This is a genomic window from Oceanospirillum sp., from assembly GCF_048265165.1.
Taxonomy (GTDB): domain Bacteria; phylum Pseudomonadota; class Gammaproteobacteria; order Pseudomonadales; family Halomonadaceae; genus Oceanospirillum.
The window spans coordinates 230,686-461,371 of the sequence record NZ_JBLXCD010000003.1; the positions used below are offsets into that span (position 1 = coordinate 230,686).

Genomic DNA, 230,686 nt, shown 5'->3' on the forward strand with positions numbered 1-230,686 from the left:
CACGGGTTGGCTCTTCATTGACCCAGGGCTCATAGTGATTCTGAATCAGCTGACCAATAGGAGAACGGGGTACAAGTACTCGGTGGTCAACATTAAACGGCAGACCAGCAAACCAGGCCTCGCCTAACAGGTATGCCAAAGGGACACGGTCCAGGCAGCGCTTCTCAACGTGACTTAAAATAGTAATCGCCTCATCGCGGGTGACCCGGGCATCCAGCATGGAAGGGTCAAAATCCCAGGGCAGGTGCAGACTTCCCAGAACCAGATGCACAGCCTCATCCCAGGCATTATCTGTCCCGTGACCAAAATAGACGTTATGGTGATTAAACTGAGAAAAAGACCAGCGGATATAATCACGGATGGTAAACAGTTGCTGGGCAACGTCAGTTAGCGCTTTCGTCTGTGGCACAAATTCTCTCCAGTCAGTCTTAACCACGGGTTATCACGCTTAAGTTTAACTCAGCATCCGGTTGCTATAAACCAAACTCGCTTATTTTGCCGATAGACGCCAAAATCGTAACGGATCTCTCCTTGCGCCAAATCAAGCATCTGGTATCGTTGCCCGATCACGAATACCGAGCCAAAACCATGAGTAAAACCTTTCAGCCTGATGATCACCTTCCGGATGACGACCTTAATGATATGGATCTTTTCCACTCAGCTATGAAAGGTGTAAAACCGATCAAAAGTGACAAGGTGCTCCTGAAAACTCCGAAAAAGAAAGATATCAATACAGAAACCAAACGCGCTGCAGCAACCGCCGCAGAAGAAAAGTTCATCATAGACAATCTTTCCGAAGGTAATATTCCTGACCAGAAGCCCAGTGACATCCTGAGCTTCAAAGTTCCCGATCTGCCAATTCGAACCTTTCAGGAACTGAAAAAAGGAGAGATTAGCTGGCAGGAGGGCCTAGATCTGCACGGTCAGAATACTGAAGAGGCACGCTCAGAGCTTTATGCCTTTATTCAGGACTGCCGGGCAAGGCGCTTCCGGAGCGTGATTGTCGTACATGGTAAATCCTGGACAGAAGGCAGTGGCCGGGCGGAATTGAAATCCTACGTTAATATCTGGCTGCGCCAAATGCCCGAAGTGATCGCATTTCATTCCTGCCGCCCCGCCGACGGTGGTACCGGAGCGGTTTATGTCTTACTGAAAACCAAAGAATGGGGTGCCTGATCTTCCCTGGCGCTATACTTTAAAAGCAAAAGGGCAGATCCGAAGATCTGCCCTTTTTTCCTGAAAACATATCTGATTTTTTCAAACCTGAAGCAGACTATTTCTTAACAATCAGCTCAATACGGCCACCATAAGCCACCGAATCTTTAGTCGGAGCCAGAGCACCCAACCCTTTAAGCTCCAGCTTGTCGGCTGAAAGGCCAAGCTGCTCAAAAGAGCGCTGCAGTCTTGCTACAGCCTGCTCGGAGCGTTGCTGTAAAATCTCATCACTCTGCTTACCATAATGGTGAGCCACAAGCCAGAAGCGCTTGTCACTACGCTCTAACTGAACCGCCAGCTGCTGCAACTGCCCAAAGACACTATCTTCAAATGACCCATCAGCAGATACGGGCAAACGCACCCATCCGGTCTCAATCAAATCTTCATAGAGAGAACGTTTTACCCCCTTAGTGGTAACGGGTGCCGCCTCAACCTGGTAGTGAGTGACATAAACGTAGATACGGCCAGTTCCACGCTCCGTTATATAAACAGAGACATAGTCAGCCTGCCCATTCAGCTCTCTCCTGGCAGCGACATAATGCTGCTCCCGGTCCTCTCCATAAAGGGTCGAAACCTTAAATACACGATTGGCCCAATCGTTACTACTACCGCACTCACGACTACTGCATTGAAAGAGAATCTCACTACCTGAGCGCTGCAATTCAACCTGATAATGCTCCAAAATTTCATCGGTATCCCGGGTAGAGCGGATCCGGTACAAAGTCTGATTCAGTCGACCAGATGATAAACTCAGCCAACTCTCAGGAAAAGACTCTCCGCCTTTGTTCTGAATTCGCCCTGTCGCAAACAGGTGCTGATCCAGCTGCTGACTTTTCTCCATCTCTTTTTCAGCCAGCGGAAATGGCTGAAGACCTCCGGCTGCAAAAACCGGTGACGCCACAATAAAAGCCAATGCAGAGATCAATAGCCATAAATAGAAACGGTAAGCACTCTGCTGATAACCGGTATAACACTGTAAATTAGATAGGTTCACGATGATCCTCTCTGTTGTGCAACAAGTCCCTAGCAGCTAACTCTGACCAGTAAGGTAATGAAAACCGCTTAAAGACTAGACTACAGATTCGGTAAATAATTCTGTTAAGAGATATCTTTCTCTGATCCCACTCAAATAAAATTCAGATCAGGCACTTCCCCAGAATGCGATCAGGCTTTCAGCAACGGCAGTTACAGTATCCGGCTCCAGATGCAAGTGGTGGTTACCCGGCAGAACAACCTGTTCTATATCCGCCACCCGTTCTTTACGTAACCGGGTATTTTCTCTGTCCACAAGAAAGCCATGGTCACCAATAATCAATTGCGTAGGGGCTTTGATCGCATCACAGAAGCTATAGATCTGTGCTTCTGTCAAACGCACCGGAGAAGGAATCCTCAGTCGTGCATCTGAGCGCCAGCGCCAGCCATCCTCATCCTGTCGAGCTCCCCGTTCAGCCAAAGGCAGAGCGGCCTGATAACTGATTTCACCAATCCCTCGCATCCGGGCTTCTGCAGCCTCCTCTACAGAGGTGTAACAAGGCGGTGTCTTATAGGTTTGCAGCTTATAACGGCCTATAGCCTGAGTCAGCTGTTGAGGCGACTCTTCTGCCGGCGTCGATAGCGGTCCCAAACCCTCGATCAGTCCAACCCGACCAACCCAGTCCGGCATTGCACCAGCCATCAGAGTAGCAACACCCGCTCCCATAGAATGCCCCAGCAGGTCTACCTGCTCCCATCCCTGCGCATCCATGAGGAGCGCCATATCAATGACATTATCCCAGATATGATAATAAGAACCTTTCGGGCGATGACCGGAATGACCGTGCCCAACCAGATCGATTGCCCAAATATCCAGATCACAGGCTTCAGCCATTAGGGGGGCTACACGATTGAAGCTTTGGCAATTATCTAACCAACCGTGCATGGCAAGAACCGGCTTATGGTGACCCTTTCCCCAACGTAAACCGGAAAGGGAGATGTAATCAAGATCGATCTGAAACGGTATAGGTTCCTGCATGGCCAATGCCTCGGTCCGATGAAAAAAGCAATTTCAACCAGGTTTGCTTCGGTCAGTATCTCAACGCAGGTTATTGATCCTGCATCAGTTTAATCATGGCCTGAATCTCATCCGCTGTCGACTCCGGATACTCAAGTGGGAACAGGTGCCCACCATCAAGCGGTTTCCAGTTAAAGCCTGAACGACGAATTCCTCGGATCCCGTCCTCTGGAATGACCGATGCCTGATCGCTGGTTAATACGGATACCGGTACTTTTATTTTGCGTCCTGACCCCCAAAGGTTGTCAGCAATGCCGCAAAAAATTTTGTACTCTACCTCAGGTGAAAAGCTCAGTACACGCAGATCGCCTTCTGGTTTAGTACCCGAAGCAACATAGTCAGCAAGACAGCGTTTATCAAAATTCCGAAACAACGCCCGTGATTGCAGATACTCCAGAACAGCCTCTTCATCTGGCCAACTTTTCTTTCGGTAACGACTCTGGCGTGCCGGAGTGATACGGTCGATTCGCCCCGTACGCTTAGCTATTTTCAGCAGCCAAGGTCTGAGACCGGAGATATACAGAGGCGGGTCCAGTAAAACCAGTCCTTTAAAATAAGCGGGGGCTTTCAGAGCAGCCCGATAGAGCAGTACACCTCCCAGGGAGTGCCCCACACCCCACACGGGTTCTTCTGCGGCACTGATCAGAGACAACTGCTCATCCACCAGTGCATCCCAATTGTCTGAGACAGGCCAGCGGAGGTCATGCCCAATATGGGATACCCCCTGAACGTTAAAATTCCCAGCCAAAGCTTCAAACAAAACCCGATAGCTCCCCATAGGGAAGCCATTGGCGTGGGCAAAATGCAGAATTGACATAATAACTGACAGACTCCAGAGCAAACGTACGTTTGATTTTTATCACTTATGTCATAATGCACAAGTCAGAGATTATTCTGGGCTGTTAAATAATTAATCAACTTGCAGGAAAGCAAAGAGCGCAGTAAAGTCGTGCTCCCCTTAAAAGGAACCCCCTTCCGGCTGCATAATACCAGCCCCTGGGCTAAGTAACCCCTAAAAAAAGGAGCTGTTATGAGTCTTGACCCGGATAAATCCAAGCGCCCCAGCCGCTCTCCTGAGGTGAAAAAGAAGCGTAACCTAAGCTTCTTTATTACCGTGATAGCAGCGATAGTATTTGCCATCTGGCAGATCAGTCAGTCAAGCTGATGGACGCCCTACTTCACTCCCTTAGCGCGACGCTTCAAATTACCGCTCCAGTTTTTATTATTGTTTTTCTGGGTGTGCTTTTTAAGCAGTGGTGCTGGCTGGATGATCACTTTGTCAGGGTCGCCTCCACATTAGTTTTTCGTGTCACCTTGCCAACACTGGTTTTTTTGAATATCAGCAAAACAAACCTGCAAGAAAGTCTTGACCCCAGCGTTCTACTCTATGCCTCAGTAGTTACTCTGATTAGTTTCTTTTTTCTGATCTGGGCGGCGCGTGCTTTGGTATCCGTGCCCGCTGACAGAGGTGTATTTATTCAGGGAAGCTTCCGGGGAAATCAAGGTATTATCGGTATGGCTCTGGTAGCAAACCAGTTTGGTGAAGCAGGTTTGCCCATGGCTTCGTTACTACTGGGCTGCCTGATTATTATCTACAATATCCTGTCAGTGATTGCACTAAGTGCCTCTCAGCCGGAGCGTGCTGGAATGGGTTGGAAGCCGGTCTTGATGGATATCCTCAAAAACCCTTTGATCCTTTCAGTAGTACTGGCTCTGCCTTTCTCTTATTTTCAGTGGACTCTGCCACCACTACTACTTAAAACGGGCACCTACTTCTCTGGTATGACGCTGCCGCTGGCACTACTGTGCATCGGGGCCTCTCTGAGCCTTAAAGCACTAAGGGCGTCATCTCTGGCTTCCTGGGGAGCAACAGCAATGAAGCTTGCGATTCTTCCGGTTCTGATGACCTGGGGGGCTTGGTACCTAGGTTGGACGGGGCAGACGTTGGGGATTTTGTTCCTCTATTTTGCCAGCCCAACCGCTGCAGGCAGTTTTGTAATGGCTAAGGCGATGGGGGCCAATGGTCCTTTGGCAGCCAATATTGTTGCCCTGACAACGGTGGGATCAACTTTAACCATCACGCTTGGTGTTTTCTTTTTACACTGGTTGCAGCTGGTATAAATACATCAGCTTACAAGCCATTTTTGACAGCACTCAATATAAAAAACGCACTGCTACGCTAAATAACAGTGCGTTCTAACAGAAACTCAATCCGGTAAGCAGAATCAGGAAGGCTCTCCTTTGACCTTCGCCTTCAGAAAGCCTCCCAGCTCCCGTAAGGCTTCATCAGCCTGCGGTAAATAACGATGCAATAGCTGCCAGACGTGGGGCATCTGACTCCACTTACTGATTTGAACCGATGTGCCCGATGCTTCAAGCCGCTCGGCAAGACGCACACCATCATCTAACAGCAACTCCTGTCGACTGACCTGAATCAGGCAGGGCGGCAAGCTGGAAAGGTCACCAAACAAAGGGGACACTCCTGCTTCTGACACCGAATGATCACCCGCATAAACATGAGCAAAACTCTGCATCTGCGCTTTGTTCAGTACCATATCTGTCGCAGTGTTGGTATCAAGGCTTGGTGTAGAGCAGGTTAAGTCCACCCAGGGAGAGAGGAAAGCCGCCGCAGCAGGCAAAGGTCTGCCTGCAGATTTTAACCTCTGCATCAAGGCTAATGCCAGACCACCACCGGCGGAATCACCGGCAAATGCAATTTGGGAAGGGGTAACACCAATATCAAGTAACCATTGATAAGCGGCGTCAGCATCATCAAGACCGTCAGGATAGGGGCCTTCCGGCGCAAGACGATACTCAACAATTAATACACGGGCATGAGCACGATGAGCGATTTGCGCCGCCAATTCCCGATGAGTATCAATGGAACCAAGAACATATCCACCTCCATGCAGATAAACCACATAACGACGGGGAGTATCATGATCCCAGTACACCAACTCAGATTTGACTCCGTTGGTATCTTGCTCGCTGATAATCAAGCCATGTGGCCGACAGGGCTTTAACATAGCGCCTTCTAACTGGTCCCGCATTAGTCGACAATATTGATTAAGTCCCTGGCGATGCCAGAAGTCAAAACTCTGCCGGAAAGGTTCAAAGCTAATCACATGTTACTCCAGGTCATCGGCATGGATCACCGTTTCTAACCGGGCCAGACCTGCCCCCCAGATGTCTGCCTGTACAACCGTAACCGATGCTGTCGCCATAGGATAAAATCCAGTCTCATCGCCATCAAGCAACAGACTGGTCAGACGACTAACCAGGGGCTGATGGGTAACCAGCAAAACTGTTGATGCTCCCTGATTTTCACTCAACCACTGAAGTACCTGTACCGGATCCTCATCCGGAGTAATCAGACCAAGCTCATGGCAGGATTTCAACTCTGCATTTTTTTGGATTTCAGTACAGGTCTGTCGGGCTCTGATATAAGGACTGACATAGGCAATTGCCCCACTGAGATAATCAGCAATATGGCAGGCTACCTTACGCACATCAGCAATTCCCGCATCAGTCAGGCAGCGGTCAAAATCCCGCGGCGCCATTCCGGCTTCACCATGACGAAACAAAATCAGGCGCATCAGATTTAGTCCTGATCCGCAGGTTGATAAGGGTCTGCATCGGGTGACTCACCCTCCGGCCAGGCAGTAAAGGGGAAAGGTTTCTCTTCCCGATTATACGTCAGATAGCGATAAACCTGATAAGCGTACCGGGAGAGACTGGCACCCGTCTGCTGTAAAAACAGATTTTTATCGCCCGTTACGGCAATAAAAACGACCTGTAATAGGATACTTAGCCCCAGTAAAAGCTCCGCAATCTGATAAGCAACCACAAAGAACAGCATGAAGATGATGCGCAACCAAAAAACTTCCGTTGTGATACCCTGTTTTTTCTCACTCATTGCTCTACTCCTTCTTTCACTGGCAAACCCTGAAGATCAGGTTCTCGGCAATACAAACTCAACATCGGTACTTTGTTCACCGGACATTAAACCACGAATCACCTTCTCAACCGGCATATCGTTAAAAAGAACTTCATACAAACCACAAGCCAGAGGCATATATACCTGCATCTCAACCGCTTTATTTCTGACCAGCCGAATAGTATTAACGCCTTCTGCCACCTGCCCTAATTCATTCACAGCGTCCTCAAGTGACTTACCTTGTCCAAGAGCATAACCCACTCTGAAGTTACGGCTTAAGGGTGACATACAGGTGACAATAAGATCCCCAACGCCAGCCAAGCCTAAGAAGGTCATTGGATTAGCCCCCATGCTAACCGCAAAGCGACTCATCTCAGCAAGACTACGGGTAATCAGCATACTTCTGGTGTTCTCACCAACTCCCAGAGCCGAAGCCATGCCTGCTGCAATCGCATAGATATTTTTAAGCGCTCCGCCCAACTCAACACCAAATAAGTCATTGCTGGCATAAACACGAAAATAATCGCAACCCAGCACCTTTTGAATACTCTCACGGGTCAACTGATCATCACTGGCAACCACCGTTGCCGTCATCTGTTTCTGTGCAATCTCACTGGCAAGGTTGGGGCCACTCAGAACACCAATATGCTGACTTGGTGTATGCGTCTTCAGGATCTCTGACATCAGGAGAAAGCCTTCTTCCCGGATGCCTTTCGCGGTACTGATCATGATCTGATCCGGGCGCAACCGGTCAGAAACCTGATCAACAACAGATGCAAAGGCTTTACTGGGAATGGCTACAAAAATAATATCTGCACCGGAAACCGCTTCAACAACGTCGGTCGTCGCCCTGACATTAGCATTAATCTCATAATCCGGCAGATACCGTGTATTACGACGCTTTTCATTAATATCCTGTGCAAGCAGCTCATCACGCAACCATTGAGTTACCGGATACTGATTGTCCGCTGCGATACTCGCTATAGCGGTACCAAAGCTACCTCCACCGAGTACGGTTACGGCTTGTCTCTTAGTCATAATCACTCTTACTATTATTATTTCCGGCTGGCACTAAATATTCCATATTTTACCGGAGATACTCATCTGGCGCCTGTTCAATTAAATCAGCGTTGACCTGAACCATCTCTTTTAGCTCATCCACGTAGGCCTGACCACGCTGGGAATACCGCTTCAGATGCGCTGCAAGATAAACCGCTAGCACGCTTCCTTTAAGCTCAGGCTCTGCAGCCCTTGCCTGCCGAAAGTCGTCATAAGCCCAAAAACTATTCAGGTTCTTCAGATAGGCTCGGATACTGAGCTGCGGGGACTTAAAAACAGCAACCTCGTGATATGCCCCTTCAGACCGTTGGCTAGGCACAAGACCACACCCTTTACTAAAACACCACTGTCCAAAAAGGTTATTACCTTCCCGGGCAAAGCGGGAGCGCCCCCATGCCGATTCATTCGCAGCCTGAACCAAAACAAGTTCAACAGGAACAGGCTGTACTCTTATCAGTAACCGGCTTACCAGCGCCTTCAAAACAGATACATCTGATGGCAGAGAATCAGAGCCATCCATAAGCCTGTAATCTATCAGTAGTGAGTTCAGCTGTGATGATTGAACCGGGGTCAGTTGCGACAGATCCAATGTTTCAATCCAGCGCCGCTGCTCCAGGATATAACTATTTTCCAGTAGAACCATAGGTTTTAACAGCGTAAAAAAATCACGTTTTTTCTGCCGGATATCCTGAGTATCTTTTAGCTCAGCAAGGGTACGATCAAGCATTTTGGGAGCCTCAGCCACCCCTTGCTTTCCTGAGCCTTTGCCATAAAACATCTCACTCATTAATAAAAAAGGGATCAGCAACAGCAGAAAAGCTGAAAGCGATAAGAAGGGAAGCAACTCTTTACGATCAGAAGTTGAAGACATGATTAACCTTTGCAATAAAAAATGCACAGCATATGCCGTGCATTTTAAGAGACAGAATTTAGAGAAGTGTCACCACCAGTATCGTTAAACGACCTGAATATGCCAAGGCTCGTAACGTACACCAAACTGGTTGTCATCCGTATATCGCAACGTCAGGAATCCTAAATCCTGCAGTTTCTTGTATACATCCGTCTCCGCAAAATCTTCTGTGAAATTTCGGTAACCAAAGCCTACTTTACCAACATCAAAGTCTCCCACTGCATGGTAAGAGTACCCTGGTGGCGCCAGCGAACGGGACGCTTTAGACATGTTACCTTCAGCCTGAGCAACTTTAGACAAAAACAGGTACATCTGTTTGACCGTTCCCCGGATACCAGATGTCAAAACGATATCGTCACCCACGCCCTTTCTAAGCTTTTCATAAAACGCCAGCGACTTACCCCTGAAGAGGAAATGCCCTGTTTTAGGCACTTTAAGCAGATCTTTGGATGGAATACGTTGCGTTAAGCCTGCCATCACCTTTTCGCCGTAGAAACCATAAACATGGGCATCAGCAAAAAATAACTTTTCCAGATATTCAAGCTCGACCTTGGTGAAATCACCAACCTGGGAGAAGTTTTTGCCATATTTAATCATCTGATCAAAGCTGATTAAATTAAAATTCCCGTGCCCCACCGTACGCTGTACACGCGACATTCTGGCCAGGGTTTGTTTGACCAGTTTAAACTCTTCTGCAGAGATAAAATAATCGTCTTCAAAAACACCCTCAAAGTAGCGAATTTTCTTCATATAATCTTTGACTTGGGGGTCTGCTTTAACCGCTTCCAGGTCAGCCTGAAGATCCGCTACTTTATTTTCCATTCTGCTTGGGGCAGAAACCTCATGAAAGTCCGCTGCCGCTGCGTGTTCTTCTACGATGTCAGCCAACTGTTGAGGGACATCCGGCAGTGCAGAAACAGCCTTATCTTCAGCAACAGGCACCACAGCCAGGTCCGAGCCTTTGCTCTGTAACAGCTGACGCATGACGGAACCGCTACCTAAAGCAACAAAACCGCTGACTGACAATGCTTTTAAAATGCTTCTACGATCCACAACTACCATCCAGTGTCTGATCTGTAACCAAAGAGCCTAAAGCTTAAACTCTATCCCTTTTTCTGACAAGCCAACCTATCCTACTAAAGCACCTTTAAATCAGGCAAGAGGAAGATGTACATAATTGTATCGAAATAGTTGCTTATCAGCATGCAGTGAATCACTTAAAATGATTTTCAAAGTGACGTTAAAGAGAAACCGCATGCTAAAGAAAGGTGTTTTACTGGACGCTGCCAGTCTTGGTCATGATATTGATCTGAACAGGTTAAAAGAAGCGCTCGGCCAACTGAAGATATATGATAAAACCGAACCCAATCAGGTTGCCGAGCGTATTCAGGGTGCCGATGTCATACTGACAAACAAAGTTATAATCAGCGCCTCAGCCATTGCAAATGCAGATAACCTGAAACTGATCTGCGTATTAGCAACAGGCGTTAACAACATCGACCTCGAAGCTGCGAGTCAGGCAGGCATCCCCGTTAGCAATGCTGTTGCCTACGGCACTCACAGTGTCGCCCAGCACACTCTGATGTTGATGTTAATGCTTACGACCCGTCAACCTCTGTATCAGAGCGCTGTGGCTAATGGATCATGGAATAAAAGCCCATTTTTTTGTTTGATGCAGCATCCCGTTTCAGAGCTGGCAGGGCAACATCTCGTTATTGTCGGCTCGGGTGAACTGGGTCGTAAAGTCGCTCAGCTGGCAGAGGCTTTTGAGATGAAGGTCAGTTTCTCTGCACGGCCCGGCAATGAAGCCAATGATGATAGAGAGCCCTTAGATCAGTTACTCCCAAAAGCAGATATTCTATCGCTGCACTGCCCCTTGGCCGATTCAACAGAAAACCTGATTGATGCCAGGCGCCTCTCTTTGGCTAAACCAGAGCTAATGATCATCAATTGCGCCAGAGGCGGTATTGTCAATGAAAAAGACGTGTTGGCCGCTCTGAAAATGGGTAAAATCGGCGGCTATGGTACAGATGTTCTAACTCAGGAACCTCCGGTCAACGGCAATCCTCTTCTGGATGCTCTTCAGGAAAACCTGAACCTGATCATCACTCCGCATAATGCTTGGATTTCCCAGCATGCCCGACAGAATATTATCGATCAGACCACAAGATCGATCCAAACCTTCACCCAAACTCAGTGAGTAGCTAACTTAACTATGCGTCTTGATAAATTTATTTGCCACCACACAGGCATCTCTCGCGCCGAAGCCAAACGAGTTTTGCGCCAAGGGATGGTCACTTTTGATGAGCAGGTGGTGAAAGACCCTGGTTTCAAAGTCAGCAACGATATGGAAATTGAACTGAACGGCCAGATTCTCGGCGCGGTAAAGCCACGTTATTTTATGCTCAACAAAATGGCAAATACGCTGTGTTCCACCCTTGACGAGGAATATCCATCAGTACTTAGCGACATGGACCTCCCTCATACTAAAGGGCTTCACATTGCAGGTCGACTGGATGTCGATACTACAGGCTTGGTGCTTATAACAGATGATGGTCAGTGGTCTCATCAAATCACATCACCCAAAAAAGCATGCATGAAACGCTATCGTGCATGGCTTGCAGAGCCACTGGTCGCAGATGCAGAGCATCAGTTTACAAAAGGTGTCCAGCTGCATAATGAGCTTGAGTTAACCAAACCGGCCATTCTGGAACGTATAACCGATACAGAGGTGCTACTGAGCATCAGCGAAGGGAAGTATCACCAGGTTAAACGTATGTTCGCCGCTGTTGATAATAAAGTGATACAGCTACACCGGGAGCAGATTGGTGCAATCTGCCTTGATCCGGAACTGAGTGAAGGAGAATGGAGAGAGCTGACTGATCAAGAAATCGAAAGCGTCTGGTCAAAATAATTAGCACGCTCTACGTGGAAATTTCGCCGCAGCAGAAGGTGGTCGCCCACTTTCTGCAAAGCTTATCAGGCTTCATGCTCGTGCGGAATAACCACGTGCTGCTCTTGATTGCAGCCACCAGACTTTAAAGCCTTCAGACACTTTTCAGCTCGCTCGTAGCCAAGATTAATCATCTCTGTAGCCCGGTTAAACTCCAATGTACCACAGGCATTTCTGTCAACATCCACCACCAGGTCTGGCGGGTAAACCGCTAACTTCTGACGAGCGAGTGTACTCTGCATCGCATCAAATGCCTGGTTAGCAACATCGTAGGCTGACCAATCCCGCTCCTGTTTATCCGATTCTGTCCTTTGAAAGCCCTTAAAGAAGCGAGAGATTTTATTTTGCAGATCCGGGTTATCATTCTGCTCAATAGCAATTGATTGGCGCGGCATGGAAAACTCCTCCTGGACTGACGCCCCCAGGTTAACCGCAATTGTCAGATCAGTTTTATCACTAAACGTTGGAGCGATAGGCACCGGATTCAGAACCCCCCCATCAATAAGTGTCAGGCCATCCAACTGTACTGGTGTAAAAAATAACGGCAAAGAAATTGATGCTCGAATCGCCTGAAAAAGAGATCCCGAGTTGAGCCAGACCTCACGCTCTGCCTGAATATCTGTTGCCACTGCGGTATAACATATCGGAAGCTCTTCAATCGTCTGGTCACCCACAAGATCCGTTAGAGTGCTGATAATTTTATCCCCTTTAATCAACCCCCCACGCCCCCAGGAAATATCCATCAAGATAACCATATTTGCTTTCGTTATAGCCCGAACCCATGCCTCAAACTCATCCAACTTTCCTGCGGCATAAATACCTCCCACCAGAGCTCCTATCGAACTACCTGACACCGAAGCGATAGAAAAACCATGCTCTTCAAGCCAGCGGATCACACCAATATGCGCAAGCCCTTTAGCACCACCACTACCCAAGACTAAAGACACTGTCTTTTTTGATTCCATAAACTCTATACGCCTCGAAATAATCATTACCGCAAGCGGTACTAAGACAAGCAGAATATATATCCTGGTCTATATTGGCTATTTATTAATCCCCAAGCGCAATTCCTACAGGATACGGCACTGGTGAATTTTTCCTGCTAAGAAAATTAAATAACAAAAAGCGCTGTGTTAAAGCTGACAACTCGCAGCCACACCCTTCGGACAGGTATAAAAAAACCGCCATCCCAAATGGGAGGCGGCAGTTGCACTAATAAGGAACCTTCATGAAAAACAGGCTTTGACAAACCTGTGTCTTGCTACACTTATTGCAGAACATTAGAAGCCGGAAAGCCGGAACAGTTCCTGAATATTGGGTTAACTCCAGTATTAATAATCGATCAAAAAACCCTTATTTATTATTTTCACCTAAAGCTATGGGTTTATTTCAATCAGCTCAACATCAAAAATAAGAACCGAACCTGCTGGGATACGTCCCACAGAGCGATTACCGTAAGCCAGCTGGCTTGGAATATAGAAGCGGGTCTTTTCACCTTCAACCATCAGCTGCACACCTTCAGTCCAGCCGGGAATCACCTGATTCAAGCCAAAATCAATCGGCTGACCACGATCGACAGAACTATCAAACACCGTACCATTCAGCAAAGTGCCGTGATAATGGACTTTCACACGATCCGTAGCTGCAGGATGCTGTTCACCTGCCCCCGCCTCCAGCACCTTATATTGCAGTCCGGAATCTGTTGTTACGACACCCTCTTCCTGCGCATTGCTATTCAGGAAAGCCTGCCCTTCCTGCATAGTGTCAGCCGTAGACTTGCGATCATCAGACATACGTTTAAAGATAAAAAGCCCAATGATCACAATGATCGCGATAATAATGACTCGAGTCACAGAGAGTTTCCTTGCTACTAGGGTGTGGAAAACTAAAAGCTAGGAACCTGATGGCCCTTGGTTTCATAGACCAGAGCAACAGATTGGCTAATAGTGATATGAATTAATATTTGTGCTCATGCTAGGGCAGGCTGGAAAAAAAGCAAGCAACGGCTAAAGCTAATTTCGATCATTCAGCCAGATTTGCACCATTCCAGCAAATGGTTGTTAGCGGGCATTGCATGATCTTTCTTCAACACAAAGCCCGTGGATTCGGCCAGGTTCTCTATCGCTTCAAAATCCCGGATTCCACTTAAAGGGTCTCGTTCCCGCAGGAAATGATCGAAGGCCTGATTACTCTCACTGGTATAAGCGCCCTGATAATTAAACGGGCCGTAAATACAGAGCTTACCACCCTCGGGTAACAGAGAACCAACACCGTTAAAGAAAGCTTCAACCATCGCCCAGGACATAATGTGCAGAGTATTAGCAGTAAAAATACCACCCGCTTTTACCTCTGGCCACTGGACCTGCGTCACATCAAGCTCAAGCGGCGCAAGAAGATTGTTACCTGAATATTCGTTGCACCAAAGCCTCACGCCTGGCAGGTACATCGCCTGATCAGAAGGCTGCCATTGCAGGTGAGGCAGGTGCTCCGCCATATACACCGCATGCTGACCCGTACCACTACCCACCTCCAGAACCTGCGAAACGTCACGAAAGGCATATTTTAAAACCTGAAGAATCGGAGCCTTATTATTTTCGCAGGCCTGTGAAAAGGGTTTACTCATGGCTATTCCTGTCTTAAAAAGCGGGTGAATGAGTTTGAGGGTTACAGTTCGGTATTAGCGACCTGAAAACTGCGCCGGGCGTTTGGCGATAAAGGACTGAACGCCTTCCCGCCCATCTAATGTTTTGCTTAATGCCGCAATGGACTGAGACTCCAGCTCCATTTGGCTTTCTAAAGTTGCTGTATGGGCGCTACCCACCAGCTGTTTTACTTTGGCATAAGCCAGAGTAGGCCCTGTCGCAAGCATCTTAGCCAGTTCCTGAACCGTTGCCTCCAACCTATCAGCCGGTACAACACGATTGACCAAGCCCCAATCCAGAGCGGTTGCAGCATCGAGCACACGGTTTGTCATAAAAAATTCTTTCGCGCGGCGCGGCCCTATCTGCTGAGTCAGATAATAGGATGTACTGCCATCAGGGGAGAAGCCAATTTGCGTATAAGCGCTGGTAAAACGAGCGGTATCGGCTGCAATCACTAAATCACAGCAAGCCATTAAGCCCAGACCCGCACCTGCGGTCATTCCGTTAATGGCTCCAATAACAGGCAACGGTAAACGTGAAAGCCGGGCAATAGCGCTATGGAAATACGTTGTCATATCCATAAGTAAGCGATCAACAGAATCAGGATCATCTGCAAAAGCTGCTACATCACCACCGGCAGAAAAAGCTTTATCACCACTACCGGTGATCACTACAGCCCGAAGGGATGAATCACAGGCACACTGATTCGCCAGCTCACTCAGACGCCGCATAGCATCTTCATCCATCGCATTAAAAGCGTGAGGGCGGTTCAGGGTAATCCAAGCGATATTATCGATACGTTCAAAAAGTACAGCGCTCATACAGCTCTCCAATTTTATATTTTTATTATGATGACAGTCTTTGGCCAGTCAGCTCTCTACAGCTTTACTCTTATCCCGACAGAATGGCTTCCATCGGATAGCATTCAGAAACCCCAAAGACCGGCTGAGAATTCCACAGGACTGCCAGCAAGTCAAAGCTGACTTTTTAGTCACTAAAAAACATCCATCTATGAGGCTTGTATGGCGAATAACCTCATAACATCAGATACAAAAAAACCGGCTTACGTTTCCGTAGCCGGTTCTTTTAATGACCTGAGTTAGCGTCACTTATGCATTTACGTTTTTCGCAGCGATAATTTCTTTCCACTTAGCAGGTCCTGTGGTGTGTACTGACTCACCATTAGAATCAACCGCCACCGTTACCGGCATATCTTTTACTTCAAATTCATAGATCGCTTCCATACCCATTTCCGGGAAGGCCAATACTTTAGAGTTGGTGATCGCTTTCGATACCAGGTAAGCGGCGCCACCTACAGCCATCAGATAAACGGCTTTGTTATCTTTGATCGCTTCGATCGCAACAGGGCCTCGCTCAGATTTACCGATCATGCCCAGTAGGCCGGTGCTTTCAATCACCTGACGGGTGAACTTATCCATACGGGTTGCAGTGGTCGGTCCTGCAGGGCCAACGACTTCGTCACGTACCGGATCAACCGGACCAACGTAGTAGATAAAGCGGCCTTTTAGATCAACCGGCAGCTCTTCTCCCTTATTCAGCATCTCAACCATGCGCTTGTGAGCTGCATCACGACCGGTCAGCATTTTGCCGTTCAGCAGAACGGTTTCACCCGGCTTCCAGCTTTGTACGTCTTCGGGAGTCACCTCATCCAGATTCACACGGCGGGTGCTTTCGCTGACTTCGAAAGTCACTTCCGGCCAATCATCCAGATTCGGCGGTGTTTGCAAGGCCGCACCGGAACCATCCAGCTCAAAGTGTGCATGGCGCGTGGCCGCGCAGTTTGGAATCATACATACCGGCAGAGAAGCCGCATGGGTTGGGTAATCCATGATCTTAACGTCCAACACTGTGGTCAGGCCGCCCAAACCCTGAGCGCCAATACCCAGCTCGTTAACCGCATCCATAATTTCCAAACGCAGCTCTTCGGCACGGTTTTGCGGGCCGCGCTCACGCAATTCATGGATGTCGATCGGGTCCATCAGGGATTCTTTCGCCATAACCGCAGCTTTTTCTGCGGTACCACCGATGCCCAGGCCCAGCATGCCTGGCGGACACCAGCCAGCACCCATGGTCGGTACCGTTTTCTTAACCCACTCAACGATAGAATCCGATGGGTTCAGCATCACCATCTTGGATTTGTTTTCAGAGCCACCGCCTTTTGCTGCAACCTGAACGTCAACGGTGTTGCCCGGTACGATTTCGTAGTGGATAACTGCTGGCGTGTTGTCTTTGGTGTTCTGACGCTTACCAGCAGGGTCCGCCAGAATGGATGCGCGCAGCACGTTGTCAGGATGGGTATAAGCACGACGAACACCTTCGTTGATCATGTCTTCAAGGCTCATATCGCCTTCCCACTGTACCTGCATACCTACTTTAACGAATACAGTAACGATACCGGTATCCTGACAGATAGGGCGCTTACCCTCAGCACACATGCGTGAGTTGATCAGGATTTGAGCCATTGCATCTTTAGCCGCAGGGTTTTCCTCCCTCAGGTACGCTTCGTGAACGGCCTGAATAAAGTCTACCGGGTGGTAGTAGGAAATATATTGCAGCGCGTCCGCAACACTATCGATCATATCGTCTTGACGGATTACAGTCGTCATCTTCGGAGCATCTCCTATCACGGTCTGTGCACTATTGTGCTTAGCTCCGGCAAACCGGAGTCTCGTTATTGAAGGCCTGTTACTAGGTCGTCTGCCCTAATTACAACACGCTCCGGCTGTCACAAAGAGCTAAAAATAAAAAAGTAGGGCGCAACGCTATCATCAGATCCTATTATGTCGCGGGATTATACACGATTTTCTGTGGCTAAGAGCTGTCCGCCAGCTCAACTTTAGACAAAGGCACCAAGCATTTTTTATTAACAATAAGCTACATAAAGTAACATATAGACCACAGAAGACTTCGAGTCCTTAACCCAAACTCATCAAAGATATAACTTTAACCTTTATTCAAAAAAGATCTCCCATAGAGCTTCCGGCCGAGCGCCATCTCACTATCCTTATCTGTGGCCCCATAAATGAAAACAATACAATGCCCAGCGACCAGAGAGCATCACGAGCAATATCTGCGCATGAAGCGTTTGGGTATATCCGCACTCTCTCACGGCATGCTACTTCTGATCTTAGCACTGACCCTCAGCCTGGATCTATTAACAGGTTTCAGCTGGCTAGGCTTCGTACTTTTGACATTTAGCGCTATGGTGACTCAAGGAGCTTTTTGGTTGCTGTACCATTTCCGAATCAACCTCAGGTTTAAAGACCCCTCCCTGACACTGATTCAGATGGCCATCGCTATTATATGGTTCAGTATTCTGATCAGTCAGTTACCCGAAATACGTGGTAGCCTGGTACTGCTTTACATCATGGTCATGCTATTTGGAATTTTTCAGAGCTCGATGTTTGAGTTTGCCTTTATTGGCCTACTTAGTTTGGTCTGCTTTGGTGGTGTGATCGCCTCAGATTTTCATTTCCGGCCAGATGAAATTAATCTGAAGCTCAGTCTGGTGCAGTGGCTTATATTAGCCTCAGCACAAACATGGGTCGCTCTTTTTGGCAGCTACGTTCGCCGCTTGAGTGGGCGCCTGAAGAAGCAGCGCTCTGTCCTTCGCCAGAGTAACTATAAAATGCAGCGCGCTAACGAAGAGCTTGAGCAGGCGATGGAACAGCTGGATGAAATAGCAGGAACAGATGAATTGACCGGGGTGCTCAACCGCCGTCGCTTCTTTGAAGAAAGCCGTCTCAGACTTGCAGGTACGGATGAATACCAGGCTTCTGCACTGTGTATGATAGATCTGGATCACTTCAAAAAAGTGAATGATCGCTTCGGCCACCAAGCAGGAGATCTTGTGTTAGAACGTTTCTGCCAAATAACCCGGGAATGCCTGAGGGGCAGTGACCTGTTTGGCCGGTATGGGGGTGAAGAGTTTATCCTGTTGTTGCCGCAAACAAATCAGGAAAGCGGTGTACAAATTGCTGAGCGCATTCGGCTTGCCTTCGAGCAATACCCCTTTGATAGTATCGAGCCAGGCCTTAAGCTTAGCGCTTCTATCGGTGCAACACTTCATCGCTGGGGAGAAACGCTGGAAGAAACATTAAAGCGAGCCGACAAAGCTCTCTATCAGGCAAAAAGCTCCGGCAGAAATCAAACTGTCTATATCTCAGGAGCACGAAATACCAATCAGGCTTTTGCCGGAAAAGGAAACGCTGCCAGAGAGTAGCCAGTCACCTTGAATATTTCTCGCATCAAAGAAAGGCCTGATCAACTCAGGCCTTCACTTTCTTTTTATAACTAAAACTGTCTGCAGAAAAACTTAATGTGTAGGCTTTACCAGTTCACTAAAACGGTCACTCCATAGGGAGTCCACCTTCTGACAAACCACAAACTCAGGATTCAGAAGATTTGCCTCCTGATTGTAGCGAAGTGGTTTAAGGTTGCCATCCAGGACACAACCTCCGGCCTGCTCTACTACTGCCTGAGCCGCTGCGGTATCCCATTCACTGGTTGGGCCAAAGCGAACATAGAGATCACTCTCCCCTGCGGCAACCAGACACAGCTTCAGCGAACTACCCATAGGCACATTACGATACTCCGGCAATACCTCGCAAAACGACTGCAGACGTTCTGCGCCATGGGAACGACTACCGACAATCCGCCAGCATTCCGACTGATAGTCCGAGTCCAGTGCCAACTGAACAGGTTTGTCATCACCGTATTGAGCATAAGCTCCGATGCCTTCAGCACCGGTATACATCCAATCTTTGACCGGCGCATAAACCACACCGAGTACCGGCTTACCCTTTTCGATTAAGGCGATATTAACGGTAAATTCACCATTACGTTTAACAAACTCTTTGGTACCGTCCAGCGGATCCACCAGCCAGTAGCACTGCCAGTTTTTGCGTTCAACCCAGGGGACTTCACCACTCTCTTCAGACAACACAGGAATATCTGGTGTCAGGTGATTGAGCCCTTGCTCAATACAGTGGTGAGCAGCCAGGTCAGCACGGGTCAGCGGGCTGTTGTCTGCTTTGTATTCCACCCCAGGATCCTCCTCCTGGTAAACCTTCATAATGGCTTCACCTGCAATACGGGATAAGGTTTCTATCTCAGGTATAAGCTGTTTCAGTTCGGCTGGAGATATAGTCATTGTCTGTCCTTAACCGCGGCAGTATTGAAGATGTCAGAAAAGATAGCTAAGCAGTAGTAGCGTACCAAAAACTGCGTGGAAACGTCCGGTGAGAGGAGTAATCATTAAACGATCCTGGGCAGAGGCCTTCAATAGCTTCCAGGGCGCTCTCAGCACCAGAACACTAACCAGAACCAGTCCAGTGAAAGGCATAACTTCGAGTAGCCATAAGGCTATCGCAGAAAGATAAGCCAACCCAACCATCATACGGTACAAGCATACGGCAGGCTTGTAACCAATACGAACAGTAAGGGTGTTCTGACCAACAGCTTTATCACTTTCGTAATCTCTCAGCTCGTTACTCAGCAACAATAGAGAGGTAAGAATACTCAGAGGAATCGCCTGAACCAGATAAGTCAGCTGAAGCTGCCCTCCCATTACAAAAGCAGATCCGGCAATCATCAGAATACCCATCATAAAAAAGACGACAGGGACACCCAGTCCACGGTTCTTATAGTTGACAGGTTCCTGAGTATAGAAGTAAGCCCCTGCTAACCCGATAAAGCAGATCCAAAAAAGATCCAGCCCTCGCAAACTGATTAAGAATAAACCGATCAGAATTGCTGCCAAGAAGCAGAAAAGGCCCAGCCGGAAATTCCGGGTAATCGACCAAGCAATCTGCTGCTTTTCATCCTCTGTGGCATCAGGAAAACGCTGATCCAACTCACCAATATCGGAATGATCGTTAATCAGGTTCACGGCGAATTGAAGAAAAATTCCGCCAGCCAGAATCAGAGCCGCATATAGAAAAGGATCATTGCTATCCTGCCAGCCAAGGACAATACCCTGCAGGCAGGACAGTACAGCAACCACCAGGGAAAAAGGGCGGGCAGCCTTCAGCAACTGATATTTATCCGGGTTGCTATGTCTACTACCCAGTGCGTGCCTGTTGCCAAGCGTTTGCGCAGTCATGCTTTTTCCTTAAATCCTGCTACTTATAAACGTCATCAAAACCTATATCAGGCAAATTTTACCGATAAAAGTAGCAGAGATCGGTTGTTTTTTGTTGCTTATTCAAGGGGTTAACAGTGACTATTTTAGATCACGCATCAAAAGAGCGTATTCAAGATCCGCCTCGTTAAGTCCTGTTCCGTCCAACTCGAATCTGACAATATGCCCATTACCAGGGGCAATCTGCATATCCTGACCTTTGCGGTTTTCCATCTGTTGTAACTGGAAGCGACGATTACCACTTGGCAACATAAGCTCCAGCGTATCACCGGTTTCAAAGCGGTTTTTTACATCGATCTCCAGCACATTACGCTGACTATCAAAGTTCATGACCTCACCAACAAACTGCTGATTCACTCCAATAGAGTTACCGGTTTCGTAGTTTTGATACTCATCATGCACATGACGACGGTAAAAGCCTTCGGTGTAACCCCGGTGCGCCATATTCTCCAGGGTATCCATCAGGCTCATATCGAACGGACGACCGGCAACCGCGTCATCAATCGCTTTACGGTATACTTGGGCAGTACGTGCAACGTAATAATGAGACTTGGTACGGCCTTCGATCTTCAGTGAATGAATGCCCATTTTAGTCAGCCGTTCAACATGCTGTACCGCACGCAGGTCTTTGGAGTTCATGATGTAGGTGCCATGCTCATCTTCAAACACCGGCATCATCTCTCCCGGACGGGATGCTTCTTCAATCAGCGCTGACAGTCCCTGACTATTTTCATCATGGTGCATAGCGCCCGGTGACGGCATCGAACCAGAATCCATGGATGGATCCCAAACGCCCGCAGATTGCTCCACCTGAGAAACAGGGATCAGGTCACCTGTTGCATCCGTTTGTGTCTGAACCGTATTGTAGTTCCAGCGGCAAGCATTGGTGCAGGTTCCCTGATTGGGATCACGATGATTGAAGTAACCGGATAGCAGACAACGGCCAGAATAGGCGATACAAAGCGCGCCGTGAACGAAAGTTTCTAACTCCAGCTCAGGGCATTCATTACGGATCTCTTCGATCTCTTCCAACGAAAGCTCGCGAGATAAAATAATGCGCTCGACTCCTTGCTTATGCCAGAACTTAGCCGCCGCAAAATTCACCACATTAGCCTGAACTGACAAATGAATAACTTGATCAGGCCAGCGCTCACGCACCATCATTATTAAGCCCGGATCCGACATAATTAACGCATCCGGCTTCATCTCAATGATAGGCGCCATATCGTTCAGGTAGGTCCGCACTTTGGTATTATGCGGAGCAATATTACTCGCCACATAAAACTGTTTACCCCGATCATGAGCGTACTGAATACCTTTCTCCAGATTATCCAGTTTAAAATCGTTATTTCGGACACGAAGACTGTAACGGGGCTGCCCTGCATAGACCGCATCTGCACCGTAGGCAAAAGCGTAACGCATATTTTTAAAGGTACCCGCCGGGGAAAGAAGCTCAGGCTTAAACATATCAACCTCTTCGGTGTCTGGTTGCAGGCCAGATCCACCCTTTGAGAAAACGCGCACTGCAAGCGTAAATCGAAAGCTGGCGATTCTACCACAGGCACTACCAGACAACAGTCTAAACCCATAGCTTTAGTAGTGGTTAATCAGATTAAAACCAGGATTTTGTCTATAGCTGTCATATCTTGGCAACAAAATAGTAATCTTATCGAAATACTCCTTTTATAGGCTGTTAGTCAATTCAGATTCAATATACCTACTTGCCTGATATAAAAGGAAATCGATATGAAAATCAAAGCATTAGCTAAAGCTCTTCTGATTACTGGTGCAATTGCAGGTGTGTCTGCTTGTGCCCAAATGGATACGGCACATAACAGTGCACAGGAACAGATGCAGCAGGCTAACGCCTTGTATGAAGTACATCATGATGATGGACGTATCTATTTTTTCTATGACAAGCCCACCTATGCTCATTTTCTGAAGCACGGTGAAACGCCCTACGCCTTTAAACGTATCGCATCCGGCCCTAATGGTGAAACTCTGGTCTTTGGACTTAATGGGAAAGACAAAAAGAAACGTTCCGGTGTAGCAAGCGTTGATATGTATGACGGTAAGCTGACCCCAGATACCTTCTACGGTGAGATGCGTGCTGAGGGCCGTATCTATGTATTCTCAACTCTGGAAGATATGCAGAATGTGCGTGCTACCGGAGAAGCTCCTTATCGCTTCACCCAAATTGGTGATGGCCCGAATGGCGAAACAGTTGTTTACGTACTGAATAACAGTAACAAGAAAAAGCGCCCTGATGCACTGATCGCTCAGTTCAAAGCACAATACCAGTAAGCAATTACCCTCTTAAAGAGGGAAAAGACTTGCGCTTGAAACCAGCTTCGGCTGGTTTTTTTGAGCCCAAAATTCGCTATCAGAGATCAGAAGCTAATACTGGCTGAGTACAAAACAGACAATAAAAAAGGCGACCCTAGGATCGCCTTTTGGTGTGCTTACGCACAGTAATTATCAGTCTTAGCCTAATAATTACCACTTACTCAAAGTAAGCTTATTTCCAGCCAGTAACTTCGCGCAGGCCGTCTGCGATACCTGCCAGAGAACGTACAGTCTTAACACCAGCATCTTCCAGGGCTGCAAACTTGTCATCTGCAGTACCTTTACCACCGGAGATGATCGCACCAGCATGACCCATACGCTTGCCTTTAGGTGCAGTAACACCCGCAATGTAGGATACAACAGGCTTGGTTACGTTCGCTTTGATGTAAGCAGCCGCTTCTTCTTCAGCAGTACCGCCGATCTCACCGATCATAACGATCGCTTCAGTCTGCGGATCATTCTCGAATTTTTCCAGAATGTCGATGAAGTTAGAACCAGGAATCGGGTCACCACCGATACCGACACAAGTGGACTGACCAAAACCTGCATCAGTTGTTTGCTTAACGGCTTCATAAGTTAGAGTACCTGAACGCGATACAATACCTACTTTACCTGGCAGGTGAATGTGGCCTGGCATAATACCAATCTTACATTCGCCCGGAGTGATAACACCAGGGCAGTTAGGGCCAACCAGCTGAACACCCAGCTCGTCGCACTTAACTTTACAGTCCAGCATATCCAGAACAGGGATGTGCTCAGTAATACAAACGATCAGCTTGATACCTGCGTTTGCCGCTTCCAGGATAGAATCCTTACAGAAAGGGGCAGGAACGTAGATAACAGAAGCGTCAGCACCAGTAGTTTCAACAGCTTCAGCAACTGTGTTGAATACTGGCAGACCCAGGTGAGTCGTACCACCTTTACCAGGAGTTACACCACCAACCATCTGAGTGCCATATTCAATAGCTTGCTCAGAATGGAAAGTACCCTGACCACCAGTGAAACCCTGGCAGATTACTTTAGTGTCTTTGTTGATTAAGATAGACATTCGATTAGTTCCCCGCCGCTTTTACCGCTTGTTGAGCAGCGTCAGTTAAGCTTTCAGCTGCGATGATATCCAGGCCAGATTCAGACAGAACCTTTTTACCCAGGTCGGCATTGGTACCCTCAAGACGAACAACAACAGGTACGTTAACACCTACTTCTTTCACCGCGCCGATGATACCTTCAGCAATCATATCGCAACGCACGATACCACCAAAAATATTCACCAGAACTGCTTTAACTTTACTGTCGGACAGAATCAGTTTGAACGCATGAGCAACGCGCTCTTTAGTCGCACCGCCACCAACGTCCAGGAAGTTCGCAGGGAAGCCACCATGCAGAGCAACAATATCCATCGTGCCCATCGCCAGACCCGCACCGTTAACCATGCAGCCGATGTTGCCATCCAGTGCTACGTAGTTCAGATCCCATTCAGCAGCTTCAGCTTCACGAGCATCTTCCTGAGAAGGGTCGTTCATCTCCTGCAGATCTTTGTGACGGTATACAGAGTTACCATCAACACCCAGCTTGGCGTCCAGACAGTGCAGATCACCATCTTCTTTAACAACCAGAGGGTTAATTTCGATCAGCGCCAGGTCTTTTTCCTGGAACAGTTTTGCCAGACCCATAAAGATCTTAGTAAACTGACCAACCTGTGCTTTGTTCAGGCCCAGTTTAAAGCCCAGCTCACGGCCTTGGTATGGCTGTGCGCCAACCAGAGGATCGATAACAGCTTTCAGAATCTTTTCTGGAGTTTCTTCAGCTACTTTCTCGATCTCAACACCACCTTCAGTGGATGCCATGAAAACGATACGACGGGTAGCACGGTCAACAACCGCACCCAGGTAAAGTTCGTCAGCGATGTCAGTGCAGGTTTCTACTAAAATTTTAGAAACAGGTTGACCATTTTCATCAGTCTGGTAAGTCACCAGATTTTTACCCAGCCAGTTCTGAGCGAACTCTGCAGCCTGAGCCGGAGTTTCGATCAGTTTCACGCCACCGGCCTTACCACGGCCACCTGCGTGAACCTGTGCTTTAACTACCCACTTGTCACCACCGATTTTTTCACACGCTTGCGCGGCTTCTTCCGGGGTATCTACAGCAAAACCCTTGGAGACAGGCAGTCCGTATGCGGCAAAAAGCTGTTTGCCCTGATATTCATGAAGATTCATACTGCTAAGCCATTTTTTTTGTGCACTAACACTATTGGCGACACCTTGGGGTATGGTGCCGCCCCCTGCTACGGTTACCCGTAATTTTTTATTTCTTAAACGTCAATATTACTTGCGTTTCTTACGGTTCGGCATATGAATTGCGTGCCCGTCAACCGCCAAAGCCGCTTCGTGAACAGCTTCAGACAACGTCGGGTGCGCAAAGCACATCAGTGCCAGATCTTCTGCACTGGAACCAAATTCCATCGCGATCACACCCTGATGAATCATCTCACCAGCATTCTGACCGATAATGTGCATACCCAGGATACGATCAGTATCCTTCTGAGTAATAATTTTCACCATACCGTCAGTGCAACCATTGGTCATTGCACGACCAATAGCAGTGAACGGGAAGACACCTGTTTCGTACTCAGTACCTTCTGCTTTCACATCTTCTTCAGTCTTACCAACAGAAGCGATTTCAGGGAAGGTATAGATAACACCAGGGATAGCATCGTAGTTAACCTGAGCTTTGTGCCCTGCTACGATATCAGCAACCATAATGCCTTCTTCAGATGCTTTGTGAGCCAGCATAGGCCCACGTACCACATCGCCAATCGCGAAAACGCCTGGTACAGAAGTACGGCACTGATCATCAACATAGATAAAGCCACGCTCATCCAGAGAAACACCGGAGTCGTTGGACAGCAGCGCTTCAGTGTACGGACGTCGTCCCACACAAACGATCAGTTTGTCAAAGGTTTGAGTCTGCTCACCTTTAGCATCAGCATAGGTCACAACAACTTCGTTGCCGTTAATTTCAGAACCGGTGACACGAGCACCAATTTTGATATCCATACCTTGCTTGGACAGAATTTTCTTAGCTTCTTTAGCAATCTGCTGGTCAGTAGATGCCAGGAAAGCATCCTGAGCTTCCAGCACGGAAACCTCAGAACCCAAGCGCTGCCATACAGAACCCAACTCAAGACCGATAACACCGCCACCGATAACACCCAAACGACCAGGAACTTCTTCAAAGTCCAGTGCGCCGGTAGAGTCAACGATCAGCCCTTCAGTCAGGGGCGTTGGTGGAATTTCAACAGGCACCGAACCGGAAGCAATAATAATGCTGTCCGCTTCAACAATCTGCACAGAACCATCATGGGCAGTCACTTCTACTTTCTTGCCGCTCAGCACTTTACCTGTGCCATGCAAACCAGTAACGCCATTCGCCTTGAACAGACCAGCAATACCCTGTGTCAGGTTGCCAACGATCTTGTTCTTACGGGCGATCATTTTCTTAACGTCCATTTTGACGTCAGAAACTTCAATCCCCATATCCGCAAAATCATGCTGTGTTTCAGCATATTTGTGGGAGGCTTCCAATAGCGCCTTTGATGGGATACAGCCCACATTTAGGCAGGTACCACCATATACAGGTTTGCTTTCTTTATTCAGCCATTTTTCAACGCAAGCTGTTTTCAGGCCAAGTTGTGCTGCACGGATCGCTGCAACATAACCGCCAGGACCTGCACCGATGACAACTACATCAAATTTATCAGACATTACTTTTTCCTGTCTTTCGTGTCATGAGTGATCAAACTGTACTTAAACTTCCAGCAGGATACGAGCTGGATCTTCAAGAAGTTCCTTGATGGTAACAAGGAACTGTACAGCATCTTTACCATCGATCATACGGTGGTCATAAGACAGCGCAAGATACATCATAGGACGAATCTCAACTTGTCCATTAACTGCCATAGGTCGTTCCTGAATCTTATGCATACCCAGAATAGCAGTCTGAGGAGCATTCAGGATTGGAGTAGACATCAGAGAACCGAATACACCGCCGTTAGTAATAGTAAAAGTACCACCTGTCATATCAGCGATACCCAGCTTGCCTTCACGGCCGCGCTTAGCATATTCACCAATAGTAGACTCTACATCGGCCAGGCTCATGGTATCCGTGTCACGCAGAATTGGCACAACCAAGCCACGCTCGGTAGATACCGCAACACCGATATCGTAGTAACCGTGATACACAATATCACCACCATCGATAGAAGCATTTACATCCGGGAAGCGTTTCAGAGCTTCAGCCGCAGCTTTTACGAAGAAAGACATAAAACCAAGACGCGTTCCATTGTGCTTTTTCTCGAACATGTCTTTATATTTCTTGCGTAGCTCCATGACCGGCTTCATATCCACTTCATTATAAGTGGTCAGCATAGCAGCGGTTTGCTGAGCTTCAACCAGACGCTTAGCAATCGTCTGACGCATACGGCTCATCGGTACACGCTTCTCAACGCGTTCACCGGCAGCAACGTTAATCTCAACTGCTGGAGCAGCGGCAGGCGTCGCTTTAGCGGCACCAGACTGTACAGCTTTCTGCACGTCTTCTTTAGTGACACGTCCGCCTTTACCAGTACCAGTTAGCTTGGCAACGTCCAGACCATTCTCATCAGCCATTTTGCGGGCCGCTGGACTCAGAATCTTGTCACCTACCTGAACGGTTTCTTCTTCAGAGGAAGACGCAGCAGCCGAAGTTTCTTCAGATGCAGGTGCAGCTGTAGTACCCGTAGCACCTTCTTCAAAAATTGCGATAACCTCATCGCTTAATACTGTAGCGTCAAGATCCTTTCTGATCTCCTTGATAACGCCGTCAGCAGGAGCAACAACTTCCAGAACAACTTTATCAGTTTCGATTTCAACCAGCAGCTCGTCACGTGAAACAGCTTCGCCAGGTTGTTTTGCCCAGTTTACGATAGTTCCGTCTGCAACAGATTCAGGGAAGACGGGAGCTTTAATTTCAGTAGCCATGTTCGGTCCTTTCTGGATTGTTCTTTGTTTGCACAAACAAAAAATCTGAGGTGCCCTGCCAGTTAGTAACAGGGCACGTAATTGATCAATTAAGCATTAAAAGCATCGGATACCAGTTGCGTTTGCTGTTCAGCATGCACAGAGGTATAACCACAAGCCGGAGCAGCAGATGCAGCACGACCCGCAAACTTCAGTTCATAACCGAAGCCTTTACGGTAATCATTCAGTACACCACGCATGTGGTGCTGACTGCTGTACCATGCGCCCTGATTCATCGGCTCATCCTGACACCAGACAACATCTTCCAAAGCAGGGTATTCAGCGACGATCTCTGCCAACTTCTCGGTCGGGAACGGATACAGCTGTTCAATACGGATAATAGCCGTATCTTCACGCTCATTCTCACGACGGTAGTTAGCCAAATCGTAGTAAACCTTACCTGTCGTCAGAACCAGGCGTTTTACCTTGCTTTTATCAATGGTGGTATTCACTTCATTGATGATGGTTTGGAAGCTGCCGTTAGCCAGCTCTTCAAGAGTAGACGTTGCATCTTTATGGCGCAGCAAACTCTTAGGTGACATAACAATCAGCGGCTTACGCAGCGGACGAATCACCTGACGACGCAGCATGTGGAAAACCTGAGCTGGCGTAGTCGGAACAACAACCTGAATGTTCTGCTCCGCGCAAGACTGCAGGTAACGCTCTAAACGTGCAGACGAGTGCTCAGGGCCCTGACCTTCATAACCATGCGGCAATAGCATAGTCAGGCCGCACAAGCGCCCCCATTTGTGTTCACCACTGGTGATGAACTGATCAATTACAACCTGAGCTCCGTTGGCAAAGTCACCGAACTGAGCTTCCCAGATGACAAGGGCATCAGGCTTTGTTGTTGCGTATCCATATTCAAAAGCCAGAACCGCTTCTTCAGACAGATAAGAGTCATGAATAGTCATAGCAGGCTGTGACTCAGACAGGTTCTGCAAAGGAACATAAACCTCTCCATCGGCCTGACTGTGAATCACAGCATGACGGTGCGAGAAGGTGCCGCGACCAACATCCTGACCGGTAATACGAACCGGATGATTCTGATCCAAAATAGTGGCATAGGCCAGCACTTCGGCAAAACCCCAGTTTACAGGCATAGCACCTGCAGCCATCTTACGACGGTCTTCATAAATTTTATTGACCTGACGCTGAATCTTAACGCCATCAGGGATCTCACCTAGCTTATTCGCCAAAGCCTGCAGATGAGTCAACTCAACAGAAGTATCTGCCTGAGAGGTCCACGCATGACCAAGATAAGGTGTCCAATCAACAAACAGCTCTTTATTTGGCTCTTTAACCAGGCTATTTGCTACATGACGACCATCAACCAGAGCAGAGCGATAGTCTTCCATCCGGTCTTTGTCTTCAGCTTCACTTAATACACCTTCCTCAATCAGCTTCTTAGCATAAAGAGTACGTGTGCTCGGCTGCTTGGCAATTTTCTGATACATCATAGGCTGTGTACCAGAAGGCTCATCTGCTTCGTTATGACCACGACGACGATAACAAACCAGATCAATCACAACGTCACGTTTGAACTGCTGACGATAGTCTGAAGCAACCTGAGCGGCATGAATCACAGCCTCAGGGTCATCGCCATTAACATGAATGATCGGGGCCTGAACCATCTTCGCAATATCGGTGCAGTATTCCGTAGAGCGGGTGTCTTCTGGTTTGCTGGTGGTGAAACCAACCTGGTTATTGATGACAAGATGAATCGTACCACCTGTCTTATAGGCACGGGTCTGAGACATCTGGAACGTCTCCATCACCACACCTTGACCAGCAAAGGCTGAATCACCATGAACAACAATCGGCATTACCGCATCACCAGACTGGTCTTTACGACGATCCTGGCGAGCGCGAACAGAACCTTCAACAACCGGAGAGACGATCTCAAGATGGGATGGGTTGAATGCAAGGGCAAGGTGCACTTCACCGCCGGACGTCATAACATTGGATGAAAACCCTTGGTGATATTTCACATCACCGGAACCATCATGATTGAGTTTTTTACCTTCAAACTCTTCAAATAGTTCAGCAGGGTTTTTACCCAAAATGTTAACCAGAAGGTTCAGACGCCCACGGTGAGCCATGCCGATAACAATTTCTTTTACACCAAATGAGCCAGAGCGCTGAATCAGCTCGTCAACCATAGGAATAAAAGATTCACCACCTTCCAGACCAAAACGCTTAGTACCTGGATAGCGGGATGCAAGATAATTTTCCATACCCTCAGCAGCAGTTAAACGCTCAAGGATATGCTTTTTCGCCTCAACTCCGAATGCAGGAGCTGAACGCACGCTTTCAAAACGCTGTTGTAGCCAGCGCTTTTCTTCAGTGTTCACAATATGCATGAACTCTGCGCCGGTGGTGGAGCAGTAGGTCTTCTCCAGCGCTTCGATAATATCACGCAATGGGGCTTCATCTTTACCGATAAACAGTGAGCCCGTTTGAAAAACGGTATCAAGATCAGCGGATGATAGTTGATGATAAGCCAGATCCAGATCAGCTACCGGCTCATGCTCAAGAAGATTCAAAGGATCAATATTCGCTTTCTGGTGGCCACGGAAGCGGTAAGCATTGATCAGCTGAAGGACACGAACCTGTTTCTTCTCATGCTCAGTACTCACTGAGCCTGCACTGGCGGGAGCAGCTTTGTGCTTGTTTTTAGCAAGCAGATCGAAGTGTTCACGGATGGGGGTAAGGGGGATATCACGGGAACCGGCGCCTTCGGTTCGTGGGAGCTTGTCGAAGTAGTTCCTCCACTCTTCAGGAATTGCATTCGGATCAAGCAAATATTGCTCATAAAGCCCTTCAACGTAGGACACATTGCCTCCGTAGACGTGGGAAGAGCTCCACATCAACTCCATTATGCCTTCTTGCATTCTTAGTCACCCTGCACGAGGAACTTGAAATCCACAATGACCCCTGAGTCTTTTTCAGGTCAAAAAAAAGGTAGCGTGCCTTACCTTCTGCAGATTAGGGTCAAGCCCTGTTCCCCAAGTCGTTTTACATTTGCTAAAGCCGGTACCTTTTGAGCACCGGCTTTAGCGACCACAGGTGTCAGCCTTTTGGCTGACACAATAGCTTTATTATTGTATTGATGAGCTGCGGTATGACTAGGTTGCGTCACGCAACAACATGTCACGGATGTGGCCAATGGCTTTTGTTGGATTCAAGCCTTTTGGACACACACTTACACAGTTCATAATACCGCGACAACGGAATACACTGAACGGATCGTCCAGTTCACTCAGTCGTTCACGAGTCTGAGTATCACGGCTGTCGATCAGGAAGCGGTATGCCTGCAGCAGACCGGATGGGCCTACAAATTTATCAGGATTCCACCAGAACGACGGACAAGCCGTTGAACAACATGCACAGAGAATACACTCGTACAATCCATCAAGTTTATCACGATCTTCAGGTGCTTGCAGACGCTCAATAGCCGGAGCCGGAGTATCATTCAGCAGATAAGGCTTGATGCGCTCATATTGCTTGTAGAACAGAGACATATCAACCACCATGTCCCGAATAACCGGAAGACCTGGCAGAGGACGAATGACCAGTTTATCCGCAGTCACAACCTCAGAAAGAGGTGTGATACAGGCAAGGCCATTCTTACCATTCATATTCATACCATCGGAACCGCAAACACCTTCACGGCAAGAACGACGGTAAGCAAACGTATTATCCTGCTCTTTAATCATGCTAAGAACATCCAACACCATGACGTCAGCGCCTTTAGTGTCGATATTGAACTCCTGCATGTACGGAGCAGAATCTTTTTCCGGATTATAGCGGTATACACTAACAACCAGCATTAGGCTAACTCCCGTAAATTAGTAAGTACGTACTTTCGGTTCAAACGTCGGTACAGTTTTCGGCGAGAAATTAACATCACGCTTACCAACACGCTTATCAGCCGGGAAGTACATTGAGTGCTTCAGCCAGTTCTCATCATCACGATCACGATAATCATCACGTGCGTGAGCACCGCGGCTCTCTTTACGGTATTCAGCTGTAATAGCCGTTGCTTCCGCAACTTCAAGCAAGTTATCCAGTTCAAGAGCTTCAATACGCGCGGTGTTAAACGCCTGAGACTTATCGTCCAGCTTCGCATTAGCTATACGCTCGCGAAGGGAAGCCAGTTCTTGAATACCTTTCTGCATGTACTCTTCTGTACGGAATACACCGAAGTAGTTCTGCATGGTTTGCTGCAGCTCAGCACGCAGAGCCGCTACGCTTTCGCCATCATTCGACTCATTCCAGCGATTCATCCGTGCCATAGCCCGTTCGATATCAGCTTCGTTAACATCAGCGTCAGTCAGACCTTCGCTCAAAGCTTTCTCGATATGGATACCCGCAGCACGACCAAATACAACCAGATCAAGCAAAGAGTTACCACCCAGACGGTTCGCACCGTGCACGGAAACACATGCAACTTCACCTACAGCGTACAGACCATTAATGATGTGATCGTTACCGTCTTTGTCCTGGGTCAGCGCCTGACCATGAACATTAGTCGGTACACCGCCCATCATGTAGTGACAGGTAGGAACAACCGGTACAGGTTCTTTAGTCGGATCCGCATGGGCAAATGTTTTAGACAGCTCACAGATACCTGGCAGGCGCTTATTCAGAACCTCTTCACCCAGGTGATCCAGTTTCAGGAATACATGGTCACCATTCTCACCGCAACCACGACCTTCCAGAATCTCCATAACCATGGAGCGGGCCACAACATCACGACCGGCAAGGTCCTTCGCGTTAGGCGCATAACGCTCCATGAAGCGCTCACCATCTTTGTTTACAAGATAGCCACCTTCACCACGACAACCTTCAGTAACCAGTACACCCGCACCAGCAATACCTGTCGGGTGGAACTGCCACATTTCAATATCCTGAACCGGAATACCGGCACGCAGAGCCATGCCTACACCGTCACCAGTATTGATCAACGCATTAGTAGTAGACGCGTAAATACGGCCTGCACCACCGGTTGCCAGCACAGTCGCCGCTGCTTTAACAAATACAGTTTCGCCAGTTTCGATACACAGTGCGATCACACCACAGATGTCACCGGACTCATTTCGAACCAAGTCCACGGCATACCATTCATTCAGGAATACCGTGTTATTTTTCAGGTTAGCCTGATACAGAGTGTGCAGCAGAGCATGACCAGTACGGTCTGCAGCAGCACAGGTACGCGCAGCCTGACCACCTTCACCGAAGTTCTTAGACTGACCACCGAAAGGACGCTGATAGATACGGCCATTATCGAAACGGGAGAAAGGCAGCCCCATATGCTCCAGTTCAAAAACCGCTTTTGGTCCTTCAGAACACATGTACTCAATTGCATCCTGGTCGCCAATATAGTCCGACCCTTTTACAGTGTCGTACATGTGCCATCGCCAATCATCGTTCGGATCTGCACTTGCGATTGCACAAGTGATACCACCCTGAGCCGATACGGTATGGGACCGGGTTGGAAACACTTTTGTAATCAGGGCAGTTTTCTTGCCCGACTGCGAAAGCTGCAGAGCAGCACGCATGCCGGAACCACCACCACCAACGATAATGGCATCAAAATTCAGTGTACGTAGATTTGCAGTCATTCCTTACGCTCCCCAAAGAACTTGAACACCCCATACCACATAGGTAAAGAGGGCTAGGTTACATACTGCCTGGAAGACAAAACGGATCCCCGCTGCCTTTAGATAGTCAGTGGAAATAGTCCACAAACCAATCCAGGCGTGGGCAGCAATAGACAGGATAGCCAGGAACGTAAAAATGCGAACCCAGGTTTGCTGGAAAAACGCAGACCACTGGGCATAGTCCAGATCAGAAGTCGTCAGAAAATAACCAACGATAAAAACACTGTACAGAGCAAGAACAACCGCACTGAAACGCTGTAACAACCAATCCGACACGCCGCTACGACCGAAATTCGTTACGTTGGTTACCATACCCACACTCCTGCCAGTACAATCAGAATTACAGAAATCACCAGCGTCAGCTTGGCACCCAGCTGACCCCCTTCCAGTGTTTCACCGATACCTACATCCATAAATAGATGTTTGATACCTGCTACCACATGGTAGGCCAGTGCGGAAAGAAGTCCCCAGAGTACAAACTTGGCGAATGCACCCTCCTGCAGAGTTTCTTTAACTGCATTGAAGCTTTGCTCTGATTCCAGAGAAGCATCAAAAGCCCAGAACATGAACGCCAGTCCGACAAACAGAATGACACCCGTGATACGGTGCAGAATCGAAGTATATGCAGGGAGAGGGAGCTTAATAGTTGCTAGATCTAAGTTTACAGGTCTTTTGCTATTCACGGCTCTTACACACTCTCTATGCCCTTTCATAGGGCTTATGGTTTCAGGTGGTTGCATCCTTATATATAGAAGCATAAAAAAGGCAAAAAAACCCATTTCATTAACTTATTTATATAAGGCCGCACCACCGCCAATCGTGCGGCAGGAATTATAGTGACTCGCTATTCTGATTACAATAAAACCAAAGGCATAGCTGGGCCATAATTCCACGAAAACGCCACACGTCCGATGGGTCATTGATTTTAACAACCATTACCTGCTTTACTGCTACCTTTTTGGGTAATTGACAATCCTGCTTATCCTTCTATATTTGTGCAGTCCGCGATTTTGGGCATGGCAAGTATGAATTAACAATTAGAAAGGAGGCCATAATGGCTGACAAGAAAGCGATCCTGACGGTACCAGGGCTTGATGATCCAATTGAACTGCCAATTTATAACGGCACTGTTGGCCCTGACGTTATCGACGTACGCGGCTTGACCTCCAAGGGAATGTTCACCTACGACCCCGGCTTCGTTTCCACAGCATCCTGTGAATCAGCGATCACCTATATTGATGGCGCCAAAGGTGTTCTACTACACCGAGGTTATCCGATCGACCAACTGGCAAAACAGTCTGACTACATAGAACTGTGCTACCTTCTGCTTAACGGCGAACTACCCAGCTCGGAAGAAAAGAAAAACTTTGAGTCCACCATCACCTATCACACCATGGTGCACGAGCAACTGGCTCAATTTTTTAAAGGCTTCCGGCGTGATGCTCACCCCATGGCAATCTTATGCGGCGTTGTTGGCGCACTATCTGCGTTCTACCATGACTCCCTGGATATCAAAAATCCACGGGACCGCGAAGTATCTGCATTCCGCTTAATCGCTAAAATGCCGACGATTTCCGCAATGTGCTACAAATACTCAACAGGCCAACCATTTGTCTATCCACGCAACGATCTGAGCTATGCAGAAAATTTCCTGCACATGATGTTCAGCACCCCTTGTGAAGAATACGTACCAAATCCTGTTCTGGCCAAGGCGATGGATCGCATCTTTATGCTCCATGCGGATCATGAGCAGAACGCCTCAACTTCAACTGTACGCCTTACAGGCTCAACCGGTGCGAATCCTTTCGCTTGTATCGCGGCAGGTATTGCAGCCCTATGGGGCCCTTCCCATGGCGGAGCAAACGAAGCTGTCCTGACCATGCTGGATGAGATTGGTGAAGACTCCGAAGAAAACATTCAGCACTTTATCGCCAAGGCAAAGGATAAAGACGACCCATTCCGCCTGATGGGCTTCGGTCATCGCGTTTATCGCAACTTCGACCCTCGGGCAAAAGTAATGAAAGAAACCTGCGACGAAGTTCTGAAAGAACTTGGGCTGGAAAACGACCCTCAGCTACATATCGCTAAGCGCTTAGAAGAGATTGCATTGGAAGATGAGTACTTTATCGAGCGTAAACTTTATCCGAACGTAGACTTCTATTCCGGTATCATCCTGAAAGCCCTGGGTATCCCAACCAATATGTTCACAGTGATTTTTGCACTGTCTCGAACTGTTGGCTGGATCTCCCATTGGAAAGAAATGGTAAGCGGCGACAACAAGATCGGCCGCCCTCGCCAGCTGTACAAAGGTTCCGATATGCGCGATTATCCTGCTAAATAAGCAAAAATCGGTTCCAAAAAAAGGGCTGCTTTGCAGCCCTTTTTTTATTATCAGAAACAATATTCTTATCATCACAGCAAGAAAGAGGAATAACAACAATGACACTTAACCTCGCATTTATCGGCCTAGGCGTTATGGGCTATCCAATGGCAGGCCACTTGGCAAGCGCAGGTCACAAGGTCTGCGTGTATAACAGGACCTCCAGCAAAGCAAAACAATGGGCCGAAACTTTCGGCGGCACTTTTGGCGCAACCCCCGCTGAAGCCGCCAGAGATGCCGATATTGTATTTTGCTGCGTTGGTAATGACGATGATGTACGCAGTGTCACCGTTGCTAAAAACGGCGTTATTGAAAACATGAAAGCCGGCAGCATCCTGATCGACCATACAACAGCCTCAGCAGAGCTTGCCGTTGAACTCGACACCGCATGTCGTGGAGCTGGCTTACACTTTATCGATGCTCCTGTATCCGGCGGCCAACAAGGAGCTGAGAACGGCAAGCTAACGATCATGTGCGGCGGTGAAAATACCGTTTTTGAGAAAACAGAAACGATCATGTCAATCTATGCACAGGCCGTCACCTTAATGGGCTCAGTCGGCGCAGGTCAGCTCACTAAAATGGTCAACCAGATCTGTATAGCCGGACTGGTACAAGGCTTGTCTGAAGGGCTCTACTTCGCCGAAAAAGCCGGACTCGACCAGAATAAGGTTATTGATGTGATATCCAAAGGTGCCGCAGGCTCCTGGCAGATGATCAACCGACACCAGACCATGATCAACGATCAGTATGAGCACGGCTTTGCGGTAGACTGGATGCGCAAAGACCTTGATATCTGTCTAAGCCAGGGGCGTAAGATTCAGGCTAAACTACCTGCTACCGCACTTGTTGACCAGTTCTACAGCGAAGTACAGGCAATGGGGGGCGGACGCTGGGATACGTCCAGCTTGCTAAAACGCCTGAAAGCGACCGATTAAATACTTTTTTATGTAATTTCCAGATACAATTTTAAGTGTACAATTTAGCTTTTTGATTTTATAAGGTGTTTTCTTTCCGCGAAAACAAATTAGCCATTCAGACAAAGAGGATTTGATACCTTGGCAACGGAGACCCCCATCGCACAACAGGACAATCAATCTGAGCCACAGGGCCAGCTATTGACTAAACCTGAAAGCATTTACGGGCTTCTCAACCGCCTGAAAGATCATCATATCCCGCTAAAATTACACTTTAATACGGTCGAAGGTGTGTATAGCACCATTATCCTGAAGGTTGACCTGAAAAATCGCCACTTTATTATCGACCAGGTTACTCCTAATTGGGGTGACAGAATGATGGCAAAAAGTGGCGCGTTTATGTTCGAAGCCTACTACGATGGTTGCAGAATAGCATCATCGACCCTGAAGGCAGCAGGCAAAGGGATCCAGGACGGAGAAGCCATCTACAAGGTTCCTTTTCCCGACGAACTCGATTATTTTCAGCGCCGACAGTTTTATCGGGCCCAGATTCGCCGTGGCGTTATTATTGACGCAATACTGGACTCTAAGGGTCTGGCAAACCCCGTCATTGGCGAACTGAAAGACATCTCTGCCCAGGGCTGCCAGATTGAGATAGACGGCGATTACAGGGACACTCTTGGCAACCAAATCGTTCTTGACTCCTGCTCAATAACCTTCCCTAATCAATTATCGGTCAGCACTGCAATTCAGGTTCGCCACGTTGGCTATGATAACAAAAAGGATCGCTCAAGTTGCGGCTGCCTGTTTGTTGATCTACCACCAATGGAAGAGCGCAAAGTCTCCTACGCCGTTGCCGAAATACAACGGGAAGTTGCCCGTCGTTCCAGCGATGGCAGCGCACGCTACATCTCCCCTCTTTATGAGCCAAAGCCCATTGAAGAAAATGAAGATGAAAGCAATGCCGGAGCCACAGGCAAAAAAAATAAAGCATCAGATGCAACTACCGATAGCAACAATAAGACTACCGACGAGTCCGTAAAAGAACAGATTGAGGACAACTCTCTTCAGAGCGGTATTAACGAACTTAAACAGCAGAAAGAGAAAGCCAGACTGCAGGAACTTTTCAAAGAGTTTCGCATTTACCACACAAACGCTATTGCCGCTGTCAAAGGCCTCTTAGCCCAGGTTAAACAGAAAACAACTCTTAAACTTCAGCCTGCAATCGAAATATCCGAACAGCTGGCCAGCGCTCTAGAACAAAATCCACATGTTTTATTAGCACTAACAACACTGCGCGATGCTCAGGACTATATTCCTCAGCACAGCGTCAGCTTTGGCATTCATTTGGCTCACTTTGCCAAAAGCATGGGCTACCAGGGCAAGCTTGCCGACCTTATCTACGCAGGCCTTCTACATGATATAGGCAAGGCTACTTTACCCAGCATGGTTGTATTCAAGCCTGATAGACTGAATACCCAGGAGCTGAAAAGCATGCAGCGGCATGTCATCACAACTCACAAGGCACTCACGGAGGCATCGGACAATATCCCGAAAGAAGTAATCGCCGTTGTATTGGGTAACACAGAAAGGCTTGATGGTTCAGGCTATCCGCGCCAGCTTAAGGCTGACAAAATATCAGGCCTTGCCCGAATGGCTGGTATTGTTGATGCCTACGATGCCATGACTACCGACCGCAACTACGCAAAAGGTGTATTGCCTGCCCTGGCCTTTAAAACACTCATGAATAGCGATAAGCAGTTTGATAGGCTAATGGTACAACGCTTTATCAAGTGCATTGGACTTATGCCTGTAGGTTCTTTTGTTCGCCTATCAAGCAACAAGCTAGGCTTTGTTCTGACACTGGATGAGGAAACCTCTAAACCCGCAATGGTTCGCGTTATTTACGATGCTGATAAAAAACAACTTATTACGCCGGACGATTTTGATTTAACCGATCCGATCAGCTCCGCCAGCGTCGGCACCATTGCCCGTCCGGAAGACCCCGCCAAATACTTTATTAACAGATTACTAATGATGGACTAAAAGACCTAAGCAGAGAGAGGCTTAAGCAAAAGAGATGTATAGGTAGGGGAACACGCCATTTCAGGTATAGAAGCTATATTTCAGGCATAAAAAAACCGCCTATCAGGCGGTATCGTTATCTCTTTTCAACTCAATCTTCAGAAGAAAAGTGGCGTCCCATAGGGGGTTCGAACCCCTGTTACCGCCGTGAAAGGGCGGTGTCCTAGGCCACTAGACGAATGGGACGCATAACACTTCAAAACCACACTCTTACGGGCATGATTTTAAAATCATACGAGAGATTGGTGGAGCCTAGCGGGATCGAACCGCTGACCTCAACACTGCCAGTGTTGCGCTCTCCCAGCTGAGCTAAGGCCCCGTCTCAAGTACGGGACGAATAATACTGATCCGCCCCGCACTGGTCAATACTTTTTTTCTAAAAAAACGGCATTTTTTAAGAAAACTTATACTGACAAATCAACCGGTTAGCCAGAAAGGTTTATCCGGCACAAGAATTAGCTTACTGGTTTAGCGCAGCAAACTCTTTTTCCAGCTTCTTGGTTTGCTTTTTGGAAACACCACCCAAAACCTCAACCGCGTGACGAAGACGGGCACGGGTCATATCAGGCCCGATAATCGCCATAGAGTCCAAAACAGAAGAGGAGGTTGCAGAGCCTGCAATAGCAACAAAAATAGGCTGAAGGAACTCTTTTATTTTCACTTCAAAGTGATCTGACAACATCTTCACGTCAGCAAAGATATTATCTTTATTCCACTCACGGAGCGCTTCCATCTGCCATAACGTGAACTGCAGCTGCTTCACAAGATCGGCTTTTTCCGTCTTGATATGGGCAAAGCTTTCTTCATTAATTGGCAACATACCGGAGAAGAAGAAGCCTGCTAACGGTGCGATATCACTAAAGGTTTCCACTCGACCTTTAATCTGAGGAATGATCTGACTGACATACTCAGGATTAAAGGCCCATTTCATCACTTCCTGCATAAACTGCTGATCATCCAGTGTCTCACGGATGTACAAACCATTCAGCCAGGACAGTTTCTCAACATCAAATACCGGGCCACCCAATGAAACCCGCTGTATATCAAAGTTTTCAATCATCTCATCCAGCGAGAAGCGCTCACGCTCATCCGGCATCGACCAACCCATACGCCCGAGATAGTTCACAACCGCCTGGGGCAAGAAGCCCATACGACGATAGAAGTTGATTGAAGTCGGGTTCTTACGTTTGGACAACTTAGATTTATCCGCATTACGCAGTAATGGGAAATGACACAGAACCGGCATATCCCAGCCGAAATATTCATACAGCAACTTATGCTTAGGTGCCGAGTTGATCCACTCTTCGCCACGGAGTACATGAGTGATCTTCATCAGATGATCATCCACCACATTTGCAAGGTGGTAGGTCGGCATGCCATCCGCCTTAAGCAGGATCTGACAATCGATCTGCCCCCAGTCAATCTCAATCGTACCGCGCAGCATATCCTCAACCTGACAAACACCTTCTTCCGGTACGCACATGCGAATCACGTAAGGTGCGTCAGCAGCTTCACGGGCAGCTACTTCCTCAGCAGGCAATGCCAGATCACTTTGCTTCAACGCAGTATGTTTGCCTTCAGCTTTACGGGCTTCGCGCAGTTCATTCAGCTCTTCACTGGTACGATAACAGCGGAATGCCTTACCTTCTTTTTCCAGGCGATAGGCATAGTCTGCATACATATGCTTACGCTCAGACTGTCGATATGGGCCGTATTCACCACCAACATCCGGCCCCTCATCCCAATCGAGGCCCAGCCAACGCAGGGAATCAAAGATCATCTGTTCCGAATCTGCACTGCTGCGGGTCTGGTCAGTATCTTCAATACGCAGAATAAATTTACCACCATGCTTTCTGGCAAAAGCCAGATTAAACAAAGCAATATAAGCAGTACCAACATGGGGATCACCGGTTGGTGATGGAGCAATACGGGTGCGAACAGTCATGGTTTTCCGTTCTATCCTGTGATGATGAATGGGAAAAATAATTGCTGACAATTATAGTCTAGGGGCTGCCAGACCAACAGCCCTTCGGGCCAGTTATCAGGCCTCTGCAGATAAAACTTTACGTTTATTCCACAGAACTAAGCGTGCAAAAGGAATCATAGGTAGTGATGACAAGTACCTTGCAGCCATCAGTTTACAGGCGTCGATGCAACCAACTGGGCAACTGCTGACGCACCTCAACAAAGCGACTGACTCTGAGTTCCGCTACGATAATGCCTTCACCGGTTTCAAGCTCAGCCAGCTTCTCACCCCAGGGGTCAAGAGTCATTGTGTGTCCCCAGGTTTTGCGGCCACTTTCATGATGGCCACCCTGAGCCGGAGCCAGCAGAAAACATTGATTCTCCACCGCACGGGCTTTCAGTAACACCTCCCAATGGGCGCGACCGGTTGGCACCGTAAAGGCAGACGGCACAATCAGAAGATCGACATTATCCAGCCCACGGAAAAGCTCAGGAAAGCGAAGGTCGTAACAAATACCGAGACCAACCCTCCCCCAGGGCGTATCAAAGCAAACTGGCTGAGTGCCCGCTTCAATACTGGCAGATTCGTTATAACACTCCTCACCTTTTTGAAAACTGAACAGATGGATCTTGTCATAACGGGCGACGCACAAACCTTCAGAGTCAAAGACCAGGGTTGTATTGGTAACATGATCGTTCTGCCTACCTTTTAGCGGCAGGGATCCGGCCACCAGCCAGATGTTAAGCTTGCGGGCCAGGCTCGCCAAACGCTGCTGAATCGGTCCGTCACCATAAGCCTCAGCGATCTCAAACTTGGCTCGTTCATCATGGTGCAACAGAGTAAAATATTCCGGCAAAGCAATCAGTTTTGCCCCCTGCTCCGCCGCCTGAGTCACCCAGTATTCTGCCCGTTTCAGATTCTGCTCCAAATCCTCACCGGAAACCATCTGCACGCCTGCTACCTTAAAATCCGCCAACATCATTTTTACCTTTTTTATCCACCGCCGCCGTTCTGCGACTCTTTCAGCGGAAGTCAATTCATCAGAAAGCTAATTCATAGAAAAAGCCCCCGAAATACAAAGTCATTTAATGTGCCGCAGTATAACAATAGCTTTGCCCCTCGGCACAGCAAGGGTTCTTGCGTACAATGGTTGGTTTTGACGTTATTGGCCGGACGACTCACCTCAATAATAAACGCTGGCCCGACAGAAACTGGATACGAATTTGACCTCACAACAAAACCCACGACTCAACTTTAAAGGTCTTATGGCAGCCTGCTTCAATCGCAGGATGCTGGTCACCTTTGTCATGGGCTTTTCAAGCGGCATGCCACTGCTACTCACCATATCAGTACTTCAGGTCTGGATGCGCCAGGAAGGTGTCGATCTTTCAACCATCGGCATGATGGCTTTGGTCGGTTTACCCTATACCCTGAAATTTGTCTGGGCCCCCTTTCTGGATCGCTTTACTCTGCCGTTTCTCGGACGCCGCCGCGGATGGCTACTTCTGATTCAACTCCTGCTCGCATTCTCTATCGCAAGCCTTGGGTTGTCTGACCCTGCCTCATCCCCCTGGCTGATCGCTTTCCTGGCCCTATTGGTCACCTTCTTCAGCGCCAGCCAGGATATTGTCATTGACGCCTATCGCCGGGAACATCTGCATGAAAATGAACTGGGTATGGGTTCCAGCCTCTACGTCTACGGTTACCGTACCGGTATGCTACTCGCTTCCGGAGGCGGGCTGATCTTAGCTGACAGTATTGGCTTTGCAGCGGTTTATATGCTGATGGGGCTTTGCATGGGTATCGGTATGGTGACTACACTGATGGCCCCGGAGCCTCAGGTTACTGCTCCACCTCCTTCCAGCCTTAAAGCTGCTGTTGTTGAGCCTTTCAAAGAATATTTCACCCGGGACAGTGCTTGGACCATCCTACTGTTTATTTTGCTCTATAAATTAGGCGATACACTGGCCAGCGCCATGACCAGCCCCTTCTATGTCGATTTGGGGTTTAGCTCAGAAGAGATCGGTTATACCGTTAAATTTTTTGGTTTCTGGGCAACTCTGATTGGTGCATTTCTCGGTGGCGCCCTGATCATCAGACTGGGCATTTATCGCGCACTCTGGCTGTTTGGTATTCTGCAGATGGCCAGTACCGCAGGTTTTGCTCTGCTGGCAGAGGTGGGCTACAACCTGAACATGCTGGCCGCGGTGATCGGTTTTGAGAATCTCACCGCCGGAATGGGCACCGCTGCCTATATGGCCTTTATGGCATCACTGACCGACAAACGCTTTACCGCCACTCAGTACGCCTTGCTCACCAGCCTGATGGGAGTTCCCCGTACGCTGATCTCGGCACCCAGTGGTTTTCTTGCCGAAGCTGTTGGCTGGACAGAGTTTTTTATCCTTTGCACTCTGATCGCACTACCGGGTCTTTGGCTACTACGCCACTTCTCTGACTGGCATAGCCACAGTGATCAGGAACAGCAATATTCTGGAACAGATAACAAATACTCAGCCTCTGATACAGGCCAGCCAATGGCTGATAATAAACACGCTATAAAAAATAATTCCTCTGTTAAAAACGCCGTAAATTCGGGAAGAAGGAGCCAGGGATATGATTAAGCAGGATGTTGAGAAGACTATTAGCCATGCTTTAAACTATTGCCAACAATCCGGTGTTCGCCTGACTCCAAAACGGGAAAAGGTTCTGCGTGTTTTGCTGGAAGCTAATAACCCCCTGTCCGCTTACGACGTGGTTGAGCAGTTTCGGGTAGATTACTCCGAAAACCTACCGGCCATGAGTGCCTACCGGATTCTTACCTTTCTGCTCGACAACGGTTTTGTGCATAAACTGGAAACTACCAATCAGTTTCTGGCCTGTCATCATATTCGCTGCGACCACCCTCACCAGCCGCCTAAGTTTCTGATCTGCGATCAGTGCAATACTGTAAAAGAGTTAAGCCTAAGCCCAGACACACTGAATGAACTGAATCGCGGCATTGAAGAGGCGGGTTTTACCCTAGTAAGGCGGCAGCTGGAACTGCATGGCCTGTGCGATCAGTGCCAAAAGGACACCAAGGTTTGATTTAAACTGACGGACAAAGGCCTCAATTGAGGCCTTTTTCTATCTGTGGACAGGTTCAGTAAACCCTCGCAGGTTAAGATCAGATGCCATAATCCCGCTCGACTTTAGCTATTCTCAGCTTAAAGGCGGCGTACCACTTTTCATGTCCCAGCCGCTGTGCTTGCTTGTGTTCTGCGTTCTGCTTCCAGTGTTTAATCGCTTCCAGACTTTTCCAGTAAGACACCGTGATACCTAAACCATCCCGAACAGATTCCACACCCAGAAATCCCGGCTGGTCGGCAGCCAGTTCAACCATGCGATCCGCCATCGCGCCATATCCGTCATCACTTTCGGTTCTCTGGTTGGTAAAAATTACCGCGTAATAGGGTGGTTCCGGGGTTCTAGCAATATCAGACATCTTCTTTTCCATAAATTAGGTTAAAAACAGACAGGAGTCTAAGCACCGAGCAGCGGTAAATGCTTAACCGAGTGATATGTCAGGGCCAGTTGCAGACAGTGTTTTACAGCAACCTCCGGCAGAGGTTCAGATAACGACAAGACAATTGCACGATTACCTTCAAAAGCCAAGCTGTCGCGATACAACTCTTTAAAGGTTTCGACTAAACGCGTTTTGCAGTTGAAAAACAGGTAATACTGATCAGGTGCTTTCTCCTTCCAGTCCATTCGGACAGGGCTACCGGATTTCACGCTGAAACTGGGCTCCCCCCATTTAAGGGCCTGATCAACCTCTCCGGCATCTAACTCTAAAGCGGTCTTTATGATCAGATCACGGAGCTCCAGCAGCCTTTGCCTAACCTGATCAGGATATTGATCAAATTTCAGGCTTAGTACATCACTCATTGGCCCACTCCATGTCCTGCGTCACCGGCAAACTCTGAGGTCACAATGAGCCCCCATTAGCTATGCGCTGAAAATAAAACCTGTCCCGACTTAAAGGCAGAGACCTGAACCACACAATACTTGGTTCTGAACGCCTGACCAACAAGCACAGACTAATATTCCAATCCCTGCATCCAAAGATCACGTAACTGCTTAGGGGAAGCCGCTGCCAGTGAAGCCATCGCCTCATAGTGCCTGCAGGGCAGCGGATCGAGCTTACTTAACCAGCTATCGGAAGATAGCCTCAGCCAGAGAAAGGTCTCAATCAGCGTTAAAGGGACATAAAAAAGCCGGAGTGATATCACCCCGGCTTGAAGGACTCAGGAAAGCAAGCCTTCCTAAAAACAGTGTTAATCAGGCATCCTGTTGTCCACGATCATACTCTTCCTGGGCATCCTGCCATGCATCCGACATAGACTGATACGCTTTATTGAAGCCATTTCTCATCTCAGACCAAGCACCTTTGCTACTTTCTTTCATACTGCCATACCATTCAGACAGCTGATTTCGCTCCCGGCGCAATTCTCTAAGAGCGGCCTGGGTTTCCTGACGAGCGGGCTTGCTTAACTGATCCCAACGATTCTCAATCCGAGCTTCCAATCGATTGATACGCTCATCAGCCCTTTGCATCACTTGTTTGGCTGTTTGAACAGCTTCCTGCTGCTGATCTTGGGTATAAGCCTGCAGGGTTTCAACAACATCTGCCGTTTCCTGCTTGATATCCTGGGCAGTAACATCAGTATCTTGCTTATTACCAGCCATAGAAAATGACGCCATAGAAAACAATAAAAAAGAGGCAATAAATTTAAAAATATTACTTTTAAAAAACATATAAAAAACTCCACTATTCATCAATTAAACCAGATCTTATAAAAATTAATTAACAGATCAACTGAAACGTTTTGATGCGGAGTCCATGGCTTCAGAGAGGGATTCTTTAGCCAGATCCAGCCCTGATTTGACATCGCTCCAGGCGTCGTCGCTGGAATTACGAAGCTCTTCAAATTTGCTGGATACTGCTTCCTGCTTGATTTTTAGCTGTTCGATCTGCTCATAGTACTCAACCTGGGCAGAGGCATTGGCCTGATCTGCTTTAGATTTGAGCTTATCAATATCAGCTTTCCATTCATCAAGCTGGGCTTCAACCTTTTGTTGATAGGCTTCTTTCTTACTCATGTTCAATTAACTCCTTTGTCACCTTCTCATATAAATATATTAAAAATATAAATATAAAAGTGACTAGCTAACTGAGAATTTACCTTATCAAGGATCTAAATATGATAAGAAGCTTGGTAACTACCCTAACATAAAAAAACGGGGTCCTGTCAAATCAGAACCCCGTTATATTTACTATTATTTAAAATATAAATTATGCTATTAAAAACCTAAATACTAATCTCTGAAATTCTGATACTGAAGTGGAATATCCAGCTCAGACTGCCGGAGAAAGGCGATCACCTGCTGTAGATCATCACGCTTTTTACCGGTAACCCGTACCTGATCGCCCTGAATAGCAGCCTGCACTTTCAGTTTTTCCTGCTTGATCATTTTAACGATTTTACGTGCCGTATCGGTATCGATACCTTCCTGAAGGGTGACAATCGCCTTAGCGGTTTTGCCACTTTCAATGATATCACCGACCTCCATACATTTAACATCCACTTCACGGCGGATCAGTTCAGCCTGCAGCATATCGACCATCTGACGCACCTGAAATTCAGACTCAGATACCACTTCCACCACATTTTCTTTACGCAAAAACCTGGCATCGACCCCCTTAAAGTCGAAGCGGTTTTTCACCACGCGATTAGACTGATCCACAGCGTTGGTCACCTGGTGCATATCCAATTCTGACACCACATCAAAAGATGGCATGTTTGTCTCCTTAATAATTCTGTCTGCAGGCATTATACTTGCGCCCCTGTTTCTGCCAACTGGATAAATTGCATGAGTCAAACACACTGGACGGTATTGGGTGCGGGTTCGCTGGGCTGCCTTTGGGCGGGCTATCTGAATCAGGCCGGATTCCCGGTAACCCTACTGCACAGAGAGGGGGTTGCAGCACCTGAATCCCTGAATCTGACACGCTTTCAGGCTGAGCAGGCAACAGCATTTGAAGCAAGACTGACAACAGCATCAGCCTGCCCGGAAAAATCGATTAGCCGACTGGTTGTCGCCACAAAAGCCCATGATGCTCTGAATGCTGTGGCAGGTATTAAACATGCACTAACCGATAACGCCTGTATTGTCCTGCTGCAAAACGGCATGGGATCTCAGCAGGCTGTAGCAGAGCAATACCCTGAGTTTGCCATTATCGCAGTGTGCATTACTGATGGCGCGTACCGAACAGGCCCTGGGCATGTTATCCATGCCGGTCAGGGGGTCAGCCGTGTCGGAGCACTGAATAAAGCAGGCCAAAAGGTCTGGCGACAGGTTGTTGAAGATCTTGAGCAAACAGATCTTATTATCGAAGCTTGCGAAGATATAAACCAGGCACTGTGGAATAAACTGGCGATCAACATTGCCATTAACGGTCTGACGGCGCTGGACCAGTGCCTGAACGGTGATCTGATGCAACCGGAGCGTTACCAGCGGGTAGCCTCTCTGTGCCGGGAAACTGAGGCTGTGATGAAAGGACTAAAGCTACAACTACCAGAACAGGGACTGCTGCAGCTGGCAACGGACGTGATTGAAGGTACAGCGAAAAACCGATCCTCCATGCTGCAGGATACCCTGCGGGGTAAAATCACCGAGATCGACTATATTAACGGTTATCTGGTACAGCAGGCAGAACGCCTGAATATTGAAGTGCCGGAGAGTCTGTTAATCCTCCATGAAGTAAAGCAACGCTTTAATCAGCCGTCTTCATAGGGCGGCTTCTGACTCAACTGATCCAGTTGCTGTAAACCTTCTTCGATAATCTGACGGGCTAAAGCAAACAGCTCAGGACGGCCTTGCTTTAGCACCTGAAGCATCGCATATTTTTCCGGCAGGTAAAGCGCTGCAAACTCAGGGTCACGCTCAGCTATTGTGTTGGTATTATCGATGATATCTGCCAGCTTAATCGTTTTTGCCCGTTTATCAGCTTGCTGAAGTTGCATTCGATCAAGCAACTTTCGCTCCGCACGCGCGAGGTCATCACTGTGCGGCCCCGAAGTCAGCTGCTCCACCAAAAGAGCGACATCGTCGCCAAACAGGTGGCGAATTTCATCCAGATCAACATCCGTGTCTTCCACTACATCATGCAGCCATGCCGCAGCCAGAACTTCTGGCTCCGGTAGAAACTCTGCCACACGCTCAGCAACGGCCTGTGGATGAACAATATAATCCTCATTGGTATAGCGACGAACCTGCTCATGCCGACCGTGAGCATCTGAAGCAAATTGACGGGCTCGCTCCACCAAGGGATACTGCATAGCACTATCACGCTCCGTATCCGTGCGCCTCGTCTCTCCCACAGATGGAGCAGTATTCTGCTCCACATGGTTCAGCACATCGGCCGAGGACTTCGATGAGTTCGTTAATTTCATTCTGCCTCCGGATCCCCAGCAGCATGGACTACCGGGGAAAGCTCATATATCAATATAAACCACGGAGCGTTAGCCCGTGTTACGTAAACCTGCAGCAATGCCAGCCATCGTCACCATCAACGCCTGCTCGACCTGTCCATTACCCGGTTGAGAGCGATCTCGCTGTAATAGCTCCGCCTGCAAAACATGCAGAGGATCAATATAAGGATTACGTACCCGCACAGCTTCGGCAATCAAAGGCATATGCTCCTGCAGTGATTTGCGGTCACGGATCTGCATAACGGTCTGCTTCAGGTTATCCAGGCGCGCACAAAGTACATCACCCAGGGGATGCAACTTTTCCGGTACCAGCTTTTTCTCATAATAGCGGGCAACATTGACGTCAGACTTCGTCAACACCATTTCTAACATATCCATGTAGGTGGTAAAAAATGGCCACTTCTCCATCATTTCCCGAATTAAAGGCAGTTCACCTTCCTGAACCGCATCAGACAGAGCTATATCACTGCCCAACCAGGCGGGCAACATCAGACGGATCTGAGTCCAGGCAAAAATCCACGGAATTGCCCGCAGACTTTCCACGCCGCCGTCAGCCCGGCGTTTAGCCGGTCGACTACCCAGTGGTAGCTTTGCTAACTCCTGTTCAGGTGTAATCGCACGAAAATAGGGGACAAAATCCGGTACATCCCGCACCTGATGGCGATAGCTCTGCAGAGCACGCTCAGCCAGTAAGTTCATCTCTTCACGCCATAAAGCTTTAACGGATGGTGGCGGCTGTAGTGTGGCTTCCAGCACAGCGGAAACATAAATTTCCATGCTCCTCTGGGCAATATCCGGCAAGCCAAACTTAAAACGTATCATCTCCCCTTGCTCTGTCACTCTAAGGCTGCCACTGACAGAGCCCGGCGGCTGAGCGAGAATTGCCGAACGGGCTGGACCACCGCCACGACCAACCGTGCCACCGCGACCATGGAAAAGAGTCAGATGGACGCCGTGGCGTTTACAAACTTTCACCAGTTCTTCCTGGGCACGATACTGCCCCCAAGCTGCGGCAAGCTGCCCCGCATCTTTGGATGAGTCCGAGTAACCGATCATAATCTCCTGCTCACCGCGAATCCGGTCCTGATACCATTCAATGCGCATCAGGCTCCCGATAACCTCCGAGGAACGATCCAGATCATCCAGCGTCTCAAACAGGGGCACAACCTTCATCGGGAAAGGGCAACCACACTCTTTCAGAAGCAGGTGCACCGCTAAAACATCCGAAGCATGATGCGCCATGGAGATAACATAGCTGCCAAGGGCTTCTTCGGACTGCTGAGCCACTACCCGACAGGTATCAATCACCTCCTGAACTTCAGCAGAGGGTTGCCAATTATGAGGGATCAAAGGACGGCAGGAACGCAGTTCAGTCAGCAAAAAGTGCTGTTTTTCCGGCTCGCTCCAGTCATGATAACTTCCCAAGTCCAATGCCTGACAAATTTCCGCCATAACATCCGCATGACGGCCTGAGTCCTGACGAATATCCAGTTTAAGCAGATTAAGACCAAAACAGCTCGCACGCCGCAAGGTATCCAGCAGTGCACCTTTCGCAATACGTGACATACCACTGTCGATCAGACTTTGATAACAAAGCTTAAGAGGAGCTTTCAGCTCTTTGGTGTCAATCAGTACAGCATCCGGCCGCTCATCGCGGCTATGGCCATCCAGCTGACCTTCAATCCATTCCTGGGTCACCTGCAAACGGCGACGCAGACCGCGCAGCAGTACACGGTATGGCTCTTTGGTTTCCTCACCCACTTCGGCGCGCAGATCATCGTTACACTGCCACATGGAGAGCTCGTTCAGCAGCTGGTCGATATCACGCAAATAGAGGTCCGCTGCCATCCAACGGGCTAACAAGAGGACTTCCTGCGTTACCTTGGCGGTTACATTGGGGTTGCCATCACGGTCGCCACCCATCCAGGAAGCGAAGCGAATCGGCGAACAGTCCAGAGGCAACGAGCGCCCTGTTGTTGCTTTCAGCCCCTGATTCAGGTAACGATAAAATTCAGGAACCGCCTGCCAGAGCGAGTTCTCAATAACCACAAAGCCCCACTTGGCTTCATCCACAGGTGTTGGCCGCTGATGTCGGATCTCATCGGTATGCCAAGCCTGTTCCACCAGCTGACGAATACGGTTTTGTATTTTCTCTCGCTGATCGAGATAGAGACTTTCATTTTCCAGCTGATCAAGATTGTCTGCGATAGCATCATATTTCTGGATCAATGTACGACGGTTCACCTCAGTGGGGTGAGCGGTCATCACCAGATCGATACGCATATCGGTAATGGTCTGCCAGATCTCCTCCGGCGAAATATCCTGGGTCGCCAGATGGTTAAACAGCGTCACGATAGAGTGCTGCTCAAGCGCTTCGTAATTCTCTGTTTTGCGGTATCGGGCACGGTAATGCTGTTCTGCAATATTCGCAAGATTCAGAAACTGATTAAAAGCCCTCGCCACCGGTAATAACTCATCATCAGAAAGATTACTGAGGTAATCCTGCAAGCTGTTGTCAGAGTGATCACCTACGCGATCCGCTTTTGCCAGGTGGCGGATGGTTTCAATTTTTTCTAAAAATTCATCACCCATATGATGGCTGATGGTTTGCCCTAAGTAGTCGCCCAGCTCACGCACATTATCACGCAACGACTCATGTAACTGATTCATGGGCTACCTCCATGATGTCCGGAAAATTCATACCACGGGAAGATGTAATGACCGAGCCCGTAAATATTTTTTACTACGTTTGCATACCATTTACTACGTTTAAAAACCAAATGTCACTGGTTACTTTGCCCAATCTGAGCCATCTTTAAGGTGTCGTTATTCGACAGCTTTAATATCAAGGTCGTCACCGGGAGCAAATTTATGAGATTTAATGAATTGGTACATAACTGGAAAAGCAATGACACCGGGGCGGTCACTGAAGAGCTCTATAGTATTCGTTTACCGGTTGAAGATGCCGCTCGCTTAAAAGCTCTGGCAGAACTTTTTCCACGACGACCGCCAGAGCTACTATTGGCTGACCTGATTAAGGTAGCGCTGGATGAGGTGGAGGGACGTTTCCCTTACGAAAAAGGCACCAGAGTTGTGGCCCACGATGAAGAAGGTGACCCCATCTATGAAGATGAAGGTTTAACCCCTCGATTTCTTGAACTGAGCCGTCACTACCTGAAAGAACATACGAAACTTAAAGCTGCAGGTTAGTTTAGCTTCAGAGTAAACAGTTCGATTACCCGAAAACGCATAGTAAACTTTTTTATCGCCGCCTTTCTCCCTTAGGCGGTATTTTCCTGCAGAATCACTGCGGGACTTGCCATGTAGGCCGCCTGCCCTGAGTCTTTGGAGTCAGGATAACAGGCGGTCATTTTTTATATCAGACGGACCAAGTCTTCTATTCTGACAGAGCTTGCGCCTCCAGCTGCTTGGCTTCATCCCACCAGTGATCCATCTGTTTCAGATCCACATCATCAAAACTGAGCCCCGCATTCTGCAGCTGCTGTTCAATATAGGCGAAGCGGAATTCAAATTTGCGATTCGTTCCTCTTAATGCACTTTCCGGATCCTTCTTCAGGTAACGACTGAGATTGGTTGCTGCAAACAGAAGATCACCAAACTCCTTTTGCGCTTCCGGCAGATTGTTCTCTGCTACCGCCTCTTCTACCTCTTCCAGCTCCTCACGGACTTTTTCCAGCACTCCCTGAATATTCGGCCAGTCAAAGCCCACTTTGGAAGCTTTTTTCTGAATCTTGGCCGCTCGGGTCAATGCCGGTAGTCCTACGGGAATGTCCGACAGAACAGAAGGCTTATGATGTGGACTCCCGCCGTTTTCCGTTGCAGCTTTTTTCGCCTTCTCTTCCGCCTTGATCTCACCCCAGCGCTGCTTGACCTCAGCTTCATCAACATCAGTCGCTGACACCGATTCATTATCCGCAGGATATAAGTGCCCGCTGGCAAAAACATGAGGGTGGCGTCTTACCATTTTAGTGACCAGCTCATCCGCTACATCATCCAGATTAAACCAACCTTTCTCATCAGCCATCTGGCTGTAGTAGATCACTTGGAACAGGAGATCACCCAATTCTTCTTTCAGGTGACTCCAGTCCTCACGCTCAATGGTATCGGCGACCTCATAGGCTTCTTCGAGAGTATGAGGAACGATAGTGGCAAAGGTCTGCTCCTTATCCCACGGGCAACCGCTTTCAGGGTCACGCAGACGCGCCATCAGATAGGTCAGATCCTTTATGCTATATCGATCCGGATTTTCAGATGACTCAGACTGTGTATTGGTGACTGGCTTTTGGCTCATAACAGATGGCTCTTGTCGATAAATAAACAGATGAAAGACTCTAATGTAAAATGCCCGCAAAAGCGGGCATTTTCAGCAAACAGCATAGATCTGCGCTACAGATCAGGCTGACTTTTTCTTTTCCTGAAAACGCTGGACATCAAGAATATTCGGCAACTGCTCAATTCGGTTAAGAATACGGCCCAGCACCTGAATACCATCGACTTCCAGCGTTACTAGGATATTAGCCTGGTTCTCTTTTTTGTCTGTCAGTGTATTCACCGACAGCACATTCACCTTATCGTTGGCCAGTACTGACATAATGTCCCGCAACAAACCAGAACGATCCCAGGCCCGAATACGCACATCAACAGAGTACATGTGCTGGGTGCGCTCTCCCCACTCAACATTAATCATTCGGTGCGGATCTTCAGTTTTCAACTGCAACGCATTAGCACAATCTTGGCGGTGAATTGAAACACCACGACCGACAGTAATGTAACCCACGATGTCATCACCAGGCACCGGATGGCAGCATTTGGCAATCTGCGTCATCAGGTTACCCACACCATGAATCGTGATGTCATCCGGTGCATTGCTACCGGATTTCTGGCCGCTGTGATAACGACGGTGCAACAGGAATTTTTCTAACTGCTCTTCATCATCCGTTTCACCGAACAGGTTCTGGGCCACGCTTAACACCTGACCGGTACGCAAGTCACCAGCTCCTAGTGCTGCGTACATATCATCTTCAGTCTGATAATTAACCGCCTGCGCCAGCTTCGGCAGATCAAGACCACTGAGCCCCAACTGCTTAAACTCTTTCTCAAGCAGCTGACGTCCTTCAACAATATTTTGATCACGATCCTGAAGCTTAAACCAGCTCTGAATCTTCGCCCGGGTACGGGATGTTAACGCATAGCCCAAAGCAGGATTCAGCCAATCCCGACTGGGCCGGGTATTCTCTGAGGTCAGAATTTCAACCTGATCACCGGTTTTCAAATGATAGGTCAAAGGTACAATGCGGCCATTCACCTTAGCACCACGACAACGATGGCCTACTTCGGTATGTACCCGGTAAGCGAAGTCTACTGGCGTTGCATCATGGGGCAGATCCAATACATGGCCATCCGGGGTAAAAATATAGATCCGATCCGGAGCAACATCATTACGCAGCTCTTCACGCAAACCATTGGCATCCCCGACCTCTTCATGCCATTCAAGAACCTGGCGCAACCAGGCAATCTTCTCTTCATAGCTGTCGCTGGTTTTCTTGGTATCGGTACCCTTATAAAGCCAATGTGCACAGACTCCCAGCTCGGCTTCCTCATGCATATCGAGGGTACGAATCTGAACTTCCAGCACTTTCCCCTCAGGTCCAACCACTGCAGTGTGCAAAGAGCGATAGCCATTTTCTTTAGGCGTTGCGATATAGTCATCAAACTCATGGGGAATGTGGTGCCACAGGCCATGAATAATTCCCAGAGCGGTATAGCAATCTTTAACATCCGGCACCAGAATTCGTACGGCGCGAACATCATACACCTCTGAGAAATCGATATTTTTACGCTTCATTTTGCGCCAGATGCTGTAAATGTGCTTCGCTCGCCCATTTACTTCTGCCCCACGAATACCTTCCCCTTCCAGCTTCTCTTTCAGGTGCGCAATCACCTTTTCAATATAGTCCGTACGGTCCAGGCGTTTCTCAGATAACAAGCGGGCGATGCTCTTGTACTGTTCCTCTTCCAGATAACGGAAAGAAAGGTCTTCCAGCTCCCACTTGATATAACCAATACCTAAACGGTGAGCCAAGGGTGCATAAATTTCAAAAACCTCCCGGGCAACCCGCAAACGCTTATCGCGAGGAGCGTTTTTTACATCACGAATGGCACAGGTGCGCTCTGCAAGCTTAATTAAGGCTACGCGGACATCGTCTATCATCGCAACCAGCATCTTGCGCAGGTTTTCCAGCTGACTTTTATTCTCCTGACCGAAGACAATACCTTCTGCCGGCAGTTGAATATGGCTGATCGCCGCCATTTCTGTAACGCCGTTGATCAACTTGGCAACCATTTCACCAAACGCGTCTTCAACCTGCACAGTTGTAATATGCCCCTCACGAACCGCCCGATAGAGAATAGAAGCGATCAGAGAGTCTTCATCCATCTGTAGCTCACCAAGAATGTCAGCCATCTCAAGGCCGGTACGGTAGCAACGGGAACCTTTTGCGATCCAGTAGTTGTCTTCTTTACGGGCATTGCGTTGGGCATCACGGGCCATTTCACAGGCTAACCGAACCCGCTCCGGAGAGTTGAGCGTGACATCTTCCTGCAGGCGCTGCAGCCAGTTAGGGATGTTAACCGTGCCATCAGGGTTTAACGGTTGATCTTCGCGTACTTTTACCATGTCTTCGCCTGTAAATTCGGTTTCTTATTATCAGGTACTCACTCTGGCATACACCCAGCTGCACCCTTTTTATTATATTGAGGTAAACAGACCGATAAGCACGTCCAGTCGACCATCGGTATTCTGCTAAATAACCTGTTTGCTACGCCTGTTTTTTCTTTTTCTTACTGCCACGTTCAAAAAGAGCCATAGATTCAACATGAGCAGTCTGAGGAAACATATCCATAATGCCCGCCTTAATCAGCCTGAAACCCTGCTCCGCCAGAATGCCACTATCCCGCGCCAATGTGGACGGGTTACAGGAAACATAAAGCACCTTTTTAGCCCCCAGGGACTTTATCTGTTCACAGATTGTCTGAGCACCTGTTCTGGGTGGGTCCAGCAGGACAACATTATAACGGGTCTTTGCCCATGAAAACCCCTTGAATGCCTGACTCAGGTCAGCCGCTTCAAAAAAAGCATTTTCTATGCCATTTAGCTTCGCATTAGCACGAGCCTGGTGAACAAGGTTTTCAGCGCCCTCAACCCCCGTTACAGAAGCCACCTTTTTAGCCAATGGCAAACTGAAGTTGCCGAACCCTGCAAACAGATCTAGCACCACATCGCTTTCTTTCAGCTGCAGCCATTCCAAAGCCTGATTCACCATCTGCTGGTTAATAGCAGGGTTAACCTGAATAAAGTCGTTAGGTTGGAATGTAAGTGTGACATCATTATGGCGATAGCTAAGCACTGGCAGCTCATCACCGCCTAACATGACCGGCTTACCTTTCTCAAGACAGGCTTTAACCAGACTATCAGCCTGGTCCTTCTGCCAATAAAGTTGAATCGAGTGCTCTTCAGCCCAGTTAAGCCAAAGCATCTGATCTTTATGGGAAAGCGCTTTCAGGTGACGCACCACTAAAGCACACCCTTCGTCACTGTGTGCCAGCTCAAGGTGCCCGATTGTCCGGCGCGATTCCAGCTCCGGAATCAGCTGGTATAAAGAAGGGATTATAGCGGACAGTTCAGGATGTAGTACGGCACAGTGCTGAATTGAAACCAGATGAGAAGAGCCTTTCTCACGAAAGCCGATGATCAGCTCCTCCTGACGACTCCACTTCACCCCCAGGCGGGCTTTACGACGATACCCCCAAGGCGCATCAGCCAAAGTATCCTGCACAGGAATATCGGTCAGCTTACCAAAGCGCTCAAGCTGATCCACCAGGGCACTCTGTTTAACTTCACGCTGACGTTCAAGGGTGAGGTGCTGTAAACCACAACCTCCGCATTGCTGATAATACTCACAAGAGGGGGTGACACGGTCTGGGGACTGACTGTGCACTACTTCACAAACAGCTTCATCAAACCGTCGGTGTGTTTTAGTAATATGAATACTGACGACCTCACCGGCCAGAGCGCCTTCAACAAAGACGGTTTTTCCTTTATGGCGAGCGATACCCCGGCCATCATGACTCAGGCGTTCAATGGGGAGTTCAGACACTAGCTCAGGCACATAGCCCCCTTTCTTATCGACAATATCCGCACAAAACACGCCTTCAGATACTGGTGCGTTGAGATAGCCTGACCTGTATATCTGGCCGGGTAACAACGGGAAGTAGAGTAAAGAACTGCAAATGCTGGATAAAGCAACAGCACTGCATAATGGCCGCAGATAATAACGCCTAATCTGCGCTTGTCCAGCCAGAGGGCTTAATCACACTCAAATTGCGACGAAAATCGCAGAACCCTGATAAAAAAGATGAAGAACAGCAGCAATCATAACAGATAAACAATGACTGCAATGAAAGGAGAGGCAAGGAACAACAAGCATCGGATTTAAAAGCTGGCAGCCAGATCAGAGGAAGAGCGGTCACAGCGCCTGACCACTCCCAGACTAACAGGTCAGCTGTTAAAAACCCCCGTCGAAAGATACCGGTCACCACGATCACAGATAATCGCCACAACAACAGAACCTGGATTCTGGTCAGCAATGCGGATCGCACCTGCGACGGCTCCCCCAGAGGAAACGCCGGCAAAAATACCCTCCTCCCTGGCCAGAGCCTTCATCGTACGCTCCGCCAGATCCTGATCAATATCAATGACCTGATCGACCCGCTCCTCTTCAAAGATGGTCGGCAAGTATTCAGCAGGCCAACGGCGAATACCAGGGATACTGGCACCCTCACGGGGCTGAAGTCCCACAATCTGAATATCCGGGTTCTGCTCTTTCAGATAGCGGGATGTCCCCATAATCGTCCCTGTTGTTCCCATCGCACTGACAAAATGAGTCACTTTACCAAAGGTTTGCTGCCAGATTTCAGGGCCGGTACCACGATAGTGAGCTTCCGGGTTATCCATATTACCAAACTGATTCAGCACAATGCCTTTACCCTCGTTCTGCATGTTCAATGCAAGATCCCGGGCAGCCTCCATCCCTTCTTCTTTACTGACCGTAATCAGCTGCGCACCATAAGCAGCCATTGATGCTTTGCGCTCGGCACTCATATTATCCGGCATGATCAGCACCATATTGTAACCCTTGATCGCTGCAGCCATAGCAAGAGCAATACCTGTATTGCCACTGGTGGCCTCAATCAGGGTATCACCGGGTTTGATATCACCACGAGCCTCCGCCAGATTGATCATGCTGAGTGCGGGACGATCCTTTACCGAGCCAGCAGGATTATTGCCTTCCAGCTTGGCCAGTACCACAGACCCATTATCCCGTACCAGGCGCTGCAAACGTACCAGTGGCGTTTGCCCCACAAAGGCTTCGATGGTCGGAAAATTGTTAAATTGCACCTGATTTTCAGTAACTTGATCCGGGGACATTTTTTCGGAAGACATAGACTCTCTCTGATTTTAGCTTTATCCGGACACATGATTCAGAAGCCGGGAACTATCTTTGTTAATTTAGCAGGATATAAACCTGCTAAACATTCCGGAACGACCTAATAAAAGCAGATATTTCAATTACGGTTTTTATATCTGCGCTCTTATTTTTTGAATAACCGCTACACCAATATCCGGCACATTTTCTCAGGTTGTCTGAAAGAAACTATATGGGGCAGATTCCGTATTTTTCAAAATAATGCTTTGCTATTTGCTTATAACTGCACCTGTAAGGGTATTATGATACAAGTGTTTTTTCTGGTGTAACTGCCATTGCAGTAAAGATAAATCTGGATTACTGATGAAAAACTGGCCTCTGCGTAACAAAATACTCTTTATCGCGACCTTTCCGGCAATTATCACAGCGCTGGTTTTAAGCACCCACCTGTTTGTTAACTACTACGCCTTAGTAGAAAAAAACCTGATGGAAAAAGCGAGCGCTTTAAGCCGTCAGTTAAGTACTCCTCTGGCCTACGCCCTGGAAAGAAATGATCGTGATCAGGTACGCCGCATCATGGACCGGCTAAGCCAGGAGCCTGAGATACGAGCGGTATCCATCCATAATAAAGACCGGGAAAACATTTTCCATGGCGGTCCCAGTATGTACCCAGTCAGCGACCCGGAGCAAAGACTCCAGCCTGAATCGATGGTCCGGTATTCGGAGAGTACGTTACGTATTATTCAGCCTCTTTTTTCTCCCTTACCGGCCAAAAGCCACATCATGGATACACCGCCTGACAAGGACAGTAACAGCCTTGCCGCGCCCCAGTTTATTCATATGGAGGTCAAAACAAATGCTATTGCGGGCTGGCTGGAGCTGGAAGTTCACCTAAGCCAAATCCGCCTGAATATCATCTACGATGTCATACTTAATTGGGCTGTAGTACTGATTCTTCTGATCGCAGCTCTGTTCATGGCGCTGCGGATCAGCCGTCAGTTCCAGGAACCGATTCAGGAGGCTCAGGGTGTACTGAAGCAGTTACGCTCCGGTAATTATACCGTTGAAGCCCGTCACATCGGTGGCCCTGAATTTCATAGACTGGCAGATGATATCAATCAACTAACCTATAGCATCAAACTGAAACGCCAGGAGCTGAATGATAATATTGAACAGGCTACATCAGAACTTGAAGAAACCATGACCACAATGGAAACTCAAAGTATTGAACTGGACCTCGCCCGTAAGCGTGCGGAAGAGGCTAACCGGATTAAATCTGAGTTTCTCGCCAATATGAGTCATGAGATTCGCACTCCGATGAATGGCATTGTTGGCTTCTGCAATCTCTTACGCCGCACCCCGCTGACTCCTCACCAAAGTGCCCATCTGAACAGTATCCGAAACGCATCAGAGAGCCTGCTTTCAATCATCAACGATATTCTGGACTTCTCAAAAATCGAAGCGCAGAAGATGGAAATTAAATCAATTCCCTTTAATCCCCGTGAAGTCGTTGACGCAACCATCTCTCTGCTCGCTCCAGAAGTACAGCGTAAACAGCTCGAAATGGTAGCACTGGTTTATGACGATGTTCCGGCAACACTGATCAGCGACCCCTTGCGTATAAAACAGGTGCTGACCAATTTACTGGGAAATGCTGTGAAATTCACCGATAAAGGCGATGTTGTCATCCGTGTTATGACCGAGCTGGAAGCGAATAATGAGCTATTAATTCGCTTTAGAATCAGTGATAACGGTATCGGTATAGCGAAGGAGAAACAGTCCACTCTCTTTACCCCTTTCACTCAGGCAGACTCCAGTCAAAACCGCCTCCACGGTGGAACAGGTCTGGGTCTAGTGATCTGTAAACGTCTTGTAGAGTTGATGGGCGGGGAGATTGGCCTGGAAAGTGACCTGGATAAGGGCGCCACCTTCTGGTTCACAATACGCACCCAGGTCCAGGGAGGGGCTTATGACCTTGAACCAGAGGCCTGCTTTGATAGTCTGAGTACAATCTTAGTGGAAAGCCATCCTCTGAATCAGAACGCCCTGCGTCACCAGTTGAGTCAGTTCGGGCTACAGGTTACCAGCCACAACAGTGTAAACGGCATTAATGTGCAGCAGCCGGGCTGCCAGCTTGCGGTTTTAGCCTTAAATCACCAGGAAGCAACAGACAGAGCAACCCTAGCCCTGACACATAAACTGGCAGAAAAGGTTCCCGTACTAGTACTTTTAGGCAGTAATGATGCGGACCTGATTACCCGCTATATGAGTGCTGGGGTCAGCCATGTTGAAACGAAACCGATTAGCCAGGAAGAGCTGAAAACAGCCATTGAGGCGGTTATTACTCATCACCAGCCAGTGCAACAGGCGCTTGCTGCCAAACAGATAAACCCGATCCCGGAAAATGGGCTCATAACGTACCCACCCGGCGAGTCTGTAATCTCCCTGCACCAGGAAAGCACCCTCGACAATGTACAAAGCTATAGCCGCCAAGATGACTTTAACCTGCAAGGCAACATGACCTATTCACCCACAATTCTTGTTGTAGATGACAATGATTCCAACCTGCTACTGGCATCAACGCTCCTCAGTGAGTTCGGCCTGAATGTGGTGCAGGCAAAGAGTGGCAAGAAAGCGATTGAGGAAGTATTGAGAAAGCGCCCAGATCTGATTCTGATGGATATTCAGATGCCGGATATGGATGGTATGGAAGCAACCCGCCGAATCCGAAACCTTTCCCCTTACTATGAGGATCTGGGAATTATCGCCCTGACCGCTCACGCACTGCCGGAAGAAAAAGAAAATTTCATGGCGGCAGGGCTCAACGACCTTCTGACCAAACCCATTGACGAAGAGAAACTGGCAAGCCTGATCAAGCACTGGACGGGCTTCAGCCCAAGCGTTATGCCTCCTGATGCAGAGCCACCACTGCCTGAAAACCAGCAACAGCTCGAAGACAGTATGGAAAGTGTGGTGGATATGGAGATGGGCACTCGCCTGGCAGGGGGGAAGGCATCTCTGGCAGAAGAGATGCTCAGGATGCTACTGCAGGATATTCCAGCCACCCGCGAGCATCTCGATAAGGCTTTTCACGGTGAGGATATAGAAGAGATGATCAATGCTGTTCATCATCTGCATGGTGCAACCCGTTACTGTGGCGTACCACGTCTGGCTTTAACCACAGAAACCCTGGAAACACAGCTTAAAATGCGCCAGATGCCAGCAGCCCAGGAAACACTGAGAACGCTGTACAAAGAACTGAACAAGTTAGAATCATGGCAAAAAGAGCAGGAGATACTACAGCAAAGCCATTAATACACGACCGGACTATCAATGGGTTACAGGGAGTAATCCCGCTCTGTCTAGCGGGACTCCAAAACAACAAAAGCCTGAGCTAAGCCGCCATCATCCGTGATCGAGAGATGGCAGATAACATCCTGATGAGCGGCAATACGCTCGGCCGCTGCACCGGATAGCACCATAACGGGAGCTCCCGATTCAGCTCTGTCCACCTGCATGTCTTGCCAACTAATCGGACCTATGCCTGTTCCCAGAGCCTTTGCCGTTGCTTCTTTAGCAGCAAAACGCTTGGCCAGATAAGCTGCTTGCTGAGGATGTTTGCCATAGCGTTCCAGCTCCGACTTGGTCAGAATGCGTTTTGCAAAACGTTCCCCATGCCGGTTGATAGCATTTTCAATTCGCGCTATGACAGCCAGATCTGTGCCGATTCCCAAAATCATACCCGCAACTCTACTTAGGCTGAGCCGCCAGAATAATGCGCTTCATTTCAATAACCGCTTCCTTAAGCCCCACAAACATGGCTCGTGCGATAATCGCATGGCCAATATTCAGCTCGTAGATACCCGGAATACCGGCAATCGGCTCCACATTATGGTAGTGCAGGCCATGACCTGCATTCACGACCAACCCCTGTTTCAAACCCAGCTTTACCCCTTGTTTAATAACATCCAGCTCCGCCGCCTGCTCCAGCGCATTTTCTGCATCAGCGTAACGACCTGTATGGAGTTCTATCACTGGGGCAATCGTTGCTGCCGCTTCAATCTGAGCCGGGTCAGCGTCAATAAACAAGGACACTTCGCAGCCCGCCGCAGCCAAACGTTTGCAGGCATCAGCCACACGGTCAAACTGACCCACTACATCCAAACCACCTTCAGTGGTCAGCTCTTCACGTTTTTCAGGTACAAGGCAGATATGCTCCGGGCGTATCTCTTCCGCAAAAGCGATCATCTCTTCAGTTACCGCCATCTCAAGATTCATACGGGTCTGCATCACATCTTTAATCAGACGAACATCCCGTTCCTGAATATGGCGACGATCTTCCCGTAAGTGAAGAGTAATGCCATCAGCGCCAGCCTCTTCAGACAAAATAGCCGCCTGAACCGGATCGGGATAGCGGGTGCCACGAGCCTGACGCAGAGTGGCAATGTGATCGATATTAACACCCAGTTGTAAACGCGGAACGGATACTGAAACACCTATAGCCATGATGACTCCTAAATTTAGCCCTATACACAGGCTATGAAACAATTAAGACTGGGTTAGCCTAACAAGGCTGGCACACCACTTTATATATCTACGAAAAAAACTAAAGATTGATTCACTACTTACCTGAATCTACAAAAGCAGGAAAGTGTGGTTGTATAGAGTTTAATTCGCAATGCCGGGCTGAAAAAGTTGGCGGGAAAGCAGTGGTTTATCACCAATAAGGGGCTGAAGCGCAATTCGGCTGAGTTTTTTGGCAACCTTCAGAGCATCTGCTGACGACCAGTTTTGCTCACTTAAAGCTTGCAAAACATCACCGGCAAAGCCTCCCTGATCTACAGGATGAAAGCCTGACTGCCAATGATAAATATACTGCTGGTCCGGTTTAAGCCGCCCGCCCTGATAATCAGAAAAAACCAGAGGATAACCAAGTGTTTCCAGCAATTGCCACTCAAAACTTCTCAAAGATGGTTCCAGCTGACCGGGCTGTTGCAACTGGGCAATCATCAAAGCATATTCCCGGAAGGTTTCCGGTACTGCTTCCTGTGGTAACAGCAAACGATTCAGCAATTCATTAGCATACAAAATGCAGCTCAGTGCTCTCCCCCCAAGTAAAGGAAGCTGACCACAGGGTTCAATGTCAAAAAGAGTCTTAAGACTGCTACTCCCACGCCATGAAAGCTGCAGAGGCTGTAATGGCTGTAATAGGGCGCGATTGCGGCTTTTTTTCTGCCGAACCCCTCGGGCAACGCCGTCTATCCGGCCATAATCCAGGGTCAGCAAAGAGACCAGAGCACTGGTCTCCTTGTAAGGGCGGCTATGAAGAACATACGCTGGCTGGCAGTGAACACTGGTGATCACAGGTGTTACTCCATCAGACTGGAAGTCAGAGGTCTCAGATCAAAGGTCGGTGTAGCCCAAACTCTTCAGAGCACGCTCATCATCGGACCAACCACCTTTCACCTTAACCCAAAGGTTTAGCATGACTTTAGCACCAAAAGCACGCTCCATATCTATGCGAGCTTCCTGACCAATCTGTTTAATGCGGGTACCTTTCTCACCAATAATGATACGCTTCTGGCCAGAGCGCTCTACCAGAATAAGCGCTCCGATAAAGAGCATGCCATCATCTTCACTGAACTCTTCAATCTCAACAGTAGCCTGATAAGGCAGCTCATCCCCCAGCTGGCGCATAATTTTCTCTCGCACCAACTCTGAAGCAAGAAACCGCTCAGAACGATCAGTCACCTGGTCTTCCGGGTAGTAATGAAAAGACTCCGGCATATAGCCTCGTACCAGTGTCTCTAATTGCGACAGGTTGTGGCCGTGCTGAGCTGAAATCGGGATAATGGCATCAAATGTATACTTTTGCGCGACTTCTTCAAGATAAGGCAGAAGCGCTTCTTTGTCTTCCAGCCGATCCATTTTGTTAATCGCCAAAACCACAGGACACTTCAGGCCTTCGAGTTTCTGAAGAACAACTTCGTCTTCCTCTGTCCAACGCATGCGGTCGATAATGAAGATGACAAGATCAACATCCTTCAGGGCACTACTTGCCGCTTGATTCATATAGCGGTTAATCGCTTTGTTACGATCTTTTTCAAGCTTATGCATCCCGGGTGTATCTACATAGACCACCTGTACATCATCTTCGGTTTTAATACCGACAACCTGATGGCGAGTAGTCTGAGGGCGACGGGAAGTAATACTTAGCTTCTGGCCTAATATATGATTCATCAGGGTAGACTTGCCCACATTCGGGCGGCCAACAATAGCCACAAAGCCACAATGACTGGTCTGATCACTCATAGGCACACTCATTTTTTGCTATCCGACAATTTTGCAGACTGCTTTTTGGATTCAAGCTCTGTCAGGGCATTCTTTGCCGCCTGCTGCTCTGCATTACGGCGACTGCTGCCAATCCCTATCGTCTTCTCTTGCAAAAGAACCACATGGCACTCAACAGTAAAAGTCTGATCATGGGCTTCACCCTCAACAGAAATCACTTCATATTTAGGCAGATTCTGTTGGCGGGACTGCAGGAATTCCTGAAGCAGTGTTTTGGGGTCTTTCTGGGTATCATTAAGATTCAGCTTCATCAGGCGCTCTTTGTACCAGTCCAGAATACGTTCGCGAACCGTATCCATTCCGGCATCAATATAAATCGCACCTATGACAGCCTCCATCGCGTCGGCCAGAATCGAATCCCGTCGGTAGCCACCACTTTTCAGCTCTCCTGAGCCCAGCTGCAGGTAGTCACCCAGATCAAATTCACGGGCAACTTCTGCCAGCGTCAGCCCCTTAACCAATCGGGCCCGTAATCGGCTCAACTGCCCTTCACGGGCTTCGGTAAAACGATGATACAACGCTTCGGCGATGACAAAATTGACGATAGAATCACCCAGAAACTCCAGACGCTCATTATTACTACCACCAAAACTACGGTGAGTAAGCGCCAGCTTCAGCTGGTTAATATCGGTAAAGGTATAGCCCAGTTTTTTACTGAGTTCATTCAGATTTGCTTTCAACTCTAACTCGTTTTTTTCCGTCATCAGAAAAGGCAAACCGGCCCAGTTGGCCGGTCGTTAAATTATTACTGTATTACCCGAACACTGGAAAAGCTGGGCAGACTTGACCAGCCTTCCCAATGCATCCAGACCGCAAAAGCCTTGCCAACAATATGGCTCTCAGGCACAAAACCCCAGTAACGGCTGTCATTACTGTGATCCCGGTTGTCACCCATAACAAAGTAGTGACCCTCCGGTACAACTACCTCTCGCATGTTTTGACCAGGTTGTAAACTGTTGTAAATTTCGTGTTCAACATCACCGAGTGATTCACGCAGAAGTTTACGGTTCGGGTTACCAGCGGGTAATGCCGCTACGAACGTCTGAGCAGCAGGCTCGCCATTGATATAAAGAACTTTATTCTCGTAACGTAAACGATCACCCGGCAGGCCAATCACTCGCTTGATGTAATTAACCTTATCGTCTTTAGGATAGCGGAACACCATCACATCACCGCGCTCCGGATCATCAATCTCCACAACAAGATTATTGCTGACAGGCAGGCGCAAGCCATAGGCGAATTTGTTTACCAGAATAAAGTCACCAATTTTAAGTGTTGGTAACATTGAGCCGCTGGGGATCTGAAAGGGTTCGACCACGAAAGACCGAACGATCAGAACCAGAAACAGCACAGGAAAAAAAGATCGTGAGTATTCAACCCATAAAGGCTCTTTTTCCAACTGCTTAGTCACCTCAACATCCATCGCAGAGCGTTGAGGCTGATTCAGAAAAGCGCTGACAGCACGTTGGCGCTTCTTAGCGAAGAAGAGAGCATCGGCAGCATAACCGACACCTGTTACGGCAACCGCTATGACCAGCACTAATGCAAAATCAAAATCCATATTTAATTATCCACTTTAAGAACCGCAAGGAAGGCATCCTGTGGAATCTCCACACGCCCGACCTGTTTCATCCGTTTTTTACCTTCTTTCTGCTTCTGCAGCAGCTTCTTCTTACGACTAACATCGCCACCATAACATTTGGCAGTGACATTCTTACGTAATGCTTTTACGGTCTGGCGGGCAACAACCTGATTCCCCATCGCAGCCTGGATCGCCACATCAAACATCTGACGCGGGATAATCTCTTTCATTTTTTCGGTCAGAGCCATGCCCCGGCTACGAATATGTTCTTTATGCACAATACAGGCCAGCGCATCAACTTTATCGCCGTTAATCAAAATATCCAAACGGGCAAGGTCTGCTGCCTGAAAACGATCAAAACTATAATCAAGAGAAGCAAACCCGCGACTCACAGATTTAAGCCGATCAAAGAAATCCAGTACAACTTCATTCAGCGGGATATCATAAACCAGCTGAACCTGCTTACCCAGAAATTGCATATCAATCTGAACACCGCGTTTCTCAACACAAAGAGAAATGACACCCCCAAGCATATCCTGCGGCACCAGAATATTAACCCGGGCAATCGGCTCACGCATCTCTTCGATACCCGCTGGATCAGGTAGCTTCGATGGACTGTCAACGCTGATGACATCGCCGTTCTTCAACATTACTTCGAAAATTACTGTCGGAGCTGTCGTAATCAGATCAAGATCATATTCACGCTCCAGACGCTCCTGGATAATTTCCATATGCAGCATACCCAGGAAGCCGCAGCGGAAACCAAAGCCAAGAGCTTCACTGTTTTCTGGTTCAAAGAACAGGGAGGCATCATTGAGGGTCAGCTTTTCCAACGCATCCCGGAAATCTTCGTAATCATCTGAGCTTACCGGGAAAAGACCAGCATAAACCTGAGGTTTAACTTTTTGGAAACCCGGCAGCATGGCTACATCCGGAGTTTTAGCGGACGTAATCGTGTCACCTACAGGTGCACCATGAATATCTTTAATGCCGGCAACCAAGTAACCTACTTCGCCTGCTTTCAGAATACCGGTAGGCGTACGCTTCGGTGTAAAGATGCCAACAGCATCAACCCCCCAAGCCTTACCGGTGGACTTGAGAATAATTTTATCACCTTTACGAACCGTACCTTCCATGACACGGATCAGGGAGACAACCCCCAGATAATTATCGAACCAGGAGTCTATAATCAAAGCCTGCAAATCACCATCCGGGTCACCTTCAGGGGCAGGGATACGGGCAACCAGATCTTCCAGTACATCATCAATACCCAGACCGGATTTAGCACTGCAGCGTACAGCCTCAGTGGCGTCAATTCCGATAATATCTTCGATCTCCTGAGCGACACGGTCGGGTTCAGCCTGAGGCAGGTCCATTTTATTCAGCACAGGAACCACTTCCAGTTCCTGTTCAATGGCCGTGTAGCAGTTTGCTACAGACTGAGCCTCAACCCCCTGCGCCGCATCAACAACCAGCAGAGCACCTTCACAAGCAGCAAGGGAGCGGGAAACCTCATAGGAGAAATCCACATGCCCGGGTGTATCAATAAAGTTCAACTGGTAAGTATTGCCATCTTTAGCGGTGTAGTTAAGAGTTACACTCTGCGCTTTAATAGTAATACCGCGCTCACGCTCAATGTCCATGGAGTCCAGAACCTGGGCAGCCATCTCCCGCTCACTCAGACCTTCACAGTTCTGAATAAAGCGGTCAGCCAAGGTGGATTTACCATGATCAATATGGGCGATAATAGAGAAGTTACGGATGTGACTTAAGCGACTCACAGTATATTTTCACCAAAGAAAGGTCATCTGCTGACGAATATGAATGTATCTATATATATCTGTCAGGGCTACGGATCGGCCCAAGACATGAACAGCCCAAGCCCGAATAATGCACAAAAAAGCCCCAGAAAAAATTAGCCCAAGAGTCTACATGATTCCCTATCCAGACGCCATGCCCATTACCCAGGCCGTCGCCAGATTTAATAAAGATTCCTTCCTGCCATATCAGCGATATATCATCACCAATACAGCAGAGAGCAATTAAAAGAGAGAGATTCTGCTTTATTATCTCCGGTGGTCACTCAATTTTCAGTGGAACAAAAGCAGGCTCGCCCTGGCGTACAACTCTAACCGGAACGGACTGGCCTTTTTTCAGTAGCCCGATAGCTTTGCTGTAGTCACCAACACTGTTGATCTGGCGACTGCCAACCATGGTGATAACATCGCCTTCACGTAAACCTGAACGAGCAGCACTACCGGCCTCTATAGACACAATGACAACACCTTGTTCAACACTCCAGCGCTGTTTCTGTTCTGACGTCAACTCAGTGACTTTCAGCCCAATACGATCGGCAGGCTGTTCCTGCTGGGTTCGGCGCGCTCCACGCTGATCCGGTAACTCCTCAATCTCAATATTCAGTATTTTGCGCGCACCGGAACGTAACACCAGAATCTGGGCTTTATCACCGGGGCGCACCTGACCGACTAAAGGAGGCAGTTCACCGGAGCGATGAATCTCCTGTCCTTCAAACTCCAGGATAATATCCCCCTCCTGAATACCACCTTTACCAGCCGGGCCATCCGATGCAACCTGAACAACCAAAGCCCCCATAGGCTTTCTCAGTCCGAATGACTCTGCCAAATCACGATTTACTTCCTGAATGACAACGCCCAACCAACCTCGGGCAACACGTCCCTTCTCTTTCAACTGATCAGCAACATTCATTGCCACATCAATCGGGATAGCAAAAGAAAGCCCCATAAAGCCACCGGAGCGGGTATAAATCTGGGAGTTGATACCAACAACCTCACCGTCCAGATTAAACAGAGGGCCACCCGAGTTACCTGGGTTAATAGCAACATCTGTCTGGATAAAAGGCACATAGTTTTCATTTGGCAAGGAGCGATTTACCGCACTGATAATGCCGGCCGTTACGGAATGATCAAAGCCAAAGGGAGAACCAATAGCAAGCACCCACTCACCAGCCTTCAACGATGCAGAATCTCCTAACTCAACAACAGGCAGCGAGTTGCCATCGATTTTCAGAAGAGCTAGATCAGTCCGTTTATCTAGGCCTATAACGGTTGCTTCCATCTCACGGCGATCAGATAAACGAACAATAATTTTATCAGCCCCTTCAACAACGTGGTTATTCGTTAAAATATAACCATCATCAGAGATAATAAAACCTGAACCTAAGGACTGCTGAGGTTGCTCCTGAGGCGTGCCGCGACGGCCAAAGAAATGACGAAATATCTCAGGAAGATTTTCCTGATCCATACCCGCAATTGGCGGATGATTTCCAGAGCTATTTTTTACAGTACTGATATTCACAACTGCCGGAGCAGCCTCTTCAACCAGCTCACTAAAATCCGGCAAATTATAGGCATAAACTCTTCCGGCTAGTAACAGGCAGCCCACAGCCAGACTCAGAAATACAACAATTCGGTTTATTTTTTTCATCAAACTCTCCTGAATGGAGGCACCTGAATATAAGGATAGTACCGGCTAACTCTGGAATAAAACCTGTAGCGCCTTAACTATCCGCATATACAGTCACGTTCCATATACACAGTTATCAGATATATTGATATGGGGTACTACTGTGAATCAAGTTAATGGCAACAACTTTGTGATAGCGCATATCTAGTGATTCACCAAAGGGATATCGCCAGCAGAAGACTGTTTTCGCAATACCACAGGTTGATATTGTGAGTCCTGCCTGTGCCGCAAGCTGTACCAGCGCACATAGACAAACCCAAACAGAAGGCCGGCACCGGACAGAGCAAAACTCATGGCAGAGTCTTGTCCAAAAAACTGCTCACCAATCAGAGCCCCAGCCATCAGGGTTAACAAAGGCAGCAGATAAACAAGGGCTGAGCCGCGGATGAACGCCCCCTCCCCCAGACCAAGAATAACCTGGTCCCCAACCTGAAACTTTTGGTTCGTTTGAACCTGTAATCTTTGGGTCTTGCCACTACTGATCTTACTCAGCAGCGAGTGACCGCAACTACTTTTGGCAGAACAACTCTGACAAGCTGTTTGCCGGCAGGTTTCAACCCAAACCTCTCCAACTGAAACATCGACAACAATCGCTTGCTCTTCCAGCATGGCAGAACCTTTCTCTTAGGGTGACGGTGAACATCAGCCAAGTTTAAACGATCCATCCATGGCTCAAAGTTGAAAAGAGCAACAGACTCAGAAGGCCGCTGCAATTTTCTGTGCGGTATGCAAAGGTATTTCACCCACAACCGTAATGACCCGTCCCTGATTCTGTTCATGTATACTTCGAATGACGACAACCGTAGCGCCATACTGATGATGTCCTTCCTTGAGAGAATCAGCTCTTAACGGCTCAACAAAAACAGAAAAAGTACTCACACCATCTGACCAGGAATACATATTAGCCAGGTGGTCTTCAGACACCATCACGGCCTGTTTTTGCATAAACAGCTCAAAGCCCTCAGGAAGCCAGGGTAAAATATTCTGAGCAACGCTCAAAGGAGCTTCATCTGAATTAACACCAGTCTGCTCATTTTTAGCCGTAAAGGAAAAAGAGGTAAACTGAAAGGTCTCCAAAGCACGCGCTAACGGGTCAAGCGTAACCGATTTCAACAAGAGCGCAGATTCCTTGTCCAACCAAAGCCTGTAACCCAAACGCTGATTGTCACGGGGAACAATTTCTACAATAACAGCCGGACGACCAACAACACGCCCTTGTCCTTTCAACTGTAACTGATAAAACTGCTTAATCTTCTCAAGCCCGCCAGACAATCGCCCGGAAGGGTTTCGCCCTTGGATCAGATCACTGGTGACGACTTCACCGGAAATTTTCCGGGTAATACGATCACCCTGCTGCAGAAACTCCCGTGGCAGGCCATCCAGGTAACTCAGCCTGGCCTGTTCACCCTGATCATTAACATCATGACTTAATTCGACCGCATCCAGCTGCCCTTCCCGTGAATATACGAGTACACCGCTGTATTCATAGTTGTGCATCGCTTCAGAAAAGCGCTGTAACCACTGATCGGCACTATCCGCAGCCTTAGTAGCCTGCGAAATAAAAAGCACACCGAACAAACCTATCGCGGAAATAAATTTTCTGATCATTAATTACTACCTGTCTGAGTCAACGGCGGCACACCAGAGGTGCCCCCAGAGCTCTAATCACTTATTGACCTGCAGCCTGATAACCGGAAACACGCACAATGGGCATCATGCCGTGCGTACCATTAGTGGCAACATATTCAGAGTGTTGCATCAGATACCCTCTAATCAGTCGTTCCTGACGCAACTTTTGGTTATCAACCAACAGATAAGGAACCCGGGCAGTTTCTGCCCCAGCACTCACCCGCTGAACCCCAATCGGACTCTGCTGCAACCCACGGGAAGGCAGGGTTTGCTGGTAGCCTGCAGACTGAGAAGCCAGTTGCTGGGCAATAGGTAACTCCTGTTGAGGGTTTGGCATCAACAGGACGACTGCCGCAGCAACAGAAGCCGCAATAGCACCTTTCGCCATCCAGGTATCCGATATCTGAGAAGCCCGTTGTCGCCAACTCTCAAATAACTTTTTGCGACGAGCCGGTTCAGGTTCCTGCTCAAGGGCAACAGAGATCCGGTCAGCAATATCAACCAACTGCTCCTGTTCAAACTCTTGATGCAGAACACTGCGAACCAGGTGATAACGATGCCAGGTATCGGCCAGGTATTCGCCATCCTGCTCATCGCAGGCTTTAAGAATACGGCGCAACTCTAACTCGTCCGCTTCATTGTCCATCAGATGTGAAAGCGACTGGTGAATATTATCACTCATAGCTAACCTCGGTTCTTACTTACCCTGACGTACCAGGGTGAAAAATTACTGAGCCGCCAGCTCAGGCTCAAACAGACGTTTAATCTCACGATCCACAGCCTCACGGGCCCGAAAGATACGAGAGCGTACTGTCCCCACCGGGCACTGCATAACCTGAGCAATGTCTTCATAACTCATGCCATCCATTTCCCGTAGCGTAATAGCGGTACGCAACTCATCAGGTAAGTTGTTTATCGCTTTGTATACCGTTGTTTCCAGTTCATCCCGCTCCAGACGCTTATCCGGAGACGCGTTATCGTTCAGGCGGCCGTCGTTATTCAGTACTTCAGCATCACCATAATCGATATCTGTTCCGGGAGGCCTTCGGCCGCGGGATACCAAATAGTTCTTTGCAGTATTGATAGCGATACGGTAAAGCCAGGTATAAAAAGCACTCTCTGAACGAAAATTCCCAATCGCCCGGTAAGCTTTTATAAAGGCTTCCTGGGTAACATCAAGAACTTCATGGGAGTCCTTTATATATCGACTGACCAACGCAGCGATCTTATGCTGATACTTGCGCACCAGAAGATCAAACGCTCGTTTATCACCCGCCTGAACCCGCGCTACCAGCTGCTGATCCGTTTCCTTCGTCATCTCTCAACCTCAATGCGCCAGGCATTAATACCACCCACGCAAAGCAATAAGGTGTTTCTTTATGAACACTATGACTCATTATGGCCTGCCATACTTCATGATTATTATGCTATGCCGGCAAGCGTTAGTCAGTGCTGTTATTCCGGTTTACGTCTTTCTGCCATTTCCAGGCGTCAGACAACGACATTATTACCGGTTATACCAACAGCCGTATCGACTTAGGGTTACCTGCTCTAAATTGTGCAGGCCAAACACATTCACGACGATATCCAAAAATAGTGAAATCAAACGTAAGTTTGTCTGATGAAAGAAATTTCTCTAACATCAGTTGCTCTAAGTTGTCTTGCCATTATGACCGGAGCCTGTCCTAAAGGTTCATCTTGTAACAGCAGGAATATTTATTTTTTTGTGCATCGGAAAAAAATTGATGAGTCAGGTTTTGCAGCATGATGTTCTTATCATCGGTAGTGGCGCTGCCGGTTTATCTTTAGCTCTGCAACTGGGCGATCACTGCTCTGTTGCGGTCTTAAGCAAGAGTACCCTGGATGATGGCTCAACCCGCTGGGCGCAGGGTGGCATAGCGGCGGTACTGGATACAGAAGACAGTGTTGAGTCCCATGTACAGGATACTCTGGTGGCAGGGGCAGACCTGTGCGAAGAAGAGGCCGTCCGCTTTACCGTACAAAACAGTAAAAAAAGTATCGACTGGCTGATCAGACAGGGTGTGCCTTTCACCCCTAACGATGAAACCAACAGCGACCAACCTTACCATCTGACCCGTGAAGGCGGGCACAGCCATCGCCGGATTATCCACGCTGCGGATGCAACAGGGCGGGCTGTATCTGACACCCTGATTGCCCAGGCACTGCGCAAACCGGGAATTGATATCTATACTCGTCGCATGGCCGTAGATCTGATCACCCGTCGGAAGCTGGACGCCGAAGGTCACGGTTGCGTTGGCGCTTATGTGCTCAACTGCGATACAGAACATGTCGATGTCTTCAAAGCCCGCTTTGTTATTCTGGCAACCGGCGGTGCCAGCAAAGTTTATCTCTATACCAGCAACCCTGACGGTGCGTCAGGTGACGGTATCGCCATGGCCTGGCGGGCAGGCTGCCGCGTGGCCAATATGGAGTTCAATCAATTTCACCCGACATGCCTTTACCATCCGCAGGCAAAGTCTTTTCTGATTACCGAGGCTTTAAGGGGTGAAGGCGCACACCTTCTGCTACCTGATGGGCAGCGCTTCATGCACCATTTTGACGAGCGTAAAGAACTGGCACCCCGGGATGTGGTGGCCCGCGCTATCGATCACGAAATGAAACGACTGGGCAGTGACTGCGTTTATCTGGATATCAGTCATAAACCAGCAGCCTTCATCAAAAACCATTTTCCAACGGTTTATGAACGTTGCCTGGAGTATGGCATCGATATTACAAAAGACCCGATTCCTGTCGTCCCGGCCGCACACTACACCTGCGGAGGCATCGTAGTCGACACCAAAGGTCATACCGATACACCAAATCTTTATGCCATTGGCGAAGCCAGCTTTACAGGCCTGCATGGGGCCAATCGAATGGCCAGTAACTCTTTGTTGGAGTGTCTGGTTTACGCAGAGTCTGCAGCAAAGGATATCCTCAGCAAGCTTCACTGTGTGCCGGAACCTCCCTATGTGCCCCATTGGGATGAAAGCCAGGTCACAGACTCTGACGAAGATGTCGTCATCGCCCATAACTGGGATGAACTTCGGCGCTTTATGTGGGATTACGTCGGTATAGTACGTACCAATAAGCGCTTGCAGCGTGCCAAGCACCGGATTGATATGCTGAATAACGAGATCTCTGAGTATTACTCAAACTATAAGATCTCAGGTGACCTAATCGAACTGCGCAACCTTTCAGTAGTTGCAGACCTGATCATCCGCTCAGCCCTGATGCGCAAAGAAAGCAGAGGCCTGCATTACACTCTGGACTACCCCAACCCGAGCACAGAACCACGTAATACTGTTTTAACCCCAGATCAGTGGTAAAAATGCCCTCGGCCACAGAATAAAATAAAAGCCGGTTCAGAATCTGAAGCCGGCTTTTTTACTGACAAAACTCAGTAAAACTCTAAGTTTACGGAAGCTACCTTGATCAGTACTGTCGTCAACAATAAAAGCACGATAAATCTCACCATTTTCATCCCGAAATAACAAAAACAGCCAAAAACGGTAAAAACCTATGCTACTGATCAACTCGACAGGGAGTGAGGTGCCCGAGTAAAGCGTTAATGTCCACTGCCCGTCAGCAAAAGCAATACCGCGAATATCACAGGGAAGCCCCATCAGACCAAATATCTTTTTGGATCGATGCCAGAAGTAAATAACCGGAATGATAAGCAGCAAATTAATCCACTGTGGATACAGGTACAGCAAAAGCAGAAAAGGGAAAGCGTGACCTGCCAGAAGCCAGCCACGCAGTCGATCAGAGGCTCTTAAAGTTAGAGAGATCACCGTGTTCGGCATACGTAATAATTTTTTCCAGAATGACACGATACTCAGGTTCTTCAGGCAGATCACGCTGCATCAGCCATACAAAAAGATCCTGATCCTCACATTCAAGCAGCTGCTCATAGCGCTGCCGATCCTCTTTGTCCAACCCCTGAAAACAATCTCGAACGAAGGGCACCAGCATCAGATCTAATTCCCACATGCCACGACGACTCTGCCACTGTAAACGCTTAACTTCTTCTTCAATACCCATCTACGCACCTAAATACTTTTAAAAGTCCCGGACGCAATTCCGAGCTGACATAGCCCATTATACCGCGCCTGAACAGCTTACCCCAGATCACTACGACCAATGATCAAAACAAAAAACTGCTTTTACCATTGATTTTTCACTAACCTTTTGTTTAATACAGAGATTATCTCTATTTTATTTTGCCGTAACCGGCCGATAATAATATTGCTTAACGGAATAAAAAAGCCCATAAAAGAATAACGATCGACATGCAGGAAACAGACAATGACTAAATCAGAGTTAATTGAGCAAATAACCTTAAAGCAACCTGAGCTATCAGCGAAGGAAGTTGAGGCTGCTGTTCGCATACTTCTTGAGCAAATAACCGATGCACTGGCTACCGGAGGCAGAGTTGAGATTCGCGGTTTTGGCAGTTTTTCTCTGCATTACAGAGAGCCCCGTACCGGCCGCAATCCCAAAACCGGCGAATCCGTTGATCTGACCGGAAAATTTGTCCCTCATTTCAAGCCGGGAAAAGAACTTCGTGAACAAGTTGATGAAGCCAAAAAACTGCGAGGCTAACATGTCGTGCCTTGCAGTTTAAAACTCTGAGCTTGGACATCTGCTCTTTTTCATTAATGAGATTCCTGTCTAATGCTGGCATAATCCAGCTATACCCAATCAGATAACAGGAGTTAAGATGCGTTGGCTTAAAAGCGGTATTCTCTTTGTTGTGGTCTTAACACTTCTGATCACTGGCGTGCTTTTTTCTTCCCGTAACACAACACCCTACGCCATCGACCTACTAATTTTCCGCCTACCGGAAATCAGCATTTCTTTACTTATTCTGGGCAGTTTGGTTATCGGTCTTATCACAGGATGGTTACTATCGCTTACCACCTTTGTACGTCTGAAAGCCTCTCAGTTACGAAGTGAAAAAGCTTTGAAAACTGCTCAAAAAGAGCTGGACACCCTGAGAATATCTGGTTTAAAGGACAGTCAGAATGAATGAAATGCTACTGCTGATTATTTTGGTTACAGCAATAGCAACCGGCTTTTTTCTTGGTCAAAAAACCAAAAATAAAAGCAGGCATCGCAAGGCTCCCCTGACAGAAAGCAGCCTGAATAAAGATTACTTTACCGGCCTGACCTACCTTTTAAATGATCAACAGGATCAGGCAATAGAAACTTTTATGCGGGTTCTTGAAATTAATCCAGAGACCGTTGACACCCATATTGCCATGGGTAATCTTTTTCGCAGTAAAGGCGAAACAGAAAAAGCGATCCGCCTGCATCAGAATCTCTTTGCCCGCCCAACGTTAAGTAAGCCACTGACCCAGCAGGTCCAACTGGAACTTGCCCGTGATTTTTTCGCCGCCGGTCTGTTTGATCGTGCAGAGCGCTTACTGCTTGAGATAACTAAAGCTCAATCAGACGACATCCGCCTGCAGGTTCTGAAGCTACTATTACGCATCTATGAACAGGAAAAAGAATGGCAAAAGGCCATTGATATCAGCGGTAACCGGCTTCTGAGAGACTTGCCGGAACAGCGCATCGCAGTAGCCCATTACTATTGCGAGCTTGCAGAGCAACTGCTCGAACAAAACGAAACCATACAAGCAAAAAAATATTTGAAGCAGGCTCTTTACAATGATCCGAACTGCATTCGCGCAAACTGGTCAACAGCCCACCTTGAGCTCAAAAACAAAAATATTCGTAAAGGCAAATCCCTGCTGTTAAGAATTCCACAACAGGATAAGCGCTACTACTCTCTGATATTACCGGAGCTGAGCAGCATCATGCCTGAAAAAGAGCTCAGCCCTGTGTTGAATGAAGCACTGGAGGCCTTTCCATCACAAACAGCTCTTAGCCTTAAAGCTAACCTGATCCGGCAAAAGCATGGGGCTCGTTCATCCCTCGAGTATCTGGAGGCTTATTCTACGCGCCAGCAAAGTGCCTCACCCTATGTGGCAGCACTTCAGATACATTTGATTCGGGAACTGACGCCCTCAGAAGATATACACGGGCATCTGACTCAACTGGAGCAACAGCTTACCCGTTATGAAAGCAAGCAACACAAGTCCCGTTGTATAAGCTGCGGTTTCAAAAGTAACCACAGCCCTCTTTGGCAGTGTCACAAATGTCGCAGCTGGGGAACAGTAAGGCCTGATGATATACTTTAAGACACCGGACAAAGAACACCTCCATCACAAGCCCTCTCCCCTATAGCCTCTTCCTTCTCAGCGTCTTACAGATGCGATCTCGCTCTCAATCAGAGCCAGCGCCTGCATAGGGTCTTCTGCCTGAGTGATAGGACGACCGATAACCAGGTAATCACTGCCATCAATCAAAGCCTGCCCGGGAGTAACAACGCGCTGCTGGTCACCCTTAACAGCAAAAGAAGGACGAATACCCGGCGTAATCAACTGAAAGCTTCTCGGCAGTGCTTCACGTAGCATGACCGCCTCCTGAGCAGAACACACCACGCCATCCAGCCCAGCCTGCTCAGTAAGCGTGGCCAGATGCATCACCTGTTCTGCCGGAGTCGCATGGACGCCGGTTTCACGTAACTGCTGTTCATTCATACTGGTAAGAACCGTCACCGCAATCAATAAAGTATCATGACCGGCGCCCCGCAGACGCGCCAAAGACTCTTCCATCATAGGGCGGCCGCCACAAGCATGAACGTTAACCATCCAGGCGCCACTGTCCGCAGCAGCCAGAACAGCTTGAGCGGTTGTATTTGGAATATCATGAAACTTCAGATCCAGAAAGACCTTAAAACCTCGTTTGGTCAAAGCCTCAACAATAGATGGGCCTGACCGGGTGAAAAGCTCTTTACCCACTTTAAGCTGACAACGTCCCGGCTCAAGCTGATCCACAAATGCGAACGCTTGTTCGGCATTCGGATAATCAAGAGCAACAATGATCGGATTTTCTGTAAATAGAGACATCGGTTTTCCTCTGCGGTGAGTGCGCGCACATTATAAAGCCTGCTCTGAAAGGGTACAGGACAAATTCTTCCAAAAGTTATCAGACATATAAAAGTCATATTAAAACTAAAGTCTATCAGGACAATTGCCATTTTTTTTCTATGCTTAAAAAGCAATATATGGAAAAAACCAACAGAGGATGTTTTATGATGGTTAAGCACTTACCCTTCAAAAAAAGCCTGATGACTGCCTTATTAATCGCTTTTTCCTTCCTGGGCAGCCCCGCATTGAAAGCTGAAGCGAAAAAAACAGAACAAACAGCCTCGGTCGCAACAACGACCCTGCAGGCTTCTGTTGTCAACATCAATCAGGCAGACTTATCCAAACTACAGGACCTGAAAGGAATCGGACCTGCAAAAGCACAACGTATACTGGATTTTCGGAGTCAACACGGACCATTCAAAAGCATTGAAGCACTGACTCAAGTGAAAGGTATCAATCTGAGAATTCTAGAACAAAACAAGGGGAGGATCAAAATCTGACTGCAATCTATGCAATAAAAAAGGAAGGTCTTCACCTTCCTTTTTAAGACGTACACGATCCAACAACCCGAGTCAGATACGCAAACCACCATCACACTCGATGATACGTCCTGTGAAGTAATCATTTTCAATAATGTACTCAACAGAGTGAGCTATTTCATCAGGCTTGCCCAGACGCTTCATAGGAATCACTGAGCACACTTTTTCCAGTGCTTCAGGCTTCATACCAGCCGTCATATCAGTTTCGATAAAGCCTGGAGCGATCGCACCAACACGGATACCGTAACGGGACAGCTCTTTGGCCCAGGTTACCGCCATACTAGCAACACCAGCTTTAGCGGCGGTATAATTGGTCTGGCCTAGGTTGCCGGAACGGGAGATACTGGAGATATTAATAATAACCCCCTGAATATCACGCTCAATCATTTGGCATGCAGCTTCACGGGCACACAGAAATACACCCGTCAGATTTACATCAATCACCTGCTGCCACTGCTCAAGACTCATCTTCTGCTGAACCTGACCCTCTTTCGCTTTGATAAACAAGCCATCACGTGTGATACCTGCATTATTAACCAGAACATCCAGACGGCCGAATTCAGTTGCGATTTTATTAAAAGTTGCTTCTACTTCAGCTTCCTGAGCAACATTCGCAATATAGGTTTTTGCATCAGAACCAGCTTCTTTTACCAAGCTGACTGTTTCATCCAGTTTTTCCTGGTTCAAATCAACCAATGCTAACTTAGCACCTTTAGTCGCCAAACGCAGAGCCATCTGGCACCCCAGCCCTTGACCACCACCTGTAATTACAACAACTTTATCCTGTAAATCCATCACGACCCCCTAGGCTTCTTACATGGCATCATCGCCACTTATATTAAGGTTGAATACTTTTTTATGATTTTGTGCATCGCAATATAACTTATTTTTTTTAAGTTGCGAACCCTGTTTTTCGCATCTGCAACACAAAAAAGAAAGTGAGGAGGCCGATTGCACAGGATTGAAATCCTCATTCTCTATCCCAATATCTGAGTTCAGACAATCAGGAAACGACTTATGAATAAATTTTTGCTCTTATTTATCGCAGTGCCCCTAATCGAAATGGTTGTTCTGATTAAGGTTGGACAACAGATCGGAGCACTTTCTACTATTGCGCTGGTCGTACTGACTGCGATCATCGGTATTGCTCTTCTCAAACAGCAGGGCATAGCGATGCTTAACCGGGCTAACTGGAAAATCAATCAGGGGCAAATTCCTGCCAGAGAAATGGCTGAAGGCATTGTTCTGGCAGCGGGGGGAGCATTGCTTTTAACACCTGGTTTCGTTACCGACGCTCTGGGTTTTATCTGTATTTTGCCGGGTAGCCGTCATTTTCTTTTAAACCAGGTCTTGAAAAATATCAGCATTAGCCCTATCCATCAGACACATGAACAAACCCATTGGCATGATGCTCAAAGCAGCCAGAGGGATACGTATCACCAAAACACTCAGCAAGAGAACAAAAAAGACTCTGGTGATGTGCTTGAAGGTGATTACGAAAGGAAAAAATAATTTTCCTAAGCCATTGAATTGAAAAAGCATGTCCCCATTAAAAGGGCATAGCTTTGAGCCCTTAGGGGCAAAACCAAAACATCCGGTTATACCGGAACTTTAAAGATTGAATATTAACGATCTTTTTTAGGAGTGATTTGAGAATGAAAATCCGTCCTTTGCATGACCGCGTAGTAATCCGCCGCAAAGAAGAAGAAACCACCACAGCAAGTGGTATTGTTCTGCCAGGCTCTGCTGCAGAGAAGCCTAATCAAGGTGAAGTAGTAGCAGTCGGTCAGGGTCGCGTTCTTAATAACGGCGAGCTTCAGGCTGTGAGCGTTAAAGAAGGTGACACCGTTCTGTTTGGTCCTTATGCCAGCAACACTGTAAAAATTGATGGTGAAGAATTGCTGATCATGAGCGAAAGCGAAATCTATGCTGTCTTAGAAAGCTAATTCAGCTCGACGCATTTGTACTTATCAACAGACAACAATTTACTGAACAGGATTTTTCAAAATGGCTAAAGAAGTATTATTTGGTACTGATGCACGTCAGCGCATGCTGGAAGGCGTAAACGTACTGGCTGACGCGGTTAAAGCAACCTTAGGCCCTAAAGGTCGTAACGTGGTTCTGGAGAAGTCTTTTGGTGCTCCGACCATTACGAAAGATGGTGTTTCCGTTGCCAAAGAGATCGAGCTGAAAGATAAGTTCGAAAATATGGGCGCACAAATGGTTAAAGAAGTTGCGTCAAAGGCAAATGATGTAGCTGGTGACGGCACAACGACTGCAACCGTTCTGGCGCAGTCTATCGTTACTGAAGGTCTGAAGTCTGTTGCTGCCGGCATGAACCCAATGGATCTGAAGCGTGGTATCGACAAAGCGACTCAAGCTGTTGTTGCTGAACTGAAAGAACTATCTGTTCCTTGCGCTGACAATAAAGCGATTGCACAGGTTGGTACCATCTCTGCAAACTCCGACGCCACTGTAGGTGACATTATCGCTGAAGCGATGGCTAAAGTGGGCAAAGAAGGCGTTATCACTGTTGACGAAGGTCGCGGCTTTGATGATGAGCTGGAAGTTGTTGAAGGTATGCAGTTCGACCGTGGATACCTGTCGCCTTACTTTGTAAACAACCAAGAGAAAATGGCCGTTGAGCTGGATGACCCTCTACTGCTGCTGGTTGACAAGAAAATTTCTAACATCCGTGAGTTGTTGCCGGTTCTGGAAGCCACTGCGAAAGCAGGCAAGCCACTGGTTATCATCGCTGAAGATATCGAAGGCGAAGCACTGGCGACTCTGGTTGTTAACTCTATGCGCGGTATCGTAAAAGTTGCTGCTACTAAAGCCCCTGGCTTTGGTGATCGCCGCAAAGCGATGCTGGAAGATATAGCTATTCTAACCGGCGGTACTGTCATTTCAGAAGAAGTTGGCCTGAGCCTGGAAGCAGCTACTCTTGAGAATCTGGGTAGCGCGAAGCGCATCACCATGAGCAAAGAGAACACCACTATTATTGATGGTGTTGGTGAAGCATCAGCGATTGAAGCCCGTGTTACTCAGATCCGTGCTCAGATCGAAGAAACCACATCTGATTACGATAAAGAGAAGCTTCAGGAACGTGTTGCCAAGCTGGCAGGCGGCGTAGCCGTTATTAAAGTTGGCGCTGGTTCCGAAATGGAAATGAAAGAGAAGAAAGACCGCGTTGAAGATGCTCTGCACGCAACCCGTGCTGCAGTGGAAGAAGGCGTGGTACCTGGTGGTGGTGTAGCTCTGATCCGTGCTCTGGCAAAAGTTAAAGAGATTCAGGGTGATAACCACGATCAGAACGTTGGTATCGAACTGGCTTTCCGCGCCATGGAAGCACCTCTGCGCCAGATTGTAACTAATGCCGGTGAAGAAGGCTCCGTTGTTGTCGCTAACGTTCGTGCGGGCGAAGGCAACTATGGCTACAACGCAGCATCCGGTGAATACGGTGATATGATCGAAATGGGTATTCTTGACCCAGCGAAAGTAACCCGTTCTTCTCTACAGGCTGCAGCTTCTGTTGCAGGTCTGATGATCACTACTGAAGCGATGGTAGCTGATGCACCAGAAGAGAAAGGTGCCGCTGGTGGTATGCCTGATATGGGCGGCATGGGCGGTATGGGTGGCATGGGCGGTATGATGTGATCATCAGCCCTGCCATCGGGAACAGCGCCTCTGTTAGGCGCTGATCTCTGATACCATAAGCCTCGCTGAATGCTTTAACCGGCAGCAGCGGGGCTTTTTTTCGCCTGTTGTTTTTCAGCCTGCAACGCCAATCCGTTTACGGTATCCTTGCCCGCTTCAGATTAGCGGCTCAGCACTCAATATACGCTTGGTATAATCTCTTCAAATTTAGCGCTTTTACGGATCACTTATGCTCGAAAAAATCCGCATTGTTTTAGTAAACACTTATCACCCTGGCAACATCGGCTCCGCTGCACGGGCGATGAAGGTGATGGGACTGGATCGCCTTTATCTGGTTTCCCCAAATCAGTTCCCCCATGAAGACGCCAATACCATGGCTGCCGGTGCCGAAGATATTCTGGACAAGATTGTGCTCTGCGAAACGCTGGAAGACGCTGTCGGAGACTGTGAGCATGTGATTGCCACCAGTGCCCGCCCGCGCTCCCATCAGGTTCCTGCGATGACGCCGCCTGAATGTGCTCTCTTTGCCCACCAGACACAGACTACTGAAGAAGTTGCAATTGTCTTTGGCCGAGAGCGTAGTGGCCTGACAACAGAAGAATATGAACTGTGTAACAAGCATGTCTTTATTCCGGCGAACCCGGACTATTCGATTCTGAATATGGCTTCTGCTGTTCAGATTATCGCTTATGAGCTGTACCAGAAAAGTCTGACTCACTTTGAGCCAGTGAAAAAAGAGATTGAGCGACCCAGTGCCAAAGAAATGCAGTTTTTTCTGCAGCGCATGGAAGAGTGTCTGGATGACGCAGGTTATTTTAAAGGTAAACCAAAAGATGTCACCTTGGGGAAATTGCGGGCTTACTTTCAGCGCAGTCTACCGGAAAAGGCAGAACTTAGCCTACTGCAGGGAATACTGACCCGCCTAGAGTCAGAGGAAGATTGGCAGAGCCGACAACAGATAAAATCATAGATGAAAAAAGCATCCGGCAAGCCTTTCAGCTGGCCGGATACTTTCAAAGAAACAGCCTTCTTTGATCAGTAGCCTGAAATTTAGTTAACTTTAAAACGGTTAATCAGGTGGATCATATCCTGAGACACCTGCATCAGATTCTGGCTGGCTGACGCCATCTGAGCAGACTCATTACTGACATCCATAGTCAGATCCCGTAAGCTGACTACATTGTTATTGATGCCCGATACGGCTGTGGATTGCTCTTCTGACGCCGCGGCAATCTCTTGGTTCATACGCTGAATCGAGGCAACTTCCCGTGTAATATTGCCCAGCGCCTGCCCCGCGGATGCAGATGTTTCAGCTGCAATGCCTGCTTTCTCAGCACCATCACTCATGACCGATACGGCTTGCTCAGCTGCTGCCTGCAGCTTCTCAACAATGGTTTGAATCTCAGCCGTCGACTCCTGAGTACGTTGAGACAAAGTACGCACCTCATCAGCAACAACCGCAAAACCACGGCCAGCTTCACCGGCACGAGCCGCTTCAATGGCCGCATTCAGTGCCAGCAGGTTAGTCTGCTCAGCAATACCACGGATCACTTCCAGAACCGTATCCACATTACGACTGTCCTCTGCCAGGCGCGAGATCACACTACTGGCCTCCTGAATAGCAGAGGAGAGTTGCTCCGCTTCAGCAATATTCTGACGTATAATCTCCTGACTCTGCTCCGACTCCCTACTCGCCTGAATCGTCGATTCATTGGCTTGAACCGTGCGTTCGGTCACCTCTTCAACACTGGCCAGCATCTGCATCATAGCACTTGCCAACTGTTCTGAATCCTGCTTCTGCTGATACACACTACCATCAACACTCTGAGTCGACGCCACCATTTGCGAGGCCGAACTTGCCAGCCGTTCTGCTGACCCACTGACATCACGCATAATGCCCTGCAGCGACGCCACAAAATGATTAAAGTAACGTGCCAGTGCTACCAGCTCCACAGAACCGGTTTCCTCGAGACGCTGGGTGAGATCTCCCTCTCCCTGTGACAGGCCCCGCATCGCTTTTACCGTTCGATTCAGAGGGGTTGTAATACTGCGGATAAAGAACACCAGAATAACCGATAAACCAACCAGAATAATCACACCATTGAAGATAGACATTAGCTCAGAAGCAGCAATATCCGCCTGTAGTGCATCCATATTCAGACCACTTCCAATGGTCCATTGCCATGGAGCAAAATAATCAGCGTAGCTGGTTTTGGGGTCTAGCTGTTCTTTGTTCTCACTACCTGGCCATTGATAATCAACAAAACCGCCGCCGCTTTTTGCCTGAGCATAAAGCTCCTTAACGAAAGGCTTACCATTCGGGTCTTTCAGACCCATGATATTTTTACCGACTAGGGCTTCAACTCCGCTGGCCAGTTGAACACCCTCGCTGTCACCCACAAAAAGATAGTTACCGTTATCAAAGCGCATAGCTGTAACAGCAGCCAGTGCCTGACGCTTGGCTTCTGCCTCTGACAGCGTACCTTCCTGACTAAGCTGGTAGTAATGATCAATGACGCCCACTCCGCTTTCAACCAGAAGTGATACTCCTTTCTCATAGCTATCACGCAGGTGATCACGCATTTTCGATGCATCCAACAAGGTGTTGATCACCAGCCCTAAAGCAAACAAACCCAGTATCATCCAAGCGCGAGTCGCAATGGATATTCTTGATAAACTGGTTTCCATGATGTTCCCTCTAATCCTTGCCCAAGGCGTTTACCTAAGGCCCTGTAATACACTTTCCGGCCAGAAGTTTATGGTGTTTTTCCTGTAACCGGTTCAGTTGTTCAACAGCAACGTCCCGATCCACATTCGGTTCAGTAGCTGTTTCCCGGATGACATCCCTGATGGTTTCAAGCAACTCCTCTGAGTCTGCTTTGGAAACAACGCCCATGCTGCCCCCCTGTTGCTCAAACTGCTGCCTGTCCTTCCTTCGTTTGGCCGCCGCCCTGGTAAAAACACTCACGCCTGATCTCCTGCATCAAAATGGTAAACATTGACCCGATTCAAGGCACAATCCGGCAAGTAAATCCGCCGATTACGAACATGCATCAGATAAGGCATCCATAGCTGACCTTTAGAACTATCCGCACCAAAAGCAGCAAAAGAAGACACACATTGATCATTCCGGTCGAAAACCTTCACCGCACGATTCACCAGGTCTGAAACAAAAAGATAACCCTGCTCAAACTCAACACTAGTAGGAAGCAGAAAGTGATCATCGTCGGTTCCATAACCTGGCTGACCAAAACGACGAACCGGTCGCCCCTGTACATCGGTTACCTGAATCCTGTGGTTGAACTGATCAGATATATAACAAAGACCATCATCAGACACAGCAATATCAGAGGGCGTATGAAACTGATCGTCACCATCCCCCAGAATCCCAAAGGTATCTACCAGCCCAACGATTCCCAGCCTGTTGAGGCGCCAGCGCGCGATACGGTTATTACCGGAGTCCGCAATAAAAATATCCCGACTAACGGGATCAATGGCTAGCCCCTGAGGCTTATTCAGCTGCCACGGGAAATGCCCCTGAGAACCGAAAGCCGTATAGGGAATTAACTCTTTGTAGAATGGATGGTATTGATAAATTGTGACAATTCCGCTGAGAAAATTGCTGACAACTAATAAGGGAATTTCAGGATCAAATTGCCCTGGGAAGGGATTAAGCGGTGTAAGAGAGGTAATCCCTAAAGAGCCAGGCAACAGAGGCATACTGGTTGAACGTAAACTGTTCGATTTTAAATTATCTGTGGATTGCAGCTGATAGTTTCCGGCATCGACAACCCAAAGACTCTCATCTTCAGCCGAATTCGATGACGGCATAAGCAGAGAAAGCCAGCTTCTTTGCCAGCGCTGCATCCACTCCATCTGCCAATTCAGTCCCATATTGAGCCAGGTTGGCATGCCAGGTATCTCCGTCAGCTTCAGCAATTTTTCCTGCTGCTGCTCCAGATGCCCTACTTGTTCCCGAGAAAACCAAGGCATCACTGTTGGAGATTGAGCCGCGGAAGCACTGCGCCCATCTGAAGCAATATCACCCGCAGCAGAGGTTGCAAAATGAAGCTGCCCCTTACTGTCACGTTCATCTCCAACCTGTACCAGCACATCAGGATAAATATCACGTCCATGCTGTACCCGTCTAAGATTAACCTTGTGTAACTGCAAAGAAGCCAGAATCGGCTCGGTTACCAGAAACGTATTTTCCTGGGGAAACTCCGTTAGCTGAATTGGCGAAAAATAACCCGCTAAAGCCCCCTGAAAAACACCATTCTGGTTATAAACAGAAATCGCATTACTTTTGCCACCCGGAATCAGCACCTTACCTTGAATAATGGCAACATCCCGCGCCAGCTCAAGGCCATCAAGATAAGGTTTGCCTGTGGATGAAAAAACAACGCCCTTACCCTGCCAGTCACAGCGAACAACGGTATTAAAACCGGTATTAGCGATGTAAATACGCCCTTGCCGATCAACACTTAGCCCCTGGGGCCAAAGCAGCTCTACCGGTGTTTTATAGCCGGTAATCTGATGGATATCGTAGAGGTACTCTCCGTTATCACGAAATACAACTAAACGACTGACACCATCAGGCCCTTCAAAAAACTCATCGGCAACGCAAAGCTGACCCCGGTAATAAACAATGCCATTAGGGCCTTTCAGGTCAACGCTAGAGGTATCACCAAATGTTGAGATTGGAGTAATGGTATTTTCATCGTAAGAGAGGATATGAACCCGGAAATTGCCGATATCAGTAACGTAGATATGGCGTTTCTCTGGGTGAGCCAAAAGCCGGAAAGGCATATTGAACTGCCTGTCACCACTACCGGTTGAACCGAAAGCCATCAAAATGGTTTCAAGCTCAGCATCCATAACCAGTAACCGGTTGTGCGCGGTATCCGCCAGCCAAACTCTGCCAAAATGATCAACACAGCTGCCAACAGGTGTGTTCAGAGAGAGATGGCCCGCAATAGAAGCTGGCATGGAGGGTAAGACATGGTTCACACAGCCCAACTGAGCTTTATATTTAACTCCCATCGGCCACACTCCTTGTCCGGCATTTATCTGATTATCAATAGGCTGTTGCACTGCAACGAATCTAAATGTAGTCCTCCGAAAGCAGTATGCCAACAATTTTTTAATGCTTATTGTAATGGTGTGACTCAATTCCAAAAATACTACAGGCCTCGCCATATCTGACTTATGGCTAGTCCATAGTAAAAAACATCTCGGGTATTCAAGCCTGCGATATACTTTTCTGCAGACGAAAAAAAACCACCGCTAAGCGGTGGTTTTCTGTGAAACCCAGCTAATCAGTAATGATTAGTTGTTTTTCATCTGCTGCTTGATCAGGTCACCAATAGTGGTTGGACCTGCAGCTTCAACTTCCTGAGAGCGAACTTTCTGCAGCGCTTCTTTCTCATCTGCAGCATCTTTCGCTTTAACAGACAAGTTGATAACGCGGTTCTTACGGTCGATGCTAACGATCTTAGCTTCAACAGCGTCGCCTTCGTTCAGTACGTTGCGAGCATCTTCTACTTTGTCACGGCTGATTTCAGACGCTTTCAGAGTAGCGATAACGTCAGTTGCCAGTTCGATAGTCGCTTCTTTCGCGTCAATCGCTACAACTTTACCATTTACCAGAGTGCCCTTGTCATTTTCAGACACGTACTCAGCGAATGGGTCGCTATCCAGCTGCTTGATACCCAGGGAGATACGCTCACGCTCTGGATCGATAGACAGAATGATAGTTTCGATCTCGTCGCCTTTCTTGTACTTACGAACAGCTTCTTCGCCAGCTTCATTCCAAGAAATATCAGACAGATGAACCAGACCGTCGATGCCGCCATCCAGACCGATGAAGATACCGAAGTCAGTGATAGACTTGATAGAGCCAGTCACTTTGTCATTCTTGTTGAACTTACCAGAGAACTCTTCCCAAGGGTTTGGAGTGCACTGTTTGATACCCAGAGAGATACGACGACGTTCTTCGTCAATATCCAGTACCATAACTTCAACGTCATCACCCACGTTAACAACTTTAGATGGGTGGATGTTTTTGTTAGTCCAATCCATTTCAGAAACGTGAACCAGACCTTCAACACCTTCTTCCAGTTCGGCAAAGCAACCGTAGTCTGTCAGATTAGTAACACGTGCAGTTACTTTGGTGTTTTCTGGGTAACGGGAAATGATGTTCACCCATGGATCTTCGCCCAGCTGTTTCAGGCCAAGTGATACACGGTTACGCTCGCGATCGAACTTAAGAACTTTAACGTTGATTTCATCACCAACATTAACGATTTCGCTAGGATGCTTGATACGCTTCCAAGCCATATCAGTGATGTGCAGCAGGCCGTCAACACCGCCCAGATCTACGAATGCACCGTAGTCAGTCAGGTTCTTAACGATACCTTTAACTTCTTGGCCTTCTTGCAGGTTAGCCAGCAGCTGCTCGCGCTCTGCAGAGTTTTCTGCTTCCAGAACCGCACGACGGGATACAACAACGTTGTTACGCTTAGGATCCAGCTTGATTACACGGAAGTCCAGCTCTTTGCCTTCCAGGTGAGTGGTGTCACGAACCGGACGTACATCAACCAGAGAACCAGGCAGGAACGCACGGATGTTATGAACGTCAACTGTGAAGCCGCCCTTAACTTTACCGTTGATCACACCTTTAACAATTTCGTTCTTCTCAAAGGCCGCTTCCAGGCCTTTCCATGCTTCAGCACGTTTCGCTTTTTCACGGGACAGACGAGTTTCACCGAAACCATCTTCTACTGCTTCCAGAGCTACCTGAACTTCATCGCCAATAGACAGGGCAAACTCTTCACCTTCATTTACAAACTGAGAGCGCGGGATCACACCTTCAGATTTCAGGCCGGCGTGAACCGTTACCCAGTCACCATCAATATCAACAACCGTTGCGGTTACAATGGAGCCTGGCTCCATGTTGACTTCCTGGAGGCTCTGTTCAAACAGCTCAGCAAAGCTTAATTCGCTCATTATTTATCCTACGTGATCTACAAGTTAAGGGATTAGCAACACGGCTAATTAAGCCGCTGTATACATTGCTTCTCCACAGTCTCCGTATCACCAGCAAATACGGGCTTCATTTTATCTGCGCTCAGAAGTGTTAACGCCGGTTCAGGTGAATATCCGTTTATCAGTTAAAGGACAGATATTCCCTATGACACTTTGCCTGAGCACCCCCCGAAAACAGAAAACAGAAAATCAGACCAAAGCTCGCGCTTTAGCCAAATCGATAATCTGTGCAACCACTTCCGGAATCGACATATCGGTTGTATCAAGCGTAATCGCATCATCCGCGGGCTTTAAGGGCGCCACGTCTCGATTCATATCACGCTCGTCGCGAGTTTGTATCTCGCTTAAAATGGCTTGGAATTTAGCATCAATGCCCTTTTCTTGCAACTGTTTTACCCTTCTTCGCGCCCGTTCGTCGGCACTGGCAGTGAGGTAAATTTTCAGCGGCGCATCAGTAAACACCACAGTGCCCATATCACGGCCATCGCCGACAACACCGGGAGCCTGACGAAAATCACGCTGACGCTGCAGCAACGCATCGCGCACAGGAGTCAGCGCCGCCACGATAGACGCATTATTACCGGTTGTCTCGGTACGGATCGCTTTGGAAACCTCTTCGCCATCAAGCATCACGCTGACGGGTTCATTCTCTGCGCCGGGCAGAAAAGCGATATCCAAATTACGAGCAACGTCAGCCAGCGCTGCGGCATCATCAAAAGCAACACCTTTGCGTTCTGCGCCAAGGGCCGTCAACCGGTACAGGGCTCCACTATCCAGCAAATGCCAGCCCAGCTTGCCGGCAATAATCTGACTGATAGTGCCTTTACCAGCACCACCCGGCCCATCCAATGTAATTACAGGAGCTGCTCTACTCATTGCTATTCCCTATTCACTCAAGCTTCTTCAACGTTAATCTTCATGCCAATTTTATTGGCAAGCTCGACAAAACCAGGGAAAGAAGTCGCCACATTGGCGCAGTCCTCAATAAAAATCTCCCCTTCTGAGCATAAAGATGCCACCGCAAAAGACATGGCGATACGGTGGTCATCATGGCTATGAACACGCCCTCCGGTCATCTTTCCACCCTGGACAGCATTAATGCCAACGATATCAATTCCATCGTCATAAACGGTGCACTGAATACCCAGCGCCTGCAGACCATCAGCCATCACCTGAATACGATCACTTTCTTTAACCCGTAACTCTTCTGCACCGCGCAAGCGGGTAACACCTTCGGCACAAGCAGCCGCCACAAATAATACAGGGAACTCATCAATCGCCAGCGGAACCTGATCCTGAGGAATATCGATGCCTTTAAGGTCCGCTGAGCGCACCCGTACATCCGCCACAGGCTCGCCCCCCACTTCCGATTCATTTTCCAGCGTGATATCGGCACCCATTGCACGCAGGATATTTACAATACCCACCCGGGTCGGATTCATACCCACATGCTCAATAAGAATCTCAGAGCGGTCAGCAATAGAGCCTGCCACCATGAAAAAAGCAGCTGAAGAGATATCTGACGGTACATCAATATTACCGGCAACTAGCTTTCCGCCCCCTTGCAGAGAGGCCGTTGCCCCCTCACGATTCACCTCATAACCAAAACCGGTCAGCATGCGCTCCGTATGATCTCGGGTCGGTGCTGGTTCCGTTGTTTTGGTTTCACCTTCTGCATACAAGCCTGCCAGCAGGACACAAGATTTCACCTGGGCACTGGCCATCGGCATCTTATAATCAATCCCTTTCAGAGCCTGCCCTCCGCGAATCATCAAAGGTGGTCGACCACCTTCTGCTGTTTCAACCACGGCCCCCATTTCACGCAACGGCTTAGCCACGCGCTCCATCGGACGTTTAGTCAGAGACGCATCGCCTGTAAGCTCCACATCAAATGCCTGCCCCGCCAGCAGGCCGGATAGTAAGCGCATTGAGGTTCCTGAGTTGCCCAAATAGAGTGCACCTGCAGGTTTTTTCAGACCATTAAGACCAACACCATGAATGGTGACTTCCCCCTGATGAGGTCCTTCAATCACAACCCCCATATCACGGAATGCCTGCAGGGTTGCCAGACTGTCTTCCCCTTCAAGGAAACCCTTAACCTGGGTGACGCCTTCAGCAAGAGAGCCCAACATAATGGAGCGGTGGGAGATCGATTTATCACCCGGAACACGAATACGGCCACTCAGGGCATTACCAGGTGAGGTGCGGTAGTTAATTAGCTTATTTTGCATAGGGATATACGCCGAATTTTCCAAAATTCTTGAGAAATGCTCACGGGCGGCTTTGGCACGGGTAAAAATACCCAGCATAGCGTCACTGTCCGACTCTTCAATGGCCGTTCTTAAGCGTGACAAGCCCTGCTCGAACTCCGTAAGCGCTTGTAATACAGCGGGTTTATTTGCAATGTAGATATCACGCCACATCACAGGATCACTGGCTGCGATTCGGGTAAAATCGCGAAAACCGCCAGCGGCATAACGAAAAATTTCCAGGCTTTCATCCTGTGAAGCCAGGGTATCAACCAGGGAGAACGCAAGCATATGTGGCAAATGGCTGGTTGCCGCCAAAACTTCATCATGGCGGGCAATATCCATGGTAAGCACATCAGCACCCGTTGATCGCCACATCTGAGTCACGATAGATACAGCCTGCCGGTTATTATCCTGGGTCGGAGTCAGAATCACTTTATGCTTCTGATAGAGATCCACCAGCGCCGCACTGACTCCACTTTTCTCAGAGCCAGCTATGGGGTGGCCAAGAATAAAGTTTGCAGGCAACCCGCCCCATACCTTGACTGCAGATGTTTGCACAGAGCCCTTGCTACTGCCTACATCAGTAACAATCGTATCATTACGAAGCAAGGGTTTAAGCTGCATCATCACTGATTCCATAGCAATGACAGGCACCGAGACCACGATCAGATCCGCCTCAGCAATCCAGTCTTCCGCCCGGGTCGAGCCATGGTCAATCATGCCGATTTTGATCGCCAGTTCCACCTCGCTCTGATCCCGGTCACAGCCGATAATGCTTCCTCCCAACCCTGCCTTACGCAGCGCCAGTGCCAGGGAACCGCCGATCAATCCAAGGCCTATAACGAGTGTTTTCTTTATCGATTTCACTCGGGTTTATTCTCCCTGCTCGTTTTCAGTACCTGAAATTGTCAGAACCCTCTCCAGCGCTGCTATAAATCTCTGGTTCTCTTCCATCGTACCGATAGATACCCGAAGATGGTTTGGCATTTGGTAAGGAGCCACCGGACGCACAATAACCCCCTCCTGAAGCAGAGCGTCATCAACAGAACCCGCCGGTTGCCCAACATCCACACTGATAAAGTTACCCACAGACGGAATATAGTCCAGCCCCATGCGGTTAAATTCTGCTTCCAGATACGCCATACCCTCGGCATTCACCTGAACACTTTTGACCAGATATTCATCATCGCTCAAGGCTGCAATAGCGGCTTCCTGCGCTAACAGATTGGCATTAAAGGGTTGGCGAATGCGATTTAGAATATCAGCAACTTGAGGATGACTGACGCTGTAACCGATACGCAAACCGGCCAGACCGTATGCTTTGGAGAAAGTACGGGTCACCACCAGATTCGGGTAATCACTCAGCAAGCTGATGCCATTTGGGAAATCCGGCTGATCAACATATTCAGTATAGGCTTCATCCAGAACCACAATAATGCGCTCCGGTACTTTATCCAGAAAGGTGCGTACCGCGTTTTCGCTCAACCAGGTTCCAGTTGGATTGTTCGGATTTGCAACAAAAATCACGCGGGTTTTATCGGTAATCGCTTCGGCCATCGCATCCAGATCATGCCCCCAGTTTACTGCGGGCACGGCAATATGCTGAGCACCAATCGCCTGTGTCACGATAGGATAAACTGCGAAGGCATGCTGGGAATACATAGAAGCGCTATGGGCAGTCAGATAGCTACGAGCGATCAGCTCCAGTACATCATTGGAACCGTTACCCAAGGTGATCTGATCAATAGCCACATTCAGTTTGTCAGCAATTGCCTGCTTCAGACGAAACGCGTTACCGTCAGGGTAACGGGTTAGCTCCGGCATTTGGTTACGAATCGCAGCCAGTGCCTTTGGACTTGGGCCCAACGGATTTTCGTTACTGGCCAGCTTAACGATATTGCTGATACCCAGCTCACGCTCCAACTCTTCTACCGGCTTACCGGGCTGGTACGGCTGCAGACCCTGAACGCCTTTATTTGCTAATTCAATGTAATCACATGCCATAATTATTCCGCCTTAGCTATTTCGCTTTGCCTGTACTTGTCTGTTCTTATCTGCACTTGGTCAAGACAACAAAACGGGAGGCCAAGCCTCCCGTCTGGTTTTGCTTATTGCACACTAACCTCAGGGAGCCTTCAAAGCACACCCTTTGGATAAGAACCCAGAATTTTAATATCAGATACTCTCTGACTGATTTCCGCCAATGCTTCTTTAACTTTGTCATTTTCTGCATGAGCAGCAAAGTCGATAAAGAAAACATAATTCCAGGCCCCCACCTTAGATGGGCGCGTCTCAACACGGGTCAAATCGATACCGTGACGATGGAAGGGTTCCAGCAGGTCATGCAGCGCTCCCGGCTGATTGCGGGTTGCCACCATCAGAGAGGTTTTATCTTCGCCACTGGCCGGCACTTCCTGGTTACCAATAATCAGGAAGCGGGTCGAGTTATCCGGCTGATCCTCAATCTTCTCAGCCAGTTTTTCCAGACCGTACAGCTGAGCGGCCATATCACCGGCAATCGCCGCTGAGTGCCATTCACTTTTCACCAAACGTGCAGCCTCGGCGTTACTGCTTACCGCAATACGCTCAGCATTCGGATAGTGATGATCCAACCACTTTCGGCACTGAGCCAGAGAAGAAGCATGGGAATAGATTCTGGAGATCTTGTCTTTACGGGTACTCTCCCCCACCAGCAGGTACTGGTGAATACGCAGTACTACTTCACCGGAGATCTTCAGGGAGGAATCAATAAAGCTGTCCAGAGTATGACTGATCACACCTTCTGTGGAGTTCTCAACCGGAACCACACCGTAAGCGACTGCTCCAGCTTCCACTTCACGAAAGACATCATCAATAGCCGCCATTGGCAGACTGAGAGCTGAGTGGCCAAAGTGCTTAAGAGCAGCTTCCTGAGTAAACGTCCCCTCCGGGCCAAGAAACGCCACCTTAACCGGTTCTTCAAGGGCCAGACAGGCCGACATAATTTCCCGGAACAGGCGCGCCATCTCTTCAGATGACAACGGTCCTTCATTGCGATCCATCACCCGGCGCAGAACCTGGGCTTCACGCTCAGGACGATAAAAGTGGATATCAACGGAGCCGGAAGCTTGCTTTACTTCTGCCACCTGCTGCGCACACCGGGCACGCTGATTAATCAACAGCTGAATCTGCTGATCAATGGAATCAATTTGGTCGCGCAGCAGCGCGAGCTGTTCAGCTTCGGACATCTTGGCTTACCCGTGACGTTTTTCGAAATCAGACATAAAGGCGATCAAAGCATCAACCGCCGCTTCCGGTACCGCGTTATAGATACTGGCACGCATTCCACCCACAGAGCGATGTCCGGCCAGATTCAATAAACCAGCGGCCTCAGACTCCTGCAGGAACAACTTGTCCAGAGACGCATCCGCTAATGTAAAGGGTACATTCATCTGCGAGCGATTTGCTACTGCAATCGGGTTAGCATAAAAGCCACTGTTGTCAATCGCCTGATAAAGCTTCGCAGCTTTACGGGTGTTGATCTCAGCCATCTTTTCCAGGCCGCCAATATCACTTTTCAGCCAGTCAAACACCAGTCCTGCCAAATACCAGGCATAGGTCGGCGGAGTGTTATACATGGAATCGTTATCCGCCATAATGCGATAGTTCATCATCGATGGCGTGACAGTCATCGCCTGATCCAACAGGTCGTCACGGATAATCACCAGTGTCAGACCCGCAGGGCCGATGTTCTTCTGAGCACCGGCGTAGATCACGCCATACTGTGTCACATCCAGCGGCTTGGACAGAATATCAGAGGACATATCACAGACCAGAGGCACATCAGCCTGTGGTAGATAATCAAAGGCTAGTCCGCCGATGGTTTCATTACTGGTAAAATGCAGGTAAGCCGCATTGTCAGACAGCTCCAGCTCTGACTGCGCAGGGGTACAGGCGTAGTTACGATCTTTACTGCTACCCGCGGTATGAAGACCTTCCGCATAACGCGAGGCTTCTTTAATCGCTTTTCCGGCCCAGACACCAGTTTCAATATAGTTCGGAATACCGCCATTACCCAGCAGGTTCAGAGGAACCATTGCAAACTGGCTACTGGCACCGCCTTGCATAAAGAGCACTTTATAGTTATCCGGGATGTTCAGCAGGTCACGAAGGTCACGCTCCGCTTTGGCTGCAATCGCAACATAATCTTTGCTGCGATGACTCATCTCCATTACCGACAAGCCACGTCCCTGCCAGTCCAGCATCTCAAATTGTGCTTTTTTCAGTACCGCTTCAGGCAGAGCAGCTGGCCCTGCACAAAAATTAAACAGACGTGTCATTTGGGTCTTCTCAAAATCGAAGTTCTGATGGTCCGGCCACTCAACAGATTAACGACCGTGACAGGTTTCAAATAGGGTTTTAAAACACATCGGAACTTCAGGCCATATCAACGCGGCAGTGCCGCATCCGGTATAAAAGAGTTCCGGCGAGGAAAGCCCTCGCCGGAAAGGTATTCTGAACGACCCGCACTTATTCAGCAGAGTCATCTTCCGCAGAAGGATCAGATGGGGCTGAGTTTTCTAGTTCTGAAGCACCATCGGCCTGATCCGTTGGTACAACGGAATTTTCAGCATCGTCTTCAGGCTCATCAACGCGAACAGCAGTTACCAAGTTCTCATCAGCACCCAGTCGAATCAAAGTCACACCCTGTGTATTACGACCGGATACAGACACCTCAGCAACACGGGTACGTACCAGCGTACCCTTGTCGGTGATCAGCATCATCTCATCCAGATCACTGACCTGCATGGCGGAAACCAGCTGACCATTACGCTCGCTGGTCTGCATTGCAATCACACCCTGACCACCACGGTTACGAACCGGGAAAGCTTCCAGGCAAGTACGTTTACCGTAGCCGTTTTCAGAAGCGGTCAGAATATAGATCTGGTTGTCAGACGCTTCGCCGTTCTCTTCAGTAGAAACCGCTTCAGCTGTCACAGCATTATCTGGGTTTTCGTCGTCTTCCGCAGCCACTTCATTAGTCTGAGGGATGATCAGGGATATCACCTGAACATCGCCCTCTTCCGGCAGACGCATACCCCGAACACCACCGGCAGTACGCCCCATTGCCCGCACATTGGACTCATCAAAGCGAATCATCTTACCAGCACTGTTCAGCAACATAACATGATTACTGCCGTTGGTAATTGCAGCGCCAATCAGGCGGTCACCCTCTTTAATGTCCAGCGCGATTAGGCCACTGCTACGAGGGCGGGAGAACTGACTCAGAGCTGTTTTCTTAACCGTGCCTTTAGCGGTTGCCATAAAGACAAAGTGGTCATCAGGATAATCACGAACCGGCAGAATCGTGCTGATTTGCTCACCCTCTTCCAGCGGCAGCAGGTTCACCATAGGACGGCCTCGGGAACCACGACCAGCTTGAGGCAGCTCGTAAACTTTCAGCCAATACACTTTACCTTTGTTGCTAAAGAGCAAAATAGTATCGTGAGTGGAAGCAACCAGCAGGTGCTCAACAACATCTTCATCTTTAACCGATGTAGCGGATTTGCCACGACCACCGCGATGCTGAGCACGGTAATCACTTAACGGCTGAGACTTGGCGTAACCACTACGAGATATGGTCACGACCATATCTTCTTCGTTGATCAGATCTTCCATAGTCAGATCAAGGTGACTACTAATGATCTCGGTACGACGCTCTTCGCCGTACTGATCACGAATCGCTTCCAGCTCTTCACGAATCACCTGCAGCAGTTTTTCTGAGTCCGCCAGAATACCGGCTAACTCCGCTACCTTCTCCAGAATATCTTTATATTCCTTCAGCAGTTTCTCGTGCTCTAAGCCGGTCAGGCGATGCAGGCGAAGTTCCAGAATGGCTTGAGCCTGGGCAGGGGACAAGCGATATTCACCATTGTCTTCCTGCAGACCAAATTCAGCCTCCAGGTCATCAGGGCGGCAAGAGTCTGCGCCAGCACGCTCTAGCATGGCAATCACATTGCCCGGCACCCAGCTGCTATTGATCAGTTTCTCTTTCGCTTCTGCGGCAGAAGGTGACTGACGAATCAGTTCAATAACAGGGTCGATATTCGCCAGTGCAATAGCCAGACCTTCCAGGAGATGGCCTCGCTCACGGGCTTTACGCAGTTCAAAAACCGTACGGCGGGTTACAACTTCGCGCCGGTGACGCAGAAAAGCCTCTAAAAGCTCTTTCAGGTTCATCACCCGGGGCTGACTGTTCTCCAGTGCAACAATATTGATCCCGAAAACACTCTGCAACTGGGTCTGGGCGAACAGGTTGTTGATGACAACATCACCAGATTCACCCCGCTTCAGCTCGATCACTACTCGCAAGCCGTCTTTATCAGACTCGTCCCGCAGCTCAGAAATACCTTCGATTTTCTTCTCTTTTACCAGCTCAGCGATCTTTTCGATCACGCGGGCTTTATTCAGCTGATAAGGGATCTCAGTGATAATAATGGTTTCTTTATTGGCTTTATCATCACGTTCGATATGGTGGCGGGCACGGACATAGATACGACCCCGACCAGTACGGTATGCCTGCAGAATACCGGCACGGCCATTGATAATACCCTGTGTTGGAAAATCCGGCCCCGGAATATATTCCATCAGGTCATCAATGGTCAGCTCGCTATTATCCAGCAGAGCCAGACAGCCATTGACCACTTCCGTCAGGTTGTGCGGTGGAATATTGGTTGCCATACCCACAGCAATACCGGAAGAACCGTTTACCAGAAGATTCGGGACACGGGTGGGCAGTACTTCAGGAATCTGTTCTGTGCCATCGTAGTTATCAACGAAATCAACGGTCTCTTTATCCAGATCCGCCAGCATCTCATGGGAGATACGCGCCATACGTACCTCGGTATAACGCATTGCAGCCGCGTTATCACCATCGATGGAGCCAAAGTTACCCTGGCCATCCACCAGCATATGCCGCATGGAAAAAGGCTGTGCCATACGCACAATAGTGTCATAAACCGCACTGTCACCGTGTGGGTGATATTTACCGATTACGTCACCGACCACACGGGCCGATTTCTTATACGGTTTATTCCAGTCGTTACCAAGCTGCTGCATCGCAAACAGCACACGACGGTGTACCGGCTTAAGGCCATCGCGAACATCGGGAAGAGCACGACCTACAATTACGCTCATGGCGTAATCCAGATAGGACTGCTTCAGCTCGTCTTCGATGTTGACTGGCAGAATTTCTCTTGCAAATTCACCCATGAGTATCGGAATCCTTTATCGGCAACACTGCGTTGCAACCCAGTGCGCAACACTCTTATTCAAAATTCATCCGATTATACTCTTTATTACCCCCTTGCAGCAATTTGAGCGCTGACGCACTACATTTGTAAAAAGACCACAAATCAGTTTGTTAAGCCTTATCTGCCACTTCCTCCGGGTAGTTCCGGCTTTCGCAGAGACAAAAAAACAGCCTCTGCACATTACGTGACAGAAGCTGATTTTAAAATTCCTGGTGAATCACATACGATCAGAGCAGAAATTCTTTTTTATTCCGGGATACTCCCAAGGCATTCGAGATCCAAAGCACCTTTTCATGCACTTCCGTCTGCACAGAAAGAATCACCTCTTCCGCCTGCTGCGCCTGCTTTTCCATCTCTTCCATACTGGAGATAAAGACCTCAACCTGCTCGACCTGATTCCGGGCTACCTTTGCTCCCTGATGGGCAAAATTAGCCGCTTTGTCGGAGTGCGCCTGAACGGTACGGGACATATCCAGTAGCTCACTGGAAGCTTTCTTTTGCTCCTCAGCAGCGTCAGAGATATTCGTCATATTGTCTTTCAGGTTACCGGATGAGTTACGTAACTGCCCCAGAATGCCACCAATTTTGGTAACCGAGTTTTGCGTTTCCATGGAAAGGTTTCGTACTTCATCAGCCACCACGGCAAAACCGCGACCATGTTCACCTGCCCTTGCGGATTCAATCGCTGCATTCAGGGCCAACAGATTTGTCTGCTCAGAGATACCGGATATCACATCCAGAATACTGGTTACTTCGTCTACAGCAACAATAAGCTCATCCAGGGATTGATGACCACTGCTGAGTGTTGAAATTGCCTGCTCACTGGCCTGCTCCACATTACGGGCACTGATCTGACTTGTTTCCATAAAGCTTGCAGTTTCACGGGCAAAGCTTTCCACCTGTGTAGAGCTAATATCAACATCCTGTGCCAGGCGAGTCAGTTCGTCAGTAAAGCTATGGGACTTAGAAATATAATCCCGGGTTTCATTGGCTGTTTTACTGATGGTATCGATATCCGTCAACACAACCTCCAACGAGTCGGTAATCTGACTCAACTGCGCATGCTTTTCCTGCTGCTGATGCTGCATAGTTTCAATCATATGGTTAAAGTTCTGCGCGATCTGACCCGTTTCACTATCCGGGTTGTGAACCGTAATTTGTCGCATCTCACCGCTTTTTACCAATGAGCCGATACCATCAGAAAGCTCCCGCAGCGTTTTCAGTACAACACGATTCTGAAACAGGTGCAGAATAATAGCGACAAAGACAATCAGCCCCACATAAGCAATAAAAATCTGCTTAACCTGTCTCTCAAGCGTGTGGCGATAGGCAATCACATCTGCCTGCCCGGACAAAATTTGCGACTCAGCATCAGCAATTAACTGATTGACCGCAGCCCGGCTTTTCACCCCAGCTTCAATGTTACTCAGGGTATTATCCAGCTCTGTCGGATACCGGCGCACAAGCCCCTGCAGACCGCTGATCAACTCATCGCCAAGATCCACTTTCGCCGATTCGGACTCTGAGTCATCTCCCCAACCCATCAGGGCCTGCATCTCATCAACCTCCTCCTCGGCATAGACATCAAGGCGAGGCAGTGCATTCAGTTCCGCAGCATCGGCCTTCAACTGCGCAACTTGCTCCAAAAGAGATTCACGATAGCTGCTACTAGCCGTATCCATATACTGCTCTCGCAGATACTTTACCTGAACAAGGGACTGACTCACGTGGTGCAACAGTTTAAAATATCCGGCAGCTACGCGAGGGCTATCGGACTCACCTTCATCGGCATAGTCATAAATTACATCAGCGGCATCAGCAATCTCTTTCTCAGCCTGCAAAAGCAACCCTTTCTGATTACCCGCCAGTTTGCCAGCTCCCCGAAATTCACCGGTCACCCCTTCTTTCAGACGATTCAGGGAATCCGCAATATCTCTGGCAAGGGCCGGAGGCAAAAGCGCCAAACGTTCAGAGGTCAGTCGGTCAATTTCCTGCTCTGCCGCACTCAACTTTAAAGCATTGCCGGTTTGCAGGTATTCCTGAAGCGTACGCCTAAGGTCAAGAGCAACCTCTTCTTTCAACTCGTTATAGGATTGAGTTGCGGAGAAAGCACTGTCGAGACGCTTAAGCCCCCAAAACAGCGTTGCCGCCAAAGAAACAGCGATCAGAACCAGAACAACTGAGGTCGCTCGCGTAACTGTAGCAATTTTCATAGGATGTGTAGCCTTCATCTGCGCGGCTTTCAATTCCCGCCATTCAGTGCAGTAATTGGACGAATGTCCGCAATTAACTTTTTCGCAGCACACAATGCCAAAGCCAAATGACAGATTTCTTACATTTAAATGACAGTAATATTTCTGCAACACTTGGGGTTCGCCCAAGCCTCAGATCTACCTTGCTCCAGAGGTTTGACAGTTTTGTTACCGAATGTAAGAACAACTGTTTTCCCCGTATTATCTGGCTTAGCCGCGTCCTTTATTAGATAATGTCGCGCCCAGAATTGATGGAGTCCTGTCGCATGTGGTTTAAGAACCTTCAGCTTTTTCAGCTCAACAAAGATATCGAGCCGGATCTCAGCCAGCTTGAATCTCAGTTAGAAGCGTTCCGGTTTGAACCCTGCAAGAGTATCGAAACCTACCGGCTTGGCTGGACATTACCCGCTGCAACTGCAGGACAGCTACATCACGCCAGTGGCGGTGCTATTCTGCTTTGCTTACGCCGTCAGGAAAAAGTGATTCCGGCAGCCGTGGTTAATGAAACCCTTCAGGAAAAAGTGGAAGAACTTGAAGCCAAAGAGAACCGCCACGTTGGCAGAAAAGAAAAGCTCAGCATTAAAGAGGATATTCTTAGCGAGCTAACGCCCCGCGCTTTTGTTCGTTCAAGTTTTACCTGGGGTTATATTGCACCCAAGGACAACCTGGTGGTGATTGACGCCTCCAGCGCCAAGAAAGCCGATGAGTTTCTGGATCTGCTACGCCAGACATTGGGGTCACTGCCCGTGGTCCCTTTCAACACCGAACAAAGCCCCAGTATCGTGATGACCGAATGGCTGCAGGATGTCAGCAAACGCCCTCAAGGGCTGGAGCTGGATGGGCAATGCGAACTGCGCTCTGATCTGGAAGAGGGCAGCGTGATTCGATGCAAACAGCAGGAACTGGATGCAGAGGAAATTCTGGCCCACATAGAAACTGGAAAACAGGTGGTTAAGCTGGCGATTAACTGGCAGGAGAAAATCCAGTTTATCCTGCAGGATGATCTCATCATTAAACGCCTGCGTTTTGGTGATGAGCTATTGGATGAAGCTAAAGATAGCTACAGCGACGAAGACCCTATGACCCGGTTGGATACAGACTTTACACTGATGACCCTTGAGCTAAAGCGTTTTATTCCCACTCTGGCGGAATGGATGGGCGGTCAAAGCAATCTAGGATCCAACTAGCCACCACCCAACGAATAGCAACGCCTGCCCGGCAGATTGATAAACCAATGGACTCAGAGAAACAATGAACACACCGGAAAACGACAGCTTTAAAGAGATTCGTCCTTATTACGACCATGAAGTTAATGAGGTCGTTCAGGAGGTCATCAACAACCCTGAACTGATCAGCGCTATCTGTCAGTTCCGTTTTCCACAGCTGCATCAAAGCCTGGGCTTTCTTTTACGCCCTCTGATTCGCCGTAAACTGAAAAGCCAGTTTTCAGATATCAACCGCGTTGACCAGTTTCAGAGCCAGGTCGCCGGCTACATGAACCGAATGATCCGCAACTCTACCGACGGCTTTACCGTTTCCGGTCTCGAGCAACTGGATGCTTCCAAAGCTTATCTGTTTGTGGCCAACCACAGAGATATCGCCATGGATCCGGCATTTGTGAATTATGCTCTCTACCAGGCAAAGCGTGACACCGTGCGTATCGCCATCGGCGACAATCTACTGCAAAAACCTTATATCAGTGACCTGATGCGCCTGAACAAGAGCTTTATCGTTAAACGTTCTGCCAAGGGCGTGCGTGAAATGATGAAGGCACTGACCCAGCTATCCGGCTACATTAACTTCTCTATACTGGAAGAACAGCATTCCATCTGGATCGCTCAGAAAGAGGGGCGGGCTAAAGATGGTATCGACCGCACAGATCCCGCCATCGTTAAAATGTTTTACATGAGCCGTAAACAAAAAGGCTCTGGGCCAACCTTTTCTGAGGTGATTAATGAGTTGAATATCGTACCGGTCACCATCTCATACGAGTATGACCCCTGCGATGAGATGAAAGCACGGGAGCTCAACGCGTTAGCCACTGAAGGCAGTTATAATAAAGTGGAGTTTGAAGATATTGACAGCATTGTTAAAGGCATATCTGGTCATAAGGGGCGTGTGCATGTCCATTTTGATCAGCCATTATCTGATGAATTCACCAATGCTGATCAAGCCGCTTCCCAGATTGACCGCCAGATCTGGGACAACTATTGCTTCTATCCATCAAACTGGTTAGCTCTTGAAAAGCTGGGTGGTTATGAACATATCAGCGGCAAACCCATGATCACGCAACAGGAACGTAATCAGTTTGAACAACACTTAAAGGCAATTCCTGAAAAACTACACGACTATATTCTGAAAATGTATGCGAATCCTATTCTGAATAGTCGTGGCTTAATTAATACTTAACCTGCTCTTTCCATCGGGCTTCCGTATTAAGGTAGCCCGGTGGTAAACAACTACCCTTCATCCCAATTCCGCCTTAGTATTCTCTACTCTTTCTACAAACTCGCTAATATGCCTTACCACAGGAGTTGCTATGCGACAGGAATCGACTAAAGCCGCACATAAAGTCACCCTGATCGGAGCTGCTCTGGATGCAATTCTTGGCATCTCAAAAATTATTGTCGGCTGGGCCAGCAATTCTCATGCATTAATCGCCGATGGCATTCACTCGCTATCAGATCTACTGACCGACGCCATGGTGATGGTTGTCACCTACTACGGCCGTCAGAAGCCGGACAAAAATCACCCTTATGGCCATGCTCGTTTTGAAACCATGGGCACGCTGGTTCTTGGTAGCCTGCTGATCGCGGTAGCTGGAGCGATCTCTTACGACAGTTTTATTCGTCTGTGGCAAGCAGATAAGCTGGCAGCACCCAGCTGGCCGGCACTTATCGTAGCCGCCATATCTATTCTCGGTAAGGAATGGATTTTTCACTACACGATGCGGATCGCACGACAAATCAGATCGGATCTTCTGGTGGCCAACGCCTGGCACAGCCGCAGTGATGCCCTTTCATCTATCGTCGTCCTAATCGGTATCAGTGGCACCATGTTTGGTATCCAATGGCTGGACCAGGTCGCCGCCATGATTGTTGGCCTGATGGTCGCCCATATTGGCTGGAAGCTGATGTCAGGTAGCATTAAGGAACTGGTAGATACTGCTCTACCGGAAGAAGAAACACGTGATATGTTACGCCATGCAGAAAGTATTTGTTGCGTCAGGGCTATTCATAGCCTGCGTACCCGAAAAATGGGGGCAGACGTTTTTCTCGATATCCATATTGAAGTGAACCCAAGGATCAGTGTTTCTGAAGGTCATCAAATTGGTGTTCAGGTTTCTCAGCTGATCCGCGACCATCACCCAGAGGTGGCTGATATAACCTTTCATATTGACGCAGAAAATGACTCAAACGACGACTTACCGTCACTGGAAAAGTTACCACCGTTGAGAGATGACGTTGTCGAACAACTTCAATATGCATGGCGGGCACTACCTATTGAGTTCCAAAGCAACCAACTGGTACTGCATTATCTGAATAATCGTATCGATATCGACCTTTATCTTGCCGACAGCCTGCCTGTGACGCTGTCAGAAAGTATCCTTAAGCAGCACCTGAGTGATAAAGACTGGGTAGGGCAGCTAAGGGTCTGGCAACGAAATAATTAAGGATTATTCATTTAACGATCGGCAGCTCTAAGCCCATTGAAAAAAAACGTCTATTTAATCTGACGGGCAACTTATATAATTCTGTGCAAGGCGGCATTCAATCCAGAGCCAGTTCCGCCACATTCACAGTCATCCGTCACCACAGATCAGATTATAAGATTGCGAACGGCATCTAAGGAGCCTTATATGAGCAGCGCAAACGAAATGAACAAAACCCGCGTTATCAATGAACTACGCCAGTTTATTAAGAAACTTCTTCAGGACCCTGAAATTATTCCCGCGTCCCTTGAGGTTGCCCGTAAACACTCTGGCACTCAAAATGCAGCCACGGTTATCGCTAATGAGATTAGCAGCCTGACCAGCGTTAAGATTCCCGATGATCCGGAAGATTTCTCCGATGCAGATCGCCTGTATCTGGAAGTCTTAAAAGAAGTGATCGACGAAGAGCAAGCAATGTATTAGGCAGAAACAAGCCATACATTTGGCCAGAAGTGGCCGATATCTGTGCAACAACGCTCTTTGCAAATCCAAAAAACCGAAGTTCAAACCTTCGGTTTTTTTACGACCACCAACTGAGACTTAAACCAGATAGAACAGATTGTGGTGCACCCTGTTATATTTATGTTCCAGAGCCAGAACATGCTGAGTCTACGGTTGTCCATGTAATAACGCCACCAGTTGGCGTCGGTGTAATACAGTAGGAAGCTCCACCAAAATCTTCTGTAGCCGTTATGCTAATCACCCCATTTGTCACCGTTAAGGTAGCAACCGCATCGTTAGAATCAGCAGCTGTAATTTCGTCAGGAATATTTTCTTCGCCATTGTCACAATCATCAAAATCCCCTGTAATCTGAGCGCAAATTCCAATTGGAGTTTTGTAGGCATCTGCCGCTGAAAGTACCGCAACTCTGTTCGCTTTAACGACATAATCACCATACTGGGGTACAGCTACGGCTGCCAAAATACCAATAATGGCGACGACAATCAGTAGCTCTACCAAAGTAAAACCCTGTTCTGACTTATTGCTTGCTTTACTCATAAATTCCATTTCATTCGCCTCTGCATTAGTGAAACGCATCCTGAAAGTGATAACCTGACTCTACCCAAATGTCCACCAAACCGATACCACTGGCAACAAAACGATTAACAAGCAATTTAGGTAAGAGCTGACTTATAACAATAGGTAGTATTCTGAAAAAGTCTATTTTCCAATACCTGAACCCGGCAAACTAAAGGCAAGACGCCCACTCAACGGAGGAGAGCCCGGTGACCTTAGATGGAATAGCTAAAAGATTAATCATGGAAGGTGTCCTCAGCGAAAAAAAAGCTACGGCTATCGCAGAGCAGGCTAAGGAGCAGTGTACCTCTTTTCTTCAATATGCAGCCTCTGGTGATCAGGTTGCGCCAAAGGCATTAGCACTGGCAGCCGCTCAGGAGTTTGGCCTGCCATTTATGGATTTGTCTGCCTTTAATCCTGAACACTTTCCAAAAGACCTGGGAAGCGAGAAGCTGATCCGGCACCACATGGTACTGCCTCTGTATCGCCGTGGCAGCAAGCTTTTTCTGGCTATCGCAAACCCGTCACACTTAACGGCTGTGGATGAAATTCAATTTCAGACGGGGCTGAGTACCGAAGCGATTCTGGTACCCCATGATCAACTCTCAAAAGCAGTTAATACTTATCTGGAAGGCGGTGAAGTTGCCTTCGCCCAGTTGGAAAAAGAAACCATTGAAAATCTGGATACTTCCGCAGAACAGAGCAGTTTATCAAATGAGGCTTACTCCAGTAGTTTTGATGATGCCCCTATCGTTAAGTTTGTCGATAAAGTGCTACAGAATGCGATCAGGATGGGGTCCTCAGATATTCACCTGGAACCCTATGAGCACAGCTTCCGCATCCGCTACCGTACCGACGGTATTCTACATGAAGTACTGAGCCCACCATTCAGCCTCAGACACCGCATTACCAGTCGTATAAAGGTTATGGCACAGTTAGATATATCGGAGCGCCGCATCCCCCAGGATGGCAGTATTAAATTAAAAGCATCCAAAACACTCACCATCGATTTTCGTGTTAATACTTTGCCAACACTTTGGGGAGAGAAAATTGTACTCAGGGTATTGGACTCAGGTGCAACCCGAATGAGCATTGATGAACTGGGTTTATCGGAAATCCAGAAAAAGATCTACAAAAACGCACTCGCTAAGCCTCAGGGTATGATTCTGGTTACCGGCCCAACCGGCAGCGGTAAAACGGTAACGCTCTATACAGGACTGAACATTCTGAATACCCCGGAGCGCAATATATCCACAGTGGAAGACCCTGTGGAGATCAATATGGATGGCATCAATCAGGTTAATGTTAACACTAAGATAGGTCTCGACTTTGCAGCCACTCTTCGGGCCTTTCTCCGACAGGACCCGGATATTGTCATGATTGGAGAGATCCGCGATCTCGAAACTGCAGAAATAGCGATTAAAGCAGCACAGACTGGCCACCTGGTTCTGTCTACACTACATACGAACAGCGCTTCAGAAACCCTGACACGCCTGAACAATATGGGAATACCGTCCTTTAATATTGCAACATCTGTCAGTCTGATCATTGCACAAAGGCTGGCCCGAAAACTGTGCAGTAACTGCAAAGCCTTCACCGAAATCCCGGAAAAAACTCTCGTAGAAGCAGGATTCAGCCGCTCTGAAGTAACATCTCTGAAACTGTATGAACCTATAGGATGCGAAAAATGTAACAACGGCTATAAGGGACGCGTCGGTATTTATGAGCTGCTACCAGTAACTTATGATATTTCCCAAATGATTCTGAATAATGCAAATGCGATAGAAATAGCTCAACAGGCAGCGAAGGAAGGTTTTCCGGGCCTGAAAGCATCAGCACTGGATAAAGTGCGTTCAGGTGTAACTACTCTGGCGGAAATACACAGGGTGATCCAGCATTGACTCAGAAGGAACCTGAGGATAAGACACGATGATAAAACCAGAAAAACAAAAACAGCCATATTCAGTGTTCAGCTGGCACGGTGTTGACCAGTCTGGCAATAAAACCCATGGTGAGCTTCAGGCATTAAGCCTGAACAGAGCAAAGATCTATCTGCGTAAACAGGGCATTACGCCAAAGAGTATCCGCAAAAAAAAACCAGCCCGCTTTGGCATCGGCAAGCAAAAAATAACGCAACGGGACACAACACTTTTTACCCGCCAGCTTGCCACTATGCTTCGGGCTGGCGTTCCCCTGATACAGTCTCTTAATGTGATCGCAGAAGGTCTTGAAAATGCGGCTATGCAGACAGTTATACTGAGCGTCCGAAATGAAGTCACTGATGGGAATATGCTTAGCATGGGGCTACGAAAGCACCCCAAGGTTTTTGATAGGCTTTTCTGCAACCTCGTCGAGGCTGGCGAACAATCAGGCTCACTGGATACAATGCTGGATCGGCTGGCCATATATAAAGAGAAGACCGATCGCATCAGAACTAAAATCCAAAAAGCGCTCTATTATCCGGCCGCAGTCGTCGCTATCGGCGTCGTTGTCATGCTGATTTTGCTGCTTAAAGTTATTCCTCAATTTGAATCGTTATTTAACAGCTTTAACGCAGAACTTCCGGCAATAACCAGAGCTGTACTTGAGCTTTCTGAATGGGTTCAACAAGGTTGGTGGCTAATCTTGAGTCTTCTCACTATGACTCCTCTGATTTTTATTCGAAGCTACAAGTCTTCAAAGACTTTCGCTTACCGTATTAACGCTCTGATGCTTAAATTACCGGTTATTGGCCCCATTCTACGTAAATCATCCATCGCAAGGTTCTCCCGAACGCTCTCAACCTCATTTGCATCAGGAGTTCCTTTGATAGAGTCTATGGCATCGGCAGCTGGAGCTGCCGGTAACAGGGTTTTTGCCAAAGCCATTATTCAGGCTAGGGATAATATTTCAGTGGGTCAGCAATTAAATTTCGCCTTAAAAAGCACGCATGCCTTCCCTGTAATGGTGATACAGCTGGTTTCGATTGGAGAAGAGTCAGGGTCATTGGATAGCATGCTGAATAAAGTTGCAGATTTCTATGAAGAGGAAGTTGATGATGCTGTGGAAAGTATGACAACCCTGCTAGAGCCCATCGTCGTGGCTGTGCTTGGTATTATGGTAGGAGGACTGGTTCTTGCCATGTATTTACCTATTTTCAAAATGGGCAGTCTTTTCTGATGAACGAACTGATCTACCTTCTGAATAAAGAGCCAATAGCGACCACCATATTAGTGACTTTGATCGGCCTACTACTGGGAAGTTTTCTTAATGTCATTATTTACCGTTTACCTCTGATGATGCACAGGGAGTTTATGGAACAGTGCCGGCCAGCAAGCCTCTCCCCTAACAACCAAACGGAGCAGAATAGCCAACCGTTTAACCTCGCATGGCCCGGCTCCCACTGCCCTGCTTGTCAGGCCCCGGTAAAGGCATGGCAAAACATACCTGTTATTAGCTACCTGGTATTAAAAGGCCGCTGCAACAACTGTAAAAGCACTATCTCGTTTCAGTACCCGTTTGTTGAGATAACATCTGGTTTTTTTGCTGTTATCAGCTGGCAGTTATTTGGCTTATCACCAGAAGGTATCACTTTCTTTATCGTCAGCCTGTTACTCCTAGCACTCAGCATTATCGACTTTAAAACCTTCCTTCTACCTGATCGACTGACCTTGCCTTTACTTTGGGGTGGCTTGCTGTATCAGAGTATTTATCGACCTGCTTTTCTGAATGAAGCCCTTTGGGGAGCAGCATTAGGCTATCTGATACTCTGGAGCATTTATTGGCTGTTCAAATTGGCCACAGGGAAGGAGGGTATGGGTTACGGGGACTTCAAACTGCTGGCCGCACTGGGTGCATGGCTGGGAGCCAGTCTTTTGCCAGCCTTGCTTATTATGAGTGCTCTTACAGGGCTCATCATAGGGCTCGCCTACAAGGCAAAGCACCGCGGACACCAGGAAGGAGTTCCATTTGGGCCCGCTTTAGCTTTTTCAGGCTGGCTCTGCCTCGCATTTCCTGATACCGTGCGCGCCATTATGGCTAAGCTATTTCTTTAAGGTTTGAAAAGATCCCATGAATACAACCAGATTAGTCATTGGTCTGACCGGAGGTATCGGCTCCGGAAAAACGGCGGCGTCAGATTACTTTGCCACACTAAATATCTGTATTGTTGATGCAGATATAGAAGCTAGGGCCGTTGTTAAGCCTGGCACAGATACACTGGCTAAAATATCAGAACATTTTGGCCCCGGGTCTCTGAATCCAGATGGTTCCCTAAACCGCTCATGGCTCAGAGAGAGAATATTCCAGCACCCTGAAGAACGACGCTGGCTGGAATCAGTAACCCACCCGGCCATACGTCAGCGTATCATCAACAAGCTGGCGGACTCAGACTCCCCTTACAGTATCTTAGTTTCACCTCTTTTGTTTGAAAGCAGGCAAAACCAGCTGACGGACAGAGTGCTCTTAATCGATGTGCCGGAAGCTCTTCAGATGGAACGCACAATAATCAGGGACCAGAGCAATAGTGAGGGCGTTAAGGCTATTCTCAAGGCTCAGATGACTCGGGATGAACGCCGGAAGAAAGCGGATGATATTATTGTCAATGACCGGGATCTGGCTTATCTGCAATCTGAGTGCCTGAAGGCCCACCAGCACTATCTGAAACTGGCAAAGCAGCATGCCAAAACACAAGTCTGACGAATAAAGCCAGGCACTGTTAAATCAAATGACCTTTTGTTAACCGGATGTGAAGATGTCTAAAAAACCACTGACCGTAAAGTGCCCAACGTGTAAAACAGATGTTGTCTGGAGTGAAGCGAGTACACACCGACCTTTTTGCAGTGATCGTTGTCGCCTGATTGATCTGGGGGAATGGGCCAGTGAAAATCATAAAATTGCGGGTGAGAGCGCTTTTGATGAGGCCAGTAGTGATTTAATGGATATGTACCCTAAAGACTAAACTGCAACAATCGAGTCCTGAGTCCCCCAATGCGTAACGTACACTCATTGGGGCACTACATCATTCATTGGGGCACTACATCATTTGGCCAAGGGAAGATCAGGACCACGCTTAAGACAGCGGATAAGCCATCAAAAATCAGACGACTTCTTGGGGCCAAAAAGCCCGAATACCCGCAACTCCTTGCCCTCCTAAACCCCGCGCCCGACGAATATCCGAACGGCCAAGGCCTCCCAAGGCATAAACAGGTATAGGAATAGGTTCAATAGCATTATGAAACGCCTGCCAGCCCAAAGGCTCGACACCCGGGTGGCTTTCCGTTTCCAGCACAGGGCTGTACGTAACCATATCAGCATTCAAAACCTGAGCCATCTGAAGCTGCGTAGGATTATGGCAGGCACAGGATAACCATTTACTCGCAGGAATCGGACGACTCGCATAGTGAGACAGCCGTTCAGTAGTGAGGTGAATACCGTCAGCATCAACCCTGTCAAGTATCGACGGCTCGGCATTCAAAATCAGCAAAGCACCAGCTTTCCGCGTCAACTCCAGGGCAGCATTAGCACGTTTAACAAATTCGTCTTCAGAGAGGTCATGGGCACGTAGCTGAACAAGTTCAATATCCGTATTAAGTGCTATATGAAGCTTCTGCAACCACTGCTCTTCATTCTCAGCATCACCTGTGACCATATAGTGGTCTGGCAGGCGCAATGCTTTCAGAATCGGCTTATTGGCTTCAGGAAAACTGTATTGGGACAGATCTTCTTCTTTAACCCAACGAACCGCCTGCCCTTCACGTCCATACGCCTCACCAGAAAAAGCACTGACCTGCCAGACATCTAACAGAACGGCGCGCTCCGGATAACGGTGATGAATACGGATCAGGGGAGAAGCAGATTCAACATGAATACCCACCTCTTCACATAACTCTCGATCTAATGCCTGACGACCTGTTTCATAGGGAGCCAGCTTACCACCGGGAAACTCCCAGAGTCCTCCCTGATCAACTGTAGCAGGACGGCGGGCAATCAAAATTTCCCCTTTATCATTACGCACAACAGCAGCAGCAACATGAAGATGCTTGGGCATAGGGCACCTGTACTTCTTAGTATCAAAAACAAAAAAAGCAGGATACCGATCAATGACAAGCGACAATGATCATTGTCACATCAATCTGCATCCTACCCTCTGGAGTCTACTCAATCATTTTCAGTCGGAGAACAGATACAGCTTCTAACTACGATAGTCAGCATTAATGCTGACATAATCGTGAGACAGATCTGTTGTCCAAACTGTTTCGGCTGATTCACCACGAGCCAAATCGATTCGAATAGAGATATTTTCCTGGGCCATAACAGCGGAACCGGCTTCTTCCGTATAAGTAGCACAGCGGCCACCCATCTCAACGATTTGAACATCGCTCAGCCAGATATTGATATTATCAACATCCAGCTGCTTCACATCAGCACGTCCCACGGCGGCAAGAATCCGTCCCCAGTTAGCATCACTGGCAAAAAGTGCCGTTTTAACCAGAGGTGAATGGGCGACCGTAAAGGCAACTTCAAGAGCTTCTTCACTATTGCCTGCATGGGTGACAGAGATCTCAACAAATTTCGTGGCACCTTCACCATCTTTCACAATAGCGTGAGCCAAGGGCTGGGCAACACTATCCAGCGCTTGCTGGAAAGCTTCAACAGCAGCAGTATCATCAGCTGTAATGACAGCAGATCGTCCGGTAGCAACCAGCATGCAGGCATCATTCGTTGATGTATCACTATCAATCGTGATGCGGTTAAACGAACGATTGGTTGTTGTGGTAAGCATCTGTTGCAGCAATGCCTGATCAATTTTTGCATCTGTTGCAATATAGCCCAACATGGTTGCCATATTGGGTTTAATCATACCGGAGCCTTTGGAAATACCACTGATATGGACGGTTTCCCCATTAATCTCCACAGTTGCAACAGCACCTTTAGGACGGGTGTCTGTCGTCAGAATACCCTCTGCTGCAGAAGCCCAGTTATTCTCTGACAAGTCAGCTACAGCATCTGCCAGAACCGCTTCTATTTTATCAACCGGTAGCGGCTCACCGATCACACCTGTTGAGAAAGGTAGTACTTCATAATCAGCAACACCGGTTTTGTCCGCAAGTGAAGCGCAGCAACGAGCCGCAGCAGCAACACCGTCAGAGCCAGTACCTGCATTGGCATTACCGGTATTTACCAGAAAATAGCGTGGCGATGCTTTTTCCAGATGTTTTTTTGCCACCTGTACAGGGGCAGCACAAAAAGCATTCTTAGTAAACACGCTGGCAACAGTTGCATCTGCCGGGCACTCAATAACAACAACATCTTTACGTCCCGGCTTTTTGATTCCTGCACAAGCAACACCTAAACGCACACCTGAGATGGTATTAAATACAGGTAACTCCGATAGGCCAACGGCCATGACCACACTCCTCAATATCTGATGACAGTTTTCGCTTAACTCAGTTTACCGTGACATTGCTTATATTTTTTACCGGAGCCACACGGACAAGGCTCATTACGACCAACTTTCCGGCCATCACGCACAAAGGGCTGGGCTCCATTCTCATCCTGAGGCATATCTTCCTGCTCAGCACCCATAGCATTCGTTTCTGCATGCTGATACTGATAGGCCTGCTCTTCCTGTGCTTCCCGGCGGCGGCGCTCCATCTCTTCAACATCAGCTTCCTGCTGTACCTGAACATGGCTCAAAATACGAATTGCATCATGCTTGATATTGCCCAGCATCTCTTGGAATAACTCAAAGGATTCACGCTTATACTCCTGCTTAGGGTTTTTCTGCGCGTAACCCCGCAGGTGAATCCCCTGACGAAGATGGTCCATGGCCGCAAGGTGCTCTTTCCAGCGAGTATCCAATACCTGAAGAAGCACTTGTTTTTCAAACTGACGAATCGTGCCTTCACCGACATGGGCTTCTTTGTCACGATAAAGCTGCGATAATTCCGCAAGAATTTTTTCGCGCAGACTATCCTCGAACAGTTGCTGATCATCATCCAGCCACTGCTGAATTGGCAGGCGCAGCGCAAACTCAGCCTCAAGGTGTGCTTCCAAGCCTGCAACATCCCACTGCTCCGGCATACTTTGCGGCGGGATAAAGGTGCTGATGGCATCATTTACAACATCACTGCGAATTGAGTCGATAATCTCAGCAATCGACTCACTCTTCAGAACATCTTCTCGCTGCTGATAAACAACGGAACGCTGGTCGTTGGCAACATCATCATATTCTAACAGCTGCTTACGGATATCGAAGTTGCGCCCTTCAACTTTACGTTGCGCTTTCTCGATCGCATTGGTCACCATACGGTGTTCAATGGCTTCACCATTTTCCATTCCCAGCGCCTGCATAAAGCCACGCACACGCTCAGACGCGAACAAGCGCATCAGGTCATCTTCTAAAGACAAAAAGAAGCGGGTAGAACCAGGGTCACCCTGACGGCCTGAACGACCTCGGAGCTGGTTATCAATACGACGTGATTCGTGGCGTTCAGAGCCGATCACATGCAGACCACCAGCATCTAAAACAGCATCGTGGCGTATCTTCCACTCCGCCTTAATTTTATCAATCTGTTCCTGATCAGGGGATTCCAGCTGTTCAATTTCATTTTCCCAGCTGCCACCTAAAACAATATCGGTACCACGACCTGCCATATTTGTGGCAATTGTTACAGCACCTGGACGACCAGCCTGTGCAATAATATGAGCTTCTTTATCGTGCTGCTTGGCATTCAGAACATTATGCTTAACATCAGCCTTAGTCAGAAGGCGACTCAGATACTCAGACGCCTCAATAGAAGCAGTACCAACCAAGACCGGGCGCTGGTGCTCCACCTCATATTTAACGTCTTTAATAATGGCATTGAACTTATCCTCCATCGTCAAGAAAATAAGGTCATTCAGGTCTTTCCTCTGAACCGTTTTATTCGGAGGGATAACCACCACATCAAGACTGTAAATCTGATGAAACTCAAAAGCTTCAGTATCTGCGGTTCCCGTCATGCCTGAAAGTTTTTCATACAAGCGGAAATAGTTCTGGAAAGTCGTTGAAGCCAGGGTCTGGCTTTCGTTCTGAATCGTAACACCTTCACGGGCTTCAACAGCCTGGTGCAAGCCTTCAGACCAGCGACGACCGGGCATGGTGCGCCCTGTATGTTCGTCAACAATAACGATTTCGTTATCCTGCACAATATAATGCACATCACGCTGGAATAGATTATGAGCACGCAGTCCAGCATTAATATGATGCAGTAAACCCAGGTTTGCTGGCGCATAAAGGCTTTCACCTTCAGGCAGTAAGCCCTTCTCAATCAGCAGATTCTCAACAAACTGGTGACCGTCTTCTGTTAACTCTACCGTGCGGTGCTTTTCATCTTTAGTGAAATGGCCTTCACCATCCTCTTCAACGCACTCCTGAAGCTTAGGAATCAGTGCATTGATCGTGCGATACATCTCTGAGCTATCTTCAACAGCACCAGAGATAATCAGTGGTGTACGAGCTTCATCAATCAGAATCGAATCAACTTCATCCACAACTGCAAAATGAAGATCGCGCTGAACACGGTCTTCAAGGCTGAATGCCATGTTGTCACGAAGGTAGTCGAAGCCAAATTCGTTGTTGGTGCCGTAGGTAATATCGCAGGCGTAGGCTTCACGTTTCTGTTCAGAGTTCATACCAGGAACGGAAACACCAACTGTCAGCCCCAGAAATTCATAAAGTGGACGCATCCATTCGGCGTCACGACGTGCTAAGTAATCATTTACGGTTACAACATGCACACCTTTAGAGGGCAATGCATTCAGATATACCGCAAGAGTCGCCACCAATGTTTTACCTTCACCGGTGCGCATTTCAGCAATTTTACCGCTATTAAGAGCCATGCCACCAATAAGCTGCATATCAAAGTGGCGCATACCCATCACACGGGCACTGGCTTCACGACATACGGCAAATGCTTCCGGGAGCAGGGTGTCTAGAACTTCACCTTTTTCCAGGCGCTCCCGGAAATCTACAGTTTTGGCCTGCAGCTGTTCATCAGATAGAGACTTTATTTGATCTTCCAGACCGTTAATTGTGTTAACCGTCTTTCTCAACCGCTTCAGTTCACGGTCATTTTTACTACCAATAATTTTTTTTAAAAGAGATGCAACCATGTTATTTCTTCAGCTATGAGGACGCATAAGAGCGTTAAGGCACGGAAAAATAAAAAAATTCTGCCCGCATAGTAACATGTACTTATGCGGGCAGAAATGATTCAAACTGGGTTTATCGGCTTGCGCGATAAATAAACTTGGCGGGGTCCATAGAGCGCCCCCTATGCCTCACTTCGTAATGGACATGGGGACCAGTGGATCGACCACTACTCCCCATCAAAGAGAGCACCTGCCCTTTACTCACAATATCACCCGGCTTAACCAAGGCCTTTTTATTATGAGCATAACGAGTGGTATAGCCATCACCATGATCCACTTCAACCAATAAACCATAACCGTATCGAGGGCCTGCCCAAGTAACAACACCTGCCGCTACAGCAATTACATCCGAGCCATCTTTACCTGCAAAATCAACACCTTCATGCCATGCAATACGACCAGTAAATGGGTCGGTGCGCTTACCGTACTTTGATGATAACCAGCCCTTCTTAATTGGGCGGCCTGCAATAAAAACATCATCCTGAATTTTACGACTGCCCAATAATGACTCAATAACCTGGAGCTGTTGCTCGCGATCATCAATGGTTCTGGCAAGATCATCAATCGTCGAAACAAAATCATCAACTTCAACGCTCACTCCCATCTCCATCGCTTCAGGGCCACCAACGGGAGGTGTGCGGTCAAAATCAAACTCACCCTCTTCGAGATCAGCGATATGAGTCAAGCGTTTGCCCAAAGCATCCAGTCGTACGAGACGCGCCTGTAACTCAGCAATACGAACGGTTAACGCATCCAACTGCTCCTGGGAATTACGGCGAAGTACATCAATATCTTCTTTTTGTTTCCGAATATCCTGCAACCATTCCTGAGCTGACTCTTCTGTCAACAAAGGAGATTCATTATTCAGCGCCATATAAAGGCCAACACTGCCAACAGACAGAGGAGCAAAAATGAATACCGTCAAAAGAACACCTAACATCCAACTTGGGATGTGTAGGTTTTTCGACGCTGAATGGCTATCATTGAAAATTACGATATTCATTAAACAAACCTTTTGCTATTTCCGTATACAAAATACTTTTTACCCGACCTATTATTACAGGCACAGTATATGCGATCACACCGCTCGACAAAACGCCTTAATGAGATTATTAACAAAGAAAACACCTTACTCTCCAAGCTGTTTCACAAAGCAGAGGTTCTGCAACAGTTAGATACAGAGATATCATCAATATTGCCATCTGCAATGAATGGCAAAGCTAAAGTAGCAAATATCAGCCGAAGCGAAATCATTATACACATATCCTCTGCAGCACTGTTGACCCGACTCAGGCTACAGCAAAGATTAATAGTGCAGAAAATAAATCAACGTTACTCTTGGGCAAAAATAGAGAAAGTAACCATCAAAGTTCGCCCCGATAGCATTAAAAAAACGGCCCCTCCTATCGAAAAGCCTCACCGCTCGGAGAAAATAGCAGCCGATGTCACCTTCGCGGCAGAAAAATGCAGTGACCCAGAGCTACAAAAAAGCCTATCAAGGCTGGCAAGACATATACGTCAACCCGATTAATCCGTAACAGGTAAATCGCAGGTATAAAAAAACCTCCCAGCCGGGAGGTTTTTAAAAAATCCAGAAACGCATTATCCCGCTGCTGCAGGCTTCATGTATGAAATCGGAGATGCCTCGGCCTCATCAAAGGTGATCACATCATAGCAATCTTCATGCTGTAGCAGCTCACGTAGCAACTTATTATTTAGTCCGTGACCCGACTTAACACCTTTAAACTCTCCAACCAAACCATAGCCCAGCAAGTAGAGATCACCGATAGCATCAAGTACTTTATGGCGAACAAACTCATCTTCATACCGTAAGCCATCTTCATTGAGGATACTATACTCATCAACAACAATAGCATTATCCATGCTGCCACCAAGGGCTAAATTCTTGGAACGAAGGAATTCGATATCCTGCATAAAGCCGAAAGTACGCGCCCGACTGACCTCTTTAACAAAAGAAGTGCTTGAAAAATCAATAGAGATTTTCTGACGCTGGGATGCAAAAACAGGATGATCAAAGTCGATAGCAAAAGAAACCTTAAAACCATCGTAAGGTAAGAAGGATGCACTCTTATCACCCTCTTCAACAACAATAGACTTATTGATGCGGATAAATTTCTTAGCAGCCTCTTGCTCCTGAATTCCTGCAGACTGAACCAAAAAGACAAAAGGACCCGAACTACCATCCATAATAGGAACTTCAGGTGCACTTACTTCAACGTACAGGTTATCAATACCCAAACCAGCCAAAGCGGATAACAAATGCTCTACAGTACCAACCTTAACATCACCCTGAGAAATTGTCGTGGACATGGTTGTCTCACTGACATTAGTCGCAGTAGCCTTTATTTCGACTACCGGATCAAGATCAGTACGTCGAAAAACGATACCGGTATCGACAGCAGCCGGACGCAGGGTTAAGTACACTTTCTCACCGGAGTGAAGACCAACACCTGTTGCTCGAATTGTATTCTTGAGAGTCCGCTGTTTTATCATGACTATATCTTTTATCTTTTGGGTAGGAATGAACCATATCTTAACAGATACGCAGTAAAAGCCACTACCGAGTTTATTGCATTTTTGCAGATGTTTCGTTTGCGATTAATTAAAATTATGACTTACTCTTAATTAATCAGCCTGACGACGTAAAAAAGCCGGAATATCCAGATAATCCATATCTGATTTATTCTCAGCTTGCTTTTTAACCGCAGCAGCATCTTGTTCTTTACGATTAATCGCGGGCTGCCTGTCAAGTTTTGTATAGTCAACCGGAACTGAAGATGTTTGCGGCTTAGTAGCAGCGGTGGTGGTGGCAACAGGCTTAGGAGCCTGGGTAGCCCGATCCTGCTCAAGCCCAGCAGCGACAACAGTCACCTTAACCTCATCATTGCTGTCCATTTCAGGATCAATGGAAGTACCAATAACAACAGTCGAGTGCTCCGAAGAAAACTCGTCCAGCAAATCACCCACAGCGGTAAACTCGCCAATTGAGAAATCAGACCCAGCGGAGATATTCACCAAAATACCGCGAGCATCCCGCAAGTCAATATCTTCCAGCAGAGGACTCCGAATCGCTTTCTCAGTTGCCTCAATTGCTCTATTTTCACCACTGGAAGTACCTGTACCCATCATTGCCATGCCTTTTTCTGACATCACCGTACGCACGTCAGCAAAATCGACATTGATCATGCCTGGACGGGTAATCAGATCTGCAATCCCCTGCACTGCACCAAGAAGTACATTATTAGCTTCACCAAAAGCCTGTAACAGACTGGTGTTTTTACCCAGTGCTGTCAGAAGCTTCTCATTTGGGATTGTAATCAGAGAGTCCACATGTTCAGAAAGCGCTTGAATTCCCTGGTCGGCAATAGCCATACGCTTACGGCCTTCGAAAGGAAAGGGTTTTGTTACAACGGCTACCGTCAGAATACCCAACTCACGGGCAACCTCGGCAATGACCGGAGCACCGCCTGTACCTGTGCCACCGCCCATTCCTGCGGCAATAAACACCATATCTGAGCCATTCAAAAGCTCCGCGATGCGTTCACGGTCTTCAAGAGCAGCCTGACGACCAACTTCTGGGTTAGCTCCGGCACCCAAACCTTTTGTCAATTCACTGCCCAGCTGAAGAATGCTTTTTGCTTCAACTTTTTTCAATGCCTGTGCATCGGTATTGGCAACAATAAAGTCAACACCTTCGACGTTGTGACGAAGCATATGGGTAACAGCATTACCACCACCACCACCGACACCAACAACTTTGATGACAGCATTGGCGTTTGCTGCATTATCTAAAATCTCAAACATGTTTCAGTCTCCTCAAACGCACTTAACGCAGCTCAATCAGAAGTTACCCTTGAACCAGCCTCTGACCTTCTCAACGATGCTCATATCATCAGCCTGCCCGGGGGATTGTTCTTCTATATAGGCTGCACGAGAGTTTGATGTCGCTCCCGTATTTTCCAGCCCATAGACTAACAACCCGACACCCGTCGAATAAATGGGGTTTCCGACAACATCGGATAACCCTTTGATGTTACTTGGCGACGCAATCCTGACTTGCATATGAAAAATTTCCTCAGCAAGCTGAACAACACCTTCCATTTTTGAAGTTCCGCCGGTCAGCACGATTCCCGCAGGTATCAGGTCTTCGAAGCCACTTCGACGTATCTCGTCAAGAACCAGTGTAAAAAGCTCTTCATAACGAGGCTCAACAACCTCCGCTAATCGCTGTCGCGACAGTTCCTGCGGAGGGCGTTCTCCTACACTAGGCACCTGGAATACATGCTCTTCACTCGCCAGCTGCGTTAATGCACATGCATATTTTATTTTAATCTCTTCCGCGTTCTGTGTCGGGGTACGCAATGCCATCGCAATATCATTGGTAACCTGATCACCGGCAATCGGAATAACAGAAGTGTGCTTAATAGCACCTTCTGTAAATATAGCTATATCTGTCGTACCACCGCCAATATCAACCAGGCAAACACCTAGCTCACGCTCATCTTCATTCAGTACAGCATAGCTGGAGGCCAACTGCTCAAGAATGACGCCATCCACCTCAAGACCACAACGACCAACACACTTCACAATATTCTGAATCGCATTAACGGCCGCTGTTACTAAGTGAACCTGAACTTTAATCTCACGGCCAGACATACCAAGAGGCTCTTTGATGCCTTCATGGAGGTCAATTGTATATTCCTGGGGAATAACGTGGATGATCTCCTGGTCTGTGGTAATGCGTGATGTTGCTTTCTCCCGGGCAGAGCTGACAACCCGATCAATATCATCCTCGGTTACCTCCCTGTTTGAGGTAGTCGCCACACCATCAGAGTTCATACTACGTATATGGCTACCTGCAATACCGACATAGACAGAGTGGATATTACAGCCAGCCATCAGTTCAGCTTCTTCGATTGCACGCTGAATAGAAAGGACAGTGGACTCGATGTTGATAACAACACCTTTTTTCAGCCCCCGGGAAGGATGCGACCCTATACCTACAATCTCTACTTCACCATCTGCTGTCCGGTGACCAACGATGGCAACAATTTTTGATGTTCCGATATCGAGCCCGACAACCATATTGTTGTTCGTCATATTTGCAGCCATAAGCCGGGCATTCTCCTCAACGCGTCAACGTAAACCGTAAAATACAAACTAAAAAATCTAAGGCTCTGCCCTAGATTATAAATTCTATTGCACCCATTCAACAGAAAAACCGTTCGGGTAACGAAGATCAATCAGTCTGACATCGCTCCAACGGTCTTTGAGACTTGAGTACACCGCCCCAATTCTGCCAATACGCTCAGTCGTTTGCTCTTTACCAACTAACAACCACGGGCCGTCCTCAAGATAAACAGACCAAGCCCCGTGCTTAGCGACAGAAACAACATCGATACTGAGCCCAATAGGTTTAACACGTGCAGACAAAGCGCGGTAAAAATCCCAAACTCTCTTGCCGGCCCCTTTGGGGCCTGCAAGTTTTGGCAGTGCTTCACGATCAACGCGATCCACAGGAAAAAAGGCAACTAGATTAGAGTCAAGAAAGCCATTTTGCAACCAATTTGCAACAGGTTTTTTTTCTGTGACAGCAACTTCAATTTGCTCCGGCCAAACCCGGCTGACCTGAGCTTTAGCAACCCATGGCAAACTTTCGACACCTTCTTTTACTTCATTAAGGTCTGATGCCAAAAAACCAACAGATAAAGTCTCAGCTAAAACATATTGCAGTCGCTTTTTATCCACATGCTCGATAGAACCAACGATCCGAACACCGTCAACCGGCCAATAAAGTAAAGGCCGCACTCCTTTGAGTGCCGCCACAAGTAAAACAAAAACTCCAGTTAATACAAGAGGGTTTAACCAATTGATACGCCCCGGTAAACTAAACACACAACCTCCACCCGAAAAACCGAGTCTGTTTAAAAGCCATAACGTTGCTTCGCAGCCTGAATTATTGCCAATACCAGCTCAGGAAAGCTGTACCCTTTTGCCTGAGCAGCCATGGGTACAAGGCTATGATCTGTCATTCCAGGTAACGTATTAACCTCTAATAATTGAGGTTCACCTTTTTCATTCAGCATCAGATCAACCCGCCCCCAATCCTGGCACCCTACAGCATTGAAGGCTCTGAGTGAAAGGGCCTGAAGCTGCCGCTCTTCTTCCAGAGAAAGACCGCAGGGCAGAAGATAGCGGGTATCGTTCACCAGATACTTGGCTTCATAATCATAAAACTGGTGATTGGTTTCTAATCCTATCACCGGCAAGGCTTCTCCATTAAGAATGGACACAGTAAATTCTTTACCTGTTACCCATTGCTCAACAAAAACACAACTATCAAGATCAGCAGCTTTAGCGACAGCATCCTGCAGCTGATCCAGGCGGTCCACTTTAGACATGCCGATACTGGAACCTTCGTGAACCGGCTTAACCATAAGAGGTATACCATCCAGCTTACGCCAAACCGCCTCCAGATCCGTAGACGCATCAACCCAACAATATCCCGGTGTTGGTAAGCCAAGTGTCTGCCAAACCTGCTTGGTCTTCAGCTTGTCCATTGCAAGAGCAGAACCCAAAACACCGCTGCCGGTATACGGGATTTCCAAACACTCAAGTAGTCCTTGTATCGTGCCATCTTCACCTCCTCGTCCATGTAGAGCAAGGAATGCGACATCAAAATCGGCCTGCTGTAATAAGGGTAACCAATCACCAGTATTATTAATATCAATACCGATAACATCAATCTCTGTCGTTTTCAGCGCCGCAATCACAGCCTGGCCACTTTTCAGGGATACATCACGCTCAGCTGAAGTTCCGCCATACAAAACGGCCACACGAAGAGGTGACTCCGGGTTTAGAAACTCACTCATCGCAGAACTCCTTCAATCCCTTGGCACTCAGACTTGTTGCCAGACCACCGATATCACCAGCCCCTTGCAGAAGTAATATATCTCCATCCTGCAAAACTGACCTGAGTACTGACTTAAGTTCCGATTTCTCTGGAATAAAAACAGGTTCAACCTGCCCTCTCTCACGGATACTACGACTCAGAGAGCGTCCTTCAGCACCAGGAATAGCCTCCTCACCCGCCGCATAAACCTCCATTAACAGTAGCTTATCCACACCGGAAAGCACCTGAACAAAATCTTCATACAGATCCCTCGTACGGCTATAGCGATGAGGCTGATAGACCATAACCAAACGCTTATCAGGCCAACCACTGCGCACCGCTTTAATCGTGGCATCCACTTCCGTTGGGTGGTGACCATAATCATCCACCAACATTGCCTGCCCTCGATCATGCTCTAGCTGACCAAGAATCTGAAAACGTCGTCCAACACCATCAAAGCGTGCTAAACCGGCAACAATCGCTGCATCACTTACACCTTCATCCGTAGCAACAACAATAGTAGCCAGTGCATTCAGAGCGTTATGCCGACCTGGCATATTCAGCGTAATATCAAGATCCGCATGACCATCCGGGCGAATCGCTGTAAAGCTGATTTTCTGCCCCTGTTGAGTAAAGTTCACAATACGATAATCCGCATCATCACTAAAGCCATAGGTAAGTATAGGGCGACTGATCTGAGGAATTAACTCACGAACGACAGGATCATCGACACAGATAACCGCCAGGCCATAGAAAGGCAGGTTGTGCAGAAAATCGATAAACGTCTGCTTCAGTTTGCTGAAATCACCGCCATAGGTGGACATATGATCAGCATCAATATTAGTGACAATCGCGACCATAGGCTGCAGATGCAGGAATGAAGCATCACTTTCATCCGCTTCAGCAACCAGATACCGACTCTCCCCCAGGCGGGCATTGCTACCAGCACTATTAAGACGGCCACCAATCACAAATGTCGGATCAAGCTCACCTTCCGCCAAAACAGTAGCCATCAGACTGGTAGTCGTCGTTTTACCATGGGTACCAGCCACAGCAATACCGTGGCGAAAACGCATCAGCTCTGCCAACATCTCTGCACGGCGGACAATCGGTATACGTCGCTGCACGGCATAGGCAATTTCAGGGTTATCTGTGTTGATCGCCGTTGAAACCACAATCACATCTGCGCCATAAACGTTGGTTTCATCGTGCCCGATAAACACTTCAGCACCTAAGTCCAGTAAGCGCTGCACACTGGCAGACTTTTTCAGATCAGAACCAGAAATAGAATACCCCTGATTAAGAAGGACTTCGGCAATTCCACACATACCAACGCCGCCAATACCAACAAAATGAATCCGACGAATGCGGCGCATTTCAGGGACTTGATAACCCACTTTTTCTTCAGCCAAAACGCTTCTCCAAACACCCTTGAACGACCGCTTCCGTTGCCAGTGGTCGTGCAACACGACGAGCATTCTTACCCATCGTTATAATTTTTTCAGGATTACTGACCAGATCTCTGAGCACATTAGACAGATGATCAGCATCCATCTCTTTTTGAGGCAGCAGAATACCTGCATCCGCTTCAACTAAAAAGCGTGCATTCGCCGTCTGATGATCATCAACCGCAATAGGCAAAGGAACCAGCACAGAGGCACGACCTGCAGCTGCCAACTCAGATACAGTCAGAGCTCCTGCCCGACAAATAACTAAATCAGCCCAATCGAAAGCCTTGGTCATGTCATCAATAAACTCCTGCGCGCGGGCAGCGACTTTAAAGTGCTGATAGTTTTCCTCGGTAGCACCGAGCTTACCTTTACCAGCCTGATGCCAAACATAAGGGCGCACTTCAGGCGGTATTTTTGATAAGGCTTCCGGCAATCTTTCGTTAAATACCTGAGCTCCCAAACTTCCCCCCACAACCAGGATATTAAGCGGTAAAGTATGCAGAGACTTATCGGGCACCGTCAGTAAACTCTCCCGAACAGGGTTACCGGTTACAATAGCACCTACTTTCTCATCAAATGCACCGGGGAAAGCCGCAAAGGTTTGCCGTGCCACTTTCGAAAGCCAGCGATTGGTCATACCGGCTACGGCATTTTGTTCATGAATAAAAACAGGAATACCCAGAATCCGGGCTGCGATACCTCCCGGACCACTAGCAAAACCACCTAAGCCCACAACAAAATCCGGTTTAAAGCGGCACAAAATAACAAAAGCCTGCTTAACGGCGTTAAGGACCAAAAAAGGGGCCATCAGTTTTCGCAGCAACCCCTTACCCCTCAACCCCACAACATCGATGTGATTTAAGGCGATACCTGCCGCCGGAACCAGTCGGTTCTCAATACCCTGGGGACTCCCCAGCCATTCAACCTGCAAACCTTCAGCCATAAAGCGTTCCGCTAGTGACAAGGCAGGAATAACATGGCCACCAGTGCCACCAGCCATCAGCATTACTTTTTTACCCGCGTAACGACCTGTTTCAATAGCCATAGCAGTAGGCACTGAATGCTCCCGATCTTTATCGATTATATCGCTGGGCATATTTCGCTCTTTTTTGCTCATACAAATCAACTTTATGACGGGTTTCCTGATCAATCCGTAAACAGATAGCAACCATGACACAGCTAATTAACAAACTACTGCCACCATAACTCATAAAGGGTAATGTCAGCCCTTTCGTTGGTAGCAGACCGGTATTCACACCAATATTAATAAAAGTTTGTGCCGCAATAACCAGCGCCAGACCAAAGGCCACATAACAGTGAAAAAGGAGTTTATGCTCACCAGCTTTCCGGGCAATAACAAACATACGGTAAATCAGAAGGCCATAGACAAATAAAGTAATCAGGGCTCCAAATAACCCCAGCTCTTCCGCCAGAATAGCAAAGACAAAGTCAGTATGAGCCTCGGGTAGATAGAACAGTTTCTGAACACTATTTCCCAAACCCAGGCCATCCCAACCCCCGCGCCCGAATGCAATCAATGCCTGGGTCAGCTGATAACCAGAGTCAAACTGGGCAGCCCATGGGTCAAAGTAAGTGGTCAGACGCTTCATTCGATAAGGCTGCAGTAGTGCAATAAACCCTGCCATAGCAACAGTGCTTAGCATTAGTGTGATAAAGCGCTTCATCCCGACACCGGATAAAAAAAGCATGCCTAACATGCTACCCAGGATCACAACAGTGGCGCCGTAGTCCGGTTCCATTATCAGCAAAAGCCCCATAAAGCCCATCACAGCCAATGGCTTCATAAACCCGGACCAATGCTCACGCACCTCATCCAGCCGCCGAACCAGATAACCCGACAGATAAACCACCATAAAAAGCTTAGCCAGCTCTGATGCCTGCAGGTTAACAATCCCAAGCGAGATCCAGCGAGAGCTACCATTTACTTCGCGACCTATACCCGGAAGCAAAACAGCGATCAACAGCAGAAACGCTGTCAATAACAAGGCAAAGCTGTTGTCATACCACCAGCGAATAGGAACAAGAGCTACTAAGAGTCCTAGCCCAAGGCCCATCACCAGGTAGATACCGTGCCGGATACTGAAAAAGAAGGGATTCCCGTAGCGGCTGCCGGCAATTTCCATAGATGCCGATGTCACCATCAGCCAGCCCAGAAAAAGCAGAAACAGGGATGAAAAAAGTAACCAGCCATCAATACGGCGGGTCATTTCTTTGTTGACATGGACAAGGTTCAGTAGCTCTAATAATGGCTGTAGTACCTCATAGACACTGAGAGAAAGCTGTTTTGCTTTCCCGGTCATTACCTGCCATTTATCAATCAATTGCTGTTTACGATCAGCCTGCACAACAGATTTCCTTTACTGCAGTCGTGAAGGCATCGCCACGAACAATATAACTTCCGAACATATCCCAGCTGGCACACGCTGGAGACAACAAGACCTGATCTCCTGACACAGCCAGTCCGTGCGCCTTTTTCACGGCATCTTCCATCGACACAGCCCTGAAAACAGGAGTGGATGGCGCCAGAGACTCTGCAATAACATGAGCATCACGGCCAATCAGAACCACAGCTTTACAATATTCAGCAACCGGCGCTGCCAAGCTATCAAACTCAGCCCCTTTACCATCTCCGCCGGCAATCAGAATAATACGACCATCCACCGCAAGACCGTTCAAAGCAGCAACCGTGGCACCGACATTCGTACCTTTGGAGTCATTGATATACCGGATACCACCATGCTCCAGTACCAACTGACAACGATGATCCAGCCCCTGAAAGTCTTTCAGCGCCTCCAACATTGCATCCATAGGGATACCAGCCCCCTGGCCAAGAGCTAACGCAGACAAGGCATTTAGCTGACCATGGCGACCACTCAACGCAATATCATCAACCGGTATCAATGCGTTTTCGCCCTGGGATAACCACTGACGATCACCCATTGAGATCAAACCAAACTGGCCTGCCTCAGGCACATCCAAGCCGAAACTCACCAAATCACTTTTAAACTCATGCACAGGCAACGTCGCGTCTTCTCCTCTGTTGACCACTGCCAACTTACAACCCGTATAAACACGCTGCTTTGCCAGACCGTACTCCAGCATATCCGGATAACGATCCAGATGATCTGCACTTAGGTTCAAAATAGTAGCCGCCTGAGCTCTCAGACTATGGGTCGTCTCCAATTGAAAGGAAGAGAGTTCAAGGACATAAAGCTCTTTCTCACCTTCGGCCAGAAGATCCAGAACCGGAAGACCTATATTGCCGCCAACACCTACATTAATACCGGCTTTCTCAGCCATATAACCCACCAAGCTCGTCACAGTGCTCTTCGCATTAGAGCCGGTAATGGCCACAACAGGAGCGGAAGCCTCATACGCAAATAGCTCAACATCACCCACAACAGGTACACCTGAAGCCATAGCCTTGGCAATCGCGGGTTCACTGACAGCAATACCAGGACTTACAATCAACCGAGTCGCTTCGCAAAGCTGACCTGCATCCAGCGGGCCCAGCCAGAGTTCAACACCGGGAAACTCACGTTCAAACTCTGCCAAACCAGGAGGATTAAAACGGGTATCCGCAATAGCAAAATGCTCCCCTTTGCCTGCGAGATACCGGGCGCAGGAGATGCCAGTCTGACCTAAACCTATAACGACGCTATGGGACACAAAAACATCCTCTACTGAAACGGCAGTTCATCAAATATTGACCTTTGCACACCAACGCTCCGGTTGATCCACGTGAAAAGGCTGGCAGCATAAATCAACGAAGCTTTAAAGTCGCAAGACCAATCAAAACTAATACAACCGTGATAATCCAGAAGCGGACAATCACACGGGGCTCGGGCCATCCCTTTAACTCAAAATGGTGATGGATCGGTGCCATACGAAAGATTCTGCGACCCGTCAGTTTAAAAGAAGCCACCTGCAAAATAACTGAGACCGTCTCCATCACAAAGACACCACCCATGATAAAGAGCACAACCTCCTGCCGCACAATAACAGCAACAACACCCAACGCAGCACCTAACGCTAGTGCTCCCACATCGCCCATAAAAACCTGCGCCGGATAGGTGTTAAACCAAAGAAAGCCAAGGCCCGCACCAGCAATTGTCGCGCAGAATACAAGAAGCTCACCTGAGCCGATGATATAAGGGATTTTCAGATAAGCTGAAAACTCGATATTACCCGATGCATAAGCAAAAACCCCAAGGGCCGAGGCCACCATCACCGTGGGTAAAATAGCCAAACCATCCAAACCATCGGTCAGGTTAACTGCATTACTGGTACCCACAATAACAAAATAGGTTAAGACCACGAAGAAGATCCCCATCTCCCAACTGAAGTCTTTCAGGAAGGGCAGAATCAAAGAGGTTTCAGCTGCGGTCGGGGCACTTTGAAACAGGAAAACAGCCGCGCCCAAGCCTGCAACAGACTGCCAGAAATACTTCCATTTTGCCGGCAGGCCCCGGGAATTCTTCTCAACGACTTTGCGGTAATCATCAACCCAGCCCACGGCACCAAACATCAGAGTAACAGCCAGTGCAACCCAGACATAACGGTTTGATAAGTCTCCCCACAGTAACGTACTGATTGCGATGGCACTGATGATCAAAGCACCGCCCATGGTCGGGGTTCCGTTCTTACTCAGATGACTTTCCGGGCCATCATCACGCACTGCCTGACCGATCTGCGCCGATACTAGCTTGCGGATCATCCAGGGGCCAAGAAAAAGCGACAGCGACAGGGCCGTAAGCACACCCAGAATCGCTCGCAGCGTCAGATAGTTAAACACAGAAAATGCGCTGTAATATTGGGACAGCCAGTCAGCAAGAATCAGAAGCATCTGTAGGTTATTTCCCTGTTATACCCTCTTCGGGGTTTTTCGTGATAAATGTAAATTGAAGCCTTGCTCAGCCTGAACCTGAACCAAAGACCATTATTGTTATTCAGTCCGCTGGAGGAGGTGGGCTTAATGCTTCCACCACCACCTCCATCTGCATACTACGGGAACCTTTCACCAGTACAGCGGTATCTTGTGTCAGCAGCACTTTCACCGACTCCGCAAGTCGTAGCTGGTCTGTAAAATGGCAGGCATTAGCGCCAAAGGCATCAGCGGTATGCCGGGTCAGATCACCATAAGTGAACAGATAATCTACGCCCTTTTCCCGTGCATACTCCCCTAGTGATGTATGAGCTTGTACCGACTCATCGCCCAGCTCACCAACATCACCTAATATCAGTATATGCTGACCACTGAAGTCCATAAGTGTATCTATAGCAGCTCTGACAGATCCGGGATTGGCATTGTAACTGTCATTAATAATACTCGACTGTTTAAAGCCAGTAACGATTTGCAATCGCCCTACTACACCAGAAAAGCGCCCAAGGCCCTCAGCTATTGTTCGCAAAGAAACGCCTAACTGTAGTGCCGCAGCTGCAGCCGCCAAAGCATTACTGACATTATGACGCGCCGGAACCTGAAGAAAAACGGGGAAACAATCATGCTGAAAGCAGAGATCGAAGGTATAACCTGCATCTTTAATCTGTATATTCTTAGCCTTAACCTCAGCGCCTGCTTCAGCCTGCCCCAAGCTAACACCATAGCTTGTGAGTCTGCAGACCGACGCTAAAGAGCGCCAGTATTCCGCATAGACATCATCCTGATTGATGATAGCGCAACCGCCCTCACCCAAGGCTAAAATCAACTCGCCCTTGGCCTGAGCGATATTATCCGTGGAACCAAATTCACCCAGATGCGCACCGGTCACATTCAGCACAACGCCAATATCCGGCCTCGCTAAGCCGGCACAATACTCAATCTCTCCTAGATGATTAGCGCCGAGCTCAATTACTGCAAACCGGTGCTCTGGAGAGAGCCGCAAAAGTGTCAGAGGCACACCGATATCATTATTAAAGTTTCCCGCAGTAATCAAGACCGAGTCCGAGCCAAAAGCCTGACTGAGAACTGAGCCCAGCATCTCCTTTACTGTGGTTTTACCGCTGTTGCCGGTAATAGCGATAACGCCCCCCTGGAACAGCTCTCGGTTAAACAGCGCAATCTGCCCTAAAGCAATTCGGGTATCCGGTACGCACCACTGGGGCAGGTCAATACCAGGCTGGTAATCACTGACCACAAGGCCTGTGGCTCCCTGCTCTTTTGCCTGCTGACAAAACCTGTGGCCATCAAAGCGTTCACCTTTTAAAGCCAGAAACACCTTACCTTCCAAAGGTTGGCGAGAGTCGGTTTCCAGTTGAGTGAAACCGTTAAGAGAGCCATAACACTCACCACCGAAACGTTGTTGCAACTCAGCAAAAGAAAGTGAACGTATCATAGCAATCCCTCTTTTACTTTTGAGTTTTCGGAGGAACGCAGATCCAGGGCGAGCCTTGCCTGCTCCACATCATCAAAATGGTGACGCACCCCTTGAATATCCTGATACGCCTCATGGCCTTTACCGGCGATCAGGATCACATCCTCAGGATCAGCACCCATAACAGCTTTTCGAATCGCTTCAGCCCGGTCAGTCGATGAGAATATTGCAGACTTCAGCAACCCCTGTTTAACCTGGGACAAAATATGAACAGGGTCTTCTGTACGTGGATTATCACTAGTAAGAACAACTTCATCAGCAAGTCGTGATGCAACTTCCGCCATAATAGGGCGCTTACCGGCATCACGATCGCCACCGCAACCAAAAACACACCAAAGACGACCCTGAATATGCTCTTTAACAGCTAAAAGAGCGTTTTCCAAAGCATCAGGTGTATGGGCATAATCCACCACCACCTGCGGTTGAGGCACATTCTGATTCTGTAAAGGGAAAACCAGCTGCATACGACCTGCAACAGGCCGGACACCTTCCAGTTGAGTCACAACATCAGCCGCAGTAAAGCCCAGAGCTAATAAGGTCGTTGCTGCAGCTAAAGCATTAGCAACATTGAACCGCCCCAACAGAGGGAGTTGCAAAGTAAATGCACCCCAGCGACCAGCCAACGACAAAGCGAACCCCCGAGACCCAGCTCTGCAGCTCACACAATAAAGATCCGCCTCATTGTCATTCAGGCTATAACGATAAATCCGGGGTTGGTGATCAGACTGATTGATATACTGTTCCAGCGTCGTGCTATAAGCGTCATCAGCATTGATGACCGCATAATGTATAGGATACCGGGTAAACAGCTGGGATTTGGCATAACCATAGGCAGCCATCGTGCCATGATAATCAAGATGATCACGGCTAAGGTTGGTAAACACGGCTACCTCAAAAGGCACTCCAGCTGTACGCAACTGATCCAGTGCATGGGAGGAGACCTCCATCGCCTGATAGGCATAACCTTCCTGCTTTAGCTCCGACATTACTTTATGTAACCGAACCAAATCAGGGGTCGTATGTGTTGCCGTCGTTAGCGCGCCGGGAGCACCGATACCGACAGTACCGATTACTGCAGCCTTTTGTTGTAAACCTTCTAACATACTTGCCAGATAATGACTGACTGATGTTTTGCCATTAGTACCGGTAATACCGATCAGGTGCAGTCCATTATCAGACAGCTCACCCGCCTGAGCCAACCACTCCCCCAAACGCTGCCTCAGGTGCTTTAAAGCAACAACCGGCAGCAGGTCAACCAAGTAGAAGTCATCACAGTCTGACTCAAGTAAAACCAGGCTGGCACCCAACGCCTTAGCCTCCGGGATAAAATCTAGCCCCCGATGACGCGTACCATTTAAAGCAACAAAAACATCACCCTCGGAGATACAGCGGGAATCGATACAGAGAACACCCTCAGGCTTTTTCAGCTCTGACAGAGGAGGAAATAAGGCTGTAATCGCCTCCAGCACACAGGTAACAAAACGATCAGAGGTCATCATTTGTCCCTTCAGCTATATTATCCGGCGGTACATTCAGATAGCGTAATGCATTACCCATAATACGACTAAAAATAGGTGCCGCTACCTCACCGCCATGATATTCACGCCCTGAAGGGCTATCCACCCAGATAACGGCGACAACCTTGGGGTCCGACACAGGAGCAATACCAGCAAAAACAGCCATATACTCATACTCGTAGCCGGTTGAACCTACTTTGTGAACCGTACCGGTTTTACCGGCAACCCGGTAACCCGGAATAACAGCCCTTGTTCCGGTTCCGCCTGGAAGCGTCACGGTTTCCATCATTTCCACGACACGATTGGCTGTTGATGCTGACAGAATTTGTTCGTCCGGCAGTCTGTCTCCTCCTTTAATCAGAGAGACATATTTTTTCAAACCATGATTGGCTAAGACCTGATAGGCCTGTGCCAGCTGCAGTGACGTAACAGCCAAACCGTAACCATAAGCCATCGTTGCAATCTTAGCCCGCTGCCCTTCTCTTGGAGCGACCAGAGTACCAACTGCCTCACCGGGAAACCCAATACCGGTTCCCTGCCCCAAACCTAACTGCTGCAGAAATGACCAAACCGTATCAATTGGCATCGAAAGCGCAATTTTAGCCACACCCACATTACTGGATTTAGTAATAATTTTCGTCAGATCCATGGCACCATAATTACGAAAATCACGAATACTCTGATTGCCCAACCTCAGATAGCCCGGAGAAGTATTAACGACGTCATCCGCCTTATAATGGCCACTATTGATAGCCGCAGCGACTGTTAGTGGTTTAATCGGTGATCCTGGCTCAAACAAATCAATCAAAGCCCGGTTACGCAGCGCTCTCAAATCAAGCGAGCTACGATCATTCGGGTTGTAGGAAGGCTGATTAACCATAGCCAGTACATCGCCGGATTCAGCATCCAACAAAACAACCGAGCCTGACTTAGCACCATGCTGCTCAACAGCAGCTTTCAGTTCACGATAAGCCATAAACTGCAGTTTAAGATCAATAGTTAACTGAATATTCTGCCCTGGTTGCGGCTCCTTCAAAATCTGAAGATCGCGAAAAATATGACCCCGCCGGTCTTTCAGTACACGTTTTTCACCGGGCTCCCCTTTTAGCGCCTCATTAAAGGCCAGCTCTAAACCTTCTTGTCCCTGATCATCAATATTGGTAAAGCCAATCAGGTGGGCCGCCATTTCATGGGCCGGATAATAACGCTTATACTCCGGCAATCCATAGACCCCTGAAATATTCAAGGCTAAAGCACGGTTAGCATCCTCGGGAACCATATGCCGTCGCAGGTATATAAAGCCCTTCCCTTCGGCCGATTTCAGACGCGCCCTCAACTTTGGCAATGACATCTGTATCGCATCAGCCAAAAGTGCTAACTGCTCCTCAGAAGCATCAAAGTGCTTTGGATTCACCCAGAGTGTGGTCACCGGTGTACTAACAGCAAGAGGCTCGCCGTTGCGATCCTGAATCATACCGCGATAACCGGGAATAGGCTCAGTACGAACGCTACGGGCGTCCCCCTGCTCCTGCAAAAAGTCCCGATCTGATATATGCAGATGCACCATCCGCCCGGCTAACAGCAAACCTGCAATCAGAAGAACAATCAAAGCAATCGGGTAGCGGTAGCCAATAAGAGCTGACTTTTTTCTGTCATCCATCAGTTATCAGCCTTTACAGAGGAATCAGTCGCAAGGGGCAAGGTAACAGCTTTTGAGGCAAGTGAACCCGTCGTAACAGATCTGGATTGCTCTGCACGTATTTGCGAGGCATTAAGTACCTGAATACTCTCTGGCTGTATCTGGCGCATCTGCAGAGATTTTCGGGCAATACTTTCGATACGGCTTGGCGACGCCAAAGTGCTTCGCTCCAGCAGCAGCTGCCCCCACTCAACATCATAGTGCCGCTGACGCTTTTCCAGGTTTTGAAGCGCAGCATAAGCAAGACGATTCTCATAGGCGGCATAAACCACAAGCAGAGAGGAGATCAGCGTCAGAAGACTGAAGCCGATAAAGAGACGAGCGGAGTAGGAAAGTGTCTCCGGCAAAAGCGCCAGAAGCTCTGAACGAACCTGAAAAAACAGCGACTGACGGCGCTCTGCCCGCCGGGTAGCTCCTTTACCGGATGTATCCTTACGTGATGTTACTGGTTCCGAACTCATGGCATTGTGTTCTCTCTAAAGCCTGTGCTCAGTGCAACATAAATCAAAGCGAGCCTATGATCAGGCAACGCGCTCAGCAACCCGCATAACAGCACTGCGGGAGCGTGGATTGGCCTGAACTTCCTGCTTAGACGGCTTAATCGCCTTGCTCAGCAATTTCAGGCGAATATTCAGCTGCTCCTGAGTAAAAGGGACGCCCGGCGGCAAATGGGTATCCCCTTTAGCCATATCCCGCATAAAGCGCTTAACTAAACGGTCTTCCAGTGAGTGAAAACTGATCACCACCAGACGGCCACCCACTTTAAGCAAATCCAGTGATTGCTGCAGGCAAATTTCAAGGTCTTCCAGCTCACGATTGATATGGATCCGAATCCCCTGAAAAGCACGGGTCGCAGGATGCTTCCCCTTCTCCCATGCCGGATTCGCTTCTTTAACAATCTGAGCCAAACGGCCCGTTCGGGTAATGGGTTCAATTTTACGTTCCGCAATAATGGCACGGGCCATACGGCGGGCAAAACGCTCTTCACCATAGTCTTTCATCACACGAATCAGCTCCGCTTCAGGCGCAGAATTTACCCAATCTGCAGCAGACTCACCTGCATCAGGGTTCATACGCATATCCAGCGGGCCATCATTCATAAAGCTGAAACCACGCTCAGGATCATCCAACTGAGGGGAAGAAACACCTAAATCCAGCAAGATACCATCTAATTGACCTGAAACGCCTTCTTCTGCAGCAAACTGATCCAGTTCCGCAAAGGAACCACGAAACACTTTGAAGCGACTGTCTTCTGCTTCAAGCACTTTGGCTGTTTCTAGGGCGCGGGGGTCTTTGTCGATACCGTAAAGCTTTCCCTGCTCGTCGAGATTCTCTAATACGAGACGCGAGTGGCCGCCCCGACCAAAGGTGCCATCTACATAGGTGCCGGATGGCGTGTGAACTAAAGCCTCTACGGCTTCATTCAACAAAACGGTCAGGTGCTGAAAAGCTTGAGTCATGATGAGATCTGATTGTTGATTTGCGGTTAAACCGGATCAGAGCCCCGCCAGACAAGTTGCCTGGCGGAGCACTGTAAATGATGTGGAGTCGGCCGTAAGCCGGGTTCTGTCGTGGACAGTCATTCATCTAGGACCTGCGTTACCACAGGCCTCAAGCAACCTACCCGAACCCAGTGCGGGCCGCACCTGTAGGGTTCCTATTTGGTCTTGCTCCGAGTGGGGTTTACCATGCCATGAACTGTTACCAGTCACGCGGTGCGCTCTTACCGCACCCTTTCACCCTTACCTGTACTTCCGAAGAAGTCATCGGCGGTCTGCTCTCTGCTGCACTTTCCGTAGGCTCGCGCCCCCCAGGCGTTACCTGGCACTCTGCCCTATGGAGCCCGGACTTTCCTCCCCTTTTACAGCAAGCTGTGAAAGCGGCGACTGCCTGGCCAACTCCAAGCGAGCTAGGATATAAGGATCAAAGCCTGCAGACAACCAGTTTTTAAGCAAAAAAAGTTGAAAAGGGTCTCAAGTCCTGAGAACCGACAGCATACACAAAAAAACTGGCTAACGATCAACCCTCTCCTAGGCTCGACCTCTGACTACAACTCTCTATTCTGTTATCGCAACGCCATTATCAGGATTTTTGTAGCTCAAGAGCCTGTTGATAAAGTGCATTCTTTTTCTGGCCGGTGATCTTGGCGCAAAGAGCTGCGGCCTGTTTAACAGGCAGCTCACCAAGCAATACCTTAAGCACCTTCTCTGCAGAAACGGCCGCCGCTTCTTCATCTTCTTTAGCCGGAGCACCGGTAACGACAAGTACAAACTCTCCCCGCTGCTGATTAGCATCAGCTTGAATCCAAACCAAAACGTCATCCAAGGTTCCTGTATAAAAGGTCTCAAAAGTTTTGGTAATTTCACGGGCAACGGTGATCCTGCGATGACCGCCCAGCACTTCTGCCATATCGGTTAACGAATCAACAATCCGATGCGGTGATTCATAAAACACCAGGGTTCTCGTTTCTTCTTCTACCTGAAGTAACTGCTTTTTACGGCCACTGCTTTTAGCTGGTAAAAAACCCTCAAAGCAAAAACGGTCCGTGGGCATACCTGCTGCGGATAATGCGGTTACCAACGCACAAGGTCCGGGGACAGGAACCACCCGAAAACCAGCTTGCCGAACCGCTTGAACCACATGAAACCCAGGATCAGAAATCAAAGGTGTTCCCGCATCAGAAACCAGTGCAATATCCTGCCCTGCTGACAGCTCTGCAATGACCTTCTCAACGCGTTGCTGCTCATTGTGATCATGCACTGAAAACAGAGGTTTATTGATCGTGAAGTGCATCAGTAACTGCCGGGTATGCCGGGTGTCCTCAGCCGCAATCAGGTCAACAGACCGCAGCACCTTAAGTGCACGCTCAGAAATATCGGCAAGATTACCAATCGGCGTAGCAACCACGTACAATATGGACTCGGACATACTGAAACCCTCTGTTAACGGTTTTGAAAAAGAAATATCGGTTTCTGAACGTAATACCGATCATCATGATTTGCGAAATAAGAGTTTACCTATGCCAGCCAGTGAACAGCGATACCCTAACCCAAGCCCTAAAACATCTTTAAAACTTTATCGCTGGCTTGCTGTACCTGTCATTGCTCTACTAGCAGCCTGCTCAGGTGTACAAAAAAATCAGTCAACGTCAGGTACCGGGATCGCAGGCTCACAGGAAGTTCAGCTTACCGCAGAAGACCTTTTACTACTGGCCCAGCAATCCAGCTTTGATCAATCTCAGATCTACCAGCTTCGCGCCGCGGAGATTCTAGCACAGGAAAGCAAGCCAAATGCAGCTCTCGGTATTCTGGCTAAAATCCATGCGTATCGCCTGCCATTTAGCCTGCAGAAGCGCTTTGTCTTTCTGTCCGCCGAATTAAGCCTTGGCACTGGCGAAGGCTGGCAAGCACTTATTGCGCTGAACAACACCGGCAGCCTGATTTACGACCGTCTTACCCCTGCTGAACAGATGTCTCTGACAGCTTATCGAGCCCATGCCTACGGCATATTGGGCTACCATGAATCCAGCGCACGCGAGTACCTTGCTCTGGCACGACAGCAAACAGGCCTTCCAGCTCAGCAAGCTTATGAGCAACTCTGGCAATCGCTTTTGAATATAACCCTGGACGATATTCGTACGCTGATGGACAGTGAAGAGGACAGAGAGTTACTCGGGTGGCTCGATCTGGCTCGCGTTCGTAAAGAGGCTGCTAATAACCTGGATCAATTCAACACGGAACTGAACCGCTGGCTCGGACAGTGGAGTGACCACCAGGGTGCGAAAGCCCTGCCGAAAGATATGGCATTTCTTGTAGAAATCAGCCGTAATCCTATTCAGCATATTGCCATTTTTCTGCCTCAATCCGGCTCACTCGCTCGCGCAGGCAACGCCATTCGTGACGGTATTATCGCCACATCAGTGGATGCAAGAGCACAATCAGCCGCCACACCTAAGCTAAGCTTTTTTGACAGCAATACCATGAGCTTGGATGAGCTTTATCGCTCAGCAATGGCAGCCGGAGCCGAAGTTGTCATTGGCCCGCTCTCCAAAAGTAAGGTTAGCCAGCTACAAAAGCGTGGATCACTTGCGCTGCCAACACTGGCACTCAACTATGGCACCTACGAAAACACCGTAAACCCTCATCTTTTCCAGTACGCAATTTCAGCAGAGGATGAGGCATCACAGGCCGCAGTAACCGCCTGGCAAGATGGCAAGAAACGTGCACTGACCCTTACTCCGGGAAGCGACTGGGGAGGACGTGCATTAACCGCCTTTGAAACAACCTGGTCTGAGCAGGGCGGTACCGTGGCAGAAACAGCTATGTATTCCAATAAGACCAATCTGGGCCTCACTATTGAAAAAATGCTGGAGGTCGACAAGAGTGAACGCCGGTGGCGTCGCATAAGCCAGATCCTTGATCAGAAAATAGAGTTTGAACCCCGTCGTCGCCAGGATGTTGATATGATGTTTCTGGTCGCAACCCCTGCCACCGCACGCCAGGTCAAACCTGCACTGGCTTTTTATTACGCAGCAGATCTGCCGGTCTACGCCACCTCGCATTTGTATAATGGCAAGGCGTCACCATCCAGAGATCAGGATCTTAACGGAATCAACTTCTGTGATATCCCTTGGTTTCTGGAAAACAGCTCTAATCTAAAGCATCAGATCACCAAAGCCTGGCCCGAGGAAACAAATCGTTATGGCCGACTATTTGCCATGGGCAGCGATGCGTTACAACTGGCGGGCCGGTTAAGAATGCTGCAGGCTTTGCCTGACAGCAAAGTATACGGAGCAACAGGTGCACTCTCCATGCGTACAAATCAAAGAATTCAACGCCAACTGGAATGGGCTACCTTTGTCCGGGGCAAGCCTGTAATGCGCCAATACCTGGCATCACCCGGCACTAAAAGCGACGGTTAAAACAACAGTCAACTGACAGCAAACGAATACACTTAGCAAGGATGCTTCCCATGAGTTCACCTACACAGAAAACCGGTCATAGCGCGGAAGAGATTGCCGAGTGCTACCTCGAACAGCAAGGACTAACGCCCATCGAGCGTAATGTCTATTTCAAAACAGGGGAGATCGACCTTGTTATGCACGACAACGATACTTTGGTATTTGTTGAGGTCCGTTTTCGTAAAAGCAGTGATTTCGGCAGCCCGGCAGAAACAGTAACCCGAAGCAAGCAGGATAAGTTGATTCGCACCGCGTTACTTTACTGTCAGAAAAACAAAATAAGTACGCCCTGGCGCATTGATGTTGTAGCTATGACCCACAACCCAAAAACAGCGTTTGAGATCAACTGGATACCATCGGCTATCACAGCCTGAATTTTGAGAAACCACCATGGACTTACAAGACCGTATCATCGCAAACTTTCATAGCAGCATCGACTCTCAGGCCACTGCCAGCGAGATTCTGCCACCATTACTCGAACACGCCAGTGCACTAATGGTCAACTGCCTGATCAATGACAACAAGATACTGACCTGTGGTAATGGCGGCTCTGCAGCACTGGCTCAGCACTTTGCTTCTGAAATGCTCAATCGTTATGAGAAAGATCGCCCCAGTCTGCCCGCAATGGCTCTCTCAACAGACAGCTCAACCCTGACCGCTATCGCCAATAGCAGTAGCTTTAATGAGATCTTCTCCAAACAGGTTCTGGCTCTGGGTCAACCGGGCGACATCCTGCTGGTCATCACATCCAGCTGTAAGTCCAATAATGTTGTCCAGGCCGTACAGGCTGCCCATGAGCGTGGTATGACCGTTATCGCTCTAACAGGTAGTGATGGTGGCGACGTAGCATCTTTGCTCAGCAGTGAAGATTTTGAAATTCGTATTCCGGCCAACCAACCAAGCCGCATCCAGGAAGTCCAGCTACTGGCAATGCACTGCCTGTGCGACCTGATCGACTACCAGCTGTTTGGCGCGATGGAGGGTTAATCTACCCTCTATACTCAATTGCTGGACACAAAAAAGGCGTCTTACGACGCCTTTTCCATTTTTAGTCAGCCAAAGCCAACCTAGCCTGCAAACTATTTAACCACACGTAGTGATGGTCGTTTACTTTCAGGCTCTTTCTCTTCCCTTACGGACTCTGTTTCAACTGCAACAGGCCCTTTTGGCTCGGGATCTGGTAACTCCGGCTCATGACCGAAAGCCATTCCCTGACCATTTTCTTTTGCGTAAATCGCCAATACCGCTGCAGCAGGCACATAAACCTGCTGCGGCACACCACCAAAACGGGCAGAGAAGGTAACGGCTTCATTAGAGATATCCAGATCTCGCACGGCACTCATAGCAATGTTCAGCACAATCTGGCCATCCTGAATATGCTGAGAAGGCACCATCACATTTTCAATGGTGGCATCCACAGCCAGGTAAGGCGTCAAATCGTTATCAGCAAGCCATTCGTGTAATGCACGAATCAGATATGGACGACTGGAAGACATAACAGATCCAATTAATTACAGACGCATATCGCGTTCTGCTTCAGAAAGACTTGCCTGAAACGCTTCGCGATTAAAAAGGCGGTTATTCATATAAGAGATCAGTGGTTTAACCTGCTGCTCTGGCAAATCAATCCCCAAAGCAGGCAAACGCCACAATATTGGAGCGATGCAGCAATCCACGATTGTGAACTCTTCATTCATGAAGTATGGCAACTCTTCAAAAATAGGGCTGATGCCAATTAAACCTTCACGCAGTTCTTTACGTGCCTGTTCAACCGACTTCTCATCTTTATTAGCGGTAATGATATCCACATGAACACACCATTCGCGCTGAATGCGGTGCATCCATAAACGACTCTGAGCACGCGCTACAGGATAAACCGGTAATAGCGGTGGATGTGGAAAACGCTCATCCAGGTACTCCATCATCACATTCGGCTCATAAAGAACCAGATCGCGATCTACCAGAGTGGGCAGGCTGTTATAAGGATTGATATCGGCCAGCTCAGCAGGCTTATTGGCTTCAGGACAATCCAGAATATCAACAGCAACTCCCTTTTCTGCTAGCACAATACGCACACGATGGCTGTAATGATCTTCACCGTTGGAATAAAACGTCATCGAAGAACGCTTGGCTGCTACACCCATTGTCTAACCCCTATCAAATTTTCAGGCTCAATATAAAAGCATATCTTTGCTCTCAGAGCAAAAAAAGCGCGCAACCGCAAAGGGCTGCACGCTCTTCATATCCCTGGCGGACGATTAGTGAATATCGCGCCAGTACTCTTTCTTCAGCAGATATGCAAAGAAGAACAGAATAACGATGAAACCTAACACCCAAGGTGCAATACGGTTACTTTCCAGCTTGGAAGGCTCACCGGCATATACCAGGAAGTTCGTCAGATCGTAGACCGCTTTATCAAACTCGGCCTTGCTCATCGCACCCTCTTTGGTAATTTTCAGGCAGCTTTCACCAACCTGGTTACCCGTCAGAGGATCGAGTTCTGCTACATGATGGTTCGGATCACAGACCTTCTCCTGAATCCCCTGCAGAGGAGCCAGAACGTTTGGCATACCTACATCAGGGAATACAGTGTTATTTACACCCCATGGACGGCTGTCGTCGACATAGAAGCTACGCAGATATGTATAGATCCAGTCCGCACCACGCAGACGCGCTTCCAGACTCAGATCCGGCGGTGCAGCGCCAAACCATACGGCTGCATCTTCTTTCTGCATGGAGATACGCATCTGATCGTTATATTTCAGAGAACTGCTAAAAATCAGATTTTCTTCAATAACATCCTGAGGAATACCTAGATCTTCGGCAGTACGAGCATAACGCTGGAACTGTGCAGAGTGACAACCCATGCAGTAGTTCGTGAACAATTTAGCACCATTCTGCAGTGACGCCTTGTCATACAGGTCAGGTTCCATCTTATCCAGGTGGACATGACCGCCACCTGCTGCAAGCGCCGTAAACGGTACCAGCGCTAAAATCAGTGCAATCAGTTGCTTTTTCATTAGCCTGTCACCCTCTCTGGCACTGGTTTAGTAGATTCGAACTTGGTGTACCAAGGCATCAGAATGAAGTATGCGAAATAGATCGCAGTACACAACTGTGCCAGTGCGGTTCTGCCCGGAGTAGAAGGCAGTGCACCCAGAACACCCAAAATGACGAAGCTGATTGCGAAAAGAACCAGGAAAATCTTACTGATCCAGCCTTTGTAGCGCATCGAACGTACAGGGCTCTTGTCCAGCCATGGCAGAACAAACAGAATTGCAATCGCACCACCCATAACAACCACACCCCAGAACTTAGCATCTAAGCCAAACATTGGGAACGTAATCGCACGCAGCATGGCGTAGAACGGTGTGAAGTACCATACAGGAGCAATGTGGTCCGGTGTCTTCAATGCATTAGCCGGCTCAAAGTTTGGCGCTTCAATGAAGTAGCCACCCATGGTCGGTGCATAGAAAATAATGGAGCAAAACACAAAAAGGAACACAGCTACACCAACAATATCTTTCAGGGTGTAGTAAGGGTGGAATGGGATACCGTCCAGCGGGATACCATTTTCATCTTTGTGTTTCTTAATGTCGTTCCCGTCCGGGTTGTTAGAACCCACTTCGTGCAGAGCGATGATGTGCAGAACAACCAGGGCCAGCAGAACGATAGGCAGTGCAACAACATGCAGCGCAAAGAAACGGTTCAGGGTGATACCAGAGATCAGGAAGTCACCACGCACCCACTGAGCCAGGTCAGGCCCGATGGCCGGAATCGCAGTAAACAGGGAGATAATAACCTGTGCACCCCAGTAAGACATCTGACCCCATGGCAGCAGATAGCCCATAAACGCTTCAGCCATCAGCGCCAGGTAGATCGCCATACCAAAGATCCAGATCAGCTCACGAGGCGCCTTATATGAACCGTACATCATGCCACGGAACATATGCAGGTAAACCACTACGAAGAAGGCAGACGCCCCTGTGGAGTGCATATAGCGCAACAGCCAACCGTATTCCACATCACGCATGATGTACTCAACGGAAGCAAATGCACCTTCGGCGCTTGGGTTAAAGCTCATCGTCAGCCAGATACCGGTCAGAATCTGGTTGACCAGTACTAACAGGGCCAGAGAGCCGAAAAAGTACCAGAAGTTAAAGTTTTTCGGAGCATAGTACTTGCTCAGGTGATCTTCCCACATCGCTGTAGCCGGGAAACGATCATCAATCCAACCCATCAGGCCTGGATTACCCTTATTACGGTTACCAGCCATTATGCTTTCTCCTGATCCACACCGATGACAATAATATCATCAGACTCGTATTTATAGGGAGGCACTTCAAGGTTTACAGGGGCAGGTACACCCTTATAAACACGGCCGGACAGGTCAAACCGGGAACCGTGGCACGGACAGAAAAAGCCACCCACCCAATCTTCACCCAGATCAGCTGGAGCTACTTCCGGACGATAGGTAGGAGAACAGCCTAGGTGAGTACAGATACCGATCATCACTGCGTACTCAGGCCTGATAGAGCGTAGTACGCCTGTAATATACTCAGGCTGCTGAGGAACTTCTGAATTCGGATCAGCTAGCTGACCGCTCAGTTTTTCCAGATTCGCCATCATCTCAGGCGTGCGGTTAATAACCCATACAGGTTTACCACGCCATTCAATGGTCATTTGCTGACCCGGTTGCAGCTTAGAAATATCAGCTTTAGCCGGAGCACCCGCTGCCCGTGCTTTCGCACTGGGGTTCCAGGATGCTACAAAGGGAACCGCTACCCCCACAACGCCCACTGCACCAACTGCAGATGTCGCGCCAAGAAGGAAACGGCGACGCCCTTTGTTTACGCCGTCATTACTCATCGTAAGGTCTCTCCCATCAACCAACCCGTTAAATTTCAAAGGGTTATGCAACTTAAATTAAGCAACTTAACCCGTTGCCATTTTTCACGGAAAATAAATGGCACAAATAGTAAAAAAATCAGCACCGCAACACAAGTGAATATAACCCTGTAAAAATAATGCCTTAGTTGCATACCTGCGCGAAGGCTGCAAGATTAAACCCTACTTTCAAAAGCCTCTTGAGCCAGATCAACTTAAAAGTAGATAGTTGTGTTCCGGGCAAAAAAAACGCCCAGACGCAAAGGCCTGAGCGCTTTTTGATAACAAACCCAAAAGGTCTGTAAGCGAATTAACGCTTGGAGAACTGAGGACGCTTACGTGCTTTACGCAGACCCACTTTCTTACGCTCAACCTTACGAGCATCACGGGTTACGTAGCCAGCTTCACGCAGAGCTTTACGCAGAGTCTCATCATACTCCATCAGTGCACGGGTAACACCGTGACGGATAGCACCAGCCTGACCAAAATCACCACCGCCTTTAACGGTAATATTCAGATCAAACTTTTCAGTGTTCTCTGTCAGCTCAAGAGGCTGACGCACTACGATACGTGCAGTAACACGACCGAAGTATTCATCCAGAGGCAGACCGTTTACAACGATGTTGCCAGAACCCGCGCGCATAAATACACGAGCTGTAGAGGTCTTACGACGACCGGTACCGTAATACTGAGTTGCAGACATGTTTATCTTCCTATTAAAGTTTCAGTTCTTGCGGCTGTTGTGCTGCGTGTGGGTGATTCTCACCAGCGTACACTTTCAGCTTCGCCTGCATTGCACGACCCAGAGGGCCTTTTGGAAGCATGCCTTTAACGGCCAGTTGGATAACGCGCTCAGGAGCGTGATCGATCATCTGGTTGAAAGACATAGACTTGATACCGCCGATGTAACCGGTGTGACGGTAGTACATTTTGTCTTTTGCTTTATTACCAGTAACCTTCACTTTCTCAGCATTAACAACAACCAGGTAGTCACCGGTGTCAACGTGAGGTGTGTACTCAGCCTTATGCTTACCGCGCAGGCGACGAGCCAGCTCAGTAGCCAAACGACCCAGTGTAAGACCTTCTGCGTCGACAACATACCAGTCGCGCTTTACGGTCTCTGGTTTTGCACTAAAAGTTTTCATAATTAATAGCCTATATTGGTCTTACGATCAGAGATTCATTCCCGTCCCGATGGACCCGTTGCCTATTTTTATTGGTTGCAGATCCGTTGCAACGTTGATTACCTTAAAAAAGGAGCGCGAAGTATAGCGACTTCACCTGCTAAAGTTAAGACCTAGGCAGACAAAATGTAGAAAATTTATACCGTGTCTACCTTTATTTACGGAAAAGCGATTTTCCGTCAACGATAACTATAGGCGATGTTCACGGGAGAGATATTCATGGGACTGCATCTCCAGTAACCGGGAAACAGTACGATCAAACTCGAAGCTCAGATTCCCCCCCAGATAAAGGTCCGGGATAGCCGCTTCAGCTGAGATAATCAATTTCACATTTCGGTCATAGAACTCATCAACCAAATTAATAAAGCGGCGAGCCTGGTCATCTGTATCTCGCTTCATTTGAGGTACATCACTCAGGAAAACAGTCTGAAACTCTTTTGCCAGTTCAATGTAGTCATTTTGGCTCCGGGGGCCATCGCATAACTCATCAAAGTTGAACCAAACTACATCATCATGCATCCGCTCAGTGGTCATCTGCCGATGGTTAACTTCAATCACCTCGGCCAAAGCCCCCTCAGACAGAGCAATATTCTTAAAACTTTTCAACAGGCTTTCGTTAGCATTTGCATCCAATGGATAATGAAAAATCTCAGCCTGCTCCAGTGCTCGCAAACGGTAATCAACACCACTGTCTACATTCACCACCTCGGTATACTGCTTCAGCAGATCGATTGCGGGTAAAAAGCGTGCACGCTGCAATCCGTTTTCATACAAACCATCTGGTACAATATTCGAGGTAGTAACCAGCGCAACACCATTTCTGAACAACTCACCCAGCAGACCAGCCAGAATCATAGCATCAGTGATATCTTTGACAAAAAACTCATCCAGGCAAAGCACCCGGATTTCAGAAGCCAGATTTGCTGCTACAAGAGTCAATGGATTTTTCTCACCATCATATTTACGCAAATCATCGTGTACACGCTGCATAAAGCGATGAAAGTGCACTCGCATTTTTTCATCAAATGGCAGACTGTCAAAGAACGTATCAACAAGATATGTTTTGCCTCGGCCAACCCCTCCCCAAAAATAAAGCCCCATGGCCGGCTCTCGAGTTTCAGGTTTACCAAACAGACTCTTCAACAGCGACTTTTTAGGAGGCTGGTACGCTACCAGATCATCATACAGACGCTGCAGATGCTTAACAGCCATCTCCTGCGCCGGATCATAACTGAAGTCATCGCGTTCAAGGTCTTGTTTGTAGCGTTCTAAAGGTGTCATATGCCTGCTTCCGAGAGAGTTACAGAAAGGGTCGAATATCATCACAATAACCGACAGGTAATACTGTTTACGTTTTTAGTGCTGTTTAGGGTTTTCCCTTTCTGGTTCGAAAGAGGATGACAGCGATGACCCAAAAATGTGGGCGGCATTATACCGGTTTGAGCCGCAACCCCCAAACACCAACCTTCGACCTAGCCTAAAGTCACATGTTTTTTAATTACACCTAATAAATAACGAGAAGCCGGTACGTTTTTAGTGAATAAGCGGTTGCCCTCCCCAACCTGTTACCCTGTATAATAATCAGAACGTTAAGGCATCTCTGATCTTTGCTGATGTCATTCAAGTAGTTAAGGAGTCATTTATGGAAGCCAATATCGACTGGACCCTTATTATCCTCACTTTTATCGTGGGCTGTGGTGTTGGTGCGCTTATTTATCACCTACTGAATACAAACACAGGTGAAAACTCGGATCTTAAACAGCGCATGAATCAGAAAGAGATGGAATTTGTGCGACTAAATGAGAACGTCAGTGAGCATTTTGCCCGGACTGATGAGCTGCTGGCAGGTATGGAAAAAAATTATCAGAATTTAGTCAGCCATTTGCAAAGTGGTGCCGAGAGCTTTTGCGATGACGCATCTCTGTACAAGCGTATCAGCAAAAAAAGTCGTCAGAACGATAAACAGCAGACTGATTATACGAAAGAAGATCATCACGCCCCGATGGATTACGCACCAAAGACATCAGGGACCTTATCTGAAGACTTTGGACTAGAGCGAGAAGAAATACCAGAGCCCCCTAAAGGCCTCTAACGCAAGCGGCTATCTCTCTCAGCTCTCAGACAACCCGGCTTTAAACCGGGTTGTTTTCATCCAGAGCAATATGCTCAATACCAAACTTATCCTGTAGCCATCGACCGAGTGCGAGCACACCATAGCGCTCTGTTGCATGATGCCCGGCGGCAATATAGGCAATCCCCAGTTCTCTTGCAGCATGCACTGTATTTTCGGAAATTTCGCCACTAATATAAAGATCACAGCCCGCTTCAGCCGCCCCTTCAATAAACCCCTGTGCAGCCCCTGTACACCAGCCAATTTTACGAATCTCTTTTGTAATATCCCCGATCACCAGGGGTTCCCGGCCCAGCTCACGATGGATGCGACCAGAAATCTCATCCAGTGTTTTATCCGTCTTTGCCCAACCAACTAACCCTATGCTTCTCGGGTTACCGGCCTCAAGGCCATCGCTGATCTCCCAATCTAAAATACGGGCAAGCTCGACATTATTTCCCAGCTCACTATGCGCATCCAAAGGCAGGTGGTAAGCCAGTAAACTAATATCATTTTTGATCAATGTGGAAAGCCTGCGGTACTTCATACCTGTAACTGTCTGGGATTCATTTTTCCAGAAGTAGCCATGATGCACCAGCAGCGCATCAGCGCCAGCGGCAACGGCCTGATCCAGAATATTCTGGCTGGCGGTGACAGCTGTAGCAACCCTAAGAATCTGACCCCGACCCTCAACCTGAAGTCCGTTTGGGCAATAATCTTTATAAGCCTGCGGTTCCAGCAAGGTGTCCAGGTGTTTCACCAGATCGGTCAATGTCAGCATCAAAAACTCCTAAATCGAAGAGTAAAGTTAAATCATGTCTCAGCGGGAAACACTCTAACTTCAAAAAACGAAAACACAACGGTATATAAAACGACAAGATTAATATGTTGCTGTAACAGCGACCCTCAGTGCTTCTAGACTTATATAGCCTGATAATGAGCATCGCGGATTGAATTTTATGACCGAAACACCATATAGTCAGAACCCTGTCTGAATCCGCAATGAGTTTTGCATGAAAAAAATATTTCACTATCTGTCATGGCCCGTTCTCGCTGGTGTTGTGATCGGTCTCACTATTAATCAGCAACATTCAAACTCTGAGCAGAGTAATACCAAACCACAACCAGTCTTTGTGGAGGCCGCTCAGGCAGACAGCTCTCCTAAACTCAGCGGCCCCTACAGCTATTCCTCGGCGGTTAAACAAGCATCCCCTGCGGTTGTTAATATCTACACCAGCAAAATTATAGAACAACGCGCGCACCCGTTGCTTCAGGACCCATCGTTCAGACAGTTTTTTGGTTATAACGGCGTGCCGCGCCAGCAAAGATTACAATCCAGTCTGGGTTCTGGTGTTATCGTCAGCACTGATGGCTACGTACTGACTAACAATCATGTTATTACCGGAGCCGATGAGATTAAGGTCGCCCTTAAAGATGGCAGAGAAACAATTGCCCAGGTGGTCGGCACTGATCCGGAAACCGATTTAGCCGTTCTTCGCATTCAATTACCGGATTTGCCTGTGATCACTATCGCCCCATCTGATGGTATTGAGGTCGGTGATGTCGTTCTGGCAATCGGCAATCCCTTTGGCGTTGGGCAAACCGTTACCATGGGCATCGTCAGTGCCACAGGCCGGGATCAATTAGGGATCAATACTTTTGAGGATTTCATTCAGACCGATGCCGCAATCAACCCTGGGAACTCCGGCGGGGCACTTATTAACCCTCGGGGGGAGTTATTGGGTATTAATACTGCTATTTTCAGTAAGTCCGGTGGCTCTCAGGGAATAGGCTTTGCGATACCCTCGAACCTTAGCCGACAGATTATGATCGATATTATCCGCGAAGGTAGTGTAGTTCGCGGCTGGCTTGGGGTTGAAGTTCAGGAGCTAACACCGGCCCTGGCCAGCTCATTTGGTTATAGAGAAGAGCGCGGCATTCTGATCGCCGGGTTGCTTCGAAATGGACCTGCCCATCTGGCTGGTATGCAACCGGGGGATATCATTGTTAAAGTCGAAGGCGAGCAAATTATCAGTGGGCGTAGCACGATGAACCGAATAGCCCAGAAGCGGCCCGGAGAGAAAATAGAGATTACGGTTTACCGTTCAGGGCAGGAGATCACACTCGAGGCCGAAGTTGGACGTCGCCCTACTCCGCCTCAAAGCTAAAGGCTGTTTAAAGACAGAGCGCTCAAGCGATAGTCAAAACTTGGCGCTTTTTTCATCTTGATCAGAAGTGAACTGTAGCGCTGGCATACCAACCGCTTGCTGTCATATCAGCATCCAGACCATCCACATCATCCAGCTCCATATTAAAACGGCGATACCCTAACTCACCACCAACCTCAACCGGCCAGGGAGCTGCAGCAGCGACATATAAGCGGTGGTCAGAAACTGTAGCACCACCGATACTCAGGTAGTTTATCATCCCGCCGACAGCAAGCGGGAAGGGAGCCATAGGAAGGTCAAACTGACCCTTACCGTATAAAAGGGGTACCGGTACATCAAGTGTTACCGACTCATCGGCACTTCCGAGCCTCTCTTTAATGCTAATCTCACCATCAAAATGGCGGATCGTTAGCCCGATGTCTGCACTCAACCAGCCAAGCCCATCCAAAATTTCATAATAACCCGTGTAATCGGTATGGCTCAGGTCTAACTTGCTATCAACCTCTGCGCTTGCCGTATAGGTCTGCCCCTCAAATGAAATCGACTGGCTCAAGGTATTAATGCGACTTTCAGATAAGCTGGTGCGCTCCAGGCGAAAGCTCGGAAGAAAAGGAACCGGGTGCTCGACAGCCACATAGAAGTTATTAGCGGTTGTATCTGAGAATCCAAGATCACGCTCCATATCAACACCGGCGGCCGAAGAATCCTCAGACTGAAAGCTGCCGCTCAAATCAGGTTGCCACATACCGGCGCCAGCCTGCAGACCAATGAAGTCTGCCTGCGCATTGATGGCAACCAATGCCAAGCTTAATGGTGCTAATTTTCTGAACATATAAAAATCCCCTTTCCATGTGTAACGACAAGCAGCTGTGCACAAAATATCAATTATTAGAAACCCAGTTTTTTATACCAGGGTACGGAAACCTCATGACCGTCCACCTTCAAAGTGCCTATCGCTTTACGCTGACCGGTCGGCAGATTAAATACCTGTCGCGCAGGATGACCATCCTGAGCCTCAAAACTGACCTCAACGCCCGTATCGGGTAGGCCACGGCCACGCCATCCAGTCAGATCAAAGTTAAACTCTTCGCCAGACTCAGAACGGATAACTCCTTCCTGAATACCTGCATCAAATGAAATAATAACGCCTTGCATAAGAGAGCTCCTGAAAAGAGACAGACCTGATATAAACCAACAAATACAATAGTCGCCATAAGGGAAAGCGAGTTTCAGGCTTTACAACTCAGACCAAAGTACCAGAGGACGTTCAATTTGTTCCTCAAGCAAACTCAGGTTGATATGCCTGAGCTGACGGGACAACTCCTGCCCATCCAGCCGGACAACCAAAGTCGGCACGGAAAGCACCTGAAACCGGCTACAGGCTTCAGGAAAGCGTTCGAGATCGAGCCATACGAAGCGGGCTGTGTATCCCTGTTTTTCAGACCATACAGGTAGCTTAAGCTTAAGGGACTCACATACACCGCAACCCGGTGTGGAAAAAAGCATAAATACCAGTCCTGATACAAGATCTATTGCATCAGGATCACTCGCCTCTGTGAAAGACCTCACTCAAACTAATCCCTGTGATCTGACAGCGTTATGGACACAGAGTCAGAGAAACGCAGGGCATGAGGTTTATCCACTTCAACCTGAGCAACCTGAACCTGCTCATAAGACATTGTAATATCCAGGATCTCACGTGTCAGACGCTCAAGCAGCGCAAAACGGTTACTCTCAACATGTGCAATGACAGCTTTAGTAATCGTGCGATAGTTGAGAGCTTCGTCAATATGATTAAAACTTACGGCGCGATCGGCAAAGTACTGAATCGTAATATTGACGATAATATCCTGCTTATTGACGATCTCATCTTCATTAATACCGATATAAGTTCGCAGCCGCAAATTCTTAATCTGAATCGTCGCCAGATTATGACCGGCATGAGCATTGCTTACCGCATGTAATGGCATTATAGATCCTTATCCAGCTTTAAAACCCCAAACAAACAGCTAACAGCTCTTTAGTTACTGATAAGCTGCAGGTATTCCATTCGGGTCGATTGTGACTCACGGAACGCGCCCAACATAACAGAGGACTTCATCACAGAGTTCTGCTTCTCAACCCCACGCATCATCATACACATATGTTTAGCTTCAATAGTAACAGCAACGCCACGAGCCTCTGTTACCTGCATCACCGCATCAGCGATTTGCTTAGTCAGGTTTTCCTGAATCTGAAGGCGGCGGGCATACATATCTACAATACGAGCAAATTTTGATAAACCCAGTACTTTACCTGTTGGCAGATAAGCTATGTGGCACTTTCCTATAAAAGGAAGAATATGGTGCTCACACATAGAGTACAGCTCAATATCTTTAACAATGACCATTTCATCTGTTTCTGATTCAAAAACAGCGCCATTAGTTACACTTTCTAATGTTTCGTTATACCCTTTGGTAAGGTATTGCATCGCTTTTGCTGCACGCTTAGGTGTATCCGTTAAACCTTCACGTTCCGGGTTTTCACCCAGTTCAGCCAGAATAGTTTCGTAAAGACCGGTCAGTTTTTCTGTCATGGCAATGCCTTAGTGTTAATCAAAATCAAGGTATATAAAATCTAGCTGATATAAAGTCTGCCTAAGCCTGATGTTCAGGCGCTTATTAAAACTGCAGAAGTTATACAAGGTAGAGATAAGCTGCATACTGAAAAAAAGCAGCAATGATAGCGCATTTTAAAGATTATCCGGGTGCGACAATTTGTCCATTTTACCTGACCGTTACAGTCAAGCATAATCTTTGCGCGCAAAATCCGGCCTTTAATAGTCAAACCTATTACGGATACCAAACTCCGGTTCAGGCCAAGACGCAAAAGATAAATCAGCCGGATCTGTTATACTGCGCACGCGTTAAGCCAGATCATCAGGTTGCGAGTATTTACTTGCAGCCAAAACATGCTGACTTATCACTGATAAATCAGCGCTGAACAGCCTTAAATATCTTGTGCAGCCTGACATTGTGAATCCAACCTGTGGTTATACGTTTTAATTTAACCACAGAGATCAGATAACTCTGTACCCATAGGTGCTTAAAGCCGGGTACAAAACCTGTACTGAAGAGACGGTGAGCTATGAAACGATTACTGACATCTGTTGCCCTGCTAGGAGCCTGCCTACCCACTTTTGCTGACACATCCCCAGCAGAAGGTTATCAACTGCCCACAGACACGGTTCTGAAAGTACAGGTTCTGATGGATAAGAACATCTCTCAAGGCGAAACTGTGTCGCACCTGCTGCTGAAATCTACCGGATCAGAAACCGGCGCCACGCTACCCGAGCGCTGCCTGCTTTCTGCGGATGCAGCAATTGATCAGGGTAAATTGTCCCTGCATGTCAATCGTGCTTTATGCGTGGAGCCCAACGGTCATATTTTTGATGGTGTGATGGACGCTGTGATCATCAGTGATTCTGGCAACCAGGGAGTTACGACCCCCTGCGTTGGCTCTTCCTGTAATCAGGCTGTACTACAAGCAGGTGTTGACTACCGCCTGAAGCTGAATAAGTCTGCGGATATCGCCTTGGTTGTGAACCAAACTGAGCAGATTAATATTCAACGCCGGAACCACGCACCGGACGCTGCCGCAGCTCAATAGATGGGCAATAGCACTCGTTTTTAACGAATGAACCATCAAAAAGAGCCCTGGGATCAATTTATCCCAGGGCTCTTTTGATTCCGCTGCTTATATAAACTTAAGTCTCTTTTCTCTGCCGGCCCTACTCATTCTGCGCAACAGCAATACCATCATACTTTTGCTTTGCTTTTACGACTTTCTCAATATATTTACGCGACTCCGCACTGGGGTGGCTACGATTTAGTTTCACGTAAACCTGCTGCGGCGTCAGACTATTAATGACGTCTACGGCACGCTTACGATCACTGGAAAAAGTTCGCAGCACATTACCCGCACCACCATTATAAGCCGAGATCACGCAGTACTCACGGGCCAGAGGGTGCGTCACGCCTTTCAGATAAATGTCATCCAGAATACTCAGATAAGCGGTACCGGTATCAATGTTGTTGGTCGGGTTGAAGAGATAACTCCGGTCCGGCTGGTCATTGCGCTTTTTGATTCGTTCGAAGACATCCCGCCCTGCTGTACTGGGTACAACCTGCATCAACCCATAAGCAGGGATATGACTTGTTGCATACGGGTTAAAATGACTCTCTGTCTCCATAATGCTATAGATCAATGACTCTGAAACCCCGTACCGCTGTGCTGACTTGCGCACCAAAGATTCATACTTCTGGCCACGTACCTGCTGGTGATTTTCCTCCATCGGAATCTCAACTCGATAAACTGTGTGGCCGCCAGAGTTAACCTTTTGTAGCTTATTTTCGACCAGCCAATCAGCATAACGGTTCGCCCGCCACTCCCACTGCACAATAACCCCATCATGGTCACGCACCTGCCCCTCTAATACAGAAGGCCCTCTGTAGCTAATTCCCTGATCAGAAAAAAGGTTAGGGTCACGGGCGTCATCCGGTGTCAGCAAAGTTGTTACAATCGCATTCTGCAGCCGCTCTTTATGATCTTGCTCTTCAACGGTTTCCACCACGATATTACCGTTAACAAAATCCACCTCACCACGGCTGGTATAGCCGGTACCATACTTCACATACTTTCCTGAGCCCGATTCATGGACATTACCGCTTCCCCAGTAGCGGCTGGCCTTCTGTTTCAGGTTCTGAACCTTTTGCTCATACTGCCGATACTCTTTTTCCAGCTCAGACCGATATTGTTCATATTCTTTAGCTAAAGCCGGAAAACGGGATATCCAAGTTGCTGTTTCTGTATCCTCTATCGACTCAAACGCCGAGGTACTTTCTACTGGTAAGGTGCTTTCTACTGCTGGGATAGATGCTACCGCTCGAGGGCTTTCTACCTGCGGAATGCTTTCTACTTGCGGGATACTCTCTTTTGAAATACCTGAACTGATAACAGGGGATGGCGCCGGTATTGCCGCTGCAGCCGTTACAACCGGTACAGATGGAATCACAGGTGACGGCACAACAGTAGGTTGAGACTTTGGCTGAACAGATGATACTGAACCTGCATTAAAAAGCGGGCTAAAACCTCCCGGAGGTGGCTGAGGTACCAGGCTTTTCGGGGGAGTGATCCCGGATGTATCCTGCTGAGCCACCTGATGACCCGTCGTATTAGCACAGGCGGACAGCAGTACGACAGAAGACAGCAGAATTGCCGGATGCCAATGATCTGCAATCAACGCCTTAGCCGTCAAAAAAACCGAATGTAAATTCCGCTTACTGACCGATGACATACCCATCCCTGCTTTATACCCCTGATACAGCTGAATAAAAATATTGGCGGCAGAGTTTAAAGAGATTCAGGCATTTGTCTATACGGCGAACCATGCATTGATTCGATGCGCTTACCGGCTGTCTATAAACAGCCACCGGCTACATGTAAGAAGCCAATGCAATCGATGGCTGCCTGAGCAGTATTTTTTGCTGTTCAAGGGCATTTAAATGCTCCAGCCACCAGCTCTCTCCACCAAAGTGACTGAAAGCAGTCATAAACGCCGGGTCCTTACGACGCTGCGCCAGCCAACCGCTGTAATAGATCATACGAAGAGTGCGCAAAGGCTCTATCAAAGCCAGCTCACGACGTGGAAATTCCCGATACTCCTCATACCCTTCAACGACCTCTGAGAGCCACTGCTGCTGTTGAGCCCGATCACCGGAAAGCAGCATCCAGATATCCTGCATTGCCGGAGCCATACGGCAATCATCAAAATCCAGCAGCATCAATTCACCATCCCGCCAAAGCATATTACCGCTATGACAATCCCCCTGAACCCTGATTAAAGGAGCACTAACCTGTTTGAGGCGATGGTCACACTCGGTCAGCAGCTCATCCGTCAAAGCCTGATAGCGGGACTGATAGGATTTCAGTAATCCGCTTTTCAGCACTTCCTGCTGACCATGACGGGCATAGTCTGCCACATTCAGTTCCGGACGATGTATAAAGGGCTTCACCTCACCGATACTGTGCATGCGGCCCAAAAAGCGCCCCAACTCATACAGATGCTCCTCATTATCCAGCTCCGGGGCATGGCCACCTTTACGGGAAAAAAGCGCAAAACGATAGCCTTCAAAGTAGTGCAGGCTTTGATCTTTATCTGCACTCTCTGTCGAACACAGCAAAGGAGGTATGGCATTGACACCCGATGCGGCCAACTCCAGGGCAAACTGATGCTCTTCTAAAATCTGAGCATCACTCCAGCGGCCCGGACGATAAAACTTAGCAATCAACGGCTGAGCCTGCTCAATACCAACCTGAAAGACCCGGTTTTCATAGCTGTTCAACGCCATAACCCGCCCATCACAATAGAAGCCAAGGGACTCAACAGCATCCATTACCCGATCAGGGTTCAGCTGGTAGTAGGGTGTCACATCCGCCGAATTGTCTTTATCTGTCATCACTGAAGCCTTTACTCCTGGTCGATCTATCGCCGTTGATTAGGTGTTCGGGCAAAAGCCCAGACTTGCACCGAAGCAGCACCATTATCCCTTAACAGAGATGCAATAACATCTGCTGTAGAGCCTGTGGTGACAACATCATCAACCAGTGCTACCTCTCGCCCCTGTATCTCTGCCTGATGGCGCAAAGCAAAACTTTGGTCAAGGTTTTTCAACCGCTGCTCCCGATTCAAATCATGCTGAGGCCGGGTCATCACCTGCTTACGTAAGACGGACATATTTACTGGTATTGTCAGTTGCCGTCCAACCGCATCAGCCAGACAGGCCGCAGGATTAAAGCCTCGTTTTAACCTTGTACGCCAATGGGTAGGAACAGGCAGAATAATATCCGGCCGTTTAATCATGTCTGCATTAAGCTGCCCCATCAGATAATCCGACAACAGATCGCTCAATAAACGATTCAGAAGCATATGATCCTGGCTTTTAAAACGCTGGACCAGTTCACTCACCGGATAACGATAAAGGTAAGGCGCTAAAATCTGATGAAATGCAGGAGGATTTTTCTGACAGCGCCCACAAAGTAAAGTGCCTGATACAGGCTCAGCTTGAGTCATTGGCTCTGCACAATGACGACATGCCCTGCGGTTACATTCAAAATCCCCAAGGCAGTCATTACATAACAACCTGCTAACGGTCTCATGCCCATCAAGTCTCCCACGACACAACAGGCAGGTGCGGGGAAAAAGTGCATCCTGTATCTGCCACCAAATCCCTTTGTCCATCTGAAGCTCCCTTTCTTTAACTCCCCGCATATCAATCATCTCCCGGTTACCAGTACATCCATCATAGCCGAAGAAATTCGTTATCCATCATCTATAAACAGCCAACACTGTAAACCATAATGAAAAGACAAGGTTGACAGGATTTCAATGCTCGCTATGATCTTGGCAACGCTTATACAACAACAGGCTTTTTGAATTTAGCACAGGAATTTCCATGACAGTATCTATGGCGCCCTCCCCAACGACACCTCGTTACGACTGGTCTCTTGAAGAAGTTGAGGCGTTGTTCGCCTTGCCACTGAATGATCTTTTGTTTAAGGCTCACAGCATCCATCGGGAAAACTTCGATCCCAACGCGGTTCAGGTCAGCACCCTGCTATCAATCAAAACCGGAGCCTGCCCGGAAGATTGTAAGTATTGTCCTCAGTCCGGGCACTACAACACTGGCCTTGCCAAAGAACAGCTGATGGAGGTTCAAAAAGTTTTGCAACAGGCCAAGGCTGCTAAAGATACCGGTGCCAGCCGCTTTTGTATGGGAGCTGCATGGAAATCGCCCAGCAAAAAAGATTTCCCGGCCGTTCTGGAAATGGTTAAAGGGGTTAAATCTTTAGGGCTGGAAACCTGTATGACTCTGGGTATGTTGGATGAGGATCAGGCCAAGGAGCTCTCCTCTGCCGGGCTTGATTACTATAATCACAACCTGGACACCTCTCCAGAGTATTACGACCAGATTATCACCACGCGTAGTTATCAGGATCGCCTGGATACACTATCCCATGTGCGTGATGCGGGTATGAAGATTTGTTCCGGTGGCATTCTGGGTATGGGAGAACAGGAAACGGATCGCGCCAAAATGCTGATCCAACTGTCCAAACTGGCACCACACCCGGAAAGTGTGCCAATTAATATGTTAGTCAAAGTCGAGGGTACCCCGATGGATCAGGTTGAAGACCTCGACCCGATCGATTTTGTTCGCACCATCGCCGTGGCCCGCATTATGATGCCGCAATCCCATGTCCGTCTGTCTGCCGGTCGCGAAGAGATGAGCGATGAGATGCAGGCGATGACCTTCTTTGCCGGTGCGAACTCCATCTTCTACGGCGAGCGCCTACTGACCACAGCCAATCCTCAGGCAGATAAAGATCGCCAACTGTTCTCCCGTCTAGGCATTCACCCGGAACGTCGTGAAGCGCCGGTGGATGAAGCCACCCATGAAGCTGCTCTAAAAGAGGCGATCACCGAACAGAAAAATGGTGAGATGTTCTACGATGCTTCACAAACGAATCTCTCGGAAGCAGGTCGTGAGCGCAAGCCCTGTGGCCTGGTGGTCTAAGCCGAGTCCATGAAAGATCTGTTAAGCGAGCAGCTTACCCCAAGCTTAGAGGCGCGTCGCAAGGCGCATCTCTATCGCTCGCGCCGTACCCTTAATGGGCCACAGCAGCCGCAGACTCAGGTGGATGGCCGCGACCTCCTCACCTTCTGCAGCAACGACTATCTGGGACTGGCTAACGACCCCCGTGTTATTGAGCGCTTTCAGCAGGCAGCCAGCCGTTACGGTGTCGGTAGTGGTGCCTCCCATCTGGTGAACGGTCACAGCTCCGAGCATCACGCCCTGGAGGAGGAGCTGGCCGCGTTTACCGGACGGGATCGGGCACTACTGTTTTCCACCGGTTTTATGGCCAATCTGGGGACGATTCAGGCTCTAGCCGGTAAAGGTGATGCGGTATTTCAGGATCGTCTGAACCACGCCTCCCTGCTGGATGGCGGTCTGCACTCCGGTGCCCGCTTTAAGCGCTATCAGCATAACGATGCCGGACATCTGAATCGTTTGCTGAAAAAAACCAGCCCAGATAACCGTGGCCGCAAGCTGGTGGTCACCGACGGTGTATTCAGCATGGATGGCGACTGTGCCCCCATGCAGCCATTAATTGAAACCTGCCAACAACACAACGCCTGGCTAATGGTGGATGACGCTCATGGTTTTGGCTGCTTAGGTGATAATGGTCAGGGTATCGGTGCCGGTTTCAGTCAGAATGAGGTTCCCATCCTGATGGGAACGCTAGGTAAAGCGATCGGTACCAGTGGTGCTTTTATTACTGGTTGTGACGCCCTGATCAAAACCCTGATCCAGTTTGCCCGTCCCTATATTTACACCACCGCGCTGCCACCAGCCGTCGCCGCAGCAACACGCACAAGCCTCAACATCGTGCAGCAGGAACCGGAGCGCCGTCAGCACCTAAACACCCTTATTGCACAATTCCGCACCGGTGCTCAGCAGCTGGGCCTGACACTTATGGATTCGCCAACCGCGATTCAGCCGATTCTGATTGGTGATGACGCAGAAACCCTGAACTGGAGTCATAAGCTGGAAAACGCCGGACTTCTGGTGACGGCGATCCGACCTCCCACAGTGCCTAAAGGCAGCGCCCGCCTGCGGGTAACTTTAAGTGCCAGCCATACGGCAGAGCAGGTCGACCGTCTGTTAGCGGTACTTGCGGATATCGTGCAGCAACAGGGTGTACCTGAGGTCGTTTTGCCATGAACCGCTCGATAACAAACAAACCGCTTATTCTGCTGCACGGCTGGAGCGCAACACCAGCTATCTGGCAACCTCTGATCAGCGTACTGAAAACCCTGAACCCCAGACGGGAGGTTCTGACACCAGCTCTGCCCGGTTATCACCCGGACTACCAAACATCAGATTGGGCAGGAGACAGAGCCCAGTTGCCGGAAGTCATCGACCAGCTGCAACTGCCAACCGATGCCCATTGGCTTGGCTGGTCACTGGGTGGCAACCTACTGCTGGAGATCGCACATTTTCTGTCGGAACAGCTTCAGCCTCTGCCCCACAGCCTGACACTGTTATGCAGCAACCCTTCGTTTCAACAGCGTGGCGATCACACCGCGGCCATGCCGGAAGAAACGCTGAGCCAGTTCCGTACCGGTTTTGATACGCAACCGGAGAAAATCCTGAAGCGTTTTCAGCTACTGCAGATGCAGGGAGAAAATGATCAGCGGGCAGTAAAGAAGCAACTGACGGAGCTATCTCCCCAAGAACGACCTGTCTCAGCTAAAACCCTGGCAAATGGTCTGACCGCTTTAGCCGTTCTCGATCAGAGAAATTACAGTGACCTCTCAGAAAACGGCTGCCCGACACTTTGGCTATTGGGTGAGAATGACCCTCTGGTACCGACGACTATTGCGGAACAGCTCAACCATCACCGGCTACTCAGTCATTGCGGCCATCTACCCATGTTGAGTCAGCCGGAACAACTGGCGCAGATGATGACCTGTCACCTGACTCAAATTGAATCAGCCCGTGAGGTAAACCTGCCATGAATACGATGACCGCCCTAGCCGAAATGCAAACAGTCCCTCAATCCGCCGAGCAGCCACGCCAGCGAGACAAAAGAAAAATTGCCGATGCTTTCAGCAAAGCAGCAGGCCAGTACGATCAGCTGGCAGAAGCCCAAAAACGTATTGCACAAAAAGTGCTGGAACTCTGTCCTACTGCCGGGTCTGATGAATCAGAAATCGAAAGTGTGCTGGATATCGGTTGCGGAACTGGTTATTGGACACGCAGGCTTCGCGATCAAACTCAGGCCAGATGGGTTACCGGACTGGATCTGGCAGAAGGCATGCTTCGCTTTGCTGACGAGCAGTCCGACAACCAGCATATCCAGTGGCTGTGTGCCGATGCCGAGCAACTACCATTACCCGCAGAAAGTCTCGATCTGGTGTTCTCAAGTCTGGCAATTCAGTGGTGTAACGATTATCACGCCCTGTTTAGCAGTATCGCCAGAACTCTGAAATTGGGCGGCGAAGCCCATATCGCCACCCTGCTTCCCGGAACTCTCTGCGAACTGGAACAAAGCTGGGCAAAGGTGGATAAAAAAACCCATATCAACCGCTTTACTGATGAGCAGACACTGATACACGCGATCCGACAGGCCGGGCTGACCCTAAGCGCAACCGACCAATATTGCGAGAGGATGTTTTACCCTGACTTGCGAGCAGTCTTTGATTCCATTAAAGGCGTAGGCGCTCATTACTCCGAGGGGGATGCAGGTCTGACCGGCCGGCATAGCCTATTAACACTGAAGCAGGCCTACGAAACAATGCGCCGTTCCGAAGGCTTGCCAGTGAGTTACCAGGTTTTGATTTTATCGCTCAGAAAGCTCTGAAACGGCACATCATCTGATCGATTTTTTGAATCGAATTTTGTAGCATCCGGATCAAACTTATCTAACCTCTATCTCAGGCGAAGAATCTATGAAGACCTATTTTATTACCGGAACCGACACCGATGCAGGCAAAACATTTGCCAGCTGCGCACTACTCCACGCGGCAGGTAAGCTAGGCTTTAAAACACTGGCACATAAACCTGTTGCAGCCGGTTGCGAGCCAACGCCTGACGGCCTGCGTAACAGCGACGCTATAAACCTTATGAGCGCGATGAATCAGGATGAAGAGTATGAAATGGTTAACCCTATCACTCTCGAGTCTGCCATTGCACCTCATCTTGCGGCTCAGGAAACAGGAGTACAACTCAGTGTATCCCGCAGTGCGGGTTTTGCCCGAGGAATCATGATGGCCCGGGCTGACCTTTTGCTGATCGAGGGTGCCGGGGGTTGGCGTGTACCGTTAAACAACCGCGAAACATTAGCCGATCTGGCAAAAGATCTGAAACAACCGGTCATTTTGGTCGTAGGCATGAAACTGGGTTGTATCAACCACGCCCTTTTAACCTCCGAAGCGATTAAAGCAGATGGTTTGGAGGTTGCTGGTTGGATCGCTAACAGGGTCGACCCGGAGATGAGTCACTACCGGGAAAACCTAGCCACACTGGCACAGATGATTCAGGCTCCACTTCTGGCTGAGATACCGTCTATACAGAATGCCTGCTGGAAAGACGCTGCAGAACATATACCCGATGCCGCCGTAAAATTTATTTTAGGCACCCACTAATATTTCCAAAACACTTAAGAGGCTGCTGATGCCGCTAGTAAGAGGGCTCAGAGCGTCATAAAGCAGCGAGCCATTTTTGTCGCGGAACCCTCCAATAAAATGTTATGTTATAACATATAAACAATGGAGTTAAGACCGTGACCAGCCTGAACCAACACTTGCTAACTGATACCAAATTCCCTGCCAACCACCAGAGCGATCCTGATTTCACGCAATGTACCTTCTATCCGGTCAAACCGGATCAGAAAGCATTGTATCCAACAGGGGATGACCCGGATGTACTCACTGAAATCTATCAACCCGGAGTTCGCTTAACTTGCTGGCAACGCAGCCCTGACACCAAAGCGATGCATTACGTTAACTGGCTGACGGAAAGAGGCCACTTACTCCCTTTACGTCTTGTAGCCGCACCTGAAGCACTTACAGAGCAACTGCAGAAAGACCTGCCAAATCACCCAGGCCGGGCAAGCTTTATTACCGATATTGTCTATCTGACAGAGATGTTCACGTGCTTATTTGATATGGAGGAAGTAGGACTGCGCTTATCCTTACTGAGCCAGGCGATGTGCCCTCGATTCCATGTGGATCGTATCGGTGCAAGAATGGTATGCACCTATTCAGGACAAGGTACTGAATGGCTTCCGAATGAGGCCATTGATCGCACAAAGCTTGGCAGAGGCAGTATGGGGTTGCCTGACGACCAATCCGGCTTATACCCATTGGCAATAACACCAAATCAGATTGATACCGGTGATGTAGTCATTATGAAAGGTGATGCCTGGCCGGGTCATGAAGGGCAAGGACTGGTGCACCGATCTCCTGCATGCAGCTCTGATCAACCACGCTTATTTGTTAGCATGGATGTTATGTAATCAGCATCCGTTTGTTACTTTATCTTATTGATGAACAATAATTTTTTGTTTTTTTCAGGCTTTTGGCTTGACCCCGATAAACACTTAACTATAATACGCTCCGTGCTGCGGGAGTGGTGAAATTGGTAGACACGCCAGATTTAGGTTCTGGTGCCGTAAGGTGTGAGAGTTCGAGTCTCTCCTTCCGCACCATCTTCTCTTACCTCCGACTTGCTTTCTAATAAAGCAATCAATGAAGATGGCCCAGCACGGTTTTAGAGATCAGCCTTAACGATCTACTAAAACAGACAATTGCCCGATCAATGAGATCACCTCCTCAGATCAGCGGCATACGAAAAGATGCGGGAGTGGTGAAATTGGTAGACACGCCAGATTTAGGTTCTGGTGCCGTAAGGTGTGAGAGTTCGAGTCTCTCCTTCCGCACCATCTTTTCTTTTTAGTCCCATCAAAATCAATCCCAATCCGATATAAAATTCAGACCTTGGTCTTTACATCAGTTCTCTCTACTGGATTCATCCTCAGTAATATTAAATCTTATTCACAACCAAGCACTCAGCTTTAACCTGTGGATATCTTATATCCCAGCCTTTTACACCCTTGCCATACAGGCAAGAGCAGCCGTCAGTGAAAATCCAAAAACCAGAGCACAAGCCAAAATCAAAAAACCGGCTAAGGTTTTCACCCAAGCCGGTTCTGTAGATCGACTAGAAGATCAGTATCTGTCTAGCAGCAATTACTCACCGTAGAACAGCTCTTCTTCCAGGTCCATCAGGGTTTCTGCACCTGCATTTACCTGCGCAGCCAGTGAGGCTGCCTTAGGCAGTACACGGGCATAGAAGAAGTTAGCAACCTTCACTTTAGAGCTGTAGAAGCCGCTGGTATCCTCTGCCGCTTTAGGAGCTGCAACAGCAACCATACGGGCCCACATATAGGCATATGTCACCAAACCAAACAGGTCCAGATAATCCTGAGATGCAGCACCGATCTCTTCCGGGTTAGCGGCAGCCTTCTCAATAACACCTTCGGTCACCTGAACCAGAGTATCCACAGCAGCTGACAGTTTTGCCAGATAAGGCTGAACCTGTGCGTTATCAGCATTCGCTTCAATAAAGCTACGAATATCCTGTTCGAACAGTTTTACATACTCACCCTTGTTAGAAACCACTTTACGGCCCATCAGATCAAGCGCCTGAATACCGTTAGTGCCTTCGTAGATCTGTGCGATACGGGCATCACGAACATACTGCTCTGCGCCCCATTCACGGATATAGCCCTGACCACCATAGATCTGCTGAGCAGATATTGTGCAGTCCAAACCGCGATCCGTCAGATAAGACTTAGCTACTGGCGTCATTAACGCCACAAGTGCTGCCGCCTTCTTACGAACATCAGTATCTTCGTGGAATTTAGATATATCCAGCTGCATACCCACGTAGGAAGCAAAAGCGCGGCCCGCTTCATTGAAAGCACGTACGTTCAGCGCCATGCGACGCACATCTGGGTGCACCAAAATGTTGTCTGCGGCTTTCTCAGGGTACTTAGCACCGCCCGGTGCACGGGACTGAATACGCTCCTGAGCGAAATCCATCGCGCTCTGGTAAGCCACCTCACCCAGACCCAACCCCTGAATACCGATAGAAAGGCGCTCATAGTTCATCATGGTAAACATGCAGGCTAAACCTTTGTTCGGCTCACCAATCATCCAGCCCTGAGCGCCGTCAAAGTTCATCACGCAGGTCGCGGAGCCTTTAATACCCATTTTGTGCTCAATAGAGCCACAGAATGCCGGGTTACGCTCGCCCAGAGATCCATCTTCGTTGATCAGGAATTTAGGCACCATAAACAACGAGATACCGCGGGAGCCCGCAGGTGCATCCGGCAGTTTTGCCAGTACCAGGTGGATAATATTCTCAGACAGATCATGCTCACCACCGGTGATAAAGATCTTAGTACCTGTAATATTATAAGAGCCATCAGTATTAGGCTCTGCCTTTGTGCGGATCAGGCCCAGATCTGTACCGGAATGCGGCTCGGTCAGACACATAGTGCCCATCCAGCGGCCTTCGTACATTGCAGGTAGCAGCTGCTCTTTCATTTCATCACTGGCGTGATTATCAAGGCACAGTGTGGCACCTGAGTTCAGCGCCGGATAGAGAGCAAAAGAAGCATTTGAAGCGTACAGCATTTCCTCAAATAACACGGTCAGCATTTTAGGCATGCCCTGACCGCCAAAATCGATATTACCACCAAGGCCCATCCAGCCACTCTCAGCCATCAGCTGGAACGCTTCTTTAAAGCCCTTAGGCGTAGTGACTTCACCATCATTGAACTGGCAACCCTCTTCGTCACCGGTACGGTTCAAAGGAAAGAGTTCATTCTCGTTAACCTTGGCGCCTTCTTCAAGAATCGCATCAACCAGGTCAGGTGTAACTTCCTGAGTTGCCGGCATGGTAGACCAAAGCTTGTCAGCTTCAAAAACTTCATTCAGAACAAAACGCATGTCGCGTAAAGGAGCTTTATACTTTGCCATGGGGCGTACTTCCTCGATTCTTTATCGTTAATTCCAGCCTGCACAGTGAGCCAATAAGATAACTCAAACTGCATTGCATCCTGTTACAGGTGCTACTTTCACATAGAATATAGACAGCCTGAAAAGATTCGACCAGATTCTGGTTTTCAGTCATATTACTGAATGAAACGGTAGGCTGCCAGCCCACTGCGTGACTTGCGGGTTCAGTTTATACGCAGGCTTCAGCCATTGTGCATCGCAGGGTAGAGCCAGTGCAAACTGCAGGAAAGTCAAGAGATGAACGCTTTATAGTAAGGCCTATAAAACTCTATCAAAAACGGGCCCTCCATGGCCCGCATCAATCATCAGAACAAATGATCACAAAATAAAATCAGATCTCGAAACCAGCACCAAACTGATCCACATCCATTGCCATCAGCGAGTCGCCACCCTCTGCAATCGTTGCTACCAGGGATTTAGTCCGCGGCAGCAGCTTGCTGAAATAGAATTCAGCGGTAGCCAACTTGCCTTTATAGAAGGCCGTTTCTGTGGTGCCATTAGCCAGTGCTTCCTGAGCAACCTTAGCGGCTTGCGCCCAGAAATATGCCAGCGTGACATAACCTGAGTACATCAGATAGTCCACAGATGCGGCACCAACCTCTTCACGATTCTGCATCGCCTTCATACCGACCTGCATCGTGATATCGCCCCACTCCTTGTTCAACTTCGCAAGAGGAGCGACAAATTTCACCATATCGGAATTACCTTCCTCGGTCTGACAGAACTTATGCACCTGCTTAGTAAACTTACGCAGACTTTCGCCCTGATTCATAAGAATCTTACGACCCAACAGATCCAGTGCCTGGATACCTGTTGTACCTTCATACAAACGAGTGATACGTGCATCGCGTACAAATTGCTCCATACCCCACTCATGGATAAAGCCATGACCACCAAAGATCTGAATACCTTCATTGGTGGCTTCAAAGCCTGCTTCCGTCAGGAAGGCTTTAACAATCGGTGTCAACAGACCCAAGAGTTCATCAGCGTCTTTACCCGCATCACCACCTGCAGAGACCTGATCGATCAGCTGTGCGGTGTAGTAGATAAGCGCGCGACCACCTTCAGAAAAGGCTTTCTGAGTCAGCAGCATACGGCGCACATCAGGGTGAACAATGATCGGATCAGCCGCTTTCTCAGGTGCTTTAGGGCCGCTCAGAGCACGCATCTGCAAACGATCACGAGCATAAGCCAGAGCATTCTGGAAGGAAACTTCTGCCAAGCCTTGACCTTGAATACCAACACCGATACGAGCTGCATTCATCATCACAAACATATAGGACAAGCCTTTATTCGGCTCACCGATCAGGTAACCCTTGGCGTTGTCGAAGTTCATAACACAGGTACTGTTGCCGTGGATGCCCATTTTATGCTCAATGGAGCCACACTGAACCCCGTTACGCTCACCCGCTTCACCATTTGCGTCAGGGGTGAACTTAGGCACGATAAACAGGGAAATACCTTTAGAGCCTTCTGGCGCGCCCGGCAGCTTTGCCAATACCAGATGCACGATATTGTCGGACATGTCGTGTTCACCAGCGGAGATAAAGATTTTAGTGCCGCTAATAGCGTAACTATCATCAGCCAGTGGCTCAGCTTTAGTGCGGATCAGGCCTAGGTCAGTACCACAGTGAGGCTCTGTCAGACACATGGTGCCGGTCCAGCTACCTTCAATCATCTTAGTCAGGTAAAGTTCTTTCTGTTCCTCAGTACCGTGGTGCAGCAGAGCATCCATGGCACCGTGTGACAGCCCTGGATACATACCCCATGACAGATTAGATGAGCAGATCATCTCATTCAGAACCATACCCAGAGACTGTGGCAAGCCCTGACCACCGTAGCGAGTGTCTTGCGTCATGGAAGGCCAGCCACCTTCAACATATTGCTTATAAGCTTCTTTAAATCCTTTAGGCGTAACAACCTCACCATCGTTAAACTGGCAACCTTCGGCATCACCACTTTGATTCAGAGGTGTCAAAACTTCTTCAGTAAACTTTGCACCTTCTTCCAAAATGGCATTCACAATTTCCGGAGATGCCTCATCCCCATTTGGCAGCTGTGCGTAGTGGGCAGGAAAATCCAGCATCTCGTCCATTACAAAACGGATATCACGCAGGGGAGCTTTATATGTTGGCATATTGACCTCGGCTTAACTGTTCTTGTTGTACCAGCCTGTAGCTTCTCAGGAGGATGTCACCCAAGACGCCAGACAGTGTAAATAGAGAAATCTAATTCAAACGTATGTTTGAAACTTAAGTCAGACGAAGATCAGGGTCAAGTGGTATTTTACTTAAATTGATGTCCAGCCGGTCAAGCCAAGATATTAGACGTGCAAAAAAAGCCTGTAGCGCGATCTTTCAGCATTTGGAATGCGCTACCAGATCAACACTATAAACCATATAAATCAAACAGTTACTGCAACCTGCTGACCTAATGGCTGGGGTGGAAAACTCAACCCCATGGTATCAAAGCGATCTTTCAGCTGCTGAGCAACCGTCATACCGGCGGCACTCTCCTGGCTGCCCACAAAACTCTGAGGAAAGCTCAGACCAAAAGAAAAACTTTTAGGCTCTTTATATATTCCAGAAGGAAATTGAAGGGAGGGTTCATCGGGCTCGTTCTGCGAGGATTCGTCTATCGAACCGGCATCAGAGGAGTCATCAGTATTCCCAGATTCAGCCACACGCTCACTAAAGTCTCGCTCTCTAATCTCTACCCTCGCTTCATTTCCCATCGCCCGGGCTTCAGCGGCAACTTTCAAATCCTGCTCGGACGGCTGCGCCGGGGCCAAAGCAGCTCGCTCAACAACCTGGGATTTATCCAAAGTTGCCTCAGGGTCATCGGGAACCGGAGAAGTATCTATCGTCACCTGACCACCAACTGCATACTCACGACCATCAGGCCCCTCTGTCATATCATAAGAAGGTGAAGAGGCATAACGACCACCTACTGAAGCATGGGCTTCTTCATGAGTTCGAACCTCTTGATCACGCTTGCTCAGTTCAGAAATAACCTGATTTTTTTCCTGTTCAAGAAGCGCCTTCTCACTATCAATATCAGCTTGTTCAGAAGCGCTAGCATTCACAGCTTCAGCGGACCGCTCTTTCTCACGGTAATCCTGAACAAGGCGAGCATATCGAGTTGAACTGCTGACAGAAGGCGTTTCCATAAAAATAACCTTTAATGAATGATTAGCCAGATATTAACCAAGCGAGTGTTGTATTCATTATGGCGAACTTCTCAGTTTTTTTCATAACCTAATATTGTGAAACAGTTCTGACTTATAACATTTCATTTTAATACAAAAAAAATAAATGTTATTAATGTATTGATATATCAGGAGTTTCATAAAACTTTTGCCCTGAAATGAGAAAAGCACCGCCTCATTGATTTTTATTCACAAAAAAGCCTCGCAAATAGCGAGGCCTTCATGTTTACGCAAAGTAATGGCTCTGAAAAGTTCGGCCATCGCTTTCACTGAGTAATAAATCTACTCGTCAATAAAGCTACGAAGGTGCTCAGAGCGCGTAGGGTGACGTAATTTACGTAGCGCTTTCGCCTCAATCTGACGAATACGCTCCCGGGTTACATCAAACTGCTTACCCACTTCCTCCAACGTATGGTCGGTATTCATATCAATACCAAAGCGCATACGCAGAACTTTGGCTTCACGACCTGTAAGCCCACCCAGAACAGAACGAGTGGCTTCAATTAAGCCTTCGCCTGTTGCTGTGTCAATCGGCGAATCAGTGCCTACATCTTCAATGAAATCACCCAGATGTGAATCTTCATCATCACCAATCGGCGTTTCCATAGAAATCGGCTCTTTAGCGATCTTCAGCACTTTGCGTACTTTATCTTCCGGCATCTCCATACGCTCACCCAACTCTTCCGGAGTCGGCTCACGCCCCATCTCCTGAAGCATCTGGCGTGAAACACGGTTCAACTTGTTGATCGTCTCGATCATATGTACCGGAATACGGATAGTACGAGCCTGGTCAGCAATGGACCGGGTAATTGCCTGACGAATCCACCAGGTCGCATACGTCGAGAACTTATAGCCCCGGCGGTATTCAAACTTATCTACCGCTTTCATCAGACCGATATTACCTTCCTGAATAAGATCCAGGAACTGCAAACCACGGTTGGTGTATTTCTTAGCGATGGAGATAACAAGACGCAGGTTAGCTTCAACCATTTCTTTCTTCGCACGGCGAGCCTTGGCTTCACCAATCGACATGCGACGGTTAACTTCTTTGATCTCACTAAGATTCAGGCTGACATCTTTTTCCACAGCTAAAATTTTGCGCTGACACCGCAAAATTTCAATACGCAAAGCTTCCAGCTTAACAGCATACTTAGGCTTATCAGCCAGCACATTATCTAACCATTCAAGATTAGTTTCATTGCCTGGGAAAGAAGTAATAAATTCTTTACGCGTCATTTTAGCTTTACGAACACAAAGCTGCATGACCCGACGCTCCTGACGACGAATTTCGTCCATACTGTTACGCACACGAGCAACCATGGCGTCAAAGTTTTTGGGCGTCAGCTTGATCGGAGCAAAATAATCAGCAAGCTCCATCTGAGCTGCTTTATACTCAGCACTGCCGGTACCTTTCTTCTCTGATGCATTCAGAACCGCATCGTGCAGCTCCTGCAGACGAGTGAAGCGAATACGGGCCTCTTCCGGATCCGGGCCGCTTTCTGCTTCTTCTTCATCATCAAGATCATCGTCACTTTTAGCACTGGCAACCGGGCCGGGCGTTACTTCGCCATCATCCGGATCAATATAACCAATAAGCAGATCACTCAGACGACCTTCTTCTGTCTGAGTTTGCTCATAGATATCCAGAACCTTCTGAATTGTTCCGGGCAGATACGATACGGCATGCATAACCTCGCGCAGACCTTCCTCGATACGCTTGGCGATCACAATTTCGCCTTCGCGTGTCAGAAGCTCTACAGTACCCATCTCACGCATATACATGCGAACAGGGTCGGTGGTACGGCCAACATCAGACTCCACTGCAGCCAATGCAGCGACAGCTTCTTCGGCGACAACTTCATCCGTTGAGGAATCACCATCGGTCATCAACAGGGTTTCCGCATCAGGTGCTTCTTCAGAAACACTGATACCCATGTCGTTAATCATACGAATAATATCTTCAACCTGATCAGGGTCTGAAATATCTTCCGGGAGGTGATCATTTACTTCTGCGTAGGTGAGGTAGCCCTGTTCCTTTCCGCGGGCGATCAATTCCTTCAAGCGCGACTGTTGCTGCTCATTTCCAGCCATAGATACCCTATCTCAAATGTAGTGCAAAGAACGAGGTGGGAAAAATGCTAAGCGTTCAAATTTAGCACAATTCGGCCTTGACTTCCACCAGATTCTAAATTATTGCGAAACTTAAGTACTATTACCATCTGATTGGCTTTTCTTATTAGCCAGCAGATTCAGTAACATCACCAACTCTTCATTTTCATTTTTGGTCAGCTTCTGACCGGAACGGCTTTTTCTCGTCAACTCATCAAAACGTTGATTGTGCTGATATTCGCGCCGTTTAAGCTCCAGAGACCGGAGCCATTCTTTAAATTCTGAGACAATAAACTCTTCAGCGAGCACGTCTTCCAATGCAATTTGATCTAACAAACGGCCCGTTTCCGTGCCATACCAGTGCGCCTGCAATGAGGAGGTGGTGGCACCAGGAGTACATTTCAAGTACTCGAAGACCAGATCGAAGACCTTTCCCCAGAAAAAATCCTTGTTTTCGTCGATGATCTCTTTTAACTGCTGCCGTTCAACATCAGATAAAGCCTGGCAAACATGGGGGTAGCGCACAGCCCACACAAGCAGTTTATAAGCATACGTAGTGGACAGCTTTACCTCAGGATTATTGTCGGCCGATGTTCCGGTTTCTACAGCATAATCCGGAATAATATCAACAGGCTGGCTCTGCACTGACTCATGTGAAGCGGCCCCCGGAGAGTTGTCAATCTGGGCACGAACTCCATCAGCATCCACACCGACGATCTCTGCCAGCTTCTGAATAAGCAGCGTGCGCAGAATGCCTACAGGAATTTTCTTAAAGTAAGGTATCGCCTTCTGTATCAGCAACGCCTTACCTTCCGGCTCCAGAGGATTCAAGCCCTGCTGAAGAAAGCGGAACAGGTACTCAGAGAGTGAGTCCGCGCGAACAATACGCTGTTCGAACAGATTTTTACCATTTGCTCGCACAAGTGTGTCAGGGTCCTGCCCCTCAGGCAGAAACATAAAACGGGCTTGGCGACCATCAATCATATGGGGTAGTACGTTATCTAAAGCTCTCTCTGCAGCACGTTTACCCGCTTTGTCACCATCAAAGCAAAACACCACCTCAGGAACCACTTTAAACAAGCGCTCCATATGCTCAGAAGTTGCTGATGTGCCCAGGGTTGCTACGGCATACGAAATACCCGCTTCCGCCAACGCCACCACATCCATATAACCTTCAACAACCAGTAGACGCTCTAACTGGCCCGGTGATGTTTTTGCCTCATAAAGACCGTAAAGCTCACGCCCTTTCTGAAAAACCGGCGTTTCTGGGGAATTCAGGTATTTAGGTTTTTCATCGCCAAGAACACGGCCACCAAAGGCGATCACTTTGCCGCGCCAGTCCCGAATCGGAAACATAATACGGTTACGAAAGCGATCATAACTGCGCCCGGTATCTTCTTTCTGAACCAGAAGACCCAGACTAACCTGCTCGCCCTCACTTATACTCTGACCTGCAAGATATTTTTTAAGTAGCTCCCAGCCATCCGGCGCATACCCAATACCAAAACGCTCAACAGTTTCCGGCTTCAGGCCACGATGCTGCAGATAAGCTTGGGCTCGCTGACAGCCCTCTGCTACCTGAAGAGAGTTGCGATAAAACTGAGTGGCCAATTCAAGAGTTTCAGCTGATTTTTTTGCCGCCTGACGCTTTTTAGCTTCAGTGGGATTCTCATCCCTGGGCACTTCCATACCCAACTGTTTGGCAAGATCCTCGATGGCTTCAACATAGCCTAAACCATCATACTCCATAAGAAAGCCGATAGCATTGCCATGGGCTCCGCAGCCAAAGCAATGATAGAATTGCTTATCCTGACTAACAGTAAAAGAAGGCGTTTTTTCGTTGTGAAAAGGACACAGGCCATGCCAGTTGCGACCACTTTTTTTAAGCTTAACCGCACTTCCCACTACATCAACGATGTCTGCGCGTGCGACGAGGTCATCGATAAAATATTGAGGAATCCGACCGGCCATAAGGGCGCTAACTACCTAACGAAAATAGAATTCAGACAAGAAGCTGCCAGAGAAAAGCAACTATGATTTTGCAGGCAATGCAAAATGAAAAACGGCCGCCGGTTAAGGCAGCCGTTTTTACCCCTAAAAAGACAACCGTGCAGACCAAGGTCTGCAGAGAGGTTGCTTAGTACAGACGCTCGAAACGTTTTTGCTCGCGCTGTACCTTTTTAGCGTGACGCTTAACAGCAGCAGCTGCCTTACGCTTACGAACCCAAGTTGGCTTTTCGTAAAATTCACGACGACGAACTTCGGCTAAGATTCCAGCTTTCTCACAAGAACGTTTGAAACGACGCAGAGCAACGTCAAACGGCTCATTGTCTTTAACTTTAACAGCAGGCATTAAAGACTCACCACCTTAAAAAGTAATAGGATTGAAATTAGAGATGTCACCAAAAACGGTGACATGCCTTAGGGGACGCATGATTCTATAGGCTTTGATCACCCCATGCAAACAGCTTTAGGGGCTATACTTACGCTTTTTTTACCTAATCCTCGGCTTTTAGTGCCATTTTCAGACTCACATAGGTAGAATTGCCCCTAATCTTTCAAGTAGTTAGTGAACCTCATGCGCGTACTCGGAATCGAAACATCCTGTGATGAAACAGGTTTAGCCATTTATGACTCAGAGCAAGGTTTATTGGCCCATGCCCTGTTCAGTCAGATTGATATGCATATCCCATATGGTGGCGTAGTCCCTGAACTAGCCTCCCGTGACCATGTGCGTAAATTGCTTCCCCTGACAAAGCAAGTGATGACTGAAGCTGACAGTAAAGCTGAAGATATTGATGCGATCTGTTATACCTCCGGCCCTGGCCTTATAGGCGCATTGATGGTTGGCGCCTCTACAGCTCAGGCGTTAGCACTGGCCTGGGACAAACCTTGCCTTGGCGTGCATCATATGGAAGGTCATTTGCTGGCCCCTATGCTGGAAGAAACACCTCCGGAATTTCCGTTTGTCGCGCTTCTCGTTTCCGGTGGACATACTCAGTTGATCGATGTGCAGGGTATCGGTCAGTATGAAATGCTCGGCGAAAGTATCGACGATGCTGCCGGTGAAGCCTTTGATAAAGCCGCTAAAATGATGGGACTGCCCTACCCAGGCGGCCCTCACATTGCTCGCTATGCAGAGCATGGCACCCCAGGTCGCTACCTTTTTCCACGTCCAATGACCAACCGCCCAGGCCTGGACTTCAGCTTCAGTGGCCTAAAAACCTTTACCCTGAACACCGTGGAAGCAGCAAAAAAAGCCAACAGTGACAAACTGACCGATGAAGCGCGCGCAGATATAGCATTAGCATTTCAGGATGCAGTTGTAGACACCCTCGTAATCAAATGTAAACGGGCGCTCAAGCAAGCGGACCGAAAAAAACTGGTAATCGCTGGCGGTGTTAGCGCTAATAAAGACCTGCGCGAAAAACTTGAAGCTATAATGACTGGCATGGGTGGTCAGGTGTACTACCCCCGGAATGAATTTTGTACTGACAATGGCGCTATGATCGCCTATGCAGGCTGCCAACGTCTGATGGCAGGCCATAAAAATGACAGGCAGATCAAGGTGCAGCCTCGCTGGCCATTAACAGACTTACCTCCGTTATCGCCATCACCTAAACAGTGAACGAGTGCCAGTTAACACTACATCAATAATCAGCAGCAAACATAGGTGATAGTTTGGACCGGGTTTTTATTGAAGGCTTGAAAGTTGATGCCCTGATCGGGGTGTACGACTGGGAACGTGAAATTTTACAGCCACTGGAGTTCGATATTGAGATGGCTACAGACATACGCCCTGCAGCAGCATCTGATGAACTGTCACTGACATTGGATTACTTTTCAATCAGCCAGGCCATTACTGCACTCGTGAAAAACGCCTCATTCAAGCTGATAGAGTCTCTGGCAGAAGCCGTTAGCCAGCTGATCCGCGAGAAGTTCGGTGTTTGCTGGGTCAAAGTAAAAGTCAGTAAACCTGGTGCAGTGCCCAATGCCCGAAATGTAGCTGTTCAGATCGAAAGAGGGTCACTGAATAGCCCTAGGGCCCAAATGGCTTCCGGAGTCGCACAATGAGCCGCGTCTATCTGAGCCTTGGCAGCAATATCAACCCCAAACACAATATCCGAGAGGGCATTGCAACCCTTAACCTGCGCTTCGGACAGATGCAGCTATCTCCCATCATTGAAAGCGAGCCTGTAGGCTTTATCGGCGACCCCTTTATCAACCTGATAACAGCTCTTGAAACCGAACTCCCCATTTCAGAACTCAGCAGCCAGCTGCGTTTGATTGAGTATGACTTTGGCCGAGAGGATAATGCCCCCAAATTTAGCGGGCGCACACTGGATATCGATATTGTTCTGGTGGATCAGCTTGAAGGAGAACACTTCGGTTTAACACTTCCCCGCAAAGACCTGTTTGAACATGGCTATATGCTGTACCCCCTGTCTTTGATGGAGCCGGAGCTGATTCCCCCGGGGCAGGGGGAAACAGTCCAAGAGCTCTGGCGGCAATTCCCCTTCCCGGAACAAAAACTTTGGCTTACAGAGCTCTGAAGGCCTGATCAATCAATTTAAGGCGCTGCGCCTTAATTGCAGCGCCAATTTCCGGTCCTTTTAATCCCTGTTGAACAAATGTCTTAGCAGTGACGCTTTCCATTACCCCGACTAAGGACTGCCACCACTGTTTTATATCATTTTTATCAGACTGCCAGAGTGCCAGCCAGGCTTCAAAAAAACCTCCCTGTCTAAACGCACCGGAACTCTCAAGCAGAGACAAACAAAGCTGGGCATCCTGCTCTGGCTCAGTATTAAGAAGTGACCAAAATTTCTGTACCAGCAAAGCAAAACCAAGATAATGCTTAGGCGCTCTTATCCGGTTACAAAGTGATTCAATCTCTTCTGGCGTCAACCCATGCAGCAACCACCCCCAATTCAGTAACCCACGCTCAGCTTTATCTTTCTCTGCCAAATGGTCCGGCAGGTAAAAATGTTGGGCTGACAACTCTTTGAACCAATAATCGAGCCCACCAACCTTCTGAAGTGTTGCTAGGTATTGCTCAGGATTTCTCTCCTGAAGCGCCTTCTCTGTTTCCGACCAAACACGCTCGGCAGAAAGTTGTTCCAACTCCTCTGCCGCAACTAACTCTGCCATTAATTGCAGTGTCTCGGGAGCAATTGAAAACCCTAATCTATAAAAACGAGCCAAAAATCTTGCGCCGCGCAATACTCTTAAAGGGTCTTCAGCAAATGCGGGAGAGACATGTCGCAGAAGCTTCAGCTCCAGATCTTTTAGTCCCCCATAAGGGTCGTGAATATTCCCGCTGATATCCTTTGCCATAGCGTTAATCGTAAAATCCCGACGCATCAGATCTTCTTCGAGTGTCACATCAGGTGAGGTATGGCAAACAAAGCCCTGATAACCTTTACCTGATTTGCGCTCTGTTCTGGCTAATGCGTACTCCTCTTTTGTATCAGGGTGCAGAAAAACAGGAAAGTCTTTGCCGACCTGAACAAAGCCTGCCGCTTTTAGCTCCTCTGGTATAGCACCAACAACCAGCCAATCCCTATCATAGGGTCTCAACCCCAGTAACTCATCTCTTACCGGGCCGCCAACAAGGTACACCTCACCACTTAAAAAAGAAGAATCATCATCAGAAGATAAAAACTGGCTCATTTTTTGCTAAACCTTAGTTATTAAACGAATTAAAGTTTAATTTTCTGCAGGTTAACCTTCAGTCACACTAAACTTTGCGGAAGTGTTGCCGATAATCATCGGTATAGTTTTCGAATCAACTCACATTATAAAGCTGCAAAGCAGAATGTTTGGTTGAATTCGTATCAAAATGTCAGGAAGAACCGATGCTTAAAACTGTAAAAATTATCACAGGGACTTTTTTTCTGCTTCTGATGTCTGCTTGTACCATGCCGTACTACGGCTATCAGCAAAACACTCAGGCTCAGGGAAATTATGTTCGCTTACCGCCGGCAAAGCCTCAACCTAAGCGGCGGGTGATTATCAGAACAGAAACGCACCGGGTTCTGACGCCAAAAATCGTTATGGAGCCCTGCTGTAAAATGCAGTCCAACGTAATCTATAGGCGTTACTAACCTGCCCCTAGATACGTATTTGAATCCATTTTATCTATTTGTGACGGACATCAGGAGTGATGATAATGAAACTTAAACTGGCTTCTCTGGCTATTGCCGGTGCTGTTGTAACTGCTGGCTGTGCGCCAATGAATCAGCATGCTATGAACAACCAAAACAACAATGACTATGTTGTTTACCAACAGGTTGAACATACCTACAGCCCGAAAGTAGAGCCTATTATTGTTCGTGTAACGGGTTATGGGGCTTATAAAGAAAACCCTCGCCTGTCTCAGGGGCAGAATCAGCTGATGGCAATGCGGGCATCTAAACTCGATGCTTATCGTGCAATTGCTGAGCGTGTATACGGTACTCGCGTAAGTGGTGGTTCTAACGTAGAAGCTATGGTTCTTCGTGATGACCGTTTCCGCACCTATGTGGACAGCGTCATTCGTGGTGCCAAAGTGGTATCTACATATGAGCTGGCCCACAATAACTACGAGACCACGATGGAGCTGGTTCTAGAGCCTACGTTCTATGACTGCATGGGTTCAACCGATGCCCTTCAGTCACCAAGCTGCACAGCCCCCACCGTTCACGGCGAATCACCGGAGACTCGTGCCATTGCCCGACCTCTGGTTAAAGTTCAGCCAGGACAGTATTATCTGAACTAATTCACTGACAGTGATTATCTATGTCAGTTGCCATTAACAGATAAAATGAAAGGAGTGGTCGGTTGTTAAACACCATATTCCGTCACAAGGTGTTGTGGATTTTGTGTCTACTGATTGTTGGACTTCAAATACCACAATCAGAAGCCAAATGGCTAGAAGCAACCGGCCAGGCCAGGATCATGCATCAGGACCTGGTCAGCGCCCGTCGCACCGCAATTAGAGATGCGATTCAGCAGCTCAGCCTTCGCGGCGGCGCTGACGTTAGCAGCTTTCAGCAAATGACAGACGGAGCCATTACCGCTGATAATCTGCGGGTGAGTTCTAACGGCACTGTTCAGGATATCAACATTCTGGATGAAGTGGTGCAGGGTAATGTACTTACCCTGACCATTGAGGCCGATGTATTGGTTGACGCTCAGTCTTGTGGACATGAATCCAGTAATGCTTACCTGAGAAGTGCTGCTGTTGCTTCTTTTTATCTGGAAGATCCTCAGTCGGCATCTTTTGGAGGATTCTATGATATCAGCCAAAAACTTCCTGCAGATCTCTCCCAGCGCTTAAATAACTTTGAGCATGTTAAAGCTCTGGATGCTTCAGGTTTTCAGGTTTATACATCACCAAAAACTATTCCTACTTCCGTTACGACGACAGGTACGCTTACGACTGCAATTACGGCATCCAATCAGTTTGGCGTGCAATACGTGATAAGTGGTGTTATTCGTGATATCTCCATGGCTCGTCCGGACCTCCTGCGTACTAAGTCTTATTTTAGTCAGGTCAAAGATAAGATGGAGCATGGTGACAACCGCTTTGAACGCCGTTTCCAGATGGATATTTATGTCCATGATGGTTTTAGTGGCGCCATGGTCTACAGTCGTCGCTATGAAACTCTTGGTAACTGGAACGTACCTCTTGAAGAGAAACCTGGCTTCGGCTCTGTTGCTTTTTGGAAAAGTGATTACGGCCAAAAAGTCAGTGATGTTTTTGATCGTGTGGTTGACGATTTAAATTCATCCCTGAGTTGTCAGCCATTCATGGCGAAAGTCACCCGTACTGAAGGTAAGAAAATTTATATTGATGCGGGAGCCGGTGACGGTTTACGCCCGGGTGATACCTTGAATCTCTACCGCCTGAGCACCTTCTACGATGCGAATCAAAATGCTTATACCGAGTTAGAGAATACTAAGATTGTCGTTACTCTGAAAAAGGTACAACCTTTCTTTTCACGGGGTGTTATCAGTACAGAAACAGATAAACTGGGTATTCAACAGGGCGATATTGTTATCGCTTGGTAAGGCAGAAGCAGAAAAAAGTCTCTTCAGCTGATTAACAAAGAAGGAGCCAATAGGCTCCTTTTTTGTTTCTGTGTGACCGGTTTATTAGTTAGTGGCAGTACTCAGGGCATACCGTTTTCCAAAGCTCATACCCTCCCTGCAGGCTATAGGCGTCGTTAAAGCCTTGCTCCGCCAGAAACTGGGCCGCTGACTGACTGCTGTTACCATGGTAGCAGCAAACAATGACCGGCCTGGATTTATCTGTCTGCTCAATAAACAACTGAACATTATCATTGTTTAATAATAAGGAGCCTTTAATCGACCCTGCAGCAAAACTGCCCGGGTCTCGGATATCAACAACAGCGATCTCTTCACCGGCTTCAATTTTTGCTTTAAGTTCTTCCGGATTCATAAACTGAAAATTCATAAAACTACCTTCTGTCAGAGTCACTGGATGTCAGTCGTCCCTCTGACAAAACCAGCCAAATATTTAAAAACGGCTACTGATATATTGGTTTCTGTAAACTGTTAACTGAGGTCCGCTCACCACTTTCCAGATGGAGTGCTGTCAGCGTTCCACCCCATACACAGCCTGTATCCAAACCATAGATACCGTCAGCATCAACATCGCCCTCAAGTGCAGCCCAGTGGCCAAAGATTATTTTTTCTTTGACCTGACGCGGGTAGCTAAACCATGGCGCATACCCTTTCGGGCATTGATCCAAGCCTTCTTTACTCTCAAAATCGAGTTTGCCTTTCGCAGTACAAAAGCGCATACGGGTAAAGTAGTTAGTAATCACTCGCAATCGATCAAAACCACTAAGGCTATCCGACCACTTAGAGGGTTTGTTGCCGTACATATTCTCAAAGTAGTTTTTATAGGCATCGCCCTGCAAGGCAGACTCAACCTCACCGGCATAGCAAAGAGTCTGTTGCAAATCCCAAATAGGTGGAACCCCAGCATGACTCATCACAAAACCGAGTTTTTGATCATAGTGGAATAAGGGCTGATGACGCAGCCAGCCCAGCAGTCGCTCACGATCCGGGGCATCCAAAATCTTTTGCAGGGTATCGGAACGCTTAAGGCGCGCTCCAGAATACGCAACAGCAAGTAAATGCAGATCATGATTACCTAGTACGCAACGTACTCTATCCCCCATCCCAGAAGCAAAACGAAGTACTTCCAAAGATTCAGGGCCACGATTAACCAGATCACCAGCCAACCAGAGCTGATCTTTTTGCGGATTAAAACTTACTGCCTCCAGCAGTTGTACCAGTTCACTAAAACAACCCTGAAGATCACCAACGGCGTACGTAGCCATAACAATTTTTACCTAGAAATAAACCTGTTCAGGGTCTTTGCACCGATATTAACCCTCAATGCAAAATATCCTCTTTTGCAAGACGAAAAGCCGGAATATCAACCTGTAACGGACAGTCAAACTCGATATCCTGCAACTCATAATGTCCTTGCATAAACCCAAGAGGCGTCGGAAAAATGGCACCTGAAGTGTAGCTGTAAGATTCACCGGGAGCGATCACCGGCTGCTGACCGACAACACCTTTCCCTTTCACTTCGTTGGCCTTGCCATTACCGTCAGTAACCACCCAGAAGCGGCTCTTAAGCTTCACACTGGTTCGGTTATTATTCGTTATTGTTACCCTATAGCTGAAAACATACTGATCACGCTCTTCAGTGGTGCCATGTTTAATAAACTTGGGTTCCACTTTCAGTTCAATCAGATCTGCTACTGCAGGCTTATCCGGATCATTTATTTCAGTCATGCTTACCCAACCTGTCCGCCAAACAATCACTTAACGCAACGACTTCCTGAAGGCTAAGAGTTTCAGGTCGTCGCTGAGGATCAATCCCAAGAGCTTCAATCTCAGAAACTTCTACCAGACCTTTCAGGTTGTTGCGCAGCGTTTTGCGGCGTTGAGCAAACGCAGTTCTTACGAGATTATCAAGACATTCTGCTGACTTTGCCGGATAAGGCAGCTCTTTATGAGGTGTCAAACGCACAATAGCGGAATCAACCTTAGGCATGGGGTCGAAGGCTTCCGGCGGCACAATAAACAAGGCCTCAACATCACAAAGGTACTGCGCCATAATGCCTAAACGCCCCCAGTCGTTCGTGGCAGGAGTAGCGGCCAAACGTTCAACCACCTCTTTTTGCAGCATAAAATGCATATCCTGAATATTCTGGCGCTGCTCTAACAGGTGAAAAATAAGGGGGGTCGAAATATTGTAAGGTAGATTACCGGCAACCCTAAGAGGCTGACCATCATCAATCAGTTCGGCGAAATCAAACTTCAACGCATCCGCCTGGTGGATATTAAAGCCGGGGGCATTAAAAAATTTCACCTTAAGTCCCGGAATTAAGTCACGGTCTAATTCGATGACATCAAGGCGCTCTGCCGATTCTAAAATAATCTCGGTCAGCGCCCCCATACCGGGGCCAATTTCAACCAAGTGCTGGCCTTTCTGCGGGGCGATACTGCGCACAATACGTCGAATAATACCTTCATCCTGAAGAAAGTTTTGTCCGAAGCGCTTACGGGCGCGGTGTTGCTGAGGCTTCTTAGCCATTAATTCCTCTCAGTTCTTCAGGTGTTATCGAGTTCTAGCATTTGCCATTAAGGCAGCATAACCTAATGCCGTCCATAGGCTACCTTCATGGGCATCGCCTGTGCCAGCAAGATCTAAAGCGGTGCCATGATCCACCGAAGTACGCACAATCGGCATGCCCAGCGTAATATTCGCTGCCCGACCAAAGCCAGCATGTTTTAAAACCGGTAAACCTTGATCGTGATACATCGCCAAGACTGCATCGGCATTTTTTAAATGGTGCTGCGCAAATAGCGTATCAGCGGGTAAAGGGCCTATTAGCGGGATTCCCTCTTGGGCTAAAGCCTTTAATGTTGGGATGATCACATCAAGCTCTTCCCGACCTAAATGCCCATCTTCACCGGCATGAGGGTTTAATCCGCAGACTAAGATTTTAGGCTGACGCAAACCAAAATCACGCTCTAATGCACGGTATAACACTCGGCTGACTCGGGTAATACGCTCAGGGGTAATCGCATCAGCCACCTCTTTTAATGGTAAGTGGGTTGTCACCAAGGCAACTCTCAGACCTTCTGTCGCCAACATCATAACCACTTGTTCTGTCTGTGTTCGTGCTTGCAAGAATTCGGTATGACCGGTGAAGGAAACCCCTGACTCATTGATAACGCCTTTATGAACCGGAGCCGTTACCATTCCTTGCCACTGGCCAGACAAACAGCCATCTGTGGCCATCTCTAAGGTCTTTAATACATAGGCTGCATTAGCTGCATTTAACTGTCCTGCTATTTCAGGCTCTGCCAAAGCCACAGGAATAACCGCTAGCTGACCTGACTGCATAACAGGCAAGGGTTCATTTGGCAAAACCTGTGTTAGTGCTATCTTCAGGCCAAGCTGTTCCGCTCGCCGTTGCAGTAAATCTGGGTCTGCAATAACCCCTAAGCGAAGTTCGCTGCAATCAACCTGGCTCCATGCTAAATACTCTTTAGCATGGCCCCAGTCCGCTGCAACTTTTAAAATAACATCCGGACCAATGCCCGATGGTTCACCTGCAGTAACAACCAGCGATTGACTCAAACCCAGAACCTCTTTCTGAATAAAGCTCTATCTAGCGAATCTCGATATAAGCAGCAGCTTTCTGCTCCCGCAGCCAGTTATCCAGCTCAGTATCGAACTTACGTTTGAACAGCTGCTGACGCGCCTGATCACGAGCAACCTGGTCGCCAATATCCTGGCTACGACGCCCTTCAACCCGAAGAATATGCCAGCCAAACTGCGAACGAAAAGCCGGACTGATGCCGTTCACCGATGTATTGCTGATAGCCGCTTCAAACTGAGGAACGTACTTACCAGGCTTAGCCCAACCCAGATTACCTCCTTCTCCTGCTGAGGCTTTATCATCGGAGTAAGTTAGCGCCAGCTCAGCAAAATCCTCTCCATTTTGGATACGCTGACGCAATTTATTGATCAGTACGCGGGCCTGAGCCTCGGTTCTCAGTGCTGTCGGCTTAATCAGTATATGGCGTGCCAGAGTTTCCGTTACCAGCTTTGTTGGTCCACCACGCTTCTCCAGTAAACGGATAATGTGGAAACCAGATGGACTCCGTAGCGGGACGGAGGTTTCATTAATACCCATAGCCGGTACCTGATCAGCTAAAATCACAGGTAACTCACTACCTCGTCGCCAGTCCATCTCCCCACCCTGCAGCGCATATTCATCATCAGAGAGGCGTATCGCCAGCTGGCTGAAATCAGCACCCTTTATCAGCTGCTGATAAATATCCTGAGCTTTCTCATCAGCATCAGCCACCTGTTGTGGTGTCGCTTTTTCAGGAATAGCCACTGTAATCTGCTGCAGACGGTAGTCAGTATTGCTAAGCTCTGTTTTCTCCTGAGCCAGAAAATTATCCACTTCCTGATCGGATATACGAATTCGTTCACCCACACGGCGTTGACGCAGTTGGCTTATCAGAAGCTCACGGCTTATCTGCTCCTGAACGCTACTAAATGGAACCCCCTGTCGCTCCAGCACCTGACGAAACTGCTGCAAAGTCATCTTATTTTGCCGGGCAACATTCGTCAGTGCATTGTTCAGCTCCACATCAGACACCCGCATACCGGATTCTTCTGCCTGCTGGGTCTGAATGGTATCCAAAATCAAGCGGTCTAATACCTGTCTGCGCAGCGTATCCCGTGATGGTGGTGCAATATTTCTCTGGCGCAAATTCTGATAAACAGAATCAAGCTTAGCTTCCAGCTCGGACTGCATCAGAGCCTCCTGATTGACAACAGCAACCACCTGATCCAAAGACTCTCGACTGGCCTGAGCAGGCAAGATCATACTTACACTGCAGATAGCGCCTATAAAAAATGCAATAAACTGTTTCATAAAATTCTCAATTGATATCACTAATAACCGGCACGAAAACCTGGAATAAACCCGGCAGCCCGCTTATAAGGCTCACCCTGACCAATACCACCAAAACCTTTCAGTAACAGCTCAATACGCACGCTATTATCAAAGGCCCCAGGGTCATCATAGTCATCACCTTTATAGTATTGGTGCCGAGCCAAGCGGACGGACCAACAACAACTCTCATACTCAACCCCGGCAATACGCTCCAGGTGTCGCCCTTGCTCAATATCCCTTCGAATAACGCCAAATGCTCTCCAGTTTGTGCTTAATGGCGCAATCAAACCGAGGTCTGCTGTTTCTTCATAAGACTCTCCACTACCTTCGGCACAGCTAAAATTCAGGCTGCAATCTGTATAGCTTTTAGTATGCCGTAATAGAAAAGACACTCCGGATGGGTGATTCCCTACAATCTTACTCTCTCTTTTTTCCAGAAAAAATAATGTGTTATCCGTATTCCATTGTGTGGAAACATCTAATGTCAGCCAGTCTAAAGGATAATAACTGACTGCAGCAACCAAAGGAGAGACCAGGCGGGTGTGCTGATAGTCAAGCTCAGACTGAGGGTCAGCCGAGAGAGTAACAGTACGCTCCTGAGCATAAAAAGCCTGCCCCAGAGAAAGATTTAGAACTTCGCGACCAGAAGTATCGTCGATAAATCGCGACGTAATACCCAGAGCGAGTTTTTGCAGATCTCCCTGCCGGTCAATCCCTGAGAAACGAGTGTCACGAAATAACTGGTTACGATCAAAATCATATTCAGAGGTATCAAAAAGAGGGATATCATGCTGATCCTCAGTCGGTGCGTAAACCAGTTTTACCCTAGGTTCTAAGGTTTGAATATACCCCTTACCGAAGGCGTCCATATCACGTTCAAAAAGAAGGCCGGAATCCAAAGCAAAGGTCGTGGTAAACCGTTGCTGACGATCACTGATATCATCGGGCTGACCTTCCAGAGCGTATTGGCTGTACCCTCCCCGAAGGTCCAGTTGGCTATAACCCCAAAGCGCATCTGCACGATAACTCAGATAGGGTTCCAGATGTGTTCGCTGGGCTGTCAGGTCACTCCCCCAGCTAATCTCACCGGTATTCGGGTTAACACTGCCGGTATAACCACTGCCATCATGAATATCCCTCTCAAACCAAACGGCCTGATTACGACTGCCATAACTTAAAGCAGCATTTCCTGACGCATAGTTTGCCTGCAACTCGGGTAATTTATAATACTCACGATCAGCGTCAGCAAGATCCGAATCAAGCTCCTGAAACCCCTGCAGCCGGGCAATATAATGCCAGTTTCCCTGCCGATACTGAGTTTCCGCTAATTGATCCAGCGCCTCGGTGTTAGCATCATCAAAGTTAGCCTCAAACGCATGAAAATAGTCATCATCAGAGGCATGGGCATAATCGATACGATAAATCCAATTATCAGCCAGATAGCCTTTCGCTTCGTAGGCAAATAGCTCACGCTTTTTATTCTCATAGAGAGGGTCTGACTCAAGAAAATCATACGTGATCATGCCGTAATGGTTTTCAGGTAAAAGGTAACGCCATTCCGTCCCCAAATGAGTCCCACGTTCCTGATACCAGTGTGGCGTTAAGGTCGCATCATAGTTTGGGGCCAGATTCAGATACAGGGACTGCTTATACTCCTCAACCCCCTCGCCACCAACTGAAAAAGCGGGCATCAGCAGGCCCGTATGTCGGCGGTCATCGATAGGAAACCTGAGATAGGGCCAATAGAAAACAGGAACATCAGCCAGTTCAAGACGAGCATGACGGGCAGTACCAAACCCGGATTCATGATCCAGTTCTATTTCTGAACCTACCAGTTGCCAGCTGTTATCTCCGGGAGTACAGGAGGTGTAGCTCCCATTATCAATAATAACTAAACCCTCATCGGTTCGATGCATACGCTGAGCAACCCCTCGGGCATTATTCTGAAAAATCAGATACTCAGCCTTTTTAAGGTCGAAGGTTTTAGTATTGTTATTCAGTATTCCTGACTGGCCATAGATCAGACCTGAAGACTGGCGAACAACAACGTGACCCGATGCCGATATCTGCGTTCGATCAGCACTAACCGTTGCCTGCTCGGCAGTTAAAAATCCATTTGCCGTATCAGCTTTAACATCACCTTCCAATATGACTTGGCCATCGGCTTCATAGCTGGCCTTTCTGGCTGTAATCTCATGATTAGGCTGAGCAATAATATCCGGATGGACGTACAGACCCTGACACATCCCTTTTGTCGATTTTCTTTGCTCAACCGTTAGCTGATGATAAGGCACCCAGTCCAGATAATAACCTTGCTGCTCGATGGGCTCAGCCGCCCGCAGCGGCGAAAGGGAGAGACCTATAGCCGATACAAACACACAACCTTTTACTGCCATCCGCACCTCAGGTATCAGAGGCTGCCCAGATAAAAAGGCAGAACGTACGGCAAGATCTGAAGATGAAGCTGACAATTTCAAACAAGATCCTTACTTAGAGTTGGTTTTCCGCATAGGCCGTTGGATGAAGCTAAAGGCGAAGTATTATAGCGACTTTAAATAGTCACGGCTTGCGGAGTTTACTTCATTGCCATCGGTAGCCCAACGGGCTCAGCTAAAAGCCGTTCTTTGCCGACGCCGCCCTTTAATTTTTCTGCCTGGGGCGATTCAGGGAAAATAATCAGAATACTAAGTGTTTACTATTGCTTAATAGCTAACTCAATTCTATGGGCAGCGGCAAGAGCATTTGACATAATACGATGCCAATAAGGAGACCCCATGAACGCACGCTATACTCAGCTTTGCCAATGGCTGACTCAAGTAACGAATATCAACCAGCCTGAGCTTGAGAAAGTTGCCGGTGACGCCAGCTTCCGTCGCTACTACCGTCTGCCTAAAAAAAACGGGCTCCACTCCGGCAAAGACACCTCTTATATCGTAATGGACGCACCGCCACCAGAAGAGGATTGCGCTCCGTTTGTCTGTATTGCGCAACATTGGTTCCAACAAAACGTCCGTGTCCCTGAAATTATTGCCCAGGATATTGAGCGAGGCTTCCTGCTTCTGGAGGATTTTGGCGATAACCAGTTACTCAGCAACCTGACATCAGATACTGCGGTTGCAGGCAGTCTGTACCAGGACGCCTTTGAGGCTTTAATCACGATTCAAAAAACAACCACGCCAGTACTCCCGAATTACAGCTATGAACTTCTGATGCAGGAGATGGAGCTGTTTAAGGAGTGGTTCTGCAAACAATGGTTATCGTTAGAGCTCAGTGAGAAAGAGATCAGCTTACTGGATCAGACCTTTGAGCACCTCTGTCACAGCGCACTGCAACAACCCCAGGTCCCCGTTCATCGGGATTACCACGCCCGAAACCTGATGCTTACGCCGGAAAACCATATCGGTATTATCGATTTTCAGGATGCCGTTCAGGGCCCAGTCACCTATGACCTGGTCTCGCTGTTAAAAGACTGTTATCTGCACTGGCCAGCCAGCGCCGTTAACCAATGGCGAAACCGTTATCTGCAAGAGGTTAAAGCCGAAGGTTTATTACCTCAGAGTTACCCTGAGGAGCAATTCCGGCAAGAATTCGATCTCATGGGCGCTCAACGCCATATCAAAGTACTGGGTATATTTTCCCGCCTCTGGTTACGGGATGGAAAAGCAGATTATCTGGACGATATACCACGCACGCTTCAGCACCTGTTAGAGGCAACCTGTGAATACCAGAGCCTGAGTCAATTCAACCAATGGCTGCTTGATCGCATTGTGCCAGCACTCAGTGAGAGACAACATAGATCACACAAAACACAGCTACCCGAGGAAAATACCTAGCATGCAAGCGATGATTCTGGCTGCAGGGCTGGGCAGCCGTATGCGCCCTCTGACCGATCACACACCTAAGCCTTTGCTCCCTGTGGCCGGAAAGCCTTTGCTGGAGTATCAGATTGAGCGCCTGGTTAATGCTGGCGTTGAATCTATTCTGATTAACGTCAGCTACCTTGCCAGCCAGATAGACGACTTTATCCACTCCCGGGACTGGCCTATTCCAATTAGCCTCTCCCATGAAAAGCACCCACTGGAAACCGCAGGGGGCATTCAGAAAGCACTTGAGCAGGGAAACCTTGACCCGGCTAAACCTATTCTCCTGATCAATGGTGATATCTGGTGTGATTACAACTTCAGTAAACTTTCTAAACTCCCCCCGCATTCCTCAGGCCACCTGATTCTGACCGACAACCCGAAGCATAACCCTGACGGTGACTTTTTACTGGCAGGCGATGGCACCGTACACCCGAAACAGGCTCAAGACTTATCCCTGGTTGACGCAATGATCCCCTTAACGTTTAGTGGTATTAGCTTGCTGGCTCCAGAGCTTATCCCTTCCAGCCAACAGCAGCCACCGCCATTGGCTCTGGGGCCAATATTAAGGTCTGCGGCAGAGTTGGGACTGATTACCGGGGAGCACTTCGAAGGTTACTGGCTGGATGTCGGCACACCCGAAAGGTTGCAGGAGCTGGAAGAAAAAATCCTTAAGGATAGGGAATAAACAACATGAAGTACCGATTTCCACTCTCATTAAAAATCACCGGCCTTCTGACTGGAATGCTGACCTGGGGATGGAAAGGAATGATCATAGGTTTTCTGCTTGGCTATCTGCTGGACAGAAAGCTGACGAAATATTTCAATGAAAACAAACAGCCGCCCTATGGCAAACGCTATCGCAGTAAAGATGAACAGCTCTTTTTTCAGATCACCTTCCAGATGCTGGGCTACTTGGCTAAAGCTAATGGCAAGGTTTCACAGCAGGAGATCAGCGTCACAGAGTACATCATGTCATCAATGGCGCTATCAGGGGATGAACGTCTGGCAGCTATTGCTGCATTCAACATAGGCAAAAACCAGCAGAGCCCTCCTAACCACCTTTTTAAACTGTTCAAAAAGCGATTTAGACATCGCACAGGTAAAAAAGCGGAATGGTTGCACTATCAGTTTCAACTTCTTTATGCCGAAGGTAGAGCAGAAATACAACGAGTGGAAACTCTTGGGATGAGTGCCTTTTATGCAGGCATATCACCGGAGCAGTTTCAAACACTGCGGCAACAATATAGGATGGCCTGGCAGGAAAGTCAGCGTCAATCCTATAACTCTTCATTTACCGGTAGTCGCTCATACAAAGCCGGTGCTGATAAAAGTCGTGAAAATAGCGAGCACAAATACCAATACAGGCATCAGGCCTTCAGCAACGACCAGTCCCCCGGGGCGGAGCTTGCGGCAGCTTATCAGTTGCTTGGGATATCACCTGACGCCGACTCTGCCAGCCTGAAGAAAGCCTTTCGCCAGAAAATATCCAAGGTACATCCGGACAAGCTGGCTGGCAGAAATGCCAGCCCAGAGGAGCAAACCCAAGCCAAAGAACTATCTCAGCAGCTGCAGTCCGCTTATCAGCGGATTAAAGAAAGCCGTATGGTTTTGTGACAGGCCGTCTTTAGACAATCTGCCTTTCACGACGATCAATAGCGCGAGCGCTCCATACGCTCCTCATACAATGAGCGAATTGGCCCTTTAATATACGAATCTTCAGGCTCTCGCTCATCCCCTTCAAACTGATACAGATAATCAAGCCAACCTCTCAGGGACTGCACAACCCGACGATCTTTCGCCTGCGTCTGGCCTGATTGCAATCCTACTCCCCCCAAGCGGGTCTGCCGGTAGTATGGATTACCTGACCGGCGGGCAAAATTTGCACGTTCTTCCGCAAAGAGCTTATCGAAACGATTATCATCGTAGTACAGATCCAGTATCGGTCTTTGCTGAGTCAGCAACAATGACGGAAGATCTACCTCAATATTGCGCTGGGGCATATGAGGCTGAATCATAACAACCGCTTGTTCCGGTGGTGCAGGATTATCTTTCAGGTAATCCATAATCCAGACAGCACCTACACCATACCCGACATAAACAACCTGTTCATACCCCTGGGTTTTCAGGTGAGATACTGCAGCCTGAATTCGGGCATCAATACGATCAGCAAGCGGCCCTTTATCCTCAACCGGCAAAAATGTTGGCTTAGGGGGTGGCCAATCAGCCTTAACACGTCCCTCCCCATCTTCGGTATCACCTAACTCGTCACCCTCTTCATCAGGTGCCGTTTCCGGTTCAACAACATCTGCCACACTCTCTTCATCAAGATCACCCTCAGCATCTGAAAGCTCTTCTTCATCTTCCTCGCTTTCAGGTATCCCGACCAAAATCTGGGTAGCCGGTAGCGTTCTCTCGGGAATTTCCGCCGGGCCAGGGCTTGGGATCGCAACCGAAAGCGTTGCCCAACCAAAGTCCGGCATCTGAGTCCGAACAGGGTTAACCACCATAGGCCAGTCAGGATGTCCGTCCTCCATATGAAGAATGACCAAGGCACCATGAGCTTTTGGCGTATTCTCAGGATGGTAGAGCGCTAAAAACTCTTCCTGATTTGCCGTCAGCTTCAACACCTCTCTTGGGTCGGCCTGCTGTGCCAATACCTCAAAACGGGTTTTCTCTGCATCGGGCACCACATAAGGCTTCGGCGGCTCCTTAGGTTTTGCCGGCTCCTCCTGAGCATCTTCACTATCAAAAGGCTCCTCTTCTGCCGCATAAGCAAAAGGGTTCAGAGCAAGAGATGCCAACCCCAGCATCAACAGACTGTAACGCAGAGCCTTAACAGGCTTTACCAGCCTGACTCCTGCCAGCTTTTCAGAGACGCCACCTATCCATCTCGATTGAACCATGCCTTTTTCCTGTTCCGCTATAATTCTCTAACAGTAACGCTGGCAATATCAGACACAGTCTGTGTAAAAAACAGGGTCGTCAGCCAACGATGATACCTGCAGTATAAATAACATCCTGACGATTAAGAACCCGCATCTCCAGCAAGGCAACAAAAAGACACGACATACAACATTGAATAAATGTTAAAGGATACAGCACGGGATACCACAAGATTGGCTGATAGCACTGACGATCACCTTTCGTTAAAATGACGCCACCTGAACCTCAGCCCTTCGGCTGGCCCGAATATTTAAGACCGATGAGAGTAACTGATGTCTGATTTCAAAATCGCACCGTCCATCCTATCCGCTGACTTTGCCCGCTTGGGTGAAGAAGTCGATAACGTTCTGGCCAGCGGTGCCGACGTGGTTCACTTTGATGTGATGGACAACCACTACGTTCCAAATCTGACGATCGGCCCCATGGTCTGTAAAGCCCTGCGCAACCACGGTGTTACCGCCCCCATCGATGTACACCTGATGGTCTCCCCGGTTGACCGCATGATCAGTGACTTTATCGATGCCGGTGCCAGCTGGATCACCTTCCACCCGGAAGCATCTGACCATATCGACCGCTCTCTCTCGATGATTCGCGATGGCGGCTGCAAATCCGGTCTTGTTTTTAACCCAGCCACACCACTGCATTATCTGGACTACGTACTGGATAAAGTCGATATGATTCTTTTGATGTCGGTAAACCCAGGTTTTGGCGGTCAAAAGTTTATCCCCGGCACATTGGATAAACTGCGTCAGGCACGAAAAATCATCGACGACAGCGGTTACGATATCCGCCTTGAAATCGACGGCGGCGTGGGAATCCAGAATATTCGCGAGATCGCCGAAGCCGGTGCCGACACCTTTGTTGCCGGTTCTGCCATCTTCAACACCGATGATTACAAAGCCACCATCGATGCGATGCGTGCCGAGCTTGCCAAAGTCGAGCGTTAACTACCGGCAGATAAAAGGCATTCGATTGAGTGCCTTTTTACATTTGTACTATCAGGCTAATCAACACATAGGCAACCCCATGCACCCTCTACTCTCTGATATTCAGCTGCTCGCTTTTGATCTGGATGGCACTCTGATCGATTCCGTACCGGATTTAGCTGACGCAGTTGATCAAATGCTTATCGAGCTGGATCGCCCTAGGGCAGGTCAAGACAAGGTGCGCAGCTGGGTCGGTCAGGGCGCTATAGTACTGGTCAAGCGGGCACTGGCAGATGGCCTGAAGATCGACCAGATTGACGAAACCTCAGATCTGTTTATGCAGGCCTATGCAACCTTTTTAACAGTCTACGATGCCAATAAAGGTGCAAAAACCCGCTGCTATGCCGGTATTTTTGAACTACTGAACGCCGTAAAAAAAGCACAAATTCCCATGGCGCTGATCACAAATAAACCTTACTGCTTTGTGCCGGAGATTCTTGAACAACTGAATCTGGGCCACTATTTTGATCTGGTTTTAGGTGGTGATTCTCTCGAAGAGAAAAAACCATCGCCCCTGCCACTCCTGTTCGCTGCAGAACAACTGAAAGCCGAGCCCACCCGAAGCCTTATGATCGGAGACTCAATTACCGATATCTCTGCCGGGCAAAAAGCCAGCTTTAAAACCGTTGCTGTCCGATATGGTTATGACCATGGATTACCAGTAGACCAATGTGGGGCTGATCTTGTAGTTGATTCATTAGCTGAGCTGGTATAACTTAGGCGCTTTAATAGCAAGAATATATAGTTTATCAAGCTGTTAGCGCGTCTGGTTATATAAGTGCTGCAGACACCCAACATTAACATCCTCTATAAAACGGGCCTGATATGTTTCCTGACAAATCACTGGGATTGATGCGCGAGGTAAAACGCTGGCGATGGTGAAGCTCACTCTGCGTGTGTTAGTGCCACTCTTTTTTGCAGAGTTCAGGCCTGCCATACCGCTGCTTTCACAGATATTCGTTTGCGCTTTATTTCCCATTTATACCGTGACAGGAAGACAAAATCATGACCCCGGAACGCTTCTCTGAGCTGGCCGAGCAAGGCTACAACCGCATCCCTCTGGTACGTGAAGTACTGGCTGACCTCGACACACCATTAAGCACCTACCTGAAACTAGCTGACCAGCCCTACAGCTATCTGCTGGAATCCGTTGAAGGTGGAGAGAAATGGGGCCGTTATTCCATTATTGGCCTGCCCTGCCAACGCCGTCTTCAGGTTCGGGGCCACGAGGTCACGCTATATGAAGGCAGTGCGGTTCTGGAACAGAGTCACCAGGATGCCCCCCTGACTTATATCGAAGATTTCCAGAAACGCTTCTCTGTGCCGGAACTGGATAACCTGCCACTGTTTACCGGCGGCCTTGTGGGTTACTTCGGTTACGACACCGTGCGTTATGTGGAAAAGCGCTTGGTCAACATCCCGGAAAATGATCCTATCGACGTACCGGATATTCTGCTGCTGATCTCAGAGGAGGTTGTTGTTTTCGACAACCTCAGTGGCAAGTTGTACCTGATTGTTCACGCCAACACAGAACATAAGCGCCCGCTGGAAAAAGCTCGCCAGCGCCTGAATGAGCTAGAGCGCCAGCTGCGCTCACTTGCCGTTTCCTCCTATAGTGTCGGCACAGGTAGAACGACACTGGAAAGCGATTTTAAATCCGGTTTTACCGAAGAAAAATTCAAAGAAGCGGTCAGCAAAATCAAAGAGTACGTACTGGCCGGCGACATTATGCAATGCGTTATTTCTCAGCGTATGTCGACCCCTTTTGAAGCTCAACCGCTGGAGCTGTACCGCGCCCTGCGTTGCCTTAATCCATCACCTTATATGTTTTTCTTCAACCTGGATGACTTTCACGTCGTTGGTTCCTCACCGGAAATCCTAGCGCGCGTAGAAGACAACCTGGTCACGGTTCGCCCTATTGCAGGCACCCGTAAACGCGGAGCCACAGAAGCTGAAGATAAGGCTCTGGAAGAGGAGCTGCTGGCCGATCCAAAAGAACTGGCGGAGCACCTGATGCTGATCGATCTGGGCCGCAATGATGTCGGTCGCATCGCCCAAACCGGCAGTGTCACGCTGACCGATAAGATGGTGATAGAGCGATACTCCCATGTGATGCATATCGTTTCCAGCGTCACCGGCCAGCTAAAAGAAGACATGAGCGCCATGGATGTACTGAAGGCCACGCTGCCAGCTGGTACGTTAAGCGGCGCGCCTAAAGTCCGGGCGATGGAAATCATCGACGAGATGGAACCGGTGAAACGGGGTGTCTATGGCGGTGCAGTGGGTTACCTCTCCTGGAATGGCAATATGGATACGGCCATTGCGATCCGTACCGCTGTAATCAAAGATCAGATACTGCACATTCAGGCAGGAGCTGGTGTCGTAGCAGACTCCGAACCGCGTTTAGAGTGGAAAGAGACCATGAACAAAGGCCGAGCAATCTTTAAAGCTGTTGCAATGGCAGAAAAAGGGTTGGACAACCCGGAGTAGTACCCGTCATACAGGGGTACGGCCGGAGCCAACAGCCAAAATTGCTCTTAACGCCTTTAAGATTGATATTAAAAGCAACTTATTCAAAGACTTAAGATAATTCTGACTACCAATAGGTAGCCAGAATACAGGTACAGACCATGCTGTTAATGATCGATAACTACGACTCTTTCACCTATAACGTCGTGCAATACTTTGCCGAACTCGGTGCCGATGTTCAGGTGTACCGGAACGACGAAATTACCATCGAACAGATCGAGGCCCTAAAGCCAGATCATCTGGTGATCTCACCGGGGCCCTGCACCCCGAATGAAGCGGGTATATCCGTGGCGGCGATTAAACACTTCGCCGGAAAACTACCGATTCTTGGAATCTGCCTGGGCCATCAGAGTATCGGCCAGGCCTTTGGCGGTAAGGTGGTTCGTGCCAAGGAAGTTATGCATGGAAAAACCTCCCCCGTTCACCATATCAATGATGGCGTTTTTGGCGGTCTGGATAATCCGTTCCAGGCCACCCGCTACCACTCTCTGGTGGTGGAGCGAGACAGTCTGCCGGAGTGCCTAGAGGTCACGGCCTGGGTGAATAACGAGGATGGCACTCCCGATGAGATTATGGGCTTACGCCATAAAACCCTGCCGATCGAAGGTGTGCAGTTCCACCCGGAATCCATTCTGACCGAGCACGGTCACGATATGCTGCAGAACTTTCTGAATCAGAAGCTGTAACAGAACCACTGGGTTAATCATTTTATTTTAATAGACAAAAGCAGCCCGAAGAGGCTGCTATGAAGCTGACAGTAACACGGCTTATTTAAGTGTCATCAGCATTGCTGACCGCATAAAGAAGCCACGCTATTACAGGACCCTGGAACATGAATATTCAAGATGCCCTGAACAAGGTAGTGGAGAAATTAGACCTGAGTCGTGACGAGATGCGGGATGTCATGCGCCAGATCATGACCGGTCAGTGTACCGATGCTCAGATCGGAGGCTTTCTCGTCGCACTACGGATGAAAAGCGAAAGCATTGAAGAACTTACCGCCGCAGTAGAGGTTATGCGTGAGCTGGCAACGCCCGTTAAACTCGACATCCCTAATGCTGTCGATACCTGCGGTACCGGCGGTGATGGCTCAAACCTGTTTAATGTATCCACCGCCTCTGCTTTTGTTATTGCCGCCGCTGGAGGTCATGTTGCCAAACATGGCAATCGCTCTGTCTCCTCCTCCAGTGGCAGCTCTGATCTACTGGAATCCGCAGGTATTAACCTGAACCTGGAACCTGAGCAGATCGGGCGGGCCATCAGCGAGGTCGGTGTTGGTTTTATGTTTGCTCCTAATCATCATAGCGCCATGAAGTATGCCATCGGCCCGCGCAAAGAGCTGGGTATGCGCACTCTGTTTAATATGCTTGGCCCCATGACGAATCCGGCTGGCGTAAAACATCAGGTCATCGGTGTTTTTACCGAAACACTCTGCCGCCCGATGGCCGAAGTGCTTAAGACCCTTGGCAGCAAGCATGTCCTTGTCGTGCACGCAAAAGATGGCTTAGATGAGTTCTCTCTCGCCACCAGCACCCATGTAGCTGAGCTTAAAAATAATGAGGTAACTGAGTATAAAGTTACGCCGGAAGATGTAGGCCTATCCAGTCAAAGCCTGGTTGGTCTGGATATTGAAAGTTCAGAAGACTCTCTTCACCTAATCAACGGCGCGCTGGGTAAACAAAGCACAGAGACCGCGGAAAAAGCAGCCGATATGATCGCTCTTAACGCTGGTGCAGCGCTTTATGCCGCAGATATAGCGGACAACCTGAAAGAGGGCGTTGCCATGGCTCAGGATGCGATAGCCAGCGGTCTTGCCGGTGAAAAAATGAAAGAGCTGGCCAGCTTTACCCACGTTTTTACAAATAACCCGTCGTTGTAAATTAATTATCCAAAGCGATCTCAGGAGACCTCCTTTGAACACCCCGACTATTCTGAAAAAAATTGTTGATCGTAAATGGGAAGAGATCAAAGCACGAAAGCAGGATATCTCACTAGAAGCTATGCGGGATCTGGCTTTTGCTAATAAAGATGCCCCGAGAGGCTTTGCTGACGCTCTGGCCCGAAATCTGAAAGCCGGTCGCTCAGCTGTCATTGCCGAGATCAAAAAAGCTTCCCCCAGTAAAGGCGTCCTGAGAGAAGATTTTCACCCGGCAGATATCGCCATCAGTTATGAAGAGGGCGGCGCCAGCTGCCTGTCAATTCTAACCGACCATGATTTCTTTCAGGGCCATGAGGATTATCTGAAAGAGGGCCGGGCCGCCTGTAATTTACCGGTCATCCGTAAAGACTTTATTGTCGACCCGTATCAGGTGTTTGAAGCCCGTGCGATCGGTGCGGACTGCATTCTGCTGATTGCCGCCTGCCTGGATGATGACACCCTACGGGAGCTCAATCTCCTGGCCCATGAACTGGATATGGATGTACTGATTGAGGTCCACGATGAGGAGGAGCTTATGCGTGCGCTAAAACTCCCCAACCGACTGATCGGCATTAATAACCGAAACCTTCACACCTTTGATGTCAGCCTTCAGACCACCTTTGATCTGCTGGAGAAAATCCCTGAGGATCGTATTGTTGTCACTGAAAGCGGCATTCTGAAAAAAGCAGATGTCGAAGCGATGCGCAGCCATAACGTTAATAGCTTCCTTGTTGGGGAAGCCTTTATGCGCACTGACAATCCGGGTGAGACATTAGCAGAATTTTTTGCCTGACCCTTGTTGAGTCGTAACAGGCTTAGCCATAATAATGTTGGTGAGAGCGATCGCATAGACAGATAATGCGATGTTATTTTGACTGCAATCTCCCCCCACTGCGGTTCATACTTGGGCCGCTACACCCTCTAAAGTACGACTTAATCCCGCACCCAAAAGGGCACCGATAATTAATTCGGCACCGTCTAACGTGACCGCAGTTAATAAGAGGCCTATTGACCCATTCCAACGTGCTACACCATAAGGCGCACAGCCTTGAGGGTTACTCTAAAAGGAACAAGCAAAGCCGCATCTACTGGCCAGTTTGCTTTTGCTGAGAGACGTGCCACCGCAATACCCTCCCCTCGCAGGACAAATACTCCGCCGATTCATAATAGTGATTTCTACTGCAAGACCAGAATTTTCCATTAATTTCTCAGTACTTATGCCATATTTTACAATTAATCTGCCTGCTTCCACCATCTGATTTAGGAAAAGAATAAATGACGTAATGATTATTTACTGACTTGAGACAATGCTTAATTTCATTGAAATATCTGATAATGGAAAAAGGATATTTATAGCTGCCAGTGATTATCTATTCTGATAAATAGGCGTATTTATGCTATTATTTATTGATGTTTTCAGATTGAATCTTTAAAAAAGATTAAATACTGAAAATAAAAGCACCTTATTGGGAAAGGACGTTAACAATGACTTTTAAATTTCCAACTGCTTATACCATACTTTTTTTATTAATTGCTTTAGTTGCTGCAGGTACTTGGATTGTACCTGCGGGGAAGTATGACCGAGTTGAAAGCGTGGCCCTGGGAAAAGAAGTGCCTGTTCCGGGGACATATCAGCAAGTTGAGGCTAACCCTCAAGGGGCCGTTGATGTACTTCTTGCGCCGGTTGCTGGTTTTTATGATCCAGACAGTTACGAAGCAGCGGCGATTGATGTGGCTTTGTTCGTATTGATTATTGGTGGCTTCTTAGGTGTGGTAACAAATACCGGGGCTATTGATACCGGCATCTCACGAGCGATGGTGAAATTTAAAGGTCGTGAAAAATGGATGATTCCCATTTTGATGGCGCTATTTGCACTGGGTGGTAGTACCTATGGTATGGCAGAAGAGTCATTAGCTTTTTATGCATTGCTTATCCCTATTATGATCGCAGCGGGTTATGACTCTTTAGTGGCAGCGGCTGTCATTCTTTTAGGTGCGGGGATTGGTTGCCTTGGTTCTACCATTAATCCATTTGCAACCGTTATCGCCGCCAATGCAGCAGACATTCCTTTTACACAAGGTATTGGCTTACGGTTTTTCATCTTGGTTAGTGGCTGGTTGGCATGCGTTATTTATGTGATGCGCTATGCCGAAAAAATTAATAAAGATCCCTCTCTCTCTATTGTTGCCGATCATAAAAATGAAATTGAAGCGCAATTCAGTAAAGAAATTCATGTTGATGATGAATCGATCTTAACGATTCCTCATAAAATTGTGTTGGTGATTTTTGCCTTAACTTTTGCCGTCATGATTTGGGGAGTATCAAGCCAAGGCTGGTGGATGGCAAAAATGGGGGCACTCTTTATTGCGTCTTCTATTTTAATCGGTTTTGTGACTCGAATGGGAGAAAAAAGTTTTACTGAAGTCTTTATTAATGGTGCTCGAGATCTATTAGGTGTCGCTATTATTATCGGTATTGCACGCGGTATCGTTGTGGTCATGGATGCCGGCAATATGACAGATACTATTTTGCACCTAGGTGAAGAAAAACTAAGTGGATTATCGTCAATAATTTTTATTAATGCGATGTTTGGTATTGAAATTATCATGTCATTTTTTGTGCCTTCTTCATCCGGATTGGCTGTATTGAGTATGCCAATTATGGCGCCATTAGCCGATTTTTCTGGTGTGGGTCGGGAATTAGTCGTAACGGCCTTTCAGTCTGCTAATGGTTTAGTGAATTTATTTAATCCTACTTTTGCTGTGGTAATGGGTGGACTGGCTATTGCTAAAGTTCCATATGAAAGATGGTTACGTTTCGTTTGGCCGTTATTGTTAATTCTTTGCCTAATTATTATGGGTTCTCTTAGTGTTGCGGCATTCATTGCATAAACAATGTTTTGATCATAATTTATTAGCCTCTTTTTATTTATATTTTTGCGTAGCAATGAGGCTTTTTTACATCATAAGGACACGAAAATGATTGAGTTTGGCGTTCATTCTGAAGTAGGAAAATTGCGTAAAGTCATCGTATGTCAGCCAGGGCTTGCCCATTCACGCCTGACACCAGGTAATGCAGCTGAATTATTATATGACGATGTATTATGGGTACAGCAGGCTCGCACAGACCATATGGACTTTTGCATGAAAATGGAAAGTCGAGGAGTACAGGTACTTGAGTTTGGCCAGTTATTAAAAGAAACAGTGCAAAACAAAGAGGCGAGAGCTTGGATTCTAAATCGGCGCATTAATGAAAACCAAGTCGGTGTAGGTATGCTGAACGAGTTACACAGTTGGCTTGATGGTATGCCTGCCGAGCAATTGGCTATGTATTTAATCGGTGGTATTGCATCGCATGAATTACCATTTAAGCCTCACGGCATGTTTGGTAATTACCTTGGAAATGATGGTTTTGTTATCCCTCCATTGCCTAATACACAGTTTACTCGCGATAACAGTAGCTGGATTTATAATGGGGTGACGGTCAACCCTATGTATTGGCCAGCTCGTAAACCAGAAACATTATTAGTCACTGCAATTTATAAATTTCACCCAGCTTTTGCTCCAGCGTTTAATAATGGTGATTTTAAAATTTGGTGGGGTGATCCAGACCAAGACCATGGCCCAGCAACCGCTGAAGGCGGAGATGTTATGGCGTGGGGCAATGGCAGTGTACTGATAGGAATGGGGGAGCGCACTTCACCTCAAGCCGTTGGGCAAATTGCAAAAAAATTATTTGAAGAAGGTGCGGCGACTCGAGTGGTTGCCTGTCAAATGCCACGATCACGTGCAGCCATGCATTTAGATACGGTGTTTAGTCACTGCGATCGAGATGTCGTTACTGCTTTTACTGATGTCTGTGATGAAATTGAATGTTATAGCCTAAGACCGAGTGATAACGCTGATAAAATTGACTTCCGTAAAGAAAATAAACACCTGTTTGATGTCGCAGCAGAATGTTTAGGCATTAAAAAACTTAATGTCGTGCAAACTGGCGGTGATAGTTATCAAAAAGAACGAGAACAATGGGACGACGGTAACAATGTAGTGGCATTAGAACCAGGTGTTGTTGTTGCTTATGACCGTAATACATATACCAATACTTTGTTACGTAAAGCAGGTGTAGAAGTTATTACCGTTAGTGGTTCTGAATTAGGTCGAGGACGCGGTGGCGGTCATTGTATGACATGTCCGGTCTGGCGTGATCCTGTTGAATATTAAAGACCAAATATTAATTTCATCCATATAGGAATTATTTTAATCAACTGAATTCTATCACTATTATTCAGTTGATTTATTCAAGGAATTTACAGATGGCATTTAATTTACGTAATAGAAATTTTCTTAAACTATTAGATTTTAATCAGCGTGATGTAGTTTTTTTATTAGATTTGGCTCGAGACCTAAAACGCGCAAAATACACAGGTATGGAACAACAGGGGTTAAAAGGTAAAAATATTTGTTTGATCTTTGAAAAATCCTCGACTCGTACTATGTGTGCATTTGAAGTGGCTTCTTTTGATCAAGGCGCACAGGTGACTTATTTAGGACCATCGGGTTCACAAATCGGTAAAAAAGAGTCTATGAAAGATACGGCCCGTGTACTGGGCCGTATGTTTGATGCAATTGAATATAGAGGTTTTGGCCAAGAAATTGTTGAAGAGCTAGCTAAATACGCTGGCGTACCTGTATACAACGGATTGACGGATGAATTCCACCCAACTCAAATGCTGGCTGATTTGTTAACCATGCGAGAGAGCAGTGGTAAAGCACTAAGTGAAATCAGTTACGCCTTTGTGGGTGATGCTCATTCAAATATGGGTCATTCATTGATGATCGCAGGTTGTTTAATGGGAATGGATGTACGTATTGCCGCTCCTAAATCATTATGGCCAAGCGAAGCGTTTTTAAAACCAGCCCGCGAGTTAGAAAAACGCTACGGCGCAAAGCTCACCATTACAGAAGACCCTAAAGAAGCGGTTAAAGGATGTGATTTTATTCACACAGACGTTTGGGTTTCTATGGGAGAGCCAGATTCTGTTTGGGAAGAGCGGATCAAACTGCTAACGCCTTACCGAGTAGACAGTAAATTAATGGAGGCAACAGGCAATAGTGCTACTAAATTTATGCATTGCCTACCTGCTTTCCATAACCGCGATACGGATGTAGGTGAAGAAATCTTTCAAAAATTTGGTATTACTGAAATGGAAGTGTCTGAAGATGTGTTTGAGTCTGTTGCTGGCATTCAGTTCGATCAGGCAGAGAATCGCTTGCATACGATTAAAGCGATGCTTGTGGCAACGCTTGGTAATTAAACAGGAGCGTTAATATGAGAATCGTAGTCGCATTGGGTGGTAACGCCCTGCTCAAGCGTGGCGAGTCATTAACAGCGGAAACGCAGCGAGATAATATTAAAATCGCAGCACAGGCATTGGCAAAAATCGCTGCTAATAATGAACTGATTATTACCCACGGCAATGGGCCTCAAGTCGGTTTATTAGCGTTACAGGGCAACGCTTATAAGCCGGATGAACTGTACCCTCTTGATGTCCTCGGTGCAGAAACCGAGGGGATGATTGGATATATGATAGAACAAGAAATGGGTAATTTGGTGCCATTCGAACGGCCTTTAGCAACCCTGTTGACTATGATTGAAGTTGATTCCAAAGACCCTGCTTTTAGCAATCCAACTAAATTCATTGGTCCTGTTTATGAGGAAGCAGAAGCCAAAAAATTGGCTAAAGACAATCATTGGAGCATAAAACCTGATGGTGATAAGTGGCGTCGTGTTGTGCCTTCTCCTTTACCAAAACGTATTTTTGAGATTCGTCCGATTCACTGGTTGTTAGAAAAAAATACCATAGTGATTGCCAGTGGCGGTGGCGGAATACCGACTATGTACGATGCCGATAGTCGGCTTCAGGGCGTCGAGGCGGTGATAGATAAAGATTTGTCCACTGAATTACTAGCACGTGAATTAAGTGCAGATTTATATATTATGGCTACGGATGCTGAGGCTGTGTTTCTTGATTGGAACAGGCCTGAGCAACAAGGGATTAAATGTGTTAGTCCAAGCCATTTAGCAGAATATGAATTTGCCGCAGGTTCCATGGGCCCGAAAGTAAGTGCCGCTTGTCAATTTGCCGAGAAGACAGGTAAGGTCGCGGCGATTGGTTCATTAAAGGATTTAGAAAAGATAGTGGCTGGCACGGCGGGAACCCGAGTCAGTAAACTGATTGAAGAAATGGAAACGTATTGACGAATACATCCGTAACCTAATCCAGAAAACAACAAAGTCATCTTAATCAATTAAGATAGCTTTTAATTTTACTGGTTCCTCGTTGCCACACGTCTGAGGCAGGTTAGCTGGAGAGAACTCCGTTGGGCATAACTCACTTATCGGTTTTTTCTCCCGCTTCTGCTCATCTGACATTCACACGCATCACGCCCCCTCAACATCTGACATCCAGTCTGTCATAGCATCATCGTGCAGGGTTCATAAATTTTTCCGGTGAAAAGGCACAACTGCAAAAGTATAAACTACTTGCCTGTCGTGCCTCGGTTTCGCATACTGGGTTTCATCTTTGAAGCGTTCACTTATCTGAAACAATCTACTCTTTACGAGCTGCAGACCTTGCAGATTCCATGTAATAACGGATGTTTGATTTGAAAAAATCAGCACTACACAAACGGCTCTCATACAGACAGGCTAAGTTTACTGTCATTGTTGCCCTGCTATTGGGTCTGATTTTCAGCGGTATTCAAATTGCGATCGATATCAGTCATAGCCGTGAAAGCATGGATGACAAAGTTCAACAGGTGATTTATCTGGTAGAGGAGTCTGCCGTACAGGCCGCCTACAACATTGATAAGGACCTGGCTGAACGCGTTGTAAAAGGTCTGATCAATCATGCTTATATACACTTCGCTCAGATTCGCCTGGATGATAACAGTGTATTATCAACCTCAGATACACCGACCTATGACGACAGCGTTATGTCTCAAATCATGGAGAAAGACCGCCGCTCTTATGCTGTTCCTCTGGTCACTGTTTTTGAAGAGTCCCCCGTCGGCACTCTAATCGTGGAAACCGACCCGGAAGCATTAAGCCATGATATCTTTGACAGAGGTGTCGTGATTCTTTCCACTGGCTTTCTGCGTAATGTGCTTCTGGCCGTCTGTTTATTCTTTGTCTTCCATACACTCATTAGCCGCCCTCTGACGCGCTTGTCTGACAGCCTGATACTGCTCAAAAAAAAACACCATGCTGATCAACAGATACCCAGATTAAAAGGGCATACCGATGACGAATTGGGCTTTCTGGTAGACAGTTTTAATGAACTCTGGAATTCACGTAATCAGGCGGAAGAAGCCCTCAGAAGCAGTGAACAGTTCAACCGGGATGTGATGAACAGTATTGGTGATATGCTGATCATATGTGAAGCCGATTTCTGTATTTACAACGCCAACCATAATGCGTTCCAAACCCTGGGTTTTAGTAAAGAAGACCTGGTCGGCAGCAATATGAGAAACCTATTCAGCGCAGCACAGCTCCCTAAACCGCTAGCAGCACTAACATCAGATGCCAATTTAGTCCATGAGGTCTCTCTGGAGGGACAGCTTAAAAACCTCAAGGGTCATCTAATACCTGTTGAAATCAAAGCGCGCCGTATTGAGCTGAATGGTAAAACCTATATTCTGGCTTTATCACGGGATATTTCGCTGCGCAAAGAGCAAGAAGCCCGTATTCACCATCTAGCTTATTTTGACTCTTTGACCAGTCTGCCAAACCGTAGCCACTTCCTGGACCGAATGCATCAGGTCCAATCAAAAAGTCTTCAGCATAATATGTACAGCGCTCTGCTGTTTATCGATCTGGATCGTTTCAAAAACATCAATGACTCTCTGGGCCATGATGTTGGCGATAAACTTCTTATTGTCGTTGCGTCCCGATTAAAAGAGATGATGCGGGAGGAAGATACAGTCGCAAGATTAGGTGGTGATGAATTCGTTGTCGTTCTGCCGGAATTAGCAGGGCAGCAGGAATCGGCAGCACTGAGTGCCCAGCGTATCACTAGCCGCATCTTGGAAGTGATGGCTAAGCCCTTTCATATCGACCAGCATATTCTGCATATTTCGGCCAGTATCGGTATTCGCCTGTTCCCGGATGATGATAACGACATCAAGAATATTGTGAAACAGGCCGACACTGCTCTTTACCGAGCAAAATCCAATGGCAAGAACACTTTTCATTTCTACCGTCCCAGCATGCAACTGTTAGCAGATCAGCACCTTGCGATGGAGCGGGCTTTGCACACCGCGCTGGAACACAACGAATTTTACCTGCATTACCAGCCTCAGGTTGACCACAATTTCAGCATTATCGGGACCGAAGCATTAATTCGTTGGCAACATCCGGAGCAGGGGTTTGTACCTCCGGATCAGTTTATAGGGCTGGCAGAAGAAACCGGCCTTATCATTCCCATCGGATGCTGGGTGCTGCAGCAGGCCTGCACACAGCTGGCTCAGTGGCAGGAACAGAAACTATGCCCACATCACTTCCGCATGGCGGTTAATATCAGTGCCAAGCAGTTTGACCACCCCCAATTCCTCAATATGCTTTCTGATGTTATTAACAGAACCGGAGTTGATCCGAATAAGTTGGAGCTTGAGTTAACCGAGAGCTTACTGGTAAAAAATATGGATGCCACCATCATTCGTATGGATGCCATTCGAGCCATGGGGATCGCGCTTTCTATTGACGACTTTGGTACAGGTTACTCCTCACTGAAATACCTTAAGCAGATGCCGATTAATCAGCTTAAAATCGACAAATCTTTCGTGATGGACTTACTTACCGATGCTAATGACCGAGCGATTACAGAAACCATTATAGCCATGGCCTCCCATCTGCAGATGGATATCATCGCAGAAGGGGTGGAGGATGCTGCGATTATGGGCTTACTTGTCCGGTTGGGCTGTAAACACTTCCAGGGTTATTACTTCAGTCGCCCGGTTAGCGCTGAAAATTGCTCTCAGCTGCTTCAGGTTCAAAAATTACCTTTAGGTAGTTAAACCTCGTAAAGATTCTTATAGCAGATAGCGCCCTGATAGCTTTTATACTGCCAGGATGTAGCCCTTGTCACCGAGTCCCGTACACCACCATTGTTTTACCACTTGCTGTGACCAGTCCCTTCTCTTCAAGATCTTTGAGCACACGCCCAACCATCTCACGTGAGCAACCCACAATGCGGGCAATCTCCTGGCGGGTTACTTTAATCTGCATACCATCAGGGTGCGTCATAGCGTCTGGTTCTTTGCAAAGATCCAGCAGTGTGCGGGCAACCCGACCGGTAACATCCATAAAAGCCAGATCTCCAACTTTACGGGTCGTATTACGCAAACGGACAGCAACCTGATTACCCAGCACATAAAGCAGGCTCGGGTCTGTTTTTGTCAGCTCGTTAAAACGGCTATAGCTAACCTCTGCGACCTCAACATCAGTCTTCGCTTTAACCCAGGCACTTCGACGACTGATCTCATCGAAAAGCCCCATTTCACCAAAGAAAGAACCCTCATTAAGATAGGCAACCACCATCTCATGGCCATCTTCATCCTCAATCGATACCGTGACAGAGCCTTTAACCAGATAGAAAAGAGAATTACTCTCATCCCCTGCAGATATCAGTGTTGAACGTTTAGCGAAACTTCGTCTGTGACTGATCACTAAAAAGTCACTTAGTCCTGAAATCTCCTTTCTTATGGCAGGTAACATAGCAAAAACCCTTTTTTTCTTGCATATATATAATTATGGAGCATGACAATACCCGATCTTTCCTGAAACAACAAAAGCCATTTCCAATAAAGCTGCACTAGTATGCTTTTTTAACGGTAAAACTTGCGCCCCCCAGATAGATCAGCGATATTGCCCGTCAACGTTTACCTAAAATGTTAAACCGTAAGCAGGAGAAAACAACAGCATGAAAGCAGTCGTAAAATGGACAGATGGCGTTCAATTTCTGGCGGAATCCGGTTCAGGGCACGCTATTGTAGTTGATGGAGCACCGGATAAAGGTGGGCGTAACACAGGCCCCCGTCCAATGGAATTACTCCTGATGGGCCTTGGCTCCTGCAGTTCATTCGATGTTATCGGCATTCTGCAAAAATCCCGGCAAGACATTAGTGACTGCTACGTAGAGATTGGCGCAGAACGAGCAGATACTATTCCCTCTTTATTTACTAAGATTCACCTACACTTTGTTATCAAGGGCCGCGGTGTTAAAGAAGCCCATGTAAAGCGTGCAGTGGAACTATCCGCTGAGAAGTACTGCTCAGCGTCCATTATGTTGGCCACTGGCGGTGTGGAAATCAGCCACGATTACGAAATTATTGAACTGTAAAAGTCTATGAAAACTGCCCTGACATATTTGTATGTTTAAGGGCATTTTTTTGTGCAATAGGCATTTTTTATAGGCATAATACGCGCCTTTCAAAAATGGCTAGCTCTAGGGTTAGTGGGTACTTAACGAATTTGCACAATGCGAGGTCTCGGGCATGAAGGACAATATTAGGCTTCATGGGTTTAACAACCTTACCAGTTCCCTGAGCTTTAACATCTATGACATCTGCTATGCTAAAACAGAGCAACAGCGTGAAGAATATATCGACTATATCGATGAGCTTTACAATGCTGAACGACTTACGCAGATACTGAAAGATGTAACCAATATTATCGGCGCCCACATCCTGAATATCGCCCGTCAGGATTATGACCCTCACGGTGCCAGTGTCACTGTTTTAATTGCCGAACATGAATTAACCGATGAGTCGGAAAATGAGGTCGGGCCGGGGCCACTACCGGAAACGGTTGTTGCACATCTTGATAAAAGCCATGTCACCGTCCATACCTACCCTGAGAGCCACCCAGACGGCGGTATCAGCACTTTTCGCCTGGATATTGACGTGTCTACCTGCGGCATGATTTCACCGCTGAAAGCCCTGAACTATCTAATCCATAGCTTTGACTCTGACATTGTCACTATGGACTACCGCGTTCGAGGCTTTACCCGCGATGAATCCGGTCGAAAGCTATTTATTGACCACCCTATAACATCTATTCAGGACTATCTGTCAGAAGACACCAAGAATGCCTACCAGATGATTGATGTGAATGTTTACCAGGAAAATATGTTCCACACCAAGATGCTACTCAAAGATTTTGCTCTGGATAACTACCTGTTTGGTATCGACAAAAATAAGCTGACCTTTGAGGAAGCGGCAGATATCGAAGCCCGCCTGCGCAAAGAGATGCTGGAGATATTCTATTCCCGGAATATTGAGTAAACGTAACCCCCTCCTCTATACGGGAAACTGTATACGATGGAGGGGATGCTTCAGTTTAATAGCGGTATAGGACGTTATATAAAGAAGTATTAAAGAAGGGATCTACCGATTGCGCACCTGGCTAATATCAGACTCGCCATATAAGATCCAGAACGTGAGGTGCCAGCAGCATAATCATCAGCCCCGATAAGATAACACCGATAACACAGCCGGTTGCCATAGCTTTACTTCCGGGAAACAAAATTTCCGTTACCCTACCGGCAATGCTGGCCATAACCTGTGAGAAAAAGATCGCGCCATACATCAGTATACTGATCACAACGAACAGGTTGACTGTACTCAGAGCCTGCCACCAAATACCTTCCGGCTGACTGAAACGGATAAGTGCTTTCACCACTGCCAGGATAATCAGAAAAACACAGCCAACTACGGCATGGTGACGTAACGATAGGGATGCATAAGCCGTTAAGAACGCAGCTATACCGCCGGGTACTGATTTATTTAACGAGGCCGTCATCTTATTTCTCCTTATGAATCAGCACCACATCCTTGCCCATGATGCCAGGGCTGCAGGAGTCAACCGATCTGGTAGATCAACTACCCTCCTGTCTTATCTTTAGGACTCTAACCTGAAAAAATCAAAGGCCCACTAAATCCGGTACACGGACTTCGTCATCACCTTTGACATAAACTTCATCGCCATCTTAACCGGAACCGGGAAACGTACACCGCCAGCATTCAGAGCCTGGTCCGCATGTTGCTCCTCATCAATATACATTTGTTCGAGAATAACCCGGCTTTTCTGGTCAGCTGAAGGCAGCTCCTGAAGGTGGGATTCAAGGTGCTGACACACCTGCTGCTCAGTTGCAGCAACAAAACCAAGACTGTACTTATCACCTGCAGCGCCTGCTGCGGCACCAATACCAAACGACAGCCCATAAAATACAGGGTTCAATAAACTGGGGCGACTACCCAGTTGGCGTATGCGCTGCTCACACCAAGCCAGGTGATCTATCTCTTCACGGGCTGCTTCTTCCATCTGCTCCCGCACTTCCGGTAGTTTAGCCGTCACGGATTGACCCTGATAAAGCGCCTGAGCGCAGACCTCACCCGTATGGTTGATACGCATCAATCCTGCCGCGTGTTTCCGCTCAACAGGCGTCATATCCTGCTCTGCTTCAGCCCGAGCCGGGTTTGGGCGATAAGGCTCAGCAGCACCGGGAATCAGTGTTTTCAGAACGGTATCAGCACCAATCAGAATTTTATCCAAAGGTGTATGTTGACGAATATTTTGCATGGGTAAAACCTCACCTGTATCTGCAGAGCATGTTAGCGAATGCCTGCTCATTCGGCTATGGCTTTATGCGCCCTTTTTAAAAGCTAATGAGATAAATCAAAATAGTTTCAGATGGAATATATCCGAGAAAACCTGACTATCCTGATAAAAAAGGCACACAGGTGACAACCCTGTATGCCGTACTAAGATGAATTAACAGGCCGGTTAGCGCAGAAGATAGGACGTGTGCCGGGCAATCATCAACTCTTCATTCGTTGGGATAGCAAACACCTTTACTTTGCTATCGTCAGCACTGATCAGATACTCATTCGCCATGTTGCGCTCAGGGTCCAGCTTCATACCCAGCCACTCATTCTGATGAGCCACCAGGGCTCGCACCTCGGCATCATTTTCACCCACTCCGCCGGTAAAAACGAAAGAATCAATGCCACCCATCGACGCAACAAGAGAGCCTGTTTCACGGGCGATTCGATATACAAACATATCTATAGCCTCATGAGCATGCTCTGACCCATTTTTATGCAGCGTCAACATATCACTACTAATACCTGAAACGCCTAACCAGCCGCTTTTTTTATAAAGCAAACCCTCAATAGCATCAGCATCCATCTTATGCTCACGCATAAGATACAGCAGAACACCGGGATCAACCTGACCACAGCGACTCCCCATCGGCAGACCGTCAAGAGCAGTAAAGCCCATGGTTGAAGCCAGGCTTTCCCCGTTCTCAATAGCGCACATACTGGCACCAGCTCCAAGGTGAGCAACAACTAACCTGCCTTGAGCAAGATCACCATCCAGCTGTGCCAGTTTATTATGAATATACTGATAAGAAAGACCGTGGAAGCCATACCGACGAACCCCTTCCCGGGTTAGCATCCGGGGAATGGCAAAATTGCGGGCAACGTCGGGAATAGTACTATGAAACGCGGTATCAAAGCAGGCAACCTGAGGTAAACCAGGTAACAGATCCTGACATACCTGAATAAGCTTCAGATTATAGGGCTGATGCAAAGGAGCCAGTGGAATCAGGGTCTCAAGTTTATCAAGCACGTCATCCGTAACCACAACGGGTTCAGAGTAAAAATCACCTCCGTGAACAACGCGATGACCGACCTGAGTAACTTTAAACTTAGTATTATGCTCTAGCCAATTCATCACCACTGAAAGCGCCTGATGGTGCGCCTGACTATGCGCTACATCCAGCTCTTCTGCGGAAAGATCCATCTTATCCACCAGAATACCATCAGTCTTTTCACTGTGGTCATAGATTTCAAGATGGGCCGGGCCGGCTAAATTTGCAACTTTAACCCGGAAGTGCTGGCGAACCTCACCGGCATCCTCATCAAAAATTGAACATTTCAGACTTGATGAGCCAGCATTAACAATCAAAATAGAGTTCATGTATTTATATTCCGTTTACAACTGACAATCGGCACCCTTTTAAAGAGTGAGTCCCTGCTTATGAGCAACCAGAGATGCCACTGCACAGGAGCTTAGACGCTCCAGTGGTTTCGCTGCTCGACTGGTCAGTATCACCGGAACCTTGGCTCCCAGGACAATACCTGCTGACTTAGCTCCAGCCAGATACTGCAGCTGTTTCGCCAGAATATTACCCGCCTCCAGATCCGGCACCAAAAGAATATCAACATCACCACTGACATCAGAAGCAAGCCCTTTATCCTGCGCTGCCTCTTTTGAGATTGCATTATCGAATGCCAAGGGGCCATCCAGAAGCCCGCCGGTGATCTGCTTGCGATCAGACATTTTACAGAGCGCCGCCGCATCCAATGTACTCTGCATTCCGGGTTTTACTTTCTCAACTGCCGCCAGAATGGCCACCTTCGGCTGCTCAATTCCTAGGGCATGGGCACAATTAATCGCATTCTGAGTAATATCCTTCTTGGTCATCAGGTCAGGATCTACATTAATGGCAGCATCTGTCACTATCAGGGTTTTGTGATAACTGGGTACATCCATTACAAAGACATGGCTCAGACGAAATTCGGTACGCAAGCCTGCTTTCTTATTAATAATGGCTGCCAACAATTCAGAAGACCCCAGACTCCCCTTCATCAGAGCCTGTACCTCACCTTTACCAGCCATTTCCGCCGCAAGCTCGGCAGACTCATGACTATGAGCTGTTGGCACTATCGTGTACTTACTCAGATCAACACCACACTCCTGCGCCACAGCCTGAATCTTAGCTTCAGGCCCCACCAGATAGGGAATAATCAGCCCTTCTTCAGCAGCCTCTATAGCCCCAAGAAGGCTGTTTGCGTCCCCTGGATGCACAACAGCAGTGATAATGGGCTCATAAGCTTTAGCCTGCTCAAGAAAAGCATTGAGCTGTTCATGATGATGATCTTCTACCTTGGGCGCGCCTGGCACCAATATTTCGCGAATAACCTGATCCATAGTGCTTTGTTCCTCCATCAATAATGAAGTCTGACAGGCTTCCCACCTGAACTCAGTATCCCTACTGAATATGACGTTTTACTGATTTCCAGCAAAAACGACCCTTCCAACATGACGCATGAGTCAAATCAAAATTCTTACAATTTATTTCATCCAACGAAAAACGGGTGTCTTGCGACACCCGTTTGGTAATAGCTTAACCTGGAGGCCAGGCCATTCCCCTACCCCCAAGAAGATGCATATGAATATGGTAAACCGTCTGCCCACCATCTTCATTACAGTTCATAACCACCCGATAGCCATCATCAGCAATGCCAACTTCTTTAGCAATCTTCTGAGCTGTAAACTGAAGACGACCAACCAGAGCACAATCCTCTTCGGTCAAATCATTCAGTGTAGAGATATGGCGCTTGGGAATAATCAGAATATGCGTGGGAGCCTGAGGGGCAATATCACGAAAAGCGATAACATCGTCGTCTTCGAAAACGATATCAGCGGGAATATCCCGGGCAACTAACTTACAAAACAGACAATCCATAGTATCTTCCGCTTAAGCTGGTAGTAGGTATACTCTTGTTCTTAAAAGACCATTGTAAACCTCAGTCTGACCGCTTCCTAGTCCAGTACGACTTATGGCGAAGCAAGTCAGGAAGCCCGATAACCCTGAACTCTATCCTGTAACCCTGAAATCGCCTCAAAAAGAGACTTTGAGGCTTGCTCTGCTGCGCTGGCATCCTGCTGAGTTTCAGAAACCATTAGCTGCAACGACTGCATCTGAGTCACTACTTTTTCTGCAGAGTCGCTATAGGCATTGGCAGTACGGCTGATATCCGAATTCATTTCAGCAATATCAATCACCGCCTGGGTAATGCTCTCCAGTGCTTCACCGGTCTCTTTTATCTGGTCAACACTGGACTGAGCACTGCTTTGACCATGACTCATTGCCGCTACCGCGTCCCTTGATTGCCCTTGCAAACGGTCAATCATACCGTGAATATCTTCCGTTGCCTGACGGGAGCGACTTGCTAAAGTTCGCACCTCATCAGCCACGACAGCAAAGCCACGCCCTTGCTCACCAGCCCGGGCTGCTTCAATAGCCGCATTGAGTGCCAACAGATTGGTTTGCTCGGCAATACCTTCGATAATGTCCAGCACCTCGCCAATATTCTCTGCCTCACGGGCCAGTCCGTGCAGAGTATTACTAACGGTATTCACATCCTCAATAAGCTGGCTAATCCCGCTAATACCTTGCTGAACAACAGTGTTGCCATTTCGGGCATCTTTTTCTGTATGTTGAGCAACACCGGCTGTCGACTGTGCATGAGATGCAATACTTACAACTGCATCAGCCATACTGGCAACGGTCTCATTGATGTGAGCAAGACTCTGATTTTGGTTATCCACGTCGGCACGGGTACGTTCGGTTTGACGGTTAAGCGCCTGCATCGAGGTCTGGATAATATCACCACTGGCCTGAATCGCTTCTACCAGCTCTCGCTGGTTCTGATTCATCTGATTAAAATACCGAATAATCTCGCCAAAAACATCATCACTCTGAACCGTACACTGCTGGCTCAGGTCTCCGGCAGCTGCAATCCGAAGTACCTGAGTAAGCTGCTCCAACTTGCTCAGAACCAAGCGCCTGAACAACCAGTAGTTAAAAAGCCCGATGATCAATCCGGCACTGAGGCACCCCAAGACAAACCAGACCTGCCCTCCTTCATGCAAAGCCAGGCTCCCTTGAGCAAAGAGAGAGAAAGCTCCCCCTATAAACAGGCCAGCTCCAATAAAGGAATAAAGTAGCCGCTGCTGAATACTTTGCGTCATGCAACTGTCCTCTGCTCAGGTGTGTACCGCTTCAATTTATATCACTTAATAATGCGGCAATAAAAAACCTCCGTCAAAGGAGGTCTTATCATTATTATCTGTTATTTGTAGCAGATCACAGATACAGGTCGAAAGTAAATCAAAAACCAGAGACCTGCTAACGAAAACGCCTGTTTTCCAATAACTCATGGATTCGTGGAGTCAAAATCAATTCCATCGCCAAACTCATTTTTCCTCCGGGTATAACCAATGTATCCGGACGAGTCATAAAGGAATCTTTAACCATTGCCAACAGATAAGGAAAGTCCGTGGATAAACGATCTTTAAAGCGAATAATAACCATGCTCTCATCATTGGACGGAACATCCTGCAAAGCCAGAGGATTGGAAGTATCCACCGTCGGAATGCGCTGAAAATTAATATGAGTACGGCTGAACTGAGGCAAAATATACTGCATATAATCTGACATACGGCTTTGAATCGTATCGATTACCGCCTCCTGAGAATAGCCTCTGAGATTAGTATCCCGTTCAATTTTCTGAATCCATTCAAGATTGATCGTTGGTGCGACCCCCACCAACAGGTCTACATACTGAGCAATGTTAAACTCATCCGTAACAAGCCCACCATGTAGCCCCTCATAAAGCAGAAGATCAGTCCCTTCCGGCAGTTCAGTCCAAGGCGTAAATGTCCCTACCCGGTACCCCAGCTCCAGCATCTCTGTATCTTCAGCATGGATATAGTGACGGTAAATACCCGTACCGTTATCCGCATAAGACCCAAACAGACGGTCCAGCTCATCCAGCATATTTGCTTCAACAGCAAAGTGGCTAAGGGATTTTTTGCGCTCGGGGGTTTCCAGTAATATCTTGGTCATTTCCTCACGGGCATAGCGGTGAAAACTGTCGCCATGCACAAATGCCGCTTCAATCTTCTCCCGGTTGAACATACGCTCAAAGGCATCTTTAATTGTCGTAGTGCCTGCGCCGGAAGACCCTGTTACAGCAATGATCGGATACTCTCTAGACATACTCGCCCCTTAGGAATTACCTGGGTTGGCCAGAGATACTATCTTCTTGAAGGCTTCAGGTACATTCACTGCGGCCCGCACCTGATAATCAAAAAATACGATACCCGTCTTTGCCAGCGCTACCAGACCGCCATCAGATGCCTTGGTCACCCGATAAATCAGGTCTGCCCCTTTGCGGGATAGCTCATCCACTGCAATCTCAATAATCAGTGTGTCAGGATAAAAAACTTCTGCCCGATAACTGATTGCAAGATCAGCAACCACAATGCCTACACCCTCTATATCAATCTCTTTATGTCCATGTGCGATGAACATTTTGGATCTCGCCTCATGTATCAGAGAGATCAGGGTGTCATGAGCCAGGTGATTACCGTAATTCATATCGGTAATACGCAGCTCCATTGTCTGGGTATGTAATGGATTAGTTTCCGGGTATTCAATGCGGATCCGGGCCATGATACAGCTCCTAATTTTGTTATTTTTAACCACGGGGTTAGCGATCTTGCGACAGAAAATAAACTTGCTGACCGCATAATCAGCCAACGGCTGTCATCACTACTTTCACCGGTTCAAGCCAGATAATCTATAAATCCGGGAAATACTTAAACCAAAAACGGGAAGGCATTGATGACAAACGATGGAAACAGACCGAAAAAGCCGGAGGGTTGCTCCGGCCTTTTCAGATCTTTGAAGGCTTATTCAGGCTAAACCTGAAAAAAATTACGCTTCACCCTGCTCACGGGCGATCGCACGATAACCGATATCCGTACGGTAGAAAGAACCCTTCCAGCTAATGCCTTCTGCTAGCTTGTAGGCGTTGGCCTGAGCTTCACTAACCGTATGACCTAAGGCTGTCGCACACAGAACACGGCCGCCACTGGTCGCAACCTGACCATCAATCAGTTGTGTACCGGCATGGAACACCTTCATACCATCCTGCTCTGATTCAGGCAGCCCGGAAATCAAGTCACCTTTATCATAACTGCCGGGGTAGCCCCCTGCCGCCAAAACCACACCCAAAGCCCGACGCTCATCCCACTCAGCAGTGATTGTATCCAGCGATTCATCAATCGCCGCCTGGCATAAACCCACTAAGTCGGACTTCAGGCGCAACATAATGGGCTGAGTTTCCGGATCACCAAAGCGGCAGTTATATTCAATAACCTTAGGCGTACCATCAGCCATAATCATCAGCCCGGCATACAGGAAGCCAGTGTAATCATTACCTTCAGCGGCCATGCCTTCAACAGTAGGCATAATGACATCTGCCATCACCCGGTCATGAATTTCAGGTGTCACAACCGGAGCCGGAGAATACGCTCCCATACCACCGGTATTAGGACCGGTATCTTTGTTGCCCACACGCTTATGATCCTGACTAGTCGCCATTGGCAGAACGTTTTTACCATCAACCATCACAATAAAGCTGGCTTCTTCACCGTCCAGGAATTCTTCAATAACCACACGGCTACCTGCATCGCCAAAAGCGTTGCCAGCAAGCATATCTTTAACCGCATCTTCAGCTTCCTGCAGTGTCATCGCAACAATAACACCTTTGCCCGCAGCCAGACCGTCGGCCTTGATCACGATAGGCGCACCTTTTTCTTGCAGGTAGGCCAGAGCAGGCTCAATCTCAGTAAAGTTCTGATATTCAGCGGTAGGGATTTTCTGGCGAGCCAGAAAATCTTTCGTAAAGGCTTTAGAGCCTTCCAGTTGAGCCGCGCCTTTAGATGGACCAAAAATACGCAGGCCTTCATCACGGAAACGATCGACAACACCCTCAACCAGCGGGGCTTCAGGACCAACAATGGTCAGGCCAATATTGTTGGCCTTGGCAAAGGTCACCAAACCATCAAAGTCCAGTACGTCCAGCGCAACATTTTCCAGCTTAGGTTCAATAGCTGTCCCTGCATTACCCGGCGCAACAAATACCTGTGTTACGGATTCTGACTGTGCTGCTTTCCAGGCCAATGCGTGCTCACGACCGCCACTACCGATGATTAAAACCTTCATCTTTGCCTCATCTCACTGTAAATATTGATGTGCTAAACCGAACTGAATGTCCCGTTTGCTAAAAAATTGGAGGGCATTATCGCAAAAAAAGCGACAAAGTGGGAGAAACTTCCCTATATCCCCAAGGGGAGTCGTCAACTGAGAAGTAAAATTTATGGTGAAATTTGGATACTCTGACCCAAGAAACAAAATAAAAGAAAAAACTAATAAACCCAAAAAAGCCCCAGCAAGGGGCTTAACTTACTTTTATCTGAAAGAGGGAGGAAAAAGCAGACAAAAGCAAAAACTGACTATATCAGGCCTACGGCCAGACAGGGAGCAACCTATGTTTAACGTGTAAAGGCAGTATTGACCTTTTCTGTCATCAACTCACGAGCCTCACCCATAAGGTCCAGGACTGAAAGGTACTGACTGCTGGCCTTAACCTGTTGATCACAAAAAAAGCTGTAATGGGCCTCTGCTGCGACAACAGGATCTGTTTTCGACATCATATCCATCATATGTTTACTGAACTGACTCACGGAATCACTGATATACCGGCTTTGCTGATGAACCAGTTTTTCCGCAATTTTTGCTTCAGAGGAAGCCAAATCCCCCATGACTTCAGCCGGCTTCCAATTCGCTGACTCTGACAAGCTTTTAAATGTTTTCTGCAGATCGGATGACCATTGATCGAATAAGCTCATAACGCCTCCATACCGAGTACTCGGCAGTTTTATTGCACCGCAACATTCAGTATCAATATAGTGCAGCGCACAATAAGCTGTCAAACATATTTATTCGCTACCGCAGCATTCATGCTAATGCATGATTGATCAATAACTCACCGCCACCCTCAAGGTAAAAAAAAACCAACCTGACGGCTGGTTTTTTCTTAATAAGGTAGCAGACTACTCATCATCTTTAGGAGGCTTGTTCGGCTGAAAACTTTGCCAAAGTTTCATATTTTGCTCAGCAACTCTGCGCATCAACTCCATTGGAGTCGCGGTCATCGCTGTTTGCATCTGCTCACGTAAAGCTTTCTGCTGCTCCAGGAAAGTGTTAATACTCTCCTCGAGGTAATTGCTCATCGTGCCCTGCATACTGTCGCCATAAAAACGGATCAGCTGCTGCAGCACTTGATTACTGAACATAGGGTTACCGCCAGCGGTATGCCCGTTCTCCTGATCGGTAATAATCTGCAGCAAAATATTGCGGGTTAAATCTTCGCCACTTTTAGAGTCTTCCACCCGAAACTCTTCCTTGTTAATCACCAAAAGCTTGATGTCCTCAAGGGTGACATAACGGCTTTCTGACGTGTCGTATAGACGGCGGTTGGCGTATTTTCTGATAACTCGCAAAATTATGACTCTCTCTTCCGGCCTAATGATTGGCTCTTCTCGCCTGCAATATCTATTGTAATCGGTTTAAATGGCTGCACAATGACCCAGTCGTGTTGTTCTGTAAACATCTTGCGAGAAAATTACTTTACCAAACTTATTTCCATATGCCTTGATCAGGCAGCATAAAATTTATGCTGCGCAACAGAATAACCACTATATTTAACATGCAAGGGAGGAGTACTGTCACAAAAATATCACACCACTGACTTATTCTCCTTGAAGCCATCAGTACCTGATCGGACAATACCTTTGAACAGGCACTTGAGACTTCGTTTCTGACGTGACAAACAGGAAGAAAAATATGTTTCTGAAGGTTCGTAAAAACTGCGGCATCTACATGCAAAACAATGAAAGCGGTAAAAAAGTTATCGCTCCGGTATCAAGCCACTTTTACATAAACCTGAACCTGGTGACCGAAATATCATCGTACAGCCTGAAAGACCCAAAAGAGAAACAATTACTGGATGGCAACACACTGCCGATCCCACCAGGCTCTCGGGTTTTGCACTTCACCATGAGCAGTAATTTCAGCAGTTCTAAAGAAAAAATCAAAGGAGAAGATGGCAAACGGGCCCTTTTTGAAAAGATGTTCTACACGCTGTTTTTTTTGCCCGACAACTATGTCGAGTTTGAACGTCTGAAACATGCTATTGATCAAAGTACGTTAAATCGGGACTAAGTATTTAAAGCTAATTTTCGCCAGCAGATACGGGGCGCTTAATCCAGGACCTTAAAGCGGATTCGCCCCTGACCTGATTGCTGCAACCTTTCAGCTAACAGGTCAGGCTCTTCAACTTCCGCCGTTAACGAAACGAACTGACTGTACTGACAATCAACTTTACGTGCCGAAAGCTCCTTCAGCCAGTGCCGGATATCCGACTCAAAAGCATAGTCAGCCTCAATCTCCACGGCATAATGTGGTCGAACCTCCTCTGTATCCAAGGCGTCCAAGACCATTTGAGTCGCCTGTGAATAAGCCTTTACCAAACCACCGGTGCCCAGTTTAATCCCTCCGAAGTAGCGTACAATCACAACCACTATCTCGCCCAGGCCACTATGCATCAACACATTAAACATTGGTTTTCCGGCTTTACCTGAAGGCTCTCCATCATCGCTCATGCCATAGCACTGACTATTGTTCGGCGCTCCGGCAATAAACGCCGTGCAGTGATGCCGGGCATCAGGAAATTCATCCTTCACCGACTGAATAAATGCCTGGCACTCCGCCGTATCAGATACTGGAGCGGCAATAGAAATAAAGCGGCTGCGTTTAATTTCAAGCTCTGTACGGGCTTCACCGACAGGTTTGTGATAGATACTCATTCGTCCACATTTCACTCGAATAAAAGCGTTATTGTAACGAATGAGAGCGCTTCAGACCCATAACAATTCCTAATACCTGCACATCTTCATTCTTGAGTGTAATGGGGGACATGCTGCTGTTGGCCGGATCAAGCCTGACACCAGCACGGTCGATATAAAGACGTTTGAGCGTGACATACTGGCTATTAATCATCACAACGCAGGTTTCACCATTTTCAACAGTTTGACGCTGTTCAATCACAATGATGTCACCATCATGAATATTGGCTTCTACCATAGAATTCCCACGGACTTTCAGCGCATAAGTATTCTTTTTAACCAACTGCTTAGGCACTTGTATCTGCTCATGGTTCTCACAGATCTCCATAGGCATGCCCGCAGTCACCCAGCCTAAAAGCGGGATCTCACTGAATAAACTGGGGGCAATATCATCATCATAAACCGCATCCTGCCAAAGCAGGTTGTGATTCTGACTATCGATCGCCCGTAACAAAAAAAGAGTTTCATGTTTCTGTTTACCTGTATCCATAACCGCTCTCTTTATTGACCTATGGTGTCTGACACCAAGCCTATATATTTATACAGTATTCCACACAGGTAAAAAACTTTTTTTTAGCCCAAAGCGCAACACACAAACTAAAGACGCTGCAGAACAAGCATAGAAAGCCCTGAAGCCAGAACAGATGAAAAGAGTTTACCTTTACAGCGCCAGGAAACAGGGAAATCCCGGGAAAACGTCGTCTGAAGTGGAACCAAACTACAATCACCTGTGTATAAACGGCATAATAGTTTCAATTACCAGCGGCTGTTTCGTCAGCTAAAACAGCTTTTGATAAGCTCTTAAAGCCTTAGGATCAAACGATGACTGTAGAACTGAACCAACCAGTACCCGATTTCACCGCAGAAGCCACGAACGATGTAACCGTTACTCTGACAGAGCTGAAAGGCAAAAATGTCGTCATCTATTTTTACCCGAAAGATAATACGCCAGGCTGCACCAACGAAGGCAAGGATTTCCGGGATCACGCCACAGACTTCTCTGCAGCCAATACCATCATTTTTGGCGTCTCAAGGGACAGCATACGCGTTCATACAAACTTTAAAGCTAAGCATGAGTTTCCCTTTGAACTGATCTCAGACTCTGAGGAAGCTCTCTGCAGACACTTCGACGTCATTAAGCTTAAGAAGAATTACGGCCGTGAATATATGGGGATTGAGCGCAGCACATTTTTAATTAATGCTGAAGGGGTATTAGTTCAGGAGTGGCGCAAGGTAAAGGTAAAGGGTCATGTGGAAGAAGTGCTTGAAGCAGTCCGGGCACTTTAAATAAGCGCCAGCCATTACCGATAGAAACAAAAGATCCCGCTGAAAGCGGGATCTTTTGCAGCGGGAATAGCCAAAAGACTATTTCGCGCGATAAATAATTCCTGGGCGGCACTGCACCATTTCATAAAGTTCCGGCATATTACTCAATGCCTCAGAAGCACCTAGGAACAGATAACCACCAGGCTTCAGAACACCATGAATGCGCGTAAGAATATCTTTCTTAAGATCCGCTGAAAAATAGATCAGTACATTACGACAGAAAACGATATCAAACTTGCCCAGCATCGAATAGCTATGCAGAAGATTCATTGGCCTAAAATCAACCCGCTGTTTAATCGGTGCTTTCACCGCCCAACGACCATCACCTGTCTGCAGGAAAAACTTCGTCAAACGATCCTGAGAAAGGCCACGACCGAGTGCCAGCATTTCGTATTCACCGCTTCGGGCAGAATTCAAAACCGTAGAAGAGATATCCGTGGCAACAATACGCTCACCTGCACGGAATGAGCCTGGATTCCTTTGCTTAAATTCATCCAGCACCATACTAATGGAGTAGGGTTCCTGGCCTGTTGAACAAGCAGCAGACCAGATTTTGAGCTGCTGAGCCCCTAGCGTTTTACTCAATTCCGGCAGTAACTGATTCTGCAAAATATTGAATGGATGAATATCACGAAACCACAGAGTCTCATTGGTCGTCATCGCATCAACAACCGCTTCTTTCAGTCCCGAGCGAGGGTTCGAGGTAATCGCTTTAATGAGTTCACCAAGAGTCGTCATTCCATGCTGAGCCATGATCTTATTCAGACGACTGGTGACAAGATATTGCTTGTTATCACCCAGCAAAATCCCACAAGCATCCTGAAGAAACTTGCGAAAAGCATTGTAGTCTTTGATATCAATAGTTCTGACTGTTGACATTCTATGAACTCACTCAAACAGCGTTACGTTTCTAACAGCTTATCACAAATTAGCAAAAGACAAGTCTTTATCTATTGTTAAGCTGGCTCAACCTGCTGCAACGAATTGATTCTGCTAACAACTTTTCGGGCCAACTCATCAGCGTCATATTTTGCCAAAAAGTCATTTGCACCTACTTTTTTAACCATGGCCTCATTAAAAATGCCACTCAAAGAGGTGTGCAACAGTATCTGTATACGACTCAGATCAGGATCGGATCTTATCTCTGTTGTCAGGGTATACCCGTCCATTTCAGGCATCTCGATATCAGAAATGATCATCAGTACTTCGTCGTCCACTTCTTTACCGGAATCAGCAATACTTCTCAGATACCTGAGCGCCTCAAGGCCATTTGTCAGGCCGGTTGTCTGCACCCCTACCTCATCCAGACAGCGAATCACCTGATTTCGGGCAACACCTGAATCATCTACAACCACAACATGGTACTTAGACGAAATCAACTTCAGAGTATCATCAACAACACCTTTACTGACACGCTCATTCACTGGATGCACTTTAGAGATAACCTTCTCAACGTCAATGATCTCAATCATGGTTCCGTTAAGTTCGGTTACCGCAGTCAGGTAATTGTCTTTACCTGTTGCCTTAGGAGGTGGATGAACATCCTTCCAGTTGAGGTTAACAATTTTATCAACCTTAGATACGAGAAACCCCTGAGTGACACGATTGTACTCAGTAACAATTACAACACTGTCGTTGAGACTTTTAACCGGTGGCAGACCAATGGCCATTCCCAGATCAATGACCGAAATTGTTTGACCACGGATACTGGCTACACCCCGAACAATCGCCCCATGATGCGGCAGGTTCGTCAGTTGAGGACAAGGAAGAATCTCCTTAACTTTAAATACATTGATACCATAACTCTGGCGCCCCCTGAGATGAAACAGGAGTAGCTCCATACGGTTACCACCAACAAGTTGCGCCCGCTCTGCAAGGCGGCCTGCTTGCTCATTCATAAAGTCATCCACTGATAGGAATTCAATTCAGAATGTGTAGACTACCCTTTTATAGATCAGTGGTGAACTGGGGATTTCCCCTTCTTGGATAGTTTAACAATTTCCTACACGACAATTACGAGGCAGTTACATTGGTTTTTTTCCGCTCTCTCAGCATCAACTTAACTCAGCCAGGGGTTATGCGATTTATCGCGTGCACGCTACTGGTATGGATCACGTCTCCGTTGAGCATTGCTGCAGATCTGGAAACTAAAGAGAGCCTTCAGGCAGCTGTTACCGCCTACCTGAAACCTAAACTGGATGCACTTAACACCAGTCACATCAATATTGATGTTGGCAGTATTGATCCTCGATTACGCCTGAAAAAATGCCCGGAACCACTGGAGCTTGATCAGCTGGGAAACAAAAGCCTGTCAGGCAAAGTCAATATTCGCGTACGCTGTCCATCAGCCAGTTGGGGGATTTTTATTCCCGCTAACATCCAGATCTTTGAGCCCGTTGTCATTAGCCGTGTATCTCTTCCCCGAGGCTCAGTTATAAGTCGTCAGTTGCTTGCACTTCGGGAAGTTGAAAGCTCCTCACTCAACTATAGTTATTTCAGAGATATTGATCAGGTAGCAGGTACTGAAGTTGTTCGACCAATCCAGGCAAACAGCGTCGTTTTTACCAATATGGTTCAGGCTGCAGATGCTATCCGCAAGGGTGATGATGTAATTATTAAGGCCCAGGTTGGCGGTCTCAGTGTTCGCATCAAAGGCCAGGCACTCCAGGATGGGGCTCTGGGTGAACAAATTCAGGTGCGAAATACGCAATCCAGACGTATAATCAGAGCGGTGGTTACAGGGCCAGGTAATGTACTTGTCCCTATGTAGACGAAAAAATTGCTTTTGGAAGACCCTTTTCTGAAGGTGAATCTCAGATATTTTGCATTTTTTGTTATACTTGCCTGTAAATTCATTAATTTTTATTAAAGCTTTCAGAAGAAGTGCCGATAACCAATTCAAGTTATTGATATTTCTCAAAGAGGTCAGTCAAAATGGCTATCGATCTTAACAGCCTGTCCAGCGGCTTAGCAGGAAATCGCGTTCGTACTTCCGGACAGACTTCCGAAAAAAATGAGGTCTCTAAAAATGAGGCTCATTCTGCTGCTTCACAGACAAGCACCAAGAGCGACAGCGTACAGCTGAGTGATGAGGCTCTTCGCCTGAACAGCCGTGCACAGTCTGCTCCCGACATTGATGAAAGCAAAGTAAATGCTATTCAGTCTTCTATCGAAGATGGCACTTACAAGATTGACTATCAGGCACTGGCAAAAAGTATTATTCAGTTTGAAAATAAACTGTAAGGTCAGCCCGTGAGTGAAGCCCTTTCACAAACAGTCAAACAGCACCTGCTTAACAGCATTCAACATATGAAAGCTGTTAAGCGGTGCATCGAAAACGAAAAAGAAGCACTGAAGATCCGTGATATTAAACAGATTCAAATGATCACGCTTGAGAAGCAGAAGCTTCTCAATCAAGTTGAAGCTGATATCAATGATCGACAGGAAATTCTAACGTCCCAAGATCTTGAACTCGATGATGAGAGCATGCTTGCGCTTATTGCCGGTTTTCCTGAAAAAGTGTCAGCCTCACTGTCTCAAGGGTGGCAGCAGCTTATTTCGCTGCATGACGATGTTAAAGAAATTAACCAGGCAAACGGCATGATCATCAATAAAGGTTTGCAACAAGTCGATGCTATGCTGAGTATTCTTCAGTACAATACTGAAGCACGAACTGCACGAACCTATAATGCCAAGGGTCGTTCTATCGCTCAGTCATCACGTGATCTCGGCCAGGCCTGAGTCAATTTTTAACATGTACAGGGTTTCTTTATGACTGGCACTGTTGATTCAGATACCGAAGCCAAGCCACAGGCAACGACACAAAGAGAGGATAGCCGGAAGCACCTGGTTACCCGCCAAGCCAGTATTTTTGCTGTACTCCGATCATTACAAAAACATCGCTCTCCTCTTACTATTGTTTTTCAAGGCCACAACAAGCAGAGCTTTACCAGTATTGTTCTGAAAGTTGACCTGGAAGACGGCTATTTTATCCTGGATGAAATAGCACCGCCAAGCGGCCATAAAAGAGCTCTGGAGGGTGGGGTTTTTAGTATTCAGGCAAATGATAAGGGCGTTCAGGTTGCATTTGGCAACAACACAGTTGTTGGCGCCGGGCATAATGAAGGAGCCGCCATCTATAAAGTCGCAATGCCTAAACAGCTACTTTATAAGCAGCGTCGCGATGCCTATCGTGCCCATATTGCAATAGCCGATCAGGAAGATATTAAACTTACGTCTTATAAGCGCCAAAAACCTCTGGTTGGGAAAATCATTGATATCTCTTCTACTGGCTGTAAAGTTGAATTCCCCTACCTGGTAGAACCAGCCTTTGAGGATATGGAAGTATTCGATGAGCTCAGCTTTGATTTGCCAGAAGCCGAGTTTGATACGTCAGTACTCTGCGCAGCAGAAGCCCGGCGGGCAGTTTATTTTGAAGATAAAAAAACAACACAATGCGGCTTCCAGTTTCTGAATCCTGATGGACGAAACCAGAGAGAGATCGACCGTTTCGTTGCTTACCTGCAGCGCGAAGCACGCCGCAAAGGTCTAGAATAAAACCTGATATCAGATGATATGATCCTGCTGATACTGCCAACGGCGCCAGCGGGATACATCCTCAGGATAATCCACATCCCAAAGCTCCGGCAACAATCTCACTTGTAAACCTAAAGAAGCAGCATTTGACAATGTTTCTGACAAAACCGTTTTACTTCCCCAATTAACCTGGTCAAACAGAGCGTCCGGCAGCCTGTGATTACAACCAATTAATACGTAGCCCCCATCCTCTGCTGCGTTTAGAACTAAACGGCACTCGTTATCTAGTGCGGAGAAAGCACTCTCAATAATCACTGGAGAAATAGCCGGACAATCACTACCAACCAAAATAACCTGCTCGAACTCTTCAAGTCCTTTATTGAGGGCTGCCAGCATTTTCTGACCGAGGTCACCTTCAACCTGCTGAATAAGAGTAAAACCCTGAGCTTCAAAAGGAGTCAGAAACGGGTGCCTCAGATTACCTGCAATATGCAACTGCCGCTCCTCAGCCTCTGAAGCCAGCAACGCTTCGGCAGTAACTGAGACCAGCTCACAATGCAAATCAACCGTTTCTGAAGGCTTAAAACCACTTAACAATCGTGTTTTTACCTTTCCTTCCACTGGCTCTTTAGCAAACTGAATAATTAACCGTCTTCTTTCTGAACCTTGCATAAAGTATCACCTGTGTTGATATCAGAGAGGTTTTCAGGGAAAACTTCCCGCACTCTGGTACCTGATTTCAATTCATAGCCGGGATAATAAGAGGCCGCAAGAGTTTCAGCTGGAATACCCAGCAAATAAGCCAAGCGAAACCGCCACATAAGAAGAATAGTGCGCCACACACCCTTATTTTGCCAGCGCCGGGAAGAGGTCAGTACTTTGTCCTTGATACAGACCGGTGAAGCTTTTTGTTTCAACCTCACACTAAGTTCAATATCTTCCATCAGAGGCTGCAATGGAAAACCATTAACCTGATCAAAAAGATCGCGACTGACAAAAATACTTTGATCCCCAGTAGCAATGCCTGTTACGCGAGACCGGATATTCATCAACCCAGCAATCACCGGAAACATCCAATGGCCCGGAGAGAGGCAAACATCAAAGCGCCCCCAGCAGGACCGTGCTCCCAGAGAAGACAAAGTACAAACAGCAGAATCAGGAAGTATTGTATCCACATGCTGAAATAACAGCATATTTCCCTCTGCCGCAGCAGCCCCAGCATTCATCTGCTGTGCACGGCCAGCACCGGACACCAGTACCCGATCTACCCAGGGAGCAGCTAGGCTCAGGGTAGAATCAGTACTGCCCCCATCCACCAGAATCAACTCATGACCAGACTCACGAAAAGGCTGCAAATGCCTGAGAAAAGACTCAACATTATCCGCCTCATTCAGAACAGGAATAATCACACTAATCATGTCAGTCAAATCGTCTAATCACCAAGAGCACCACCACAGCTACTCCCCTGACCAGCAGTACAACCATAGCAATGCTCGCCAATGAAAATCTCATCGCCCTCCAGATTCTCATTCAAAAGATCCGCCAGGTATGTTTCCTTTCGGTCCGAGGCAATCAAAGGCATCTCTAACATCTGATTAAAATCACAATCATAAACCCGACCCTGCCAGTCAATACTGACCAGACTACGGCACATCAGACCCGCAAGATTTTGCTCAGAAAAGTTATCCTTCAGCAGCTGCATATAGTCAGCAAACTGGCCTTTGGAAAGCAGCATACTTCCAAAACGACTAATCGGCATATTCGTGATCGTCAGTAGCTCATTGAAAACAATGCCATGGGACTCTTTCAGTTCGCGTTGATAATCAGCCTGTAAACCGGCTTGTGCAGGGGGCAGAAATGGTCCACCGGGGTTATAAACAAGGTTCAGACTCAGACCGCTCCCGGGCTGGCCAAAGCCCAGCTCATTCAGTTTTTGCAATGCAATGATGCTCTCAGCAAATACCCCTTTGCCCCTTTGCTGCTCCACATTCTGCTCAGAGTAACAAGGCAAGGATGCGGTAACTACCACCTTTTGATCCGCCAAAAACTGTGCCAAATCCTCATAGCCAGGCTCATTCAGAATGGTCAGGTTGCAACGATCAATCACCTCAACACCACGCTTACGGGCCTCTGTGACCAGATAGCGAAACTCAGGATTCATTTCCGGAGCACCACCTGTCAGATCGAGCACTTTGATTCCCTGACGGTCTATAAACTCAAGTACCTGATCAATGGATTCGCGGCTCATCAGCTCAGTTCTTTTCGGCCCGGCGTTCACATGACAATGCACACAGCTCAAATTGCACAGATAACCCAAATTAACCTGCAGGATAGAAAGTTTCCCCCGGAAAATTCTTGGGAAATCAGTCTCTTCCAGAAGGGGGCGGGTATCAAGCATGATAGATCCTCAGTTTGGTTTTTTTGTAAGAACTCATTATAATGTCTGCACTTTCAAAGTCAGTGCCTCAATAGCTCAGCTGGATAGAGCGTCCCCCTCCTAAGGGGAAGGCCGCAGGTTCGACTCCTGCTTGGGGCACCATTTACGCTTAAAAATCAACACGTTACGCACACCATCTAAACTATTCGAATCCTGTTTTCTGCTCCATGTACAGCATAGATACATAGCAGAGCAAACAGAGACCTCCCAAGCTAAACATTGTTCCTTATTGAATACGATCAATACGTCCCTGTTGGATTCAATTCTATCGACGGCAAAAAGATGTAAATCTATTGTTAGAATAAAAAGTTAGCTGCTACTAACCAGCTAGAGGCTACTATAAAAGGCGAGTTATAAGGCCCGCTTAGTATCTGCGGGCATTTTGCTGATAATGGCAGATTTCAAAATACTCCGACGACTGCCCATAAACAAAAAAACCCAGACCAGTATTCACTGGTCTGGGTTTCGCCTTTACTCTCTAGCCTATATTAGTATAGCAGCCACAACTGAAACCTATTTATCACGCTCTGCGACAGCAGGGTCAGCAATTCTTCTCAGCCATTCCTCGCTGTTTGGGCCAACAACACACTCATTATTTTCCCGCATGGCTAAACGCAGGACACAGCGGGAAGAGACTTCAGCAAAATTTTCCTCAGGAAGTGTACGTACCGACTCAACCAAGGCGACCCAATGAGGCTGTTGTTGTTCTGCCAAGGTATAATAAACCCACTTGCCACTTTTTTGCTGAGTCAGCAAACCGGATTTATATAGCATTTTCAGATTGCGGGACACGTTATACTGCGTCTCCCCGGTAACATCCATCGCCTCTGCAACAGTAACGCGCTGATCAACATGGATCAGTAGCCAAAAAAGACGCAATCTATGGGGTTCTGCAAGAGCTTTTAAAGCATCTATATATTGTTCATTATTCATCAATTCTGCTTTTTTTCTTTAGGCTTACAGCCATTATAGCGACTCCGATCAGGAAAACGATACCCGAGTGAGTCCCATGAAAAATAAGCGTTGATCGATCTGCTCCAGATAAAAAGTAGTACCAGAAAGTAGGGCAAAAAATACCCAGTAAGGCGACCTGACGACCCACTTTAGTCTGCTCAGACAGGTCACCCCCTTTAATAAGGATCTGAACAATCTGATAGATATAGTGATACGCACACCATTTCATCAGTTTTCCAGCAAACCTCTTTGGGCTACATACCATCTTTTCTGTTTTTGACATACAACCTCCGGAGCAGAGTCAAGCTAACGTCCCTAGATTACATACTGAAAGAGAAGGCCACCGATAATCGCGGTAGTTAACACAATCATCACGAAAGCGATAACGGCCTTGGGTTTAAGTACAGCAGATACCAATGCAATCTCAGGCAAACTGGCCCCTGTTCCGCCAATAATAAGCGCCATAGCAGGCCCCATACCCATGCCTTTAACAATCAGTACATTAAGCAGCGGGATCGCCATTTCAATACGCAGATACAGGGGAACCCCAATGACAGCCGCGAGAATGATAGATAGTACATTGTCACCACCAACGTATTTCTCCACCAATTCCGACGACAAGTAAGCTGCCGATAGACCACTGATTAATGCGCCAAGCAATACATAAGGCATGATTTTTTTAAACAAGGCCATGGCAAAGCGAAGTGCATTCTGAGCTTTGCTTGACTCAGCACCTGCAGGAGCTGCTCCGCATATAGCCGTAGAGTGAGTACCACATAGATCCACTGTTGCTGCATCATTCGCTACCGTAGCCATAGGTTGAGCTTCACCGGTCGATACTGGTTGAGCACCACAATCTGATACGGGCTTAACATCACTACAGCCTGAAACCGGGGCCGCTGCGGAACAGGTAGGCGGTGCCTTTCCACTCTCTAACTCATCCCCGCGTTTTATCTCATTTCTCCAGGGTGTTTTGGTAATAAGCCAGCCACCAACAACAGCCGCAATAAATGTGATCGCAAGATATATAGAGGTTACTTTTAACCCGAAAGTGGCATATATCATCGCCAACACAACAAAGTTACATAAAGGTGCTGAGATCAAAAAACTCAGAACAGTACCCAGAGAAACCCCCATGGTCGCCATTCCCATTGTGACCGGCACAACGGAGGCACTGCAAAACGGAGTTAACATCCCAATCAGAGCACCAATCAGTGGCCCCTGTTTCTCATGCTTTGTAAGTTTCTGCTGTAGCTTATCCTGGGGTATATATTCCCGCATAAAGCCTGTTAAAACAGAAACCGCTGCAATCACAATGGCAAGTGCACCACCGACATGCAGAAATTCATTTAGTGCAATCGTAAGTTTATCCATGCTCTCCCAACCATCTTATTCAGTTGTTAAACGTCAAATCATGGAGGCAATATATTCATAAAAGCACAATCATGCAAGTATGCGCCTCACAAAACCAGACATCCACTATGGAGATTGCAGATTTTACCGGCATTTTTATGCGACAATATGGATAAAGCTTTCTGCAGAAAAGGATTCTCGTGTCAAAGCAGCTTATATTCCGGACGATCCCACTCAGGTGTTTGACTACAGGGTTGTTCTATCTCATCTGTGCTAACTTAGCTTTCCCGGTATCGACAGTACTAGCAGCAAACATAGCGGTTTCAGGCTCTGATACCGTTAAAGAGGTACCTTCTGTTTATCAGGCATATCTGCATTGGATGTTTTTTGTTACAGCTCTGATTGTCGTGGTGGTTTACTGGAACCGCCGCCTCTCTGCGGAGATTGAAACCCGAAAAATGGCCAATCACCTGGCGCAATCCTATCTGGGAATCATCAATCGCTATGTAATCACTTCACGTACCGACCTCGACGGCATCATTATTGATGTCAGCAAGGCCTTCTGTGATATTTCTGGCTATTCCCGGGATGAATTAATCGGTCATCGTCACGGTGTTGTTCGCCACCCTCAAACGGATAACAAAGTCTATCAGGAGCTTTGGGAAACATTAGGTCAAGGTAGAAGCTGGACGGGAGAGATGTGTAACCGCCGCAAGGATGGCACCACTTACTGGGTGTCAGCAACTATAGCTGCGGACCACGACCAGCACGGGAAAAAGACCGGCTATATAGCTGTTCATCAGGATATAACCGATCACAGAATTGTCCGTGAGCTCTCTCTGCGAGACCCGTTGACCAGCCTGTACAACCGACGACATTTTAATGAATTATTTGATAAATTCCTGTCATGCAAATTACATCATGAATCTCAGGCTGGATTGATTTTAATTGATATCGACCACTTTAAAAAATTCAATGATACCTACGGGCACCAAAAAGGAGATACAGCCCTGACTCAGGTTGCCTTCTGCCTTAAAGAGATCTGTATCCGCCTGAATAAAGAAACGCCGTCAGCTCAGGCCCATGCTTTTCGTTTAGGAGGTGAAGAGTTTGCCCTTCTTGCTTTACTGGATGAGAGGGAAACAGAAGACGCCGCGGAAATGCTTCGGCAACAGGTATTTGACCTACAGCTTGAGCATGTGAACAATGAGAGTTTCGGCGTCATGACCTGCTCTCTTGGCAGCTATAGTTTCAAAGTAAATTCCGAGTATAGCAACGAGGCTGATGAGCTATTCCGCATCGCCGACCAAGCGCTTTACCGGGCAAAAGAAAAAGGCCGGAACCAGTGCCAGTCCGCTAATAATCAAACCGCAGATATTGAGCTATTCTGAAGAGTGCTCTGCTATCAGAGCACCTCTTTTTCTGGCTCAGAAGCATCCACAGCCCGAGGCCAGGCATAAAG

The 230,686-nt window shown here is 47.9% G+C and carries 217 protein-coding genes, 5 tRNA genes, 1 other RNA gene and 1 pseudogene (2 of these 224 running past the window's edge); 78 read left to right on the forward strand and 146 right to left on the reverse strand.

Annotation, left to right across the window (positions count from 1 at the left end; translation table 11 throughout):
• A protein-coding gene (prmB, locus tag ACN0R8_RS08040; protein ID WP_417596564.1) for a 50S ribosomal protein L3 N(5)-glutamine methyltransferase crosses the window boundary here: on the reverse strand, positions 1-409 show its 5' end (the start). The gene continues 518 nt to the left of window position 1, outside the view; the window shows 409 of its 927 coding nt (coding positions 1-409); it begins with the start codon at positions 407-409; its stop codon lies off the left edge, out of view.
• Positions 410-531: 122 nt separating this feature from the next.
• On the opposite strand from prmB, the gene ACN0R8_RS08045 reads away from it, so the two are divergent.
• Positions 532-1,176 (forward strand): Smr/MutS family protein, encoded by a 645-nt coding sequence (locus ACN0R8_RS08045; RefSeq protein WP_417596565.1) that lies wholly within the window; start codon positions 532-534, stop codon positions 1,174-1,176.
• 97 nt (positions 1,177-1,273) lie between these two features.
• On the opposite strand, the gene ACN0R8_RS08050 is transcribed toward ACN0R8_RS08045, so the two are convergent.
• The 3 genes from ACN0R8_RS08050 to ACN0R8_RS08060 form a co-directional block, all read right to left on the reverse strand.
• Positions 1,274-2,209: a DUF4892 domain-containing protein gene (locus ACN0R8_RS08050; protein ID WP_417596566.1), complete on the reverse strand. Its 936-nt coding sequence runs from the start codon at positions 2,207-2,209 to the stop codon at positions 1,274-1,276.
• 147 nt (positions 2,210-2,356) lie between these two features.
• Positions 2,357-3,226 carry an alpha/beta fold hydrolase gene (locus ACN0R8_RS08055; protein ID WP_417596567.1) on the reverse strand — a complete coding sequence of 290 codons (870 nt, stop codon included), beginning with the start codon at positions 3,224-3,226 and terminating at the stop codon, positions 2,357-2,359.
• A gap of 70 nt (positions 3,227-3,296) precedes the next feature.
• Positions 3,297-4,082 (reverse strand): alpha/beta hydrolase, encoded by a 786-nt coding sequence (locus tag ACN0R8_RS08060; protein ID WP_417596568.1) that lies wholly within the window; start codon positions 4,080-4,082, stop codon positions 3,297-3,299.
• Between the two features lie 213 nt (positions 4,083-4,295).
• Between ACN0R8_RS08060 and ACN0R8_RS08065 the strand changes: the two genes are divergently transcribed.
• Together ACN0R8_RS08065 and ACN0R8_RS08070 are read left to right on the forward strand one after the other, a co-directional pair.
• Positions 4,296-4,430: a hypothetical protein gene (locus ACN0R8_RS08065; RefSeq protein ID WP_417596569.1), complete on the forward strand. Its 135-nt coding sequence runs from the start codon at positions 4,296-4,298 to the stop codon at positions 4,428-4,430.
• Positions 4,430-5,386, forward strand: coding sequence for an AEC family transporter (locus ACN0R8_RS08070; protein WP_417596570.1), 957 nt, complete (start codon positions 4,430-4,432; stop codon positions 5,384-5,386). Before ACN0R8_RS08065 ends, ACN0R8_RS08070 begins: the two co-directional genes overlap by 1 nt.
• Before the next feature lie 104 nt (positions 5,387-5,490).
• Here ACN0R8_RS08070 and ACN0R8_RS08075 read toward each other — a convergent pair whose 3' ends face one another.
• The 6 genes from ACN0R8_RS08075 to ACN0R8_RS08100 all read right to left on the reverse strand — a co-directional run bounded on the left by ACN0R8_RS08075 (position 5,491) and on the right by ACN0R8_RS08100 (position 10,224).
• Complete coding sequence (locus ACN0R8_RS08075) at positions 5,491-6,390, reverse strand: alpha/beta hydrolase (protein WP_417596571.1); 900 nt, start codon at positions 6,388-6,390, stop codon at positions 5,491-5,493.
• Positions 6,391-6,393: 3 nt separating this feature from the next.
• A complete protein-coding gene (locus tag ACN0R8_RS08080; RefSeq protein WP_417596572.1) occupies positions 6,394-6,861 on the reverse strand; it encodes a SixA phosphatase family protein in 468 nt (155 codons plus the stop codon).
• 5 nt (positions 6,862-6,866) lie between these two features.
• The gene (locus ACN0R8_RS08085) at positions 6,867-7,181 is read right to left on the reverse strand and encodes a DUF4389 domain-containing protein (protein ID WP_417596573.1); all 315 of its coding nucleotides are present in this window, start codon (positions 7,179-7,181) and stop codon (positions 6,867-6,869) included.
• 36 nt (positions 7,182-7,217) lie between these two features.
• Positions 7,218-8,240 carry an NAD(P)H-dependent glycerol-3-phosphate dehydrogenase gene (locus ACN0R8_RS08090; protein WP_417596574.1) on the reverse strand — a complete coding sequence of 341 codons (1,023 nt, stop codon included), beginning with the start codon at positions 8,238-8,240 and terminating at the stop codon, positions 7,218-7,220.
• A gap of 49 nt (positions 8,241-8,289) precedes the next feature.
• The gene (locus ACN0R8_RS08095; protein WP_417596575.1) at positions 8,290-9,132 is read right to left on the reverse strand and encodes a glucosaminidase domain-containing protein; all 843 of its coding nucleotides are present in this window, start codon (positions 9,130-9,132) and stop codon (positions 8,290-8,292) included.
• A gap of 84 nt (positions 9,133-9,216) precedes the next feature.
• Positions 9,217-10,224, reverse strand: coding sequence for a D-alanyl-D-alanine carboxypeptidase family protein (locus tag ACN0R8_RS08100; RefSeq protein WP_417596576.1), 1,008 nt, complete (start codon positions 10,222-10,224; stop codon positions 9,217-9,219).
• A 202-nt stretch (positions 10,225-10,426) separates the two neighbouring features.
• Between ACN0R8_RS08100 and ACN0R8_RS08105 the strand changes: the two genes are divergently transcribed.
• Positions 10,427-11,371, forward strand: coding sequence for a D-2-hydroxyacid dehydrogenase (locus ACN0R8_RS08105; RefSeq protein ID WP_417596577.1), 945 nt, complete (start codon positions 10,427-10,429; stop codon positions 11,369-11,371).
• Between the two features lie 15 nt (positions 11,372-11,386).
• Positions 11,387-12,085: a 16S rRNA pseudouridine(516) synthase RsuA gene (gene rsuA / locus ACN0R8_RS08110; protein WP_417596578.1), complete on the forward strand. Its 699-nt coding sequence runs from the start codon at positions 11,387-11,389 to the stop codon at positions 12,083-12,085.
• Positions 12,086-12,150: 65 nt separating this feature from the next.
• Here the strand turns inward: rsuA and ACN0R8_RS08115 are convergent, their stop codons facing one another.
• From ACN0R8_RS08115 to ACN0R8_RS08135, 5 genes are all read right to left on the reverse strand, one after another.
• Positions 12,151-13,089, reverse strand: a complete 939-nt coding sequence (locus ACN0R8_RS08115; protein ID WP_417596579.1) for a patatin-like phospholipase family protein — start codon at positions 13,087-13,089, stop codon at positions 12,151-12,153.
• A gap of 411 nt (positions 13,090-13,500) precedes the next feature.
• Positions 13,501-13,977, reverse strand: a complete 477-nt coding sequence (locus ACN0R8_RS08120) for an FKBP-type peptidyl-prolyl cis-trans isomerase (RefSeq protein WP_417596580.1) — start codon at positions 13,975-13,977, stop codon at positions 13,501-13,503.
• Between the two features lie 173 nt (positions 13,978-14,150).
• Positions 14,151-14,747, reverse strand: a complete 597-nt coding sequence (locus tag ACN0R8_RS08125) for a DUF938 domain-containing protein (RefSeq protein WP_417596581.1) — start codon at positions 14,745-14,747, stop codon at positions 14,151-14,153.
• Between the two features lie 54 nt (positions 14,748-14,801).
• A complete protein-coding gene (locus ACN0R8_RS08130; RefSeq protein ID WP_417596582.1) occupies positions 14,802-15,587 on the reverse strand; it encodes an enoyl-CoA hydratase/isomerase family protein in 786 nt (261 codons plus the stop codon).
• Between the two features lie 288 nt (positions 15,588-15,875).
• On the reverse strand, positions 15,876-17,393 hold the full coding sequence (locus ACN0R8_RS08135) for a fumarate hydratase (RefSeq protein WP_417596583.1): 1,518 nt from the start codon (positions 17,391-17,393) through the stop codon (positions 15,876-15,878).
• A gap of 416 nt (positions 17,394-17,809) precedes the next feature.
• Here ACN0R8_RS08135 and ACN0R8_RS08140 point away from each other — a divergent pair, with 416 nt between their 5' ends.
• On the forward strand, positions 17,810-19,009 hold the full coding sequence (locus tag ACN0R8_RS08140; protein ID WP_417596584.1) for a GGDEF domain-containing protein: 1,200 nt from the start codon (positions 17,810-17,812) through the stop codon (positions 19,007-19,009).
• Positions 19,010-19,102: 93 nt separating this feature from the next.
• Here ACN0R8_RS08140 and cysQ read toward each other — a convergent pair whose 3' ends face one another.
• The 3 genes from cysQ to yegQ all read right to left on the reverse strand — a co-directional run bounded on the left by cysQ (position 19,103) and on the right by yegQ (position 22,396).
• Entirely contained in the window at positions 19,103-19,939 is an 837-nt protein-coding gene (gene cysQ, locus ACN0R8_RS08145; RefSeq protein ID WP_417596585.1) for a 3'(2'),5'-bisphosphate nucleotidase CysQ, read from the reverse strand.
• A 33-nt stretch (positions 19,940-19,972) separates the two neighbouring features.
• The gene (locus ACN0R8_RS08150; RefSeq protein ID WP_417596586.1) at positions 19,973-20,890 is read right to left on the reverse strand and encodes a prenyltransferase; all 918 of its coding nucleotides are present in this window, start codon (positions 20,888-20,890) and stop codon (positions 19,973-19,975) included.
• A 120-nt stretch (positions 20,891-21,010) separates the two neighbouring features.
• A complete protein-coding gene (gene yegQ / locus ACN0R8_RS08155; protein ID WP_417596587.1) occupies positions 21,011-22,396 on the reverse strand; it encodes a tRNA 5-hydroxyuridine modification protein YegQ in 1,386 nt (461 codons plus the stop codon).
• Positions 22,397-22,675: 279 nt separating this feature from the next.
• Here yegQ and ACN0R8_RS08160 point away from each other — a divergent pair, with 279 nt between their 5' ends.
• On the forward strand, positions 22,676-23,233 hold the full coding sequence (locus ACN0R8_RS08160) for a hypothetical protein (protein ID WP_417596588.1): 558 nt from the start codon (positions 22,676-22,678) through the stop codon (positions 23,231-23,233).
• Between the two features lie 214 nt (positions 23,234-23,447).
• Here the strand turns inward: ACN0R8_RS08160 and sucD are convergent, their stop codons facing one another.
• From sucD to sdhC, 9 genes are all read right to left on the reverse strand, one after another.
• The gene (sucD, locus tag ACN0R8_RS08165) at positions 23,448-24,323 is read right to left on the reverse strand and encodes a succinate--CoA ligase subunit alpha (RefSeq protein ID WP_417596589.1); all 876 of its coding nucleotides are present in this window, start codon (positions 24,321-24,323) and stop codon (positions 23,448-23,450) included.
• Between the two features lie 4 nt (positions 24,324-24,327).
• A complete protein-coding gene (gene sucC, locus ACN0R8_RS08170; protein ID WP_417596590.1) occupies positions 24,328-25,491 on the reverse strand; it encodes an ADP-forming succinate--CoA ligase subunit beta in 1,164 nt (387 codons plus the stop codon).
• Positions 25,492-25,599: 108 nt separating this feature from the next.
• Complete coding sequence (gene lpdA / locus ACN0R8_RS08175; protein WP_417596591.1) at positions 25,600-27,039, reverse strand: dihydrolipoyl dehydrogenase; 1,440 nt, start codon at positions 27,037-27,039, stop codon at positions 25,600-25,602.
• Between the two features lie 42 nt (positions 27,040-27,081).
• The gene (gene odhB, locus ACN0R8_RS08180) at positions 27,082-28,293 is read right to left on the reverse strand and encodes a 2-oxoglutarate dehydrogenase complex dihydrolipoyllysine-residue succinyltransferase (RefSeq protein ID WP_417596592.1); all 1,212 of its coding nucleotides are present in this window, start codon (positions 28,291-28,293) and stop codon (positions 27,082-27,084) included.
• Positions 28,294-28,382: 89 nt separating this feature from the next.
• Positions 28,383-31,226 carry a 2-oxoglutarate dehydrogenase E1 component gene (locus ACN0R8_RS08185; protein ID WP_417596593.1) on the reverse strand — a complete coding sequence of 948 codons (2,844 nt, stop codon included), beginning with the start codon at positions 31,224-31,226 and terminating at the stop codon, positions 28,383-28,385.
• Between the two features lie 234 nt (positions 31,227-31,460).
• Positions 31,461-32,165 carry a succinate dehydrogenase iron-sulfur subunit gene (locus ACN0R8_RS08190; RefSeq protein ID WP_417596594.1) on the reverse strand — a complete coding sequence of 235 codons (705 nt, stop codon included), beginning with the start codon at positions 32,163-32,165 and terminating at the stop codon, positions 31,461-31,463.
• A gap of 18 nt (positions 32,166-32,183) precedes the next feature.
• The gene (sdhA, locus tag ACN0R8_RS08195) at positions 32,184-33,959 is read right to left on the reverse strand and encodes a succinate dehydrogenase flavoprotein subunit (protein WP_417596595.1); all 1,776 of its coding nucleotides are present in this window, start codon (positions 33,957-33,959) and stop codon (positions 32,184-32,186) included.
• Positions 33,960-33,962: 3 nt separating this feature from the next.
• The gene (gene sdhD, locus ACN0R8_RS08200) at positions 33,963-34,310 is read right to left on the reverse strand and encodes a succinate dehydrogenase, hydrophobic membrane anchor protein (RefSeq protein ID WP_417596597.1); all 348 of its coding nucleotides are present in this window, start codon (positions 34,308-34,310) and stop codon (positions 33,963-33,965) included.
• Entirely contained in the window at positions 34,304-34,681 is a 378-nt protein-coding gene (gene sdhC, locus ACN0R8_RS08205; RefSeq protein WP_417596598.1) for a succinate dehydrogenase, cytochrome b556 subunit, read from the reverse strand. The genes sdhD and sdhC overlap by 7 nt, the downstream gene beginning before the upstream one ends.
• A gap of 371 nt (positions 34,682-35,052) precedes the next feature.
• Between sdhC and gltA the strand changes: the two genes are divergently transcribed.
• The 3 genes from gltA to ACN0R8_RS08220 all read left to right on the forward strand — a co-directional run bounded on the left by gltA (position 35,053) and on the right by ACN0R8_RS08220 (position 39,338).
• Positions 35,053-36,339, forward strand: a complete 1,287-nt coding sequence (gltA, locus tag ACN0R8_RS08210) for a citrate synthase (protein ID WP_417596600.1) — start codon at positions 35,053-35,055, stop codon at positions 36,337-36,339.
• 59 nt (positions 36,340-36,398) lie between these two features.
• Positions 36,399-37,313 carry an NAD(P)-dependent oxidoreductase gene (locus ACN0R8_RS08215; protein ID WP_417596853.1) on the forward strand — a complete coding sequence of 305 codons (915 nt, stop codon included), beginning with the start codon at positions 36,399-36,401 and terminating at the stop codon, positions 37,311-37,313.
• A gap of 120 nt (positions 37,314-37,433) precedes the next feature.
• Entirely contained in the window at positions 37,434-39,338 is a 1,905-nt protein-coding gene (locus tag ACN0R8_RS08220; protein WP_417596601.1) for an HD domain-containing phosphohydrolase, read from the forward strand.
• A 149-nt stretch (positions 39,339-39,487) separates the two neighbouring features.
• Here the strand turns inward: ACN0R8_RS08220 and ACN0R8_RS08225 are convergent.
• The 4 genes from ACN0R8_RS08225 to ACN0R8_RS08240 form a co-directional block, all read right to left on the reverse strand.
• Positions 39,488-39,563 (reverse strand) — tRNA-Glu (locus ACN0R8_RS08225).
• A 57-nt stretch (positions 39,564-39,620) separates the two neighbouring features.
• Positions 39,621-39,696 (reverse strand) — tRNA-Ala (locus ACN0R8_RS08230).
• Positions 39,697-39,837: 141 nt separating this feature from the next.
• Entirely contained in the window at positions 39,838-41,322 is a 1,485-nt protein-coding gene (gene gltX / locus ACN0R8_RS08235) for a glutamate--tRNA ligase (RefSeq protein ID WP_417596602.1), read from the reverse strand.
• A gap of 193 nt (positions 41,323-41,515) precedes the next feature.
• Positions 41,516-42,322 carry a carbon-nitrogen hydrolase family protein gene (locus ACN0R8_RS08240; protein ID WP_417596603.1) on the reverse strand — a complete coding sequence of 269 codons (807 nt, stop codon included), beginning with the start codon at positions 42,320-42,322 and terminating at the stop codon, positions 41,516-41,518.
• Positions 42,323-42,566: 244 nt separating this feature from the next.
• On the opposite strand from ACN0R8_RS08240, the gene ACN0R8_RS08245 reads away from it, so the two are divergent.
• Together ACN0R8_RS08245 and ACN0R8_RS08250 are read left to right on the forward strand one after the other, a co-directional pair.
• Positions 42,567-43,964 carry an AmpG family muropeptide MFS transporter gene (locus ACN0R8_RS08245; protein WP_417596604.1) on the forward strand — a complete coding sequence of 466 codons (1,398 nt, stop codon included), beginning with the start codon at positions 42,567-42,569 and terminating at the stop codon, positions 43,962-43,964.
• Positions 43,957-44,427: a transcriptional repressor gene (locus ACN0R8_RS08250; protein WP_417596605.1), complete on the forward strand. Its 471-nt coding sequence runs from the start codon at positions 43,957-43,959 to the stop codon at positions 44,425-44,427. Before ACN0R8_RS08245 ends, ACN0R8_RS08250 begins: the two co-directional genes overlap by 8 nt.
• Before the next feature lie 79 nt (positions 44,428-44,506).
• Here ACN0R8_RS08250 and ACN0R8_RS08255 read toward each other — a convergent pair whose 3' ends face one another.
• The 5 genes from ACN0R8_RS08255 to ACN0R8_RS08275 form a co-directional block, all read right to left on the reverse strand.
• Entirely contained in the window at positions 44,507-44,824 is a 318-nt protein-coding gene (locus ACN0R8_RS08255; protein ID WP_417596606.1) for an antibiotic biosynthesis monooxygenase family protein, read from the reverse strand.
• A gap of 38 nt (positions 44,825-44,862) precedes the next feature.
• On the reverse strand, positions 44,863-45,267 hold the full coding sequence (locus tag ACN0R8_RS08260) for a DUF1801 domain-containing protein (RefSeq protein WP_417596607.1): 405 nt from the start codon (positions 45,265-45,267) through the stop codon (positions 44,863-44,865).
• 393 nt (positions 45,268-45,660) lie between these two features.
• Positions 45,661-46,068 (reverse strand): hypothetical protein, encoded by a 408-nt coding sequence (locus tag ACN0R8_RS08265; protein WP_417596608.1) that lies wholly within the window; start codon positions 46,066-46,068, stop codon positions 45,661-45,663.
• 126 nt (positions 46,069-46,194) lie between these two features.
• Positions 46,195-46,482, reverse strand: a complete 288-nt coding sequence (locus tag ACN0R8_RS08270; protein ID WP_417596609.1) for a coiled coil domain-containing protein — start codon at positions 46,480-46,482, stop codon at positions 46,195-46,197.
• Between the two features lie 216 nt (positions 46,483-46,698).
• On the reverse strand, positions 46,699-47,181 hold the full coding sequence (locus tag ACN0R8_RS08275) for a YajQ family cyclic di-GMP-binding protein (protein WP_417596610.1): 483 nt from the start codon (positions 47,179-47,181) through the stop codon (positions 46,699-46,701).
• Between the two features lie 72 nt (positions 47,182-47,253).
• On the opposite strand from ACN0R8_RS08275, the gene ACN0R8_RS08280 reads away from it, so the two are divergent.
• Positions 47,254-48,177 carry a ketopantoate reductase family protein gene (locus tag ACN0R8_RS08280; RefSeq protein WP_417596611.1) on the forward strand — a complete coding sequence of 308 codons (924 nt, stop codon included), beginning with the start codon at positions 47,254-47,256 and terminating at the stop codon, positions 48,175-48,177.
• On the opposite strand, the gene ACN0R8_RS08285 is transcribed toward ACN0R8_RS08280, so the two are convergent.
• Positions 48,162-48,836, reverse strand: coding sequence for an HD domain-containing protein (locus ACN0R8_RS08285; RefSeq protein WP_417596612.1), 675 nt, complete (start codon positions 48,834-48,836; stop codon positions 48,162-48,164). The genes ACN0R8_RS08280 and ACN0R8_RS08285 overlap by 16 nt on opposite strands.
• Before the next feature lie 69 nt (positions 48,837-48,905).
• Positions 48,906-51,545, reverse strand: coding sequence for a phosphoenolpyruvate carboxylase (gene ppc, locus ACN0R8_RS08290; protein ID WP_417596613.1), 2,640 nt, complete (start codon positions 51,543-51,545; stop codon positions 48,906-48,908).
• Positions 51,546-51,746: 201 nt separating this feature from the next.
• Here ppc and ACN0R8_RS08295 point away from each other — a divergent pair, with 201 nt between their 5' ends.
• The gene (locus tag ACN0R8_RS08295; RefSeq protein ID WP_417596614.1) at positions 51,747-52,085 is read left to right on the forward strand and encodes a type 1 pili tip component; all 339 of its coding nucleotides are present in this window, start codon (positions 51,747-51,749) and stop codon (positions 52,083-52,085) included.
• Positions 52,086-52,272: 187 nt separating this feature from the next.
• On the opposite strand, the gene mazG is transcribed toward ACN0R8_RS08295, so the two are convergent.
• From mazG to cysM, 4 genes are all read right to left on the reverse strand, one after another.
• Positions 52,273-53,187 (reverse strand): nucleoside triphosphate pyrophosphohydrolase, encoded by a 915-nt coding sequence (gene mazG, locus ACN0R8_RS08300; RefSeq protein ID WP_417596615.1) that lies wholly within the window; start codon positions 53,185-53,187, stop codon positions 52,273-52,275.
• A 102-nt stretch (positions 53,188-53,289) separates the two neighbouring features.
• Positions 53,290-55,572: a GTP diphosphokinase gene (relA, locus tag ACN0R8_RS08305; RefSeq protein ID WP_417596616.1), complete on the reverse strand. Its 2,283-nt coding sequence runs from the start codon at positions 55,570-55,572 to the stop codon at positions 53,290-53,292.
• Between the two features lie 142 nt (positions 55,573-55,714).
• Entirely contained in the window at positions 55,715-57,064 is a 1,350-nt protein-coding gene (rlmD, locus tag ACN0R8_RS08310; protein WP_417596617.1) for a 23S rRNA (uracil(1939)-C(5))-methyltransferase RlmD, read from the reverse strand.
• 389 nt (positions 57,065-57,453) lie between these two features.
• Positions 57,454-58,383: a cysteine synthase CysM gene (gene cysM / locus ACN0R8_RS08315; protein WP_417596854.1), complete on the reverse strand. Its 930-nt coding sequence runs from the start codon at positions 58,381-58,383 to the stop codon at positions 57,454-57,456.
• Positions 58,384-58,744: 361 nt separating this feature from the next.
• Between cysM and ACN0R8_RS08320 the strand changes: the two genes are divergently transcribed.
• Positions 58,745-61,696 carry a response regulator gene (locus ACN0R8_RS08320; RefSeq protein ID WP_417596618.1) on the forward strand — a complete coding sequence of 984 codons (2,952 nt, stop codon included), beginning with the start codon at positions 58,745-58,747 and terminating at the stop codon, positions 61,694-61,696.
• A 47-nt stretch (positions 61,697-61,743) separates the two neighbouring features.
• On the opposite strand, the gene acpS is transcribed toward ACN0R8_RS08320, so the two are convergent.
• The 12 genes from acpS to rpoE form a co-directional block, all read right to left on the reverse strand.
• On the reverse strand, positions 61,744-62,121 hold the full coding sequence (acpS, locus tag ACN0R8_RS08325) for a holo-ACP synthase (protein WP_417596619.1): 378 nt from the start codon (positions 62,119-62,121) through the stop codon (positions 61,744-61,746).
• Between the two features lie 10 nt (positions 62,122-62,131).
• Positions 62,132-62,887: a pyridoxine 5'-phosphate synthase gene (gene pdxJ / locus ACN0R8_RS08330; RefSeq protein WP_417596620.1), complete on the reverse strand. Its 756-nt coding sequence runs from the start codon at positions 62,885-62,887 to the stop codon at positions 62,132-62,134.
• A 162-nt stretch (positions 62,888-63,049) separates the two neighbouring features.
• On the reverse strand, positions 63,050-63,745 hold the full coding sequence (recO, locus tag ACN0R8_RS08335; RefSeq protein ID WP_417596621.1) for a DNA repair protein RecO: 696 nt from the start codon (positions 63,743-63,745) through the stop codon (positions 63,050-63,052).
• A 39-nt stretch (positions 63,746-63,784) separates the two neighbouring features.
• Positions 63,785-64,693 carry a GTPase Era gene (gene era / locus ACN0R8_RS08340; protein WP_417596622.1) on the reverse strand — a complete coding sequence of 303 codons (909 nt, stop codon included), beginning with the start codon at positions 64,691-64,693 and terminating at the stop codon, positions 63,785-63,787.
• A gap of 8 nt (positions 64,694-64,701) precedes the next feature.
• A complete protein-coding gene (rnc, locus tag ACN0R8_RS08345) occupies positions 64,702-65,436 on the reverse strand; it encodes a ribonuclease III (RefSeq protein WP_077242811.1) in 735 nt (244 codons plus the stop codon).
• A gap of 41 nt (positions 65,437-65,477) precedes the next feature.
• On the reverse strand, positions 65,478-66,293 hold the full coding sequence (lepB, locus tag ACN0R8_RS08350; protein ID WP_417596623.1) for a signal peptidase I: 816 nt from the start codon (positions 66,291-66,293) through the stop codon (positions 65,478-65,480).
• Positions 66,294-66,295: 2 nt separating this feature from the next.
• Positions 66,296-68,095 carry a translation elongation factor 4 gene (gene lepA / locus ACN0R8_RS08355; protein WP_417596624.1) on the reverse strand — a complete coding sequence of 600 codons (1,800 nt, stop codon included), beginning with the start codon at positions 68,093-68,095 and terminating at the stop codon, positions 66,296-66,298.
• A gap of 298 nt (positions 68,096-68,393) precedes the next feature.
• Positions 68,394-69,779, reverse strand: coding sequence for a DegQ family serine endoprotease (locus tag ACN0R8_RS08360; RefSeq protein WP_417596625.1), 1,386 nt, complete (start codon positions 69,777-69,779; stop codon positions 68,394-68,396).
• Positions 69,780-69,962: 183 nt separating this feature from the next.
• A complete protein-coding gene (locus ACN0R8_RS08365) occupies positions 69,963-70,427 on the reverse strand; it encodes a SoxR reducing system RseC family protein (RefSeq protein ID WP_417596626.1) in 465 nt (154 codons plus the stop codon).
• A gap of 87 nt (positions 70,428-70,514) precedes the next feature.
• A complete protein-coding gene (locus ACN0R8_RS08370) occupies positions 70,515-71,426 on the reverse strand; it encodes a MucB/RseB C-terminal domain-containing protein (protein ID WP_417596627.1) in 912 nt (303 codons plus the stop codon).
• A gap of 61 nt (positions 71,427-71,487) precedes the next feature.
• Positions 71,488-72,129, reverse strand: coding sequence for a sigma-E factor negative regulatory protein (locus tag ACN0R8_RS08375; RefSeq protein ID WP_417596628.1), 642 nt, complete (start codon positions 72,127-72,129; stop codon positions 71,488-71,490).
• A gap of 45 nt (positions 72,130-72,174) precedes the next feature.
• Positions 72,175-72,765 carry an RNA polymerase sigma factor RpoE gene (rpoE, locus tag ACN0R8_RS08380; protein WP_077242818.1) on the reverse strand — a complete coding sequence of 197 codons (591 nt, stop codon included), beginning with the start codon at positions 72,763-72,765 and terminating at the stop codon, positions 72,175-72,177.
• A 427-nt stretch (positions 72,766-73,192) separates the two neighbouring features.
• Between rpoE and nadB the strand changes: the two genes are divergently transcribed.
• The gene (gene nadB, locus ACN0R8_RS08385; protein WP_417596630.1) at positions 73,193-74,794 is read left to right on the forward strand and encodes an L-aspartate oxidase; all 1,602 of its coding nucleotides are present in this window, start codon (positions 73,193-73,195) and stop codon (positions 74,792-74,794) included.
• 36 nt (positions 74,795-74,830) lie between these two features.
• Here the strand turns inward: nadB and ACN0R8_RS08390 are convergent, their stop codons facing one another.
• Together ACN0R8_RS08390 and ACN0R8_RS08395 are read right to left on the reverse strand one after the other, a co-directional pair.
• Positions 74,831-75,271 carry a protein YgfX gene (locus ACN0R8_RS08390; RefSeq protein WP_417596631.1) on the reverse strand — a complete coding sequence of 147 codons (441 nt, stop codon included), beginning with the start codon at positions 75,269-75,271 and terminating at the stop codon, positions 74,831-74,833.
• Positions 75,231-75,509 (reverse strand): succinate dehydrogenase assembly factor 2, encoded by a 279-nt coding sequence (locus ACN0R8_RS08395; protein ID WP_417596632.1) that lies wholly within the window; start codon positions 75,507-75,509, stop codon positions 75,231-75,233. Before ACN0R8_RS08395 ends, ACN0R8_RS08390 begins: the two co-directional genes overlap by 41 nt.
• Positions 75,510-75,770: 261 nt before the next feature.
• Here ACN0R8_RS08395 and ihfB point away from each other — a divergent pair.
• The 3 genes and pseudogenes from ihfB to ACN0R8_RS08410 all read left to right on the forward strand — a co-directional run.
• A pseudogene (gene ihfB / locus ACN0R8_RS08400) lies at positions 75,771-76,070 on the forward strand (integration host factor subunit beta); the annotation flags it as partial.
• A 118-nt stretch (positions 76,071-76,188) separates the two neighbouring features.
• A complete protein-coding gene (locus ACN0R8_RS08405) occupies positions 76,189-76,500 on the forward strand; it encodes a LapA family protein (protein ID WP_417596633.1) in 312 nt (103 codons plus the stop codon).
• Positions 76,493-77,671, forward strand: a complete 1,179-nt coding sequence (locus tag ACN0R8_RS08410; protein WP_417596634.1) for a tetratricopeptide repeat protein — start codon at positions 76,493-76,495, stop codon at positions 77,669-77,671. Before ACN0R8_RS08405 ends, ACN0R8_RS08410 begins: the two co-directional genes overlap by 8 nt.
• A 57-nt stretch (positions 77,672-77,728) precedes the next feature.
• Here ACN0R8_RS08410 and pyrF read toward each other — a convergent pair whose 3' ends face one another.
• Complete coding sequence (gene pyrF, locus ACN0R8_RS08415; protein WP_417596635.1) at positions 77,729-78,442, reverse strand: orotidine-5'-phosphate decarboxylase; 714 nt, start codon at positions 78,440-78,442, stop codon at positions 77,729-77,731.
• 158 nt (positions 78,443-78,600) lie between these two features.
• On the opposite strand from pyrF, the gene ACN0R8_RS08420 reads away from it, so the two are divergent.
• On the forward strand, positions 78,601-78,963 hold the full coding sequence (locus ACN0R8_RS08420) for a ComEA family DNA-binding protein (RefSeq protein ID WP_417596636.1): 363 nt from the start codon (positions 78,601-78,603) through the stop codon (positions 78,961-78,963).
• 72 nt (positions 78,964-79,035) lie between these two features.
• Here ACN0R8_RS08420 and ACN0R8_RS08425 read toward each other — a convergent pair whose 3' ends face one another.
• Entirely contained in the window at positions 79,036-79,797 is a 762-nt protein-coding gene (locus ACN0R8_RS08425; protein WP_417596637.1) for an SDR family oxidoreductase, read from the reverse strand.
• A gap of 222 nt (positions 79,798-80,019) precedes the next feature.
• On the opposite strand from ACN0R8_RS08425, the gene ACN0R8_RS08430 reads away from it, so the two are divergent.
• The 4 genes from ACN0R8_RS08430 (at position 80,020) to ACN0R8_RS08445 (ending at position 83,629) form a co-directional block, all read left to right on the forward strand.
• Complete coding sequence (locus ACN0R8_RS08430; protein ID WP_417596638.1) at positions 80,020-80,514, forward strand: FxsA family protein; 495 nt, start codon at positions 80,020-80,022, stop codon at positions 80,512-80,514.
• A 143-nt stretch (positions 80,515-80,657) separates the two neighbouring features.
• Positions 80,658-80,948, forward strand: coding sequence for a co-chaperone GroES (locus tag ACN0R8_RS08435; protein ID WP_077242829.1), 291 nt, complete (start codon positions 80,658-80,660; stop codon positions 80,946-80,948).
• Positions 80,949-81,009: 61 nt separating this feature from the next.
• Positions 81,010-82,659 (forward strand): chaperonin GroEL, encoded by a 1,650-nt coding sequence (groL, locus tag ACN0R8_RS08440; RefSeq protein WP_417596639.1) that lies wholly within the window; start codon positions 81,010-81,012, stop codon positions 82,657-82,659.
• Positions 82,660-82,888: 229 nt separating this feature from the next.
• Positions 82,889-83,629 carry an RNA methyltransferase gene (locus ACN0R8_RS08445; RefSeq protein WP_417596640.1) on the forward strand — a complete coding sequence of 247 codons (741 nt, stop codon included), beginning with the start codon at positions 82,889-82,891 and terminating at the stop codon, positions 83,627-83,629.
• Between the two features lie 80 nt (positions 83,630-83,709).
• Here the strand turns inward: ACN0R8_RS08445 and ACN0R8_RS08450 are convergent, their stop codons facing one another.
• The 11 genes from ACN0R8_RS08450 to ACN0R8_RS08500 all read right to left on the reverse strand — a co-directional run bounded on the left by ACN0R8_RS08450 (position 83,710) and on the right by ACN0R8_RS08500 (position 101,463).
• Positions 83,710-85,347, reverse strand: a complete 1,638-nt coding sequence (locus ACN0R8_RS08450; RefSeq protein WP_417596641.1) for a methyl-accepting chemotaxis protein — start codon at positions 85,345-85,347, stop codon at positions 83,710-83,712.
• Positions 85,348-85,381: 34 nt separating this feature from the next.
• On the reverse strand, positions 85,382-85,627 hold the full coding sequence (locus ACN0R8_RS08455) for a hypothetical protein (protein WP_417596642.1): 246 nt from the start codon (positions 85,625-85,627) through the stop codon (positions 85,382-85,384).
• Positions 85,624-87,702 (reverse strand): hypothetical protein, encoded by a 2,079-nt coding sequence (locus ACN0R8_RS08460; RefSeq protein WP_417596643.1) that lies wholly within the window; start codon positions 87,700-87,702, stop codon positions 85,624-85,626. The genes ACN0R8_RS08455 and ACN0R8_RS08460 overlap by 4 nt, the downstream gene beginning before the upstream one ends.
• Positions 87,703-87,987: 285 nt before the next feature.
• Complete coding sequence (gene rpsA / locus ACN0R8_RS08465; protein WP_417596644.1) at positions 87,988-89,667, reverse strand: 30S ribosomal protein S1; 1,680 nt, start codon at positions 89,665-89,667, stop codon at positions 87,988-87,990.
• 228 nt (positions 89,668-89,895) lie between these two features.
• Entirely contained in the window at positions 89,896-90,582 is a 687-nt protein-coding gene (cmk, locus tag ACN0R8_RS08470; protein WP_417596645.1) for a (d)CMP kinase, read from the reverse strand.
• Positions 90,583-90,599: 17 nt separating this feature from the next.
• Complete coding sequence (locus ACN0R8_RS08475) at positions 90,600-92,825, reverse strand: bifunctional prephenate dehydrogenase/3-phosphoshikimate 1-carboxyvinyltransferase (RefSeq protein ID WP_417596646.1); 2,226 nt, start codon at positions 92,823-92,825, stop codon at positions 90,600-90,602.
• A 6-nt stretch (positions 92,826-92,831) separates the two neighbouring features.
• Positions 92,832-93,962: a histidinol-phosphate transaminase gene (gene hisC, locus ACN0R8_RS08480; RefSeq protein ID WP_417596648.1), complete on the reverse strand. Its 1,131-nt coding sequence runs from the start codon at positions 93,960-93,962 to the stop codon at positions 92,832-92,834.
• A gap of 131 nt (positions 93,963-94,093) precedes the next feature.
• A complete protein-coding gene (pheA, locus tag ACN0R8_RS08485; RefSeq protein WP_417596649.1) occupies positions 94,094-95,185 on the reverse strand; it encodes a prephenate dehydratase in 1,092 nt (363 codons plus the stop codon).
• Between the two features lie 6 nt (positions 95,186-95,191).
• Positions 95,192-96,277 carry a 3-phosphoserine/phosphohydroxythreonine transaminase gene (gene serC / locus ACN0R8_RS08490; protein WP_417596650.1) on the reverse strand — a complete coding sequence of 362 codons (1,086 nt, stop codon included), beginning with the start codon at positions 96,275-96,277 and terminating at the stop codon, positions 95,192-95,194.
• 190 nt (positions 96,278-96,467) lie between these two features.
• Positions 96,468-99,209, reverse strand: coding sequence for a DNA gyrase subunit A (gyrA, locus tag ACN0R8_RS08495; protein WP_417596651.1), 2,742 nt, complete (start codon positions 99,207-99,209; stop codon positions 96,468-96,470).
• 268 nt (positions 99,210-99,477) lie between these two features.
• Positions 99,478-101,463, reverse strand: coding sequence for a methyl-accepting chemotaxis protein (locus tag ACN0R8_RS08500; protein ID WP_417596652.1), 1,986 nt, complete (start codon positions 101,461-101,463; stop codon positions 99,478-99,480).
• Between the two features lie 305 nt (positions 101,464-101,768).
• On the opposite strand from ACN0R8_RS08500, the gene rdgC reads away from it, so the two are divergent.
• The 4 genes from rdgC to ACN0R8_RS08520 all read left to right on the forward strand — a co-directional run bounded on the left by rdgC (position 101,769) and on the right by ACN0R8_RS08520 (position 105,637).
• Entirely contained in the window at positions 101,769-102,689 is a 921-nt protein-coding gene (rdgC, locus tag ACN0R8_RS08505) for a recombination-associated protein RdgC (RefSeq protein ID WP_417596653.1), read from the forward strand.
• A gap of 64 nt (positions 102,690-102,753) precedes the next feature.
• Positions 102,754-103,911, forward strand: a complete 1,158-nt coding sequence (locus ACN0R8_RS08510; protein ID WP_417596654.1) for a 1-acyl-sn-glycerol-3-phosphate acyltransferase — start codon at positions 102,754-102,756, stop codon at positions 103,909-103,911.
• A gap of 130 nt (positions 103,912-104,041) precedes the next feature.
• Positions 104,042-105,175 carry a cation diffusion facilitator family transporter gene (locus ACN0R8_RS08515; protein WP_417596655.1) on the forward strand — a complete coding sequence of 378 codons (1,134 nt, stop codon included), beginning with the start codon at positions 104,042-104,044 and terminating at the stop codon, positions 105,173-105,175.
• A gap of 186 nt (positions 105,176-105,361) precedes the next feature.
• Positions 105,362-105,637 carry a hypothetical protein gene (locus ACN0R8_RS08520; protein WP_077242844.1) on the forward strand — a complete coding sequence of 92 codons (276 nt, stop codon included), beginning with the start codon at positions 105,362-105,364 and terminating at the stop codon, positions 105,635-105,637.
• A gap of 157 nt (positions 105,638-105,794) precedes the next feature.
• Here ACN0R8_RS08520 and ACN0R8_RS08525 read toward each other — a convergent pair whose 3' ends face one another.
• Positions 105,795-106,223 (reverse strand): pilin, encoded by a 429-nt coding sequence (locus tag ACN0R8_RS08525; RefSeq protein WP_417596656.1) that lies wholly within the window; start codon positions 106,221-106,223, stop codon positions 105,795-105,797.
• 218 nt (positions 106,224-106,441) lie between these two features.
• Between ACN0R8_RS08525 and pilB the strand changes: the two genes are divergently transcribed.
• Genes pilB through yacG form a run of 5 tightly spaced genes read left to right on the forward strand, consistent with a single transcriptional unit; the run spans position 106,442 to position 111,171 of the window.
• Positions 106,442-108,133 (forward strand): type IV-A pilus assembly ATPase PilB, encoded by a 1,692-nt coding sequence (gene pilB, locus ACN0R8_RS08530; protein WP_417596657.1) that lies wholly within the window; start codon positions 106,442-106,444, stop codon positions 108,131-108,133.
• Between the two features lie 28 nt (positions 108,134-108,161).
• On the forward strand, positions 108,162-109,391 hold the full coding sequence (locus tag ACN0R8_RS08535; protein WP_417596658.1) for a type II secretion system F family protein: 1,230 nt from the start codon (positions 108,162-108,164) through the stop codon (positions 109,389-109,391).
• Positions 109,391-110,266 (forward strand): prepilin peptidase, encoded by an 876-nt coding sequence (locus ACN0R8_RS08540; protein WP_417596659.1) that lies wholly within the window; start codon positions 109,391-109,393, stop codon positions 110,264-110,266. The genes ACN0R8_RS08535 and ACN0R8_RS08540 overlap by 1 nt, the downstream gene beginning before the upstream one ends.
• 16 nt (positions 110,267-110,282) lie before the next feature.
• Complete coding sequence (gene coaE / locus ACN0R8_RS08545) at positions 110,283-110,909, forward strand: dephospho-CoA kinase (RefSeq protein ID WP_417596660.1); 627 nt, start codon at positions 110,283-110,285, stop codon at positions 110,907-110,909.
• A 55-nt stretch (positions 110,910-110,964) separates the two neighbouring features.
• Positions 110,965-111,171 (forward strand): DNA gyrase inhibitor YacG, encoded by a 207-nt coding sequence (gene yacG / locus ACN0R8_RS08550; RefSeq protein ID WP_417596661.1) that lies wholly within the window; start codon positions 110,965-110,967, stop codon positions 111,169-111,171.
• 138 nt (positions 111,172-111,309) lie between these two features.
• Here the strand turns inward: yacG and ACN0R8_RS08555 are convergent, their stop codons facing one another.
• The 4 genes from ACN0R8_RS08555 to ACN0R8_RS08570 all read right to left on the reverse strand — a co-directional run bounded on the left by ACN0R8_RS08555 (position 111,310) and on the right by ACN0R8_RS08570 (position 117,411).
• Positions 111,310-112,260 carry a Nudix family hydrolase gene (locus tag ACN0R8_RS08555; protein WP_417596662.1) on the reverse strand — a complete coding sequence of 317 codons (951 nt, stop codon included), beginning with the start codon at positions 112,258-112,260 and terminating at the stop codon, positions 111,310-111,312.
• A 144-nt stretch (positions 112,261-112,404) separates the two neighbouring features.
• Positions 112,405-113,619, reverse strand: a complete 1,215-nt coding sequence (gene argJ, locus ACN0R8_RS08560) for a bifunctional glutamate N-acetyltransferase/amino-acid acetyltransferase ArgJ (protein ID WP_417596663.1) — start codon at positions 113,617-113,619, stop codon at positions 112,405-112,407.
• A 35-nt stretch (positions 113,620-113,654) separates the two neighbouring features.
• Entirely contained in the window at positions 113,655-116,369 is a 2,715-nt protein-coding gene (secA, locus tag ACN0R8_RS08565) for a preprotein translocase subunit SecA (protein WP_417596664.1), read from the reverse strand.
• A 112-nt stretch (positions 116,370-116,481) separates the two neighbouring features.
• Positions 116,482-117,411, reverse strand: a complete 930-nt coding sequence (locus tag ACN0R8_RS08570) for a peptidoglycan DD-metalloendopeptidase family protein (protein WP_417596665.1) — start codon at positions 117,409-117,411, stop codon at positions 116,482-116,484.
• A gap of 69 nt (positions 117,412-117,480) precedes the next feature.
• Here ACN0R8_RS08570 and ACN0R8_RS08575 point away from each other — a divergent pair, with 69 nt between their 5' ends.
• Positions 117,481-117,939 carry a DciA family protein gene (locus tag ACN0R8_RS08575; RefSeq protein WP_417596667.1) on the forward strand — a complete coding sequence of 153 codons (459 nt, stop codon included), beginning with the start codon at positions 117,481-117,483 and terminating at the stop codon, positions 117,937-117,939.
• 71 nt (positions 117,940-118,010) lie between these two features.
• Here the strand turns inward: ACN0R8_RS08575 and lpxC are convergent, their stop codons facing one another.
• The 17 genes from lpxC to rsmI form a co-directional block, all read right to left on the reverse strand.
• Positions 118,011-118,922 (reverse strand): UDP-3-O-acyl-N-acetylglucosamine deacetylase, encoded by a 912-nt coding sequence (lpxC, locus tag ACN0R8_RS08580; protein WP_077242856.1) that lies wholly within the window; start codon positions 118,920-118,922, stop codon positions 118,011-118,013.
• A gap of 132 nt (positions 118,923-119,054) precedes the next feature.
• Positions 119,055-120,233 carry a cell division protein FtsZ gene (gene ftsZ / locus ACN0R8_RS08585; RefSeq protein WP_417596668.1) on the reverse strand — a complete coding sequence of 393 codons (1,179 nt, stop codon included), beginning with the start codon at positions 120,231-120,233 and terminating at the stop codon, positions 119,055-119,057.
• Positions 120,234-120,269: 36 nt separating this feature from the next.
• Positions 120,270-121,541 carry a cell division protein FtsA gene (gene ftsA / locus ACN0R8_RS08590; protein WP_077242858.1) on the reverse strand — a complete coding sequence of 424 codons (1,272 nt, stop codon included), beginning with the start codon at positions 121,539-121,541 and terminating at the stop codon, positions 120,270-120,272.
• 84 nt (positions 121,542-121,625) lie between these two features.
• Complete coding sequence (locus tag ACN0R8_RS08595; RefSeq protein ID WP_417596669.1) at positions 121,626-122,324, reverse strand: cell division protein FtsQ/DivIB; 699 nt, start codon at positions 122,322-122,324, stop codon at positions 121,626-121,628.
• Positions 122,325-122,353: 29 nt separating this feature from the next.
• On the reverse strand, positions 122,354-123,301 hold the full coding sequence (locus tag ACN0R8_RS08600; protein WP_417596670.1) for a D-alanine--D-alanine ligase: 948 nt from the start codon (positions 123,299-123,301) through the stop codon (positions 122,354-122,356).
• On the reverse strand, positions 123,294-124,697 hold the full coding sequence (gene murC, locus ACN0R8_RS08605; RefSeq protein WP_417596855.1) for a UDP-N-acetylmuramate--L-alanine ligase: 1,404 nt from the start codon (positions 124,695-124,697) through the stop codon (positions 123,294-123,296). The genes ACN0R8_RS08600 and murC overlap by 8 nt, the downstream gene beginning before the upstream one ends.
• A gap of 28 nt (positions 124,698-124,725) precedes the next feature.
• The gene (gene murG / locus ACN0R8_RS08610; RefSeq protein WP_417596671.1) at positions 124,726-125,868 is read right to left on the reverse strand and encodes an undecaprenyldiphospho-muramoylpentapeptide beta-N-acetylglucosaminyltransferase; all 1,143 of its coding nucleotides are present in this window, start codon (positions 125,866-125,868) and stop codon (positions 124,726-124,728) included.
• The gene (ftsW, locus tag ACN0R8_RS08615; RefSeq protein ID WP_417596672.1) at positions 125,846-127,138 is read right to left on the reverse strand and encodes a putative lipid II flippase FtsW; all 1,293 of its coding nucleotides are present in this window, start codon (positions 127,136-127,138) and stop codon (positions 125,846-125,848) included. The genes murG and ftsW overlap by 23 nt, the downstream gene beginning before the upstream one ends.
• Positions 127,128-128,462: a UDP-N-acetylmuramoyl-L-alanine--D-glutamate ligase gene (gene murD / locus ACN0R8_RS08620; RefSeq protein ID WP_417596673.1), complete on the reverse strand. Its 1,335-nt coding sequence runs from the start codon at positions 128,460-128,462 to the stop codon at positions 127,128-127,130. The genes ftsW and murD overlap by 11 nt, the downstream gene beginning before the upstream one ends.
• A 94-nt stretch (positions 128,463-128,556) precedes the next feature.
• The gene (mraY, locus tag ACN0R8_RS08625; RefSeq protein WP_417596674.1) at positions 128,557-129,639 is read right to left on the reverse strand and encodes a phospho-N-acetylmuramoyl-pentapeptide-transferase; all 1,083 of its coding nucleotides are present in this window, start codon (positions 129,637-129,639) and stop codon (positions 128,557-128,559) included.
• A 103-nt stretch (positions 129,640-129,742) separates the two neighbouring features.
• Positions 129,743-131,128: a UDP-N-acetylmuramoyl-tripeptide--D-alanyl-D-alanine ligase gene (locus tag ACN0R8_RS08630; RefSeq protein WP_417596675.1), complete on the reverse strand. Its 1,386-nt coding sequence runs from the start codon at positions 131,126-131,128 to the stop codon at positions 129,743-129,745.
• Positions 131,125-132,663, reverse strand: coding sequence for a UDP-N-acetylmuramoyl-L-alanyl-D-glutamate--2,6-diaminopimelate ligase (locus ACN0R8_RS08635; protein ID WP_417596676.1), 1,539 nt, complete (start codon positions 132,661-132,663; stop codon positions 131,125-131,127). The genes ACN0R8_RS08630 and ACN0R8_RS08635 overlap by 4 nt, the downstream gene beginning before the upstream one ends.
• The gene (locus ACN0R8_RS08640) at positions 132,653-134,344 is read right to left on the reverse strand and encodes a peptidoglycan D,D-transpeptidase FtsI family protein (protein ID WP_417596677.1); all 1,692 of its coding nucleotides are present in this window, start codon (positions 134,342-134,344) and stop codon (positions 132,653-132,655) included. The genes ACN0R8_RS08635 and ACN0R8_RS08640 overlap by 11 nt, the downstream gene beginning before the upstream one ends.
• Positions 134,344-134,844 (reverse strand): cell division protein FtsL, encoded by a 501-nt coding sequence (gene ftsL / locus ACN0R8_RS08645; protein ID WP_417596678.1) that lies wholly within the window; start codon positions 134,842-134,844, stop codon positions 134,344-134,346. Before ftsL ends, ACN0R8_RS08640 begins: the two co-directional genes overlap by 1 nt.
• Before the next feature lie 60 nt (positions 134,845-134,904).
• Entirely contained in the window at positions 134,905-135,843 is a 939-nt protein-coding gene (gene rsmH / locus ACN0R8_RS08650; RefSeq protein WP_417596679.1) for a 16S rRNA (cytosine(1402)-N(4))-methyltransferase RsmH, read from the reverse strand.
• 80 nt (positions 135,844-135,923) lie between these two features.
• Positions 135,924-136,285: RNase P RNA component class A (rnpB, locus tag ACN0R8_RS08655), an RNA gene on the reverse strand.
• A gap of 180 nt (positions 136,286-136,465) precedes the next feature.
• Positions 136,466-137,311 (reverse strand): 16S rRNA (cytidine(1402)-2'-O)-methyltransferase, encoded by an 846-nt coding sequence (gene rsmI / locus ACN0R8_RS08660; protein WP_417596681.1) that lies wholly within the window; start codon positions 137,309-137,311, stop codon positions 136,466-136,468.
• A gap of 91 nt (positions 137,312-137,402) precedes the next feature.
• Here rsmI and ACN0R8_RS08665 point away from each other — a divergent pair, with 91 nt between their 5' ends.
• The 3 genes from ACN0R8_RS08665 to ACN0R8_RS08675 are packed head-to-tail and all read left to right on the forward strand — an operon-like array spanning position 137,403 to position 140,330.
• Entirely contained in the window at positions 137,403-139,304 is a 1,902-nt protein-coding gene (locus ACN0R8_RS08665; RefSeq protein WP_417596682.1) for a penicillin-binding protein activator, read from the forward strand.
• 50 nt (positions 139,305-139,354) lie between these two features.
• Complete coding sequence (locus ACN0R8_RS08670; protein ID WP_417596683.1) at positions 139,355-139,717, forward strand: YraN family protein; 363 nt, start codon at positions 139,355-139,357, stop codon at positions 139,715-139,717.
• A gap of 16 nt (positions 139,718-139,733) precedes the next feature.
• Complete coding sequence (locus ACN0R8_RS08675; RefSeq protein WP_417596684.1) at positions 139,734-140,330, forward strand: phosphoheptose isomerase; 597 nt, start codon at positions 139,734-139,736, stop codon at positions 140,328-140,330.
• 92 nt (positions 140,331-140,422) lie between these two features.
• Here the strand turns inward: ACN0R8_RS08675 and ACN0R8_RS08680 are convergent, their stop codons facing one another.
• The 8 genes from ACN0R8_RS08680 to zapE all read right to left on the reverse strand — a co-directional run bounded on the left by ACN0R8_RS08680 (position 140,423) and on the right by zapE (position 146,695).
• Positions 140,423-140,839 (reverse strand): ClpXP protease specificity-enhancing factor, encoded by a 417-nt coding sequence (locus ACN0R8_RS08680; protein ID WP_417596685.1) that lies wholly within the window; start codon positions 140,837-140,839, stop codon positions 140,423-140,425.
• Between the two features lie 15 nt (positions 140,840-140,854).
• Positions 140,855-141,487, reverse strand: a complete 633-nt coding sequence (locus tag ACN0R8_RS08685) for a glutathione S-transferase N-terminal domain-containing protein (protein ID WP_417596686.1) — start codon at positions 141,485-141,487, stop codon at positions 140,855-140,857.
• A 114-nt stretch (positions 141,488-141,601) separates the two neighbouring features.
• Entirely contained in the window at positions 141,602-142,363 is a 762-nt protein-coding gene (locus ACN0R8_RS08690; protein ID WP_077242875.1) for a cytochrome c1, read from the reverse strand.
• Positions 142,363-143,619 carry a cytochrome b gene (locus tag ACN0R8_RS08695; protein ID WP_077242876.1) on the reverse strand — a complete coding sequence of 419 codons (1,257 nt, stop codon included), beginning with the start codon at positions 143,617-143,619 and terminating at the stop codon, positions 142,363-142,365. The genes ACN0R8_RS08690 and ACN0R8_RS08695 overlap by 1 nt, the downstream gene beginning before the upstream one ends.
• A complete protein-coding gene (petA, locus tag ACN0R8_RS08700; RefSeq protein ID WP_417596687.1) occupies positions 143,619-144,212 on the reverse strand; it encodes a ubiquinol-cytochrome c reductase iron-sulfur subunit in 594 nt (197 codons plus the stop codon). The genes ACN0R8_RS08695 and petA overlap by 1 nt, the downstream gene beginning before the upstream one ends.
• A gap of 328 nt (positions 144,213-144,540) precedes the next feature.
• A complete protein-coding gene (gene rpsI, locus ACN0R8_RS08705) occupies positions 144,541-144,933 on the reverse strand; it encodes a 30S ribosomal protein S9 (protein WP_077242878.1) in 393 nt (130 codons plus the stop codon).
• 13 nt (positions 144,934-144,946) lie between these two features.
• Entirely contained in the window at positions 144,947-145,375 is a 429-nt protein-coding gene (gene rplM, locus ACN0R8_RS08710; protein WP_077242879.1) for a 50S ribosomal protein L13, read from the reverse strand.
• A 228-nt stretch (positions 145,376-145,603) separates the two neighbouring features.
• Entirely contained in the window at positions 145,604-146,695 is a 1,092-nt protein-coding gene (gene zapE / locus ACN0R8_RS08715) for a cell division protein ZapE (RefSeq protein ID WP_417596688.1), read from the reverse strand.
• Between the two features lie 361 nt (positions 146,696-147,056).
• Between zapE and ACN0R8_RS08720 the strand changes: the two genes are divergently transcribed.
• Positions 147,057-147,506, forward strand: coding sequence for a YhcB family protein (locus ACN0R8_RS08720; protein WP_417596690.1), 450 nt, complete (start codon positions 147,057-147,059; stop codon positions 147,504-147,506).
• Positions 147,507-147,546: 40 nt separating this feature from the next.
• Here ACN0R8_RS08720 and ACN0R8_RS08725 read toward each other — a convergent pair whose 3' ends face one another.
• Positions 147,547-148,308: a Nif3-like dinuclear metal center hexameric protein gene (locus ACN0R8_RS08725; protein WP_417596691.1), complete on the reverse strand. Its 762-nt coding sequence runs from the start codon at positions 148,306-148,308 to the stop codon at positions 147,547-147,549.
• Between the two features lie 229 nt (positions 148,309-148,537).
• On the opposite strand from ACN0R8_RS08725, the gene ACN0R8_RS08730 reads away from it, so the two are divergent.
• Positions 148,538-149,692 carry a Do family serine endopeptidase gene (locus tag ACN0R8_RS08730; RefSeq protein WP_417596692.1) on the forward strand — a complete coding sequence of 385 codons (1,155 nt, stop codon included), beginning with the start codon at positions 148,538-148,540 and terminating at the stop codon, positions 149,690-149,692.
• A gap of 61 nt (positions 149,693-149,753) precedes the next feature.
• Here ACN0R8_RS08730 and ACN0R8_RS08735 read toward each other — a convergent pair whose 3' ends face one another.
• The 5 genes from ACN0R8_RS08735 to folE all read right to left on the reverse strand — a co-directional run bounded on the left by ACN0R8_RS08735 (position 149,754) and on the right by folE (position 152,267).
• Complete coding sequence (locus ACN0R8_RS08735; protein WP_417596693.1) at positions 149,754-150,524, reverse strand: TIGR04219 family outer membrane beta-barrel protein; 771 nt, start codon at positions 150,522-150,524, stop codon at positions 149,754-149,756.
• A gap of 56 nt (positions 150,525-150,580) precedes the next feature.
• The gene (locus ACN0R8_RS08740; RefSeq protein WP_417596694.1) at positions 150,581-150,847 is read right to left on the reverse strand and encodes a hypothetical protein; all 267 of its coding nucleotides are present in this window, start codon (positions 150,845-150,847) and stop codon (positions 150,581-150,583) included.
• An 81-nt stretch (positions 150,848-150,928) separates the two neighbouring features.
• Positions 150,929-151,198 (reverse strand): thioredoxin family protein, encoded by a 270-nt coding sequence (locus tag ACN0R8_RS08745; RefSeq protein WP_417596695.1) that lies wholly within the window; start codon positions 151,196-151,198, stop codon positions 150,929-150,931.
• A 68-nt stretch (positions 151,199-151,266) separates the two neighbouring features.
• Entirely contained in the window at positions 151,267-151,662 is a 396-nt protein-coding gene (gene folX, locus ACN0R8_RS08750) for a dihydroneopterin triphosphate 2'-epimerase (protein ID WP_077242887.1), read from the reverse strand.
• Positions 151,663-151,712: 50 nt separating this feature from the next.
• A complete protein-coding gene (gene folE, locus ACN0R8_RS08755) occupies positions 151,713-152,267 on the reverse strand; it encodes a GTP cyclohydrolase I FolE (protein ID WP_417596696.1) in 555 nt (184 codons plus the stop codon).
• A 551-nt stretch (positions 152,268-152,818) separates the two neighbouring features.
• Between folE and ACN0R8_RS08760 the strand changes: the two genes are divergently transcribed.
• Complete coding sequence (locus tag ACN0R8_RS08760; RefSeq protein ID WP_417596697.1) at positions 152,819-153,340, forward strand: hypothetical protein; 522 nt, start codon at positions 152,819-152,821, stop codon at positions 153,338-153,340.
• A 121-nt stretch (positions 153,341-153,461) separates the two neighbouring features.
• Here ACN0R8_RS08760 and mltC read toward each other — a convergent pair whose 3' ends face one another.
• The 3 genes from mltC to ACN0R8_RS08775 all read right to left on the reverse strand — a co-directional run bounded on the left by mltC (position 153,462) and on the right by ACN0R8_RS08775 (position 156,971).
• Positions 153,462-155,027 (reverse strand): membrane-bound lytic murein transglycosylase MltC, encoded by a 1,566-nt coding sequence (mltC, locus tag ACN0R8_RS08765; protein WP_417596698.1) that lies wholly within the window; start codon positions 155,025-155,027, stop codon positions 153,462-153,464.
• 139 nt (positions 155,028-155,166) lie between these two features.
• Positions 155,167-156,189 (reverse strand): serine/threonine protein kinase, encoded by a 1,023-nt coding sequence (locus ACN0R8_RS08770; protein ID WP_417596699.1) that lies wholly within the window; start codon positions 156,187-156,189, stop codon positions 155,167-155,169.
• 26 nt (positions 156,190-156,215) lie between these two features.
• Complete coding sequence (locus ACN0R8_RS08775) at positions 156,216-156,971, reverse strand: double zinc ribbon domain-containing protein (protein WP_417596700.1); 756 nt, start codon at positions 156,969-156,971, stop codon at positions 156,216-156,218.
• Positions 156,972-157,185: 214 nt separating this feature from the next.
• On the opposite strand from ACN0R8_RS08775, the gene bioB reads away from it, so the two are divergent.
• The 8 genes from bioB (at position 157,186) to ACN0R8_RS08815 (ending at position 163,237) form a co-directional block, all read left to right on the forward strand.
• Positions 157,186-158,304, forward strand: a complete 1,119-nt coding sequence (gene bioB, locus ACN0R8_RS08780) for a biotin synthase BioB (RefSeq protein WP_417596701.1) — start codon at positions 157,186-157,188, stop codon at positions 158,302-158,304.
• Between the two features lie 9 nt (positions 158,305-158,313).
• Positions 158,314-159,513 carry an 8-amino-7-oxononanoate synthase gene (gene bioF / locus ACN0R8_RS08785; protein ID WP_417596702.1) on the forward strand — a complete coding sequence of 400 codons (1,200 nt, stop codon included), beginning with the start codon at positions 158,314-158,316 and terminating at the stop codon, positions 159,511-159,513.
• Entirely contained in the window at positions 159,510-160,310 is an 801-nt protein-coding gene (locus ACN0R8_RS08790; protein ID WP_417596703.1) for an alpha/beta fold hydrolase, read from the forward strand. Before bioF ends, ACN0R8_RS08790 begins: the two co-directional genes overlap by 4 nt.
• Positions 160,307-161,155 carry a malonyl-ACP O-methyltransferase BioC gene (gene bioC, locus ACN0R8_RS08795; protein ID WP_417596704.1) on the forward strand — a complete coding sequence of 283 codons (849 nt, stop codon included), beginning with the start codon at positions 160,307-160,309 and terminating at the stop codon, positions 161,153-161,155. Before ACN0R8_RS08790 ends, bioC begins: the two co-directional genes overlap by 4 nt.
• 88 nt (positions 161,156-161,243) lie before the next feature.
• On the forward strand, positions 161,244-161,939 hold the full coding sequence (bioD, locus tag ACN0R8_RS08800) for a dethiobiotin synthase (protein WP_417596705.1): 696 nt from the start codon (positions 161,244-161,246) through the stop codon (positions 161,937-161,939).
• Positions 161,940-162,076: 137 nt separating this feature from the next.
• Positions 162,077-162,811 carry a DUF1826 domain-containing protein gene (locus ACN0R8_RS08805; RefSeq protein ID WP_417596707.1) on the forward strand — a complete coding sequence of 245 codons (735 nt, stop codon included), beginning with the start codon at positions 162,077-162,079 and terminating at the stop codon, positions 162,809-162,811.
• A gap of 107 nt (positions 162,812-162,918) precedes the next feature.
• Positions 162,919-163,003 (forward strand) — tRNA-Leu (locus ACN0R8_RS08810).
• A gap of 149 nt (positions 163,004-163,152) precedes the next feature.
• Positions 163,153-163,237 (forward strand) — tRNA-Leu (locus ACN0R8_RS08815).
• 307 nt (positions 163,238-163,544) lie between these two features.
• Here ACN0R8_RS08815 and ACN0R8_RS08820 read toward each other — a convergent pair.
• From ACN0R8_RS08820 to rpsU, 6 genes are all read right to left on the reverse strand, one after another.
• Positions 163,545-165,341: an acyl-CoA dehydrogenase C-terminal domain-containing protein gene (locus ACN0R8_RS08820; protein WP_417596708.1), complete on the reverse strand. Its 1,797-nt coding sequence runs from the start codon at positions 165,339-165,341 to the stop codon at positions 163,545-163,547.
• 370 nt (positions 165,342-165,711) lie between these two features.
• Positions 165,712-167,517 (reverse strand): acyl-CoA dehydrogenase C-terminal domain-containing protein, encoded by a 1,806-nt coding sequence (locus ACN0R8_RS08825; RefSeq protein WP_417596709.1) that lies wholly within the window; start codon positions 167,515-167,517, stop codon positions 165,712-165,714.
• A 267-nt stretch (positions 167,518-167,784) separates the two neighbouring features.
• A complete protein-coding gene (locus ACN0R8_RS08830) occupies positions 167,785-168,549 on the reverse strand; it encodes a putative metalloprotease CJM1_0395 family protein (RefSeq protein WP_417596710.1) in 765 nt (254 codons plus the stop codon).
• A 321-nt stretch (positions 168,550-168,870) separates the two neighbouring features.
• Positions 168,871-170,679 (reverse strand): RNA polymerase sigma factor RpoD, encoded by a 1,809-nt coding sequence (gene rpoD, locus ACN0R8_RS08835; RefSeq protein ID WP_417596711.1) that lies wholly within the window; start codon positions 170,677-170,679, stop codon positions 168,871-168,873.
• Positions 170,680-170,790: 111 nt separating this feature from the next.
• Complete coding sequence (gene dnaG / locus ACN0R8_RS08840) at positions 170,791-172,668, reverse strand: DNA primase (RefSeq protein WP_417596712.1); 1,878 nt, start codon at positions 172,666-172,668, stop codon at positions 170,791-170,793.
• A 166-nt stretch (positions 172,669-172,834) separates the two neighbouring features.
• Positions 172,835-173,050 carry a 30S ribosomal protein S21 gene (rpsU, locus tag ACN0R8_RS08845; RefSeq protein ID WP_028304873.1) on the reverse strand — a complete coding sequence of 72 codons (216 nt, stop codon included), beginning with the start codon at positions 173,048-173,050 and terminating at the stop codon, positions 172,835-172,837.
• 225 nt (positions 173,051-173,275) lie between these two features.
• Here rpsU and tsaD point away from each other — a divergent pair, with 225 nt between their 5' ends.
• From tsaD to folK, 3 genes are read left to right on the forward strand one after another with little or no spacing between them, the layout of a single operon-like run.
• On the forward strand, positions 173,276-174,325 hold the full coding sequence (tsaD, locus tag ACN0R8_RS08850; RefSeq protein ID WP_417596713.1) for a tRNA (adenosine(37)-N6)-threonylcarbamoyltransferase complex transferase subunit TsaD: 1,050 nt from the start codon (positions 173,276-173,278) through the stop codon (positions 174,323-174,325).
• A 53-nt stretch (positions 174,326-174,378) separates the two neighbouring features.
• The gene (gene folB, locus ACN0R8_RS08855; RefSeq protein WP_417596714.1) at positions 174,379-174,771 is read left to right on the forward strand and encodes a dihydroneopterin aldolase; all 393 of its coding nucleotides are present in this window, start codon (positions 174,379-174,381) and stop codon (positions 174,769-174,771) included.
• Complete coding sequence (gene folK, locus ACN0R8_RS08860; RefSeq protein ID WP_417596715.1) at positions 174,768-175,250, forward strand: 2-amino-4-hydroxy-6-hydroxymethyldihydropteridine diphosphokinase; 483 nt, start codon at positions 174,768-174,770, stop codon at positions 175,248-175,250. Before folB ends, folK begins: the two co-directional genes overlap by 4 nt.
• Here the strand turns inward: folK and ACN0R8_RS08865 are convergent.
• Positions 175,237-176,370 carry a hypothetical protein gene (locus ACN0R8_RS08865; protein ID WP_417596716.1) on the reverse strand — a complete coding sequence of 378 codons (1,134 nt, stop codon included), beginning with the start codon at positions 176,368-176,370 and terminating at the stop codon, positions 175,237-175,239. The genes folK and ACN0R8_RS08865 overlap by 14 nt on opposite strands.
• Positions 176,371-176,555: 185 nt before the next feature.
• Here ACN0R8_RS08865 and ACN0R8_RS08870 point away from each other — a divergent pair, with 185 nt between their 5' ends.
• The 3 genes from ACN0R8_RS08870 to ACN0R8_RS08880 all read left to right on the forward strand — a co-directional run bounded on the left by ACN0R8_RS08870 (position 176,556) and on the right by ACN0R8_RS08880 (position 178,752).
• On the forward strand, positions 176,556-176,804 hold the full coding sequence (locus ACN0R8_RS08870; protein WP_417596717.1) for a hypothetical protein: 249 nt from the start codon (positions 176,556-176,558) through the stop codon (positions 176,802-176,804).
• Between the two features lie 65 nt (positions 176,805-176,869).
• The gene (locus tag ACN0R8_RS08875) at positions 176,870-177,457 is read left to right on the forward strand and encodes an LPP20 family lipoprotein (protein ID WP_160054932.1); all 588 of its coding nucleotides are present in this window, start codon (positions 176,870-176,872) and stop codon (positions 177,455-177,457) included.
• A gap of 89 nt (positions 177,458-177,546) precedes the next feature.
• A complete protein-coding gene (locus ACN0R8_RS08880; RefSeq protein WP_417596856.1) occupies positions 177,547-178,752 on the forward strand; it encodes a flagellar assembly protein T N-terminal domain-containing protein in 1,206 nt (401 codons plus the stop codon).
• An 88-nt stretch (positions 178,753-178,840) separates the two neighbouring features.
• Here the strand turns inward: ACN0R8_RS08880 and glpE are convergent, their stop codons facing one another.
• From glpE to ACN0R8_RS08915, 7 genes are all read right to left on the reverse strand, one after another.
• Positions 178,841-179,158: a thiosulfate sulfurtransferase GlpE gene (gene glpE / locus ACN0R8_RS08885; protein WP_417596718.1), complete on the reverse strand. Its 318-nt coding sequence runs from the start codon at positions 179,156-179,158 to the stop codon at positions 178,841-178,843.
• 73 nt (positions 179,159-179,231) lie between these two features.
• Complete coding sequence (locus ACN0R8_RS08890; RefSeq protein ID WP_417596719.1) at positions 179,232-180,053, reverse strand: symmetrical bis(5'-nucleosyl)-tetraphosphatase; 822 nt, start codon at positions 180,051-180,053, stop codon at positions 179,232-179,234.
• A gap of 55 nt (positions 180,054-180,108) precedes the next feature.
• Entirely contained in the window at positions 180,109-180,516 is a 408-nt protein-coding gene (gene apaG / locus ACN0R8_RS08895) for a Co2+/Mg2+ efflux protein ApaG (RefSeq protein WP_417596720.1), read from the reverse strand.
• A complete protein-coding gene (rsmA, locus tag ACN0R8_RS08900) occupies positions 180,509-181,321 on the reverse strand; it encodes a 16S rRNA (adenine(1518)-N(6)/adenine(1519)-N(6))-dimethyltransferase RsmA (RefSeq protein ID WP_417596721.1) in 813 nt (270 codons plus the stop codon). Before rsmA ends, apaG begins: the two co-directional genes overlap by 8 nt.
• Positions 181,322-181,345: 24 nt before the next feature.
• On the reverse strand, positions 181,346-182,374 hold the full coding sequence (pdxA, locus tag ACN0R8_RS08905; RefSeq protein WP_417596722.1) for a 4-hydroxythreonine-4-phosphate dehydrogenase PdxA: 1,029 nt from the start codon (positions 182,372-182,374) through the stop codon (positions 181,346-181,348).
• Between the two features lie 31 nt (positions 182,375-182,405).
• The gene (locus ACN0R8_RS08910) at positions 182,406-183,686 is read right to left on the reverse strand and encodes a peptidylprolyl isomerase (RefSeq protein ID WP_417596723.1); all 1,281 of its coding nucleotides are present in this window, start codon (positions 183,684-183,686) and stop codon (positions 182,406-182,408) included.
• A gap of 20 nt (positions 183,687-183,706) precedes the next feature.
• A complete protein-coding gene (locus ACN0R8_RS08915) occupies positions 183,707-186,103 on the reverse strand; it encodes an LPS-assembly protein LptD (protein WP_417596724.1) in 2,397 nt (798 codons plus the stop codon).
• A 378-nt stretch (positions 186,104-186,481) separates the two neighbouring features.
• Between ACN0R8_RS08915 and ACN0R8_RS08920 the strand changes: the two genes are divergently transcribed.
• The 3 genes from ACN0R8_RS08920 to djlA are packed head-to-tail and all read left to right on the forward strand — an operon-like array spanning position 186,482 to position 189,184.
• Positions 186,482-187,540, forward strand: a complete 1,059-nt coding sequence (locus tag ACN0R8_RS08920; RefSeq protein WP_417596725.1) for an aminoglycoside phosphotransferase family protein — start codon at positions 186,482-186,484, stop codon at positions 187,538-187,540.
• A gap of 1 nt (position 187,541) precedes the next feature.
• Entirely contained in the window at positions 187,542-188,255 is a 714-nt protein-coding gene (locus ACN0R8_RS08925; protein WP_417596726.1) for a nucleotidyltransferase family protein, read from the forward strand.
• Positions 188,256-188,260: 5 nt separating this feature from the next.
• Positions 188,261-189,184: a co-chaperone DjlA gene (djlA, locus tag ACN0R8_RS08930; protein WP_417596727.1), complete on the forward strand. Its 924-nt coding sequence runs from the start codon at positions 188,261-188,263 to the stop codon at positions 189,182-189,184.
• A gap of 35 nt (positions 189,185-189,219) precedes the next feature.
• Here the strand turns inward: djlA and ACN0R8_RS08935 are convergent, their stop codons facing one another.
• Complete coding sequence (locus tag ACN0R8_RS08935; protein ID WP_417596728.1) at positions 189,220-190,473, reverse strand: DUF3530 family protein; 1,254 nt, start codon at positions 190,471-190,473, stop codon at positions 189,220-189,222.
• A gap of 312 nt (positions 190,474-190,785) precedes the next feature.
• Between ACN0R8_RS08935 and rpe the strand changes: the two genes are divergently transcribed.
• From rpe to ACN0R8_RS08990, 11 genes are all read left to right on the forward strand, one after another.
• A complete protein-coding gene (gene rpe / locus ACN0R8_RS08940) occupies positions 190,786-191,460 on the forward strand; it encodes a ribulose-phosphate 3-epimerase (protein ID WP_417596729.1) in 675 nt (224 codons plus the stop codon).
• A gap of 25 nt (positions 191,461-191,485) precedes the next feature.
• Positions 191,486-192,214, forward strand: a complete 729-nt coding sequence (locus ACN0R8_RS08945) for a phosphoglycolate phosphatase (protein WP_417596730.1) — start codon at positions 191,486-191,488, stop codon at positions 192,212-192,214.
• 290 nt (positions 192,215-192,504) lie between these two features.
• Positions 192,505-193,989 (forward strand): anthranilate synthase component I, encoded by a 1,485-nt coding sequence (trpE, locus tag ACN0R8_RS08950; protein ID WP_417596731.1) that lies wholly within the window; start codon positions 192,505-192,507, stop codon positions 193,987-193,989.
• Between the two features lie 140 nt (positions 193,990-194,129).
• A complete protein-coding gene (locus tag ACN0R8_RS08955; protein ID WP_417596732.1) occupies positions 194,130-194,714 on the forward strand; it encodes an anthranilate synthase component II in 585 nt (194 codons plus the stop codon).
• A 146-nt stretch (positions 194,715-194,860) separates the two neighbouring features.
• Positions 194,861-195,907 (forward strand): anthranilate phosphoribosyltransferase, encoded by a 1,047-nt coding sequence (gene trpD / locus ACN0R8_RS08960; protein WP_417596733.1) that lies wholly within the window; start codon positions 194,861-194,863, stop codon positions 195,905-195,907.
• Positions 195,908-195,941: 34 nt separating this feature from the next.
• Entirely contained in the window at positions 195,942-196,739 is a 798-nt protein-coding gene (trpC, locus tag ACN0R8_RS08965; RefSeq protein ID WP_417596734.1) for an indole-3-glycerol phosphate synthase TrpC, read from the forward strand.
• A 692-nt stretch (positions 196,740-197,431) separates the two neighbouring features.
• Complete coding sequence (locus ACN0R8_RS08970) at positions 197,432-198,838, forward strand: YfcC family protein (protein WP_417596735.1); 1,407 nt, start codon at positions 197,432-197,434, stop codon at positions 198,836-198,838.
• An 87-nt stretch (positions 198,839-198,925) separates the two neighbouring features.
• The gene (locus ACN0R8_RS08975) at positions 198,926-200,167 is read left to right on the forward strand and encodes an arginine deiminase (protein ID WP_417596736.1); all 1,242 of its coding nucleotides are present in this window, start codon (positions 198,926-198,928) and stop codon (positions 200,165-200,167) included.
• A gap of 92 nt (positions 200,168-200,259) precedes the next feature.
• Positions 200,260-201,261, forward strand: coding sequence for an ornithine carbamoyltransferase (argF, locus tag ACN0R8_RS08980; RefSeq protein WP_417596737.1), 1,002 nt, complete (start codon positions 200,260-200,262; stop codon positions 201,259-201,261).
• A gap of 14 nt (positions 201,262-201,275) precedes the next feature.
• The gene (arcC, locus tag ACN0R8_RS08985; protein WP_417596738.1) at positions 201,276-202,205 is read left to right on the forward strand and encodes a carbamate kinase; all 930 of its coding nucleotides are present in this window, start codon (positions 201,276-201,278) and stop codon (positions 202,203-202,205) included.
• Positions 202,206-202,612: 407 nt separating this feature from the next.
• The gene (locus tag ACN0R8_RS08990; RefSeq protein ID WP_417596739.1) at positions 202,613-205,021 is read left to right on the forward strand and encodes an EAL domain-containing protein; all 2,409 of its coding nucleotides are present in this window, start codon (positions 202,613-202,615) and stop codon (positions 205,019-205,021) included.
• A gap of 67 nt (positions 205,022-205,088) precedes the next feature.
• Here ACN0R8_RS08990 and crp read toward each other — a convergent pair whose 3' ends face one another.
• Complete coding sequence (gene crp / locus ACN0R8_RS08995; RefSeq protein ID WP_417596740.1) at positions 205,089-205,721, reverse strand: cAMP-activated global transcriptional regulator CRP; 633 nt, start codon at positions 205,719-205,721, stop codon at positions 205,089-205,091.
• Between the two features lie 205 nt (positions 205,722-205,926).
• Here crp and ACN0R8_RS09000 point away from each other — a divergent pair, with 205 nt between their 5' ends.
• Together ACN0R8_RS09000 and speD are read left to right on the forward strand one after the other, a co-directional pair.
• Complete coding sequence (locus ACN0R8_RS09000) at positions 205,927-206,346, forward strand: OsmC family protein (RefSeq protein ID WP_417596741.1); 420 nt, start codon at positions 205,927-205,929, stop codon at positions 206,344-206,346.
• Between the two features lie 154 nt (positions 206,347-206,500).
• Positions 206,501-207,289 (forward strand): adenosylmethionine decarboxylase, encoded by a 789-nt coding sequence (gene speD / locus ACN0R8_RS09005; protein WP_077242930.1) that lies wholly within the window; start codon positions 206,501-206,503, stop codon positions 207,287-207,289.
• 127 nt (positions 207,290-207,416) lie between these two features.
• Here the strand turns inward: speD and ACN0R8_RS09010 are convergent, their stop codons facing one another.
• From ACN0R8_RS09010 to phaR, 11 genes are all read right to left on the reverse strand, one after another.
• On the reverse strand, positions 207,417-207,806 hold the full coding sequence (locus ACN0R8_RS09010; protein WP_417596742.1) for a hypothetical protein: 390 nt from the start codon (positions 207,804-207,806) through the stop codon (positions 207,417-207,419).
• Positions 207,807-207,938: 132 nt separating this feature from the next.
• Positions 207,939-208,586 carry a 2-polyprenyl-3-methyl-6-methoxy-1,4-benzoquinone monooxygenase gene (coq7, locus tag ACN0R8_RS09015; protein WP_417596743.1) on the reverse strand — a complete coding sequence of 216 codons (648 nt, stop codon included), beginning with the start codon at positions 208,584-208,586 and terminating at the stop codon, positions 207,939-207,941.
• A 204-nt stretch (positions 208,587-208,790) separates the two neighbouring features.
• Positions 208,791-209,990: an acetate/propionate family kinase gene (locus ACN0R8_RS09020; protein WP_417596745.1), complete on the reverse strand. Its 1,200-nt coding sequence runs from the start codon at positions 209,988-209,990 to the stop codon at positions 208,791-208,793.
• Between the two features lie 39 nt (positions 209,991-210,029).
• Positions 210,030-211,004 (reverse strand): bifunctional enoyl-CoA hydratase/phosphate acetyltransferase, encoded by a 975-nt coding sequence (locus ACN0R8_RS09025; RefSeq protein ID WP_417596746.1) that lies wholly within the window; start codon positions 211,002-211,004, stop codon positions 210,030-210,032.
• A 196-nt stretch (positions 211,005-211,200) separates the two neighbouring features.
• Positions 211,201-211,542: a histidine triad nucleotide-binding protein gene (locus ACN0R8_RS09030; protein ID WP_417596747.1), complete on the reverse strand. Its 342-nt coding sequence runs from the start codon at positions 211,540-211,542 to the stop codon at positions 211,201-211,203.
• Between the two features lie 107 nt (positions 211,543-211,649).
• Complete coding sequence (locus tag ACN0R8_RS09035) at positions 211,650-212,831, reverse strand: methyl-accepting chemotaxis protein (protein ID WP_417596748.1); 1,182 nt, start codon at positions 212,829-212,831, stop codon at positions 211,650-211,652.
• Between the two features lie 157 nt (positions 212,832-212,988).
• Positions 212,989-213,861 (reverse strand): phosphoribulokinase, encoded by an 873-nt coding sequence (locus ACN0R8_RS09040; protein WP_417596749.1) that lies wholly within the window; start codon positions 213,859-213,861, stop codon positions 212,989-212,991.
• 9 nt (positions 213,862-213,870) lie between these two features.
• Positions 213,871-214,317 (reverse strand): acyl-CoA thioesterase, encoded by a 447-nt coding sequence (locus ACN0R8_RS09045; RefSeq protein WP_417596750.1) that lies wholly within the window; start codon positions 214,315-214,317, stop codon positions 213,871-213,873.
• A 264-nt stretch (positions 214,318-214,581) separates the two neighbouring features.
• The gene (purD, locus tag ACN0R8_RS09050; RefSeq protein ID WP_417596751.1) at positions 214,582-215,874 is read right to left on the reverse strand and encodes a phosphoribosylamine--glycine ligase; all 1,293 of its coding nucleotides are present in this window, start codon (positions 215,872-215,874) and stop codon (positions 214,582-214,584) included.
• 329 nt (positions 215,875-216,203) lie between these two features.
• On the reverse strand, positions 216,204-216,560 hold the full coding sequence (locus ACN0R8_RS09055; protein WP_077242941.1) for a hypothetical protein: 357 nt from the start codon (positions 216,558-216,560) through the stop codon (positions 216,204-216,206).
• Positions 216,561-216,764: 204 nt separating this feature from the next.
• Positions 216,765-217,214, reverse strand: coding sequence for a polyhydroxyalkanoate synthesis repressor PhaR (gene phaR / locus ACN0R8_RS09060; RefSeq protein ID WP_077242942.1), 450 nt, complete (start codon positions 217,212-217,214; stop codon positions 216,765-216,767).
• Positions 217,215-217,557: 343 nt separating this feature from the next.
• Here phaR and ACN0R8_RS09065 point away from each other — a divergent pair, with 343 nt between their 5' ends.
• Positions 217,558-217,935 carry a hypothetical protein gene (locus ACN0R8_RS09065; RefSeq protein WP_417596752.1) on the forward strand — a complete coding sequence of 126 codons (378 nt, stop codon included), beginning with the start codon at positions 217,558-217,560 and terminating at the stop codon, positions 217,933-217,935.
• Between the two features lie 38 nt (positions 217,936-217,973).
• Here the strand turns inward: ACN0R8_RS09065 and ACN0R8_RS09070 are convergent, their stop codons facing one another.
• Both ACN0R8_RS09070 and ACN0R8_RS09075 read right to left on the reverse strand, forming a co-directional pair.
• Complete coding sequence (locus tag ACN0R8_RS09070; protein WP_417596753.1) at positions 217,974-218,579, reverse strand: YigZ family protein; 606 nt, start codon at positions 218,577-218,579, stop codon at positions 217,974-217,976.
• A gap of 28 nt (positions 218,580-218,607) precedes the next feature.
• Positions 218,608-219,108 (reverse strand): LexA family protein, encoded by a 501-nt coding sequence (locus tag ACN0R8_RS09075; protein WP_417596754.1) that lies wholly within the window; start codon positions 219,106-219,108, stop codon positions 218,608-218,610.
• Between the two features lie 332 nt (positions 219,109-219,440).
• Here ACN0R8_RS09075 and ACN0R8_RS09080 point away from each other — a divergent pair, with 332 nt between their 5' ends.
• Complete coding sequence (locus ACN0R8_RS09080) at positions 219,441-219,905, forward strand: peroxiredoxin (protein WP_417596755.1); 465 nt, start codon at positions 219,441-219,443, stop codon at positions 219,903-219,905.
• A 78-nt stretch (positions 219,906-219,983) separates the two neighbouring features.
• Here the strand turns inward: ACN0R8_RS09080 and ACN0R8_RS09085 are convergent, their stop codons facing one another.
• Entirely contained in the window at positions 219,984-220,823 is an 840-nt protein-coding gene (locus ACN0R8_RS09085) for a CheR family methyltransferase (RefSeq protein ID WP_077242947.1), read from the reverse strand.
• A 77-nt stretch (positions 220,824-220,900) separates the two neighbouring features.
• Complete coding sequence (locus ACN0R8_RS09090; RefSeq protein ID WP_417596756.1) at positions 220,901-221,842, reverse strand: chemotaxis protein CheV; 942 nt, start codon at positions 221,840-221,842, stop codon at positions 220,901-220,903.
• Between the two features lie 179 nt (positions 221,843-222,021).
• Here ACN0R8_RS09090 and flgA point away from each other — a divergent pair, with 179 nt between their 5' ends.
• The 4 genes from flgA to ACN0R8_RS09110 all read left to right on the forward strand — a co-directional run bounded on the left by flgA (position 222,022) and on the right by ACN0R8_RS09110 (position 224,501).
• Complete coding sequence (flgA, locus tag ACN0R8_RS09095) at positions 222,022-222,714, forward strand: flagellar basal body P-ring formation chaperone FlgA (protein WP_417596757.1); 693 nt, start codon at positions 222,022-222,024, stop codon at positions 222,712-222,714.
• A gap of 164 nt (positions 222,715-222,878) precedes the next feature.
• On the forward strand, positions 222,879-223,187 hold the full coding sequence (gene flgM, locus ACN0R8_RS09100; protein WP_417596758.1) for a flagellar biosynthesis anti-sigma factor FlgM: 309 nt from the start codon (positions 222,879-222,881) through the stop codon (positions 223,185-223,187).
• A 9-nt stretch (positions 223,188-223,196) separates the two neighbouring features.
• The gene (locus ACN0R8_RS09105) at positions 223,197-223,685 is read left to right on the forward strand and encodes a flagella synthesis protein FlgN (protein ID WP_417596760.1); all 489 of its coding nucleotides are present in this window, start codon (positions 223,197-223,199) and stop codon (positions 223,683-223,685) included.
• 30 nt (positions 223,686-223,715) lie between these two features.
• Entirely contained in the window at positions 223,716-224,501 is a 786-nt protein-coding gene (locus ACN0R8_RS09110; protein WP_417596761.1) for a flagellar brake protein, read from the forward strand.
• Between the two features lie 9 nt (positions 224,502-224,510).
• Here the strand turns inward: ACN0R8_RS09110 and ACN0R8_RS09115 are convergent, their stop codons facing one another.
• From ACN0R8_RS09115 to arsS, 3 genes are read right to left on the reverse strand one after another with little or no spacing between them, the layout of a single operon-like run.
• A complete protein-coding gene (locus tag ACN0R8_RS09115; protein WP_417596762.1) occupies positions 224,511-225,152 on the reverse strand; it encodes a TIGR04282 family arsenosugar biosynthesis glycosyltransferase in 642 nt (213 codons plus the stop codon).
• Entirely contained in the window at positions 225,125-225,898 is a 774-nt protein-coding gene (locus ACN0R8_RS09120) for a TIGR04283 family arsenosugar biosynthesis glycosyltransferase (RefSeq protein WP_417596857.1), read from the reverse strand. The genes ACN0R8_RS09115 and ACN0R8_RS09120 overlap by 28 nt, the downstream gene beginning before the upstream one ends.
• 14 nt (positions 225,899-225,912) lie before the next feature.
• Entirely contained in the window at positions 225,913-226,878 is a 966-nt protein-coding gene (gene arsS / locus ACN0R8_RS09125) for an arsenosugar biosynthesis radical SAM (seleno)protein ArsS (RefSeq protein ID WP_417596763.1), read from the reverse strand.
• Positions 226,879-226,942: 64 nt separating this feature from the next.
• Between arsS and ACN0R8_RS09130 the strand changes: the two genes are divergently transcribed.
• Positions 226,943-227,019: transfer RNA gene (locus ACN0R8_RS09130), tRNA-Arg, on the forward strand.
• Between the two features lie 411 nt (positions 227,020-227,430).
• Here the strand turns inward: ACN0R8_RS09130 and ACN0R8_RS09135 are convergent.
• From ACN0R8_RS09135 to ACN0R8_RS09145, 3 genes are all read right to left on the reverse strand, one after another.
• A complete protein-coding gene (locus ACN0R8_RS09135) occupies positions 227,431-227,850 on the reverse strand; it encodes an ArsR/SmtB family transcription factor (RefSeq protein WP_417596764.1) in 420 nt (139 codons plus the stop codon).
• Positions 227,843-228,100, reverse strand: a complete 258-nt coding sequence (locus tag ACN0R8_RS09140) for a hypothetical protein (RefSeq protein ID WP_417596766.1) — start codon at positions 228,098-228,100, stop codon at positions 227,843-227,845. Before ACN0R8_RS09140 ends, ACN0R8_RS09135 begins: the two co-directional genes overlap by 8 nt.
• An 86-nt stretch (positions 228,101-228,186) precedes the next feature.
• Positions 228,187-229,245, reverse strand: coding sequence for a permease (locus tag ACN0R8_RS09145; RefSeq protein WP_417596767.1), 1,059 nt, complete (start codon positions 229,243-229,245; stop codon positions 228,187-228,189).
• A 359-nt stretch (positions 229,246-229,604) separates the two neighbouring features.
• Here ACN0R8_RS09145 and ACN0R8_RS09150 point away from each other — a divergent pair, with 359 nt between their 5' ends.
• On the forward strand, positions 229,605-230,615 hold the full coding sequence (locus ACN0R8_RS09150; RefSeq protein WP_417596768.1) for a diguanylate cyclase: 1,011 nt from the start codon (positions 229,605-229,607) through the stop codon (positions 230,613-230,615).
• A gap of 14 nt (positions 230,616-230,629) precedes the next feature.
• On the opposite strand, the gene ACN0R8_RS09155 is transcribed toward ACN0R8_RS09150, so the two are convergent.
• Positions 230,630-230,686 carry the 3' end of an AI-2E family transporter gene (locus ACN0R8_RS09155; RefSeq protein WP_417596769.1) on the reverse strand. 1,029 nt of this gene lie beyond the right edge of the window, so the window shows 57 of its 1,086 coding nt (coding positions 1,030-1,086); its start codon lies beyond the right edge, outside the window; it ends in the stop codon at positions 230,630-230,632.

Coding starts and splice junctions, on each gene's coding strand:
- ACN0R8_RS08055 (WP_417596567.1), bottom strand. CDS start 3,226: ATGCAGGAACCTATACCGTTTCAGATCGATCTTGATTACATCTCCCTT.
- ACN0R8_RS08060 (WP_417596568.1), bottom strand. CDS start 4,082: ATGTCAATTCTGCATTTTGCCCACGCCAATGGCTTCCCTATGGGGAGC.
- ACN0R8_RS08065 (WP_417596569.1), top strand. CDS start 4,296: ATGAGTCTTGACCCGGATAAATCCAAGCGCCCCAGCCGCTCTCCTGAG.
- ACN0R8_RS08070 (WP_417596570.1), top strand. CDS start 4,430: ATGGACGCCCTACTTCACTCCCTTAGCGCGACGCTTCAAATTACCGCT.
- ACN0R8_RS08080 (WP_417596572.1), bottom strand. CDS start 6,861: ATGCGCCTGATTTTGTTTCGTCATGGTGAAGCCGGAATGGCGCCGCGG.
- ACN0R8_RS08085 (WP_417596573.1), bottom strand. CDS start 7,181: ATGAGTGAGAAAAAACAGGGTATCACAACGGAAGTTTTTTGGTTGCGC.
- ACN0R8_RS08090 (WP_417596574.1), bottom strand. CDS start 8,240: ATGACTAAGAGACAAGCCGTAACCGTACTCGGTGGAGGTAGCTTTGGT.
- ACN0R8_RS08095 (WP_417596575.1), bottom strand. CDS start 9,132: ATGTCTTCAACTTCTGATCGTAAAGAGTTGCTTCCCTTCTTATCGCTT.
- ACN0R8_RS08105 (WP_417596577.1), top strand. CDS start 10,427: ATGCTAAAGAAAGGTGTTTTACTGGACGCTGCCAGTCTTGGTCATGAT.
- rsuA (WP_417596578.1), top strand. CDS start 11,387: ATGCGTCTTGATAAATTTATTTGCCACCACACAGGCATCTCTCGCGCC.
- ACN0R8_RS08115 (WP_417596579.1), bottom strand. CDS start 13,089: ATGGAATCAAAAAAGACAGTGTCTTTAGTCTTGGGTAGTGGTGGTGCT.
- ACN0R8_RS08125 (WP_417596581.1), bottom strand. CDS start 14,747: ATGAGTAAACCCTTTTCACAGGCCTGCGAAAATAATAAGGCTCCGATT.
- ACN0R8_RS08130 (WP_417596582.1), bottom strand. CDS start 15,587: ATGAGCGCTGTACTTTTTGAACGTATCGATAATATCGCTTGGATTACC.
- ACN0R8_RS08135 (WP_417596583.1), bottom strand. CDS start 17,393: ATGACGACTGTAATCCGTCAAGACGATATGATCGATAGTGTTGCGGAC.
- ACN0R8_RS08140 (WP_417596584.1), top strand. CDS start 17,810: ATGAAAACAATACAATGCCCAGCGACCAGAGAGCATCACGAGCAATAT.
- cysQ (WP_417596585.1), bottom strand. CDS start 19,939: ATGACTATATCTCCAGCCGAACTGAAACAGCTTATACCTGAGATAGAA.
- ACN0R8_RS08150 (WP_417596586.1), bottom strand. CDS start 20,890: ATGACTGCGCAAACGCTTGGCAACAGGCACGCACTGGGTAGTAGACAT.
- yegQ (WP_417596587.1), bottom strand. CDS start 22,396: ATGTTTAAGCCTGAGCTTCTTTCCCCGGCGGGTACCTTTAAAAATATG.
- ACN0R8_RS08160 (WP_417596588.1), top strand. CDS start 22,676: ATGAAAATCAAAGCATTAGCTAAAGCTCTTCTGATTACTGGTGCAATT.
- sucD (WP_417596589.1), bottom strand. CDS start 24,323: ATGTCTATCTTAATCAACAAAGACACTAAAGTAATCTGCCAGGGTTTC.
- sucC (WP_417596590.1), bottom strand. CDS start 25,491: ATGAATCTTCATGAATATCAGGGCAAACAGCTTTTTGCCGCATACGGA.
- lpdA (WP_417596591.1), bottom strand. CDS start 27,039: ATGTCTGATAAATTTGATGTAGTTGTCATCGGTGCAGGTCCTGGCGGT.
- odhB (WP_417596592.1), bottom strand. CDS start 28,293: ATGGCTACTGAAATTAAAGCTCCCGTCTTCCCTGAATCTGTTGCAGAC.
- ACN0R8_RS08185 (WP_417596593.1), bottom strand. CDS start 31,226: ATGCAAGAAGGCATAATGGAGTTGATGTGGAGCTCTTCCCACGTCTAC.
- ACN0R8_RS08190 (WP_417596594.1), bottom strand. CDS start 32,165: ATGCTGGTTGTTAGTGTATACCGCTATAATCCGGAAAAAGATTCTGCT.
- sdhA (WP_417596595.1), bottom strand. CDS start 33,959: ATGACTGCAAATCTACGTACACTGAATTTTGATGCCATTATCGTTGGT.
- sdhD (WP_417596597.1), bottom strand. CDS start 34,310: ATGGTAACCAACGTAACGAATTTCGGTCGTAGCGGCGTGTCGGATTGG.
- gltA (WP_417596600.1), top strand. CDS start 35,053: ATGGCTGACAAGAAAGCGATCCTGACGGTACCAGGGCTTGATGATCCA.
- gltX (WP_417596602.1), bottom strand. CDS start 41,322: ATGACTGTTCGCACCCGTATTGCTCCATCACCAACCGGTGATCCCCAT.
- ACN0R8_RS08240 (WP_417596603.1), bottom strand. CDS start 42,322: ATGTTGGCGGATTTTAAGGTAGCAGGCGTGCAGATGGTTTCCGGTGAG.
- ACN0R8_RS08250 (WP_417596605.1), top strand. CDS start 43,957: ATGATTAAGCAGGATGTTGAGAAGACTATTAGCCATGCTTTAAACTAT.
- ACN0R8_RS08255 (WP_417596606.1), bottom strand. CDS start 44,824: ATGTCTGATATTGCTAGAACCCCGGAACCACCCTATTACGCGGTAATT.
- ACN0R8_RS08260 (WP_417596607.1), bottom strand. CDS start 45,267: ATGAGTGATGTACTAAGCCTGAAATTTGATCAATATCCTGATCAGGTT.
- ACN0R8_RS08265 (WP_417596608.1), bottom strand. CDS start 46,068: ATGGCTGGTAATAAGCAAGATACTGATGTTACTGCCCAGGATATCAAG.
- ACN0R8_RS08270 (WP_417596609.1), bottom strand. CDS start 46,482: ATGAGTAAGAAAGAAGCCTATCAACAAAAGGTTGAAGCCCAGCTTGAT.
- ACN0R8_RS08275 (WP_417596610.1), bottom strand. CDS start 47,181: ATGCCATCTTTTGATGTGGTGTCAGAATTGGATATGCACCAGGTGACC.
- ACN0R8_RS08280 (WP_417596611.1), top strand. CDS start 47,254: ATGAGTCAAACACACTGGACGGTATTGGGTGCGGGTTCGCTGGGCTGC.
- ACN0R8_RS08285 (WP_417596612.1), bottom strand. CDS start 48,836: ATGAAATTAACGAACTCATCGAAGTCCTCGGCCGATGTGCTGAACCAT.
- ppc (WP_417596613.1), bottom strand. CDS start 51,545: ATGAATCAGTTACATGAGTCGTTGCGTGATAATGTGCGTGAGCTGGGC.
- ACN0R8_RS08295 (WP_417596614.1), top strand. CDS start 51,747: ATGAGATTTAATGAATTGGTACATAACTGGAAAAGCAATGACACCGGG.
- mazG (WP_417596615.1), bottom strand. CDS start 53,187: ATGAGCCAAAAGCCAGTCACCAATACACAGTCTGAGTCATCTGAAAAT.
- relA (WP_417596616.1), bottom strand. CDS start 55,572: ATGGTAAAAGTACGCGAAGATCAACCGTTAAACCCTGATGGCACGGTT.
- cysM (WP_417596854.1), bottom strand. CDS start 58,383: ATGTCCCCGGATCAAGTTACTGAAAATCAGGTGCAATTTAACAATTTT.
- ACN0R8_RS08320 (WP_417596618.1), top strand. CDS start 58,745: ATGAAAAACTGGCCTCTGCGTAACAAAATACTCTTTATCGCGACCTTT.
- acpS (WP_417596619.1), bottom strand. CDS start 62,121: ATGATTTTGGGAATCGGCACAGATCTGGCTGTCATAGCGCGAATTGAA.
- pdxJ (WP_417596620.1), bottom strand. CDS start 62,887: ATGGCTATAGGTGTTTCAGTATCCGTTCCGCGTTTACAACTGGGTGTT.
- era (WP_417596622.1), bottom strand. CDS start 64,693: ATGAGTGATCAGACCAGTCATTGTGGCTTTGTGGCTATTGTTGGCCGC.
- rnc (WP_077242811.1), bottom strand. CDS start 65,436: ATGACGGAAAAAAACGAGTTAGAGTTGAAAGCAAATCTGAATGAACTC.
- lepB (WP_417596623.1), bottom strand. CDS start 66,293: ATGGATTTTGATTTTGCATTAGTGCTGGTCATAGCGGTTGCCGTAACA.
- ACN0R8_RS08360 (WP_417596625.1), bottom strand. CDS start 69,779: ATGAAAAAAATAAACCGAATTGTTGTATTTCTGAGTCTGGCTGTGGGC.
- ACN0R8_RS08365 (WP_417596626.1), bottom strand. CDS start 70,427: ATGCTGGAAGAGCAAGCGATTGTTGTCGATGTTTCAGTTGGAGAGGTT.
- ACN0R8_RS08370 (WP_417596627.1), bottom strand. CDS start 71,426: ATGATCAGAAAATTTATTTCCGCGATAGGTTTGTTCGGTGTGCTTTTT.
- ACN0R8_RS08375 (WP_417596628.1), bottom strand. CDS start 72,129: ATGAGTGATAATATTCACCAGTCGCTTTCACATCTGATGGACAATGAA.
- rpoE (WP_077242818.1), bottom strand. CDS start 72,765: ATGACGAAGGAAACGGATCAGCAGCTGGTAGCGCGGGTTCAGGCGGGT.
- nadB (WP_417596630.1), top strand. CDS start 73,193: ATGAGTCAGGTTTTGCAGCATGATGTTCTTATCATCGGTAGTGGCGCT.
- ACN0R8_RS08390 (WP_417596631.1), bottom strand. CDS start 75,271: ATGCCGAACACGGTGATCTCTCTAACTTTAAGAGCCTCTGATCGACTG.
- ACN0R8_RS08395 (WP_417596632.1), bottom strand. CDS start 75,509: ATGGGTATTGAAGAAGAAGTTAAGCGTTTACAGTGGCAGAGTCGTCGT.
- ACN0R8_RS08405 (WP_417596633.1), top strand. CDS start 76,189: ATGCGTTGGCTTAAAAGCGGTATTCTCTTTGTTGTGGTCTTAACACTT.
- ACN0R8_RS08410 (WP_417596634.1), top strand. CDS start 76,493: ATGAATGAAATGCTACTGCTGATTATTTTGGTTACAGCAATAGCAACC.
- pyrF (WP_417596635.1), bottom strand. CDS start 78,442: ATGTCTCTATTTACAGAAAATCCGATCATTGTTGCTCTTGATTATCCG.
- ACN0R8_RS08420 (WP_417596636.1), top strand. CDS start 78,601: ATGGAAAAAACCAACAGAGGATGTTTTATGATGGTTAAGCACTTACCC.
- ACN0R8_RS08425 (WP_417596637.1), bottom strand. CDS start 79,797: ATGGATTTACAGGATAAAGTTGTTGTAATTACAGGTGGTGGTCAAGGG.
- ACN0R8_RS08430 (WP_417596638.1), top strand. CDS start 80,020: ATGAATAAATTTTTGCTCTTATTTATCGCAGTGCCCCTAATCGAAATG.
- ACN0R8_RS08435 (WP_077242829.1), top strand. CDS start 80,658: ATGAAAATCCGTCCTTTGCATGACCGCGTAGTAATCCGCCGCAAAGAA.
- groL (WP_417596639.1), top strand. CDS start 81,010: ATGGCTAAAGAAGTATTATTTGGTACTGATGCACGTCAGCGCATGCTG.
- ACN0R8_RS08445 (WP_417596640.1), top strand. CDS start 82,889: ATGCTCGAAAAAATCCGCATTGTTTTAGTAAACACTTATCACCCTGGC.
- ACN0R8_RS08450 (WP_417596641.1), bottom strand. CDS start 85,347: ATGGAAACCAGTTTATCAAGAATATCCATTGCGACTCGCGCTTGGATG.
- ACN0R8_RS08460 (WP_417596643.1), bottom strand. CDS start 87,702: ATGGGAGTTAAATATAAAGCTCAGTTGGGCTGTGTGAACCATGTCTTA.
- rpsA (WP_417596644.1), bottom strand. CDS start 89,667: ATGAGCGAATTAAGCTTTGCTGAGCTGTTTGAACAGAGCCTCCAGGAA.
- cmk (WP_417596645.1), bottom strand. CDS start 90,582: ATGAGTAGAGCAGCTCCTGTAATTACATTGGATGGGCCGGGTGGTGCT.
- hisC (WP_417596648.1), bottom strand. CDS start 93,962: ATGGCATGTGATTACATTGAATTAGCAAATAAAGGCGTTCAGGGTCTG.
- pheA (WP_417596649.1), bottom strand. CDS start 95,185: ATGTCCGAAGCTGAACAGCTCGCGCTGCTGCGCGACCAAATTGATTCC.
- serC (WP_417596650.1), bottom strand. CDS start 96,277: ATGACACGTCTGTTTAATTTTTGTGCAGGGCCAGCTGCTCTGCCTGAA.
- gyrA (WP_417596651.1), bottom strand. CDS start 99,209: ATGGGTGAATTTGCAAGAGAAATTCTGCCAGTCAACATCGAAGACGAG.
- ACN0R8_RS08500 (WP_417596652.1), bottom strand. CDS start 101,463: ATGAAAATTGCTACAGTTACGCGAGCGACCTCAGTTGTTCTGGTTCTG.
- rdgC (WP_417596653.1), top strand. CDS start 101,769: ATGTGGTTTAAGAACCTTCAGCTTTTTCAGCTCAACAAAGATATCGAG.
- ACN0R8_RS08510 (WP_417596654.1), top strand. CDS start 102,754: ATGAACACACCGGAAAACGACAGCTTTAAAGAGATTCGTCCTTATTAC.
- ACN0R8_RS08515 (WP_417596655.1), top strand. CDS start 104,042: ATGCGACAGGAATCGACTAAAGCCGCACATAAAGTCACCCTGATCGGA.
- ACN0R8_RS08520 (WP_077242844.1), top strand. CDS start 105,362: ATGAGCAGCGCAAACGAAATGAACAAAACCCGCGTTATCAATGAACTA.
- ACN0R8_RS08525 (WP_417596656.1), bottom strand. CDS start 106,223: ATGGAATTTATGAGTAAAGCAAGCAATAAGTCAGAACAGGGTTTTACT.
- ACN0R8_RS08535 (WP_417596658.1), top strand. CDS start 108,162: ATGATAAAACCAGAAAAACAAAAACAGCCATATTCAGTGTTCAGCTGG.
- ACN0R8_RS08540 (WP_417596659.1), top strand. CDS start 109,391: ATGAACGAACTGATCTACCTTCTGAATAAAGAGCCAATAGCGACCACC.
- coaE (WP_417596660.1), top strand. CDS start 110,283: ATGAATACAACCAGATTAGTCATTGGTCTGACCGGAGGTATCGGCTCC.
- yacG (WP_417596661.1), top strand. CDS start 110,965: ATGTCTAAAAAACCACTGACCGTAAAGTGCCCAACGTGTAAAACAGAT.
- ACN0R8_RS08555 (WP_417596662.1), bottom strand. CDS start 112,260: ATGCCCAAGCATCTTCATGTTGCTGCTGCTGTTGTGCGTAATGATAAA.
- argJ (WP_417596663.1), bottom strand. CDS start 113,619: ATGGCCGTTGGCCTATCGGAGTTACCTGTATTTAATACCATCTCAGGT.
- secA (WP_417596664.1), bottom strand. CDS start 116,369: ATGGTTGCATCTCTTTTAAAAAAAATTATTGGTAGTAAAAATGACCGT.
- ACN0R8_RS08570 (WP_417596665.1), bottom strand. CDS start 117,411: ATGAATATCGTAATTTTCAATGATAGCCATTCAGCGTCGAAAAACCTA.
- ACN0R8_RS08575 (WP_417596667.1), top strand. CDS start 117,481: ATGCGATCACACCGCTCGACAAAACGCCTTAATGAGATTATTAACAAA.
- lpxC (WP_077242856.1), bottom strand. CDS start 118,922: ATGATAAAACAGCGGACTCTCAAGAATACAATTCGAGCAACAGGTGTT.
- ftsZ (WP_417596668.1), bottom strand. CDS start 120,233: ATGTTTGAGATTTTAGATAATGCAGCAAACGCCAATGCTGTCATCAAA.
- ftsA (WP_077242858.1), bottom strand. CDS start 121,541: ATGGCTGCAAATATGACGAACAACAATATGGTTGTCGGGCTCGATATC.
- ACN0R8_RS08600 (WP_417596670.1), bottom strand. CDS start 123,301: ATGAGTGAGTTTCTAAACCCGGAGTCACCTCTTCGTGTGGCCGTTTTG.
- murC (WP_417596855.1), bottom strand. CDS start 124,697: ATGCGCCGCATTCGTCGGATTCATTTTGTTGGTATTGGCGGCGTTGGT.
- murG (WP_417596671.1), bottom strand. CDS start 125,868: ATGCCCAGCGATATAATCGATAAAGATCGGGAGCATTCAGTGCCTACT.
- mraY (WP_417596674.1), bottom strand. CDS start 129,639: ATGCTTCTGATTCTTGCTGACTGGCTGTCCCAATATTACAGCGCATTT.
- ACN0R8_RS08630 (WP_417596675.1), bottom strand. CDS start 131,128: ATGATACGTTCACTTTCTTTTGCTGAGTTGCAACAACGTTTCGGTGGT.
- ACN0R8_RS08635 (WP_417596676.1), bottom strand. CDS start 132,663: ATGACCTCTGATCGTTTTGTTACCTGTGTGCTGGAGGCGATTACAGCC.
- ACN0R8_RS08640 (WP_417596677.1), bottom strand. CDS start 134,344: ATGGATGACAGAAAAAAGTCAGCTCTTATTGGCTACCGCTACCCGATT.
- ftsL (WP_417596678.1), bottom strand. CDS start 134,844: ATGAGTTCGGAACCAGTAACATCACGTAAGGATACATCCGGTAAAGGA.
- rsmH (WP_417596679.1), bottom strand. CDS start 135,843: ATGACTCAAGCTTTTCAGCACCTGACCGTTTTGTTGAATGAAGCCGTA.
- rsmI (WP_417596681.1), bottom strand. CDS start 137,311: ATGTCCGAGTCCATATTGTACGTGGTTGCTACGCCGATTGGTAATCTT.
- ACN0R8_RS08665 (WP_417596682.1), top strand. CDS start 137,403: ATGCCAGCCAGTGAACAGCGATACCCTAACCCAAGCCCTAAAACATCT.
- ACN0R8_RS08670 (WP_417596683.1), top strand. CDS start 139,355: ATGAGTTCACCTACACAGAAAACCGGTCATAGCGCGGAAGAGATTGCC.
- ACN0R8_RS08675 (WP_417596684.1), top strand. CDS start 139,734: ATGGACTTACAAGACCGTATCATCGCAAACTTTCATAGCAGCATCGAC.
- ACN0R8_RS08680 (WP_417596685.1), bottom strand. CDS start 140,839: ATGTCTTCCAGTCGTCCATATCTGATTCGTGCATTACACGAATGGCTT.
- ACN0R8_RS08685 (WP_417596686.1), bottom strand. CDS start 141,487: ATGGGTGTAGCAGCCAAGCGTTCTTCGATGACGTTTTATTCCAACGGT.
- ACN0R8_RS08690 (WP_077242875.1), bottom strand. CDS start 142,363: ATGAAAAAGCAACTGATTGCACTGATTTTAGCGCTGGTACCGTTTACG.
- ACN0R8_RS08695 (WP_077242876.1), bottom strand. CDS start 143,619: ATGGCTGGTAACCGTAATAAGGGTAATCCAGGCCTGATGGGTTGGATT.
- petA (WP_417596687.1), bottom strand. CDS start 144,212: ATGAGTAATGACGGCGTAAACAAAGGGCGTCGCCGTTTCCTTCTTGGC.
- rpsI (WP_077242878.1), bottom strand. CDS start 144,933: ATGTCTGCAACTCAGTATTACGGTACCGGTCGTCGTAAGACCTCTACA.
- rplM (WP_077242879.1), bottom strand. CDS start 145,375: ATGAAAACTTTTAGTGCAAAACCAGAGACCGTAAAGCGCGACTGGTAT.
- zapE (WP_417596688.1), bottom strand. CDS start 146,695: ATGACACCTTTAGAACGCTACAAACAAGACCTTGAACGCGATGACTTC.
- ACN0R8_RS08720 (WP_417596690.1), top strand. CDS start 147,057: ATGGAAGCCAATATCGACTGGACCCTTATTATCCTCACTTTTATCGTG.
- ACN0R8_RS08730 (WP_417596692.1), top strand. CDS start 148,538: ATGAAAAAAATATTTCACTATCTGTCATGGCCCGTTCTCGCTGGTGTT.
- ACN0R8_RS08735 (WP_417596693.1), bottom strand. CDS start 150,524: ATGTTCAGAAAATTAGCACCATTAAGCTTGGCATTGGTTGCCATCAAT.
- ACN0R8_RS08740 (WP_417596694.1), bottom strand. CDS start 150,847: ATGCAAGGCGTTATTATTTCATTTGATGCAGGTATTCAGGAAGGAGTT.
- ACN0R8_RS08745 (WP_417596695.1), bottom strand. CDS start 151,198: ATGCTTTTTTCCACACCGGGTTGCGGTGTATGTGAGTCCCTTAAGCTT.
- folX (WP_077242887.1), bottom strand. CDS start 151,662: ATGCCATTACATGCGGTAAGCAATGCTCATGCCGGTCATAATCTGGCG.
- folE (WP_417596696.1), bottom strand. CDS start 152,267: ATGACAGAAAAACTGACCGGTCTTTACGAAACTATTCTGGCTGAACTG.
- ACN0R8_RS08760 (WP_417596697.1), top strand. CDS start 152,819: ATGAAACGATTACTGACATCTGTTGCCCTGCTAGGAGCCTGCCTACCC.
- mltC (WP_417596698.1), bottom strand. CDS start 155,027: ATGTCATCGGTCAGTAAGCGGAATTTACATTCGGTTTTTTTGACGGCT.
- ACN0R8_RS08770 (WP_417596699.1), bottom strand. CDS start 156,189: ATGACAGATAAAGACAATTCGGCGGATGTGACACCCTACTACCAGCTG.
- ACN0R8_RS08775 (WP_417596700.1), bottom strand. CDS start 156,971: ATGGACAAAGGGATTTGGTGGCAGATACAGGATGCACTTTTTCCCCGC.
- bioB (WP_417596701.1), top strand. CDS start 157,186: ATGACAGTATCTATGGCGCCCTCCCCAACGACACCTCGTTACGACTGG.
- bioF (WP_417596702.1), top strand. CDS start 158,314: ATGAAAGATCTGTTAAGCGAGCAGCTTACCCCAAGCTTAGAGGCGCGT.
- ACN0R8_RS08790 (WP_417596703.1), top strand. CDS start 159,510: ATGAACCGCTCGATAACAAACAAACCGCTTATTCTGCTGCACGGCTGG.
- bioC (WP_417596704.1), top strand. CDS start 160,307: ATGAATACGATGACCGCCCTAGCCGAAATGCAAACAGTCCCTCAATCC.
- bioD (WP_417596705.1), top strand. CDS start 161,244: ATGAAGACCTATTTTATTACCGGAACCGACACCGATGCAGGCAAAACA.
- ACN0R8_RS08820 (WP_417596708.1), bottom strand. CDS start 165,341: ATGGCAAAGTATAAAGCTCCTTTACGCGACATGCGTTTTGTTCTGAAT.
- ACN0R8_RS08825 (WP_417596709.1), bottom strand. CDS start 167,517: ATGCCAACATATAAAGCTCCCCTGCGTGATATCCGTTTTGTAATGGAC.
- ACN0R8_RS08830 (WP_417596710.1), bottom strand. CDS start 168,549: ATGGAAACGCCTTCTGTCAGCAGTTCAACTCGATATGCTCGCCTTGTT.
- rpoD (WP_417596711.1), bottom strand. CDS start 170,679: ATGGCTGGAAATGAGCAGCAACAGTCGCGCTTGAAGGAATTGATCGCC.
- dnaG (WP_417596712.1), bottom strand. CDS start 172,668: ATGGCCGGTCGGATTCCTCAATATTTTATCGATGACCTCGTCGCACGC.
- rpsU (WP_028304873.1), bottom strand. CDS start 173,050: ATGCCTGCTGTTAAAGTTAAAGACAATGAGCCGTTTGACGTTGCTCTG.
- tsaD (WP_417596713.1), top strand. CDS start 173,276: ATGCGCGTACTCGGAATCGAAACATCCTGTGATGAAACAGGTTTAGCC.
- folK (WP_417596715.1), top strand. CDS start 174,768: ATGAGCCGCGTCTATCTGAGCCTTGGCAGCAATATCAACCCCAAACAC.
- ACN0R8_RS08865 (WP_417596716.1), bottom strand. CDS start 176,370: ATGAGCCAGTTTTTATCTTCTGATGATGATTCTTCTTTTTTAAGTGGT.
- ACN0R8_RS08870 (WP_417596717.1), top strand. CDS start 176,556: ATGCTTAAAACTGTAAAAATTATCACAGGGACTTTTTTTCTGCTTCTG.
- ACN0R8_RS08875 (WP_160054932.1), top strand. CDS start 176,870: ATGAAACTTAAACTGGCTTCTCTGGCTATTGCCGGTGCTGTTGTAACT.
- glpE (WP_417596718.1), bottom strand. CDS start 179,158: ATGAATTTTCAGTTTATGAATCCGGAAGAACTTAAAGCAAAAATTGAA.
- ACN0R8_RS08890 (WP_417596719.1), bottom strand. CDS start 180,053: ATGGCTACGTACGCCGTTGGTGATCTTCAGGGTTGTTTTAGTGAACTG.
- apaG (WP_417596720.1), bottom strand. CDS start 180,516: ATGACTGAAATAAATGATCCGGATAAGCCTGCAGTAGCAGATCTGATT.
- rsmA (WP_417596721.1), bottom strand. CDS start 181,321: ATGGCTAAGAAGCCTCAGCAACACCGCGCCCGTAAGCGCTTCGGACAA.
- ACN0R8_RS08910 (WP_417596723.1), bottom strand. CDS start 183,686: ATGAAACAGTTTATTGCATTTTTTATAGGCGCTATCTGCAGTGTAAGT.
- ACN0R8_RS08915 (WP_417596724.1), bottom strand. CDS start 186,103: ATGGCAGTAAAAGGTTGTGTGTTTGTATCGGCTATAGGTCTCTCCCTT.
- ACN0R8_RS08920 (WP_417596725.1), top strand. CDS start 186,482: ATGAACGCACGCTATACTCAGCTTTGCCAATGGCTGACTCAAGTAACG.
- ACN0R8_RS08925 (WP_417596726.1), top strand. CDS start 187,542: ATGCAAGCGATGATTCTGGCTGCAGGGCTGGGCAGCCGTATGCGCCCT.
- djlA (WP_417596727.1), top strand. CDS start 188,261: ATGAAGTACCGATTTCCACTCTCATTAAAAATCACCGGCCTTCTGACT.
- ACN0R8_RS08935 (WP_417596728.1), bottom strand. CDS start 190,473: ATGGTTCAATCGAGATGGATAGGTGGCGTCTCTGAAAAGCTGGCAGGA.
- rpe (WP_417596729.1), top strand. CDS start 190,786: ATGTCTGATTTCAAAATCGCACCGTCCATCCTATCCGCTGACTTTGCC.
- trpE (WP_417596731.1), top strand. CDS start 192,505: ATGACCCCGGAACGCTTCTCTGAGCTGGCCGAGCAAGGCTACAACCGC.
- ACN0R8_RS08955 (WP_417596732.1), top strand. CDS start 194,130: ATGCTGTTAATGATCGATAACTACGACTCTTTCACCTATAACGTCGTG.
- trpD (WP_417596733.1), top strand. CDS start 194,861: ATGAATATTCAAGATGCCCTGAACAAGGTAGTGGAGAAATTAGACCTG.
- ACN0R8_RS08970 (WP_417596735.1), top strand. CDS start 197,432: ATGACTTTTAAATTTCCAACTGCTTATACCATACTTTTTTTATTAATT.
- ACN0R8_RS08975 (WP_417596736.1), top strand. CDS start 198,926: ATGATTGAGTTTGGCGTTCATTCTGAAGTAGGAAAATTGCGTAAAGTC.
- argF (WP_417596737.1), top strand. CDS start 200,260: ATGGCATTTAATTTACGTAATAGAAATTTTCTTAAACTATTAGATTTT.
- arcC (WP_417596738.1), top strand. CDS start 201,276: ATGAGAATCGTAGTCGCATTGGGTGGTAACGCCCTGCTCAAGCGTGGC.
- crp (WP_417596740.1), bottom strand. CDS start 205,721: ATGTTACCTGCCATAAGAAAGGAGATTTCAGGACTAAGTGACTTTTTA.
- ACN0R8_RS09000 (WP_417596741.1), top strand. CDS start 205,927: ATGAAAGCAGTCGTAAAATGGACAGATGGCGTTCAATTTCTGGCGGAA.
- speD (WP_077242930.1), top strand. CDS start 206,501: ATGAAGGACAATATTAGGCTTCATGGGTTTAACAACCTTACCAGTTCC.
- ACN0R8_RS09010 (WP_417596742.1), bottom strand. CDS start 207,806: ATGACGGCCTCGTTAAATAAATCAGTACCCGGCGGTATAGCTGCGTTC.
- coq7 (WP_417596743.1), bottom strand. CDS start 208,586: ATGCAAAATATTCGTCAACATACACCTTTGGATAAAATTCTGATTGGT.
- ACN0R8_RS09020 (WP_417596745.1), bottom strand. CDS start 209,990: ATGAACTCTATTTTGATTGTTAATGCTGGCTCATCAAGTCTGAAATGT.
- ACN0R8_RS09025 (WP_417596746.1), bottom strand. CDS start 211,004: ATGGATCAGGTTATTCGCGAAATATTGGTGCCAGGCGCGCCCAAGGTA.
- ACN0R8_RS09030 (WP_417596747.1), bottom strand. CDS start 211,542: ATGGATTGTCTGTTTTGTAAGTTAGTTGCCCGGGATATTCCCGCTGAT.
- ACN0R8_RS09035 (WP_417596748.1), bottom strand. CDS start 212,831: ATGACGCAAAGTATTCAGCAGCGGCTACTTTATTCCTTTATTGGAGCT.
- ACN0R8_RS09040 (WP_417596749.1), bottom strand. CDS start 213,861: ATGTCTAGAGAGTATCCGATCATTGCTGTAACAGGGTCTTCCGGCGCA.
- ACN0R8_RS09045 (WP_417596750.1), bottom strand. CDS start 214,317: ATGGCCCGGATCCGCATTGAATACCCGGAAACTAATCCATTACATACC.
- purD (WP_417596751.1), bottom strand. CDS start 215,874: ATGAAGGTTTTAATCATCGGTAGTGGCGGTCGTGAGCACGCATTGGCC.
- ACN0R8_RS09055 (WP_077242941.1), bottom strand. CDS start 216,560: ATGAGCTTATTCGATCAATGGTCATCCGATCTGCAGAAAACATTTAAA.
- ACN0R8_RS09065 (WP_417596752.1), top strand. CDS start 217,558: ATGTTTCTGAAGGTTCGTAAAAACTGCGGCATCTACATGCAAAACAAT.
- ACN0R8_RS09070 (WP_417596753.1), bottom strand. CDS start 218,579: ATGAGTATCTATCACAAACCTGTCGGTGAAGCCCGTACAGAGCTTGAA.
- ACN0R8_RS09075 (WP_417596754.1), bottom strand. CDS start 219,108: ATGGATACAGGTAAACAGAAACATGAAACTCTTTTTTTGTTACGGGCG.
- ACN0R8_RS09080 (WP_417596755.1), top strand. CDS start 219,441: ATGACTGTAGAACTGAACCAACCAGTACCCGATTTCACCGCAGAAGCC.
- ACN0R8_RS09085 (WP_077242947.1), bottom strand. CDS start 220,823: ATGTCAACAGTCAGAACTATTGATATCAAAGACTACAATGCTTTTCGC.
- ACN0R8_RS09090 (WP_417596756.1), bottom strand. CDS start 221,842: ATGAATGAGCAAGCAGGCCGCCTTGCAGAGCGGGCGCAACTTGTTGGT.
- flgA (WP_417596757.1), top strand. CDS start 222,022: ATGCGATTTATCGCGTGCACGCTACTGGTATGGATCACGTCTCCGTTG.
- flgM (WP_417596758.1), top strand. CDS start 222,879: ATGGCTATCGATCTTAACAGCCTGTCCAGCGGCTTAGCAGGAAATCGC.
- ACN0R8_RS09110 (WP_417596761.1), top strand. CDS start 223,716: ATGACTGGCACTGTTGATTCAGATACCGAAGCCAAGCCACAGGCAACG.
- ACN0R8_RS09115 (WP_417596762.1), bottom strand. CDS start 225,152: ATGCAAGGTTCAGAAAGAAGACGGTTAATTATTCAGTTTGCTAAAGAG.
- ACN0R8_RS09120 (WP_417596857.1), bottom strand. CDS start 225,898: ATGATTAGTGTGATTATTCCTGTTCTGAATGAGGCGGATAATGTTGAG.
- arsS (WP_417596763.1), bottom strand. CDS start 226,878: ATGCTTGATACCCGCCCCCTTCTGGAAGAGACTGATTTCCCAAGAATT.
- ACN0R8_RS09135 (WP_417596764.1), bottom strand. CDS start 227,850: ATGAATAATGAACAATATATAGATGCTTTAAAAGCTCTTGCAGAACCC.
- ACN0R8_RS09140 (WP_417596766.1), bottom strand. CDS start 228,100: ATGAAATGGTGTGCGTATCACTATATCTATCAGATTGTTCAGATCCTT.
- ACN0R8_RS09145 (WP_417596767.1), bottom strand. CDS start 229,245: ATGGATAAACTTACGATTGCACTAAATGAATTTCTGCATGTCGGTGGT.
- ACN0R8_RS09150 (WP_417596768.1), top strand. CDS start 229,605: ATGTTTTTTGTTACAGCTCTGATTGTCGTGGTGGTTTACTGGAACCGC.